The following is a 228,210-nucleotide window of genomic DNA, read 5'->3' as shown; positions in this document are numbered from 1 at the left end:
CTGGCGCTGCTGTTTGGCATGAAAGCCCCCGGTCTTGGGCGGTTGTGCTTTACCCTGAAGGACAAAGGCGATCGCCGGGAGCTGGACGTGCGCGCCTGGTGGCACCCGCACGGGATGCCGGGTCTGTTCTACTGGCTATTGATGATCCCGGCGCACCTGTTTATCTTCCGGGGAATGGCCCGGCGTATTGCACATCTGGCAGAACAAAAGTCAGAAAAAGTCTGATTAAAACTCCGAATCTTTCACGTTTCCCATTGCATACAGGCGTAATTCACGGAAGAATGCGCACGAAATTCTTTTCAAAACAGTGGATCGATATGAAGGTACTGGTTACCGGCGCCACCAGCGGCTTAGGCCGCAATGCGGTGGAGTTTTTGCGCAATAAAGGCATCAGCGTCCGGGCCACCGGTCGCAATGAAGCGATGGGTAAATTGCTGCAAAAAATGGGCGCAGAGTTTGTCCATGCCGACCTGACGGAACTGGTCTCTTCCCAGGCAAAAGTGATGCTGGCCGGAATCGATACGCTGTGGCACTGCTCCAGCTTTACCTCGCCCTGGGGTACCCAGGAAGCCTTCGATCTGGCGAACGTGCGTGCCACCCGCCGTCTGGGCGAGTGGGCCGTGGCCTGGGGGGTGCGCAACTTCGTGCATATCTCCTCCCCGTCGCTCTACTTCGATTACCACCATCACCGCGATGTTCAGGAAGATTTTCGTCCTGCGCGCTACGCCTGCGAATTTGCCCGCAGCAAAGCCGCCAGCGAAGAGGTGATCGATCTGCTGGCGCAGTCCAACCCGCATACCCGCTTTACCATCCTGCGTCCACAGAGCCTGTTTGGCCCGCACGATAAAGTGTTTATTCCGCGCCTGGCGCAGATGATGCACCACTACGGCAGCGTGCTGTTGCCGCGCGGCGGGGATGCGCTGGTGGACATGACCTATTTCGACAACGCCATTCACGCCATGTGGCTGGCCAGCCAGATCGAATGCGACAATCTGCCGTCCGGGCGGGCATATAACATCACCAACGGCGAACCGCGCACATTGCGCAGCATTGTGCAGAAGCTGATTGACGAGCTGAACATTCACTGCCGGATCCGCTCGGTGCCCTATCCGATGCTGGACATTATTGCCCGCAGCATGGAGCGGCTGGGAAATAAGGCCGCCAAAGAGCCCGCCCTGACCCACTACGGGGTGTCGAAACTGAACTTTGACTTTACCCTTGATACGCGACGCGCAGAGACCGAGCTCGGCTATACACCGCTGGTGACGCTGGATGAAGGCATTGAGAAGACGGCGGCCTGGCTGCGGGATCACGGGAAACTGCATCGCTGATACGAAAACGGCAACCCTGAGGTTGCCGTTTTGCTTTTACAGCGCTGTCCAGGCGTCTGCCCAGGCCAGGCCTGCGCCCGGTTCGTAGTACGCTGGCGCACTGTTACACCAGCCGCTGTTCGGGAAGGGTTTGCACTGGAACAGTTTACCCTTGTTGTTCACGATATCGCCGGCGTTGTACTTGCCGTTGGCGCTCCACGCAGCATAGGAACCAGAGCTGCCTTCATCCTGAGACGGGGTTGCCGCTTTCGCTTTCACGTTTAACAGGTAAGTGGTGGTCGCACTCAGTTCACCGTCGCTGACGGTCAGGCTGACTTCATACTGCTGCGCCGTTGTGGCTTCCGGCGCGGTAAATGTCACCACGGCTTTGTCTTCACCGCTGACGGTCTGGCCGTCCTGGGAGCGCCAGGTGTAGGTCAGTTTGTTGCCGTCTTCATCAGTAGAGCCTTCTGCGCTCAGGGAAACCTGGGCACCGGCTTCAACCGCACCGACTGGACCTGCGATATGCGCCACTGGCGCATGGTTAACCACCGCAGGGGTGTCATCCGGCGTCGGGATCGGGGTGACCGGCGTTTCATCTTCAGAAGGGGTTGGCGTAACCGGCGTTTCATCCGGCGTGATTGCAGACCCCTCATCATCCACGATGTTCACGTTATAAAACTTCTGAACACATTTGGTGTAGTCGCCCTCTTTAAAGGCGCTGAATGGCGTCTGGTAGCCGACCAGCTGGCAAGAGTAGGTCTTACCGTCTGGTGTATCTGCACTCCATCCCCAGTCCTGTTCCCAGTAAATTTTCAGAGAACCCGCGCCGCCCTCATCAAACTGTTTCATGTTGGCACAGCCCAGCACTTCGTCAGCCGGAACCGGCACTTTCAGGTAGTTAGCGAACTCTTTGTAGTACTTGATACGGTTTTGAGACTGCGCAATTTCAGTCGGGCCGCCGCACTCAACGCCACCGTTGATGATCTGGGTGGTCACGCCGAAGCCCGGTACCAGACCGTTCGCTTTGTCGTGTTCGTTTGGCTGCCAGGTTCCGTCGATAACCTGCAACATGCTCGGTTTCGGCGGCTGTGGATAGGCGAAGAAGAAGATGGCGCTTGCCAGGTTCAGCCAGGTGTCAGCCACCAGCTCGGGTTTTTCCAGCAGGACTTTCACATCGCCGTACATCGCTTCAGAGAACGGACCGTAGTTATAGTTGTAGGACAATTGCTTGGCACCGCGACCAAAGTAGCTCAGGAAATCGCCATCTTTGTCTTTACCGCATGGCCAGGTCTGCCCCTGCCATACATCAGGGTTACATTCGCCGTTATAACCGCCTTTCTGGCCTTCGCTCCAGCCCATTTCCCGGATATAAACCAGCGCCTGACGCCATTCGGCTTCAGGACGCCAGCTTTCATGGCCGCCGGTTTCCTGGGCGAAGTGCGCAAACATGGTCGCCATCTCTTTACGGCAGATCGCGTCGCTGTCACGGCCATCTTTATAGGTGTCGCACAGCGCCGGGAATTTACCCACGGCCTTGAGGAAGTTACTGTAGCTATAATCCTTCGCGCGCAGAGGGAAGAGATATTCCCAGTCGCTCTCTTTCAGGATCCCTTCAACGCGCTTAACGTTATCCGGGTTGGACGCTTTGCCAGGTTCAATCTGTTCGACAACGCTGTTATCCAGGGTGCGAATGGTGTCTTTTACCGATTTCATTAACGGGAAATCGGTCAGTTCTTTTTCCTTTTTAGCCAGATCGCTGGCTTTCATGGTGTAAGGTTCGCTGCTGGCCGCCTGTAACATTGCAGCCTGCGCCATAAAGGGAGCGACACATGCCCCCGCAACGAGAACGCTGAGTAATGTCCTTTTCGTCATTTCAAATAATCCTGTATCTAAGCAACAATGGGTGATGCACTCCCGGCTTATGTATTACTCCCTTAATACATAAACCCCCTGGAAGCGTTTATTTTTCATTTTCTGAAGAACACCGTCGGGTACTCTTCAAAAAATAAAAATCAGTACCGGTAAGATTGTTTTGCTTTTATTTCCCTGTACTTCGCCCACACCTTATGGGCATACATCATACGTTGGGGATAATTTTCTTTTTTTGCTCCTGCGTTATAGGCCCCTACCGCTTCCCAGTTATAGCCATAAATTTTGACCATGCCTGATAATATGGATGCGCCCACCATTATTGAGGTACAAGGCTCAGTCATTAAGCGGGACTCATCAATACCGAGGCGTTGTAATTCACTAAAGTGAGAGCTATTAATTTGCATTAACCCCACATCGCGTGAACCATCATGATTCCAGCCCACCGCATAGGGATTCATACCCGATTCCACTTTTGCAATTGCAAATAACAGCCAGGGATCGACATGATAATAATGCGCAGCGTTGTCCCAGCAGTTTGCCATGGTGCTTTGGCTTATCATTAACAACAAAAAGATTAGGCGTTTCATTTAATTGACCTGCTACAGGGATTTCCCATTTTCTCCTTGTGCACAGCTGTTATTTATTTTTTGATGGTTGACCGCACCCGAAGCGCAGCGCGGTCAACCATGACGGACGACTATCACGTCCGTCATTAAAGGTTCAGAAGATTATTTGCAGTCTGCTGACGCGCCTTCTTTTACCCATACATCGCTGTTGCCTGGTTTGTCGCCCTTCGTCCACCATTTCGCGCGGTATACATTACCTTCGTAAGTGGTGGTGTCGCCGCCGTTATAAACCATTTCAGCATGCCAGTTGAATTTCACCTGGCTTACCAGCTCCCATGCACCCTCACCGAATGCCGGTTTGTTGCCCTGAGTCCAGTACTTCGCTTTCCACACCAGGTTATCGGAGCTAACAATGTCGCCGCCGTTGTAAATGGTGTTTGCACTCCACGCAGCATATTTGCTGGCGTTGGCATCAACAGGGGCATCGCAACTTCCGGTCGCACTCCCTTCGTCTGCCGGCGTGGTACCTTCATCAGATGGGGTCGTACCTTCGTCAGACGGGTTGGTCTCTTCGTCAACCGGAACAACCGCTTCTTTCGGGGTCACTGTCACTTCAACGTTAGACTGCACGCTGGTTTTACCGTCAGACACGATCACGCTCAGCGTATAGGTCGATGTATTGCTCACTTCTGGCGCGGTGATACGCACGTTCGCGGTATCGGTGCCGGTGGCATTCATGTCACCCGGTACGCTCCAGCTATAGGTCAGTGCATCGCCATCGGGATCGGACGCCTGTGCGTGCAGAGAAACCGCTTCACCGGATTCAACGGTGACCGCTTGCATCGCGTTGATCACTGGTGCCTGGTTGGCTTTAGGCGCTTTGTTAACAACCTGCACGTCAACTGAGTTGCTCAGACCTTTCGCGTCAGTAACGGTCAGACGGAAGACCAGCGTCTGGTTGCTCGCGACAGCAGGAACGTTAAAGCTTGCTTTCGCGCTGGTGCTGTTGGACAGCGTCACGGAGGTACCGGACACCTGCGTCCATTTGTAGGTCAGCGCATCGCCGTCCTGATCGCTGGAAGCAGAGCCATCCAGCATTACGGAAGCCGGGCCAGTCACGCTTACATCAGTCGCAGAAGCGACAGGGGCATGGTTGGTAACAACCGGTTCCACTGGCGTTGAGCTACCGCCCGTCAGGCTTTCGTTCATCGCATTCAGAATGTCGCCGTTGTCAGATTCGATAGACCAGGCGAACAGACCCCCGAGGTTTTTGTTCAGCACGTATTTGCCTTTCGCTTCGACAGAACGGGCGTTGTCATAACTGATCAGCTCACCGGTGGATTTGTTGAACAGGTACGGGGCTTCTGCTGCGGTATCGTACTTGTATTCCCAGCCTGGTTTACCCAGCATCTTGTTCACGATATCGCGATAATCAAGGATGCCTGCTTCCCATGACCCCGGGATGGCGCCGGTCGCGGTGCCGGTAAATGGATTGTCGCCGGTATAACCGTGAACGCCAGTCCAGCCGCGGCCGTACATTGCTGCGCCCACAACGACTTTACCCGGCTGTACGCCCTGATCGAGCATCGCTTTCACGGCGTTATCGGTGGTGTAGTTGGTGTCTGGCTTCCAGGAAGCACCGTACAGCGCGGCCTGGTGGCCCAGGTCAGTCTTGCTCCACGAACCGTAGTAGTCGTAGCTCATCAGGAAGATATGGTCGAGATACTGCTGCGCAGTGCCATAGTCCACGTCTTCAATCTTATCTCTGCCGGCACCAATCGCGGTGGTCAGCTCATAGGTACGGCCTGTTTCAGCTGACAGTTCGTTCAGCATTGCGCGCAGATCGTGCATCAGCGCGGTATAGGTGGCCTTATCGACAGCCGGGTTACCCAGTTTGGCGTTCTCGCCGCCGCCGCCAGGGAATTCCCAGTCGATATCCACGCCGTCAAACACTTTCCAGGTCTTCAGGAACTCTTTCACGGAGCCAACGAAGCGGTCACGCAGCACTTTGTTGTCCATCTGGAAGAACGGGTCAGACAGCGTCCAGCCGCCAACAGAAGGCAGAATTTTGAGGTCCGGATGGGCTTTTTTCATCGCCATCAGCTGACCATAGTTACCTTTGTACGGGTCGTCCCAGTTGGAGACGCCGGACTGAGGTTTTTGCAGAGCAGCCCAGGGATCGTGGATAGCAACGGTGTAGTCCTGGCGGCCCGCACAGGCACGTTTCAGCGACTCCAGCGCGCCGGAGGATTTGGCGCTGTCGTTAATGCCATCACCGCCACAGATTGGAATGAAGCCATAAAGCAGGTGGTTCAGGTTAGCAACCGGGATCTTGTCGGCAGAGAAGTTACGGTCATATACGCCCCACTCAGGGAAGTAAGCCCCCACAACTTTGTCGGTGTGTTTGGCGAAGGATTTATTGTTCTCAAGCAGAGGGGTGTTCATCGGCAGCAGGTGGCTACCGTCCGTATCTGCAACGATAATCAGTTTGCTGGCACTTTTGGTGCAGCCGCTGTCGTTGCAAAGCTCAACCTGCTCCTGATAGCGGCCCCCTTTCTTCACCTTGAAGGTCGCAGAGCCCGCAGCGCTGCCCGCCCCGGTCCAGACGGTCTGGCCATCCAGCAGTACTTTTGCCGACGTTGGCGCATCACCGCTCCAGACGTTCCACTCAACCTTCACATCCACACCATCGCTGTGAACTTTAACAAGATTGTTATAGTCCTGAGCCGCCTGATCGACTTCTACCAAAGCAAATTTGTCATTGCCTGAAGTAATAGACGGCGTACCTGGCGCTGCTGCGAATGCTGAGCTTGTGGCAGCCGCAATGAAAAGCGCCAGATATTTAGGCTTCATAAAATTCATTTTTATATCCTGATAAATTTATACGTGAACGTTAATTACCCATGACTTCCCTGAGCTCATGGGATGAATTTACACACTTAGTTTTAGATAAATAAAAAATCCATTGCCAAAAATATTGTGAAGCGTTGTATTCCTCCCTAAAAAGACACAAGCATAAATTCCCTCTGTCTTATGTCTTTTACGATACACCGTAGAAAAAACGTGTTCCCTCCCTTTCCTCGTCGAAAAAAAGCGATAAAAAACTTGACCAAAATATTCAGAGTGTGACAGCGAATGCCTGGGCAATAAAAACAGTGAGGCCGGCAAAGGATAAATAGGGACCAAAAGAAATTGTTTGGCTATTTTTATGTGAATGGTTTAATGCGAAATAACCGACAATACCGCTAAGCGCAGCAATTAATACGACAGAAGGCAGTGCCTGCCAGCCGCACCAGGCCCCCAGCGCCGCCAGCAGCTTGAAATCACCGTAACCTAACCCTTCCCGGCCAGTCGTCAGGCGAAAGCCCCAGTAAATCAGCCAGAGCGACAGGTATCCCGCGACTGCGCCGAGCACAGCATCGCGAAGCGGCAGCGCATGGCCCAGCGTATGTACGAGCAATCCGGCCCAGAGCAGCGGCTGCGTCAGGCAATCAGGCAGCAGCTGGTGTTGCCAGTCGATCAGCGTCAGCGGCAGTAAAAACGACGCCAGCAGCCAGAGCGAGAACAGGGTTTGAATGCCCGGAACAGACCAGGCCGTTATGCCAAAAAATAGCGCGGTAAACAGCTCAACCAAAAGGACCTGTAGCGGAATAGCCGTTCGGCACTGGCTGCATCGGCCTCGCAGTAACAGCCAGCTGAGCAGCGGAATATTTTCCCAGGCAGAGAGTGAATGCTGACACACCGGGCAGTGCGAGCCAGGGAACAGCAGGTTGCCGCATCCCTCCTCTTCCATCACCATAGGCGGGACGCGGTCTGCCACTACGCCGAGAAAACTGCCTGTTATTGCCCCTGACACCGCACTCATGAGGGAGAACCCGACCGGGTAAACCTCCCGTATCAGTGCGAAGGTGTTCATGCCAGTTTCTTCCAGGTCAGCTGAATTTCGGCCTTTACATCGCTGACGTGATCAACCGGGGTGAGGTTCATTTTTTGCAGGCGGACTCCGGAAGTCAGGTTGATTTCACGCAGCCAGTTTTTTAATTCGTAAATATTTACCCGTCCGACCACGAAGGAGAGTGTTTGCCCGTCCTGGCGAACATCCGTCAGCGATAAATTAATGGCGTGGGCGCTGTTCTCAATCACGCTGCGTGGATTATCAGTTTTAACCTGCAACATCTGAAGATGGTTTTTATCTATTTCCTGACGCATCCAGTTGAGCGTTTCAACCTGACGTGCAAGGGTCGTTTTGCTGCTTTGAATCATATTATCCAAGGGAATCACTCCTGCGTAATAAATTGCAGCGCAGCCGATTGCCGCTGCGCCTATTGTCAAAATGATTTTTTCCCTGACGTTGTAAGTCTGATAACGCCTTTTCAGCTGCGTGATGCTCTCGTTCATTTATGTTTCCCTGTCACAATGGCGGTGTACGGTGCCTCTGCTGAAACAGGCTGTACTGAAAAATCAAAATTTGGGCTGGTCTGATTCACAAACGCCTGGAGCGCCTGCTGATTTTGGCCACTGACGCCCAGGGTCAGCGTCCCTTGTGCTGCATCGTATTCAAGCCGGGTAATTTCCATTGCCGGAACCGCCCGTCTGGCGGTTTCCAGCTCATCGATTTGCAGGAAAATCCCCTTAGGCTGTTTCTTTATATTCTGACCAAAGTGATATTTGATGTTGGTCTGCTGGCGCATACTCGGAAAATGGTGCTGGTAGACCTGCGTGACCTCCTGCTGAACCTGGTTTTCCTCCTGAGCCAGCATCCAGGCTATCGCGGCACGGGGTCCTAACAGCAGGCCAAGCGACAGCAGCCCCGCAGCAGCCACGGCTAGCTTCATGCTTTTTGTCAGCCCCTTATTGCCGCTTCTGGCGCTGAACACCCCGTGCAGCAGGTTCACGCGACACGCCTGCCACTGCGGCTGGATCAGCACCAGCGGGTGAACCCAGGCCAACGCCTCGTCAACCTCTACCCCCGGCGGAACGGCGCCGTAGCAGCACACTTCGCCCTCCCCTGTCTCCTGCAACACCAGAGGCAGCAGGGCCGTATCCACTTCACACGCCGACGCCGGCGACAAACGTAGCCAGTAGTTCTCGTCAAGAGAGACAAAGGTCGTACCCCCGGCGGATACCGGCAGCAGCCAGGCGTCCGGGATGGCCTGAATAACGGTCAAACCGGCAGCGGTGAAACGGTCAAGCCACTGGCGCAGGCGCCCGGCATCAATCGCCACCGCGTCAACGTCGCACCCTTTTTTATTGAGTACCGTCCAGTGAAGGTTGTCCACTTCCCCTATTAATGTCTCCTCCGCCATCCAGGAAAAGGCCGTGCTTTGGGCAGCCATTCCTTTTTTCGGTAACCTGAAGTGACGGAAGATCGTTTCACTGGCAGGCAGCAGCAGACAGACGCGTCCTGCCAGAGCATGTCCGGCGAGGATATCGAGCTCCGAGAGATTCTCCAGCGATTCAACCTGCTGACTACCGGACTCGCACCACCATAATTTCCCGTTCTCACGGCTGTCGGGACGAACAAAAAGCACCTGTTTCATCGATATCAACTTCTGTTATTCAATCATTCGGTAACGACGCTGCCACGTCACAATCTCACCGGCGTCGTTATTAACCTGAAGCTGGCTAACCATGAGCAGCGTTAAATCATCCGTGTTGCCGGTATAGTCAACGCGGAAATATCGGCTGTTAATGGCCAGCTGTTCCGCCACCTGGGGTAAATCGTCTTTAAGCTGCGGGAAGGTTTGTTCCAGCACCTTGCTGAACGCATCCAGGCTTTCCCACCCCGCTTCAGGGCGAGCATCAATCAGGCGTCTGGCGTCATCTTCCGTCAGTTTTCCCGGGAACATCGCCGCCAGGACGCCTGCCTGTTCAGGTTTGAGGGTATTCACGTCAACCTTGCTGGCGGGATCCGGCAGGGCGCACAAGAGCTTGCTCACTGTCGGATAGGCCTGGGCCGGGAACGCGGGCAGCAGTTTGATTTCCGCAATAGTGCGCATCATCTGGTTCGCGGGCTGGCGAGCCGGGACAGCCCCTGCCCACGCATCGCTCTCAGCGCCCTCTCTGGCGGTGGTGGCGTCCCCGTCGAGGTAGTCCACCAGCTGGGAATACACCGCTTCGGCGGTGGCCTGGCTGACGCCGCTGTCGATCAGGAGCTGCTCGACGATTTGCTCTTTACGCGGTTTCCCTGCCGCGGCCGCGGCGTCCTGTACCTGAGGCGCTTTATCCGCTGCCAGCAGGTTGTTGACGTTAAAGCAGTCCTGCGCATCTTCTGTCTGGCTGACCAGGGTGTAGTCATCCCCCCGGGTTTCCAGCGGCTGATGCCAGTCACCGTCAGGCGCAAGGGCTCTGCTTTCGCCGCTGGCCTCGGTTTGCAGGATCGCTTTAACGACTTTTTCCTGCGCCTGCATCGCCCAGCGCAGCTGCTGCTGGCTCACCTGGTAATGTGTTTTTTGCAGGTTGCGGCAAAACTGCTGACTGATTCTGGCGGCCAGCGCCGACATCATCACCAGCAGGATCAGCACCACCAGCAGGGCGACGCCTTTCTGTTTGTCTGTTCGGCTCACGGCTGTACTCCTGACGCCGCTTGAGGCGCCTGCTCCGGCTGCGGAGCGGCCGCTTCTGTCTCCGGCGTCGGGGCAACCGTCACGGCAGGTATCTCCCCCGGGGTCGTAAACACCCAGCGCCAGATATCGCCGTTTTCCATCGTCAGCGTCGCCTCTACGCCGTCGGGCTGGCGACTGCTGTCGGTCCAGTTTTTCTGCCAGCCCTGGCTGTAAAAGCGCCACGTCATCGATTTCACCTTCTTAACGATGGGCACTTCTTCGGGCTTCACGCTCGCCGGGCCATCAATCGCAGGCCAGATATCGCGATATAAACGCCCCTCTTCCAGCCGCCAACGCACGCGCTCCAGCTGGACGGTGCCGCTCACGCCGTTCAGCGTGGTTAGCTCAATGGCGTCATCGGTTTGCACAAACACGCCCGGTTCGTTACGCGGCGCACGCCCCTGAAGCTGAAAGAAATCACGCTCCATCAGGCTCCAGGCACGCTGCACCTGATTAAGCTTTGCCGCACTGGCATCGGTTGCAGAGCGGGTACGCATCGCCCCGTCCAGGATCTGCCAGGCCAGGGTGCTAATCACCGCAAAAATGGTCAGGGCGATCATGATCTCCAGCAGGGTAAAGCCACGCTGGCGTCGCGTTTTTTTCACTTGCTCACCTTCTCTGCTGGCGGAATGATGTGCAGGGTGATGGCCGGCTGGCTTTCATCCCCTTCCGCGTAAACGCGAACTTCACTGGCCCAGCCGTTGTTGGCGGTTTTGACCCGCTGCTTGTGCCAGTTCCAGCTACGCCCGCCCATGGTTTCTGTCCCCTGCTCATCGGCATCGGGGAAATCACTGTTGCTGAGCGTCGCTTCTGCAAGCACGTTTTCCGCTACCCAACTGGCCTGCACTGTTTCGCTCAGGCCGTGGGTAAAACGAACGTTCAGGGACACGGAGTGCATCAGCGCCAGCGCAGCGGTGGAGAAAATCACCAGCGCAACCATCACCTCCAGCAGCGTCATCCCCTTTTGCTTTGCCTTGCATTTAGTCATCGTTCTCCACCGAAACGGGGGCCGCACCTTGCGACACCACCCGGAAATGGTGCTGTTTGTCGTAGCTTTGCAACCTCAGCGTGAAGCGACCTACCTCGCCATCCGGTAAAAAGATGATTTGCGGATCGGCATCCAGCGTGGCGGCCAGCCGCTGCGGAGATAGCGATACGTGCATCTCTTCAGGAAAATCGCCTTTCGTGGTAATTCGCCCTGCGGATAAGGGCACCCAGCGACGTTCCCCTTTTACAACGTTCAACGACACAAGCTGATATTTATCCGTGGCAATCACTAACCCGACAATATTTCCGTCCATCACCGCACGGTCTGAACCATAATCCACAAGGGCTTTTAATTGCTGACCAAATATATCCGCGCCGCTGCGCGAGGGAATCGTTGAAACCACCATCATCGCGCAGCTGGCGAATATCACCAGCGCGAGGATAATTTCCAGCAAAGTAAAGCCGCGTTGCTTACTCATTATTTATTCGCGAGCGACCAGTTAGTAATATCGTCGGCGGTATTGGCTTCGCCATCGGGCCCCGCAGAAAAGACATCGACGGCACCGTGCTCGCCCGGGCTGACCATCAGGTAATCGCTGCCCCAGGGATCCTGCGGCAGGCGGCGGATATAGCCGTCGGCGCGGTAGCCGTTGGGGATTGGCGCGATTTCCGGTTTGCTGACCAAAGCCTGCAGGCCCTGCTCGGTGGTCGGGTAGCGGTGGTTATCGAGTTTGTACATATCCAGCGAACCTTCCAGCGCGACAATATCGCTGGTGGCTTTCTGACTGTCGGCTTTCTCTTTATTACCCATTAAATTTGGCACCACCATACTGGCCAGCACCCCGAGGATCACAATCACCACCATTAATTCGAGCAAAGTAAAGCCCGCCTGGGACGCCAGGTTTTTTCGTTTCATCGCCATATTTAACCTACCATGTTATTAAGTTGCAGAAGCGGCTGTAATATTGACATCACAATAAAGAGAACAATGGTCGCCATGGAGACCACCAGCGCCGGTTCAAATACCGACAGCGTTAAGGTAATACGATGCTGTAATCCCGATTCCTGATTTTCGGCGGCGCGATCCATTAAGTTGCCTAATTCACCGCTCTCTTCGCCGGAGGCAATCATATACAGCATGGTGGGGGGGAAGAGCTGCGCCTGCTCCAGGGCGGAACAGAGCGATGCCCCCTGGCGCACGGTATCCGCCGCCTGCTCCAGCACCTGGCGGGCATAGAGGTTTTCAATCCCGTCCATCGCGATATACATCCCCTCCAGCAGCGGAACGCTACTGGCCTGCAATATGCTCAGGGTGCGGATGTAACGCGCGCTGTTGATGGCGCGAACCAGCTTTTTAATCGGGGCGTTTTTCACCAGCCAGCGGTGCCAGATGAAGCGATTGCGGGTTTTCTTCAGCCAGCCTTTAAAGCCGATCGCGCCCGCCGCCAGCCCTCCGCCAATGATCATGCCGTACGCCTGCAGGAAATCGCTGACTGCAATCAGCGTGCGGGTGGTCATTGGCAGCTGCTGTTTCATATGGGTAAACTGCTCGATCACCTGCGGCACCACCGCTACCAGCAAAATACTGATGACCGCAATGGCTACCACCGTCAGGGTGATCGGGTAGACCATCGCCTGGGTGAGCTTACTTTTCATCTTCTGGCGCTGTTCGTTGTACTCCGCCAGCTTCTCCAGTACATCGCCGAGGTGGCCGGTTTTTTCTCCGGCCATCACCAGGGTGCAGTAGAGCTTGTCGAAGGTGCGGGGAAACTGGCTGAAGGCGTCGAACAGCGTATGCCCTTCCACCACCTTGTCGCGAATGTCACTCACCATCGCCGCCAGCTTTTTATCCTCCGACTGCCGGGCAATGGCCTTCAGGGCGCTCTCCAGCGGCAGCGCGGCGTTCACCAGCGTCGACAGCTGGCGGGTAAACATCGACAGGTCCGGCGTTGAGAGCTTGATCCCTTTCTGTGCGCTGCCGGCAGCGGATTTTTCCCGGGTCAGGGTAATGGTCAGCGGCATCAGCTTTTGCTCGCGCAGCGCCTGACGCACCTGCTTTTGCCCCTCGGCCTGCAGGGTGCCGCGCCGGGTTTTACCCGCCGCGTCGGTCGCGGTCCACGCATACCATGCCATTATTCCTCACCCCCACGTTCGGCGGTGACGCGCATCACCTCTTCCAGCGAAGTGATGCCGGAGATCACCTTCAGCAGACCGTTTTCGCGCAGGCTGTGCGCCTGTTTGAAGAGCTGGGTTTCGATCGCCATTTCGTCTTTATCTTCGTGGATCGCCCGGCGCATGGCGCTGTCGACCACCAGAAACTCATGGATCCCCGCACGTCCCTGATAGCCGCTCTGGCGGCAGTGCTCACAGCCCACCGCGCGCCAGATCGCTTTCGGGGTAATGGCCATAAAGCTGAACAGCGCTTTTTCATTGTCATCCAGCGGACTGGTGGTGCGGCAGTGGGTGCAGAGCCGACGCACCAGACGCTGGGCAATGACACCGAGCAACGATGATCCGATTAAAAAGGACTCCAGCCCCATATCGCGCAGACGGGTAATGGCCCCGGCGGCGCTGTTGGTGTGCAGGGTGGACATCACCAGGTGACCGGTCAGGGAGGCCTGCACCGCGATCTGCGCGGTTTCGCCGTCACGGATCTCGCCGATCATCACCACGTCCGGATCCTGGCGCAGGATGGCGCGCAGGCCACGGGCAAAGGTCATGTCCACGCGCGGGTTAACCTGGGTCTGCCCTACCCCTTCCAGCTCGTACTCAATCGGATCTTCGACGGTCAGGACATTGCGTTCATGGCCGTTCAGCGCCGACAGGATGGCGTACAGGGTGGTGCTTTTCCCGGAGCCGGTCGGCCCGGTGACCAGGATAATGCCGTGCGGACGGGCAATCAGCGCCTTGAGCTGGGCCAGCTCGTGATCGATCAGCCCCAGCTTATTAATGTCCGGCTGGAGGTTGCTTTTATCCAGCAGACGCATCACCACCCGCTCGCCATACTGCGACGGAATGGTGGAGACACGCACGTCGATGGCCTTGCGCCCGATCCGCAGCGAGATACGCCCATCCTGCGGCAGGCGTTTTTCGGCGATATCGAGCTTCGACATGACCTTAATGCGCGACACCAGCAGCGGCGCGAGCTTGCGCGCCGGTTGCAGCACCGGTCGCAGCACGCCGTCGACGCGAAAGCGGATGCTCAGGGTGCGCTCAAAGGTTTCAATATGAATATCTGACGCGCCGTCCTTCACCGCTTCGCCAAGAATGGCGTTGATCAGGCGGATCACCGGCGAGTTTTCGTCGTTATCCAGCAGATCTTCGTTGTCGGGGATCTCCTCGGTTAACGCCAGCAGGTCGATATCGGCATCCATGTCGTCCACCAGCTGCTGGGAGACGCCGCTGTTCTGCTGCCAGACCTTCGCCAGCATTTCGTCGAAGGCGTCTGCCGTCAGAATGGTCGGGGAGAAGGATCGCCCCAGCACCCGGCGCATCTCCAGCAGGGCAAACGCCGGAGCGTCGTCGCGCATCCAGACCTGCCCCTGATAAAAGAGGATCCCGTGCTCCCGGGCGTAGTTACTACTGCAGAGATCGTGACTCAGTTGCATTTCGTCCATGTTGCGCCTCGTCCTTACTCTTTAAAGGGGTTGCGGTTTTTCACCGTCGCCGTGCCTGTCATCGCCGGGTAGTCGGGCAGAACGGCATTGCCTTCAGGGGCGACGATGCCGAACTTGCTCTCTTCCAGCCGCTGCTGCTGACGGGCGCGGATCTGGTCATATTTCTCTTTCGACGACGCGCTGTAGGTGTCGTCGTCGCGCAGAACAGTGGTATGAATAAAGACCATCAGGTTGCGCTTCGAGGTGTCCTGGGAGGTATAGCGGAACAGCTGCCCCACCAGCGGAATATCCCCCAGCAGCGGCACCTTCGAGACGTTCTGTTTGGTGACGTTCTCCATCAGCCCGCCGAGCACCACGGTCTGCCCGCTGTGGACCATCACTTCGTTATTGATGGTACGGGTGTTGAAGGTTGGGTCGAGGCTCGCATCTTCGGTGGCGCTGGCGTCAACGCTGGAGACTTCCTGCTCAATCTTGAGGTGAATGATGTCGCCGTCGTTAATCTGCGGCACAATCTTCAGCTTGGTGCCGACGGTTTTCCGCTCCACCGAGTTAAAGACGTTATCCCCGCTGGTGGTCTGCGAGCCGGAGAGTACCGGCACATCCTGACCGACGTTAAATGACGCCTCTTTGTTATCGAGGGTGACGACGCTGGGCGTCGACAGGATGTCGTTTTTACCGTCGGTGGAGAGCGCGGTCATCAGGGCGCCAAAATCGCCGTTAAAGAAGCCGGTCGCCATGCCGGTAAAGCTGGCGCCCTTCAGGGTACCTGCTTTTACCTGGCTTATCGGCAGACCGGTGGCGCCAAACTGCACCCCGCCGTGTTTGCCGGTCCACTGCACGCCGAGGTCGAGGCCGTTACCGTCCTGCACTTCAGCAATGATCGCCTCCACCAGCACCTGTGGGCGGCGAATATCGAGCTTGTCGATAACCTTTTCCAGCGAGTTCATGACGTTGGGCTGGGCGGTGATCACCAGCGAGTTGGTGGCTTCATCCGCGGTAATATTCAGCTCGCTGCTGGCGGACGGGGTTTTACTTTTCGCCGCGCCCGCTTTGTCTTTCAGCTGCTCGCCAATCCCGGTCAGCACCGGCACCACTTTGCTGGCGCTGGCATACTTCAGGTAGAAGACGCGGGTATTGCCTTCGTTATTCTGTTCGCGATCGAGCTGGCCAATCAGCGACCGGGTACGCGCCCGGCCATCTTCCGGGCCGCTGATGATCAGGCTGTTGGTTTCATCATCGGCCACCACTTTGGTCGTCAGCTGCGGCGCGTTCTGCCCTTTCTGCTCTTCGTTGTTGAGGTTGTTCAACATGTCGCTGAGCGATTTCGCCGAGGCATAGCGCAGCGGCACGATTTCGCGGCGCTGCACGCCGGAGCGATCCACGCGCCCGACCAGATCCACCAGCCGGTTGACCACCGAGGCTTTACCGGTTAACAGCAGTACGTTGGACGGTTCAAAGTGCACGACGTTGCCGATACCGGAGGCGTCGTTCAGCTGGCGCAGCAGCGGGGCCAGCTCCCGTACCGGTACGTTTTCCATCCGCACCACGCGGGTGATGATCTCGTCGCCCTTGCCGGGGTTTTTGCTGTCGGCCAGCGGTACGCCGGCGGTGCGCGCCACCGTGGAGCGCACCACCTTCACCATGCCGTTATCCATCGGGATCACCGACAGGCCGTACAGATCCAGCACGCTAAGAAAGAACTGATAATATTCCTCTTCCGTCAGCACGTTATAGGTCTTAACCGATACGTTTCCCTGCACGGAGGGATCGACAAGAATGGTTTTATTCAGGTTGCGACTTACCGTATCAATAAATTCTCGGATATCGGTATTTTTAAAACTGGCGCTAAAGTTCGCCGCCATCACTGAATTTGAGATCAACGACGCGGTGGTCAGCGCGATACATGCCCAGGGAAATTTCTTCATCACATTACACTTGTTAATTGTTTAAAACATTAACCCGAATATTTTCAAGGTGAGCGTGGCGTCTGACTACGACTTCCGCTTCTCTCATTTTCGACCAGCTGGCAATAATACTTTTCGCCTGCTCCGCCCGCGTCATATCGACGGCGTTCACTTTCACTACCACATCCCCCTTTTCCAGCCCGCTATGGCTAAAAAAAGAGGAGGCATTTTTCGGCTTTATTTGATAGCCGCCGAGCTGGCCTTTATCCATATAAGGCTTCAGCACGAAATAGTCGTCGAGATGTAAATTATCGCCCCCGGCATCGTTTTTCGGTTTTGGCACCGGAGAGGGATTTACCTCCCCTTTAAAATAGTCGGGACGCTTTAACGCCAGCACCTGACGATCCCCCTGATAATTCACCACCACATTGTCGGGATTGATCTCTTCAATCCACGCATCGCTGTAGCCCGGGAGACTCTCGCCTTCGCGGTAGCTTTGCTGTCCGTTAGGCGTTTTGATCACCGCGAAGGAGAGCCAGGCTTCATCGCTGCTGATAATTCCGTCAACCTCAGCCGAAATTGACTTTTTCTCCGCCTGCTGCGGCGTGGTCTGATTAACCGCAGGCTGAAACAGGGCAAACGTCTGTCCCTGTTGACCTGCGCGGGACTGCTCTGGCGCATTACCCGGGACAGGGTCCGTGCCTTTTTTATAAGCCTTAAAGACGACATATCCCTGATGACCGCTAAACAGCAGCAGAACAAACATCACGCAGGGCGCAATAAATCGGGAATAGAGCTGCATTTTCATTATTTAACGGGCCTTTTAGCAAATGCAGGAATTTGCAGCCTGGCGCTGCACCTGTAACACCCGAAAATAGTAATAATGCCGGCCTGATGGCTCCATCTGCTTTGCCATTAACTTTAATGCAGAAAAATATTGACCCTTAAAAACCCCGGTGTTAAGCGGTTATAAAAGGTTATTTTTCTCCTGTGGAAAAATTGACCCACTGCGTCGCCTCTCGTACTTTCCTGGCTGAATATCAGTGATATGAATTACCAGGGTGAAGCGTTATGTATCAGAGTCATTTTAAATTTGTCCGCCCGCCCTTCAGGAGTGCGACCCGCGCCTGTGGCGACTTCTTTGCGTCTTATCATCAGGATGTCTTCGGCATGCTGGCAGAGAAGTCGACCCTTGCCGGTATTGCGGCCCTGTTCAGCGATGACGAGACGCTACTGAACGCTTTCACCGGTCAATTACTGGCAACGTCTCCTGCGGGGGTGGCGATTAATGCCTTTCCGACCCTGAGCGCGAAAGCCCTGCTGTATAAACTCAGCGCCAGCGCAAAAGAGGCCAAAAGCAGGCTGCACGCCATTGATGCCGTGCTGCATCAGTGGCAGGAAAAATACCCCGCCTGCAAAACAACCGGCCTGGTGCTGACGATCGCCGCCGTTCAGGCGCTGCGGGATAATGGCTGGGACACGCTGGGGATGCTGCTTTCACGCGCGCAGGAGTGCGGGCTGCCGCTGACGCTGGTGTTGACCGGCACGCCCGATCAGGACGCGCGTCTGATGACCCGTTCCGGCCTGGCGTCCCGCGTGCATACCCGCCATACGCTGCGCCCGCTCACCTGCCGCGAAACATTGCGCTATGTTCAGGCGCAGACGCTGGAGCATGGTGCCGACACATCACCCTTTAGCCCTGCCCGCGTGCGCCGCATGCATGCCCTGAGCCACGGCTCCGTCAGCAAACTGAACGCGCTGGCGCACCTGTCGCTGCTGGCAGCCTGGACCGAACGTGCCGCCGCGGTAGGCTCACGTCATCTGCGCCTGGCGGCGGGTGAAGTGCTGCCGCGCCCCACCCATCGCAAAACGCTGGCAACGGTTGGTCTGTTTGCCAGCGTGCTGTTTGCCGCCTGCGGCTGGCATTTCTCCTCCACTCTCAGCGCCATGCTGCCCGTGCAGCCGCCGGTCCCTGCGAGCTGGAAGCGGTTGACTCACGCCCCGCAAGCCCCCGTACAGCCACAGATGGACAATGAGGTGGTCAACCTGCCGGACGCCATGCATCAGCTCTATACCATGTGGGGCTATGATCCTTCCGCAGAAGATGCGCTCTGTCAGAATGCCGCCCGGGTGAACCTCGCCTGTAAGCAGGGCAATGCGCCGCTCGCCACGCTGGAGAAAGGAGGCTATCCCTGGGTGAGCGAACTGAAAACCGGGGATCACCTGAATTATGCGGTGGTGGCGCGGGTGGGTGCAGATTCGCTCGATCTGCTGATGAATAACCGCACGTGGCAGGTGAAGCGCAGCTGGTTTACCACCCATGCGACAGGAAACTATACGTTATTGCACCGTCTTTCCCCGGCGGGGAAAACGGCAATCGGGGCGGCCAGCAGCAGCGAGGATGTGCGCTGGATCGATGCCCAACTCAGCCAGGCCCTGCACGAGCCGGAAACGCACGCGCAAACATGGACCCGGGCGCTGGTGAAGCGAACCCGCGAATTCCAGTCCAGCGCCCGGCTCAACGTTGACGGTATGCCCGGCGAAGAGACGCTAATGCAGCTGATGCGCATCAATAACACCACACCCGCGATTGTAACGCCGGTGACGGATACTCCCCCGCAAACGCTGGCGAAAGGAAAAGCCCAATAATGTCCACGATTTGTCTTGCTGCACAGCGCAGCTTCCAGACCGGTGAGGCGGTCTGGTTCTCTTATCGCCTCCCCTCGCTGACCAGGATCGCCTTCACAAGCCTGACCAGCTTATGCTGCCTGGGCGCGATGCTGGTCGCCGGGCTGTACGCGCACCTTTACTGGCACCTGCGCCATCCGACGCCCACACCGCAGCCGGTAAGCGTCGCCCAGCCTGATACTCAGCTCTCCGATATGCATTATGTGTACGTCTCCAGACCCTTCCCGGCGCCGCAACCTGAAGCCGCGGAAGTCAACGCCCCGCCGCTGCCAAAGAGCGATCCGCTGGTAATGGACGCTGGCGCCGACTGGCAGCAGCCCCCGGACAGCGATATCTCCAGCGAACCCTTGCCCGACACGCATGTCTCGCCGCCCGAAACCGGGTCAGGCTCGTTGAAAGCGCGGTTTATGCAGGCCCTGAAAGAGCAGCAGGAGGATTATTCGCAGGGAAAAATGCCCGGGGATCCCGTTGACGAGACGCAATCCGGTACGCTGACGAGGGAGAGGCTTATCGATCGGACAACGACGTTAAGATCCGAGCGCATATCGGCGCAAGGGCCAACGACAGGGCAAAAAAAATCTCCATCGGCGTTAACCCATGGAGATCTGAAGCAGGATGTTCAGTAGCGTTCCGGCAGGCTGGTGATATTTTTCAACTTACCTTTTTCCACCACAATATAGTGACCTTTTTTCAGGTCTGAGAGGATTTTAATAATCGTGCTACGGGCCAGGTTGGTATATTCCTGAATATAGTCATAAACATTGACGTCACGATTCTGGTAAATAATTAATTCATTAATTTCCAGCAAAAATTCACGCACCACAGAGTACGCGCTGCGGGCAACCAGAATATCATCACGCTTGCTGAGCAGGCCAATATACCAGACAAGGATTTGGCTGAACTGCGGCCAGAGATTTTTCTCACCGATCAGGCGCTCAAACTCATCTTTCCTGATGGTGCGAATAACCGTGGTATCGCGGGCAATACCATACATATACGACGCTTTATTGTAGATAGATGAGACACCCAGAAAACCCGCGCTGCGCATGGTAAACATACTTAACTCATCGGAGACACGACGAATTTCGACTTCGCCGCTAATGACGATATGGATGTAGTTCACATCTGCGGTAATGATTTTCTGCCATTTCTTTAGCGTTTTTTCTGGATATTCAGCGGTCGCCGCAATAATAGCGTCTATCGCTTCCTGCGGACGACAGTTTTTTCCATATATACTTAACATTATTGTGCCTGTTATTAATTGTAGATAAAAGAGCCACTGCGAAAGTGATGTCGCAACGGATATACGAGACCGAGTCCAGATAAAATAAGAAGATATATTCAGATGAGAGTAAGTCTCAATCCATATTTATTTGCTGAATTGCTTAGCAAGCTATGGAGCTATCTTAAATGTGGGTACTTTTAAGTCAATTTACTAAAAGTTAATTTAAAATGAACTTAAGATTAATCTTAAGCCAATATGAGAAAAAAGCGCTAACCCCCTGATTTTGAGGGCTAGCGCTGACCGTACTTTTCGAGTAAGGCTTCGGCAATAGCGACCGTTTCGACATCTGCCAGGCCATTCCAGACCTGCGGGCGGAAATGCATTTGAAACGCCATAATGACCCTTTTCTGCTGGGCCAAAGATATATTCTCCGGTACCTCGTAGCCGTACCGGGATAATAAATCGAGCAATACGGCCGGATCCGCAGGTTGATAACGTGGCTGTCCGTTCAGGTAAAACGCCACCCGGGCCGGATCCGGCCAGGCACCAATTCCCTGCTGCGCCAGCGCCTGCCAGGGAAACAGCGGCCCCGGATCGTCTTTGCGCTGCGGGGCGATATCTGCATGGGCCACCACGTTCTGCGGCTTGATGTCGTAACGCTGAATAATGTCCTTCGCCAGCGGGATCAGGGCGGCGATCTGCGCCGGCTCAAAGGGGACGAAGCGTTTCTGGCCGTCGCTTTTTTGCCAGCCACGGTTTTCCAGCTCAATACCAATTGAGGTGTCATTAATCCGGGTCGCGCCGCGCCAGAAGCTGACCCCAGCGTGCCAGGCCAGCTCGCGCTCCGGCACCAGCTGCCAGATCCGCGGCTTGCCGTTGTGCTGCGGCGGGACCGCCGGGATCAAATAGTGGGAGCTGACGTTTTTATCGGTCAGGGTCGCGAGGGAGCTGTCAAAGTCGTCGGCGGTGTAGTGGATCACCAGTACCTTAATACGGGGATAAGCCGCCTGGGCCTGACGCCGGGTATCCAGCTCATAGCCGCCTTTATCCACGACGCCTTTTTCAGTCGCACAGCCTGCCAGCAGCAGCGCCAGCAGGACGGGCACCAGGGCTGGCTTCATCGGCGCGTTTTCACCGCCGTACCGCTGACGCTGACCATCAGCATGCTGGCGTCTTTGCCGACGGTTTCGTAGTCGATATCGATACCCACCACGGCATCGGCGCCCAGCGCCTTCGCCTGCTCGCCCAGCTCTTTAAAGGCGATGTCACGGGCTTTGCGCAGCTCTTTCTCATAGGCGCCGGAGCGGCCGCCGACGATATCGCGGATACCGGCAAAAAAGTCGCGGAAGATATTGGCCCCGAGAATGGCTTCCCCGGTCACCACGCCGCAATATTCACTGATCGGCTGTCCTTCCAGAGTGGGGGTGGTTGAAAATTGCATATTTGTCTCCTTATTACATGCCGGGAACCAGGTCCTAAGCGTTTAAGAACAAAACCATTATCCGATCGTTACGCTATCATTTAAAGGTTAGTTAATTATTGCAGCCTAATAAGGAAATCAACATGCGCTATTCTGCTTTGACGCTTTTAGTGCCTTGCGCGCTGCTGCTCAGCGCCTGCACCACCCCGGTCACCCCGGCCTTTAAGGATATCGGAACCCGCAGCGGCAGCTGCATTACCGGCGGTCCGGATGCCGTGGCACAACAGTTCTATGACTACCGCATTTCGCACCGCAGCAACGATTTGACCGCGCTGCGTCCGTACCTGAGCGATAACCTGGCCCAGCTGCTGAGCGATGCCAGCCGCGATCCGCAGCATAAAAACCTGCTGAAAGACGATCCGTTCTCCAGCCGCACTATCGCGCCGCAAACGGCTGAAGTCGCCAGCGCCTCGACCATCCCCAATACCGATGCGCGCAATATTCCGCTGCGGGTGAAGCTGACCCAGGGCAGCGAAAGCTGGCAGGATGAAGTGCTGATGATCCGTGAAGGCCAGTGCTGGGCCATTGATGACGTGCGCTACCTCGGCGGCAGCGTCCACGCCCCGGCCGGCACCCTGCGCCAGTCTATTGAGAACCGTTAAGCAGATAAAACCCCGCAAAATGTCTGGCATTTCGTGAGGAATGCCGACATTTATTCTCGTCGCCATCTCCGCTCGCTACTTTGTGCTATGTTTAGGGATAGATTCGGTTTATATTTAACTTTTAACGCATAAATATTGCATAACTATTCTGTCAACGGTACTATTTGCGGCCTCAATTGCTATAGATTGCCTGGATGAGTAAAGACTGCCCCGATGAGTATTCAACTAAACGGCATTAACTGCTTCTACGGCGCACACCAGGCGCTGTTCGACATCACACTGAATTGCCCTGAGGGCGAAACGCTGGTGCTGTTAGGCCCAAGCGGCGCGGGTAAAAGCTCGCTGCTTCGCGTCCTCAATCTGCTTGAAATGCCGCGCTCCGGTACCCTGGATATTGCCGGTAATCACTTTAATTTTGCCAAAGCGCCGTCTGAAAAAGCGATCCGCGATCTGCGTCAGAACGTCGGTATGGTCTTCCAGCAGTACAATCTCTGGCCGCACCTCACCGTGCAGCAGAATCTGATCGAAGCGCCGTGCCGCGTGCTGGGCCTCTCTAAAGAGCAGGCGCTGGCCCGTGCCGAGAAGCTGCTGGAACGTCTGCGCCTGAAGCCGTACAGCGACCGTTATCCGCTGCACCTCTCCGGCGGTCAGCAGCAGCGTGTGGCCATTGCCCGCGCCCTGATGATGGAGCCTGCCGTGCTGCTGTTTGACGAACCGACCGCCGCACTGGACCCGGAAATCACCGCCCAGATCGTCAGCATCATCCGCGAGCTGGCGGAAACCAACATTACTCAGGTGATCGTGACTCACGAAGTGGAAGTGGCGCGTAAAACCGCCAGTCGTGTGGTCTATATGGAAAACGGTCATATCGTAGAGCAAGGGGATGCGAGCTGTTTTGCCCAGCCGCAGACCGACGCGTTCAGAAATTATCTGTCTCACTAATCGAATCGAGAGAACGACAATGAAAAAAATAGTGATTGCCGCCCTGCTTGCAAGCGTTAGCCTCTCTGCAACAGCCGCTGAGACCATTCGTTTCGCGACCGAAGCGTCCTACCCTCCGTTTGAGTCTATGGATGCCAACAACAAGATCGTCGGCTTCGATGTGGATCTGGCTAACGCCCTGTGTAAAGAGATCGACGCCACCTGTACCTTTGCGAACCAGTCTTTCGACAGCCTGATCCCAAGCCTGAAATTCCGCCGTATCGACGCGGTGATGGCCGGTATGGATATCACTCCGGAACGTGAAAAGCAGGTTCTGTTCAGTACTCCGTACTATGAGAACTCTGCCCTGTTCATCGGTCAGAAGGGTAAATACGCCTCTATCGAAGCGCTGAAAGGCAAGAAAGTGGGCGTGCAGAACGGCACCACCCACCAGAAATTCATTATGGATAAGCACCCGGAAATCACTACCGTGCCATACGACAGCTACCAGAACGCCCGTCTGGATCTGCAGAATGGTCGTATCGATGCCGTCTTTGGTGACAACGCGGTGGTGACCGAATGGCTGAAGGCCAACGACAAGCTGGCTGCGGTTGGCGATAAAGTGACGGATAAAGATTACTTCGGCACCGGCCTGGGCATTGCCGTGCGTCAGGGCAACACCGCGCTGCAGCAGAAATTCAACACCGCGCTGGAAAAAGTGAAGAAAGATGGCACGTACGATTCCATCTACAAAAAATGGTTCCAGAAGTAAGAACTGATGAACGAAATTTTTCCATTAGCAAGCGCCGCCGGGATGACCGTCGGCCTTGCCGTTTGTGCGCTGATCATCGGCCTGGTGCTGGCGATGATCTTTGCCGTGTGGGAGTCGGCTAAGTGGCGACCTGTCGCCTGGACCGGCTCAGCACTGGTGACCCTTCTTCGCGGCCTGCCGGAAATTCTGGTGGTGCTGTTTATCTATTTCGGCTCGTCACAGCTGCTGCTGATGCTGTCGGACGGCTTTACGCTCAATCTGGGCGTAGTGCAGATCCCGATTCAGATGCAGATCGAAAACTTCGACGTCAGCCCGTTCCTGTGCGGCGTGATCGCGCTCTCCCTGCTCTACTCCGCCTATGCCTCGCAGACGTTGCGCGGCGCGCTGAAAGCGGTGCCGGTGGGTCAGTGGGAGTCCGGTCAGGCGCTGGGGCTGTCGAAAACGGCAATCTTCTTCCGTCTGGTGATGCCGCAGATGTGGCGTCATGCCCTCCCGGGGCTCGGCAACCAGTGGCTGGTCCTGCTGAAAGATACGGCGCTGGTGAGCTTAATCAGCGTTAACGACCTGATGCTGCAGACCAAAAGCATCGCCACCCGTACCCAGGAGCCTTTTACCTGGTACATCGTGGCGGCGGCTATCTACCTGGTGATCACGTTGCTCAGTCAGTACATTCTCAAGCGTATTGACCTGCGTGCGACGCGTTTTGAACGGAGACCAGGCTGATGCTGGATTACTTACCCGAACTGATGAAAGGGCTGCATACCAGCCTGACGCTGACCGTCGCCTCGATTATCGTGGCGCTGGTTCTGGCGTTGATTTTCACCATCATCCTGACGCTGAAAACGCCGGTGCTGGTGTGGATCGTACGCGGCTACATCACCCTGTTTACCGGCACCCCGCTGCTGGTGCAGATCTTCCTTATTTACTACGGCCCGGGCCAGTTCCCGACGCTGCAGGAGTATCCGGTGCTGTGGCATCTGCTCTCCGAGCCGTGGCTCTGCGCCCTGCTGGCCCTGTCGCTGAACAGTGCCGCCTATACCACCCAGCTGTTCTATGGCGCCATCCGCGCCATCCCGGACGGGCAGTGGCAGTCGTGCGGTGCGCTGGGGATGAGCAAGAAAGATACGCTGGCGATCCTGCTGCCGTACGCCTTCAAGCGCGCCCTCTCCTCGTATTCCAACGAAGTGGTGCTGGTGTTCAAGAGTACGTCGCTGGCCTACACCATCACCCTGATGGAAGTGATGGGCCACGGACAGCTGCTGTACGGGCGCACCTACGATGTAATGGTGTTTGGTGCCGCAGGGTTAATTTACCTGGTGGTCAACGGCCTGCTGACCCTGCTGATGCGTCTGGTTGAGCGTAGAGCGCTGGCGTTCGAACGCCGCAACTAAAACTGCATACAATGTGATTACAGAAGGCGGACAAGTCTAACCACTGTCCGCCTTTTTTTATATTTAAGTAATATTTAATCATTTTTATTGCATACAAATTCATTCAATGGCATTGTAACTCCCAGCCGCAGACACGGCATATAATGACAAGATTGACAGACGGGAGCTTCACAATGAAAAAGTTAGTTCTGGCCGCTTTACTGGCAACCTTCGCCGCGGGCGCTTCTGCCGCCGATAAAATCAACTTCGGTGTTTCTGCGACTTATCCACCGTTCGAATCGCTGGATGCCAGCAACCAGATCGTCGGGTTTGATATCGACCTGGCGAAAGCGCTCTGTACCCAGATGCAGGCCGAGTGCACCTTTACTAACCACGCCTTTGACAGCCTGATCCCGTCCCTGAAATTCAAAAAATATGACGCGGTGATCTCAGGTATGGACATCACCCCGGAGCGTAGCAAGCAGGTGACTTTCACCGACCCGTACTACGCCAACTCTGCGGTGGTGATTGCGAAGAAAGGCGCTTACAAATCCTTTGATGAGCTGAAAGGCAAACGCATCGGCATGGAAAACGGCACCACGCACCAGAAATACCTCCAGGATAAGCACCCGGAAGTGAAAACCGTAGCCTATGACAGCTACCAGAACGCGATTATCGACCTGAAGAATGGCCGTATCGATGGCGTGTTTGGCGACACGGCGGTGGTAAACGAGTGGCTGAAAACCAACCCGCAGCTGGGCACCGCTACCGATAAAGTGACCGACCCGCAGTATTTCGGCACCGGTCTGGGCATTGCAGTGCGTCCGGATAACAAAGCCCTGGTGGAGAAACTGAACGGCGCCCTGAAAGCGATTAAAGCGGACGGCACGTATCAGAAAATCAGCGACCAGTGGTTCCCGCAGTAAGTTTGTTGTGCCGGGTGGCGGCTTCGCCTTACCCGACCTACGGGCTGTGCGGTCTGATGCCCGGTGGCGGCTTCGCCTTACCGGGCCTACGGGCCCCAGGGTTTTTGTAGGCCGGGTAAGCGTTAGCGCCACCCGGCGTTTTTATAACGGCACATAAAAACGAAATATTGCGCCCTGACCCGCCTCCATCAGCCTGATCCCACCCCCATGTAGTTCCAGCATCCTTTTGACGATCAACAGCCCCAGCCCGCCGCGATTATCCCGCGCCGCCTGCTGACTCAGCGCCGATGGCCGCATAAACAGCCGATCGCGCAGATGTGCATCGACCCCCGGCCCGCTGTCATTCACCTCCACCTGCACCTTCTCGCCCTCCAGCCACACTTTCAGCCCGATCTCGCCGCCCGGTGGGGTATGGCGAATAGCGTTATCCAGCAAATTAGTCACTACCCGCTCGATCATCGACAGATCGGCATTGATCATCGGCAGCTGCCGCGGCACGTCGATATGCAGCCGGAGCTGGCGGGTCTCCACCGCCAGGTCAAACTTTTGCGCTACGTCGGAGATCAGCTCTCCGATGGCAAAGCGCTCCCGCTGCGGCTTGATGCTGCCGTGCTCCAGGCGCGCCAGCTCAAACAGCTGCTGGGACAGATGGCGAACTTTGTGCCCCTGACGCAGGGCGATAGAGAGATAGTGCTGGGTCTCCTGCGGTGAGAGCGTGCCGGCTTTCAGCGACAGGGTCTCCAGATACCCCAGCAGGGAGGTCAGCGGAGTGCGCAGATCGTGAGAGATATTGGCGATAAACTCCCGGCGCTGCCGGTCGCTGTCGGCCAGCTGATCCCACTGGCTGGCAATCTGCTGCGCCAGTTCGATAAAGGTGTTACGCAGCAGGGCCACTTCGTCTGACGGGGCGGTCTGTGGGGGCTGGGCGGCCAGCTGCTTGATGACGTGCATACTTTCGCGATCGAGGCCACTCACCTCGTCGGTTAACTGCTTCACCGGCCGGGTCACCCAGTACCAGACCAGGCCGCCCGCCAGCGCGCCGAAAAGGGCCACCAGCAGCAGCGACCAGAGCACCGTGCTCCACAGCGTTTTCTGCCACGCCCGCTCCGCCAGCGCGTTCAGCTCTTCCCCCTGCAAAATAATGTACAGATAGCCGCGCAGTACGCCGTCCTGATGCAGCGGCACGGCGCTGAAGACCTTCTCTCCCGTCAGGGTGCGGGGATCGTCCCCGTAGACCGGCATCATCCCGCCGCTGAGAAACTGCTGCACCGGCGCAACAGTAAGCTTTTGCCGCTTGATATGCCCCGGCGGCGCAGCATCGGCGAGGATCTCCCCGTCCGGGGAGAGGATGTAGAGCTCCACGCTGGGGTTAAAGGTCATCAGCCTGTCGAACAGCGGCTTAAGCCGGGTGCGATCGACCTGCCCGTTGGCATCCAGCAGGGTTTCACGCTGGGCGATGTGCTGCGCCAGCCCGCCGGAGAGACGCTGCACCATGGCATTCCCGTACTGCATGCTGGTCCAGAGCTGCACCGCGCAGGCCACCGCCGCACAGCCCGTCAGCAACAGGATAAACAGCAGGGTGAGACGACGCGTCATTCCGCCTCCCTGGCAAACCGGTAGCCTTTGCCCCAGACGGTGCGGATCACCTCCGGCTCGGCGGCGTCTTTCTCAATTTTTACCCGCAGGCGGTTGATGTGGGTGTTGACGGTGTGTTCGTAGCCTTCGTGCTGATATCCCCACACCTGTTCAAGCAGGGCCAGGCGGGAGAAAACCTCCCCGGGATGACGGGCGAAAAAGTAGAGTAGATCGAATTCACGCGGGGTGAGATCCACCCCCTCGCCGTGCAGCAGGACGCTGCGAGCCAGCGGGTCGATGGTCAGGCCGTGGGCGGTAATAAGCCCGGAGGACTGCTGGCCCATCGCCTGCTGACGGCGGAACAGCGCCCGGATCCGCGCCACCAGCTCCTGCACCGAGAAGGGTTTAGCGAGGTAGTCATCGGCCCCGGTTTCGAGGCCCAGAATGCGCTCGGTTTCGCTGCTGCGGGCGCTGATGATAATCACCGGCAGGTAGTGATCGCGCTGGCGGATAGCCCGGCAGAGGGTCAGCCCGTCAACGTTGGGCAGCATCAGGTCGAGGATCACCGCATCCCAGTGGGCTTGCCCGAGCAGGTGCAGCGCCCTGCCCCCGTCCGCCTCGTGGGTAATTACGTAACCTTCGTCTTCTAAATTGAGGCGCAGTAACGCGGCGATATCGCCATCGTCCTCCACCAGCAGGATCTGCTTCATCGGTCAGCCTTATTAAATCTTAACAGGTAAAGCTTACCCGATTTCCGCGGCGGGAAACGTTCACATTTTGTTTAAGATTGCGCGGGCCGACAAAACCCGTAGGCCCGCGCAAGCGCAGCGCCGCCGGGCAGTGGCTCAGGACTTAACTAACAGGGTCAGCACTTCATAGTGCGCGGTATGGGGGAACATGTCGAACAGCTGCACGCGCGCAAGGCGATAGCCCGGCAGTTCGCGGAGATCTTTCGCCATCGTCTGGGCATTGCAGCTGGAGTAAATAATAAAATCCGGAGCCATCTGGCTCAGGTAGTCGCACAGCGCCTTGCCGATGCCGCGGCGCGGCGGGTTAACCAGCACCAGGTCCGGCACGTTGCCCTGGCCGGTTGCGAACTGCGTCGAATCGAGTGCCTGGAAATGCAGATTCGTTAACCCCAGTTCGGTAGCTGACTGGGTCGCGCAGGCGATCGCCTCGGCGGAAATCTCAATCCCGGTCAGCTTCATCTCCGGGGTGGCGCAGTGCAGGCCAAAGCCGCCGACGCCGCAAAAGAGATCCCACATATGATTCACCGGAAGCCCATGCACCCAGTCGCGGGCGGTGGCGTACAGCTGGCTGGCGACGGTCGGGTTGGTCTGGAAGAAGCTCTTCGGGCGGATCCACAGCGGCACGTCGTTGAAACGTTCTGCCAGCGCCTGGGGCTCAGTGAAGAAGATCTCTTCGTCGCCCTCCATGATCGCCATATGTACCGGCTGAATATTGGCGGTGATCACCTTCAGCTGCGGCAGCTGTTCCTGGAGCCACGGCAGCGCCGCGCGCAGCTGAGGCAGCTTGGCGTCCGAGCGCAGCACGAAGCGTAGCATCATCCCGCCATCAAGCTGGCTTTCGGTGAGCAGAATGTACTTCAGCTCGCCGCGCTTGCGCTCCACGTTGTAGGGCGTGAGGCCCGCGCGGGCAATAAAGGGTTTCAGGGCGGCAAAGACCGGGGCAAACGAGGCTGGATAGAGCGGGCAGTCGGTCAGATCGACAGGGGTGCCGTCGCGATGGAGCATTCCGAGCAGCGGTTTTTCGACGCTGCCGCTGACCACCATTTTGGCTTTATTGCGAAATGCCTGTTCCGGCCCGCTGACCGGCGCGCACCACTCCGCCACCGGCAGGTCAGACAGCAAGGTCTGCAGGTCGGCCATTTTGGCGGAAAGTTGAGAGGAGACCGGCTGTTCTATCCACTGGCAGGAGCGGCAGCGACCGGCGTCATAGAGTGCGCACTGCATAACGAAACCTTAATACGTCTGGGGGCAGCGATTATACACGTTATTGCAGACGGAAAAACCGTCGGCTGGCCGCGGGCACAAACAGCAGGCCGAGCACCAGGATATCGGGGAGCTTTTGCATCACCAGGGTATGGAAGATCTCGCGTTTTGACTCGCCGGGGATGCTGAACAGTTCCGGATAACCGTAACCCAGCGACGCGGCCCACAGATAGCCGGTGGCGACCACCTGGGTCAGCAGGTAGATGAGCCGCGCCCAGTTACGCCCTTTCACCAGCGAAAAGGCGCAGTAAATTTCGATAAACACCAGCATCAGGCTGGCGAAAAAGACCAGCGTCAGGTTCCATGTCTGGACGCTGCGGTGAATGAACTCGCCCATGCCGCGCACGCCCAGAGTATTGAAAATCATAAATACATCGAGGCAGCGGATCATAATAATGGCGAGCGCCGCCACCTGCACCAGAGCAGGAACATTCAGACGGGCATGTGACTGACTTGTTTTGCTGAAAAATCCCAACGTGATGTCTTCCATGAAACGATGCCGCGATAACGCGGCATCTCAATTACGCTTCTTTGCAGATTTTAGGAGCTTCAGCCGCGTCTTGCACGCTGGATATCGCGCTGGCGCTGTTTTTCAGACCGCGCCATCAGATACCAGGCAATCAGGCCGATAATGCCGACCACGCCCAGGATCAGCGTTGCCAGGGCGTTAATCTCCGGGTTGACCCCCATGCGCACGCTGGAGAAGACCAGCATCGGCAGCGTGGTCGCCCCCGGGCCGGAGACAAAGCTGGCGATCACCAGGTCGTCGAGCGACAGGGTAAAGGCCAGCAGCCAGCCGGAGACCACCGCCGGCATGATCATCGGCAGGGTGATGATGAAGAACACCTTCAGCGGCGTCGCCCCGAGATCCATCGCCGCCTCTTCAATGGAGTGATCCAGCTCGCGCAGCCGCGAGGAGATCACCACCGCCACATAGGCGGTGCAGAAGGTGACGTGGGCCAGCCAGATGGTCAGCATGCCGCGATCCGACGGCCAACCAATGGCGTGCCCCATCGCCACAAACAGCAGCAGCAGCGACAGGCCGGTGATCACGTCGGGCATCACCAGCGGGGCGGTGATCATAAAGGCAAAACCGTTGGCGCCGCGGAAACGGCCAAAGCGCACCATCACCACCGCGGCGATAGTGCCGAGGATCACCGCCATCGTCGCCGCGCAGGCGGCAATGGTCAGGCTTAACCCCACGGCGCTGATCATCGCCTCGTCCCTAAACAGCTCGCCGTACCAGCGCGTGGACCAGCCCGCCCAGACCGTCACCAGTTTGGAGCTGTTGAAAGAGTAGATCACCAGCATCAGCATCGGGGCATACAGGAACGTAAAGCCGAGCACCAGGATCAGGATCCGCCACGGCGAGCGTACTACCGGTAAGTTGTTCATCCGTGATCTCCCATCTGTTTCTGCTGGTACTTGTGGAACCACATGATCGGCACGATCAGCAGGAGCAGCATCACGATCGCCACCGCCGAGGCCACCGGCCAGTCGCGGTTGTTAAAGAACTCCTGCCATAGCACGCGGCCAATCATAATGCTGTCCGGGCCGCCGAGCAGTTCCGGGATCACGAACTCCCCCACCGCCGGAATAAACACCAGCATCGACCCGGCGATAATCCCGCCTTTGGTCAGGGGCACGATGACGCTGAAGAAGGTTTTCATCGGACGGGCACCGAGATCCAGCGCCGCTTCTACCAGCGAGTAGTCGATGCGCGTCAGGGCGGTGTAAATCGGCAGAACCATAAACGGCAGATAGGCGTACACAATGCCGATATAGACCGCCAGATTGGTGTGCAGAATGGTCAGCGGCTGGTCGATAACCCCCAGCCACAGCAGAAAGTTGTTCAGCACGCCGTTGTTCTTCAGGATCCCCATCCAGGCATAAACGCGGATCAGGAACGAGGTCCACGAGGGTAAAATCACCAGCAGCAGCAGGATATTACGCGTCGAGGGCTTGCTGTGGGCCACCGCCCAGGCCAGCGGGTAGGCCAGTAGCAGACAGCAGATCGTCGAGACAGCCGCCACCTGCAGGGACTGCAGATAGGCCTCAAAATAGAGCGGATCGTCGGTCAGCTGCAGGAAGTTGCCCAGGTTGAGCATGATCGACAGCTGGCTGTCGCCCCACTCCACCAGGTCGCTGTAGGGCGGGATCGCGCGCGCCATCTCGGCCAGGCTGATTTTAAACACAATCAGGAACGGCAGCAGGAACAGCAGGATCAGCCACACGTAAGGGAGGGCGATCACCAGCTTGCGCCCGTGGGCCATCTGCATCCGCGTCAGCCAGCTGGTATCAATGCCCGCAGCGGGGCGGGTCACAGGTTCAGGTTTGCTCATCGCCGTTCCTTATACCGTCAGCACAACGCAGCTGTCCGCTTCCCAGCAAAGACGCACTTCGTCGCCCCAGGTCGGCAGCCCTTTACGGTAGCGGTAAGTGTTCTGCAGCTGGGCGCTGATCATCTGTCCGCTCTTCAGACGGACATGATAGATGGAGAGATCGCCCAGATAGGCAATATGCACCACCTCCCCCACCGCAAAGTTATAGCCATCGGCAGGCGGCGCGTCGCAGAGTGTGATTTTCTCCGGGCGCAGCGCTACGTACACCGGCACGTTGTCCACCACCGAGTTGTCGGCGGCGACCTTCAGCGGGTGGATAAGGCCCGGCGAGTCGATCACCAGCCCGTCCTCTTCACGCGTTTTCAGCAGCCCTTCGAAGACGTTCATGGAGCCGATAAATTCGGCGCTGTAGCGGGTGGTCGGGTGCTCGTAGATCTCTTCCGGCTCGCCAATCTGCACGAACTTGCCGCGGTTCATGATCGCAATGCGTCCGGCCATGGTCATCGCCTCTTCCTGGTCGTGAGTCACCATCACGCAGGTCGCGCCGACGCGCTCCAGAATATCCACCACTTCCAGCTGCATGCGGTCGCGCAGTTTTTTATCCAGCGCCCCCATCGGCTCATCCAGCAGCAGCAGTTTTGGCCGTTTCGCCAGGCTTCGGGCCAGGGCCACGCGCTGACGCTGCCCGCCCGAGAGCTGGTGCGGCTTACGCTTCGCAAACTCCTGCATATGCACCAGGCTCAGCATTTCGGCCACGCGGGCGGCGATCTCGGCTTTCGGCATTTTGTCCTGCTTCAGGCCAAAGGCGATGTTCTGCTCCACGGTCATGTGCGGGAACAGCGCATAAGACTGGAACATCATATTGATGGGACGCTGATACGGCGGTACCTGCGAGAGGTCAACGCCGTCGAGCATAATCTGCCCGGCGCTGGGCTGTTCGAACCCGGCCAGCATGCGCAGCAACGTCGATTTCCCGCAGCCAGATGCACCCAGCAGGGCAAAAATTTCGCCTTTGTAGATAGTCAGGCTGACATCATCCACGGCATTCTGACCATCAAAAGATTTGGTCAGGTTACGGATTTCCAGCAGCGGGGTCAGCGCTTTACGGGTTTTCGCCTGCGGGCGGGGGATCGCGTCGTTCACGGGGTGCTCTCCGGCATCAATCAAACTGGTGCAGGCGCACCAGAACGGTGCGCCTGTTGCCGGGGGCGCTACGCTTGCCCGGCCTACGAGGAGCGGTTATTTACCGCTTTTCACTTTCGTCCACGCACGGGTACGGACGCGGTCGATTTTCGGCTCCTGGACGCTCAGGGTGAACATCTTGGCGCGCACGTCTGCCGGCGGGTAGATACCCGGGTTGTCACGTACTTCGGCGCTGACCAGTGAGGTGGCCTCTTTGTTACCGTTGGCGTAGAAGACGTGGTCAGAGATGTGGGCAATAACGTCCGGACGCAGCAGATAGTTCAGGAACTGATAGGCTTCGTCTTTGTTTTTTGCATCAGCAGGCATCGCGAAGACGTCGAAGAAGGCCATCGCCCCCTCTTTCGGGATCGAATAAGCGATATTCACGCCATTTTTTGCCTCTTTGGCGCGGTTAGCCGCCTGCCAGACGTCACCTGCCCAGCCGATAGCCACGCAGATATCGCCGTTCGCCAGATCGTTAATGTACTGGGACGAGTGGAAGTAACGGATGTTAGGACGCAGCTTCAGCAGCAGGTCTGTGGCCGGGCCGGTGTAGTCATCCGCTTTGGTGCTGTTTGGATCTTTGCCGAGGTAGTTCAGGACGGTGGCAAACACCTCTTCCGGAGCATCGAGGAAGGAGACACCGCAGCTTTTCAGTTTCTCGAGGTTCTCTGGCTTCAGCACCAGATCCCAGCTGTTCACCGGAGCATCGGCACCCAGCACCTGTTTCACTTTTTCGACGTTATAGCCGATGCCGGTGGTCGCCCACATGTACGGCATGGCGTACTTGTTGTCCGGATCGTGTTTGGCGATGAGCTTCAGCAGCTCGGGGTCGAGGTTTTTCCAGCCCGGCAGTTTGCTTTTATCCAGCGGCTGGAACACGCCGGCAGAGAGCTGACGCTCAAGGAAGCTGGCTGACGGCACGACCAGGTCGAAACCGGTGCTGCCCGCCATCAGTTTGCCTTCCAGCACTTCGTTGGAATCGAAGACGTCGTAGACGACTTTAATGCCGGTCTCTTTTTCGAAATTCGCCACGGTATCCGGGGCAATATAATCAGACCAGTTATAGATATGCAGCGTTTTTTGTTCCGCAGCAAGCGTGCCGGCAGAGACAGCCATCAGAGCACCTGCAACCAGACCCGATAACCATTTTTTATTTAAAGCGATCATAGCGGTAATCCTTCTGAAAGCGCGTTAACAAACGCGCTAAAAATGAACACTCTTAGCCTATGCAAGAAACGTGCATAATTTATCACTCTGCCTGCAGCAGAAGATGTTACTCAGGTGGCAGTATCTGCTCGCATTTAACAGCATCGCAAGAATAAACTGTAGCTTGTCTCCGTAGCTATAGCTCAGATTAAAAAACGCCTTTTAACAATTTTTTATGCAGTAAATGTCTATGTGATAAGCCGAATTGGCGGGATGGCGGTGAATAATTCTTTAAAGAAAGGTTAAATCCAGCAGAAAAGAGGGTGTTATGCAGCCGCCACGACAGCGACTGCCTAAAAGTCAGACAGCTTTAGTGCAGAAAATTGCCCGACGTTTCAGGTTGCTCAGCGCCCTCTTCGGCGTTGTACAACAGATGATGGGCGCTGGCTTCAAGCATCACCATGGAGATCTGCTCTTCGCTCTGCTGAATGAAGGCCGCGAACTGCGGGAAAGTCAGCCCGACGGCTGCATTGAAAGACTGGCAAACCACCAGTTTTGGCAGATTATCATCCTGTATATCGAGAAATGCCTTCACCGTCAAAGAACTGGCATTGATGGCGGATAAATCCGATGCTAAGGCCAGCAATGCCGAGGGTTTGACCTCCGCCAGCGCGGAAAAAAGAATGACGTCGTTAATCAGATCGAGCTTGGCATCAAACACGCCGTCAAAGTTATGCATGTGCGGCAGGTGCAGCGCCTGGCAGGTGTCGCATTCAAAAAAGCTAACGCCCATGTTGTCGAGCCAGTGGCGCAAGGTATCAAGTGTCGGTACTACGAGTGAATCCATAACGGTGGAACCTCTTAAAAAATAACAGTGCGTGGCAGGTCAGTTATCCGCCCGTTTTCAGACAAAACTCCGGCGTGGCCTGGCGCTCTATCCAGCCGATCATCTTCCCGGCGATATCAATCCCGGTGGTTTTCTCAATGCCCTCCAGCCCCGGTGAGGCGTTAACCTCCATCACCAGCGGCCCGCGATCGGCACGTAAGATATCGACCCCGGCAATATCGAGCCCCAGCGTCTGGGCGGCAAGCAGTGCGATCTCCCGCTCGCGCGCGGTGATCTCCACCATCCGGGCAACGCCCCCCCGGTGCAGGTTGGAGCGAAAATCGCCCTCTTTGGCCTGACGTTCGATGGCCGCAACCACTTCATCGCCCACCACCAGACAGCGAATGTCCCGCCCTTTCGCCTCCTGAATGTACTCCTGCACCAGAATGTGCGCGTTCAGGCCGCGAAAGGCATCGATCACGCTCTCTGCTGCCTGACGGGTTTCGGCCAGCACCACGCCAATCCCCTGGGTGCCCTCCACCAGCTTGACCACCAGCGGCGCACCGCCCACCATCTCGATCAGATCGCTGGTGTCGTCGGGCGAGTGGGCAATGCCGGTGATGGGCAGGTCGATCCCCTGACGGGCCAGCAGCTGCAAAGAGCGGAGTTTGTCGCGCGCCCGGGTAATGGCCACGGATTCATTCAGCGGATAACTGCCGAGCAGCTCAAACTGGCGCAGGGCGGCGGTGCCATAGAAGGTGATTGCCGAGCCAATGCGCGGGATAACCGCGTCAAAGTGCGGCAGCTGACGCCCTTTATAGTGAATGGAGGAGGCCGCCGGGCTGATATTCATATAGCAGGACAGCGGGTCGAGGATTTCTACCTGATGGCCGCGCTGCTCCGCCGCTTCACGCAGGCGTTTACAGGAAAAGAGCGTTCCATCCCGGGACAATATGGCAATTTTCACCCTGCACCTCTCAGACATAATCCGGTAAAAGCCTGCGTATCATACACGCAGGCAGGCGCAGGATGAATGGACTTATCGCGTCGCCCAGCCCTGTTTATGCAAATAGTCGAGAATAAACGGACGGTTTTCCTTGATGATGGTGCGCCTGATATGGTCGCTCCAGGTATCACGACGATTATTGGTCGCGCGGCTGAGGTAGTAATTCGCCAGCTCTTCGTCGTACTGCGCCAGCACCTCTTGATCGACCGGCTGATAGTGGTTTTCATGCACCACCATCGCCGCAGGCAGGCGCGGCTTGACGTCCGGGTTATCCGCCGGCCAGCCGAGGCACAGGCCAAACAGCGGCAGAACGTGCTTCGGCAGCTGCAGCAGTTCGGTCACTGCTTCAATGCTGTTGCGGATGCCGCCGATGTAGACGCCACCCAGCCCCAGCGACTCCGCCGCCGTCATGGCGTTTTGCGCCAGCATCGCGGTATCCACCACCCCGAGCAGCAGCTGCTCTGCCAGGCCAAGCTGCGCTTCAGGGCAGATTTGCAGATGGCGGTTAAAGTCGGCGCAGAAGACCCAGAACTCCGCTGCCTGGGCGACATGCTGTTGTCCGCCGGTGAGGGTCACCAGCTGTTCGCGCATCGCGGGGTCGGTGATGCGGATAATGGAGCTGCACTGCAGGAAGCTGGAGCTGGACGTGCCTTGCGCACCGGCAATAATGGCCTCGCGCTGCGCGTCGCTGATGGGTTCCTGAGTAAAATGGCGGATGGAGCGGTGGGAACGTAGCAGATCAATTACTGGCGTCATCTTGTCTCTCTTTACGGGCGTTACTGACATTTCGCCAGTATAGGCAAAGAAAAGGAGGCTGTAATTGGCCAAACATAGCCTGAAGATATCAATGTAACAGGCAGAACCTGCTTTCCATTACCGATAGTTATCGGCAATATAGCGTTATTCGCCGTCTGGCTTAGTTTCAGGAGAGAGAACATGTTTGCAGTGATTTTTGGACGTCCGGGTTGCCCTTACTGTGTGCGCGCAAAAGATCTGGCAGAAAAACTGACCGCTGAGCGTGAAGATTTTAACTACCGCTACGTGGACATTCACGCCGAAGGCATCACCAAGGCCGATCTGGAAAAAACCGTCGGTAAGCCGGTTGAAACCGTTCCGCAGATTTTCCTCGACCAGACCCACATTGGCGGCTTTACCGATTTTGAAGCCTACGCCAAAGAGCACCTGGGGCTGTTTGCTGCCCAGTAAGCCTTTCACGCCCTCACTCTGAGGGCGTTTTTATTCTCTCGCGGCGGTTCTTCAGCGCCCGGCGCACAAACAGAAAGAACAGCGCACCTAACGCACACCAGAAAACGCCACTCAGCAGCCAGGCCAGCTCCTGCACCATCGTGCGTGACGGGATAAACATCATCCGCATCACCACCAGACAGACCGGCGCGGCAAGTATCGCCCCAATCAGCGGCCTGATCACCTCTCCGCCACGGGAGAAGAAGCTGGCAGCGATACCCGGCAAGGTGAAGAAGAGTAATCCCAGTCCAGGGTAGCCTGCGGACATAAACGCCCCCCTCACCCTGAACGTCAGACAGACACACACCGCGGTGAACAGTAAAAAGCAGCAAGCCACGCCAAACCAGTTACGTTTAATATTCACTCTATCCCCCTGCCAGTGCGGACAAATACTTTTTTCGCCCTGTGGACGCCAATTAGTTGAGTCACCCGGCATTCCTTGCCAAAATCAGCACGCCATTACGTCATCGCTATCAAAGGGTGATATTTGTTAAAAATTAACTAATAGTTTGATATTACTTTGTGGGATATATTATAATGCGCGATCGGGAGCGTTACTCCTTCTCTTACAGTGCAAAACAGTAGCCTAAATATCCCACCCCTTCAACCACTTACTGGTAAACGAAAAGTTATCCTCCGTGAACATAAACGTCGCAGAATTGTTAAACGGGAATTACATCCTGTTATTATTTGTGGTACTGGCTCTGGGTCTTTGCCTGGGTAAATTACGTCTCGGGTCGATCCAACTCGGTAATTCTATTGGCGTTTTAGTCGTTTCGTTATTATTAGGCCAGCAGCATTTCAGTATTAACACCGATGCCCTGAACCTGGGCTTTATGCTGTTTATTTTTTGTGTCGGCGTCGAAGCCGGGCCCAACTTTTTTTCTATTTTCTTCCGCGACGGCAAAAATTACCTGATGCTGGCGCTGGTGATGGTCGGCAGCGCCCTGCTCATCGCATTGGGTTTAGGCAAACTTTTTGGCTGGGATATCGGCCTGACGGCGGGCATGCTGGCCGGGTCGATGACCTCCACGCCGGTGCTGGTGGGTGCCGGGGATACGCTGCGCCATCTCGGGCTGGATAACGCCCAGCTGTCGCTGGCGCTGGATCACCTCAGCCTCGGCTATGCCCTGACCTATCTGATTGGTCTGGTGAGTTTGATTGTCGGCGCACGCTATCTGCCGAAACTGCAGCATCAGGATCTGCAGACCAGCGCCCAGCAGATCGCCCGCGAGCGCGGTCTGGACACTGACACCAAACGCAAAGTCTATCTGCCGGTGATCCGCGCCTACCGCGTCGGCCCGGAGCTGGTGGCCTGGGCCGACGGTAAAAATCTGCGCGAGCTGGGCATTTATCGCCAGACCGGCTGCTATATCGAACGTATTCGCCGTAACGGCATTCTGGCTAACCCGGACGGCGACGCGGTGTTGCAGATGGGCGATGATATCGCGCTGGTGGGTTATCCGGATGCGCACGCCCGTCTCGATCCGAGCTTCCGTAACGGCAAAGAGGTGTTCGACCGCGACCTGCTCGACATGCGCATCGTCACCGAAGAGATCGTGGTCAAGAACCACAACGCCGTGGGCCGCCGCCTGGCCCAGCTCAAGCTGACCGACCACGGTTGCTTCCTCAACCGGGTGATCCGCAGCCAGATTGAGATGCCTATCGACGACAACATCGTCCTGAACAAGGGTGATGTGCTCCAGGTGAGCGGCGACACGCGCCGCGTGAAAACCGTCGCCGACCGCATCGGCTTTATCTCCATTCACAGCCAGGTGACCGATCTGCTGGCGTTCTGCGCCTTCTTTATCGTCGGCCTGATGATCGGGATGATCACCTTCCAGTTCAGCAACTTTAGCTTCGGGATCGGCAACGCCGCAGGCCTGCTGTTTGCCGGGATCATGCTCGGCTTCCTGCGTGCCAACCATCCAACCTTCGGCTATATCCCTCAGGGCGCGCTGAACATGGTGAAAGAGTTTGGCCTGATGGTATTTATGGCGGGCGTCGGCCTGAGCGCGGGCAGCGGTATCAGCCACAGCCTGGGCGCAGTGGGCTGGCAGATGCTGGTGGCCGGGTTAATCGTCAGCCTGGTGCCGGTGGTGATCTGTTTCCTGTTCGGCGCCTACGTGCTGCGCATGAACCGCGCCATGCTTTTCGGCGCGATGATGGGCGCCCGTACCTGTGCTCCTGCAATGGAAATTATCAGTGATACCGCCCGCAGCAACATCCCGGCGCTGGGCTATGCCGGTACCTACGCCATCGCTAACGTGCTGTTAACCCTTGCGGGGACCTTGATCATCATCATCTGGCCGGGGCTGGGATAAGAGAGATATTTGCGCAATGGCGAAAAAATTTTCGCTATACGCAGAACTTTTCTGTCATCCGTCAGTCATAACTATTGCCACTGCTTTTCTTTGATGTCCCCAATTTGTGGAGCCCATCAACCCCGCCGTTTTGGTTCAAGGTTGATGGGTTTTTTGTTGCCTGGCGTTCAGGCTGCCTTCAAATCAAGCGGTTGTACATTCCCTCCTGAACCACTAGCGGCAGCGTCTGAGACTCCCTGTAAAGGATATTCATGTTTGAGTATTATCCTAAGAAAATAGAGAATCATCGTGCCTTCAGAGCGTGATCAATATCACGCAATTTAGTTCGATCAATAATCATTGCTCACAATCCAGAGAGACTGAGAAATGAAATTCAAAAGATTAATGATGATCGGCTTTACCGTAGCAGTGTTAGCAGGGTGTACTACTGGCGAAAAAATTCATAATGTTCAGGTAGGTATGACCAAACAACAAGTGATTGACTTACTTGGAACGCCTGATGGTGATGCCGTTAAAGGTAATGCTGAACAAATCCAATATAGCAATCGGTTAGCATCTGGTTGGGGATGGGATAAGGGTGATTACTACGTTACCTTTGAAAACGGAAAAGTTGTTTCTTACGGAAGCGGCGAAATCCGTGGTGCAGGCGCTCCTGTTAAAGGAGTCGTTGTTTTTTAATACATTCACTATCATGACAGCAATTTATTAAAACATTCGTGGCGACAGAGGTTTGCTTTCCCCTTAAATCGCCACTCATTCTCCCACCTTAACTTATTGAATTTAACTCAATAAATTGTTTACATTACCCCGTTTACATTAATTTTCCTGTTATCTGCCGTTTCGGCAATAAATCACGCCTCCCTCCCCCCACCCATCCCCCATTTAAGTGTTACGCTTAATAAGTCACCTAAATTTTCCCCCGAGCCCAAGGAGTACCAATGCTCGCGCTATACAACACAGCGATCGTGCTTTTAACCGTTGCCGCCATGGAACTCATCGCCGCTCTTGCACACAAGTACATCATGCACGGCTGGGGTTGGGGATGGCATGAGTCGCATCACGAGCCGCGCACCAGCTGGTTTGAGGTCAACGACCTGTACGCGGTGGTGTTCGCCGTGCTGGCGATTGTGCTGATTGCGCTGGGGTCCTGGGGGATATGGCCGCTACAGTGGATTGGGGCCGGGATGACACTCTACGGCGCGCTCTACTTTATGGTGCATGACGGGCTGGTGCATCAGCGCTGGCCGTTTCGCTATATCCCGCGTCGGGGTTACCTCAAGCGCCTCTATCTGGCGCACCGTCTGCACCACGCGGTACGGGGCAAAGAGGACTGCGTCTCCTTTGGTTTTCTCTATGCCCCGCCGATTGAAAAATTGCAGGCCACCTTACGCCAGCGCAAGGCCCGCCGTGGGGCTAGCGCGGGCGCTGCCAGAGCTGAGGCGGGCGCGGTGACGGCGTCGCAAAACGAGAAGTGAGCGAAAGCAAGGCCCCTTTTAGCAGTAATCCCGACTTCTCCAGACCGCTGGTCCCCTGCCGTGTATCCCAGGCCCGGGGCCCCGCCGCGCCGACCTTCACGCCAATCTCACGATACACCCCGTGCGCCGAGGCAATGGCCCAGGCGGATCGCAGCGGCAGCCCGGCCAGACCTTCCCGGGCAGAGGCATAGTAAGGTTCGGCTTCTGCCACCAGCCGTCGGGCGATATCCGCGAGGGGCGCGCGCATTTTGGGCTGTGCTATCGCCCCCGGGGGAATGTCCGCCTCTGCCAGCCACTGGGCCGGGAGATAACAGCGGCCCACCCGGGCATCCTCGACAATATCCCTGGCGATATTGGTCAACTGAAAGGCGAGGCCTAAATCACAGGCGCGATCGAGCACGGCTTCATCGCGTACCCCCATCACCCTCGCCATCATTAACCCCACCACCCCCGCCACGCGATAGCAGTATTGCAGGGTGTCATCGAAAGTCTCGTAATGCGTCTCGCGTACGTCCATGGCAAAACCGTCAAGGTGATCGTAAGCCAGCTGGAGCGGGATGTTGTGGCCCAGCGCCACCTCCTGAAAGGCGGCAAAGGCGGGCTCACGCATCTCTCCACCTTCCCACGCGCGCAGGGTCTGGCGTTTGAGCATCTCCAGACGCTCCTCTGCCTGGGCGCTGTCCACGGGACTGGCGTTAAATCCCAGCTCCTGGCCGTCGATAACGTCATCGCAGTAGCGGCACCAGGCGTAGAGCATCAGCACGCTACGCCGGGTGGCCGGATCGAAGAGTTTCGCAGCGGTGGCAAAGCTTTTCGAGCCCACGGCTATGGTGTCGGTCGCGTGATCCATCAGGGTGGTGTTCATCGGGAAAGCGCCTCCAGCATCAGCCCTGCCGTGGCTTTGGCCGAACCGATCACCCCGGGAATACCGGCGCCCGGATGGGTGCCCGCCCCGACCAGGTAAAGATTGGGGATCCGGCTGTCGCGATTGTGCGGCCGGAACCAGGCGCTCTGGCGCAGGATCGGTTCGACCGAAAAGGCGGAGCCCAGATGAGCGCCAAGCTGGTCGCGAAAATCGAAGGGAGTGAACATGCGGTGGGTCACCAGCTGGCTGCGCAGACCCGGCATGTAGTGGGCTTCAAGATAATCGAAAATCCTGTCGCGCAGGCGCGGCCCTTCCACAACCCAGTCGAGATCCGCGGTGCCTAAGTGGGGCACCGGGGCTAACACGTAATAACTGCCGCAGCCCGGCGGCGCGAGGGAGGGATCGGTGACGCAGGGGGCGTGCAGGTAGAGGGAGAAATCCTCCGCCAGCGCGTTTTTATTAAAGATATCGTCGATCAGCTCTTTATAGCGCGGCCCGAAACACACCGTGTGGTGGGCAAGATCGTGCTGCTTGTTAAGGCCAAAATAGAGCACAAACAAGGAATTACTCATGCGTTTGCGCTTGAGCGATGTCGCGCGCGCCGCCCCCGCCGGATGATGCCCCAGCAGCTTTTCATAGGTATGCACCACGTCGGCATTGGAGGCCACCGCCGCGGTCGGGATCGTCTGGCCGTCTTTCAGCTCCACGGCGCGAATGCGATCGCCGTCGGCCACCAGCCGGGTCACCTCCGCATTCAGCTGCAACTCCCCGCCGAGATCCTGATAAAGCTTCACCAGCCCCTGCACCAGCGCCCCGGTGCCGCCGCGGGCAAACCAGACGCCCCACTCACGCTCGAGGGCGTGGATCAGGGTATAAATGGACGAGGTGGCAAACGGGTTGCCCCCCACCAGCAGGGAATGAAACGAGAACGCCTGACGCAGCTGTTCATTCTCGATAAAGCGCGAAACCATGCCGTAGACGCTGCGCCAGGCCTGCAAGCGGGCAAGCTGCGGCCCGGCGCGGAGCATATCGCGAAAAGAGAGGAACGGCACCGTGCCGAGCTTGAGATACCCCTCGTTAAACACCGCCCGCGAGTAGGCGTGAAATTTGCGGTAACCCTCCACGTCACGGGGGTTAAAACGTCTTATCTGTTCTTCCAGCCGGGCCTGCACATTGTCGTAATCAAAGACCTCGCCCGTCTCCCAGCACAGGCGATAGAAAGGAGTGACCGGCAGGAGATCGACATAATCCGCCATCCGTTTTCCGGCCAGGGTGAACAGCTCTTCGATGGCGCTGGGATCGGTTATCACCGTCGGCCCGGCGTCAAAGGTGAACCCTTGATCGTGATAAACGTACGCCCGCCCGCCGGGCTTATCCCGCTGCTCCAGCAGGAGTGTGGCAATGCCCTGGGCCTGTAGCCGAATGGCCAGCGCTAATCCGCCAAACCCGGCACCAATAATGACTGTTTTATTCATGGTGAAACGCTCGCATCCGGGGAGTGAGTTTCAGTATGGCGAGCATCGCTTCGCCGACGGGAACCGGGGGCTTACCTGCCAGGATCCGCGCTTTATCGGCCAGGGTCAGTTGCCCGGCGTAAAAGCGGGCAATCAGCCCTTCGTTAAGAGAGTAAAAACGTTGCATCACCTGCCAGCGTTTATCGGCATCCCCCGCCAGAAACAGCATGCGGTTGAGAGTGCGGAAAAAACGCTGCTCCTGCCACTGGCGCAGGGCATAGCGATGAATCACAGAAAAGATCGTGGCCGCGCTGATATCCGCGGTGCCGGCGATGGCCTCGGCCAGCGCCACCGCGTGAGGCAACGAATAGCCGGTGGTGGCATGAAACAGCCCGGCGCGCAGGCCGCTGCACGGCTGCTTATCCCGCGCCTGCCAGTAGGCAGGGAAATCACCCGCCAGCATAATCGGCAGATGGCCCCGCTCTTCGCGGATCAGGCGGTCCAGGCACCAGCCCTGCTGGCGGGCGTAGTCAGCAATGTTTTGCCGCGCGGCGCTGAGGTGCAGCCGGGCGGCGTCAATGTAGTGGGTATCTTCGATCAGCAGTTCGGTGGCGGAAAGCGGCAGGGTATAGACAAAACGATACCCGCCCTGTTGGTTGACCGTGGCGTCCATCAGTATCGGCCGGGTCAGGCCGTGCGGCTGGCGGAGATGCCACTCCTGGCCAAGAAATGACTGGCTGCCGGTGTTGAGGTGCCTGTCCGGCGTGTAGCCCCGGCCATCGATCACCGCGCGGGCCCGGAGCGTGGTGCCGTCGGCGAGCGTCACCGTCTGCGGAGTGAGCGCGGTGACGGCGGCGTCAGTTTGCAGGCTCTCGCCACAGGCGTCGGCCAGCACGGCGGCAAAACGCGCGGAGGTGATGCTGAGGTAGTCCCCGGTAAGGGTCCGGTTCAGGTCGGGAAAGCGCACGTCGTATCCCTGCCAGCGATGTGCCACCAGGGGGGCAATCCACCGGTGCTGCCCGGGGGTAATGTCGCCTTCATGAAACGACCAGGTGTGATTCCCCCCCGGCTGGCTATCGGCCTCGAGAAGCAGCACGCGCAGCCCGGGGCGCTGTTGACGCAACCGTAACGCGATCAGCCCGTTCGCCAGCCCACCGCCCGCCAGGATGATGTCCCACTCGTGCGCCATTACGTCTGCGCCACCAGCGTGGCCTGACGCAGCTGGGCCAGGTTGGCGCTCCCGGTGCAGAAACAGGCGACGCGCAGCTGGTCGATGATCACCTGAAAATGGTCAATGACCGCCTCGCTGGAAAGTAACGCGCTTTGCAGCACCCCGGCCGCCTGCCCCACCAGGCTTGCGCCCAGGCGGATCGCTTTTGCCACCTCGATGCCGTTGGCGATCCCGCCCGAGGCCACAAGCGGCATGTCGGGCAGCGCCTGATGCAGATCCTGTAATGCCGTCGCGGTCGGGATCCCCCAGTCGGCAAAGGCCATCGCCACCGCCCGGCCATGAGCGGTGACGGCGCGTTCGCCCTCAACCGCCGCCCAGCTGGTACCACCGGCTCCGGCGACATCCAGCATCGCCACGCCCGCCGCGGCCAGCTGACGGGCAACCGGTACCGAAAGCCCGCTGCCCACCTCTTTGACCACCACCGGCACATGCAGCGCCTCGACGGTCTGATGAATGGCGTCGATAACCCCGCACCAGTTGCGATCCCCGCCGTGCTGCAGCGCCTCCTGAAGCGGGTTGAGGTGGATAATCAGCGCATCTGCCGCGAGGGCCTCTACGGCGCGTCTGGCATAGTCGATGCCCTGCCGGCCCGCGATTTGCGCGGCACCGAGGTTGGCCATCAGCACCACGTCCGGGGCAAAGGCGCGCAGTTCACGCGTCAGGCCGTAGTTAGCCTCGCTCTCCAGCGCCACGCGCTGGGAGCCAACCCCCATCGCCAGCCCCAGGGCCTGCGCGGCGAGGGCAAGATGTTGATTGATCTGGCTCGCCCGACGGGTACCCCCGGTCATAGAACTGATCAGCAGCGGCGCCTTCAGGGCGCGGCCAAACAGCGAGGTCGAGAGATCAATATCATCAAGATGCAGTTCAGGCAGTGCACAGTGCCCGAACCGCCATTTTTCAAAGCCGCTGGTACACTTTTTTACCCCGGGCGTGCTGTTCAGTACGATATCGAGATGATCGCTTTTACGTTGCGACAGGTTGCTCATTGACACTCCGACAGGGATAACGACAGGCTCTGACTGATAAGCGTCAGCTGTTTTTCAAACCAGACGTGAACATAGTGCCGGGCGGTAGTTCCCGGCTGACAGGCGGTAGCAATATGCTGGTCGGCGCTGCGCACGTGCTCACGCAGGCGCAGGAAAACGCTCTCTGTCCCGAGCACGGCGACCAGCGTCGATTTATCTTTATCCTGATGGGGATCTTTGCCGGTGGCGTGTGAGCCGTCCGTCAGGTCATCTATCAGCTGGAAAGCCTGACCGAGATCGCGGGCGAAAAAGCGCAGACGTTCGCTGACCTGAGGCGGAGCTTCGGCCGCTATGGCCGCCAGTTGCAGGGTGGCATTGAACAGGCTGCTGGTTTTCAACTCATTGGTCAGCTGTATTTCATCCGCATTACGGCTCTGCCGGGCCTCGTTCAGATCGCGAAATTGCCCCTGTACCAGCCCCATATGCCCCACCGATGCTGAAAGCTCAGCAATCGCCCGCGCTTTGGCCTCGTGCGTCAGCGAAGGCGCGCGTGAGATGACGCAAAATGCATGACTCAGCAGCGCCACTGCCGCCAGTATCGCGACGCTTTCGCCATACTGACAGTGAACCGTCGGCCGCCCGCGTCTGAGCATGGCATTGTCCATGCAGGGCATGTCATCCAGAATCAGGGAGGCCACGTGAACCATTTCAATGGCGCAGGCCAGATCCAGAAGGCCTGTCCGCTCAGCTTTGTAGCCCATGTCGGTCGCCGCCAGCAGCAGCAACAGAGGGCGCATGCGCTTGCCGGCGACAAGCGTTGCTTCGCGCATGGCCGCGTAGACCTGGCCCTCCTGCTCTCCCGCAGGCAATAGTTGTTCCAGGCGTCGTTCAAACGCAGACAGCAGCATTTTTACATCATCTTCATGACTAAGGGTCATAGGGGCTTCCCCGGTATATGGTGGCGACTTCCGCAGAAGAGGTAAAAACGCTTGCCGCAGGATGATTTACAAAGCGTAGCGTATCCTTCTGCGTTTTGTTGCCCGCCGGGATAAGAGAAACCGAAAATAGTTATTAATTATATTAAAATCAATAATTTAAAATTATAGCCATGAAGTAAGTTGCACAAAAATTTACATTTGTAGAGATATTAGAACCCCCTTCCCGTCAACCCTGCTGGTGATCCTCTTCTTTGCCAAACGCCAGCCGTAACGCGTACTGGCGAATATCCTGCGGCCAGTTTTTGATACCCGCGGTAAACGCGACCTCATCGTCAGCAAAGAGCGCACGCAGGCTGGCTTCGTAATCAGGCAGATCCCCGGCTATCTCATACATAAAGTGGTAGGCGCGGTCGTGTCGCTGGCGCTTGTTATCCGCCGCGTCACTGGATTTTCGCGCCTGATCGATAAGCCTTCGCAAGGTAGCGGAAGCCCCGCCGGGCTGGGAGGCTAGCCACTCCCAGTGACGCGGCAGCAGCGTCACCTCTTTTGCCGAGACGCCAAGCTTTGGCCTGCCCCGGGTTCTGACGACGCTGCTTTCTGCCAGCTCCGGGTACACCGCCAGAGTGCTGGCAATATCCCCGTGAAGGTGAATATCGAGACGCTTGCCGCTGCGATCGTTAAAAATGAAAACGGTTTCATCCTGAATATTAGCGGACTGGATCTGCTGGATCAGCGCGCTCAGCGTACCGTGCGCAATCTGTTGCTGTCGCCAGAAGGCGGTAAGGGTGATGTTCGCCATGCTGCTACCTTTTTTATCCGGGTAAAAATAGCAACGTACGCGCAGTCGCGCATCCTGTCAATTATACCCGGATATAAATAAGGGTCTGTGGCCTCTGCTGAAGCGGGTAAATTTGACGCGCTGGTGGCATGAATAACGGCGGCAGATATCTGTACGGCTTAAAAATAATTGGCAGATAAAAGAGTAGATCATTTTTCTGTTAAAAATGGACTCTGACCGCATATATCTTCTCGCGGCGGAAAAATTAACTCCCTGCGGTATTTCACTGCCTGCTCTGCTGTATCCCCTTTCGAAGAACTACCAGAAATGGAGATTGACTGATTATTTCAACATGTTAAATTTTTTGAGATTTTTCTCATGGATGAGCATCACGCTTTCTCAAGAGCAGTGGACATATAAATTTTTCCTCCATCAGAATTTGTTTTCGTGGTTTATCGGGCCTTAAGTCAAATTTATAAGCGATCGCGGAAATCCTCCTCATCAATTATCAATGGCAACATTGATAACGTTGCGCATTGATAAAATAACGTACCAAAACGGAATTAACAGATGACTATGTCACGACACAACTTAACCCTACGTAGCTTACTGGTTCTGGCGTTAATTCTTGGGTTAAGTGGCTGCTCTGTTCGTTACGATAAAAACGGCAAAATTCTGTTTAATACCGATCTGGCGAGCGTTCTGGGGAACGAAGTCGGACAGTTCACGCTGGCGGATGGCTCGACAGGGGCATTAAGGGAGCTGAATGGTCGTTATAGCCTGAAGTGGAGCAATCTGATGATTGAGCGCCCGCTGGAGGGCATCAGCTGGGCGAGGATCATCAATCAGTATCACATCGAAGGACATACGTTACTGCTGCTGAAAGTGGCGACGCCGTCCTGCCCGGCACAGTATCGCCTGGTCGATCTGCAAAATACGCGATCCCAGGAGTGGGCCTTCACCGGCGTATGCGATACAGGGCCTGAGATCAACGCCAGCGCGGACAAGCTGCAACTGAATTTCACCACCGACAATCGGGTGGAGCAGTTCAACTGGCAGCATGGCGAGGTTTACCACAGTCGATTCCCCGTTCAGAAACAAAAAACGGTCGTCAGCAACAGCCCTGATAACGTGAGATCGTCCCGTAAAACCAAAGCGCAGCCCGTAGTGAAGCCGGTTAAACGCACGCCGACCAAAACCGTGGATCCACTGCCGCCTAAAGTTGCCCAGCCGGAGCTGAACAATTCAGTGCCTACCGAGATCTATGCTCCAACCAAAACCCGTCAGACCAGCCTGGAGCTTAAGTCATGACCGAGCAGGTTCAGGAAAAGCACTGGCCGCAGGACGGGATCAAGCGTTCGGTCCTCCCCGCATGGCAAAACTGGCTGGTGACGGGCATTACCCTCACCTATCTCATTTGTGAGCTGGCGTTCAACTCCCGCCTGCTGGACCTGGTCGGCAGCGTCTCGACCGCCGATGAAGTTCACAATATGGAGCGCTACGGCCGGACATTAACCGCCATCGCGGCGGCGCTGCTGGCGTTACAGTTCTCGCTGATGGGTATTGTCCGGCTGAAGAAAAAAGGCGTCTGGCTGACGGCGAAAGCCAGCACGGCGCTGGTGCTGTTGATCTGCCTGATCACCGGCACATTAACCTGGCATGCGGTGGAATGGGTGATTGAACGTCAGGTGACGAAGAGCACGGGTGAATTTCGTCAGATGTCCCTGCTGGCGCAGCTCTATCAGCACGCACTAATTGAAGGACAGCAGACGCTGGAAGGCATCCCGCTGGATAGCGGCGGTGGACAGGCACAGACGTGGAACAGTCCCTCAGGGAAGGCGTTTCTGGCAACCTTACCGGTGCTGCTAAGTTCGTCCGATCGCTACCGTAAGTTACTGGAACGCGATGCGGAACAGAATTTACGCGACAACATCAGCGCACAAGAAGGCGGCGTTCGCGGCTACTACGAGGCCTGGATCCAGGCGCGTGGCGAGGTGCATAAACAATTTGTTGCCTATTACAACGATGACATGGATATCAGCGAAACGGTGCGGCTTGAGCAGGCCAGGGCCTGGCAACGGTACGAACGCTCCTTAGAGGCGAAACGCCTGAAAACCTGGAACGTCCCGAGACGTTATTACGCCACCGTAAGAAATCAGGTTCGCGGGCAAGGCGTTCCCGTCGCCAATGACTGGTCGCCGTCAGATCGCACCGGGTTTAATGCCGCGGTGGCGAAAGCCGCCAGGCAGAAATATCTTGCCCAGCGAACCGTGGTCTACCAGGGCGTGACCATCCCTAAACGGCTCGACTGGGGCGTCTTTTTCCGCCTTGACGTAGTGCAGAAAGCGTTACGCGAAAAGCTGCTTCTCCCGGCGAATACGCTTGTTCGTGAGGAGTATCCGCTGAACGATAAGCTGAAGCAGTTCGCCCTTGAGCTTCACACGCCACATCTTAACGAGGCGGTAAAGCAACAATTACCTGAACTGCGCGCGGCAGTATCGAGCTATAGCGCGGGAGGGGTTAATGAAAAGCTGGGTGAAGATGCCGCGCGTGCCGTTATTGTGCCGCCCATTGCGCTGATTTTCTCTCTGGTGGGTGCACTTACGCACCTGGCAAAACTGCTCTATTTAGTGCTCGTTCCCCTGACGGCGACGCTATTAACCCGCCGTTCCTGGCGCCCGGTGCGGTTCCTGAATCACCATCCTTTAGCCTTCCCGGTCGCGTTAATTGCCGTTCTGGTGGTCACGTTCAGCCTCATCAATAACAGCATCACTGAATCAGTGGCCTATAAAAATCTGAAAGATGGGCTGGCGGGCGCGAAAATTACCATCACCGATGAACCCTTACCGCTGAGCGGGGGAGCGGTATTGCGTGTGATGCATGCCGTCAGTATCGGACAAAGCTACAGTTACCCGATCAATCAATATTTGCGTGAACATCTGCTGCAGGGCTTTGATTTCGGGTATGTCACGCGCGAAGAGTGATTCCCGACTGGGAATAAATAATCAATATAAACAAGGTATAATATGAAAAAGTTCATTTTTGTCGCACTTGCCATTCTTCCTCTTGCAAGCTGTACGGTGTATGGCAATAAATCCATCAAAGAGGAAAGCCAGCAAACGGTGGCGGCCAATATCATTAAAGGCAAAACCACCCAGCAAGAAATTATTAACAAATATGGTGAGCCGCAGACACGTGCAATGATTGATGGCAAAGAGACGTGGAGCTACTCGGTAACATCAGGAAAAAGCAGCATCACCAGTTATATCCCGATTGTCTCCATGTTTACCAATGGCGCAACGGCGAACATTAAATCCATGGATATCTGGTTTAAAGGTAACGTGGTCGAAGGCTATAACTTCGTCCAGACTTCCAGCACCGCGTCTACCGGCTTACTGGATTAACCGGCCGAAAGACATGAAGGCCAGCGCAAGCTGGCCTGTTGGTTGATGTTATACCCCCGCAATTCGCCCCACCATAACCCTTAACGCCTCCCGCGAGAGCGGCTGCCTGTCAGTGACAAAATGCAGCGTCATCCCTTCAATAAACGCGTCCAGGGCACGGGCGGTGACCGGATCAAACCACTGCTCCAGCGTCGTCTGGCTGGTTTTCATCCAGTCCTGCATCACGGTTTTTAACGATGCGCTGCGGTTCATAAAGGCATAAAGCTGGTACATCAGCTCCATATTGTGCGGCGTGGTGACCTGGGAGCTGTAAATCAGGGTGACGATCGACTCGCAGGCCATCTCCGGCCCCGTCACCCCGGCAAAGAACTCGCGATACTGCACCGACATCTGCTGCGTAAACCAGGTGAAGGCCTCCTCAAGCAGCGCATCCATCCCGGCAAAATAGTAGGTCATCGACCCCAGCGGCACCCCGGCGCAGCTGGCGATTTTGCGATGAGTGACGGCGTTCAGACCATGCTCTGCGATGGTGTCCAGGGTGGCCTGCAATATCCGTTCCCGCCGTTGCGGATCGTTGGGTCGTCTGTTCATTTTTACCTCAGCGCATTTATGTACAAATGTACACAAACTTGCTAGTGTTGTCTTCTATGTTGTCCTTCTGGTACAGAAACCATGACCGTCATCTCATCGCGCAAAATTCTGCAAAGACGCCTGTGGGCGCTGTTTATGTTCTTCTTTATTCCCGGCCTGTTAATGGCCTCCTGGGCCACGCGCACCCCCGCTATCCGTGACATTCTGTCGGTCTCGACGGCGGAAATGGGCATCGTGTTATTTGGCCTGTCGATAGGCTCGATGAGCGGCATTCTCTGTTCCGCCTGGCTGGTTAAGCGGTTCGGCACGCGGACAGTGATCCGCACCACCATGTGCTGCGCGATTGTGGGTATGATGATGCTCAGCGTTGCGCTGTGGTTCGCCTCCCCGCTGGCGTTTGCCATCGGGCTGACCGTGTTTGGCGGCAGTTTTGGCGCGGCGGAAGTGGCGATTAACGTCGAAGGCGCAACCATCGAGCAGGAGATGAACAAAACCGTACTGCCGATGATGCACGGATTTTACAGCCTTGGCACGCTGGCAGGCGCCGGTATCGGCATGGCCCTGACCGCCTCCGGCATTGCCGCTACGACACATACTCTGCTGGCCGCGCTGGTCTGTATCGCCCCGGTTCTGCTGGGGATCACCGCCATCCCGGATGGCAACGGCAGGAACGTCGCGGGTGAGACTAAAACGGGTGAAAAAGGGCTGCCCTTCTATCGCGATATGCAGCTGATGCTGATTGGCGTGGTGGTGCTGGCGATGGCCTTTGCCGAAGGCTCCGCGAACGACTGGTTGCCGCTGCTGATGGTGGACGGTCACGGATTCAGCCCGACCTCCGGCTCGCTGATTTACGCCGGGTTTACGCTGGGCATGACCGTCGGTCGCTTTACCGGCGGCTGGTTTATTGACCGCTACAGCCGGGTGACGGTGGTCCGTGCCAGCGCCCTGCTGGGTGGTCTGGGCATTGCGTTGATTATTTTTGTCGATGTCGACTGGGTGGCCGGCGTGTCGGTGGTGCTGTGGGGGCTTGGTGCTTCGCTTGGCTTCCCGCTGACCATCTCGGCGGCCAGCGACACCGGCCCGGACGCGCCGACCCGCGTCAGCGTGGTCGCCACCACCGGCTATCTCGCCTTCCTGGTGGGCCCGCCGCTGCTGGGCTTCCTCGGGGAGCATTACGGCTTACGCAGCGCCATGCTGGTGGTATTGGGATTAGTGATGATTGCCGCCCTGGTTGCCAGGGCGGTCGCCAAACCGGATTCGCAGGCTAAATCTGCCATGGAGAATGGATATGAGCGTTAAACTGATTGCAGTTGATATGGATGGCACCTTCCTGAACGATGCGAAGCAGTACAATCGCGCGCGTTTTCTGCGCCAGTACGCGCAGATGAAGGAACAGGGCATACGGTTTGTGGTCGCCAGCGGCAACCAGTACTACCAGCTGATCTCCTTCTTCCCTGAGATCGCCGATGAGATCGCCTTTGTCGCGGAAAACGGCGGCTGGGTGGTGAATGCCGGGCAGGATGTCTACAACGGCGAGCTGACCCAAGCCCAGTTCGCCACCGTGGCGGAGTTTCTCTGCTCGATTCCGGAAGTGGAGGTGATCGCCTGCGGCAAAGGCAGCGCCTATACCCTGAAACACTATGGTGAAACCTTCCATGACCTTGCCGCCAAATATTATCACCGGCTGGAAAAGGTGGACAATTTCGACAACTTCAACGATATCTTCTTTAAGTTTGGCCTGAACGTGCCGGACGATGAGATCCCGCGTATTCAGGCGATGATCCACCAGCAGCTGAGCGACATTATGGTGCCGGTCACCACCGGCCACGGCAGTATTGACCTGATTCTTCCGGGGATCCACAAAGCCAATGGCCTGCGCCTGCTGCAGGAGCTGTGGGGCATCGACAACAGCGAAGTGGTCGCCTTTGGCGACAGCGGGAATGACGTGGAGATGCTGACCCAGGCCGGGTACAGCTTTGCGATGGCAAACGCCCGGGATCACATCAAAGCGGTTGCCCGCTATGAAGCGCCGCACAATAACGACGAAGGGGTGCTGGAGGTGATCGATCGCGTGTTAAACCAGGAAGCCCCATTCAACTAAGCAATGCCCGGCGGCGCGTTGCTTGCACGGGCCTACGGGTTTCGTAGGCCGGGCAAGGCGTAGCCGCCACCCGGCTTGATTGTTTACTCCGGCTGTAACGAACTACCCACCCGCTTGTCTTTCAGGAACACAAACATCAGCCCCAGCCACAGGATGCCGTTCGCCAGGTTGAACAGGCTGAACAGCCCGTTGCCGCCAGAGCTGAAGGCATGTTTGCTGACCTCAATCCCAACGGTAAAGATCAGCATCTGCAACATCCCCATCGCCGCCGATACCGTGCCTTTGCTCATCTCGCTGGCAAACAGCGTCAGGCGCACCAGTCCGGCATTCGCCAGCCCAATACCAAACGCATAGATACTCAGCCCGGCGGTCATCCACAGATAAGCATGAGATGAAACCACTGTCGCCACCGCGGCCACCACCAGCCCAATCACGATGGGCCAGCCGCCCATGATGATTAACGAACGCACGGTGCGGCGTGACGTCAGGCGCGCCAGGACCAGGTTACCCACAATCAGCGCGCCAAAAATGGGCACCTGCAGCAGGCCATACTCGTAGCTACTGAGCTTTTCGCCGCTGATGATGATCACCGGCGACTGGGCGATCCACGCCAGCAGCGGCAGGCAGACGAAACCAATCGCCAGCGACCCCGCCACAAAGCGGACATTCTTCAGCACCAGCTTATAGTCGCGCCCCAGCTCTTTTAGTGAGAGCTTCTCACCGATGCGGGTGGCGGTTTCGGGCATCGCGCGGTACAGACCGTAAAACGAGATCGCTGCCAGCGCCGCAAACAGCACGAACATCCCCTCCCAGGGCGCGACGTGGACCCAGGCGGCCCCCACCAGCGGGCCAAGCAGCGGCGCAATCAGCGCCACGTTAGCCATCAGGGCGGTGATTTTAATGCACACCGCCTCCTCAAAGGACTCCTGGATGGCGGCGTAACCCACCGCGCCGATAAAGCACAGGCTGACCCCCTGTAAAAAACGCAGCACCATAAACTGCTCGATGGTTTGCGCCAGCAGGGTCGCCAGGCAGGTGACGATAAACCACACCACCCCGGTCAGCATCACCGGACGACGGCCAATACGATCCGACAGCGGCCCGAGCAGCCACTGTAAAAACATCCCCCCCGCCAGGTAGGCGGTCATGGAGGTGGGAACCCACTCGATCCCGGCGTTGTACTGTTCCACCACCGCCAGCATGCCGGGCTGGATCATATCGTTTCCGATATAGGTGGAGAATTCGTACAGCACCAGACACAGCGGGAACAGCAGCGCCTGACGCCCCAGGCGCGTGCGGGAAGAAGAACGGTTTAGCATGGAGTCTCAGTATCCGATAAAAAATCGCGCAGAGTGTAATGAAATGGCCGCACCAGAGATAGCAGATTCACGCCGCCTCACAGAAATAAGGCACAAATCGCTGTCGTTTAAGGTTTCCTTAAGTTGCCATCCGTATGCTTGGGGTTTTCCAGTCATTGACCTTAATTATGACACAAATCGTCTCCGCTTCAGAATTGTCTAAGTTAAAGACTTCTAAGACAAAAGCCCTTTACCGCTTACCGGTTCGTTTTTATGGTTACCAGCTGCTAGCGCTGCTGGTTCTGGCCGGGCTTTTTACCTGGCTGGCGCGGGATGAAACGCTCGACAGGCTGCTGACGGGTTACTGGTATGACGCGGCAAGTCAGCACTTTCCGCTGCAGCACAATGCGCTGCTGGATCTGCTCAACCATCGGCTGGCGAAATACCTGACCATTGCCGTGGCGGCGGTCACCCTCCTTTACGGCGCGTTCAGCCGCAACCCGCGATTAGTGACGGCGGCGCTGCTGATGGGGCTGGGCACGGCGGTGGTGGGCATCCTGAAGGCTATCAGCCATCACAGCTGTCCCTGGGATCTGGTGGAGTATGGCGGCAAAGCGCTGGCGTATCCCCTGTTTGACTCAGCACCTCCTGGCAGTGGCCCTGGCCGCTGTTTCCCGGGGGGCCACTCCTCGAGCGGCTTTATGGTGATGGGGCTGTTCTTTGCCTTCTGGCGCGAGCGTCCACGCCTGGCCTGGGGAATGGTAATAGCCGGTGCCGTGCTCGGGTTAGTGATGGGCTATGGCCAGGTGATGCGCGGGGCACATTTCTTCTCTCACAACCTGTGGGCAGGTTGGTGGGTGTGGTTTTCACAGGTGGTGGCCTGGGGCCTGATTTCCACCTGGTTTGCAAAAGAGTAACGAGGATATGTTAGAAAATCTGAACTACGGACTGTTTGAACTGATTAATGCCACACCTGCTTCACCGGAGTGGAGCATCAAACTGGCCATCTTTGTGGCAAAAGACCTGATCAGCATTGTACCGGCGCTGATTGCGATCCTCTGGCTGTGGGGGCCGCGCAAGCAGGTGGGTGCCCAGCGTCAGCTGGTGATTAAAATCGCCATAGCGCTGGTGATAAGCCTGGCGGCGTCGTGGCTGCTGGGTCATCTGTTCCCCCACGACCGCCCGTTTGTCGATCACGTTGGCTATAACTTCCTGCACCACGCCGCGGATGACTCCTTCCCGAGCGATCACGGCACCGCTATTTTCACCTTTGCGCTGGCGTTCCTGCTCTGGCACCGGATCTGGTCAGGCATAGTGTTGATGATGGTGGCCTGCGCCATTGCCTGGTCCCGCGTCTATCTTGGCGTGCACTGGCCGATGGATATGCTGGGCGGGCTGATGGTCGGACTGCTGGGTTGTCTGAGCGCGCAGATCCTGTGGAATCTGTTCGGGCACGCCCTCTATCAACGCCTCTCGCAGCTTTACCGCTTCTGCTTTGCCCTGCCTATACGCAAAGGCTGGATACGTGACTAATTTGGGTTTCACGAGGTAAACTTGAGCCCCCGGCGTAACGGGGGTTCATTTATCGCTCTGAGGACCTATGGAAACACGACGTGACGAACGGCTGGCTCAACTGATCAATGCGCTTAAGCGCAGCGATAAACTGCATCTGAAAGAGGCCGCCGCGCTACTCGGCGTCTCGGAAATGACCATTCGTCGCGACCTGAACAGTGAAAGCGGGCCCGTGGTGCTGCTCGGCGGTTACATTGTCCTCGAACCCCGCAGCGCCAGCCACTATCTGCTGAGTGACCAAAAGACTCGCCTGGTGGAAGAGAAGCGCAAAGCGGCGCGTCTGGCCGCCTCGCTGGTGCAACCCCATCAGACGCTGTTTTTTGACTGTGGCACCACCACGCCGTGGATCATCGAAGCCATCGATAACGACCTGCCGTTCACCGGGGTCTGTTACTCCCTGAATACCTTTCTCGCCCTGCAGGAAAAACCCGCGTGCCGGGTGATCCTCTGCGGCGGCGAGTTTCACGCCAGCAATGCCATCTTTAAGCCGCTCAATCTGCAGGACACCCTCAGCAACCTGTGCCCGGACATCGCCTTTTACTCCGCGGCAGGCGTGCATGTTCGCCAGGGGGCGACCTGCTTTAATCTGGATGAGCTGCCGGTAAAACAGTGGGCAATGAATATGGCGCAGTATCATGTGCTGGTGGTGGATCACAGCAAGATGGGTAAAGTGCGCCCTGCGCGGATGGGGGAGCTGACGTGCTTCGACGCAATCGTCAGCGACTGCCGCCCGGATGAGGCGCTGGTGACTTATGCTAAGGCGCAGCAGATCAAGCTGATGTACTGAGTGCGGTTTATTGCCCGGCGGCGCTACGCTGGCACGGGCCTACGATACCGGGCCGTTTGCTGCCTTGATGCCCGGCGGCGCTGCGCTGGCGCGGGCCTACGATACCGGGCCGTTTGTGGCCTTGATGCCCGGCGGCGCTACGCTGGCACGGGCCTGGGAAACCCCGTAGGCCGGGTAAGGCGAAGCCGCCACCCGGCGATGCACGGAAGCTTTACTTAAACCAGCCGCCAAACCAGTCGTGGAATTTCATCAGCACATAATCCCACATCCGACCGAAGAACCCGCCCTCTTCCACCGCTTCCATCACGATCAATGGACGCTGCTCGATGGATTTGCCGTTCAGCTGGAAGTCGATGGTGCCGACCACCTGGCCTTTTTTCAACGGTGCGGTGAGCTGCTTGTCGGTCAGGGTATAGCTGGCCTTCAGGTTTTTCAGCTGGCCGCGCGGAATGGTGACCGAGCCGCTTTCACCGGCGCCAAGATTGACCTCGCTCTTATCGCCAAACCAGACGCGCTGGCTGACAAAGGTGGCATCCGGCTTGATCGGGGTAACGGTTTCGAAGAAGCGGAAGCCCCAGGTGAGCAGTTTCTCTGACTCATTAAAGCGGATGCGGTCGGTTTTGGTGCCCAGCACCACCGAGATCAGACGCATATCGCCCTGGGTTGCCGAGGCCACCAGGTTGTAGCCGGCGCCGGCGGTGGTGCCGGTCTTCATCCCGTCCACGTTGACGTTGCTGCTCCACAGCAGACGGTTGCGGTTCGGCTGGCGGATCTTGTTGAAGGTAAACTCTTTCTCTTTATGGATCGCGTACTCTTCCGGCACATCATGAATCAGGGCTCTGCCCAGCAGCGCCATATCGCGGGCGGTACTGAACTGGCCCGGCGCATCCAGGCCGTGAACGGTTTTAAAGGTGGTGTTGGTGAGGCCTAATTTCTGCGCATAACCATTCATCAATCCAATGAAAGAGTCCTGACTACCCGCCACGTAATCGGCCAGCGCGATGCAGGCATCATTGCCCGACTGAATGATTACCCCTTTATTCAGATCGGAAACCGCCACCTGATCGCCCGGCTTGAGGAACATCACCGAGGAGCCGCGCAGCGCCGGGTTGCCGGTCGCCCAGGCGTCTTTGCCGATGGTGACCATGTCGTTGAGCTTGATCTTACCCGCTTTCAGCGCCTGCCCTACCACGTAGCTGGTCATGATTTTGGTCAGGCTGGCAGGGTCGAGTTTTTCATCTGCATTGCCTTCTGCCAGCACTTTGCCGCTGGCATAGTCCATCAATATCCAGGCACGGGCATCAACAGGCGGAGCCTCTGGCGCCGCCTGTTCCGCTGCGTACAGCGAAGGTGCAAAAAGGACCAGCAGCGCAGAACCTGCCACCAGACCGCGTAAAGAAAAAGTGTTTCGCATCATAATGCCACCCGAGTTTCCATTCCAAAAATCACGTCACATCGCCGTGCCGCAAGAAGCGATGAGTAATAACGCACTAAAGCCTTAAAAAAAACCAAAAGCTGGTAAAGTTTTTAAAGTTTATGCAATAACAACCCGATACGCTTTGACCACATCGATTTTTTTCGCATCTGTTGCGTATTGGTTAGGTTTATCTCACCATGTGAAGCCATCAACAAGGATCTCATCCAGATATCGGCTTTAATTATAAGGGGTTATTATGATTACTTTGTGGGGCAGGAACAATTCGACCAACGTGAAAAAGGTAATCTGGACGCTGGAAGAGCTGGATTTACCCTTTAAGCAGATCATGGCGGGACTGGAACACGGGGTAAATAAAGAGGCCGAGTATCTGGCGATGAACCCCAACGGCCTCGTGCCGCTGCTGCGCGATGATGAAACCGACCTCACGCTGTGGGAATCGAACGCCATTGTGCGCTATCTCGCGGCGCAGTACGGCCAGAACCGTCTGTGGATCGATGAGCCTGCGAAGCGTGCCGTCGGCGAAAAGTGGATGGACTGGGCCAACCAGACCCTCTCCCCTGCCCATCGGGTGATTTTGATGGGGCTGGTGAGAACGCCGGAAGCCGAGCGTAACTATGCGGCCATTGACGCCGCCAAAGCCACCTGCGAGTCGCTGTTTGCCATGATGGATGAGGCCCTGGCGACACAGCCGTGGTTCTCGGGCAACGACTTTGGCGTGGGTGATATCGCCGTCGCGCCTTTTGTCTGGAACCTGACCAACGTTGGCCTGGCGTGGGCGCCCCGTCCGCATCTGGAGCGCTGGCTGGCGAACCTGACCGAGCGCCCGGCCTACCGCAACGTGGTGATGATCCCGGTCACCTGATCGACTCTTTGGACGGGCTGACTTTTAACAGCTGCCCGTCTGTTTCATCGGTCAGCACGTATAAATAGCCATCCGGCCCGACCCGCACGTCGCGAACCCGCTGGTTACGGTCGCCGAGGATCCTTCCCTCCTCGGTGACGCTATTGCCGCTGACGTTGAGCACTATCACATCCTTGTCCTTCAGCGCGCCAATAAACAGCTTGTTCTTCCACTGGGGGAAAACGTCGCTGTTATAAAAAGCCATCCCGCTCAACGCCGGAGATTGCTTCCAGACAAACAGCGGCGGCTCGGTTCCGGCGGCGGTTTCCCCTTTTGCTTCGGGGATCGGCAATCCGCTGTAGTTAATGCCGTGCGTCGCCAGCGGCCAGCCGTAGTTCTTGCCCCTCTCCGGAATGTTGATTTCGTCCCCACCGCGCGGCCCGTGCTCATTGAGCCACAGGGTATTGCTCCACGGGTTCATCGCCATTCCCTGCGGATTACGGATACCGTAAGACCAGATTTCCGGGCGCGCCTGTTTATTGTTCACAAAGGGGTTATCGTCCGGCACCGCGCCCTGATCGGTCAGGCGCACCACTTTGCCCTGTAACTTATCCAGATCCTGGGCGGTCGGGCGCTGGTTATTCTCACCTAACCCGATAAACAGATAGCCTTTGCCGTCGAACACCAGCCTGCCGCCAAAGTGATTGCCGGTCGAGAGTTTAGGCTGCTGGCGGAAGACCACCTTAAAGGCCTCCAGCCGGGTATTGTCGTCGCTCAGGCGGCCATACCCCACCGCCGTGCCCGCTTTCCCGTCGTCGCCCGCTTCGGCATAGCTCAGCCAGACCCGGCGGGAAGTCGCAAAGTCGGGTGCCAGCGCCACGTCGAGCAATCCACCCTGTCCGCTGTCCCAGACCTTCGGCACGCCAACAATGGGATCCGAGAGCCCTTTGCCCGCCTGCCAGCGCTTAAGCTGCCCGCCTTTCAGAGTGATCAGCATGCCCTGATCCTGCGGCAGAAACGCCAGGGCCCAGGGGTGGTCGAGTTTATTTTGCAGCACTGCAACCTTCACTTCAGCGGGTGCAGCACACAGTGAGGCGGAGATGAGTAACAATGGCAGGGAAATAAGCGAGGATCGACGCATTACGCACTCCTTTTCGACGTATGCCTTAAAGGTAGTCACTCAGCGCAGGGGCGTTGATACTTTTACAAAAGCTTAATCAGATGGGGGAGTTGCCTCCCCCGGGATCAGCTCTGAATCAGCGGTGCATGCGATTTCAGATACTGGATGCAGAGAGTGAGATCGTTCAGACAGTTTTCCAGCTTCTCTGCGTTGACGGCGATGAACGTCGGGCAATCGTGGTTGCCGGTCATCATACAGACGCCTGCGGTGGTGAGCGATCCGGCGGCGCGATAGAGCATTGCCTGCTCCTCGGCATTGCAATGCGCTCGCAGTTCCGGCGCTTTTTCACGCATGTAAGTACAAAGTTCAAAGAAGTTGTCACGCAGATGGTCGCTTTCGCTGACTGACATATACCCCTTCGCTTTCCTTAACTGCAGATAGGCCGCGAGATCAATTCGGGCATTAATCATCTTGTTAAGAAGATCGCGTTTCAGTCTGTCAACGGACATGCTTTTTCCCCCCTTGTCAGCTTAATCACACCTTCAGATTATGTCTATTTTTTGTGCAATTTAATGCGTCAGGTCAATAATTAGCGACGCATTAACAAAATTTACAATGTTAAAACAGCGCCCGAAAAGCACAGCGAGAAGGCAGGCGTTCAGGCTGGGCATAAAATCATGCTTCTCCCTCACCGCGCGGATTGCGAAGCCTGCTATTTTTGAGAGGGTTAGGGCGTGGAGACAGAGGGCGTATGCCAGCGATGCCGGTGTCAGAAAAGATTATCTCGTTAAACCGGATCGACCTGAATCTGCTGACCATTTTTTGCCTGATTTACAGCGTCGGCAGTATCTCGAAAGTGGCCGATATGCTGGATATTTCCGCCTCAGCCGTCAGCCAGTCGCTGCGCAAACTGCGGGAACAGATGGGGGATAACCTGTTTGTCCGCAGCGGCAACACGCTGTTACCCACCGTGTATGCGGATGAACTGTACGACAACATCCTGCCGATCATCGATAAGCTCGCCACTCTGCTCCTCCTCTCTTCCCGCATCAAAAAGCGAAGACTCACCCTCTACACCGAGTCCTTTGTCTCGCCGTTAGTGGTGCCGGAACTGACGCAGAAGATTGTCGGGATGAACGCGGATGTCAGCCTGCTGCACCGCACCGCCGAGCTTAACGAAGCGAAGATCACCGAGCTGCTGAACATGCGCCAGGCGGATGTGGTGTTCTCCACCTTTTCTGTTGAGAGCAGTAATATTTCTTGCCAGAAGATGAGTGATATGACGCTGGTGTTGATTGCTGCAAAAGATAATCCTCTTTATGAGAATACGGTAACGGAGGAGATGTTCAGGGATGCCAATCTGGTGGGTTACAACACCAAAAACGAGAAGATTATTTATCATCGCAGCATCGTGGATAAAAAATTCCGCTCCAGCGAGCGCTGTCTGCTGACCACCTCTTTCGCCTCCATTTTACTGATTGTGTCTACCACCGACTGCCTGGGCATTATCCCGGAAAAAGTCTTTGCGACCTATTCCGGGATGTATCAGCTGAAAAAACTGGATACGCCATTTACGTTGCCACAATTCAGTATCTATTCGTCCTGCCGGAAAGAGACCAATAAAATGCTCTTTTCCCTGTTGGCCGATTTTTACGCCAGTAAACCGGCATGACGTCCGGGGCGATCAGTATTTTTTCGCTTTGTGCTTACCGAACTCAACGTCATCGGCAATTTTCAGGTCAGTGACTAATCTGGACTGTGAAAGCCCGGTGGCAACAGATATGTGCGCCAGCTCGACGCCATAGATGTGAAGGGTTTTGGCCATTTCTAATTTGGATTGCAGATAGATATCTCTCATTACGTACCTCACTTTAGTTATCGACGAGGTGAAAGATAGGTTATCTGTTTAGCGTATCCAATAAGGGGCCCTTAAAGCCGGGATAAGTAATTCTAAACAGTGTAGATCCAGGCATCTTTTTTGGCTAACTCATTAATTTTATTTGCTTTTAAAATCTTTTCTGCCAGTGAGTCACGTTAAACAAAACCCTTGCCGAGCGTGATGACTGCTTGTTAAATGTGCTGGCCCTACCTTTACTCTTTGTATCATGGATTTGATCCCCAACAATCAGAAGGAGGCGAAATCAGCCGAATACTGATCGATATAAATGAGATTTTATTCATTTTGACTAATAAAGGTGAAATATAGAGGCCAGGGAGTATTGATAAAATCTAACGATTGTTGAAAAGTTCGTTAAATATGGAAAATTAAATGAGGAAGTATTTTATATCACCTGATTTTTAATGAGTTAATCATTGAAGTCTGATGTGCCGACCTTATCAAATAAAGTATGCTCAGTAGTATCCTGATACGCGGTAGCTACTGCCGCGCCAGCACCTGTCGTATAAAATTTCCCATTAGTTGCGTGTGCCGTCATTACATCGGATTGCTCTTTCATCACTTGATCCATCGTATCGTCGGTGTATGAATCGTTAGTCGAAATGTCATCCGCCTGGTGTTGTTTTGATACGACAGATTCAGCTGGTTCCGGAGAGTGTGACATATCCTCTGTAAACATGGGCCAAAAATACAAAACGGTCTTGTAAAGGACTGCTCCAGCCACGACGAACAAAACGACGAGTTCCATGTATTGCTCCACTTGGTGTGTTGATATAATTAATAATACACCATGAAAAAACGATGTTAAGGGGTAAAAGCATACCGATTTTTGCTGAGCCAGTATGCCTACTGCCTCCCCATCTTTAAAACTCCCCTTCAGATCTATTTTTACGTCAACGTCAGCGCGAAACTTTACGAATACGCAGACATCCACCCCATTCCATGCCCTCAGAAAAAAGCCAGAAGAATTACGGTTCAGTACTTGATGAACATCACAATTACGCCTAAAAACTGGCATCCTTTAAAGCCAAAACCCTCCCATTTTTAGGAGGTTAGTAATGGCTGCACTGTGCAGTACTATTTATCTCCCATTTTGCCGTACAAATGGTTCTTTTCATTTAGTTGTCCATGCATACATATAAAGATCTCTAATGATTTTGCACCTCTAAAAATGATGGAATAGAAATGAATCGGTTAAGATTAACTCTTTTGTTATCTGCCTTTGCATCATCCGTTGCTTATGCGGAATGCTCAAGTGATTACTGGCACAGCACATGCAAATACGATAACGGCAACATAATAACTATTTCGAGAAACGGAGATATAACAGAACTCACAGGGCATAACATAAAAAGTGGGGCTCGATGGGAAGAACGTACAAGAATATGGGGAGACGATGTCATTAGAAAAGGTACTGCTGCAAATGGTGCCCGGTGGCGTGAAACAAAACATAGTAAAGGTAATGGTCAGTATCAGGTTTCCGGTGTAGACGCGAGCGGCAACTCTTATAAGTACGATTGTACTGCAGCGGATTGCATTAACAGTTATTAATACTTAGTTCCCTAACAGTACTGAATCCTAATCAACAAACCCCAAACGGTTCAGTACTGGTAGAGATGTTCGATTTGATTTCGTTTCTGATTCTTCTGTCCAACGGATAAACATCAGGATAGATAGCATCCGATCGGTAGGGTTGCTTTTAATGGACTGCTTATTATAAATCTTCTTATCCATCCCTGTGATAATTGTTAAATCTAACCCAATGATTGCAACAAATAGTTAAGCGCCTCATCCACGTAATCACGTGACAGGCGATCCAGGTTCCCGCAGTATAGGTTTGAGTCTGAAGAAATAGCCCCCGCTTTTAACAGCGTCGATAAAATCACCTACTTTACCCTTTCGGTTTTTTCCACGAAAAGCACTCAATCCTGGCTCAATGACTTCAACCACTTCCAGTTTATGTTCAGCAGCATATGCCCGTGCAGCCGCTACCAGCCTGGTTCGCGTCCTTCCCTTTTCCTGAAGGCCTGATGACCACCTGATATAGCTGTAGAGTTGAGGCATGATGTATACTCCGCGTTTTCCTGAGCAATGTATTGTATAAAATTATGGCAAAGATTGGATTTATATCATTGGGTTGTCCAAAAAACCTGGTGGATTCCGAACGTATCCTGACCGAACTTCGCACTGAAGGCTATGACGTCGTACCCAGCTACGACAATGCCGACATGGTGATCGTTAACACCTGCGGCTTTATTGATAGCGCCGTGCAGGAGTCTCTGGAAGCCATCGGTGAAGCACTCACCGAAAACGGCAAGGTGATTGTCACCGGTTGTCTGGGCGCCAAAGTCGATCAAATCCGCGAAGTTCACCCTAAGGTGCTGGAAATCACCGGTCCACACAGCTATGAGCAGGTGCTGGAACATGTGCATCACTATGTGCCAAAACCAAAGCATAATCCGTTCCTGAGCCTGGTGCCGGAACAGGGCGTGAAGCTGACTCCGCGTCACTATGCGTACTTAAAAATTTCCGAAGGCTGCAACCATCGCTGCACCTTCTGCATTATCCCGTCCATGCGTGGCGATCTGGTGAGTCGTCCGATTGGCGAAGTGCTGGCCGAAGCCAAACGTCTGGCCGATGCGGGCGTGAAAGAGCTGCTGGTGATCTCCCAGGACACCTCCGCTTACGGCGTGGACGTGAAACACCGCTCCGGCTTCCACAACGGCGAGCCGGTGAAAACCAGCATGGTCGGCCTGTGCGAACAGCTCGCTAAGCTGGGTATCTGGACGCGTCTGCATTACGTTTACCCGTACCCGCACGTGGACGACGTGATCCCGCTGATGGCGGAAGGCAAAATCCTGCCGTACCTGGACATCCCGCTGCAGCACGCCAGTCCGCGTATTCTGAAGCTGATGAAGCGCCCAGGCTCCGTTGACCGCCAGCTGGCGCGCATCAAGCAGTGGCGTGAGATCTGCCCGGATCTGACCCTGCGCTCCACCTTTATCGTCGGCTTCCCGGGTGAAACCGAAGAAGACTTCCAGATGCTGCTCGACTTCCTGGTTGAAGCGCGTCTGGACCGCGTGGGCTGCTTCAAGTACAGCCCGGTTGAAGGCGCGACCGCCAACGAACTGGCGGATCAGGTGCCGGAAGAGGTGAAAGAGGAACGCTGGAACCGCTTCATGCAGCTGCAACAGCGGATCTCTGCTGAACGTCTGCAGGAAAAAGTGGGCCGCGAAATTCTGGTGATCGTTGACGAAGTGGACGAAGAAGGCGCGATTGGCCGCAGCATGGCAGATGCCCCGGAAATCGACGGCGCGGTCTACCTGAATGGCGAAACCAAGGTGAAACCGGGTGATATCGTGCGCGTGAAGGTTGAAAACGCCGACGAGTATGACCTGTGGGGTACGCGGGTTTAATCGACTCTGTGCATAATGCCTGATGGCGCTGCGCTTATCAGGCATACGAAAAAGGGGACTTTACGTCCCCTTTTTTATTTCATTAGTACTCGAACTGCCGGTAATAACGGCGAATATCCAGACTGTGGCCGGTGTAGTGCTCGAAATGGGCAGCCAGACGGTCCACCAGCAAGGTTGAGATCACGCACGGCGCCAGCAGCCAGCGGAACTCATCATCAATCCCCGCCAGCGCGTATTCACGCGGATCAAACACCACCAGGTTATCGGTAATTTTGGCCGCAAAACGCTCCACGCGATCGTCCAGCGCCCGGCATTTGCCCTCACCTTTCACCAGGAACAGCGGGACATCTTTCTCCAGCAGCTCCAGCGTGCCGTGGAAAAACTCCGCAGACGAGACCGACTTAGTGCGCTTCCACTGCATCTCCTCCAGAATACACATCGAGAAGAGATAGACTTCGCCCCACATCTCCGCGCCGCCAATCCACATCATATAGTCGGCATTATGATATTTTTTTGCGATCGCGTCGGCCTGCGGATCAAATTGTTTTTTGGCGTTCAGGAGATTCTCAGGTAACAGCTCCAGCTGGCTGGCAAAGCGATCATAGTTTTCAAATTCCCCGTTACCCTGTACCAGGCGGAAGAATACCCAGTACAGCAGCATGTACTCATATTCCACGCCGTTTTTGTGCCGCATCGGAATATGCCAGGTGGCGGCGTTTGCCAGCGGGGAATCGCTGTTTTTGGTGATCGCCACCACGCGGATCCCCTGGGCCTTGCACCATTCGGCAATCGCCACCGACTCTTTGGTATCACCCGATTTCGAGAGGGTAATCACTACGGAATCTTTATTTAAGCGTTTATGTCCGGCATGAATTAATTCCGCCGCCTGCTCAAGGTAAACCGGCATTTCGGTTATTTCCCGGGCGAAGGCGTTCATCGCCATCATCGGCGCTAACGAGCCTCCTACCGAGGCGAAAAATAACGTGCTGAAGCCCTGCTGAATAATCTCGTCAGCAACCTGTTCCGCCTGTTTGCGCGCAGCAACAATCTCACGAGCACTGGTCAGGTACTCGTCCTGATTAAAACCTAACATAGTCATTCTCCTTTAGATTTTACTTTTTAAAACCCGATCGAAGTCGTCGAAAATACGCACCGAGAGATCGATGCCTTTGGCGCAGGCGGTACGCCAGGCCAGAATCTGGAAGGGGACAATCAGCAGCAGCGGCGAGAGCAGATGCGGCAGGCGGCAGTTCAGCGCCAGGGTATCCGGCCCCTCCTCGCCCGTCAGGGTGATCAGAAACGCCCGCTTCACCGCTGGGGTCATATAGTCCCGGAGCGCCCGCAGGCGCGGGTTTGGCGCGTCCTCAATAAAGAACATCACATGCTCAGCGTTGGCTTCCAGATAAGGGCCATGCATGTAGGCCTCCAGCTCAAAGCCGCCGGACGGCATCCGCACCGTTTCGGTGAACTTGGTCTCAAACTCTTTCGCCACCCCGGTCAGGGCCCCTTCGCCGATGGCGACAAAGCGCGTCCCGGCCTGCAGTTCCTGAACGTGCCGCTCGAAAAAGGCCTCGGTGCGGGCGATAGTGTCGGGGATCGCTCCCGCCAGCTGGTGCAGCGCCGCCAGATAGTCGTCCGTTTCCCGCTCATCGATCTGCTGTTGCGCCCGGGCGATAGTCAGCGCGACCAGCAGCAGATTCAGTACCGTGGCGCTAAAGCCACGGGTCACGAAGCCCACCTTCTCAATCCCGGTATGGATATCCAGCACATGGTCGCAGCGGCGGCCTATCGGGCTGTCCGGATCCGAGGTCAGGGCAAACACCGGCAGCCCGGCGGCCTGCACCTTCTCCATCGCCGCCAGCGTCGAGGCGCTTTTCCCGCTCTGGGAAACCACCAGCACCATGTCGGTGTGCGGGTCGATAGCTTCATAGTGGACAAAGTTGTACGGCTCTTTGATCTCCACCAGCACGCCAAAACGGTGTTCAAAGAAGTAGCGCGCGCATAGCGCCGCGTTCAGCGAGGAACCGGTCGCCAGCACCAGCAGGCGGCGCACCGGATGCTGGCGGGCAAAAGCCTCCACGGACGCCAGATGCTGCGGGTACGCGTTGAGGATCTCTGCCAGCGCCGCGGGCTGTTCTTCGATATAGGTCATCATTGTCGGTTGCATCGTTATCTCCGCTTAAAACAGGCCAATCCACGAACCCAGAATCCCCACCAGCGCCATGCCCCCGATAATGGTGAGCGGTTTAACCTTGCGCCCCAGCAGCCAGTAGACAATCCCGAAGCTGATGAGCGGCAGCAGGCAGGGCATGATGTTGTTGATGATGTCCTGAACGCCGGTTTTCGCCTCCCCCGCGCCGAAGGAGATGGGGATGGTGATGTTGATCATCGAGGCGGCCATCGCCCCCACCACCATCAGCCCGATAATCGACGCCCCGTAGGTGAGGCTCTCCATCATTCCGCTCTTCTGAACCCGATGGAGCACCCCGGTGCCGAGCACGTAGCCCCAGCGGGTAAAGAGCCAGCGCACCAGAATGTGCGGCACGTTAAACACCAGCAGGAACAGGATGGGCCCCAGGATGTTGCCCTGCAGGGCGAGGCTGGTGCCGATACCGGTGGCAATCAGGCGCAGCGTTCCCCAGAAGAAGGAGTCTCCCAGCCCGGCCAGCGGCCCCATCAGGGACGCCTTGACGTTGTCAATCGCCGTGCCGTCCATCTCCTGCTGCTGGCTGTTTTTCTCCTCCATCGCCGTGGTGATGCCGAGCAGCAGGGTGACGATATGCGGCGTGGTGTTGAAGAACACCAGGTGGCGTTTTAACGCCGCGGCCAGCTCTGCCTTTTGCGGGTAGAGCTTTTTCAGTACCGGGATCAGGGCATACACGAACGCAAGGTTCATCTGCCGCTCATAGTTCCAGGAAAACTCCATCTGGAACGACCGCCAGAATACCCGGCGCAGATCGCGTGCGTTGATGACATTCTCATCCTGCACCTGAGGCAGGGTCTCTTCAGAAATCTTCGTCGTCATCGCTGACTCCTTGATCGGTCGTTGGACGAGGGGCGTTACGTGCAGTCGTGTTAACCATCACCACCGCCACAATGGCACCGAGAATGGCGATACCGGTGACGGGTATTTTCAGGTACGCCATCAGGGCAAAGCCGAGGAAGAAAAAGGGCGCCACTTTTTTGTTGATCAGCAGCCGGGCGAGCATCGCGAAGCCCAGCGCCGGAATGATCCCCGTCGCCACGCTTAGCCCGTGCTTAATAAACTCCGGGATGGCATCCAGTAAGGATTTCACCGCGCTGCTGCCCACCAGGAAGGAGATGGTGACCACCGCCGCCAGCATCAGCGACAGGCCAAATCCGGCGATAAGGTGCATCCGCTCAATGCCGCGGGTATCCGCCTGGTCGGCATAGCCGTCGGCTTTCTGGCTGAGCATCGGGATAAACATGCCGAGATAGACGTTCTTCAGCACCAGGGTCAGGGTGGCAATCGGCAGGCCGAGCAGCAGCGCCGTTTCCGTTCCCGCCCCGGAGGTGATGGCAAACGCCACCCCCAGCACCCCGCCGGTGACCACATCTGGCGGAATAGACGCCCCCACTGAAAACGACCCGATAAACGCCAGCTCCAGCGTCGCCCCCATAATCACGCCCGTCTGCACATCGCCTAACACCAGCCCGGTTAATAATCCGGTGACAATCGGCCGGGAGAGCAGCGAGGTGCCCAGGGCATATTCCGACTGGGCGATAAACGCCACCAGCCCGAGTAAAAGTGCCTCTACCATAGTGAGTCCTCAGGAATTACAGCGATTCCGCTAATAACTGTTTGCGATCGTTAGGCACCTGGCGTATTTCGATCTCCACGCCGTTGCCGACCAGCTGAGTGAGTTTTTCTATTTCGTCCGGCAGCAAATTGATGGCCTTTGAAATATTCCGCGCCCCCTCCTTCGCTTTAACGCCGCCGAGATTGATGCTCTTAATTCCGTCTACCGCCGAGGCTAAACGCCAGGCATCCTCCACTGACTCCACCACGATAAACAGGTTGTATTTATCGGTGACGCCGCTTTTGATGGCTTCAATCGAGTCGTTGATATTTTTAATCACCAGCTTGACCGCAGGCGGCTTGGCCAGCTTGATGGTGGTTTTTCGCAGTTCATCGTTGGGCACGCTGTCGTTGGCAATTAAGATGCAATCCGCCCCGACATATTGCGTCCAGGAAAAAGCCACCTGGCCGTGTAATAAGCGGTGGTCAACACGCAGTAACGTAATCATTATTATTCCTCCTGTTCAGAAGTCTTTATCCGCCTGTACCGCACTGGCAATGGTGTGGTTGCAATACTGAATACTTTCCCGGGCGCTTAATAACGCGTCCTGAATTAATTTTTCGGTATCCTGTTCATCCGCGGAAATAAGCAGACCGATGACCAGCGGCAAATTAAGCCCGGCGATCAGATGAAAATTCGGCTGATGCAGATAGCGGATAAATTCGTTATTGACGCTGCCGGCAAAAATATCGGTGATCGCAATCACCTCATCCTGGGCGGGTAGCCCGGCGAGCAGCTCATCCACCTGCCCGGTGACGTCCTGGTGCTCGTCGACATAGGCGCAGAGGGTATAGATGTCCTGCTGCTTGCCGAGGATCAGCTCGACCGAGTCGAGTACCCCGCGGGCTAAGGTGCCGTGACTGGCAAATATGTAATGTCGTTTCATCCTGTCCTCGAATGCTCATTCCACTTACCAGACAGAGATTGCAACCCACGTGCCAGGAAAAAGTGGCGCGTGGGCGATGAGGAGAGAGGGGGAGATTAAAACTCTTGATCTGCCTGAATAAATTCCGTTTCGAGGGTCAGAATATTGTGGATGTAACAGAGCTCGACAACCGGGATTTTGACACTATAACTGCTCTCAATGACACTAAAGGCCTGGCGCAGTAGCGCCAGCTCGCTTTCAGGACACTGTCGCCCGGCGTAGGTGGTGGGCGAGGCATTGCGGATCAGCCGTTCAATCAGACAGCTGATGTGGACATAGAGCGCCACCTTGCGTTCGTTCTGCACCTGACAGCCCGCCAGATGCTCATAGCGGAAGACAAACTGCTCCACCTGGTTGATCACTTTGGTGGTATCGAGAATGGTCACCGACTCAATCACCCGCCGCAGGGAGAAATTCTTCAGCAGCAGATTGTTGATCTCCGCCACCTGTTCCTCCGTGGCGATATCGCCAAAGATGCGCATCAGCGGCCGCGTCCCCTCCCCGGCAATCAGTGAATCCAGCGAGATCCAGGGCACATCCGGCACCTGCGGATCGAAAGTGCCGACAATCGCCAGCATGTCGTAGCGGTTAAAGGCCACCGCCCGCTCTTGCGCGTCGCTGAGCATCTCGTAGTCGCAGGCGATAATCTCAATCCCCAACGCCTCCGGGATGCTGGCCTTCAGCAGATGGCAGAGGTTGGCCGCCGCGCCGATCCCGGTGATGCAGGTGGTGAGAATAACCCGGGGTTTACTGGCCTGCGGCCAGAAGAGCTGGTGCTCCACCGGCAAATCGCTGCCGATCTCGCTGGCAATATCCTCGATGTGATGCCCCTGCAGGATACGCTCCCCGACGTACAGCGCCATGCTGGTAGACACATTGTTCACAATCGCCACCGGGGTAGAGACGCGGCGCTGGAAGTGGCTGTGGATGGCATTCAACGAACCCATATCCACCAGGATCATCAGCCCGGACGCCAGGGCGTTGCTTTCGATGTAGTGCATCACCTGCTGGGCAATCGCCTCCGGCGTGACGTCCAGCGGCATATCAAAAGATTCAAACACCGTCTGTTTCAGCAGGCGGTTCGCCACGTTGGCAATGCTGCTGGCGGTGGCGTAGCCGTGGGCGAGGATCACCGCCCGCGTCACCTGGGTCTGGCTCACCGCCCCGGATTTATGCAGCCACAGCACCAGCAGCAGGGCGTCGATGCGCTGGGCCTCGATATCGAGCTTTTGCGTCAGGGCGGCGATCATCGCCTGGCAAAAGCGGTACAGCAGGGGGTACTTTTGTGCCAGAAAATCATCCAGCAGCCGGACCCGCTCCTGGCTCAGGGAAGAGAGTGCGCTCCGGGCGCGATGCACCAGATAGTGGCTCAGGGCGTAGATGCCATTGCCGTTAAACTGGACGTTGAACTGCTGCTCCAGCCGGTAAAATTCCTCCCGCACCTGCTGGGTGGTGAGCTGTAAGATCGGCGAGGCGGAGGTATCCCGGTGGTGAAACACCAGCCTGTCGAACAGGGTTTCGATCTCCTCCCCCATCCGCCGGTGGACCTCCTCCCAGCCCGAGCGACCGCTGAGCACCTCTTCGTACAGGGCCAGGACCTGACACTGGGTATCGTGGATCATCCCCTGGGTGCGATCGTGGGCGCGAAGCAGCCAAAGGAGGTTGGTCTCCGGCTCGATGGTCAGCGGCTCTTCCGCGACGGGGGCGTCGCTCATCAGCGGGATCGCGGCCAGCACCTTCTCCGGCAGATCCTGAATAGTGACGCCAATCGCCGCCTGCCCCCTTTGCCTGGCCCAGGCGGCGGCGACCGCATACCTGACCACGTTTTTCAGCTCGCCGACGTTGCCGCGATAGAGCGCGTGATGCAGCACCTGGCGCAGACGCGGGGTCAGGTTCAGGCGTGCGTCCAGCTTTTGCGCCTCCCGCCAGAAGAACTGGAGGATCAGCGCCTCTTTCTCCTGACGGGAGCGCGCCTGCAGGTCGGGCAACGTGACCAGGATTGGAATGCGGCGCAGGAAGGTGGTTAAAAAGGTGCTGTGCAGCTCCTCGGTGGTGGCGAAGACCAGCCGCGTGCGGATGGGGCGACCCTGAGCGGTTTCCCCTACCCGGTAGATCTCCTTCCGGTCAAGCCAGGTAAAGAGTTTCTCCTGGCCCTCGGCGTTCAGGCGATGCACCTCGTCGAGAAACAGCATCCCGCCGTCGGCGGCTTCGAATGCCCCCTGCTTATCGGTCTGCGCCCCGGTAAAGGCCCCTTTCACGTAGCCGAACAGGTTAGCCGCCAGCAGCTCCGGATTGCTGGCGTATTGGGCGCAGTTAAAGCTGACAAAGGGGGCATCGTCCGCCAGCAGCCCCTGGGAGATGGCGAAGGCGTGCATCAGGTTCGCCATATAGCTTTTGCCGGTGCCGCTGTCGCCGGTGATCAGCAGCGGCAGGCCGCCATCGGGATAGAAGAGCGCGGTTTTCAGCTGGGCAATGGCCTTTTTCAGGCTGCCGTCATGACCGATGAGAAGAGAAAAGTGATCCGGCGGCTCCTGCCCGCTGTCGCCGTCGTTGAGCAGCTGGGCGATGCTGTCGTATTCATTCCCGGCCAGGCCGAAAAACTGCTGGCTGAAGGCTTTTTTGTGCAGGAAGTAGACCGGGCGAGTATTGATTTTGACCAGCTCTCCCTGGGCCACCAGCTGGTTCAGATAGTGGCTGGCGGTATTGCGCTTGAGGTCGAACCGCTCTGCGAGGTAGCGGGCGGTAAAGACCTCGCTCAGGTTTTCCGGGTCGAAAAAATCGGTCTGATTGGCGAGGAAGGTCAGGATTTCGTTGCGCATGGTGTATCCCACGTCTGAAGTGTCGTGGGGGTATGATGCCCGCAAAGCTGCGGGTGAAGGGAGCGCGACGGCGGGTTATGTGCGCTTTTGTGGGGGAGTGCACAGAATGCCTGAGGGGGAAACAGGCTGCACCGGGGCAACATTGCCGGGTGGCGGCTGCGCCTTACCCGGCCTACGAACTGAATGGAGAAGGGCCGACCGTGCAAATGACTAAATCGTAATCCGGTAGCGAACGTAATCATCCACCACTGCCAGCTGGTCATACAGCGCCCGGGCCGGATTGCCTGTCCGGGTCACCCAGTAGACCTTCGACCACGCCTTTTGCCGTGCCTCGTCAATAATGCCCTCAATCAACGCCCTGCCCGCCCCCTTGCCGCGCGCCGCTTCATCGACAAACAGATCTTCCAGATAGCACAGCGGCCGGGTCACCCAGGTGCCTTCATGCAGCACGCAGATGGCAAAGCCCACCACACCTTGTTCGGTTTCTGCCAGGCGGCAAAACAGGCCGGAATCCGGGGATAAGACCCGCCGCCAGGTCGTCAGGGTCACCGCCTCATCGAGATCAGTGCCGAAAAAATGGAGATACCCCTTCCACAATCTTAACCATGCGTCGTAATCGTCCGCCTGCGCTTCACGCACCTCTACCATCGTTGTTACTCCTTGTTCTTACTCGCGCCCTCGGGAAACAGGCTACTTTTATAACTCTTAACATCACCGGAGATAACAATGAAAGTCTTAATGGTTCTCACCTCTCACAGTGACCTGGGCAATACCGGTAAGAAAACGGGCTTCTGGCTGGAAGAGTTCGCCGCCCCGTATTACATCTTCAAAGATGCGGGAGCCGAAGTGGTGCTGGCCTCCCCGGCGGGCGGTCAGCCGCCGCTGGATCCCAAAAGTGATTCCGCTGACTTCCAGACCGAACTGACCCAGCGCTTCAAAGCCGATCCGGCGGCTCAACATGAACTCGCCAACACCCTGAAGCTCGACAGCGTGCGTCAGGAGGATTTCGACACCGTCTTCTACCCTGGCGGCCACGGCCCGCTGTGGGATCTGGCCGAATCCCGGACCTCCATCGCCCTGATTGAAGCCTTCAACCGCGCCGGTAAACCGACGGGCTTCGTCTGCCATGCCCCGGGCGTGCTGCGCCACGTGGAGGCCGCTTCTGGCGAACCGCTGGTCAAGGGCCGTCAGGTGACCGGCTTTACCAACGGCGAAGAGGCCGACGTCGAGCTGACCGATATCGTCCCGTTCCTGGTGGAAGATGAGCTAATCGCCCTGGGGGCTCACTACCAGAAAGGCCCGAACTGGGGATCTTATATTGTCGAAGACGGCACGCTTATCACCGGGCAGAACCCGGCCAGCTCCGAAGATGTCGCCAAAGCGTTAGTAAAAGCGCTGCGCTAACCCCTCCGCCCGGCCGCTGGTCGGGCAACCCCCTCCTGTGCTTATCGCATAGAGTGTTAAATGCAAAACGTTGCCGGGCTGTTAGGCTTTTGCGATTTACACCGGAGATGCTATGAACACCATTATTGACCTGTTTAACGACCATAAAAGCGAGCGCAGTTTTACCGATCACGCCATTGATGACGCCACGCTGGAACGCATTATCAGCACCGCGTACCGCGCCCCTACCTCCGTCCATTCCCAGCAGGTGTCGGTCATCGTCACCCGCGATGCCGAAAAGCGGGCGCAGATCGCACAGATCGCTGGTGGCCAGCCGTGGATTGCCAAAGCCCCGGTGTTTATCACCTTTGTGCTGGATATGTACAAAACCGAGGTTGGCATGAAGCTGGCGGGCAAGGAGCAGGTGGCGCATCAGAGTATTGAGAGCATTGTGGCAGGCGCGACCGACGTGGGGATCGCCCTGGGCTCAGTGATGGCGGCGGCCCGTTCCGAAGGGTTAGGGATCGTGCCGATTGGCGGGATCCGTCTGCGCCCACAGGAGCTGATTGAGCTGCTCGACCTGCCGGAACACACCTTCCCGGTGGCGGGCGTAGTGATCGGTCACGTCGATGTGCCTTCGCATCACAAACCGCGTCTGCCGCTGGACACCTTCCGCCACGACGAAGCCTACGTCACCGACGGGCTGGAAGCGAAAATCACCCGCTACAATCAGCAGATGACCGAACACTGGCAGGCTATTGATCGTAATGACGGCGATACCTGGAGTGAAAGCGTGAGCGGGTATTACCAGCACATTTACTTCCCGGAAGTGCTTCCGGCTCTGATTAAACAGGGCTTTGGCGTCGATAAGTAACGTAGAAAATGCCCGGCGGCGCTGCGCTTGCGCGGGCCTACGGGTTAAGTGCCTTTTGTAGGCCGGGTAAGCGCAGCGCCACCCGGCAAAATGCCTGAATCAGGTCGGCATCGAGAAGGTGGTGACCTTGTTGGTCTGCGGATCGATAGAGATAATGCAGATGGCGAAGTTGCCGCCAAAACGGTCTTTACGATCGGAAATGCGCAGGTTATAGGTCTCGGAGAAAGAGGTATAGCCCGAAGAGTTGGTCTCGTTCAGCTTGAAGCCAACAATCTGTTCAAAATAGTCGCGGGATTTACCCACGCTGGTCTTGCACTGTTCATTGGTAATGGTGCCGGACTGTTTTGCCGCCGCCGCAGTTTGCGTGCCGGTAGAAGATTTCGGCGTCAGGGCCGAATTGACCGCTTTCATCCCGTCACTCATGTTTTTCTGGAAATCGGCGCAAGAGGTAGACAGTAAAACCATGCCGCATAAAAGGAGCTTTTTCATTGTAATCCTTACAATATTTAACGTTATTCAACCATTAATCATTATAATTTTTACAAATAGTTAACTCCAGCAAACCTTTTATACGGCAATTTATAACCTACTGAATAGCAAAGATTTTCACATTAACTTCTACCATTATTGGTAGATTATCCCTTAATTCTCGGATCCAGCGCGTCGCGCAGCCCATCTCCTAACAGATTAAACGCCAGCACGGTGAAGAAAATCGCCATGCTCGGGAACAGCGCCACGTGCGGAGCGATCACCATATCGGCTCGCGCCTCGTTGAGCATCGCTCCCCACTCCGGCGTTGGCGGCTGAGCGCCTAACCCTAAGAACGACAGACTGGCCGCCGAGATAATCGACACCCCGATACGCATGGTGAAATAGACCACTATAGAGGAGACGGTGCCCGGCAGAATATGGTTAAAGAGGATGGTGGTGTCGCTGGCACCAATGCTGCGCGCCGACTCGATAAAGGTCTGCTGTTTCAGCACCAGGGTATTGCCGCGCACCAGGCGGGCAAAGGCCGGTATCGAGAAGATCGCCACGGCGATAATGACGTTCGCCATGCCGTTGCCCATCACCGCCACCACCGCAATCGCCAGCAGAATACCGGGGAAGGCAAACAGCACATCGCAGATGCGCATGATGACCCGGTCCCACCAGCCCTCGTAGTAACCCGCCAGCAGGCCCAGCACCGTGCCGATGGCCGCGCCAATCAGTACTGCAAAAACGCCCGCCGCGAGGGAGATCTGCGCCCCCATCAGTACCCGGCTGAAGATATCCCGCCCGAGGGAGTCCACGCCGAACCAGTGCATCATCGACGGACCTTCATTCAGCCGGTCGTAATCGAAGTAGTTCTCCGCATCGAAGGGGACGATCCAGGGCGCAAGAACCGCCACCAGGATCAGCAGCAGGACAAACAGCCCGGCGGTCATCGCCACCGGCTGCTTACGAAAGCGCCGCCAGAATTCATGCCACGGGGTGCGGATCTGATCCGGTTTGAGCCCCGGCATTGCCTTTAACATGGCCTGCCGGCGCCAGTTTAACAGTCGCATCTTACTTGTACCTGATAGCCGGATTAATGGCGGCATAGAGCACATCCACCACTAAGTTGATAAGAATAAACTCCAGCGAAAAGAGCAGCACTTCCGCCTGGATCACCGGGTAGTCTCGCATGTCGACGGAATCGACCAGCAGGCGCCCGAGTCCCGGCCAGTTGAAGACCTTCTCCACCACGATCGAGCCGCCAAGCAGGAAGCCGAACTGCAGCCCCATCATGGTCACCACCGGGATCATCGCATTGCGCAGGCCGTGCTTGAGGATCACCCACTTCTCGCTGACCCCCTTCGCCCGGGCGGTGCGCATATAGTCCTCGTTCAGCACGTCAACGAAAGAAGCGCGGGTAAAGCGCGCCATCACCGCCGCCACCGCCGCGCCCAGCGTCAGGGAAGGCAGGATGTAGTGTCGCCAGCTGTCCGCCCCCACGGTGGGCAGCCAGCCCAGCTCCACGGAGAAGACCTGCATCAGCAGCATTCCCAGCGCAAAGGCCGGGAAGGAGATCCCGGTCACCGCCAGTGCCATCCCCAGCCGGTCCGGCCAGCGGTTACGCCAGACGGCCGCCACGATCCCCGCCCCCAGACCAAACAGCACCGCCCAGGCCATGCTGGCGAGGGTCAGCCAGAAGGTGGGCATAAAGCGGCTGGCAATTTCCTCGGAAACAGGCCGACGGGAGACCATCGAGGTACCAAAATCCCCCTGCAGGACGTTGGTGATGTAGTGCCAGAACTGCCGGTAGAGCGGCTGATCCAGCCCCAGCTGCTTACGCACCAGCTCAATGACCGTGGCATCCGCTTCCGGGCCGGCAATCAGCCGCGCCGGATCCCCGGGCAGCATATGGACGAATAAAAAGACCAGCACCGCCACAATCAGCAGCGTCGGGATCAGCCCCAGCAGGCGTTTAATCACATAATTCAGCATGCACATTCCTCTCATCCCGCAGACGCGCGCCTGCGGGAATGAGTGCTCTATTTCAGATCCGCGTCGTCAAAGCTAAAGCCGGTATCCGGCATGATGTAAAACCCGGTCAGCGCCTTGTTGTGCGCCGAGACCAGCTTCTCAACCACCAGCGGCACCCATGGCGACTCCTTCCAGATAGTGTCCTGCGCATCCTTGTACAGTTTCGCTTTCTCTTCCGGTTGGGTGGTTTTCAGGGCATCGGTCAGATCTTTATCCACCTGCGGATTGCTGTAGAACGCGGTGTTGAACAGGGTTGGCGGCTGGTTATTAGAGGCAAACAGCGGCGACAGCGCCCAGTCGGCTTCGCCGGTGGAGGCCGACCAGCCGGTGTAGAACATCCTCACTCCGCTCTCTTTCTGCCCTTTACCTTCCACTTCGGCGGCACGCTGTCCGGCATCCATCGCCGTGACCTGCACCTTAATGCCTACCTGCGCCAGCTGCTGCTGGGTGAACTGCAACACCTTCTGGGCGGTGCTGTGATTGTGTGACGACCACAGGGTCGTGCTGAAGCCGTTCGGGAAGCCCGCCTCTTTCAGCAGCGCGCGCGCCTTCGTCGGATTGTATTCCCACGGATGATACTGCTGGGAGTAAGCAATGGATGGCGGCACCACGCCCGTGGCCGGGGTCGCGTAACCGGCAAAGGCCACTTTTACCAGCGCCTCACGGTTGATGGCGTAGTTAATCGCCTCGCGCACCTTCGGGTTATCGAACGGCTTTTGCGTGACGTTCATGCTGATGTAGCGCTGCATGATCGACGGGCTGGCCACCAGCTCCAGCTTGCTGTTTTTGCCGAGCAGCGCCGCCTGCTCGTAAGGGATCGGGAAGGCAAACTGCGCTTCGCCGGTCTGCAACATCGCCGCGCGGGTGTTGTTATCCACCACCGGACGCCAGGTAATGGTGTCCAGCTTCGGCAGCCCCTGCTGCCAGTAACCGGCGAACTTCTTCACCTTCACAAAGTCGGTCTGATTCCAGGTCACCAGCTCATACGGGCCGGTACCCACCGGATGGAAGCCGATCTCTTTCCCGTACTTTTTCAGCGCCTCCGGGGAGATCATCGCCGTGGCCGGGTGGGCCAGGATGTTAATAAAGGCCGAGAACGGCTCTTTCAGGGTGATTTTTACCGTAGTGGGATCGACGGCCTCGGTGCTGGCGATATTTTTATACAGGTTATAACGCTTGAGGCTGTTTTCCGGGTTGCTGGCGCGATCGAGGTTGACCTTCACCGCTTCCGCGTTGAAGTCGGTCCCGTCCTGGAACTTAACCCCGCTGCGCAGCTTAATGGTATAGACCAGCCCGTCGTCCGAAACTTTATAGCTCTCGGCCAGCACGTTTTTCAGCTGCATCTCTTTATCGAGACCAAACAGCCCCTGATAAAACGACTTCGCCACCGCCTGCGACAGGGTGTCGTTGGCGTCATACGGATCGAGGGTGGTGAAGTTGGAGGCCACCGCCACCACCACGTCTTTTGCTGCGAAAGCCGGCGTGGCCGCCAGGGCTGCCGTTACGCTCGCGGCTAACAGCCATTTGCGAGCAACAAATTTTGTCATTGTTGTGTTCTCCGGTTGTTCTGTGCTGTTGTTCGTTATAGATGCTTAAAGGCATTATCCTGACGCGGCGGGGCGACAAAATGGCCGGGGCCTACCTCCCGCAGCACCACGCGCTCGGTGGCTTCCCCCCGCTTGCGAATGTTGCCCGGCAGCTCGTCCTGAAGCAGCACCCGCCGGGCCTGACGATGGGCCGGATCGGCCACCGGCACCGCCGCCATCAGCTTGCGGGTGTAAGGGTGCTGCGGATTTTCAAACACTGCCCGACGTGGGCCAATCTCAACGATCTGCCCGAGATACATCACCGCCACCCGGTGGCTGATGCGCTCCACTACCGCCATATCGTGCGAAATAAACAGAAATGCAATGCCCATCTCCCGCTGCAAATCGAGCAGCAGATTGATGATCTGCGCCCGGATGGAGACATCCAGCGCCGAGACCGACTCGTCGGCAATCACCACCTTCGGATTCAGCGCCAGCGCGCGGGCAATGCAGATCCGCTGCCGCTGACCGCCGGAAAATTCATGGGGATAGCGCCAGGCGTGCTCCGGCTTGAGGCCCACGCGCTCCAGCAGCCACGCCACCCGCCGCTGGGCAGCGTCGCCCTCCAGCAGGTTATGTACCCGCAGCGGCTCCATAATCGAATAGCCCACCGTCTGGCGGGGATCGAGGGAGGCGTAAGGGTCCTGAAAAATAAACTGAATATCCCGCCGCAGGGGTTGCAGCTTCCCGGCCGGCAGTGTGTCGATGCGCTCACCGTTAAAGGTGATGGTGCCCTCCTGGGCCTCCACCAGCCGCAGCAGCGCCCGGCCGGTGGTCGACTTGCCGCTGCCGGACTCGCCCACCAGCGACAGCGTTTCGCCGGGCCAGAGATCAAAGCTGACGCTCTCCACCGCGTGCACTTCGCGCTTAACGCGGTTTAGCAGGCCGCCGCGCAGCGGAAATCGGGTGACCAGATCGCGCACTTTTAAGATGGGCTCGCCGGGCACCACGGTATCCTGCTCGGTTTCGGCCTCCTGAAAACCTGGATGAGCCAGGGAGATCAGCGGAAAACGGCGCGGCAGGTCGCGGCCGTTCATTGCCCCCAGTCGCGGCACCGCAGCCAGCAGCGCCCGGGTATAAGGGTGCTCAGGGGCATGGAAAATCTGCTCCACCGGGCCGGTTTCAACCGCCTCGCCCTGGTACATCACCAGCACCCGGTCAGCGATATCCGCCACCACGCCCATATCGTGAGTGATAAAGATCACCCCCATCTCCATCTCCTCCTGCAGCACTTTAATCAGCTGCAGGATCTGCGCCTGGATGGTGACGTCCAGCGCGGTGGTCGGTTCATCGGCAATCAGCACCGCCGGACGGCAGGAGAGCGCCATGGCGATCATCACCCGCTGGCGCATTCCGCCGGAGAGCTGATGCGGATAGCGTCCCAGAATGGCGTCCGCCTCCGGGATCCGCACCTGCTCGAGCATGCGTTTAGCTTCGGCCAGCGCCTCTTCGCCGCTCAGCCCCTGGTGGAGACGGATCGACTCGGCGATCTGCTCCCCCACCGGGAAGACCGGGTTGAGGGAGGTCATCGGCTCCTGAAAAATCATGGCGATATCGGCACCGCGCACGCTGCGCATCTGCGACGGATTGAGCCCGGTGAGATCGCTCACCTGGCCGTTGCGACGGCGCAGCAGCAGGCTGTCGCACGCTACCTGCCCGCCGGACTGTTCAATCAGGCGCATCAGCGACAGGGCGGTAACCGATTTACCGGAGCCGGATTCCCCGACGATCGCCAGCGTTTCGCCACGTTTTAGCGAAAAAGAGAGGTTTTTTACCGCCGGGATCGTCTGGCGTTCGTCGGAAAAGGCGACGTTCAGGTTATGCACCGCCAGCACCTGCTGGCTGTCGAGTTCATCGCTGTGCGGCATCCCTTTCTCCCTTATTCACGGTAAATTCCGGTGCTCGGCGTGTCGCCGGCATAGCCCCAGGCGCGGTACATGCCTTCGCTGTTAAACGGTAATGCCACGTTGCCTTCGCGATCGACGGCAATCAGCCCGCCGCTGCCTTCCAGCGCCGGGAGTTTTTCCATCACCACCCGCTCGCAGGCTTCGGCCAGGCTTAAGCCGCCGTAGTCCATCAGCGCGGCGATGTCATACGCCGCGAGAGTGCGAATAAACACCTCGCCGGTGCCGGTACAGGAGACCGCCACGCTGGCGTTATTGGCATAGCAGCCCGCGCCGGGTAAGGGGCTGTCGCCCACCCGGCCGGGCAGTTTATTGGTCATCCCGCCGGTAGAAGTCGCGGCGGCCAGATTACCGGCCTTATCCAGCGCCACCGCGCCGACGGTACCCGTTTTCGTGGATTCATCCAGCGGTGCGGCGTGGTCAAGCCGGGTTTCACCCGCATCACGCGCCGCCAGCAGCTGTTGATAGCGTTCCGGGGTGGAGAAAATATCTGGCGAAACCGCCTCCATGCCGTGCGCGAAGGCAAATTTCTCGGCCCCCTCGCCCACCAGCAATACGTGCGGGCTCTGCTCCATCACCAGACGGGCAGCCAGCACCGGGTTGCGCAGATGGCTGACCCCGGCCACGGCACCCGCTTTCAGGGTGATGCCGTCCATCACGCAGGCGTCCAGCTCATGGGTTTCGTCACGGGTAAACACCGCGCCAATCCCGGCGTTAAACAGCGGGCACTCCTCCAGCAGGCGGACCGCTTCGGTGACCACATCCAGCGCACTTTCTCCCGCCTCCAGCATCCGCTGGCCGGTTTCGACTATCGATGAAAGCGCCTCAATGTAGCGCCTCTCCTGTTCCTGACTGAGCTGCGCACGGGTGATCGCCCCTGCGCCGCCGTGGATCGCGATGACTGCATTCCCCATTTACTTCACCTTACCGGGCATATTTGCCGCTTTTTCTATAAATATCATTATCGTTGCCGGAACTTCAGATGATTTTTGAATATAGAAAGACCCAACTGTGATGTAAAGGCTAAGCCCATGGTGTCATACAGTTAAGGGCACTTTTCTGCCATAATGGCCGCCTTCGTTATTCTCTCGCTGGAGTGACCCATGGATTTTACCGCCGGACTGATGCCGCTTGAGACGGCACTCGCGCAGATGCTCGATCGACTTTCACCCCTGTCAGACCAGGAAACGCTGCCATTGCTGCGCTGTTTTGGCCGCGTGACCGCCGCAGACATCGTTTCGCCCCTCAACGTACCGGGTTTTGATAACTCGGCGATGGACGGCTATGCCGTACGGCTGGCGGATCTGGCGGCGGGTGCCGCGCTGCCGGTGGCGGGCAAAGCCTTTGCCGGGCAGCCCTTCCAGGGCGAATGGCCTCAAGGCAGCTGTATCCGCATTATGACTGGTGCCCCGGTGCCAACGGGCTGCGACGCCGTGGTGATGCAGGAAGAGACCGAGCAGACCGACGACGGCGTGCGCTTTATCGCCAGCGTTAAGCCGGGTCAGAACATCCGTCGCAGCGGGGAAGACATTGCCCTGGGCGCAACCGTCTTCCCGGCGGGCACCCGGCTGACCGCGGCCGAACTGCCGGTGCTGGCCTCGCTGGGTATTGCCGAAATTGCCGTGGTGCGCAAGGTGCGGGTGGCGCTATTCTCCACCGGCGACGAGCTTCAGCTCCCGGGTCAGCCGCTGGCCGAGGGGCAGATCTACGACACCAACCGTCTGGCGGTGCACCTGATGCTGGAGCAGCTGGGCTGCGAGGTGATCAACCTTGGGATTATCCCGGACGATCCGGACAAGCTGCGCGAAGCCTTTATCGAAGCGGATCGCGTGGCCGACGTGGTGCTCAGCTCCGGCGGCGTGTCGGTGGGCGAAGCGGATTACACCAAAACCATTCTTGATGAGCTGGGCGAGATCGGTTTCTGGAAGCTGGCCATCAAGCCGGGCAAACCGTTCGCTTTCGGCAAGCTGCCGAATAGCTGGTTCTGCGGCCTGCCGGGGAACCCGGTCTCTGCGGCGCTGACGTTCTATCAGCTGGTGCAGCCGCTGCTGGCGAAGCTCTCCGGCAACCTGGGGCACAGCCTGCCCGCCCGCCAGCGCGTGCGCGCCGCCACCCGCCTGAAAAAATCACCGGGTCGTCTCGACTTCCAGCGCGGCATTCTGGCGCGTAACGCCGACGGCGAGCTGGAGGTGAGCACCACCGGCCACCAGGGCTCGCATATTTTTAGCTCCTTCAGCCAGGGCAACTGCTTTATCGTGCTCGAGCGCGAACGGGGCAACGTGGAAGCGGGTGAATGGGTTGAGGTTGAGCCGTTTAACGCGCTGTTTGGGGGCTAACCATGACGGTGGAACTGAGCGACCAGGAAATGCTGCGCTACAATCGCCAGATTGTGCTGCGCGGCTTTGATTTCGACGGGCAGGAAGCGTTGAAAGCGGCGAACGTGCTGATGGTCGGCCTCGGCGGGCTGGGCTGCGCCGCGGCCCAGTATCTGGCCGCCGCCGGCGTGGGGCGCATGACGCTGCTCGATTTCGACACCGTGTCGCTCTCCAACCTGCAACGCCAGACCCTGCACAGCGATGCGACCCTCGGCGAACCAAAAGTGGTGTCGGCCCATGCGTCGCTGACGCGCATCAACCCCAACGTACAGTTCACCCTGCTCAATGCCCTGCTGGATGACGCCTCGCTGTCGGCCCAGATTGCCCACCACGATCTGGTCCTCGACTGCACCGACAACGTCGCCATTCGCAATCAGCTCAATGCGGGCTGTTTTGCCCATAAGACACCGCTGGTCTCCGGTGCGGCGATCCGCATGGAGGGACAGGTGAGCGTCTTTACTTACGCGGAGGGCGAGCCCTGCTACCGCTGCCTGAGCCGCCTGTTTGGCGAAAACGCCCTGACCTGTGTGGAGGCCGGCGTGATGGCCCCGCTGGTGGGGGTGATCGGTTCGATGCAGGCGATGGAGGCGATAAAAGTGCTGACCCGTTACGGCACGCCCGCGGCGGGGAAAATCGTGATGTACGACGCGATGACCTGCCAGTTCCGCGAGATGAAGCTGATGCGTAATCCGGGGTGCGAAGTGTGCGGGGAGTGAAACCGTTGCCGGGCGGCGCTGCGCTTGCCCGGCCTACAAAAGCACGAACCGTAGGCCGCCACCCGGCAATACCCTTAGATCGACGTCCGTCCAAAGGCGTTCTGCCAGTCCTGCTCGAACTTCGCAATGGCTGCATCCACCGCCGGAGAGGTAATCAGCTGCTGGGCCACATCCAGCGGCAGGGTAATGGATTCACAGCCTGTCAGCAGGCAATCCAGCGCCTGACGCGGGGTTTTAAAGCTTGCCGCCAGCACCTTTGACTGCGGCACGTGCAGGGTCAGCAGCTGTTGCAGCTCGGCCACCGTCTGGATCCCGTCCCCGCCCTGCGCATCCACGCGGTTCACGTACGGCGCGACATACTCCGCGCCCGCCAGCGCCGCCATCATCCCCTGCGCCGCGCTGTAGACCGCCGTCCCCAGGGTCGGCACCCCTTGCGCTTTCAGCATCTTGATCGCCGCCAGCCCTTCCGCCGTAACCGGCACTTTAACCACCAGATCGGCGACGATACCCCGCAGCTTCAGCGCGTCTTCCACCATTCCTTCTGCGGTAGTCGCCATCACCTGAGCAAACAGACGGCCCTGACCGCCCATCGCCTCCTGCAGTTGAGGCAGTAAAACCTCGAGCGGCGTTTTGCCTGCGGCCACAATGCTTGGGTTAGTGGTTACGCCGGCCAGCGGAAATACGCGGGCCAGTTTTTTAACAGCGATAACGTCGGATGTGTCGAGATACAGTTCCATGATCGGGTCCTCAAAAATGACTATGCCGTAACCCTACACGGCAAAACCTGCGCCGGAGTTGATTTGCGTCAAGATAACTTTCATTCGAAAGTAATTTAATCTTCATACGCAACAAGAGGCAACATTATGATCTTCAACATTCAGCGTTATTCGACACACGACGGCCCCGGTATTCGTACCGTGGTCTTTATGAAAGGCTGCTCGCTGGGCTGCCGCTGGTGTCAGAACCCGGAGAGCCGCGCGCGGTCGCGGGACCTGCTGTTCGATGCCCGCCTGTGCCTGGAGGGGTGCAACCTCTGCCAGCAGGTGGCGCCCGCGGTCATCGACCGGACGCTGAATGGCCTGGTGATCCACCGCGAGAAACTCGACGATACGCATCTGGATGCCCTCACCCACTGCTGTCCGACCCAGGCCCTCACCGTCTGCGGCGAAGAGCAGCAGGTGGAGGAGATCATGACCACCGTCCTGCGCGATAAGCCTTTCTACGATCGCAGCGGCGGCGGGATCACCCTCTCCGGCGGCGAGCCCTTTATGAACCCGGACCTGGCGCGCCAGCTGTTCCAGGCCAGCCATGAGCAGGGCATTCATACCGCGGTCGAAACCTGCCTGCATGTGCCCTGGCACTATATCGAACCGTCGTTACCCTGGATCGATCTGTTTCTCGCCGACCTGAAGCACGTCGACGGCGCGGTGTTTAAGCAGTGGACCGACGGTTCCGCCAGACGGGTGCTGGATAACCTCAAGCGCCTGGCCGCGGCCGGAAAACAGCTCACCATCCGCGTGCCGCTGATCCAGGGCTTTAACGCCGATGAGGCCTCCATTACCGCCATTACCAACTTTGCCGCCGACGAACTGAACGTCCACGACATCCATTTTCTGCCGTACCACACGCTGGGCATGAACAAATACACCCTGCTCGGCCAACCCTACTCTGCCCCAGATAAACCGCTCGATAACCCTGCTTTACTGGACTTTGCCCGGCAGTATGCCGCCCGGAAAGGGTTAACCGCGACCTTACGAGGATAATGTTATGACACAGCTGAATCTTTCTACCCTGAGCGATCGCATTAAGGCGCATAAAACTGCCCTGGTCCACATTGTTAAGCCCCCGGTCTGTACCGAGCGTGCGCAGCACTACACCGAAATGTACCAGCAGCATATGGATAAGCCGATCCCGGTACGTCGCGCGCTGGCGCTGGCGCACCACCTGGCGCAGCGCACCATCTGGATCAAACATGACGAGCTGATTATCGGCAACCAGGCAAGCGAAGTCCGCGCCGCGCCGATCTTCCCGGAATACACCGTCTCGTGGATTGAGAAAGAGATCGACGATCTCGCCGACCGTCCGGGCGCAGGCTTTGCGGTAAGCGAAGAGAACAAACGCGTCCTGCACGCGCTGTGCCCGTGGTGGCGCGGCCAGACGGTGCAGGATCGCTGCTACGGCATGTTCACCGATGAGCAGAAAGGCCTGCTGGAAACCGGCATTATCAAAGCCGAAGGCAACATGACCTCCGGCGATGCACACCTGGCGGTGAACTTCCCGCTGGTGCTGGAGAAAGGGCTCGACGGGATGCGTCATAAAGTGGACGAGCGCCGCTCCCGCATCAACCTCACCTGCCTGGAAGATCTGCACGGCGACCAGTTCCTGAAAGCGATTGATATCGTGCTGGAAGCGGTGAGCCTGCATATCGAACGCTTTGCCGATCTGGCCCGTGAGATGGCCGCCAGCGAAACCCGCGAAACCCGCCGGGACGAGCTGCTGGCGATGGCGGAGAACTGCGATGTGATCGCTCACGAACCGCCGAAAACCTTCTGGCAGGCGCTGCAGCTGTGCTACTTCATCCAGCTGATCCTGCAGATTGAATCCAACGGCCACTCGGTGTCGTTTGCCCGTATGGACCAGTATCTCTACCCCTACTACCGCCGCGACGTGGAGCTGAACCAGTCTCTGGATCGTGAGCACGCCATCGAGCTGCTGCACAGCTGCTGGCTGAAGCTGCTGGAAGTAAACAAGATCCGCTCCGGCTCGCACTCCAAAGCCTCAGCCGGGAGCCCGCTGTATCAGAACGTCACCATCGGCGGCCAGAAGCTGGTGAACGATGTGGCGATGGACGCGGTTAACCCGCTCTCTTATGCGATTCTGGAATCCTGCGGCCGTCTGCGCTCCACCCAGCCGAACCTGAGCGTGCGCTACCACGCGGGCATGAGCAACGACTTCCTCGACGCCTGCGTGCAGGTGATCCGCTGCGGCTTCGGGATGCCAGCCTTTAACAACGATGAAATCGTGATCCCCGAATTCATCAAGCTCGGCATCGAAAAAGCGGATGCTTACGACTACGCCGCCATCGGCTGTATTGAGACCGCCGTCGGCGGCAAATGGGGCTACCGCTGCACCGGGATGAGCTTTATCAACTTCGCCCGCGTAATGCTGGCGGCGATGGAAGGCGGCCGCGACGCCACCAGCGGCAAAGTGTTCCTGCCGCAGGTCAAAGCGCTCTCTGAAGGTAACTTTAACAACTTCGACGAAGTGATGGCCGCCTGGGACCGCCAGATTAAGTACTACACCCGTAAATCCATCGAGATTGAGTACGTGGTGGATACCATGCTGGAAGAGAACGTGCATGACATTCTCTGCTCGGCGCTGGTGGATGACTGCATTGAGCGCGCGAAGAGCATCAAGCAGGGCGGCGCGAAGTATGACTGGGTCTCTGGCCTGCAGGTGGGGATCGCCAACCTTGGCAACAGCCTGGCGGCGGTGAAGAAGCTGGTCTTCGACCAGGGAGCCATCGGTCAGCAGCAGCTGGCGGCGGCGCTGGCGGATGACTACGAGGGGCTGACCCACGAGCAGCTGCGCCAGCGTCTGATCAACGGCGCACCGAAGTACGGCAACGACGACGACAGCGTGGATCTGCTGCTGGCCCGGGCGTATCAGACCTACATCGAAGAGCTGAAGCAGTACCACAATCCGCGCTACGGTCGCGGCCCGATTGGCGGCAACTACTACGCCGGGACCTCATCCATCTCCGCCAACGTGCCCTTTGGTGCGGCAACCATGGCGACCCCGGATGGACGTAAAGCGCATACCCCGCTGGCGGAAGGGGCAAGCCCGGCTTCCGGCACTGACCATCTGGGGCCGACCGCGGTAATTGGTTCTGTCGGGAAGCTGCCGACCGAAGCGATTCTGGGTGGCGTGCTGCTGAACCAGAAGCTCAACCCGGCGACGCTGGATAACGACAGCGACCGCCAGAAGCTGATGGTGCTGCTGCGGACCTTCTTCGAGGTGCACAAAGGCTGGCATATCCAGTACAACATCGTCTCCCGCGAAACGCTGCTGGAAGCGAAGAAACACCCGGACCAGTATCGGGATCTGGTGGTGCGCGTGGCGGGTTACTCGGCGTTCTTCACCGCCCTGTCACCGGATGCGCAGGACGATATTATCGCCCGTACTGAGCATACGCTGTAGCCTCGGCAATGTCCGGTGGCGCTACGCTTACCGGGCCTATAAGATCGTGCGGTCTTTCTCGCCGGGTGGCGGCTGCGCCTTACCCGGCCTACGGGAGCTAAAATGTAGGCCGGGTAAGCGTCAGCGCCACCCGGCTTTTTACTTTCATTCGAAATTAAATTTGTGCTCCACGTCACCTTGTTATTAGAATGTTTCATAACGCAGTGACTCAGGAGCGCAATGTATGACCGTTAAAGTTATCGTCACCGACATGGACGGAACTTTTCTTGATGACGCCAAGCAGTACGATCGTGACCGCTTTCAGGCGCAGTTCCAGCAACTTCAGGCCCGGAATATTGAGTTCGTTGTCGCCAGCGGCAACCAGTATTACCAGCTCATCTCCTTCTTCCCGGAACTGAAATCGCAGATCTCCTTCGTGGCGGAAAACGGCGCGCTGGTGTTCGATCACGGCGAGCAGATTTTCCACGGCGAGCTGACGAAGCACGAGTCGCAGATTGTGATTGGTGAGCTGCTGAAAGATACCTCCCTGAACTTCGTCGCCTGCGGTCTGGAAAGCGCATACGTCAGCGACCAGGCGCCCGAGGCGTTCGTTGACCTGATGTCAAAACACTATCACCGCTTACAGCGCGTCAGCGACTATCGCGAGATTGACGACGTGCTGTTTAAGTTCTCGCTGAACCTGCCCGACAGCGATATCCCGAACCTGATTGATGCCCTGCACGTCTCCCTCGACGGCATCATGAAGCCGGTGACCAGCGGGTTTGGTTTTGTCGATCTGATCATCCCCGGCCTGCATAAAGCCAACGGCCTCAGCCGTCTGCTCAAGCGCTGGCATATCTCCCCGCAGGAGTGCGTGGCGATTGGCGACAGCGGTAACGACGCCGAAATGCTGAAGTTTGCCCACTACTCCTTCGCCATGGGTAACGCCGGCGAAAGCATCAAAGCCATTACCCGCTATCAGGCCGACGACAATAACCACCAGGGCGCGCTGAACGTGATTCAGGCCGTCCTTGATAACACCCCGCCTTTCAGCCAGTGATCCCCTTCGCCGGAGCCTGCTCCGGCGAACCCCCTTCTTTTTTCTCAGCCTGTGCACTTCATCAAGTTATTTAACTTGCTTTAACTTATTTTTAACCTAAAGTATCACTTGTAATTAATTTTACTTTCGAATGAAAGATAGCGAGGCTGTTATGACCTTAACCTTTACCAGTGAAACGTTACCTTCAGACCACAAAGCGGCGATCCGCCAGATGAAACGCGAACTGCGGGCGCAGATCGGTGACGTGCAGGCGGTGTTCAATCGCCTGAGCGATAAGATTGCCAGCCGTGTGGCAGAAATTAATGCCCTGAAGAGCAAAGGCGATCCCGTCTGGCCGGTGATCCCCTTTGCCGACGTGCAGAGCGGTAACATCAGCCCGGAACAGCGCGAGGCAGTTAAGCGTCGCGGCTGTGCGGTGATCAAAGGTCATTTCCCGCGTGAGCAGGCGCTGGCCTGGGATAACGCGATGCTCGACTATCTGGATCTCAACCGTTTTGATGAAGTCTACAAAGGCCCGGGAGATAACTTCTTCGGCAGCCTGACCGCGTCGCGCCCGGAGATCTACCCGATCTACTGGTCACACGCGCAGATGGAAGCCCGCCAGAGCGAACGGATGGCGCAGGTGCAGTCGTTCCTGAACCGTTTATGGACCTTTGAGAGCAACGGCAAACAGTGGTTCAACCCGGACGTGAGTGTGATCTACCCGGACCGCATTCGCCGCCGTCCACCGGGAACCACCTCGAAAGGCCTCGGGGCGCACACCGACTCCGGCGCGCTGGAGCGCTGGCTGCTCCCGGCCTATCAGCAGGTCTTCGCCCGGGTGTTCGATGGCAATATCGATCAATACGATCCCTGGAATGCCGCGCACCGTACCGAAGTGGAAGAGTACACCGTGGATAACACCACCAAGTGCTCGGTGTTCCGCACCTTCCAGGGCTGGACCGCGCTCTCCGACATGATCCCGGATCAGGGTCTGCTGCACGTGGTGCCGATCCCGGAAGCGATGGCCTATATCCTGCTGCGTCCGCTGCTGGATGATGTGCCGGAAGATGAACTCTGCGGCGTGGCGCCGGGTCGCGTGCTGCCGATCTCTGAGAAGTGGCATCCGCTGTTGATTGAAGCCCTCACCAGCATTCCGGCGCTGGAAGCGGGTGATTCCGTGTGGTGGCACTGCGATGTGATCCACTCCGTGGCCCCCGTTGAGAACCAGCAGGGCTGGGGCAACGTGATGTACATTCCGGCAGCACCGATGTGCGAGAAAAACCTCGCCTACGCGAAGAAGGTGAAAGCGGCGCTGGAAACCGGGGCCTCTCCGGGCGATTTCCCGCGCGAGGATTATGAGGCTGACTGGCAGTCGCGCTTCACCACGGATGATTTAAACATCCACGGCAAGCGCGCGCTGGGCATGGCTTAAGGATATCCTGACCAACTGATGCGCCGGGTGGCGGCTTCGCCTTACCCGGCCTACAAAACCCACCCCATATCGTAGGCCGGGCAAGCGCATGCGCCGCCCGGCGTGACAGACCGCAGATTCGTAGGCCCGGTAAGCGTAGCGCCACCGGGCTTTTTTTAGTTATCGATACCTTTACTGCGCAGGTAATCTTCGTAGTTACCGCTGAAGTCCACCACGCGCTCCGGCGTAATTTCAATTACGCGGGTCGCCAGGGAGCTTACAAATTCACGGTCGTGAGAGACGAAGATCAGGGTGCCCTGATACATCTCCAGCGCCATGTTCAGCGATTCGATCGATTCCATATCCAGGTGGTTGGTCGGTTCGTCCATCACCAGAATGTTCGGTTTCTGCATCATCAGCTTGCCGAAGAGCATACGGCCTTTCTCACCACCGGAGAGCACCTTCGCCGGCTTTTTGATGTCGTCCTGGCTGAACAGCAGACGGCCGAGGAAGCTGCGCACCACCTGCTCGTCATCGCCTTCTGATTTCCACTGGCTCATCCAGTCGAAAACGGTCAGATCGTTGTCGAAATCTTCGGCGTGATCCTGCGCGTAATAACCAATCTGCGCGTTCTCGGACCATTTTACGGTGCCGTTATCCGGGGCCAGTTCACCTACCAGGGTCTTCAGCATGGTGGATTTACCCACGCCGTTGGCACCCAGAATAGCGATCTTCTCGCCCACTTCCAGCAGCAGGTTGAAGTTCTTAAACAGCGGACCGTTGTCGAAACCTTTTGACAGCTCTTCGACGGCCAACGCGTTACGGAACAGCTTCTTGTCCTGCTCAAAGCGGATGAACGGGTTCTGACGGCTGGAGGCTTTAACTTCATCCAGCTTGATTTTGTCGATCTGACGGGCACGCGAGGTCGCCTGACGCGATTTAGAGGCGTTGGCGCTGAAGCGGCTGACGAAGGATTGCAGATCCGCAATCTGCGCCTTTTTCTTGGCGTTGTCGGCCAGCAGACGCTCACGCGCCTGGGTCGCGGCGGTCATGTACTCGTCGTAGTTGCCTGCATAGACGCGCAGCTCGCCGTAGTCCAGATCCGCCATGTGGGTGCAGACCATGTTCAGGAAGTGACGGTCGTGCGAGATGATGATCATGGTGCTGTTACGCTCGTTCAGCGTCTGCTCCAGCCAGCGAATGGTATCGATGTCCAGGTTGTTCGTCGGTTCGTCGAGCAGCAGGATATCCGGGTTAGAGAACAGCGCCTGCGCCAGCAGAACACGCAGCTTCCAGCCTGGCGCGACTTCGCTCATCAGACCGTAGTGCTGTTCAACCGGAATGCCCACGCCCAGCAGCAGCTCACCGGCACGGGACTCGGCAGAGTAGCCGTCCATTTCACCGTACTGCACTTCGAGGTCGGCCACTTTATAGCCGTCTTCTTCGCTCATTTCGGCAAGGGCATAGATGCGGTCGCGCTCCTGCTTCACTTCCCACAGCTCACCGTGGCCCATGATCACCGTGTCAAGAACGGTGAACGCTTCAAAGGCGAACTGATCCTGACGTAGCTTACCGATGCGTTCGTTCGGATCGAGAGAAACGTTGCCCAGCGTCGGCTCTAAATCGCCGCCGAGGATCTTCATGAAGGTGGATTTTCCGCTACCGTTGGCACCAATCAGGCCGTAACGGTTGCCGCCGCCAAATTTGACGGAAATGTTTTCGAACAGCGGCTTACTGCCAAACTGCATAGTGACGTTGCTGGTAACTAACACGGGAGATTCCTGCGAGAAGTGTGATAAACCCGGCATTATGCCACAATTCCGAAATGAGATCCCGTGTAACAACATAACGCTAAACTTTAACGAAACGGAAAAAAGTGTGATTTAGTACACATCCGAATTCCATGCGGTCAGGAATGCACATATAATGCGCTCCCTAAACCGTTCAGACTTTTAAACAACCTGCCAAGTGGCACAGATACCTCGCACACCATGAATATGAAATTAACTTCGCTTTTTGCGGCGGCGTTTGCCGTAGTAGGGTTTTGCAAGACCGCTTCTGCTGTCACCTATCCACTGCCAACCGACGGTAGCCGTCTGGTGGGTCAGAACCAGGTTGTGACCATTGAAGAAGGCAACACCCAGCCGCTGGAATATTTCGCAGCAGAATATCAGCTCGGCCTCTCCAACATGATGGAAGCCAACCCGGGTGTTGACCCTTATCTGCCGAAAGGCGGTACCGTGCTGAACATTCCTCAGCAGCTGATCCTGCCGGACACCGTGCATGAAGGCATCGTGATCAACAGTGCCGAAATGCGTCTGTACTACTACCCGAAAGGCACCAACACGGTGATCGTGCTGCCAATCGGTATCGGCCAGCTGGGCAAAGATACCCCGATGAACTGGACCACCAAGGTTGAGCGTAAGAAAGCCGGCCCAACCTGGACCCCAACCGCGAAAATGCACGCCGAGTACATTGCCGCGGGCGAGCCGCTGCCAGCCGTTGTGCCTGCCGGCCCGGATAACCCGATGGGTCTGTACGCGCTGTATATCGGTCGTCTGTATGCGATCCACGGCACCAACGCCAACTTCGGTATCGGCCTGCGCGTGAGCCACGGCTGTGTGCGTCTGCGTAACGACGACATCAAGTTCCTGTTCGAGAACGTGCCGGTTGGCACCCGCGTACAGTTCATCAACGAGCCGGTAAAAGCGACCACCGAGCCCGATGGCAGCCGTTACCTCGAAGTGCATAACCCGCTGTCCACCAGCGAAGAGCAGATCGACAATAACGTCACCGTGCCGGTCACCCTGACCAGCAACGTGCAGGCTATCACCGGCCAGCAGGACGTGGATGCGACCATCGTTGAGCAAGCGATCAACAACCGTTCCGGGATGCCGGTTCGTCTGAACTGATTGCAGAATGCGTCATAAAAAAAGCGGGCCTGATGGCCCGCTTTTTTATTGGCTGTTACTGCTGTTGCGTGCGGCAATGCCCGGCGGCGCTACGCTTGCCGGGCCTACGGGTCGTTTGTAGGCCGGGTAAGGCGCAGCCGCCACCCGGCTTCTCTGCAGCCTGAACAGGGTTACTGCTGCGCCAACTGGTTACGGCGATACTCCCCCTGCCGCTCCAGCATCCAGCCAGGATATTCACGTGGCAGCGCGCTCACCGCATCCAGCTGTTTCAGCTCGTCATCGCTGAGGTGAATCGCCGTCGCGGCGATATTGTCGTCCAGCTGATCCACCCGCTTCGCCCCCACAATCACACTGCTGACCACCGGCTGATGGAGCAGCCAGGCGAGGGCAATCTGCGCGACCGAAACCCCTTTGCTGTCGGCAATGTTGCGCATCACGTCCACGCAGTCAAATGCCCGCGCTTTATCCACCGGCGGGAAGTCAAACTCCTGGCGGCGGCCACCGCCCTGCACCTGGCCGTCGCGGCCATATTTGCCGCTCAGCAGCCCGCCTGCCAGCGGGCTCCAGACCATTAACCCCACCTTCTCACTTTGCAACATCGGCACCAGCTCGCGTTCAAGATCGCGGCCCGCGATGGTGTAGTAAGCCTGCAGGGAGGCAAAACGGGCCAGCCCCAGCCGCTCGGAGATCCCCAGCGCTTTCACAATCTGCCAGGCCGCCCAGTTGGAAACGCCGATATAACGCACGTGGCCGTGCTGGACAAGGTTATCCAGGGCATAGAGCATCTCTTCGATGGGGGTGGCCGGGTCGAAACCGTGCAGCTGATAGAGATCGATATGATCCAGCTGCATGCGGCGCAGACTCTCCTTCACGCTGCTGATGATGTGATAGCGGGAACTGCCGCGGGAGTTGACCCCGGCGGTGCCCGTCTCGCCAAAGACTTTGGTCGCCACCACCACGTTTTCGCGCGGGATCTTCAGGTTCTTCAGCGCCTGGCCGGTGATTGCTTCCGAACGCCCTTCTGAATAGACGTTGGCGGTGTCGATAAAATTGATCCCCGCGTCCAGCGCGCGCCCGATCAGCTGTTCGGCCTCCTGCTGCTGGAGTTGACCGATTTTGCCCCACATGCCGCCTTCGCCGCCGAAGGTCATGGTGCCGAGGCAGAGTTCAGAAACAAGCAGGCCGGTATTACCCAGTTTTTGATATCGCATTTGACGCTCCTCGTGTGTTGAGTACCCGATAGTTATACCCGGCTCACGCCGATGGCGAATGTGCGGTTCCTGCCCGTTTCTTGCCCAATCCTCTGAACTTATCCGCGCGGGGCGTCGCCAAAGACGGCGTAGTCCGGCAGCTGAACCTGCTGATACGGCTCCCAGCCCCCGCCGAGGGCTTTATAGAGCGCCACCAGATCCAGCGCGCTCTGGACCCGGGCCTGATCCCGCTGCTGCTGCGCCTGCGCCAGCTGACGCTGGGCATCCAGCACGTCGATAAAAGTAGCGATCCCCTGACGATAGCTGCTGCTCGCCAGATCGAAGGCGTTTTGCAGCGCATCGATAGTTTTGCTTAATCCCGCCTCCCGCTTCTGGTCGGCGCGGTAGCTGACCAGCGCGTTTTCTACATCGCCCAGCGCGGTGAGCACCGTCTGACGATATTCCAGCACCGCGGCGCCCTGCTGCGCGCGGGCGACCTTCACGCTGGAGACCAGCCGGCCGCCCTGGAAGATGGGGATGGAAACCTGCGGCCCGACGCTGTAGAAGTGGCTGCTCCAGTCGGTGAGCCAGCTGGCTTCGCTGTTGCGCAGGCCAAACTGGCCGCTGAGCGAGACGCTGGGAAACAGCTGCGCCACCGACACGCCGATCTGCGCCGTGGCCGCATGCAGGTTTGCCTCGGCTTCACGCACGTCCGGACGTCGCCGCGCCAGGGTGGAGGGAATACCGGTGGGGACGATTTCCGGCAGCGCGGGCAGCGGTTTGCTGGCCTGTAACTCGCCGTCCAGCGCCCCCGGCGGTTTGCCCAGCAGGATCGCCAGGCCGTTCATCGCCTGCCGCGCCTGGGCTTCATACTGCGGGAGCTGCGCCTCCAGGTTGCCGAGCTGGGCGCGGGCATTCTCCACGTCCATCTGCGGCGACAGGCCGCCGCGCTGGCGGCTGTCGGTCAGCTCCAGGGTCTGCTGCGCGCTCTCGATTTGCGTGTTAAGGGTCGCGATGCTGCTCTGGGCCCCGCGCAGCTGGAGCCAGCCGCGGGCGACTTCGGCCTCCAGCGATACCAGGGCGTCGTTACGCTGCTCAATGGCCGCCTGCTGTTGGGCATCGGCGGCTTCCACCTGACGCCGTACCTTGCCCCACAGATCCAGCTCCCACTGGGCGTCGAAGCTGCCCTGATAGAGATTAATCGGCTGGGTCAGCGGTCCCAGCGCCCCGCGCAGTTCGGGGTCCACCTCATCCAGCTGGTCGTATACGCCGTGGGATTTCAGTTCTCCCTCCAGCCCCAGCTGCTGCCGGGTGGCCTGGAGGTTACCGTTCACCGCCGGGAAGAAGGCCCCGCCCGCCTGGTTGATCTTCTCCCGCGCCCCGGCGATGCGCAGCACGGTTTGCTGTAGCGACAGGTTGCCGGCAATGGCGCGTTCGATCAGGCTGTCCAGCTGCGGATCGCCGAAGGTTTTCCACCAGCGCGGGTTGATGGCGGTGGACGCGGTTTGCGATTTCACGCCGCCGTCACCCGGATCGTTCCAGTGCGTCGGGGTTTGCGGCGCGGGCTGCTGGTAGTCCGGTCCCACGGCACAGCCTGCCAGCAACAGCATTAACATCAGGGGGCTTAAACGTCTGCAAATCATCAGTGTGCTCCTGCACTCCCCTCGCTCTTAACCGGCGAGAGCAACAAACAAAACGGAATCAGTAAGAGGGCCACCACGCTCAGAAGGGTGAAGACGTCGATGTAGGCCAGGAAGCGCGACTGTTCGATCATCACCTGGTACATGCGCCCGGTAGCGATACCGGCGGGGTCGCCCACCTGGGTGGTAAAGTTCTGCACCGCCTGCGCCATCTCGCGGATGGCGTGCTGGAACGGCTCGTCGAACGCCGAGGTATGCGTGGCCAGATGGGCGCTGTGGGCCTGCGAGCGCTCGGTAATGGCCGCCGTCGAGAGCGAAATGCCGATCGACCCCGCCACGTTGCGGAACATGGTAAAGAGCGCCGCGGCGTCGGCGTTCAGCCGCCGGGGAATCGAGATAAAGGCGATGGTGGTCAGGGGCACAAACAGGAACCCCAGCCCGATTGACTGCGCGCTGCGGAACAGCACCAGGGTCTCGAAGTCGATATCCGGCGTGAGCGTCCGCGACCAGAAGAACGATACCGCCAGGCAGGTAAAGCCGAAGGCGATGATCCAGCGCGTCTGCACAATCGGCATCAGCTTCAGCACCAGCGGGATAGTGAGGACGATAAGTATTGCCCCAGGCGACAACACCAGCCCGGACCAGGTGGCGGTATAGCCCAGATCCTGCTGCGCCAGCTGCGGGATCACCACCGAGCTGCCGTACAGGATCATTGCCATCCCGGCCATCAGCAGGCTGGAGACGGCAAAGTTTTTATCCTTCATGCAGTGCAGATCCACCACCGGCTTTTTGGCATACAGCAGCCAGTAGATAGCACCGATAATGCCAGTCAGCGTCAGCACCGCGAAGGTGCGGGTAAAGTTCGAGTTGAACCAGTCTTCGTCCTCGCCCCGGTCGAGCATCACCTGCAGGCAACCGAGACCCAGCGCGATCAGGCCGATGCCCGTCCAGTCGATAGGGATCTTCTCTTTCGATTTACTCTCCCAGGGCGGATCTTCCAGCAGCTGGTAGATCGCCAGCACCGTCACGATACCCACCGGGATATTAATAAAGAATACCCAGCGCCAGGAGTAGTTATCGGTGATCCAGCCCCCGAGCGTCGGCCCCAGCACCGGGGCGACGATAATGGCGATGGACGACAGGCCGAAAGCCTTGCCGCGATCTTCCGGCTTAAAGTAGTCGAGCAGCACCGACTGCTGGGTGGGCTGTAACCCGCCGCCGAAGAAGCCCTGCATGATGCGAAACAGGATGATCTGCCACAGCTCGGTGGCGATGCCGCACAGGAAGGAGCAGACGGTGAACATCACAATGCAGATCAGGAAGAACTGCTTGCGGCCAAAGACCCGGCTCAGAAACGCCGAGATAGGCAGCACGATGCCGTTAGCCACCAGATAGCTGGTGAGCACCCAGGTGGATTCGTCGTAGCTGGCGGAGAGCGAGCCCGCCACGTGGGGCAGCGCCACGTTCACGATAGTGGTGTCCAGGATCTCCATAAACACCGCCAGGGTGACGACAATCGCCACCGCCCACGGGTTGCTGGCGGGCCGCCAGTTTTCGTGGCTGTGCTCACTCATTCTACGGTGACCTTAGGTTCAACCGAGAGGCCGAGCGGCAGCGGCTGGTTGGGATCCAGACCTTTGTCGATAACGATTTTTACCGGCACGCGCTGGACGATCTTCACAAAGTTGCCGGTGGCGTTCTCCGACGGGAAGGCGGCGAAGCGCGAGCCGCTCCCCTGCTGGATAGAGTCGATATGCCCTTCCAGCTCCAGATCCGGCCAGGCGTCCACGCTCAGGGTCACCTTATTGCCGGGGCGCATTCGCTCCAGCTGCGACTCTTTAAAGTTGGCGACCACCCAGATATCGGTCGAGACCAGCGAGAAGAGCGCGGTGCCCGCCTGCACCAGGGTGCCGGTCTGGACGTTGCGTTTGGTGATGTAGCCATCAAAGGGGGCGCGGACCTGGGTATAAGAGAGGTTGAGCTCGGCGGTCTCCAGCTGGGCGCGGGCCTGCTCCACCTGACGCTCCCGGGCTTCGACGTTGGTCTCCTGCTGGCGAATTTGCAGCTGCACCTGCGAGGCCACCTCAAGCTGGGCTTTGGCGCTGGCAAGCTGGGCCTGGGCGCTGCGCAGCTGGGCGTTGGCCGCGTCGATGCTCTGTTGCGTGGTGGCGCGGGGATCGACCCCGCGCTGGCGGCGATATTCCGCCTGGGCATTGGCAAGATCCGCCTGAGCTTTGATCACCTGAGCGTTGGCTTCATCACGCTGGGCAGGATACTGCACCTTCGAGAGAGCCAGCTGCGCCTGGGCCTGATGAAGCTGGGCCTCGGCCAGGCCAAGCTGGGCTTTTGCCTGGTCGCGCTGGGCGCTGGTGTCCCGGGGATCGATAGTCACCAGCAGATCGCCCTTTTTCACCCGCTGGTTATCGCGCACCCGCAGCTCGGTGACATAGCCTGCGGTTTTCGGGGCGATGGTCACGGCGTCGCCTTCGGTGAAGGCGTCGTCGGTGGTCTCCTGGTTACGGGTCATAAACCACCATACCAGCGCCACGATGACCATCACGATCACCACAATGCCGAGAATAATCAGCGGCTTTTTGCCGGGGCGTTTACGTTCAGTCTCTTTATTATCGGTGTTTTCTGAGGGTTGATTTTCTTCCGCCATAGAACAGCATCCATCCTGTTAGTGAACGGCATCACAATTTATGCCGCCCACTAAAGTTAGGACGTTGCTATACATTTGCCAGGAAAAACTGACAAATGTGGCACTATATGAGAAGGAATAATCCGAATCCGACGAGCCCGGCCCAGACCAGCATTGGCAAAGACCAGAGGTGGAAGCGCCACCAGATGCGGCGATCGTTTGCCATACGCAGGGCGATCAGGTTTGCGAGGGATCCTGGCAGCAGGCCAAAGCCCCCTACGTTCACCGCCCATGCCAGCAGCGCCGTCGGCGGCACGTAGTTAAGCAGCAGGATGGTAGACGGCACGTTGCTGATAAACTGCGACAGCCCGATGGCCGTTAGCCAGAGGCCCGGCTGCGACAGATGGGTGACGTTTTGCAGCACGCCCTGTAAAGCCGGGACCTGAATCAGCAGATGCACGTCGATAAACATCGCCATAAAGACCAGCAGCAGCGTCCAGTCGACGCTTATCAGCACCCGGCGCGCCAGCAGCAGGAATCCTCCCGCCACCAGCAGCACGCCCCACAGCTCCTGCTTGAGATCGAGGGCTACCAGAAACACCAGATAGAGCGCCAGACAGCTCCACGCCAGCCGCGGTTTCGACTGGGTCGCCGCATTGCCGCTGTGGTAGCGCAGCGGCGTTGCCGGAAAGGCGAACCAGCACAGGGCCATCAGGGTTGTCACCATTACCAGCGCCAGGGGCGCCATCTGCCAGGTGAAAGCGGCAAACGACAGCCCGGAGCGCCCCCACAGCAGGATGTTTTGCGGGTTGCCAATCGGGGTCAGCAGCGATCCGGCGTTGACCGCCAGCGCCTCAAAGATGATCAGCCGGTTAACCGGGATTTCGCACAGCTTGCGCAGCGTGAGGGTGAGCGGCACCACGATAAAGAGCGCCACATCGTTGGTAAGAAAGGTCGAGAGCAGCGCGGCAGAGAAGACCATAAACAGCGTCAGCCGTCGCTCGGTGGCGAAACGGCGCACCATCTTGCGCCCCAGAACGTCAAAAAAACCGCTCTGCTCGACCCCTTTGGTCAGCATCATCAACCCGGCGAGGGTAATGATGGTGTGCCAGTCGATGGCGTCAGGCCAGCGCTCAGGTGCGAAGGGCACCAGGAAACTGAGCCCTGCCCCAACCACCAGTAACAGATGAAAGAAACGATCGCGGGCCAGCGCCCGCAGGCCTGGCAGGGTCATTCCGCGGAAGATCCATATTTAAGGGTAAAGGCCAGGAACTGCTGCAACGTCTCTTCGCTGACGTGATGTTCCATGCCCTCGGCGTCGCGGCGGGCGATGTCGGGACTGACGCCCAGCACCAGCAGGAAGTTTTCGACAATCTGATGGCGCTCGCGACTCGCCTGCGCCAGCTTCTCCCCTTCCGGGGTAAGAAAGACCCCGCGCCAGGGGATCATTTCGATCAGACCCACTGTTGCCAGACGCTTGAGCATTTTTGCCACCGTCGGCTGCGACACGCCAAGGCGTGCGGCCATATCCACCTGACGGGCCTCCCCCACCTCACGGATCAGATCGGAGATCAGCTCGACATAATCATCGATCAGCTCGCGACGATGCGCTTCGCGAACCTGGCGAAAGCCTTCGACATGCTCTTCGACGTTGACCAGTTGCGTCATTTTTTTTGTTGTTGGTTTACCTGCACGGCGGTTCATTGTGCTTCCTCAAGCGGGGGACACATCAAGCGTATCAATAGATAAGCGGCCATTGTAAACCATCACTCTATAAGCACAAAAAATTAACGTTATAGCCGTAGCCATATAACATAGCCTGTGCTATATCTGTATGTAATGCAGTCACCCTTCACGGATCGAAGGGATCAACCCGCAGGAGGTTACGATGAACGAATTCAAGAGGTGTATACGCGTGTTCAGCCACTCTCCCTTTAAAGTACGCTTAATGCTGCTGAATATGATTTGCGACATCATTAACGGCAAGCCACAGCAGAACAAACCTTCCCACTAGGCGGCGTCGCGGTACGCCGCTTCATTTTTGTGTCATTTATCCCCTCTAAACTGTTCGTCTCCACGCTATGCCCGGACCTTTTTTGCGGAAATGTAATCCTCTTCGCAAAACACCCCCTTTATAACTGTTGACCTTAACGGCCACTGGCTCTATCTTCTTGCAGCCCTGCACTATTTGCGGCTCGCAGATGCGGACCTCCTCTCCCCTTCTACGCATTCTCAGGCAGGTTTAGACCCTTGGCGCCAGGGTGAGCACATGGCGTTTTCACGATAGTGACCTATGAATTTAACCCTGAAAGACACGCTCATTACCCGCAGCCGGGCCTTAAGCCCGTGGACCGGATTCTACTTTTTACAGTCGCTGCTGATTAATATCGCCCTCGGCTATTCATTCAGCATCCTCTATACCGTCGCTTTCACCTGTATCCTGCATCTGCTCTGGCTGAGCGCGCCGCGCCTGCAAAAAGGGCTGCTCGGCATCTGCTCGCTGGTAGCGGCGATGTATTTCCCCTTTGGCCAGGCCTACGGCGCGCCCAACTTTAATACTCTGCTGGCGATGCACTCCACCAACATGGAGGAGTCGACGGAGATCCTCACCATCTTCCCGTGGTACAGCTACGTCGTCGGCCTGTTTATCTTTGCCCTCGGCGTAATCGCCGTGCGCCGCAAGCCGCAGCCTAAAAAGGCGTGGGGCAAAATCGACAGCCTGTGTCTGGTCTTCAGCGTGGTGGCCTTTTTCGTCGCCCCGGTGCAAAACCTGGCCTGGGGCGGCGTCTTCAAGCTGAAAGATTCCGGCTATCCGGTGTTTCGCTTTGTCAAAGATGTGGTGGTGAACAACCAGGAAGTGGTTGAAGAGCAGGCCCGGATGGCCGAGCTGTCGCAGATGAAGGACACCTGGAACGTGCTGGCGGTGAAACCTAAGTATCACATCTATATGGTGGTGATTGGTGAAAGCGCCCGCCGCGACGCGCTGGGTGCCTTCGGTGGACACTGGAATAACACCCCGTTTGCCAGCAAAGTTAACGGCACCCTGTTTACCGACTACGTTGCCGCCAGCGGTTCAACGCAGAAGTCGCTCGGGCTGACGCTCAACCGGGTGGTGGACAACAAGCCGCAGTATCAGGATAACTTTGTGACCCTCGCCAACCGCGCGGGCTTCCAGAGCTGGTGGTTCTCGAACCAGGGGCAGATTGGTGAATACGATACCGCCATCGCCAGCATTGCTAAACGGGCTGACGAAGTGCAGTTCCTGAAAAGCGGTGATTTCGAGGCAGATAAAAACACCCGGGATGAGGCGTTACTCAAGATGACCGAACAAGTCTTCAGCAGCCATCGCACCCAGCCACAGCTCATCGTTCTGCACCTGATGGGCTCCCATCCGCAAGCCTGCGACCGCACCCAGGGGAAATATGCAGAGTTCGTGCAGTCGAAAGAGACCTCGTGCTACCTCTACACCATGACCCAGACTGATGACCTGCTCAGCAAGCTCTATGCCCAGCTGCAAAATACCGGTGAGAGCTTCTCAATGGTCTATTTCTCCGATCACGGACTGGCGTTTAAAGAGCGCGGCAAAGAGGTGCAGTACCTGGCACACGACGACAGCTTCCAGCAGAACTTCCAGGTGCCGTTTATGGTGCTGTCGAGCGATGACAAAGCGCATCGTATCGTCAAGGCGCGCCGTTCCGCGAATGATTTTTTAAGCTTCTTCTCGCAGTGGACGGGGATCGGCGCGAAAGAGATCGCCAGTAAGTACCGCTTCATGTCGAACGACAAAGCGCCGCCGGTGTATGTGACCAACTTTAAGCTACAGAAAGTGGATTACAACCATCTGGGGACGGACCTGTTTGAGACGAAAAGCCGGTAACGACCGCGCAGCCTGACCCTCTTATGAGGGGAAATGACAAAAACAAAAAACCCGCCGAAGCGGGTTTTTTTACTGGCTCACCGAAGTGATTAGAAGCGGTAACCTACGCCTGCGATCCAGGTGCCAACGTCAACGTTACGGATGCGGCTCTGCTCATAGGAGAAGTCCAGCGCAACGTTTTCGATTGGGTTGAACTGCATACCTGCGCCATAGGAGAAGCCATAGTCGCTGTTGGTAGCAGAGCGGTTGAAGCCCTGGTTTTCAGTCTGCTGGAATTTACCGTAGCCAACACCCACTACACCGTAGATGCTTGCCCAGTCGTTCAGACGGAAAGCCGGGCCAGCAGTGATGCCGTAGTACTGAGCTTTGTTGTAAGCGCCGTCTTCGGAACGGTCTTTCTCAGTGTAGGTGAAGGAACCGATGGCACCCAGCGGGTTGTTGTCCTGCTCGTAGCGATATTTCAGGTTGAAACCGTTGGTTTTGTTCATCACGCCCTGCATATCGCTCTGAGCGTAACCGCCAGTCACGGTAGAGGTCGCTGCGACAGCGGAACCTGCGGAAACAGCCAGAACAGCTGCCAGTGCTGAAAGACATGCAATTTTTTTCATAACCACCTCAAATGTGCTTCAAGTAAATCCGTAAGTTTTAAATATATCAAAAAAACTTGTGAAACTCTTTGTGATTCGTGATGTCTAACGCGGCTTTTCATGTAACTAAACATTTCCACCCGCAGCTATCTTGTTCAAAAAACACCGAATTTATGTTTCACAAACCTGATTTTGCGCGTCAGTCACAATACATTCATCCAGACGATTCCTAATCTGTTACAGAAATCACCCGGCGCTATGAGGCTATTTTACGGATTTGTGGCGACTTTTTTTCAACAAAGTCTCAACCGTGCGGCGTTATTTCCTTTACACTCCCCCTCTTTACTTCCTTTGACAGAAATTGACAGGAGAAAGGATGCCTGGGTTGTCTCGCAGGGCGCCAGTCTGGTTGCCCGTAATTGTCATTCTCATTGCCATGCTCTCGATTCAGAGCGGCGCCTCGCTGGCAAAATCGCTCTTCCCGATCGTGGGCGCCCCTGGCGTGACGGCGCTGCGTATTGCGCTCGGTACCCTGATCCTGGTCGTGATCTTTAAACCCTGGCGGTTGCGTTTTAAGAAAGAGCAACGCTTGCCCCTGCTGTTTTACGGGCTGTCGCTGGGGGCGATGAACTATCTCTTCTACCTGTCGATTCAGACGGTGCCGCTGGGGATCGCCGTGGCGCTGGAGTTCACCGGCCCGCTGGCGGTAGCCCTGTTCTCCTCCCGTCGTCCGGTGGACTTTGTCTGGGTGGTGCTGGCGGTGCTGGGGCTGTGGTTTCTGCTGCCGCTGGGTCAGGACGTCTCGCACGTTGACCTGACCGGCGCGGCCCTGGCGCTGGGCGCGGGGGCCTGCTGGGCGGTCTACATTCTTACCGGGCAGCGTGCCGGGGAAGAGCACGGCCCGGCCACCGTGGCGCTGGGGTCGCTGATCGCCGCCATCGTCTTTGTACCGCTGGGAATGGCGCAGGCCACCGAGTCGATCTGGCAGTGGTCGATCCTGCCGGTGGGCCTGGCGGTGGCGGTACTCTCAACCGCACTTCCCTACTCGCTGGAGATGATTGCCCTGACGCGTCTGCCGACGCGCATCTTCGGCACCCTGATGAGCATGGAGCCCGCCCTGGCGGCCATGTCCGGGATGGTGTTCCTGGGCGAATCTCTGACCTTTACCCAGACGCTGGCGCTCTGCTCGATCATTGCCGCGTCGATGGGGTCGACGCTCACCCTGCGCCGGGAGAGTAAAGTCGAAGAGGTGGATATCCGCTAAACGATATTATTTTGCCGGGGGATCGGTTTCCCGGCGAAATATTCCCATTCGCAATAACCGTCATTATTTTGAAATATCCCCTTCGCCTCACACCCGCCCGGTGAAAATAAGATAAATTTACCCTAAAATATAAATATCTTTTTATTATCAACTATTTAACTATCACAACCCGCCTTTCTCTATTAAACCAATAGGCAGGACCCAATCGCGCCTTCTATAGCCGGTGCTATACTTGATTTCGGAAATTACTTTGGACGCCAACATCAAGAGGAAATGAGATTATGCCTACCGCTAAACTGGTAAAAACGAAAGCACCTAATCTGCTCTATACCCGTAACGATGTCTCTGACAGCGATAAGAAAGCGACGATTGAGTTGCTGAATCGCCAGGTGATCCAGTTTATTGACCTGTCGCTGATTACCAAACAGGCCCACTGGAATATGCGCGGCGCTAACTTTATTGCTGTCCACGAGATGCTGGATGGCTTCCGTACCGCACTGACTACCCATCTGGATACCATGGCGGAACGTGCCGTGCAGCTGGGCGGCGTGGCGCTGGGCACTACCCAGGTGATCAACAGCAAAACGGCGCTGAAAAGCTACCCGCTGGACATCCACAGCGTGCAGGATCACCTGAAAGAGCTGGCAGATCGTTACGCTGTCGTGGCTAACGACGTACGTAAAGCGATTGGTGAAGCTAAAGACGAAGATACCGCTGACATTCTGACCGCGGCCTCCCGCGACCTGGATCAGTTCCTGTGGTTCATTGAGTCTAACATTGAGTAACCTATAGCATTTTGCTCTTACACCCTCGCCTCTGGCGGGGGTTTTGCACTTTTATAGTGCACACATTTCACCTTTCCCGCCGCAAACGTAAAGCATTTGTAATAATCACCTCACACAATCGTTAACGAAAGATTGTTTTCTCATCAATATTTGCGCTTAATAGCATAACCGTTAGTGATGGCGTAGTGCTGCACCAAAACAGTGCTTCGTTATGGTGCAATCCGCCGACATTGCTACACTTTTTGTGCAATGAAATGCGTGCTGGCCTTTTAAAAACAACCTGTTGCAAAGTTGGCACGATTTTTTCATAGAGCCGTTCGTTCTCGCAGGGGATCGCCCCGTGGATATAAAAGGAAATGCTATGAAGTCTGTATTAAAAGTTTCACTGGCTGCACTTACCCTGGCTTTTGCGGTTTCTTCTCAGGCTGCTGATAAAAAACTGATTGTCGCCACCGACACCGCCTTCGTACCGTTTGAATTTAAGCAGGGCGATCAGTACGTTGGTTTTGACGTGGATCTGTGGGCGGCCGTCGCGAAAGAACTGAAACTGGACTACACCCTGAAGCCAATGGACTTCAGCGGCATCGTTCCGGCACTGCAAACCAAAAACGTTGACCTGGCGCTGGCCGGTATCACCATCACTGACGCACGTAAAAAAGCTATCGACTTCTCTGACGGCTACTACAAAAGCGGCCTGCTGGTCATGGTGAAAGCGGACAACAACGACGTGAAAAGCGCGAAAGATCTCGACGGCAAAGTGGTCGCGGTGAAGAGCGGCACCGGTTCTGTTGATTACGCTAAAGCCAACATCAAAACCAAAGACCTGCGCCAGTTCCCGAACATCGATAACGCGTACATGGAGCTGGGCACCAACCGTGCTGACGCCGTGCTGCACGACACGCCAAATATCCTGTACTTCATCAAAACCGCAGGCAACGGCAAGTTCAAAGCGGTAGGTGAATCTCTGGAAGCGCAGGAATACGGTATCGCCTTCCCGAAAGGCAGCGACGAGCTGCGTACCAAGGTGAACGGCGCGCTGAAAACCCTGAAAGAGAACGGCACCTACAACGAAATTTATAAAAAATGGTTCGGTACTGAACCTAAATAAAACAGCCTGTTAAACAGGAACTGTACCGCCCGGTGGCGCTTGCGCTTACCGGGCCTACAATTTTAGTCATCCCCCTGGCTAATTTTTTGTTTTCACCACGGTATACAGGAATACATCATGCAGTTTGACTGGAGCGCCATCTGGCCTGCCATTCCTCTCTTGCTTGAAGGCGCCAAAATGACCCTGTGGATTTCGGTCCTCGGTCTGGTTGGCGGGTTGATTATCGGCCTCGTTGCCGGTTTTGCCCGCACCTACGGCGGCTGGATAGCCAACCACGTAGCACTGGTTTTCATCGAAGTGATCCGCGGCACGCCGATTGTGGTGCAGGTGATGTTTATCTACTTCGCCCTGCCGATGGCCTTTACCGATCTGCGCATTGACCCGTTCAGCGCGGCGGTGGTCACCATCATGATCAACTCCGGTGCCTATATCGCTGAGATCACCCGCGGTGCGGTGCTGTCGATCCACAAAGGCTTTAGCGAGGCCGGTCTGGCGCTGGGTCTTTCCCGTCGCGAAACCATCCGCCACGTGATCCTCCCCCTGGCGCTGCGTCGTATGCTGCCGCCGCTGGGCAACCAGTGGATCATCAGCATTAAAGATACCTCACTGTTCATTGTTATCGGCGTCGCTGAACTGACCCGTCAGGGCCAGGAGATCATTGCCGGTAACTTCCGCGCCCTGGAGATCTGGAGCGCCGTTGCAGTGGTCTATCTCATTATTACCCTGGCACTGAGCTTCGTGCTGCGTCGTCTTGAAAGAAGGATGAAAATCCTGTGATTGAATTTAAAAACGTTTCCAAGCACTTTGGTCAGACCCAGGTGCTGCACAATATCGATCTCCAGATCCAGACCGGCGAAGTGGTGGTGATTATCGGGCCGTCCGGCTCCGGTAAATCGACCCTGCTGCGCTGCATCAACAAGCTGGAAGAGATCACCAGCGGCGATCTGATTGTCGACGGTCTGAAGGTCAACGACCCGAAGGTGGACGAGCGTCTGATCCGCCAGGAAGCCGGGATGGTGTTCCAGCAGTTCTATCTGTTCCCGCATCTGACGGCGCTGGAGAACGTGATGTTCGGCCCTCTGCGCGTGCGCGGTGCCAACAAAGCGGCCGCCGAGCAGCTTGCAAAAGAGCTGCTGGCGAAAGTCGGACTGGCGGAGCGCGGGCATCACTATCCGTCCGAGCTCTCCGGTGGTCAGCAGCAGCGCGTGGCTATTGCCCGTGCGCTGGCGGTCAAACCGAAGATGATGCTGTTCGATGAACCGACCTCGGCCCTCGACCCGGAACTGCGCCACGAAGTACTGAAGGTTATGCAGGATCTGGCGGAAGAAGGGATGACGATGGTGATCGTGACCCACGAAATCGGCTTTGCCGAGAAAGTGGCCTCGCGCCTGATCTTCATCGACAAAGGCCGTATTGCCGAAGATGGCAATCCGCAGGCGTTGATTGAGAACCCACCGAGCCAGCGTTTGCAGGATTTCCTCCAGCACGTTTCGTAATTTAACGCCGGGCGGCGCTGACGCTTGCCCGGCCTACGATTCCTCCGGAATCTTCCCAAAAACCCCCCGCTTCCGTTCGCCTTCTATACTTATCACTTTGCACAATATTGTCACCGGAGGACGCCGTGCCCTGGATCCTGCTGCTCCTGATAAGCCTGTTTTGCCTGCCTGCGCAGGCCGTCAGCCTGCCGGGCGTTCCTGCTGCCACCCCAGCTGAAGCGACCACTCCGGCCGCCGAGCCGGACGTTGAGCAGAAGAAGGCCGCCTATTCCGCACTGGCGGATGTTCTGGAAAATGACGCCTCGCGCCAGGAGCTGATCTCCCAGCTGCGCAGCGTGGCCGCGACGCCTCCCCAGGAGCCGGTGCCCAAAATCACCCCGCCGGAGATCGCCGAAGAGAAGACCGTGCTGGAGAACGTGACCGACATCAGCCGCCATTACGGCGATGCGCTCTCCACCCGCTTCGCCCAGCTCTACCGCAACCTGATCGGCTCCCCGCATAAGCCCTTTAACCCGCAGACTTTCGTCGTTGCCGCGCGGCAGTTTCTGCTCCTCGCCGGGTTAGTTTTTGCCTTCTACTGGCTGGTGAGGCTCTGCGCCTGGCCGCTGTACCGCAAAATGGGCAGCTGGGGACGCAGAAAGAACCGGGAGACCAGCAGCTGGGTCCACCTGCCGCTGACCATCGCCAGCGCCTTTATAATCGACCTGCTGCTGCTGGCGCTGACCCTGTTTATCGGCCAAATCCTCAGCGAATATCTCAATACCGGCAATCCCACCATCGCCTTCCAGCAGACGCTATTCCTCAACGCCTTCGCGCTGATTGAGTTCTTCAAAGCGATCCTGCGCCTGATATTCTGCCCGCGGGTGCCCGACCTGCGCCCCTTTGCCATCAGCGATCGCGCCGCCCACTACTGGTCGCTCCGGCTGAGCATCCTGAGCGGGATGATCGGCTATGGCCTGCTGGTGGCGGTGCCCATTATCTCTAACCAGGTCAACGTGCAGATCGGCGCCCTGGCCAACGTGCTGATTATGCTCTGCATCACCGTCTGGGCGCTGTACCTGATTTTTCACAACAAACGCGCCATTACCGAGGGGCTGCTACACCTGGCCGACCGCTCCCTCGCCTTTTTCAGCCTGTTTATTCGCGCCTTCGCCCTGGTGTGGCACTGGCTGGCGAGCGCCTATTTTATCGTGCTCTGCTTCTTCTCCCTGTTCGACCCGGGAAACAGCCTCAAATTTATGATGGGGGCGACCTTCCGCAGCCTGGCGATCGTCGGCATCGCCGCCTTTGTGTCGGGGCTGCTGTCGCGCTGGCTGGCTAAAACCATCACCCTGTCGCCGCACGTGCAGCGCAGCTATCCGGAGCTGCAAAAGCGGTTGAACGGCTGGATCTCCGTGTCGCTGAAGGTGGCGCGGTTCCTGACGGTCTGTGTCGCCATTATGCTGTTGCTCAGCGCCTGGGGGCTGTTCGACTTCTGGAACTGGCTGCACAACGGTGCCGGTGAAAAGACGGTGGATATTCTGATCCGCATCGCGCTGATCCTCTTCTTCTCCGCCATTGGCTGGACGATTCTGGCGAGCCTGATTGAGAACCGGCTCTCCTCGGATATTCATGGCCGGCCGCTGCCCAGCGCCCGCGCCCGCACGCTGTTGACGCTGTTCCGCAACGCGCTGGCGGTGGTGATCAGCACCATTACCATCATGATTGTGCTGTCGGAAATTGGCGTGAATATCGCCCCGCTGCTGGCCGGTGCCGGGGCGCTGGGGCTGGCGATCTCCTTTGGTTCCCAGACGCTGGTGAAAGACATCATCACCGGCATCTTTATTCAGTTTGAAAACGGGATGAACACCGGGGATCTGGTGACCATCGGGCCGCTAACCGGCACGGTAGAGCGAATGTCGATTCGTTCGGTGGGGGTGCGGCAGGATACCGGGGCGTACCACATTATTCCGTGGTCATCGATCACCACCTTCGCCAACTTTGTCCGCGGCATCGGTTCGGTGGTGGCGAACTACGATGTGGACAGACATGAAGATGCCGAGAAAGCGAAGCAGGCGCTGAAAGCGGCGGTGGATGAACTGCTGGAGAGAGAGGATATTCGCGGCCTGATTATCGGCGAGCCGTCGTTTGCCGGGATTGTCGGGCTGACCAGCACCGCCTTTACGCTGCGCGTGTCGTTCACCACCCAGCCGCTGAAGCAGTGGACGGTGCGTTTCGCCCTCGACAGCATGGTGAAAAAACATTTCGATCTGGCAGAAGTGCGGATGCCGGTGCAGATGTATCAGCTGCTGCCGTCGCCGGGCCCGGCACCCTCTTCGCCTCAGGAGCCAACGCTGTAAAAAACCCGTTAGCGCTGGCGGCGTTTGTCGTTATCCATAAAGGTCCAGGCGATAAAGCGGCTCTGCTTTTGACCCTGGGCCATCTCTTTTTTCACCACCTTCACCGCGCCGACGTCCGTCAGGGCGCGATACAGCGGCGGCAGGTTTTCGCTGCGCGAGACCAGAGTAGTAAACCACTTCACCTGACGGGCAAACTGGGCGCTCTCGGCAATCATCTTCTTGATAAAGGCCACTTCGCCCCCTTCGCACCACAGCTCCTGCTGCTGGCCGCCAAAGTTCAGCGCGGCATCGGCCGCCTGGCCGAGGTTGCGGCGCTTACGCTCGCTGCCCGCCCGGGCCGATTCAGCGGAATCATGGAACGGCGGGTTGCACAGAGTAGCATCGTACTGTTCGTTTTTATGGATCACCCCGGCGAAAATCGATGCGGCCTCTTTCTGGCGGCGCAGACGAATGGCGCGGGCCATACCGGGATTGCCATTAATGATGGCGGCGGCGTTGGCAAAGGCCTGCGGATCCACCTCGCTGCCGGTGAAGCGCCAGCCGTACTCATGCACGCCAATCAGGGGGTAGATCAGGTTGGAGCCGGTCCCGATGTCGAGGATCGTCGCCTGGGCAGGTACCGTGCCGTTATTCCCTTCCGCCAACAGATCGGCGAGATGGTGAATGTAGTCGGCGCGCCCCGGTACCGGCGGACAGAGGTAGCCGTCCGGAATATCCCACTGCGCCACACCGTAGAAATGCATCAGCAGTGCTTTGTTCAGCGTCTTCACCGCCTGGGGATCGGCAAAGTTCACCGTCGGCTCGCCCGTCGGGGTTTCGGTGATAAATTCGCGCAGTGCCGGACAGCTCTCGCATAAGGCATTCATATCGTAACGGCTGCGGTGGCGGTTGCGTGGGTGCAACCCCGGCTTCTCGGGTGTCATGGCGTTCTCCTGTAAACAGCGGCGTAAGATACCCGTTGCGGGCGCAACGGTAAATATTTCTCTGCGCCGCAGAATAAAACACCAAAAATCAGCCACCTGTATGTCGCTGATTTGTCATGAAATTGTCAAAATATGTCGTTCAAAAAATAAGCAGATCATCATCAATTTTTTGCACTAAATCACACTCTGACCCGTTCTACACTTAGTGTGCACCACCCGTTGTCAATCAGAGGAAGTGATTATGAAAAAATACCTGGTAATGCTCGCTGCCGCTTCACTGGCAGGCGCGTCGTTTGCTGCATGGTCGATTGAATCACTCAGCAGCGGCGACACCAGTCAACTGAGGCCAGCCGGAACCGTGCAGGCTTCGGGCGCAAGAGACCTCGACGACCTGCAGGACAAACTGGCTGAAAAAGCGCGTGAAAAAGGTGCTAAAGGCTATGTTGTGAACTCTGCCAGCGGCGATAACAACATGTTTGGTACTGCCACCATCTACAAATAGTTCCCCGCTCTGCACTACACACTGCATCCTCTGGGGTGCAGTTCGTTTTTTGTCCAAAATCCACTTTGTGAAGTTTTTTAGCAGGCAATGTAAATTTACGTATTTCATTTTGTTGGCGAGAGTGATAAAAAGTCACGCCAAATGATAATGTTTATCACAATTATTATCATTTGTAGGTTCATTACGGTTATTCCCGTGGCACAGGAAAAGGCACAGACCTGCCTGACAACGTAATGGAAACTCGATTCTAAAAATTATAAGTCGCTAAACAATATGGATAAAAATCGCAACGTTCCGAACAGCTTCAGCTCGCTGACCTTTTTTGCGGGGCTGTGTATTGGCCTCTCCCCGGTAGCGAGCGCTATCTCGGCGGAGAATAACGATAAAAAGTCTGACGACACCCTGGTGGTAGAAGCGGCGCAACCTTCGCTTTATGCGCCGCAGAAGTCTGCCGACGCGAAGTTCAGCCGCCCCGTGGCAGATACCACCCGCACTATGACCGTTATCTCCGAACAGGTGCTGAAGGATCAGGGCACCACCAACCTGACCGACGCCCTGAAAAACGTCCCGGGCGTGGGGGCTTTCTTTGCCGGTGAAAACGGTAACTCCACTACCGGCGACGCGGTGTACATGCGCGGTGTGGACACCTCGAACAGCATTTACGTTGACGGGATCCGCGACATCAGCACCACTACGCGCGATACCTTTAACACCGAACAGGTCGAAGTGATTAAAGGGCCATCCGGCAGCGATTACGGCCGTAGCGCACCCAGCGGCTCCATCAATATGATCAGTAAACAGCCGCGTCTGGACTCGGGCATTGATGCCTCCGCCAGCATTGGCAGCGCGTACATGCGTCGCGGTACCCTCGATATTAACCAGGTGATGGGTGACACCTCGGCGTTTCGTCTGAACCTGATGGGTGAAAAAACCCACGACGAAGGACGCGATAACGTTAAGAACGAACGCTACGGCGTAGCCCCTTCCCTCGCCTTTGGTCTGGGAACGGAAAACCGTCTGTATCTGAACTACCTGCACGTGACTCAGCACAACACCCCGGACGGCGGCATCCCGACCATCGGGCTGCCGGGCTACTCTGCGCCATCGGCGGGCACTGCGGCGCTGAATCACTCCGGCAAAGTGGATACCAGCAACTTCTACGGCACCGATTCCGATTACGACGACTCCACCTCCGACACCGCCACGGTGCGCTTTGAGCACGACTTCAACGACAACACCACCGTGCGGAACACCACGCGCTGGTCGCGGGTGAAGCAGGATTATCTGATGACCGCCGTGATGGGTGGGGCCACCAACATCACCCAGCCCGATCGCAACAACGTGGATACCTGGACCTGGTCGCGTAACGCCAACACCAAAGATGTCAGCAACAAGATCCTGACCAACCAGACCAACCTGACGACCAAATTCTATACCGGCAGCGTCGGCCACGATATCAGCACCGGGGTGGAGTTCACCCGCGAAACCCAGACCAACTATGGCGTGGATGCCATCACCCCGCCGCCGGTGAATATCTATCACCCGAACAGCAACGTCAGCCTGGGCGGTCTGAACAACAGCGGTGCCAACGCCAACGGTCGGACCGATACCTTCGGGATTTACGCCTTTGATACGCTCCAGGTCACCCGTGACTTCGAGCTGAACGGCGGAATTCGTCTCGATACGTATCACACCGAATATGACAGCGCCAGCATCTGCGGCGGCACGGGTCGCGGGGCGGTTGCCTGCCCGACCGGCACGCCTAAAGGCTCGCCGGTCACTACGGTGGATACCGCCACCTCCGGTAACCTGGTCAACTGGAAAGCCGGGGCGCTCTACCATCTGACCGAGCACGGCAATATTTACGTCAACTACGCTATCTCCCAGCAGCCCCCGGGCGGCAATAACTTTGCCCTGGCCCAGGGCGGCACCGGCAGCAGCGCCAACCGCACGGACTTTAAACCGCAGAAGGCCAAGACCAGCGAGCTGGGCACCAAGTGGGAAGTGCTGGATAAACGTCTCCAGCTGACCGCGGCAGTCTTCCGCACCGACATCGAAAACGAAGTCGAGCAGAACGATGACGGCACCTATTCGCAGTACGGTAAAAAACGTATCGAAGGCTATGAGCTGTCTGCCGCGGGCAACATCACTCCGGCCTGGCAGGTCATCGGCGGTTATACTCAGCAGCGCGCCAGCGTGCGCACCGGCAGTGACGTGGCGCAGGATGGCACCTCTTCCCTGCCGTATACTCCGGAACATGCCTTCACCCTGTGGAGCCAGTACCAGGCCACGGATGCGATCTCCGTGGGTGCCGGCGCGCGCTACATCGGCAGCATGCATCGTGGCTCTGACGGCGCGGTGGGTACCCCGTCCTTCACCGAAGGCTACTGGGTGGCCGATGCCAAACTGGGCTATCGCGTCAACCGCAACCTCGATATGCAGCTCAACGTCTACAACCTGTTTGATGAAGATTATGTCGCCTCCATCAACAAGAGTGGCTACCGCTACCATCCGGGCGAGCCGCGCACCTTTATGTTAACGGCGAACATGCACTTCTGATCCCGCGTGGGGCTTCGGCCCCACCTTTCGGAGAACCTTTTATGATGTATCACATTCCGGGCGTGCTGAACGCCGATGAGGTGGCGCAGTTCCGCGCTCAGCTGGACCAGGCCCCGTGGATCGACGGCCGTGCCACCGTGGGCAACCAGGGTGCGCAGGTCAAAAATAACCAGCAGGTCGACACGCAAAGTCCGCTGTACGCCACCCTGCAGGCGGCGGTGTTGCAGGCGGTGAATCAGCACGCGCTCTTTTTTGCCGCCGCCCTGCCGCGCCAGATCTCCAGCCCGCTGTTTAACCGCTATCAGCAGCAGGAAACTTACGGCTTTCACGTCGACGGCGCCGTGCGCAGTCACCCGCAAAGTGGCTGGATGCGGACCGATCTCTCGGCCACCCTCTTTTTAAGCGAGCCCGACAGCTACGAGGGTGGCGAGCTGGTGGTTAACGACACCTACGGCCAGCACAGCGTCAAGCTCCCGGCAGGGGATCTGGTCCTCTATCCCTCCAGCAGCCTGCACTGCGTGACCCCGGTGACCGCGGGCGTGCGGGTAGCCTCCTTTATGTGGATCCAGTCGATGATCCGCGACGATAAAAAGCGCGCCATGCTGTTCGAGCTGGACCGCAATATCCAGACTCTGCGCGGCCGCCATGGCGAAAGTGACGAAGTGCTCTCCCTGCTCAATCTCTACCATAACCTGCTGCGTGAATGGTCTGAAATCTAGCCCTTCGCCTTGATTGTGCGTTTTTTAGCCCCATAGTTACTGGTACAGCGCAATATCCTGTCAGGAGGGTTTATGGCTTCCGGTTGGGCGAATGATGACGCCGTTAATGAACAGATCAACAGTACCATTGAAGATGCGGTGGCGCGGGCGCGGGGCGAGATCCCGCAGGGTGAGAGCCTGAAAACCTGCGAAGAGTGCGGGGAGCCCATCCCCGAAGCGCGGCGTAAAGCGGTGCCCGGCGTCCGGCTGTGCATCGCCTGCCAGCAGGAGAAAGATTCACATAATGCATCACATGCAGGATATAATCGCAGAGGATCGAAAGACAGCCAGTTACGATGACTGGCCTGGCGGCAGCAACGCCACGCAAGCGGTTTCTTTTTTGAGCACGATTTTTTGCTGTGCGTTTCGCAAAACGTGCCCTCACACTTCCCTCTGTAAAGCGCAACGGCAAGAAAGGTAAATTCATTCACTGAATTTATTAATATTCAATAACTTATTTGTCATTCAAATTTTTCGAATGATGTCGTCAATTCTCTTCGATTTTATCTCTCGTAAAAAAGCGTGATACTTATCACATCGACGGAACAACGTCCCCTTAACAGAATAACCTGCGAGATACTAACGATGAAAACCATTAAATATGCTGTTGCCGCTGTTGCCCTGACTACCCTCTCCTTCGGTGCTTTCGCTGCGGAATCTATCAGCGCCGCTCAGGCAAACAGCATGAACAAAATCGGTGTGGTGAGTGCTGAAGGCGCGACCACGCTGGATGGTCTGGAAGCACGCCTGGCAGCGAAAGCTGAAGCGGCTGGCGCGACCGGTTACACCATTACCTCCGCCAACACCAACAACAAACTGAGCGGTACTGCGGTTATCTACAAATAACCTGCCCCTTATCTCTGCTCTGCTCGCCAGTTCGCTGGCGAGATGCTCCAACCCTCATTGACCCTGTTGTTATTTTTTTGGCCCGTCCATCGCTGGACGGGCCTTTTTTTATTTAAAAACTCTGGTTAACCCGCGCCAGCCCGGCGTCGACCGTCTCAACCTGTCCGGTCGCCAGCAGGCAGCAGGCCATCTGTAGCTTCAGAGCGTGCGGCACCGCTTCACGCCCGGCCAGGCAACTCTCTATCCAGCGGGCGGTCGTTTCAGGATCTTTGGCCTGCGGCAGGGAGACGTCGCTGTTCTCTTCTCCGCGCTCCAGCACCACCCGGGTTCCCGCCGTCGGGTCAATCAGGGTTTGCTGCGGGCAGCGCTGCGGGTTGGCATATACTTCCCCTTCGGTGCCGTGCATCAACAGCCCCCGACCGCCAATATCGGCAAAAAAGGTCGCCACGCGGGTGACGTACTCCGGGTGCGAGACGCTGGAGAGGCGCAGGGCGGCATCTTCCGCAAAGGGCGTCGCCAGCTTGGCGAGGGTATGGGCGCTGTTACGCACCCCCATCCGCCAGCGCATCGCCAGCTGTTTTTCCAGCGGCGGACACAGGGTGCTCACCGGAATATAGACCGGATGATGCCCCTCGAGCTTCGCCTGCGCCTGGCCGCCGTGACGGGTCGGCTCGATGCCCAGCAGGGTAAAAATGGTTTCCGTCAGCACGCGGGTGGGATCTTCACTTATCCCGTGTACCACTACCGGAAACCCCAGCTTGTTCAGCAGAATAGCCAGCAGCGGGGTCAGGTTGGCCTGCTTGCGCGCGCCGTTATAGCTCGGGATCACCACCGGCATCGGCTTCGCCACCGGCGGCGTCAGGCGCAGGGTTTGCGCCTGCATCGCTTCGTAGAAACCGCGCATTTCGGCTTCGCCTTCGCCCTTAATACGCAGGGCAATCAGGATGCCGCCCATCTCCAGATCCGGTACCTCGCCGTTCAGCATCGCGGTATAGAGCGCCCGGGCGGTCTCCTGATCCAGGTCGCGGGCGTGGTTTTTCCCCCGCCCGACCTCTTTGATAATTTTGCGATAATCCACGTTCTTTCTCCTTGTGACATCTTGTTAACACTATAGCGTTGATAAGGCGCCATCGGACAGACATTTCTCTTATCGCTGCCGGGCGGCAATAACATCATCCCCTTGTAATTTCAGTAAAAATAAAAATTCAACCGTTATCGGAATCACTATTGACCCGACCAATAGTTATCCGAAATTAATTACGTAAATTATCTACCCGGTAAAAAGTTGCCCCACTTTTTACCGCAGTTCATCACAACGGATGTTATTACCCCCGGAATTTATTCAGGAATTATTATGCGTAAAATTGTCTCCGGCACCTTTATTGCCACTGCATTATGTTGTTCTGTCTCTGCCTGGGCTGCAAACAGCGGCGAGGGACAGATTAATTTCACTGGCGAAATCATCGACTCCGCCTGTCAGGTGGTAAATGGCGTCAGCAGCCCGCTGGATGTTTCCCTCGGCAAAGTCTCACAAACGGCCTTTACCGGTTCAGGCTCGACCACGTCAACCACCCGTTTTGATATCCAGCTGAAAGACTGCCCGGAAACCATCACCAGCGCGGCGATCACCTTTGGTGGCTCCGCTGACGGTACCAACGCCAACGTGCTGGCGGTAACGCCAGGCACCGGTGCCGCCACCGGCGTCGGTATCCAGCTGCTGGATAAGACAGAAAATCCACTGAGCCTGTACACCGCCTCCACCAGCTATACGCTTCAGTCCGGCACCACCACCAACGATCTGGTGTTTGGCGCACGCTATATCCAGACCGGCAGCACCATCACCGCCGGCCCGGCGAATGCGGTCTCCACCTTTACCGTCATGTACAACTAATCCTGCGCTGCCTGGCCCTCTGCGGTCAGGCACCGCCTGCTTTATCAGAGTCCCGCCATGCGTAAATCTGTTTTCATCGCCGCCCTGTTATTCATTACCACCGCCGCTCACGCCGGGGTGATTATCGAAGGGACCCGTCTAATCTATCAGGGAGATAAAAAAGAAGCGTCGTTAGGGCTTTCCAACCCGGATAACCTCGACTATCTGGTGCAATCCTGGGTGGAGAGCGCCGATTCTGCGCGGAATAAAGCGCCGTTTCTTATCACCCCGCCGCTGTTTCGCCTCGATGGCAAACAGGACAACATCCTGCGCGTGGTGCGCACCGGGGGCACGTTGCCGACCGATCGCGAATCGCTCTACTGGCTGAATATCAAATCCATTCCGTCCACCTCCCGGGAAGAGAGCAGTAACACCCTGCAAATCGCCATTAAAACGCGAATCAAACTGATCTACCGCCCGAGCGGGATTAACGGCAAACCGGACGAGGTGGCGGGTAAATTACGCTGGCATAAGCAGGGCAATAGACTGGTGGTGAGCAACCCGACGCCCTTTTACATGAACTTCCAGACCATCACCGTCGGCGGTAAAAAAGCCGACAATGTGACCTGGGTGGCCCCCGACAGCGACGCGCACTTTGCCGTGCCGGGCGGCATCACCGGGAGCACGGTTTCCTGGAAAATCATCAACGACTACGGCGCGGTAAGCCACGCCTGGTCTGCGCCTTTGCACTAAGCCCGACGCCGCCATGCCCTGGGACTACTCCACCAAAGCACCCCGTCACCCCGCGCGCGCCCTGCTGATTGCGCTGGGCTGCGCGATACTGAGCGTGGGCGTGCAGCAGGTGCTGGCGGAGGATTATTTCAACCCGGCCCTGCTGGATATCGATACCCCCGGTCAGGGCAAAACCGACCTTTCCGTGTATGAGACGGGCCCAGGCATCGCGCCGGGGAGCTATCAGGTGGATGTCTACGTCAATAACAACAAAGTAGCCAACAGAAAGATCGCCTTTGGCCTGCAACAGCCGGCCAGCGGACCGGCCACCCTGCAACCCTGCCTCTCGGTGGAGACCCTTAAGAGCCTGGGTATCCGGAGCGATAAATTCAGCGGCACGAAGAATGACGGCTGTGTCGATCTCGCTGGGTTACCTGCCGCCAGCGCCACCTTCCGCCCCGGCCAGCAGCAGCTGCTGCTGAGTATCCCTCAGGCGGCCATCACCCCGGTTCCCCACGGTTACGTGGCGCCGGAAGAGATGGACAACGGCATCAACGCCTTCCTGCTGAACTACAGCTACTCCGCCGGGGATAGCCGCAGCTGGGGTGAAGACAGCAGCCACCAGCGCAATGACTACCTGAACCTGCGTCCGGGGCTGAACCTCGGCGCCTGGCGCCTGCGTAACTACTCGACATGGAGCCAGACCCGGGACGATCGCACCACGCAGCGCGATTTTTCCTCCGTCTACAGCTATGCCCAGCGCAATATCCTGTCGCTGGGCAGCGTCGTCACCCTCGGGCAAAGCGCCACCCCCTCGGACGTGTTTGACAGCCTGTCGTTCACCGGAGCGCAGATCGCCTCGGACGACGACATGCTGCCGGACAGCCTGAAAGGCTTCGCCCCGCGCATTCGCGGCGTGGCGCACAGCAATGCCCAGGTGGTGGTGCGCCAGAACGGCTACGTGATCTATCAAAATTACGTCGCACCCGGCGCGTTCGAGATTCACGATCTCTACCCCACCGGCGGCAGCGGCGATCTGAACGTCACCGTCAAAGAGACCGACGGTAGCGAGCAGCACTTCGTGGTGCCTTACGCCTCAGTGCCGGTTTTGCAGCGTGAAGGCCGGTTCAAATACAGCCTGACCGGCGGGCGCTACCGCAGCTATGACCACAGCGTGGAGCAGACGCCATTCCTGCAGGGGACCGGGATCTACGGTCTGCCGTACGATATCACCGCCTATGGCGGCCTCCAGACCAGCCAGTATTACGATGCCCTGGCGCTCGGCACCGGGAAAAATATCGGTGACTGGGGGGCGTTTTCGGTGGATATAACCGCGGCGAAATCGCAGATGCAGGGGCAAAAAACCTCCCGCGGCCGCGCCTGGCGGGTGCGCTACAGCAAAGATTTCGTCACCACCGGCACCCACTTTACGGTGGCCGGGTATCGCTACAACAGCGCCGGATTTGCCACCCTGGCAGACGTGTTTGACTCGCACACCGCCAACGACGACTGGACGCCAGGCGACAGGCGACGCGACCGCCAGGAGGCGACCCTCGATCAGTCCCTGGGCGGCTCTCTGGGGTCGATGACGTTAAGCCTGGTGAAAGAGAACTACTGGCACAGCGACCAGGGCATGACCTCGCTGAGCATTGGCTATAACGGCAGCTGGCACGGCATCAGTTACGGTATCAACTACGGCCTGAGCAAAAACACGCAGGATGAGGACGACGACGACCAGCGGGAGAACGAGCAGACCTTCGGCTTTAACCTCTCCGTCCCGCTGGATCGTTGGCTGAGCAATACCTGGGTCAATTACACCTTCAACAACAGCAAAGATGACACCAGCCAGAGCGTCGGCCTCAACGGCACCGCGCTGGCAGACAATAATCTCAGCTGGGGGGTGCAGCAGGGCCACAGCCACGCGTCCGGCTACAGCACCAGCCTGAACAGCGATTACAAAGCCACCTACGGCGAAATGACGGCGGGCTACTCCCGGGATAACCAGCAGCGCCAGCTCAACCTCGGCGTGCAGGGCAGCATGATTGTCCACGCCCACGGCGTCACCTTCGGCCAGCCGATGGGAGATACCGTGGCGCTGGTGGAGGCGCCGGGGGCCAGCGGAACCGGGATCGACAACCAGACCGGGGTCAAAACCGACTATCGTGGCTATGCCATCGTGCCTTACGTCACGCCGTACCATCACAACACCGTGGCGCTGAATACCGAAAGCCTGCCCGCCGGGGCCGACGTCGGCCAGGCGGCCAAAGTCATCACCCCAACCCGGGGGGCGATTGTACGTACTCACTTTGATACCCGCGTCGGCAGCCGGGTGCTGCTGACTCTCACCCGGGCTGACGGTCGTCCGGTGCCCTTTGGCGCCACGGCGGCGCCGGCCCATGACAGCGGCGAATTTATCGTTGCCGATGGCGGCCAGGTCTACCTGACCGGGATGCACGCCCACGGCAATATCAACGTCAGCTGGGGCAAAGGCGCAGGCGCCCACTGCTCCGCCCACTATCAACTGCCGTCCCGATCCGCTGACCCGGTGATTAGCGTCACCGCGCAGTGCACCTGACAACGTCGAGGAAAAGATGAAACCCTTCCGTTACGGCTGTGTTCTGGCCCTGTTTGCCGCCCTGTTTCTGTTTATGCCGCAGGCCAAAGCGGCCTGCTCCACTGCGGATCTGCCCTGGACGGCCACGCCGGGGACCCTGACGGTGCCCGCCTCTCTCGGGGCTGGCAGCGCCATCCCCGGCTCCGCGCAGTCGCACAGGGTAAAAGGCCGCTGTGATGCCGCCGACAGCGGCAAGCCGATCACCGCCTGCCATCTGGGCCCAGGCGAGGAGATACCGGGGATGCCGGGCGTCTGGCGCAGCGGTATCGAAGGGATAGGTATTGAACTGCTGAACAGCGCCGGACAGCCGGTACGCGGCCGCGCCGCCCACTGTGACAGCAGAAGTACGCCGTTGGGGTACGTCAGCAGTGACGGCAGCTTCAACGTGACGCTGACGATGCAGCTAATCAAAACCGCAAGTACCACCGGAGAGCAGGCCTCAACGACGGTGCATAACGGCATCTGGTCGCTGGGCATCTACCCCGATCAAAAGCTGGGTCAGCTTAACGCCGTGCGCTACGGTGGCAATCTGGCGCTGAAGGCGACCACCTGCTCGGTGGATCCGAAAAGCCTGAACGTCTCTCTGGGGAATTTTGCCGTCAGCCAGTTTACCCATGTCGGCAGCACCAGCGACTGGAGAACCTTCAATCTGACCGCAACCTGCACCGACGCGGTGACGATGACCGCCCGTATCACCAGCCCGAACGGCGCCACCTCCATTAGCGACGGAAATGATGTACTGAATATTAACGCCGGCATCGACAGTGCCAGCGGCGTCGGCGTCAAAATGATGGTCGGCGGCGTTTTACTGCGCTACGACTACCCCATCCCCTTCGGGGACCAGACGGTGCCCAACCAGCCGTTCAACCTGCCCTTCCAGGTGCAGTACTACCAGACCGCCGAGGTCGTGACCGCCGGCAGAGCCAATACCCTTGCCACCATAGACATTGAATACCAGTGAGATCCCCGATGAAATACGTTGCCCTGCTACTGCTGCTGACCAGCGCGTCTGCCCCGGCCACCGACGTGATCCTCAGCATCAAAGGCAATATTTACGACACCGCCTGCGAGGTGGACAGCGCCAGCCAGAACAAGGTGGTCGATCTCGGCCAGGCCGTTGCCAGTGATTTTAAATCGGTGGGGGACACCGGGGTGTGGAAGAACTTTGATATTACCCTCTCGCATTGCCCGCAAAACTTGACCCTGGCGACGATCAACCTGGAGGGGCAGCGCGACACCCTCCACCCGTTTAAGTTTGCCAACACCGGCACGGCCAGAGGGCTGGCGCTGGAGCTGGCAGACCGCACCGACGCGATCATTCTGGCGCCGGAAGCGCGCTTCAATGCGGTGGTCGACCCGCTCACCCACACCGCCGATTTCCCGATGGCGGCACGCTATTACGCCTCGCATACCCCGGTCAGCGCGGGCGAGTTTTCAAGCGTGGTGCAGTTTACCTTCACTTACCAGTAGGACCGCGCCTCTTGGCATGGATGCTTTTTTTACGCCCGGCGGCAAGTTTAGCCGGGCGTTTTTTTACTTCGGGCACCTCGGGCTGCTCGATAGGAAACACCGGCAGGGCATTCAGCAGACGCTTGCCGTAGTTTTTGGTCAGCAGGCGTTTATCGTAGATCACCACCTCACCCCAGCAGCTGTGGCTGCGGATCAGGCGCCCGACCTGCTGGATCAGGTTGAACGACGCCGCCGGCAGGCTCTGCACCTCAAACGGGAAGCGGTTGAGGCTTTTCAGCCACTCGCCCTCGGTCAGCACTACCGGGCTGTCGATGGGCGGGAAGGCAATCTTGTGGATGTGCACCTGGGTCAGGTAATCGCCCTTCAGATCCAGCCCCTCCGCGAACGACTGGAGCCCCACCAGCACGCTGCGCTCCCCGCTGTCTATCCGTTTACGGTGGAGTTCCACCAGCCGGTAGCGGGGCTGATCCCCCTGCACCAGCAGAAGCAGGCGCAGATCGGTGACGAAGGTTAAAAAGAGATTCATCGCCCGGGCGCTGGCGAACAGCACCAGCATGCCGGGGTATTTTTTGCTTTCCAGCTGTTCGCGGAAGTAGGCCGCCATCTCGGCAAGATGCTGCTCTTCGTTGTCGATCAGCGGCTCAAACTGCATGCGCGGGATCACCAGCTTGCCCTGCTCGCAGTGGTTGAACGGCGAATCGAGGGCCACAAAACGATCGCCCGCTTTCTCCTTCAGGCCGCTCATCTCCTGCAACCGCGAGAAGCTGTTCAACGAGCGCAGCGTGGCGGAGGTGACCACCACATGCGGGACGCTGCGCCAGAGCAGTTTTTCCAGCTGATCGCTGACGCGAATGCCCGCGCAGTGGAAGAAGAGATGCACCTGCCCCTCCCTGACTTCCCGCGTCGCCCACTTGGTGACCGGCGCGCCGGAGGCCTGGGCCATCGACGCCAGCCGCCACAGCTTGCTCTGCCCTTCGAACATGCCGAGCGCGCGGTTCATCTGCAACAGTACCCGGTGCACACGCACCACGTCATGGGTGCCGGTCTTTTCACTGAGATCGTTTAAAAACAGCTCCGCCAGCCCGCGCAGTTTTTCGATAAGCTGCGCCAGCTCGCGGCAAAGGGTCATGATCTCATCCGGCAGCTCGCCCATCTCAAAGCGGTGCTCCGCCTCCTGTCCGGGCGGGAGATAGAGATTGAGGATGTTATTCAGCGAGGCGATATGGGTGTAAATGGTTTCGCAGTGCTCGCTGAGGCGCTCCGGGACCGCCAGCGGCGGGATGGTTTTCGGGCGGAACTGATCCATGCAGGTGGCAACCAGCTTGCAGAAGAGATCCAGCTGCAGGCGGAACCAGGGGGCGGTGATCTCGGCGCTCATCTCCAGCGCATCGCGGGCAACGTCCGGCAGATGATGGCCTTCATCCAGCACCAGCAGCAGATGTTTCGGGTCCGGCAGTACCGCTTCGCTCTCCATGGCCGCCATCACCAGGGCGTGGTTGGCGACCACCACTTCGGCCTCCTGAATTTCACGGCGGGCGACAAAGAACGGGCATTCGCGGTAGTAGTGGCAGTTGCGGTTCAGGCAGCTTGCTTTATCGGTGCTGAGCCTGCGCCAGAGGTCGTCGCTGATGGCCTGATCGGTGTGATCGCGCAGGCCGTCCCACTTGTAGCCGTCGAGATCGGTCTTCAGCTTTGCGCACTGCTCCTGCTCGGCCTTGTTGTTAGGGGTCAGCTCGTCATCAAGAAACGCCAGCAGATCCTGCTGGGTCGGTTCGCTGCTGGCAAGGGCGGCCAGATTGCGCGGGCAAACGTAACGCCCGCGCCCGAAGGCGGCGGTAAAGCGCAGCTCGGGGATGATCTTGCGCAGCAGGGGCAGGTCTTTACTGTAGATCTGATCCTGCAGGGCTACGTTGGCGGTGCTCACCACCAGCGTCTTTTGTTCTTCCCGGGCGATAGCGATGCCGGGGATCAGGTAGGAGAGGGTTTTACCGACCCCGGTCGGGGCTTCAATTGCCAGATGTCGCCCCTCGTCACCGGCCAGCGTTTTTGCCACATCGGCAATCATCTGCCGTTGCGGTGCGCGGGGGATAAAGTCGGGGATCTGCTGTTGCAGCGCCTTATACCAGGCGGCAATTTGCGCTTTCAGCGCGGCGGTTAAAGCCATGATGGACCTGAAATACTGTATAAACAGCCACTATTGTGGCACTTTCTTAAGCGGGCCGCAAAAGAAAAGCCCGGCTTTACGACCGGGCTTCCAGATTACTGTGCGCTGGCAGGTTTGCGCGGACGGCGTCGGCGCTGGCCTTCCCCGGCCGGTTTCGCTTCACCATCGCGACGCGGTGGCTTGCTGGCCGCTTTCGGCGCGCCGCCTTCGCTACGGCGCGGCTGCTGCTGACCACGACCGCCGCCGCCCTGCCCGCGTCCACCGCCCTGACCGCGACCGCCACCCTGGCGACCGTTCTGGATCGGCTCAGCTTTGATCGACGGATCCACGTCATAACCCGCAAGGGCGATGCGCGGGATCTCTTTCTTCAGCAGGCGTTCGATATCGCGCAGCAGTTTAATTTCATCCACACAGACCAGCGACAGCGCTTCGCCGGTGGCCGCTGCACGACCGGTACGGCCGATACGGTGGACGTAATCTTCCGGGACGTTCGGCAGCTCGTAGTTGACCACGTGCGGCAGCTCTTCGATGTCCAGACCACGGGCGGCGATGTCGGTCGCCACCAGCACGCGGATATCGCCGGATTTAAAATCTGCCAGCGCGCGGGTACGTGCGCCCTGGCTCTTGTTGCCGTGGATAGCCGCGCTGCGGATCCCGTCTTTGTTCAGCTGTTCTGCCAGATGGTTTGCGCCGTGCTTGGTGCGGGTGAAGACCAGCACCTGCTGCCAGTTGCCTTCGCCAATCATCTGCGACAGCAGCTCGCGCTTGCGCTTTTTGTCCACCATGTGCACATGCTGGGTCACCTGCTCGGAGGCGGTATTGCGGCGCGCCACTTCCACTTCCAGCGGGTTGTGCAGCAGTTTTTCCGCCAGGCCTTTGATCTCGTCGGAGAAGGTAGCGGAGAAGAGCAGGTTCTGGCGGCGGGTCGGCAGTTTTGCCAGCACGCGGCGAATATCGTGAATGAAGCCCATGTCGAGCATGCGGTCGGCTTCGTCGAGCACCAGGATTTCCACGCTGTCGAGCTTGACGGCGTTCTGGTGTTCCAGATCGAGCAGGCGGCCCGGGGTCGCTACCAGCACGTCCACGCCGCTGCGCAGTTTCATCATCTGCGGGTTAATGCTGACCCCACCGAACACCACCAGCGAGCGGATGTTGAGATAGCGGCTGTACTCACGCACGTTCTCACCCACCTGGGCGGCGAGTTCACGGGTCGGGGTCAGGATCAGGGCGCGCACCGGGCGACGGCCCTTGGCGTGCGGCTCTTTCTGAATCAGGCGTTGCAGCAGCGGCAGGGTAAAGCCGGCGGTTTTACCGGTCCCGGTCTGGGCGCTGGCCATCAGGTCGCGGCCGGCCAGCACGGCAGGAATGGCCTGCTGCTGAATAGGGGTAGGTTCGCGGTAGCCCTGCTCTTCTACAGCACGCAGGATTTCCGGGTTCAGGCCAAGGGTATCAAAAGACATAACAACTCCGAACCGCCCCGACCATTTCAGGTGTAGTTTTCAGGGAGATAATGACAAATAGAAGGACAAAAACCACGGTGTCGCGAAGCAGCGGAGTGTAGCAGCTTTTGTGACGTGGCGCATAAAATATCCCGCAAACAGATGCATCCACGCTATTACGTAGGCCGGGCAGACGCAGTGCCGCCCGGCGCAACATTGAACAAGCGGACTGGACAAGCTCAAAAAACAGTCATAATCTTAATCAATCGATTGATTAAGATTATATGCCCTATGAATCCGATCCCGACCACCACTAAAGGCGAACAGGCCAAAAGCCAGCTGATTGCCGCCGCGCTGGCGCAGTTTGGCGAATACGGGCTGCATGCCACCACCCGCGATATCGCCGCCCAGGCGGGGCAGAACATCGCCGCCATTACCTACTATTTTGGCTCGAAAGAGGATCTCTACCTCGCCTGCGCCCAGTGGATCGCCGACTTCATCGGCACTCACTTTCGCCCGCACGTGGAGACGGCCACTGCCCTGCTGGACGAGCCCGCGCCGGATCGCGCCGCCATTCGCGAACTGATTTTAACCGCCTGCAACAATATGATTCAGCTGCTGACCCATGACGATACGCTAAACCTGAGTAAGTTTATCTCACGGGAGCAGCTCTCGCCTTCCGCCGCTTACCAGCTGGTGCACGATCGGGTTATCGCCCCGATGCACACCCATCTGACCCGGCTGGTGGCTGCCTATACCGGTCGCGACGCCAGCGACACGCAGACCATCCTGCATACCCATGCCCTGCTGGGCGAAGTGCTCGCCTTTCGCCTCGGGCGGGAAACCATTTTGTTACGCACCGGCTGGACCGAATTTGATGAGGATAAAGCCCTGCAGATAAGCCAGGTCATCACCTGTCATGTCGATTTGATCCTGCAGGGGTTAACGCAAAGGAGCCTGGAGTCATGAAAAAACCGGTTGTCATTATTGTGGCAGCGATCGTGGTGCTGGCCGCCGGGATCGGCGGCTGGCTGTGGTATCAGAGTCAGCAGGATAAAACGCTGACTCTCTACGGCAACGTCGATATCCGCACCGTCAACATGAGCTTTCGCGTCGGCGGACGGCTGGCGTCATTAACCGTGGACGAAGGGGATACCATCGCCGCCGGGCAGACGCTGGGCGAGCTGGACAAAGCCCCGTACCAGAATGCCCTGATGCAGGCCCAGGCGGGCGTCTCCGTGGCTCAGGCGCAATACGATTTGATGCAGGCGGGCTACCGCGACGAAGAGGTGGCCCAGGCCGCTGCCGCCGTCAAACAGGCCCAGGCCGCCTATGACTATGCGCAGAACTTCTTTAACCGTCAGCAGGGGCTGTGGAAAAGCCGCACCGTGTCGGCTAACGATCTGGAGAACGCCCGCTCCTCGCGCGACCAGGCGCTGGCAACCCTGAGATCTTCCCAGGATAAGTTGCGCCAGTACCGCTCCGGCAACCGCGAGCAGGATATCGCCCAGGCCAAAGCCAGCCTCGAACAGGCCCAGGCCCAGCTGGCGCAGGCGCAGCTGGATCTGCACGACACCACCCTGGTAGCCCCGGCTAACGGCACGCTGCTGACCCGCGCCGTCGAGCCCGGCAGCATGCTGAACGCGGGCAGCACGGTGCTGACCCTCTCCCTGACCCGCCCGGTGTGGGTGCGGGCCTACGTCAATGAAGCCAGTCTCGGGGAGGCTAAACCGGGGCGCGAAGTGCTGCTCTATACCGACGGCCGCCCCGACAAGCCTTATCACGGGAAAATCGGCTTTGTCTCCCCTACCGCCGAATTCACGCCGAAAACCGTGGAAACCCCGGACCTGCGCACCGATCTGGTCTATCGCCTGCGCATTATCGTCAACGATGCCGACGATTCCCTGCGCCAGGGGATGCCGGTAACGGTCAGCTTCGATAATGGGCAAGCCCATGAGTGACGCGGTGATCCAGCTCACCGGGCTGGTTAAACGCTTTGCCGGGATGGAGAAGCCCGCCGTCGCGCCGCTCGACTGTACGCTGCAGAAAGGCTACGTCACCGGGCTGGTCGGCCCGGACGGCGCGGGCAAAACCACCCTGATGCGAATGCTGGCCGGGCTGCTGAAGCCCGACGAAGGGACAGCCAGCGTGCTGGGGCTGGATCCCATCCAGGACGATCGCGCCCTGCATGCGATGCTGGGCTACATGCCGCAGAAATTCGGCCTGTACGAGGATCTGACGGTGATGGAGAACCTGACCCTGTACGCCGATCTGCGCAGCGTCACCGGCGAGACGCGGCAGAAGACCTTTCAGCGCTTGCTCGACTTTACCGCGCTGGGTCCCTTCACCGACCGGCTGGCGGGCAAACTTTCCGGCGGCATGAAGCAGAAGCTGGGGCTCGCCTGCACCCTGGTAGGCGAACCGAAGGTGTTGCTGCTGGACGAGCCCGGCGTTGGGGTGGATCCCATCTCCCGCCGCGAGCTATGGCAGATGGTGCATGAGCTGGCGGGCGACGGGATGTTGATCCTCTGGAGCACCTCGTACCTCGACGAAGCAGAGCAGTGCCGGGACGTGCTGCTGATGAACGAAGGGGAGCTGCTCTATCAGGGCGATCCGACTAAGCTGACCCAAAGCATGACCGGGCGCAGCCTGTTACTGCACTCGCCCCATGAGAACAACCGCCGCCTGCTGCAGCGGGTGCTGAAGCTGCCCCAGGTGAGCGACGGGATGATTCAGGGGAAATCGGTGCGGGTGATCCTCACAAAAGAGGCCAGCGCCGACGATCTGCGCCAGAGTGCGGATCTGCCGGATCTGCACATCGAGGAGACCGCCCCACGCTTTGAAGATGCCTTTATCGATCTGCTCGGCGGGGCAGGCACCGCGGAATCCCCGCTGGGGGCCATTCTGCATACCGTGGAAGGCACGCCGGGCGAAACGGTAATTGAAGCCAAATCCCTGACCAAAAAGTTCGGTGATTTTGCCGCGACGGATGACGTGAACTTTGCCGTGAAACGCGGGGAGATCTTTGGTCTGCTGGGTCCCAACGGCGCGGGCAAATCCACCACCTTCAAAATGATGTGCGGCCTGCTGGTGCCCACCGCCGGTAAGGCGCTGGTGTTGGATATGGATTTAAAAGTCAGCTCCGGCAAGGCGCGCCAGCACCTGGGCTACATGGCGCAAAAATTCTCCCTGTACGGCAACCTGACGGTGGAGCAGAACCTGCGCTTCTTCTCCGGGGTCTACGGCCTGCGCGGACGGGTGCAGAGTGAGAAGATCGCCCGCATGAGCGAGGCTTTTGGTTTAAGCAACATCGCCAGCCACGCCACTGACGATCTGCCGCTCGGATTTAAGCAGCGGCTGGCGCTGGCCTGCTCCCTGATGCATGAGCCGGACATTCTGTTCCTCGATGAACCGACCTCCGGCGTCGACCCCCTCACCCGCCGCGAGTTCTGGCTGCATATCAACAGCATGGTGGAGAAAGGGGTTACCGTGATGGTCACCACCCACTTTATGGACGAGGCGGAGTACTGCGACCGCATCGGGCTGGTGTACCGCGGCAAGCTGATCGCCCACGGCACGCCTGACGATCTCAAAGCTCAGGTGGCGGACGAGCAACAGCCCGACCCCACCATGGAGCAGGCCTTTATTTCGCTGATTAACGACTGGGATAAGGAGCATGGCCATGTCTGATACCGCCCTCTCCTGGCGTCGGGTGCGCGCCCTGTGCATCAAAGAGACGCGGCAGATTGTGCGCGACCCGAGCAGCTGGCTGATTGCGGTGGTGATCCCCCTGCTGCTTTTGTTTATCTTTGGCTACGGCATTAACCTGGACTCCAGCAAGCTGCGGGTCGGGATCCTGCTGGAGCAGCGCAGCGAAGAGGCGCTCGACTTCACCCACGCCATGACCGGCTCGCCCTATATCGACGCCACCATCAGCGATGACCGCCAGCAGCTGATCCAGATGATGCAGGCCGGGCGCATTCGCGGGCTGATCGTCATTCCGGTGGATTTCGCGGCCCGCATGGCGCGCCCGGGCGATACCGCCCCGATCCAGGTGATCACCGACGGCAGCGAGCCGAACACCGCCAACTTTGTGCAGGGCTACAGCGAAGGGATCTGGCAGCTGTGGCAGATGCAGCGGGCGGAAGACCGCGGTGAAACGTTCGAGCCGTTGATCGACGTCCAGACCCGGTACTGGTTTAACCCGGCGGCCATCAGCCAGCACTTTATTATCCCCGGCGCGGTGACCATTATCATGACGGTTATCGGCGCGATCCTCACCTCGCTGGTGATCGCCCGCGAGTGGGAGCGCGGCACCATGGAGGCGCTGCTCTCCACCGAAGTGACGCGCACGGAACTGCTGCTGTGCAAGCTGATCCCCTACTACTTCCTCGGGATGCTGGCGATGCTGCTGTGCATGCTGGTGTCAGTGTTTATTCTCGGCGTGCCCTATCGCGGCTCGCTGCTGGTGCTGTTCCTCATCACCAGCCTGTTTTTACTCAGCACCCTGGGGATGGGGCTGTTGATCTCCACCGTCACCCGCAACCAGTTTAACGCCGCCCAGGTAGCGCTGAATGCCGCCTTCCTGCCGTCGATTATGCTGTCCGGGTTTATTTTCCAGATCGACAGTATGCCGGCGGCGATCCGTGCGGCAACCTACATTATCCCGGCGCGCTATTTCGTCAGCACCCTGCAAAGCCTGTTCCTGGCGGGCAATATTCCGGTGGTGCTGATTGTGAATCTGCTGTTTTTGATTGCGTCGGCGGTGATGTTTATCGGGCTGACGTGGATGAAAACCAAACGGCGATTAGATTAGGTTTCGCCCGGTGGCGCTGCGCTTACCGGTCCTACGGGTCTCGTTGATTTTGTAGGTCGGGTAAGCGAAAGCGCCACCCGACAAGAGGACGACACTATGCTTTACCGTTTATGGACCTTGATCCGCAAAGAGCTGCAATCTCTGCTGCGCGAGCCGCAGACCCGGGCGATTTTGATTTTGCCGGTGCTGATCCAGGTGCTGCTGTTCCCTTGGGCGGCCACCCTGGAGGTGACCAACGCCACCATCGCCGTCTATAACGAAGATAACGGCAAACATTCGGTGGAGCTGACCCAGCGCTTTGCCCGCGCCAAAGCCTTTACCCACGTGCTGATCCTCAACAGCCCGCAGGAAATACAGCCGACCATCGACACGCAAAAGGCGCTCTTGCTGGTGCGCTTCCCGGCCGATTTTTCCCGCAACCTCGACACCCTGCAAACCGCGCCCATGCAGCTGATCCTTGACGGGCGTAACTCCAACAGCGCGCAGATTGCCGCCAACTACCTGCAGCAGGTGGTGAAGGAGTATCAGCAGGAGCTGATGGAGGGCAAACCGAAGCCGAACAACAGCGAGCTGGTGGTGCGCAACTGGTACAACCCGAACCTCGACTACAAATGGTTTGTGGTGCCGTCGCTTATCGCCATGATCACCACCATCGGGGTGATGATCGTGACGTCGCTGTCGGTGGCCCGCGAGCGCGAACAGGGCACGCTGGATCAGCTGCTGGTCTCTCCGCTGGCGACCTGGCAGATCTTCGTCGGCAAAGCGGTTCCGGCGCTGATTGTGGCCACTTTCCAGGCCAGCATCGTGCTGGCCATTGGCATCTGGGCCTATCACATCCCCTTCGCCGGTTCGCTTCTGCTGTTCTACTTTACGATGGTGATTTACGGGCTGTCGCTGGTGGGCTTTGGGCTGCTGATCTCGGCGCTCTGCTCGACTCAACAGCAGGCGTTTATCGGGGTGTTTGTCTTTATGATGCCGGCGATTTTGCTCTCCGGCTATGTCTCGCCGGTGGAGAATATGCCGGTCTGGCTGCAGAACTTAACCTGGGTAAACCCGATCCGCCACTTCACCGATATTACCAAGCAGATCTATCTCAAGGATGCGAGTCTGGACATTGTGTGGGGAAGTTTGTGGCCGCTACTGGTGATAGCGGCCGTGACGGGGTCAGTGGCGTACGCGATGTTTAGACGCAATATCGCGTAGCTTTTTGTCTTTGGTTAACAGTGAAACCACCGCTGGCCCGGCCAGGATCGCCAGGCCGGCAACGGCCAGTAAAAAGTTGTTTTGCAGCACGCGTGACAACAGCCACAGCACAATCACTGCCGCACCGAAATACCAGGTGGTGGTGAGCTCTTCGAGCACATCCGCCACTTCGCGCCAGCGTTCTTCATGATGACGCTGTAAAAAGAGCATCAGCAGTACGGTTACGCCGTACAGCACACATAAACCTAAGCCGACGCGCACCAGGGTGCCGCTCATCCAGGCCATCACCAGTACGGCCACCACCAATAAATGCAACATAATCTGCCAGCAACTCAGGCCGGTCGCGACGCGTATGCGTTGTTGCCACTTCATGGCACTCTCCTGAAGGATTTTACTCTGCTTGTTCAGACTATCGCACTTTACGGAAAATTCCGTAACACAGCACCTTTTTGTGACGACGACTACACTTTATTTTCATCAGGATAGTGACGCGGGAAGGAGTGTATGACCCAACAAACCCGGCATTTTTCGCTTAAAGTCTTAACGATCAACATTCATAAAGGATTCGCGGCGTTTAACCGCCGTTTCATTCTGCCCGAACTGCGCGACGCCGTACGTACCGTCAGCGCGGATATCGTCTGTCTGCAGGAAGTGATGGGGGCCCATGAAGTGCATCCGCTGCACGTAGAGAACTGGCCCGACACCAGCCACTACGAATTTCTCGCGGACACCATGTGGAGTGATTACGCCTACGGGCGCAACGCCGTCTATCCCGAAGGGCATCACGGCAATGCGATCCTCTCCCGCTATCCCATCGAACACTATGAAAACCACGATGTCTCGGTTGGCGAGAGTGAAAAACGCGGACTACTCTACTGTCGGGTTGCCGTGCCGGAGCTGGCCATGCCGCTGCATGTGGCCTCGGTGCATCTGGGCCTGCGGGAAGCCCACCGCCAGGCGCAGCTGCAGATGATGGCCGACTGGGTCAACGCCCTGCCCGAGGGCGAGCCGGTCGTGGTGGCCGGGGACTTTAACGACTGGCGTCAGCGCGCCAGCCATCCGCTGAAAGCGGAGGCCGGGCTCGAAGAGGTGTTTACCCTCGCGCACGGCAGGCCTGCCCGCACCTTCCCGGTCAGGTTCCCGCTGCTGCGTCTCGATCGTATCTATGTCAAAAATGCCCATGCCAGCAGCCCTACCGCGCTGGCACTGAGTAACTGGCGTCACCTTTCCGACCATGCGCCGTTAAGTGCGGAGATTCATCTATGAAATGTTCATGGCAAAGCGGCAACCGGATTAAGCTGCTGGAAAATGGCGATCAATATTATCCGGCGGTATTTGCCGCCATCGATAAGGCCCAGAGTCGGGTGCTGCTTGAGACCTTCATCTGGTTTGATGACAGCGTAGGCCGCAAGCTGCATGCCGTTATCCTGCGCGCAGCCCAGCGCGGCGTGCATATCGAAGTGCTGCTGGACGGCTACGGATCCCCCGATCTCGATGACGACTTCGTCGGGGAACTCACCGCGGCAGGCGTGGTGTTCCGTTACTACGATCCACGCCCTCCTCTGTTCGGCATGCGTACCAACGTGTTCCGCCGCATGCACCGTAAAATTGTGGTGGTGGATGAGCAGGTGGCCTTCGTCGGCGGGATTAACTACTCCGCTGAACATATGTCGGACTACGGTCCGGAAGCCAAACAGGATTATGCCGTCCAGGTCGAAGGCCCGGTGGTGCAGGATATTTTGCAGTTTGTCGTGGAAAACCTGCCCGGCAAAGCCGCCGTGCGTCGCTGGTGGAAGCGGCGTCATCGCGCCGAAGAGAACAGGAAACCGGGCGAGGCCCAGGCACTGTTCGTCTGGCGCGATAACGAAGAGCACCGGGACGATATTGAGCGGCACTATCTCAAGATGCTCACCAACGCCCGGCGCGAAGTGATCATCGCCAACGCCTACTTCTTCCCCGGCTATCGCCTGCTGCACGCCATGCGTAACGCGGCGCGGCGCGGCGTGCGGGTGAAGCTGATTGTGCAGGGCGAGCCGGATATGCCGATCGTCACGGTGGGCGCGCGCCTGCTGTACAACTATCTGGTGAAAGGTGGGGTCGAGATTTACGAATACCGCCGCCGTCCGCTGCACGGCAAGGTGGCGCTGATGGACGATCACTGGGTGACCGTCGGCTCCAGCAACCTCGATCCCCTCAGCCTGTCGCTGAATCTGGAGGCCAACCTGATTATTCACGATCGTGAGTTTAACCAGACCCTGCGCGACAATCTCTCCGCCATCATCGCCGAGGATTGCGTACGGGTTGATGAGACGATGGTACCGAAACGCACCTGGTGGAATTTGGGCAAAAGCGTGGTGGTGTTCCACTTCCTGCGCCATTTCCCGGCGCTGGTGGGTTGGTTGCCGGCCCATACGCCCAAGCTGGCGCAGGTGCCGCCCCCGGTACAGCCCGAAATGGAGACCCAGGATCGGGTCGAGGCAGGTAACACGGGAGTGAAACCCTGATGAGCAAAAAACATTCGCGCTGGCGTCTGGCTAAAAAGATCCTCACCTGGGTATTTTTTATTGCCGTTGCGGTGCTGCTGGTAGTTTACGCGAAAAAAGTCGACTGGACTGAAGTCTGGAAGGTTATCCGCGACTACGACCGTGTGTCGCTCCTGAGCGCGATTGCGCTGGTGGTGCTGAGCTATCTGCTGTATGGCTGTTACGACCTGCTCGGGCGGGTTTACTGCGGGCATAAGCTGGCCAAACGTCAGGTTATGCTGGTGTCGTTTATCTGCTATGCCTTTAACCTGACCCTGAGCACCTGGGTCGGGGGTATCGGGATGCGCTACCGGCTTTACTCCCGCCTCGGGCTGCCCAGCAGCACCATTACCCGCATCTTCTCCCTGAGTATCACCACCAACTGGCTGGGCTATATCCTGTTGGGCGGGGTGATCTTTACCGCCGGGGTCGTTCAACTGCCCGACCACTGGTACATAGACCAGACGACGCTGCGCATTCTCGGCGTGGTATTGCTGCTGGTGATTGCCGTTTATCTGTGGGCCTGCGCGTTTGCGAAGCGGCGCCATGTGACGATCAAAAAGCAAAAGCTGGTGCTCCCCTCCTGGCGTTTTGCAATGGCGCAGATGGGTATTTCAGCCGGTAACTGGATGGCGATGGGGGCGATTATCTGGCTGCTGATGGGCGAAGATGTGAATTACTTCTTCGTGCTGGGAGTGTTGCTGGTGAGCAGCATCGCCGGGGTGATTGTCCATATTCCGGCCGGCATCGGCGTGCTGGAGGCGGTATTTATCGCCCTGCTGGCCGGGGAGCATGTCTCTCACGGCACCATCATTGCCGCCCTGCTGGCCTACCGCATGCTCTATTACTTCCTGCCGCTGGCACTGGCGACGGTCTGTTATCTGGTGCTGGAGAGCCGGGCGAAGAAACTGCGGGCTAAAAACGAGCAGCAGATGGCGAAGTGATATCCCCTCCCCCCAGCCCTTATGTCTTGATCTTCTCTGCGAGGTGGAGAAGATCAAGACATAAGGGCCAGAGAAAGGGCATAAGACCGGATGTTATCGCCGATCGTTATCATCCTCTAAACGACGCTCATCATCTTCAAGGCGATGTCGAGCTTCGTCCACCTGACGCTGGCGGTCATCCTGCTGGCGTCGCCGAGCCTGAGCTGCCTGCGACGGCTGTCTTAGAACGGCAGTAGCGGAGGAATCTCAAATTCTGTCGCGAGTAGTCCTCATCAGGCCTCAGGCATCTCCATTGAGCGAATTACAAAAAAGTCCTGGGAGATACCCGCTCCTTTTTCAACGGTTTGCAGGTCGTGTACAAACCATGCGTACATTTCCGGCGGTGCAGCATCTATGGGAAATGGCTGGGGCTTACCGAGGTGCGCCGCATGGAAATAATCCAGAAATCGCTTCGCACGCCACAGCGCCGGCCCATACACGTTCGGTACGATATCCCTGCGCCTGTCCATGGGGTTCTGTTCAATACTGTTTCGCATTCTTATCGCGGCATCCTTCACGTCATCAAGCCAGCCCCAGTTTTGCTGTAACACAGACAGTTCAGTGGCGTACTGCCCGGCGGTCTCTTTCGCCTCCTGAGTAATGCCTGCAAACCCTACTGATGCGCCAGCAGAGGCCAGCGTATCGCCGCGCTGCTTTTCGTATTTCATGCATTCCGTGCGGTACTGATAGTACTGACGACCCAGCCAGTCGATATAGCTGTCCAGATGACGGTTCTGGCATGCGGTGCTTAATGAAGTAAAAGGCAGTGCGCTCTGGTAGGCTTCTGCCCACTGCAGGATGGACTGGTTTTTAACGTTGTCCTGGACGGTAAAATAGCTGGCTACGGTTTCGGAGTAAGATTTCAGACTTTGAAAATCAGGGAAAGGCACGCCCGCCATGGTCGCCTCGCGGTACATTCTGTGCAGCGCCACGCGGCAGAGTTCCGCACTGGGTTTCTGTTCGTCCGGTTTCAGGCCACCGCCAATATCCTCCGCGCATCCGGGATAGAGTTCTTCCTTGTGCGCCGGGTTATTGCCGGTGCGGTACAGGCAGCGCCAGACGCGGGTTTCATGGGCGGCAACGAGATGCAGGCTTTTCTTTACCGCCTCAGGCAGGGGGGTATCCTGGTCGATGGATTTGTCTCCCAGCAATACGCTGATTCCTTTTATTGGCCCGCCAAACGCAGAGATAAAGTAATCCATGCCGTTGTTGTTGCTGGCCGATGTGCGTCGCGAGCAGTCAAACAGGCCGGTAAAGACGATATCGACGGGTATGCCCTGGTAGGTGTATTTATCCCCTTCTTTGTTACAAATATCTTTCAGCAGACTGTCGAGGAATTTACGTGCCAGGGTAGCACCGAGGTCAAAACCGAAAAGGGAGACAGAAATGACTCTGACGGGGACCGGGCTTTTTTTAACAGCTTCTTTGTATCCCTTTTCAAACGATATTTTTGTCGATGCAATACGGGTATCCGCCCCCGTTACCAGCATATCTGCTATCACAGGGTTATCACGAAGCCAGGGGGTTGCTTCGATGACACTTTTTTTGGCAGCCTTTTTTGCCGTATCGGAGGCCAGTTTTTTCCATTCCGTAGGGTTAAGAAGTTTCTTTCCCTGTTTTTTTAAAACCTCGTACCAGTTGTTGCCTTTTATAGAATCCATGCCCGCGTCTTTGGCCATTTCGCCGGGCTGTTCTTTTAAATTATCGTTTATGCTGCCCAGGCCGCTGTCCATGATGGTGTGAAGCTTTTCAACGAGAGTTTCATTAAAAGAAGTGCCCAGGCCAGAAATGTAAAAAGAATTATAAGTCACATTTGGCATGCTTTCTTTTTCATCCGGAAAAGCCCTGAACATTCTGGCAATGTTGCTGAGACGATGCTCCGGTGCATCCTGTTCGATATTTCGATGAATTCCATCAAAAAAGAACCCCACATGCCATACCCGTGAACAGTTCCCTAAACCAGCATCTTCTGCCTGCTGGGCCCGGTTTGCTGCCGCAATAAGGCTTTCAATATCCATATGTTATTTTCCTTTTTTTAATTCTGAGGTTTGGTCTTTGATATCGTGAGAATCAGGATGATTAAATCCGGTACTCCACCATAACCGGACATTATCTTCAGGCAGGAAATAGACATGAAGATAATTTTCACCCCACTGGCGGGCAGGCATAGGCATTACCGTGTGGCGTGATTCTAATCTCATACCTTTAAGGTATTGCTCGTGAGTTATATCCAGTGTCCAGATCACTTCAGCCTTATCCCCGCTGATGCTTCCGCAGCAGGTTGCTTTACCCCCGCCATGCGCAAAGGCATTCGCCCCCGCCACCCCGTTTACGCTAAATCCCAGAACAGGCCTGTCAATTTCGCTGTGAATAATCAGCGTCACCGGCCCCGACGGCGGCCCCCAGACCGCCGCCCATACCGACCAGCCAAGATAAATCACCACTGGCAGTATCAATGCTCCCCAGAGACATTTCCCCCAACGGGCATAACCCCGGTTAACCGCACCGTCTATTTTTTTATACGCACGGAAAAATCCCATATTCTGGTTTCATCCCTGATGTTGAATAATATTTTTGAATACTTGCTCCAGCGAGACTTTTCCCTGCGCAACATTTTCTAATGCAGACTGTATAGTCTCTGACTCCAGTCTTTTTTTACCGCCATTAAGATAAAAAAGGGCATACAGTTTTTGTTCTGTGCCCGCTTTCATTTTCGCTTCGCATGCTTTTTTCAGCGCTTTTTTGACCATATCGCGCTGTACACACGGAGAGAAATGCTGGCTGGAGGGCAACTTTTGCCAGGCGGTTAATACACTGGTGACAACCGGGTCATCTGCGATATATTGCCATTCTTCTTTATTCAGCCGTATGGCGCTATCTCTGGCATTTATTACCCGTGAAGGGGGAATATTTACAGGCTGCCATCCATTCTCTTCAGGTGACCACCACTGAGAAACCCCTCTAAATAAGATACTGTGCCATTCCCGATCGTTACGGCTCGCCAGTAGACTCATGACATTCCGGACATAAAAACGCACTAATGACGCAGAGTCATCGGGCGAAATAATTGTACATGCAGCAGAAAGCTGAACGGCTAAAGCTCCGCCTGAGCGTGAAGAAGCGATAACAGCCGCTAAACCCGACATGGAATCAATATAACGTTCTACCTCCGCCTTATTTTTTAAAGCGAACAACCAGGGTCCATAGTTTCTGAATTCTGCAAGCTGTGGATGGAGATACAGCGAATACAGAGCCGATGCGTGTTCATTATAAAAAGTTTGAAAAGCATCCGATGTTTGCGCGCCACCTTCCAGTAACAGAAAGAGATGTGTGTTAATTGATTCAGGTAGCGCCTGCATCATTTTTTTAGCATCCATTGACTACGCTCCCTGAACAATAGCGTCGTTGGCTCTGATGGCATTGAGGAGGCATTCGATACATATTGAGCCATTAAGCGGCGGATACTGACCCGGGAGAAGCGGAATGGGTAACGGCATGGTGGCCGGAGCCGCCGCCATGGTCCTTTTCGTCCGCCGCAGGTAGGTCCCCACCGTGCCGTACTCAATCTTCCCCGCCTCCAGCCGCAGGTAGCTCCCGCCGCCAATCAGCGTGATGCGTTTCTTTCCGGTAAATGAGATGTCACTCGCCGAACTCATCGTCAGCTTTTTCTCCGCAATCAACTGCATCTTCCCGTTCTGCGCCTGCATCTCCACCTGGCCTTCGCTGGCTTTCAGGCTCAGTTGCCCCGTTCTCGCAAACAACCCGATTTTTTCTCCGGCCAGCGCCGTCATGTTGCCCATCACGCCAGTGCTGATATCGCTCCCGGCGTTAATGGCAATGTTCTTCGCGGCGGTCATCTGCAGATGCTCACCGCTGGTGAATGCCATCCCTTCCGGCGCGGAGAACAGCAGGGTTTCGTTCAGCGGCTTCAGGCGCTTTTCAAACATCTGTATCTGGCTGTCAATGTCCGCCTTCAGCGCCTGCGCCTGTTCAGCGGCAGTTTCCAGTTGCTGAAGCTGCTGCAGGCAGATATCAATTTCTTTCAGGGCGGTCTCCATCTCCAGCACCTCGCCCGCCGCCTTCTGCTGTCCGTCCGCGGTGATAAACAGCCCTTTTGCGACGCGAATCACGCCGTGCTCATCGGTTCTGAGTTCAAAACCCTTGCCACGGGGTATCTCCTGCACGTCCACCAGATGCCCGGTATTCAGCTGCGTTTTGCCGTACTCCGTGGCGAGCTTGATATGCTCCTCCCCGCGCTGGTCTTCCATCCGCATCTTGTTATTCGCAGGCGTGCGCAGCACGTTGCGGGTGTGGTTGTCGCGGGCAACATGGTCCGGGTGCTCAGAATCATGCAGGGCGTGGGAGATATACGGCAGGTCGATGTCGCCGTTGCTGTATGCGATGGCCACTTCGGTACCGTCGAGCAGCGGGGTGTGCCAGCCGTATGTCCCACCGGCATACGGCTTCGCCATCCGCAGCCACAGGTAGGCAAACCCCTGTCCAGTATCGTCCCGGTCGAAATCCAGCCTGACGCGGTAGCGACCCTGTTCATCCAGATGCGCGTAGATGTCGTTCTTCTCCCGGCTCTCAACCCGTGCGGGCAACGTGCCGTGCACTTCCGGGCGTTAGGTTTCTGCCGGGCGGAAGCAGTAACGTTCGGTATAGGGCATCCCGTCGACGGAGACATGCAGGCGGGTGTCACGGGCGGCATGGTACTCCATGGTGGTGATGACCACACCCTCCTTAAGCGCCCGAATCACCTCGCCCTGCGGCTCCAGCACCTGGCCCGGCAGCAGGCATGCGGCGTTACTCTCCAGATGAATACGCGCCGAGGCGTTCAGTTCCCGCTCATGGTGAATGCGGGCATAAAAGGCACCGGATTCGGTCTCCGGCTCCGGGTCGGTGTCGTCGCCTGCCTCCCGGTACGGCGCGACGTAGCGGTAATGCTCTCCGGTGGTCACCGCCTCACTGCGCACGCTCACCGTCGCGTCCATCGGTGTTCCGGCGATACGGTAGTTGTAATCCCGTACGCTGACCATGCCCGGCACCACCTGGTTCAGGGTGGACACGTCCCACACTGACTCCTGTGCCCCGTCATACAGCCCGGACGGCTCGCGGTACGGCAGATGAACGTCAAACCGGTAGTTCAGCTGGCTGTCGGCAAAAATATAAATATCCAGCCCGCGCGCCTCGTCCATTTCCGTGCGCCAGAAAATCCCGACCTCTGACAGTATGCGCTGAATAAATTCCAGGTCCGTCTCCCGCCACTGAGTAATCAGTTCACGTGCCGGGTAGGTGCGCTCCAGACGAAAATCAAAATCCGCGCCTTCAAGGCCATGCTGGCGTAATACCTGCTCCACCACCTCCGGCACCGACTGATTCTGAAATACACTGCACTGACGGATACGCGTCAGCAGTGCCAGACGGGAGCTCAGCACCACCTGGTAATGCGACTGGTCGGCAGTGGTGGAAATCCACTCCAGACGGGTGATGATACCGTGCACCGCCTTCCCGCTGCGCATATGCAGGGTGGCGTGTTTCATCAGCACATCCTGCGGGGCGATATTATCCTGCGGGGTGGTGAAGTCGATTTCCCAGCGGAACGGCTCGCTCAGAGCCTCCCGGCCGCTGAAGCGCAGCACGTCGGGGGTGACGGCGGAGCCGGTAATCCGGAGGGTGTGGCGGGTCTGTCCGTCGAAAAGCGCCAGCCAGTTATCCATAACAAAGGCTCAATTAATATTGGGGTTAATGAGGGATGGTTGCACGGCGGGGGTAAGCTGTAAATGGCTGGAACAGGAGTCAAATTCTGAAAATTGCGGAGGAATCTCAAATGCTGACCGCTTTTTGCAGCGCCTGCGAGGCGAACAATAAAAATTCGGTACGTAATGACATGGTATCTCTCGCATCCCACGACATAAGCGACTCCATAACAGGGGGTTCTTATGCCTTAGTTGTAGGTGTCTACTATGTCCCCGAACAAGTGTTCATGATGTCACCGGACCGTACACCCCATAATTGAGAGTGAGATATCCCTTGTAGGCCCGGCAAGCATCGCGCTGCCGGGCATCACCCTTAACGGCGGTTGCCGAAGATGCGCAGCAGCATCAGGAACAGGTTGATGAAGTCCAGATAGAGGGTCAGCGCCCCGAGAATCGAGTATTTACGCAGGTTTGAACTGTCACGCACGTCAATCTGCTCTCCGATATTTTTCAGCTTCTGCGTGTCGTAGGCCGTCAGGCCGACAAACACAATCACCCCGATATAGGTCACCGCCCACATCAGCGCTTCGCTCTTCAGCCAGAAGTTCACCAGCGAGGCCAGCACGATACCAATCAGCGCCATAAACAGCATGTTGCCAAAGCCGCTCAGGTCGCGTTTGGTGGTGTAGCCGTAGAGGCTCATCGCGCCAAACATCCCGCCCGCCACCACGAAGGTGCTGGCAATGGAGGAGTAGGTATAGACGATGAAGATGCTGGAGAGCGTCAGGCCGGTAAGCGCCGAATAGAGCATGAACAGCGTGGTCGCCATCCCGGCACTGAGCTTATGCACCAGCCCGGAGAGGACAAACACCAGCGCCAGCTGGGCGATAATCAGACCAAAGAAGGTAATTTTGCTGGAGGAAACGAACATCATTACGGCAGGCGTGTTTGCTGAAAACCAGGCGACAAACGCGGTAAGCAGCAGTCCGCAGGTCATCCAGCCATAGACCTGCGCCATATAGGTTTGCAGGCCGCTGCGGGTCTGCACGATGGAATCGGAACGGGGAAATCTGTCCATAACGCACTCCTTTTTAAGTGGACGCATGTTAAAGACTAGTACATCCCGCCAATCCGGCTACCAGCGGCTGGCGGCTTCCTTGTCGCTGTCCCGGGACTCTACCCAGCGATCCCCTTCCGGCGTGGCTTCGCGCTTCCAGAACGGGGCGCGGGTTTTCAGATAATCCATAATAAACTCGCCTGCGGCAAAGGCGCTGCCGCGATGGGCGCTGGTGACGCCCACGAAGACGATCTCTTCCCCGGGCCACATCTCGCCGATGCGGTGGATCACCGTTACCCGGCCGAGCGGCCAGCGCTCGCGCGCCTGGTCGACGATCTCCGCCAGCGCCTTTTCGGTCATGCCCGGATAGTGCTCAAGGGTCAGGGCCTTCACGCTGTCGCCCAGATTATGGTTGCGCACTTTGCCGGTGAAGGTGACCACCGCCCCGTCTTCGTCGCGCTCCGCCAGCCAGCTGTACTCCGTGCCGACGTTGAAACGCGCCTGATCGACCACGATTTTGGTGTCAGTCATCTCAACCTCCGGTCACCGGTGGAAAGAAAGCTACCTCATCGCCCGGTTTGACCGGATGAGTGAACTCCACCAGCGTCTGGTTGACCGCCGCCAGCAGTTTGCCCGCGTCCAGCGCCAGCGCCCAGCGATCGCTCTGCGCCGCCAGATGCGCCCGCAGCGCCTCCACGGTATCGAACTCACTCTCCAGCGTCAGGCTGTCGGTGTTCACCAGCTCGCGCACCTGCGCAAAAAACAGCACTTTAATCATTATCTTGTACCCTGAAATCACCTGATTTACCGCCGCTTTTCGCCAGCAGGCGAACCGGGCCGATGACCATATCTTTCTGCACCGCTTTGCACATGTCGTAGATGGTCAATGCCGCCACGGAGGCAGCGGTTAAGGCTTCCATCTCCACCCCGGTTTTTCCCGTCAGGCGGCACAGTGATTCGATGCGCACCCGGTTATGCTCCGGCTCGGCCCGCAGGTTGACCTCGACCTTGCTCAGCATCAGGGGATGGCACAGCGGGATAAGATCCCAGGTGCGTTTCGCCGCCTGGATCCCGGCGATCCGCGCCGTGGCGAAGACGTCCCCTTTGTGGTGGCTGCCGTCAACGATCATTGCCAGTGTCTCGGGAAGCATGGTGACGAACGCTTCCGCGCGGGCTTCACGCACGGTCTCGGCCTTGGCGGAGACATCCACCATATGCGCTTCGCCAGCGGCGTTAATGTGGGTCAGTTGCGACATAGCTTACTTCTTCAGATGAGGATGGAAATTACACGGACGCGTACGGGCATCCAGCTGCGGGGCAATGATGTTTTCCCATGCGGTACGGCAGGCTTTAGTGGAGCCCGGCATGGCAAAAATCACCGTATTGTTGGCGATCCCGGCCACGGCGCGCGACTGCAACGTGGAGGTGCCAATCTCTTCGAACGAGAGCATGCGGAACACTTCCCCGAAGCCTTCAATCTCGCGATCGAACAGCGGCAGCAGCGCCTCGGGGGCCTGGTCGCCCGTGGTAAACCCGGTGCCGCCGGTGATCAGCACTACCTGAACGTTGTCGCTGGCGACCCAGCGCGACACTTCCGCGCGAATGGCGTAGCGGTTCTCTTTGACGATGCTCTTGTCGACGATCTGATGCCCCGCCTCATGGGCCGCATCGCGCAGCCAGTGGCCGGAGGTATCATCCTCTTCGCCGCGGCGTTCGGAAACGGTAAGGATAGCAATACGCGTCGGGATAAATTCAGCGTTTACCTGACTCATCTTCTGGTTCCTTTTGCGATTACCCGCCTATGTAGGACAGGTTCTGGGTGATCCCGGTGTTGCCCTGATGCAGGAAATGGGTCTGTTTTTTGTGCATCAGCGCCTCAGAAATGCGCGCTTCCAGCGCCTGCTGCTGGGCGTCATCGGCCAGCAAATCGCGCAGGTCGACGCCGCCGTCGCCAAACAGGCACAGGTGCAGTTTACCCACCGACGAGACGCGCAGGCGGTTGCAGCTGGCGCAGAAGTCTTTTTCATACGGCATGATAAGACCGATCTCCCCTTCGTAGTCGGGGTGACAAAAGACCTGTGCCGGGCCGTCGCTGCGCTGGCGAAGCTGATGGATCCAGCCGCGTTTGAGCAGTTCATCGCGCAGCACCATGCCGGAGATGTGATGGCGGGAGAACAGGTCGCTGCCCTCGCCGGTTTCCATCAGCTCGATAAAGCGCAGTTGGATGCGGCGGGGCTTGATCCACGCCAGGAAGGTATCCAGCTGATGATGGTTCACATCGCGCATCAGCACGGTGTTGACCTTCACCTTGTCGAAGCCGGCCGCAAAGGCTGCATCGATGCCCTCCATCACCTGGTGGAATTTATCCTGGCCGGTGATGGCGTGAAACTGGCGGGCATCCAGACTGTCGACACTGACGTTGATGGCCGTGAGCCCCGCATCGCGCCAGTCGGCGACATCGCGCGCAAGGCGATAACCGTTAGTGGTGACCGCAATCTGGCGGATGACGTCGTTTTCACGTACTGCGGCAATGATGTCGGTGAAGTCACGGCGCAGCGAGGGTTCGCCGCCGGTAAGACGGACCTTTTCTGTTCCCATGGCGGCAAACGCGCGCGTCACGCGGCGGACTTCGTCCACGGAGAGAAAGCCGTTATTGGTGATACCGCCGGGTTTGTAGCCGTCCGGCAGGCAGTAGGTGCAACGGAAATTGCACACATCGGTAATCGACAAACGCAGGTAAAAAAACTTACGCGCGAATGCATCGGTAAGTTGTGAAGCCATGTACACCTTTCCTGATACGGGAGGCACAGTCATTTCTTTCTGTACCCTGGTGGCGAAACCGCCACGGCCAGAGCACCATATCTGTCGACACAGGCGCAAAGGCTAGAGTGTATGTTTTCGATTAAGAAAACGTGGTTATGCCGATAGTAGCGTGTTAAAAGCAGTTTCGCTATTATCGTCTTTCGCTATATAAAGTTGTATATATCGACATGTTCGTGCCATTTCGATTCAGAATACGTCATTATAAAATTAATGCATTGATATATGTCATTTTGCCCCGGGCGGGACATCGTCATTTAGGGGTAGTTGAGTTACTGTTAAGATGTTCGTCTTACTAAGGAATTTCTATGCGCAATCGCACTTTTGCGGATCTCGACCGCGTCGTCGCTCTCGGCGGAGGACACGGACTGGGCCGGGTGATGTCCTCCTTGTCATCGCTCGGCTCACGGCTTACCGGGATCGTTACCACCACCGATAACGGCGGCTCAACCGGACGCATTCGTCGCGCCGAAGGGGGCATCGCCTGGGGTGATATGCGCAACTGTTTAAATCAACTTATCACCGAACCCAGCGTCGCTTCCGCGATGTTTGAGTATCGTTTTGGCGGTAATGGCGAACTTTCGGGGCATAACCTCGGAAATCTGATGTTAAAGGCGCTGGATCATCTCAGCGTGCGGCCTCTGGAGGCGATCAATTTAATCCGCAACCTGCTAAAAGTGGATGCGTTTTTGATTCCGATGTCCGAACTTCCGGTGGATTTGATGGCCATCGACAGTAACGACCATGAAGTGTATGGCGAAGTGAATATCGACCAGCTGGTTCTGCCGCCGAAAGAGCTGATGCTCTACCCCACGGTTCCGGCGACCCGTGAAGCAGTTGAGGCCATTGGTGAAGCAGATTTAATTTTGATCGGCCCGGGCAGTTTTTACACCAGCCTGATGCCGCTGCTGCTGAACAACGAGCTGGCCCAGGCGCTGCGCCGGACGCCTGCCCCCGTGGTTTACATCGGCAATCTGGGTCGCGAGCTCAGCCCTGCCGCCGCCGGGCTTTCGCTGCCCGCTAAGCTGGCCCTGATGGAGCAGTATGTCGGGAAAAAGATTATCGATGCGGTGGTGGTCGGGCCTTGTACTGATGTATCAGGCATGGAAGGCCGGGTGGTAGTGCAGGAGCCACTTGAGGCGAGCGATATTAAGTACCGCCATGACCGGCATTTACTGCGCGTGGCGCTGGAGAAGGCGGTGCAGGCGTTGGGTTAAGACTGTGCGGCCTTTATCGCCCGGTGGCGCTAGCGCTTACCGGGCCTACAAGTTTAAAGCCGTTCGTAGGCCCGGTAAGCGCAGCGCCACCGGGCACAAACTACGACGCGGCGATGAATAAATCCCGCAACTGATGTAGCTGGTCGCGGATCTGCGCGGCCTCTTCGAACTCCAGATTCTGCGCGTGCTGCATCATCTGCCCTTCCAGTTCGTGAATCTTCTGCTGCAGCGCTTTCGGCGTCAGGGCAACGGTATCGGCCTCCACCGGTGAGCGCGACTTGCCGCGGCCCTTCGCTTTGGTTTTGGCGATGTTCTGGCCGAGCGCCAGGATATCCACCACCTTCTTGTTCAGACCCTGCGGCGTAATGCCGTGCTCTTCGTTATAGCGCTGCTGCTTCTCGCGGCGGCGTTCGGTTTCGCCGATGGCTTTCGCCATTGACGGGGTGATCTTGTCGCCGTAAAGAATCGCTTTGCCGTTGACGTTTCGCGCCGCACGACCAATGGTCTGGATCAGCGAGCGCTCGGAGCGCAGGAAGCCCTCTTTATCGGCATCCAGAATCGCCACCAGCGACACTTCCGGCATATCCAGCCCTTCACGCAGCAGGTTGATCCCCACCAGCACGTCGAACTCGCCAAGGCGCAGGTCGCGGATGATCTCCATACGTTCCACGGTGTCGATATCCGAGTGCAGATAGCGCACCTTCTCGCCATGCTCCTCGAGGTATTCGGTCAGATCTTCCGCCATGCGTTTGGTCAGGGTGGTGACCAGCACGCGCTCGTTGATGGCCGCCCGGGCACGGATCTCCGACAGCAGATCGTCCACCTGGGTGCCAACCGGACGCACTTCGATAATCGGATCCAGCAGACCGGTCGGACGCACCACCTGATCCACCACTTCATCGCCCGATTTCTCCAGCTCGTAGTTGCCCGGCGTCGCGGAAACGTAGATGGTTTGCGGCGCCAGCGCCTCAAACTCTTCGAACTTCATCGGGCGGTTATCCAGCGCCGACGGCAGACGGAAGCCGTACTCCACCAGGGTCTCTTTACGCGCCCGGTCACCGCGGTACATGCCGCCAATCTGCGGAATGGTCACGTGGGATTCGTCCACCACCAGCAGGCCATCCGCCGGCAGGTAGTCAAACAGGGTCGGCGGCGCCTCGCCCGGCCCGCGGCCGGAGAGATAGCGCGAGTAGTTTTCAATACCGGAGCAGTAGCCCAGCTCGTTCATCATCTCGAGATCGAACTGGGTACGCTGGCTGATGCGCTGCTCTTCCAGCAGCTTGTTGTTGTCCAGCAGGGTCTTGCGGCGATCCGCCAGCTCTACCTTGATATCTTCCATCGCCTGCACGATGCGCTCGCGCGGGGTAACGTAGTGGGTTTTGGGGTAGACGGTGAAGCGCTGAATAATCGACTCCACGTGGCCGGTCAGCGGATCAAACAGGGACAGCCGCTCCACCTCTTCATCAAACAGCTCCACGCGCAGCGCGAAGTCGTCCGATTCCGCCGGGAAGATGTCGATGACCTCGCCGCGAACGCGGAAAGTGCCGCGCTGAAATGCCTGATCGTTGCGGGTATATTGCAGCTCCGCCAGGCGCCGCAAGATGGCGCGCTGATCGATAATCATCCCCTGGGTCAGGTGCAGCATCATCTTCAGGTAGAGATCGGGGTCGCCGAGGCCGTAAATGGCTGACACCGAGGCTACCACCACCACGTCGCGGCGCTCGAGCAAGGCCTTGGTGGCGGACAGACGCATCTGCTCGATATGCTCGTTCACCGAGGCATCCTTTTCAATAAAGGTGTCGGAGCTCGGGACGTAGGCTTCCGGCTGGTAGTAGTCGTAGTAGGAGACGAAATACTCCACCGCGTTTTCGGGGAAGAACTCTTTCATCTCGCCGTACAGCTGCGCAGCCAGGGTTTTGTTGGGTGCCAGCACCATGGTGGGCCGCTGAAGATCGGCGATCACGTTGGCGACGGTAAAGGTTTTACCCGAACCGGTCACCCCCAGCAGCGTCTGGTGTGCAAGCCCATCCTCCAGCCCCTCTTTCAGACGGCGAATCGCTTCAGGCTGATCGCCAGAAGGACGGAAAGCGGAATTCAGTTTGAACGGTTTACTCATGAACGGCGACCTGATGATGATTAATACGGCAGGTGTGTAATTTTACTCCTCATGGCTATTTTTGCCAGTAAATTATACTGGATATAAACCCAGTAGCATCTGCGTGGTTTTGTGCCAGCAGCAACGGGAATCAAGCAAAGCTGCGCAAAATTTCGGCTGTGACGGGATAAAATTCCATCAGGGGTCGGTTATCCCCAGAATTTTTTGTTTTTTAACATTTGTCAAGGCGAACCGCCGAACTTTAGCGCATCTGATTGACAGTTTGATGACAATGATTGCTTTTATTTAACGCCTTGATCTGCAATAAAGTTTTCAAAAAGACGCGTTTCGCAGCAATTCAGGCGCAGGCCGCGTATTCTCTCGCTTACCTTGTGTTTTCTAACTCTAATGCACATGGTTATCCACAGGAATAGTGGATAACTGTCTCCAGGCCATACGGAACGTGACTCGGCCCGTTCCCGGTTTTTCTCCCCAGCGCGACGGTAAAAAATTTTTATCACCCAATTATGGCGATCTTATGACAAAAATCAGCGAACGAACTGGTGAGGCATTGCTCACATTTTAACCAAAATAGTACCTGCACCAGGTGCATAAAACGGGGCACCGACGCAGTGCAGGTTCCTGTCATCGCAGCGCGCATTTTTGAACCTAATCCGAAAAAAGAAGGTTTAAGCGCCTTTTTTTGGGCTGTGGCAAGAGTCTTGCAGAGCATCAGGTGTCACCGATGCCTGAAAAGGAGCACTACCATGTTAAGCCTGCGCGCCGTAAACCAGTATTACGGGGATCGCCACACCCTGTGGAACGTTGACCTCGATCTCCCTCCCGGCCTCTGCACCGGCGTCGTCGGGCTGCCCGGAATGGGGAAAACCACCCTCGTGAGCTGTATTGCCGGGCTGCTGCCCATCGCCAGCGGCACCATGGTCTGGCATGACGCCGGGCCAGAGACCCGTCCAGGAGAGGGGATCAGCTTTGTGCCACAGGACCGGCGGATCTTTTCGCAACTGACGGTAGAGGAGAATCTGCATGTCGCGCGGATGGCGAAAGGCGTCGCGGGCGGATCGGTAAGCCGCGACGTTTTTGAGTTCTTTCCGGAGCTGTACCCGCTGCGCCAGCATCGGGCCTCGGGGCTTAATGACGACCAGCAGTACCAGCTGGCACTGGCTAACGCGCTGGTCACCCGCCCTCGCCTGCTGATCCTCGACGAGCCCAGCCGCGGCACCGGCCAGCTGTTTACCCTCAAGCTGGCGCAGCTGCTGCTCAGGTTCAACCGGGAGCTGGGATTATCGGTGCTGCTGGCCGAACAGCATCTTTCCCTGATCCGTCGGGTGGCGGATCGCTTTTGCCTGCTTTACCGGGGGCGAAACGTGGCTCAGGGTCGGGTCAGCGAGCTGGATGACCCGCTGATTGCCCACTGGATGGGGCCGACGGCGTCAGCGCAGTAAGAGACAGATACTGCCCGACTGCCGAGGTGTCAGCCGTATCGCCCAGCCACGGGATCTCGCCCAGCAGCGGAGCGGGCAGCACGCGCTGGAGCGTCGCCATGTATTCGGCATGGCGCTTGCCGGGGGGCACTACCCCGTTCGCCACCCAGCCTGCAAAATGCAGTCCCGCCTGCTGAATCGCCTGCGCGGTCAGCATCGCGTGGTTGATACAGCCCAGCTTCCCCCCCACCACCAGGATCACCGGCAGGCGTTCGGCCAGCACCCAGTCGGCGAAGGTCTGCTCCTGCGACAGCGGCGTGAACCAGCCGCCCGCCCCTTCCACCAGCACCCAGTCGGCACAGCTCTCCAGGGTGCGTAACCCGGCGGAGAGCGTGCTGAACAGGATCGGGCGCTGCTCGTCGGCGCTGATGATGTGCGGCGACGTCGGCTCCGCGAAGGTATAAGGGTTCACCGTCGGGTAGCTCAGCGTCACGCTGCTGTTGTGCTGTAACGCCAGGGCATCGCTGTTGCGCAGCCCTTGTGCGGTCATCTCACTGCCCGAGGCCACCGGTTTGTATCCGGCAGTGTTGCGGCCCAGCGCCCGCGCCGCCTGTAACAGGGCGGTGCTGGCGACGGTTTTACCGACCTCGGTGTCGGTGCCGGTGACAAAATAACGTTCAGTCACGTTCGATAATTCCATGAAAAAGTTGATAAGAGAGCGGGAATTTCCCCGCCTGCTGCGGCCAGGCCTGCGCCAGCCGCTGCAGCTGGCCGCGCGTTAAGGGCCTGTCGGCCCGCCCGGCGTGCAGATGGGTGGCGCCGATCCCCTTCAGGGACTGCATGGCGCTGAGCGCATCGTCAAACAGCAGGGTGACGGTCTGGACCGCACAGCGGTACTGCCAGCCGGACAGGGCATCGTTCACCTGCTGTCCGGTCAGAAAACGGTTGGCGTGCGGCTGGGTATCCACCGCCTGCCAGGCCTGATTCAGCTCCGGCAGCGAGCCGTTGAGCAGCGTGGTGAAGGCCACCTTGCCTCCCGGCTGCGCCACGCGATACAGCTCTGCCAGCGCCTGCGGCAGACTGGCGCACCACTGCACCGCCAGATGGCTCCAGACCAGGCTGAACTGCTCCTCCGCCAGCGGAATGGCTTCGATATCGGCCTGCAGATAGCAGTCGGCCGCCTGGTTGCGGCGCGCTTCCTCCAGCATCGGGGCGCAGAGATCCATCGCCGTCACATGACTCCCGGCCTGGCGCCAGGCCAGGCTGTTGCTCCCCGGGCCGCAGCCGGCGTCCAGCACGCTGGCAAACCTGTTCTCTGCCAGCAAAGCCCGCAGCCCGTCGGCACTTTGCCGCTGGAGACCATCGTGGCGCGCGTAGCTGTGCGCCGCCCGGCCAAAGGCGGCGGCAATCGCCTGTTTATTCACTTGCGACATGCAGCGCCTCCAGTAACGCGGTGATATCTTCCGGCTCATGCGCCGCCGTCAGAGTCAGGCGCAGGCGCGCCGTGCCCGCCGGCACGGTAGGCGGACGAATGGCGGTCACCCAGATCCCCTGCTCTCTGAGGACCTGCGCCAGGTGCAGGGCGCGCGCGTTGTCGCCGACGATCAGCGGCTGAATGGCGCTCTGCGAGGCGGTGATCGCCAGCGGCAAATCGCGCACGCACGCGCGGAACTGGTCGATCAACGCAGCCAGCCGCTGCCGACGCGCGTCGCCTTCGTCGCTGCGAATCAGGTTAAAGGCCGCCAGCAGCGCCACCGCCTGGGCAGGCGGCATGCTGGTGCTGTAGATCAGATGGCGGGCGAACTGCAGCAGGTAGTCGGCGACGGATTCGCTGCACAGCACCGCCGCCCCGCTGACCCCAACGCCTTTACCGAAGGTCACCACCAGCAGCTCGGGTTTAACGCCCTGGCTGGCAGCGCTTCCGCGCCCCTCTGGCCCGGTGACGCCAATCCCGTGGGCATCGTCCACCAGCAGCCAGCTGCCCTGACGCTGGGCCGCCGCGTGGATCTCGCCCAGCGGGGCGCTGTCGCCGTCCATACTGAAGATCCCCTCGGTCACCACCAGCTGTTGCCCGGCGCAGGGTTTATCCAGCAGCGAATCCAGCTGGGCGACATCGTTGTGGGCGAAGCGCCTGAGCTGAGCCGGGCTGTGGCTGGCGGCTTCCAGCAGCGAGGCGTGGCTTAAGCGGTCGGCCACAATGCGATCCTCTTTGCCGGTCAGGGCGGCAATCAGCGCCTGATTAGCGGCAAAGCCGGAGATAAACAGCAGCGCCCGCGGGTAGCCGAGCCACCCGGCAAGGTGCTCCTCCAGCGCCTGATGCGCGTGGGTGTAGCCGCTGACGTGGCCGGAGCCGCCGCTGCCCACGCCGTACTGCTCCGCGCCCTGTTGCCAGGCGCGGATGATGTCGGGGTGCTGACTCAGGCCGAGATAGTCATTGCCGGAGAAGTTGCAGTACCGCCGCTGCTCGCGGGTGAGAAAGCGCCCGGCGCCGTTCTCCACCGGGGTGCGCACGCGCAGGGCGTCGGACGCCCGACGAGCGTCGAGGGCGGCATCGATGCGTTGTTGCCAGGTCATACCGTCGCCGCGTTATAGAACTGGTCGGTATCGGCGTTGAAAAGCTGCTGTTCGAGCTGGTGCTGCTGCTCGTTATCGCCGGTCAGCACCGCGGTCTGCTGCGGGTTGAGCCCCAGCTTGCGGAACAGCTGCACGTCTTTGTCCTCTTCCGGGTTCGGGGTGGTAAGCAGCTTGCAGCCGTAGAAGATGGAGTTGGCCCCGGCCATAAAGCACATCGCCTGAGTCTGCTCGTTCATCTGCTCGCGACCCGCCGAGAGGCGTACGTACGAGGTCGGCATCATCACTCGCGCCACCGCAATAGTGCGGATAAAGTCAAAGGCGTCGACGTCGTCGTTATCGGCCAGCGGGGTGCCCTTCACCTTCACCAGCATGTTGATCGGCACGCTCTCCGGCGGGGTCGGCAGGTTTGCCAGCTGTAACAGCAGCCCGGCGCGATCGGTGACCGTTTCGCCTAAGCCGACAATCCCGCCCGAGCAGACCTTGATGCCCGCATCGCGCACTTTGTCGAGGGTGTCCAGACGCTCCTGATAGGTCCGGGTGGTGATGATGTTGCCGTAGAACTCCGGGGAGGTGTCGAGGTTGTGGTTGTAGTAATCCAGCCCCGCCGAGGCAAGACGCTGGGCCTGATGGTCATCCAGCGTGCCGAGAGTCATACAGGCTTCGAGGCCCATCGCCTTCACGCCCTGCACCATCTGCTCGAGATAAGGCATATCGCGCTCGTGCGGGTTTTTCCAGGCCGCGCCCATGCAGAAGCGGGTCGAGCCGGCGTTTTTCGCCTGACGCGCCGACTCCAGCACCTGCTCCACCTCCATCAGGCGTTCGGATTCGAGGCCAGTTTTGTAACGCGCGCTTTGCGGGCAGTATTTGCAGTCTTCCGGGCAGGCCCCGGTCTTGATCGACAGCAGGGTGCTGACCTGAACCTGCTGCGGATCGAAGTGCTGACGGTGAATTTGTTGCGCTTCAAACAGCAGTTCAAGCAGGGGTTTTTCAAATAATGCAGTGACTTGCGACAATGTCCAGCGAGCCTGGTGAGCCATGGGGCGTCTCCAAAGGGGTTTAGTTCAGGATGGGTTCGGGTTATGCTTGTAAACCTAAATGTTTTCAAAATGGTTTACAAGTCGATTATGACAACGGACGATCTCGCCTTCGATCGGCAACACATCTGGCATCCCTACACCTCCATGACCCAGCCCCTGCCGGTATATCCGGTGACGGAAGCGCACGGCTGCGAGCTGACCCTGGCCAGCGGCGAACAGCTGGTGGACGGCATGTCCTCCTGGTGGGCAGCCATTCATGGCTACAATCACCCGCGGCTTAACGCGGCGATGAAAGCCCAGATTGACCGCATGTCGCACGTGATGTTCGGCGGCATCACCCATCAACCGGCGGTGGATCTCTGCCGTCGGCTGGTGGCGATGACCCCCGAAGCGCTGGAGTGCGTCTTCCTGGCCGATTCCGGCTCGGTAGCGGTGGAGGTGGCGATGAAAATGGCGCTGCAGTACTGGCACGCGAAGGGCGAAAGCCGTCAGCGGTTTATCACCTTCCGCAACGGCTATCACGGCGACACTTTCGGCGCGATGTCGGTCTGCGATCCCGACAACTCGATGCACAGTCTGTGGAAGGGCTATCTGCCGGAAAACCTGTTTGCCCCGGCGCCGCAGAGCCGTTTCGACGGCGAGTGGGATGAAATGGACATGGTCGGCTTTGCCCGCCTGATGGCCGCCCACCGTCATGAGATTGCCGCCGTGATCCTCGAGCCCATCGTGCAGGGTGCGGGCGGAATGCGCATGTACCATCCCGAGTGGCTGAAGCGCATCCGCAGGATGTGTGACCGCGAAGGCATTCTGCTGATTGCCGATGAAATTGCCACCGGCTTCGGGCGCACCGGCAAGCTGTTTGCCTGCGAGCACGCGGGCATTACGCCGGACATTCTCTGCCTCGGCAAAGCCCTGACCGGGGGCACCATGACCCTCTCAGCCACCCTCGCCACTCGCCAGGTGGCGGAGACCATCAGCAACGGCGAAGCAGGCTGCTTTATGCACGGCCCGACCTTTATGGGTAACCCGCTGGCCTGCGCGGTCGCCAGCGAGAGCCTGGCCCTGCTTGAGAGCGGTGAGTGGCAGATTCAGGTGCCCGCCATCGAAGCCCAGCTGAAGAATGAACTGGCGGCGGCGCGGGATTCAGCCTTTGTCGCCGACGTGCGGGTGCTGGGGGCGATCGGCGTCGTTGAAACAACCCATCCGGTGAACATGTCGGCGCTGCAAAGCTTCTTTGTGGCGCGCGGCGTCTGGGTGCGGCCGTTCGGCAAACTGATCTATCTGATGCCGCCCTATGTGATAAGCCGCGACCAGCTCAGCAAGCTGACCCGTGCGGTGGTGGATGCCGTTCAGGAGCCTGCGCACTTTACGCTTTAGTTTATGCGTTACACTTCTGGCAGGGCTTTTTACGGAGGAACTGTATGAAACTTATCAGTCAGGATCTGCGCGACGGCGATAAACTCCCGCTGCGCCACGTATTTAACGGTATGGGATATGAGGGAGATAACATCTCTCCGCATCTGGCGTGGGACGAGGTGCCGTCGGGTACCAAAAGCTTTGTCGTGACCTGTTACGACCCGGACGCCCCAACCGGCTCCGGCTGGTGGCACTGGGTTGTCGCCAATATCCCCGCCGATACCCGCGTGCTGCCGCAGGGCTCCGGCTCTTCGCTGGTGGCGCTGCCGGAGGGTGCCGTGGAGACCCGCACCGATTTTGGCAAAGCGGGATACGGCGGCGCGGCCCCGCCAAAAGGCGAAACCCATCGTTATATCTTCACGGTACATGCGCTGAATGTGGAGAGAATCGAGGTCGATAAAGAGGCCAGCGGCGCAATGGTAGGCTTTAACGTCCATTTCCACACCCTGGGCAGCGCGTCGATTACGGCGATGTACAGTTAAATAAAAAACCGGCACATAGGCCGGTTTTTTGTAGGCCCGGTAAGCGCAGCGCCACCGGGCGTTTTTTTACAAGAACGCTGGCAGCAACCCGACCAGGCTCCTTTTGTTCAGCAACGCAATCGCCGCATCAATATCCGGGGCAAAGAAGCGGTCGTCATCATAGTGCGCCACCTGCTCCCGCAGGATATGCCGCGCCTGCTCCAGCTGCGGGCTGGAGGTCAGACCGTCGCGCAGATCGCAGCCCTGACAGGCCGCTAACCACTCTACCGCCAGCACGCCGCGGGTGTTGCCCGCCATCTCCCACAAGCGGCGGCCTGCCGCCGGGGCCATCGAGACATGATCTTCCTGATTAGCTGACGTCGGCAGACTGTCCACGCTGTGCGGGTGCGACAGGGCCTTGTTCTCGCTCGCCAGCGCGGCGGCGGTCACCTGGGCAATCATAAACCCGGAGTTAACCCCGCCGTTGCGCACCAGGAACGGTGGCAGCTGGGACATGTGTTTATCCATCATCAGCGCGATACGACGCTCCGACAGCGCGCCAATTTCGGCAATCGCCAGGGCCAGATTATCCGCCGCCATCGCCACCGGTTCGGCGTGGAAGTTACCCCCGGAGACCACTTCGTTTTCCGCGGCGAACACCAGCGGGTTATCGGAAACGGCATTGGATTCCACCAGCAGTACCTCCGCCACCTGACGCATCTGGGTAAGACAGGCCCCCATTACCTGCGGCTGACAGCGCAGGGAGTACGGGTCCTGCACCTTGTCGCAGTTGTGGTGCGACTCGGCAATGGCGCTGGTGTCGGTCAGGACGTGGCGGAACAGCGCCGCGGCGTCGATCTGCCCGCGCTGGCCGCGTACCTCATGAATGCGGGCGTCAAACGGACGACGGGAGCCGAGCACCGCTTCGGTAGTCAGCGCCCCACAGACCACCGCCGAGGCAAACAGATCTTCGGCTTCAAACAGGCCGCGCAGGGCAAAGGCGGTGGAGGCCTGGGTGCCGTTCAGCAGCGCCAGGCCCTCTTTCGCCGCCAGCGTCACCGGGGCCAGACCCGCTTTCTGCAGGGCGGTGGCGGCCGGTAACCATTCGCCCCGGTAGCGGGCTTTGCCCTCACCCAGCAGGGTCAGGGACATGTGCGCCAGCGGGGCCAGATCGCCGGACGCGCCGACCGAACCTTTGGCCGGGATCCAGGGGTAAACTTCGGCGTTGACCATGGCAATCAGCGCCTGAATTACGCTCAGGCGGATGCCGGAGAAACCGCGCGCCAGGCTGTTGATCTTCAGCACCATCATCAGACGCACAATGTCGTCATCCAGCGGCTCGCCGACGCCCGCCGCGTGGGAGAGCACCAGCGAACGTTGCAGGTTTTCCAGATCGTGAGTAGCGATGCGCGTCTGCGCCAGCAGGCCAAAACCGGTGTTGATCCCGTAGGCGGTGCGCCCTTCGGCGACAATCGCTTCCACGCAGGCGACGCTGTCGTTGATGGCCTTGTGGGCCGCGTCGTCGAGCGTCAGGTGCAGCGGCTGTTGCCAGACCTGGCGCAGCTGGGCCAGGGTCAGGGAACCGGGAGTCAGGGTTAAAGCGTTCATCAGTGCTTTCCTTGTTGAGCGGCGATCATCGGCAGGTTCAGGCCCTGCTCTTTCGCGCAATCAATGGCAATGTCATACCCGGCATCGGCATGGCGCATCACGCCAGTCGCCGGATCGTTGTGCAGTACGCGGGCAATACGGGCCGCGGCTTCATCGGTGCCGTCGCAGACGATGACCATTCCGGCATGCTGGGAGAAGCCCATCCCGACGCCGCCGCCGTGGTGGAGCGAGACCCAGGTCGCGCCGCTGGCGGTGTTGAGCAGCGCATTCAGCAGCGGCCAGTCGGAGACCGCGTCGGAGCCGTCCTTCATCGCTTCGGTTTCACGGTTCGGGCTGGCAACCGAGCCCGAATCAAGATGGTCACGACCAATAACGATTGGCGCAGAGACTTCACCGCTGCGGACCATTTCGTTAAAGGCCAGGCCCAGCTTCTGGCGCCACTCCAGGCCTACCCAGCAGATACGCGCCGGCAGTCCCTGGAAGTTAATGCGCTCGCGGGCCATGTCCAGCCAGTGATGCAGGTGTTCATCATCGGCGACAATCTCTTTCACTTTGGCGTCGGTTTTGTAGATATCTTCCGGGTCGCCGGAGAGCGCCACCCAGCGGAACGGGCCGATCCCGCGGCAGAACAGCGGACGGATATAGGCAGGGACAAAGCCTGGGAAATCAAAGGCGTTGGTAACGCCCATCTCTTTCGCCATCTGGCGGATATTATTGCCGTAATCGAAGGTCGGGACGCCCTGCTGGCTGAAGGCCAGCATCGCGTTGACATGATCGGCCATTGAACGCTTCGCCGCCAGCACGGTGCCTTCCGGATCCTGCTGCGCTTTCTGCTGGTACTCTTCCCAGCTCCAGCCTTTTGGCAGGTAGCCGTGCAGCGGATCGTGGGCGCTGGTCTGGTCGGTGACCAGGTCCGGACGCACGCCGCGCGCCACCAGCTCCGGCACGATATCGGCCGCGTTACCGCACAGGGCAATCGAGACCGCTTTGCCTTGCTGGGTGTATTTGTTAATGCGCGCCAGGGCATCGTCCAGCGAATCGGCCTGCTCATCGACGTAGCGGGTACGCAGACGGAAATCGATGCGGCTCTGCTGGCACTCAATGTTAAGGGAGCAGGCTCCCGCCAGTGTCGCCGCCAGCGGCTGTGCGCCGCCCATGCCGCCCAGGCCCGCGGTCAGTACCCAACGGCCTTTCAGGGAGCCGTTATAGTGCTGACGGCCCGCCTCGACAAAGGTTTCGTAGGTGCCCTGGACGATGCCCTGGCTGCCGATGTAGATCCAGCTGCCGGCGGTCATCTGGCCATACATCGCCAGCCCTTTCGCATCCAGCTCGTTAAAGTGTTCCCAGGTTGCCCAGTGCGGGACCAGGTTGGAGTTGGCGATCAGCACGCGCGGGGCGTTTTCGTGGGTTTTGAAGACGCCGACCGGTTTGCCGGACTGCACCAGCAGGGTTTCGTCGTTTTCCAGTTCGGTGAGGGATTTGACAATGGCGTCATAGCACGCCCAGTTGCGCGCCGCGCGGCCAATTCCGCCATACACCACCAGCTCGTGAGGGTTTTCCGCCACGTCGGGATCGAGGTTGTTCATTAACATGCGCAGCGGGGCTTCGGTGAGCCAGCTTTTGGCGTTAAGCGTGGTGCCACGTGGGGCGCGGATCTCTTGCTGGCGATACTTACCTGACGACATTGTGTGCTCCTCATTGGGGACAGAATATACACTAAGATATACTTGTATAGACAAGTGCACACAAGGCCGGTTTTAACAATTACGATACATTTTTGTTATATTGCGTCAGCAATCACGCTTTTGGCTTATGACATGAAATGGCCCTGCAGCCGATAGCGGTTGCCCGGGAACAGCAGTCTGGCGTGGGAAACAATGTGCGAGGCTGACCAGGTACGGCGGTGGATCAGCAGGCAGGGATCGTGCTCTTTAATACGCAGCAGCTCGCACTCCTGCGGCGTGGCGCGCACCGCCTCGACGATATGCTCCCCTTCCGTCAGCGGCGCGACCAGCGACAGATAAGCATGGGGGGTGGTGGCGGTATAGTCCTGCTGCAGGTAATCCGGCACCAGCGCGGCATTGACGCTGCGATCCTCAATCTGCACCGGGATATCGTTTTCAAAGTGCAACATCAGGGAGTGGAAGATACGCGTTCCCTCTTTGACGTTCAACGCAGCGGCCTGCGCAGCGCTGGCCTGCGTCTCCTCAAGGAACAGCACCTCACAGCGGTGCTGATGGTTGCGGGAGGCGATCTCATCGGCAATGCTGCGAATTTCAAACAGCGCGGACTGCCCTTTTGGCTCGGCCACAAAGGTGCCGACCCCCTGCAGACGCACCAGCAGCCCCTCATCGGTCAGCTCCCGCAGCGCGCGGTTGATGGTCATCCGGCTAAAGCCGAACTGGGCCACCAGCTCTGCCTCGGACGGGATGCGATCGTGAGGACGCCAGACGCCGGTGGCGATCTGATGGCTGATCGCCTGTTTTACCTTTTCATAGAAAGGGGCTGGCGTATTGGCCTGCTGCTGCGGGGCGCGAGAGAACATAGCAATTCCTTAAGCCGTTATAAAAATCCGAGTATATCCACAGATTACGCCCACCAGTGAGCAATTTGCCAGGCAAGACGCGCGGCGAGCTTCGCCCCCTGGCCGTCGCGATCGAAGCCAGGGCTGAACTCCACCAGATCCGCCGCCTGCAGTTTGCCGCTGCGACAGATCCGCGCGATGACCGGGAGCAGATCCCGGGCCGGAACCCCCAGCGCGGCGGGGGCCGACACGGCGGGCATCTCCCCGGCGGGCATCACGTCGAGGTCAATGGTGAGGTAGACCCGATCCGCATTGTTGAGGACGGTGTCCAGCACCGGCAGCGCCTGCTGCTGGAAATCGAGATCTTCCACCAGAGTGACGTTAAGACGAGCCGCTTCATCCCACAGCGCCTGCGTATTGGCCGCCCGGCTGACCCCGAGACAGGCGTAGTGAAACTCACGCTGCTGTTCCGCGCAGTAGAGCGCCAGCTGGCGGAACGGGGTTCCGGAGGTCGCCTGACTGGCGTGACGCAGATCGAGGTGCGCATCGAGGTTGATAATTACCACCCGCTCGCCGGGAAAAGCATCCAGCACGCCGCGGCCATGGGCCCAGGCGGTTTCATGCCCGCCGCCGAACACCAGGGTGCGCATGCCGGCCTGCTGGCAGGCGGTGACCGTCTCGCTCAGCGCCTGCTGGGCGGCCTCCAGCGCCTCCCCCTCGACGCGGATGTTGCCCATATCGGTCAGCCGCTGGTGGCCCTGATGGCTGGCCATATTTCCCAGCGCGCGGCGTAACACATCCGGGGCCTGGGCCGCACCGGTCCGGCCCTGATTGCGTCTGACCCCTTCGTCGCAGGCAAAGCCGATCAGGGCGATACCGTCCCCGGAGGGCGTTGGCGTATCGCTACGTTGCACGGTCTGGAACAGGCGCAGCGCGTTGCTGGCCTCGCGGGTGTCGTCACGCCCCTGCCAGACGTCAGGTGAAACCGGCTGCCATACGCTCATTGTACTTTTCCTCTGAATACGCGCTGATAAAGCGGGTTACGACCCGGCTCATACACCATCTCCACCGGGCTTTTGGCATCCCAGATCGCCAGATCCGCGACAAACCCGGCCTTCAGCTGGCCGTGCGTTGCCCCGCGACCCAGCGCCTGGGCGGCATGCCGGGTCACCCCTGCCCACGCCTCTTCCGGGGTTAAACCAAACTGCACGCAGGCCATATTCATCGCCAGATGCAGGCTGGCAAAGGGGCTGGTGCCGGGGTTGTAGTCGGTCGCGACGGCCATCGGCACCCCCTGCTGACGCAGCAGGTCAACCGGCGGGCGCTGGCGCTCCTGCAAAAAGTAGAACGCACCGGGCAGCAGCACCGCCACGGTGCCGCTCTGCGCCATCGCGCTCACTCCGGCCTCATCAAGATACTCAATGTGATCGGCAGACAGCCCGTGGTAACGGCTCACCAGCGCGGTGCCGCCGAGGTTAGAGAGCTGCTCGACGTGGCCTTTAATCGGGATCCCCCGGGCCTGTGCCGCCTGGAACACCCGCTCGCTCTGTTCCGGGGTAAAGCCAACGTTCTCGCAGAAGACATCCACGGCTTCGAAAAGGCCTTTCTCCCACAGCTGCGGGAGCGTGTGCTGACACACGTGGGCGATGTACGCATCCGGATCCTGACGATACTCCTTCGGCACGGCATGGGCAGCCAGCAGCGTCGGGCTGATCTCAATGGGATGGGTGTGCGCCAGACGCTGGGCCACGCGCAGCATCTTCTCTTCCGCCTCGTCGTTCAGGCCGTAGCCGGATTTGATTTCGATAGTGGTAACGCCTTCGCGCATCAGCCGCTGTAAACGCTGCTGCGCCAGCTGCTCAAGCTGCTCAGGGGTGCTGTCCCGGGTCGCGCTCACCGTGGCATTAATTCCGCCGCCCTGGGCGCTGATGGTCTGATAGGAGACGCCGTTCAGCCGCTGCTCCCACTCGGCGGCGCGGTCGCCGCCAAACACCAGATGGGTGTGGCAGTCAATCAGGCCCGGCGTGACCAGCCGCCCCTGTAAATCGCGGGTGTTGGGCAGATCCTGCGGCAGGTCAGATTCCGGCACGATCGCCAGGATGGTCTCTCCACGCACAATTAAGGCCCGGTTCTCCAGCAGACCATAGGCTGTGCCGTAGCCAGGATCCATAGTCGCGAGGCGCAGGTTACGCCAGATAACGTCGTCGGGATGAAGTTGCAACATCGGGCTTCCGCTTGTCATGAGTTGTATAGACATTTATTTTCATTCCCGTCGCCCTGTCAATCGCCTTTACCGAAATTGTTATTTATTTGTGACAACTTTCCCGCTAAGCGCGGGAATAAAAAGTAACTTTTTGCCTTTTAATCTTCCCGTTTCGCTCAACTTAGTATAAAAAAGCAGGCTATTTCGGTTATCCCCCTATTGATATGCTTAGCAGGAGCTTTCCCTTGAACATTTCCAGGATTTCTCGTCTGGCGCTGGCCCTCGCATTTGGCGTGACGTTGTCCGCGTGCAGCTCTACTCCGCCGGATCAACTGCCTTCAGAGCAGGTCGCACCAGGCACGGCTTCCCGCCCGATCCTTTCCACTGATGAAGCGAAAAACTTCCAGCAGGCTCGCTACTTCACGGCCATGGATCCAAACGCGGCGCCGTGGAGTCCTTACGCCATTCGTCTGCCTGCGCAGCCGAACTTTGTGGTTGGCCCGGCGGGAACCCAGGGCGTTACGCATACCACCATTCAGGCGGCGGTTGATGCAGCCATTGCTAAGCACAGCAGCTCCCGTCAGTACATTGCCATTTTACCAGGCGAGTACGAAGGCACCGTGTATGTGCCTGCCGCGCCGGGTAGCGTGACCCTGTACGGTACGGGTGAAAAACCGATTGATGTGAAAATTGGTCTGGCGATCGACTCGGAGATGGATACCGCGACCTGGCGTCGTCTGGTCAATCCGGGCGGTAAATACATGCCTGGCAAACCGGCCTGGTACATGTTTGACCGTTGCCAGAGCAAGCACAGTGCCACCGTCGGGGTAATGTGTTCCGCCGTCTTCTGGTCGCAGAACACCGGCCTGCAGCTGCAGAACCTGACAATTGAAAACAATCTCGGCGACAGCGTCGATGCCGGTAATCACCAGGCGGTTGCCCTGCGCAGCGATGGCGACCAGGTGCAGATCGACAAGGTAAATATTCTGGGTCGTCAGAATACCTTCTTCGTTACCAACAGCGGCGTTGATAACACCCTGAAGAACAACCGCATAACCCGTACGCTGGTCACTAACAGCTACATTGAAGGGGATGTGGATATTGTCTCTGGTCGCGGTGCCGTGGTGTTTGATAACACCGATTTCCGGGTGATGAATACCCGTACCCAGCAGGAAGGCTATGTCTTCGCCCCGGCCACCCTGTCGAACATGTTCTACGGCTTCCTGGCAGTGAACAGCCGCTTTACCGCGATGGGTGACGGTGTGGCACAGCTGGGCCGCTCGCTGGACGTCGATTCTGCCTCCAACGGCCAGGTGGTGATCCGCGACAGCGTGATCAACGAAGGCTTTAACATGGCAAAACCGTGGGGCAACGCGGCGATCTCTCAGCGTCCGTATGCGGGTAATACCGGTGCGGTGGATGAGAAAGGCAACGTGCAGCGTAACCTCAACGACGCTAACTTCAACCGCATGTGGGAATACAACAACCGCGGCGTGGGCAGCAAAGTGGTAGCGGAACCGAAGCAGTAATCTGATTAGCAAAAAGGGGGAGTAACTCCCCCTTAATGCTGCGGCTGGGCACGTCAGGCACCGGTCTTAAGATACGCATCCAGCAGTTGCAATACTGCAACCATGAGTTGCAGGAACAGAATTACCCATCCCATACTGCTCATACGCCACTCCTTTGGTCAGGAGCACTTCCACTGACTTACCTTTCCGCTGCCTGTCACCAGTGGGCGTTGGTGTTACCGATGTGCTCCACAGTTAAGGCACTGACGGCACCACCCGCCAGCCAGGACTTAAAAGAAACCTGATTTGCGGAACTGCTCACATCGAACCAACGGCAACATTGTAATCTCTGATAACTGTATATAAAAACAGTTTCAAACAGATTAAGAATTTATTCAGATAAAGAAAAATATTATTATTTTTCAGTATGATAATTATTAACTCAGCGGCTCATCCCATTCTTTTGCCGTGGGTTAATTTTACATAGTGCCAGGCCGGGATTACTATATTGAGGTTGGTGTTTCCGATGTGCTCACCCGGCTACCACCGGGCATAAAAAAACCTCGCATGTGCGAGGTTTTTTTTATCGTCCGCCTTAGTGCGCGTTAACCACCACCCACATTGGCCCCTGGCCGACAGCGTAACGCCCCTTCTCTTCCAGCAGCCCCTGCTCGCCCTGAATCTCATACAGCGCGATATGGTGCGATTTTTGCCCCGCTGCAATCAGGAACTTACCGCTATGATCGACGTTAAAGCCGCGCGGCTGGGTCTCGGTCGGCTGGAAGCCTTCGATGGCCAGCACGCTGCCATCTTCAGAGATGCTGAAAATGGTGATCAGGCTTGACGTACGATCGCAGGTATAGAGGTGGCGTCCATCAGGGGTGATGTGGATATCCGCCCCCCAGCGCGTATCGGTGAAGTCCGCCGGCATCATGTCCAGGGTCTGCACGCACTCGATGTTGCCGTGCGGATCGCGCAGGGCCCAGACGTCCACCGAGCAGTTCAGCTCATTCACCACATAGGCGTACTGCTGGTTCGGATGGAAGGCCATATGACGCGGGCCTGCGCCTTCAACGGTGGTCACTTCTGCTGGCGTTTGCGCGGCCAGCTTGCCGTCGTCGCCAAGGGTAAACAGGCAGATACGATCCTGTTTCAGCGCCGGTACCCACAGGGTGCGGTTATCCGGGGAGATGTTGGCCGAGTGACAACCTTCCAGCCCTTCAACCACCTCAACGGTCTCCGTTGGAATGCCGTCGTCCAGGCGGGTAACGCTGACGCAACCGGCGTTGTAAGAGCCGCTAAAGATAAAGCGCCCCTGCAGATCGGTTGAGATATGGGTCGGGCTCCCCGGCAGCGCAGCTTCGGCCGTAAAGGTCAGCGCGCCATCTTCAGGAGAGATACGGTACGCCAGCACACGGAACTCCGGGCGCACGCCCACATACAGGAAACGTTTATCCGGGCTGATCGCCATCGGCTGAACCTGGCCGGGAACATCGACGACCTGAACCAGGGTGAGCGTACCTTCGGGATTCAGACGCCAGACATGGATCTGCTGGCTTTCAGGACTGGCGGTATAAACGGTTTGTTTCATGAATGCTCCTTTCCTCACTGCGCGTAAAAGTAATGTACCAGGATAGTCTTTTTTAACGGTGAATGCTGAATTTTAACCAGGAATTTTGCAGCCTTAGTCACGCGGTGTACCATCTGCTCATTCTGCCATTTCAACATTAACCCGGAATATCAAATGACCTCGCGTGTGATTGCACTGGATTTAGACGGTACGCTGTTAACCCCGCAAAAAACCCTGCTCCCCTCTTCCCTCGACGCCCTGAAGCGTGCCCAGGAGGCGGGATACCAGCTCCTCATCGTGACGGGTCGTCATCATGTTGCGATTCATCCTTTTTATCAGGCGCTGGCGTTAGATACACCTGCAATTTGCTGTAACGGAACCTATTTGTATGATTATAAAGCAAAAAAGGTTCTGCAGGCCGATCCGCTGCCGGTTACCCAGGCGCTGCAACTGATTGATCTGCTCGATGAACATGCCATTCACGGCCTGATGTATGTCGACGACGCGATGCTTTATGAACGCCCGACCGGGCATGTGATCCGCACCAGCAACTGGGCGCTGTCGCTGCCGGAAGCGCAGCGTCCGGTGTTCACTCAGGTGCCGTCGCTGGCGCAGGCGGCCCGGGACGTTAACGCTATCTGGAAATTTGCTCTGACCGATGAAGATACCAGCAAGCTGAATGCCTTCGCTAAACACGTGGAGCAGACGTTGGGCCTGGAGTGCGAATGGTCCTGGCACGATCAGGTGGATATTGCCCGCAAAGGCAACAGCAAGGGCAAGCGCCTGGCGCAGTATGTGGAATCCATCGGCGGATCAATGAAGGACGTCATTGCCTTTGGCGATAACTACAATGACATCAGCATGCTGGAAGCGGCCGGGACCGGGGTGGCGATGGGTAATGCGGACGAGGCCGTCAAAGCGCGCGCCAACATCGTAATTGGCGACAACACCACCGACAGCATCGCCCAATTTATCTATACCCATCTGGTGTGATCAGGTGGTGATCGACACGCTCTTGATCTGTGCGTAGAGCCAGAGGCCAGGTTTGATCCCCAGCTCATCCCTGGCCCAGGGGCTGATACGCGCCCACAGCGTGCGGCTACCAATTTCCAGCTGCACCTCAACCTGGCCGTTATCGTCGTAACACTGGGCCACTTTGGCGCGCAAAATGTTACGAATGCTGCTCTGGAGCGGCGGCTGCAGCACCAGCGAGACGTCCGACGCCTGAATGCGAATGCGTAGATTGGTTTGCAACGGTTTATCCAGCTTGTTGACCCAGACATGCTGATCGCCAATGGCCAGCGCGGTCATCGCATAGTGCGGATGGTGCTCCAGCACGCTCACCTTCAGAATGCTGCTCTGCTGCTCCTGAGGCAACCACGGGTGCATCACGCTGCTGCCCCACACCTCTTCCAGATTGCCGAACGCCTTCACGCTGCCGTTTTCCAGGACCAGCACCTTATCGGCCAGATGCAGGATCTCGTCCAGCGAGTGGCTGACATAGAGCATCGGAATATTGATTTCACGCGCCAGGCGCTGCAGATAGGGCAGCAGCTCACGCTTGCGGGGGATATCCAGCGAGGCCAGCGGCTCGTCCAGCAGTAGCAACTCCGGGGCGGTGAGCAGCGCCCGGCCTATCGCCACGCGCTGCTTTTCCCCGCCCGAGAGCGACGAAGGTAGCCGGTCAAGCAGGTGTTCAATGCCTAGCAGAGCCACCAGCTTATCGAACTGCCCGGCCATGCTTTTCGCCATGCCATAACGCAGATTGCCCAGCACCTTGTAGTGCGGAAACAGTCGTGCATCCTGGAAGACATAGCCAACCCGGCGCTTTTCCGGTGCCAGATAAATGCGTTTTTCTACGTCGTTCAACACCCGATCGTTGAGCACGATCCGCCCTGACTGGGGCCGGGTCAGGCCACTTATGGCGTTGATCAGCGAGGTCTTCCCCGCGCCGGAGACGCCAAAAATGGCGGTAATTCCGCTGGCAGGCAGGGTTTCGTTGAGGGTGAGACAGTGCTCGCCCAGGGTCTGGGTGAAATTGAGTTCCAGCATGGTCAGTTCCCCATCCGTTCACGGCTCAGACGGGCCAGCCATTCCGATACCAGCAGCGACACCATCGCCAGCACAATGGAGATAATACAAAGACGCGCGGCGGCCCCTTCGCCACCGGGGGTCTGGATAAGGGTATACATCGCCGACGGGATAGTGCGCGTTTCACCCGGGATATTGGAGACAAAGGTAATGGTCGCGCCAAACTCGCCCAGCGAGCGGGCAAAGGCCAGCACGGTGCCGACAATAATGCCCGGCAGCGTCAGGGGAAGCGTGATGGTCAGAAATACGCGCCAGCGTCCGGCACCCAACGTGCGGGCCGCCTGTTCAAGCTTCATGTCGACCCCTTCCAGCGCCAGGCGGATCGCCCGCACCATCAGCGGGAACGACATCACCGCCGCTGCCAGCACCGCACCGCGCCAGCTGAAGGCAAAGCTGAGGCCAAACCACTCATACAGCCGCTCGCCGATAAACCCGCGTCGCCCCATGGCGATGAGGAGCAGGTAACCGACCACCACCGGCGGCAGCACCAGCGGCAAATGCAAAACACTGTCAAGGAGCGCTTTGCCGGGAAATTTACAGCGAACCAGTAGCCAGGCGAAGAAGATCCCAAAGGGCAAACTAAATGCAACCGCGAGGGAAGAGACTTTCAGGCTCAGCAGCACGGCCTGCCATTCGGGATCGGTCAATATCATTCGTGAGTCGTAAATCCGTAACGTTTAAAGATTGCTGACGCCTGCGGCCCCTTCAGATAATCGTAAAAGGCGCTGACGGTAGCGTTTTTATGTCCATCGACGATGGCAACAGGATATTCCACTTTCTTATGTGAGTCTTCCGGGAAGGTCCCCACCACTTTCACCCCTTTTCCGGCGACGGCATCAGAGCCGTAGACGATGCCCAACGGCGCTTCGTTGCGCTCCACCAGCGCCAGCGCGCCACGCACGTCTTCCGCCGGGGCCAGTTTCGGGGACAGCGTCTCCCAGGCCCCCAGTTTTTGCAGCGCCTCTTTGGCATAAATGCCCGCCGGAACGTGTTCCGGATCGCCCACCGCCAGACGCCCGTCTTTCAGCAGGCTGGTCCAGCGGGTCTCTTTGTTTATGACGATCTCGCCCTGGGCACTCTCTTTCGGTGCCACCACCACCAGGCTATTGCCCAGCAGGGTTGCGCGGCTGGCGGTATCTATCGATTTTTTCTCGACCGCGTAATCCATCCACTTCTGATCGGCAGAGATGAACAGGTCCGCAGGCGCTCCCGCTTCGATCTGGCGCGCCAGCGTGGACGAAGACGCAAAGGACGACACCACCTCGACGTTTTTCTCTTTTTTATACTCCGCAGCGATATCCTGCATCGCGTTCGTCAGGGATGCTGCCGCGAAGACGGTAATTTTGCCCTCATCCGCCAGTGCATGTCCGGTCAGGGTGAGGGTCAGCGTTGCCCCTGCGAAAAGGCGTAACCATGTACGTGCCATCTTTAACTCCTGTGAGTGTCGTTATATAAAAATAAATATAACGATAACCCTAAGGTTTTCCCAGTGTTAAATCGTACCGATTAGTGAGTAAATGAAACTGATGCCGTAAGTAATATCGGCGCGGAAGGGGGAAACTTGAGAGCAAAACGCCCGGCGGAACCGGGCGTTTTTACAGGAAATTAATGCTGTTTTTTCGGCTGTTTTCTGTGGCCGATATTGGAAAAGATGTTAAACACCTCACCCAGGCCGTAGATGGCACCGAGAATGATAGCCATCACCACTGGCACCATGATCACGGCGAATACCAGACTTTTCAGCAACTCTAACATGGCTTTCTCCAGACAATGTGAATGCCTTATTCTAACCGGAAAAGCGAGAAATACATCCCCTTTTGTGCGGTACAGTTTGCGCATAAAACGAATTAGGTCACAATAACCCTTTTGCCAGGACATTGTTATGCAGGCCGAAATTCTCCTCACCCTCCGTCTTTCGCAAAAATTGTTTGCCGATCCCCGCCGCATCGCCCTGCTTAAACAGATTGCGCAAACCGGTTCCATCAGCCAGGGAGCCAGGAACGCCGGCATTAGCTATAAAAGCGCCTGGGATGCCATCAATGAGATGAACACCCTGAGCGAACAGACTCTGGTCGAACGCGCTACCGGCGGCAAAGGCGGCGGCGGTGCGATACTGACGCGCTACGGGCAGCGGCTGATCCAGCTCTATGACCTGCTGGGGCAGATCCAACAGAAAGCCTTCGATGTCTTGAGCGACGACGACGCTCTGCCGCTGGACAGCCTGCTTGGCGCTATCTCGCGTTTCTCCTTGCAGACCAGCGCCCGCAACCAGTGGTTTGGTACGGTCACTGCCCGCGATGACGATCGCGTCCAGCAGCAGGTGGATATTTTACTCGCCGACGGCACTACCCGCCTGAAAGTGGCCATTACCGCCCAGAGCGGCGAGCGGCTGGGGCTGGATGAGGGCAAAGAGGTGCTGGTGCTGCTGAAGGCCCCCTGGGTCAGTATCACTCAGAACAGGGAAACGGCGAACCAGGCGGATAATCAATTGCAGGGGATCATTAACCATATCGATCGGGGCGATGAGCAGTGTGAAGTGCTGATGACCCTGCCCGACGGCCAGACGCTTTGCGCCACCGTGCCTGTGGCCCAGAGCCAGGGCTTAGAAGAAGGTACTGAGGTAACGGCATATTTTAATGCTGACCGGGTGATTATCGCCACGTTGTGCTAAGCGCATTGACATTCGCCCCGACACTGGGTATCCCTGATGCTTATTGCTGCATAAAATGGGATAAATCATGTCATCATTGCAAATTTCGCAAGGCACGTTTCGTCTTAGCGATACCCGTACGCTCACGCTCGCGGATTTTACGCTCAATGCTGGTGAAAGCTGGGCGTTCGTTGGCAGTAACGGCAGCGGCAAGTCTGCCCTCGCCCGGGCGCTGGCCGGGGAGCTGACGCTGCTGAAGGGCGAACGCCAGAGCACCTTTACGCGCCTGACCCGCCTCTCCTTTGAACAGCTGCAAAAACTGGTAAGCGACGAGTGGCAGCGCAACAACACCGATCTGCTCAGCCCCGGCGAAGAAGATACCGGCCGCACGGCATCTGAGATTATCCAGGACGAGATCAAAGACGACACCCGCTGCCGCCAGCTGGCGGAACAGTTCGGCATCGCTCACCTGCTGGACCGACGCTTTAAATACCTCTCCACCGGCGAAACCCGCAAAACGCTGCTGTGCCAGGCCCTGATGGCTGCACCTGAACTGCTGATCCTTGATGAGCCTTTCGACGGCCTCGATGTGAAATCCCGCGGGCAGCTGGCGGATCTGCTGGCCTCGCTTAATCAGCAGGGTTACACCCTGGTGCTGGTCCTCAACCGTTTCGACGAGATCCCCGATTTTGTGAAGAACGCCGGGGTACTGGCCGACTGTACCCTGACGGCGGTGGGGGAAAAAGCGGCCCTGCTGAACCAGGCCCTGATTGCCCAGCTGGCGCACAGTGAAAAGCTGAACGGCGTCACCCTGCCCGAACCGGATGCCCCTTCGGCGCGCCATGCCCTGCCGCAGGATCAACCGCGGATTGTGCTCAACAACGGCGTGGTGTCGTATAACGATCGCCCGATCCTTGACCATCTGAGCTGGACGGTAAATCCCGGCGAGCACTGGCAGATTGTCGGCCCCAACGGCGCCGGTAAATCGACCCTGCTGAGCCTGATTACCGGCGATCATCCCCAGGGCTACAGCAACGATCTCACCCTCTTTGGCCGCCGTCGCGGCAGCGGCGAAACCATCTGGGATATCAAAAAGCATATCGGCTATGTCAGCAGCAGCCTGCACCTCGATTACCGCGTCAGCACCACGGTGCGCAATGTCATTCTGTCGGGGTATTTCGACTCTATCGGAATTTATCAGGCGGTTTCCGACAGGCAGCACAAGCTGGCGCAGCAGTGGCTGGATATCCTCGGGATGGATAACCGGGTCGCGGATGCGCCGTTCAGCAGCCTGTCGTGGGGCCAGCAGCGGCTGGCGCTGATCGTGCGCGCGCTGGTGAAGCACCCGACCCTGCTGATCCTCGACGAGCCCTTGCAGGGGCTGGATCCGCTTAACCGCCAGCTGATCCGCCGCTTTGTGGATGTGCTGATTAGCGAAGGGGAAACGCAGCTGCTGTTTGTCTCTCACCATGCGGAAGATGCTCCTGCCTGTATCACCCACCGCCTGGAGTTTGTCGCTAACGGCGACAGTTACCGCTACCGGACGGGCCCGGTCTGACATCCTGACGGGGGGACGCCCCCCGTTTTTTTCAGATAACCTGCAACATCCCATCCCGGGCACTTTGATTTACAATCCTTTTTTAACCGGAAAGCGGTTGCGCTTCATCCAGTGTAAACGATTCCACTAATTTATCCCATGTCACACTTTCCTGCTCTCTGTTATGCTAGGATTATCTCATACCCTAAGCCTAATGGAGCGAAATATGCGAGTTCTGGTAACAGGTGGTAGCGGTTACATAGGAAGTCATACCTGTGTGCAACTGCTGCAAAATGGCCACGACGTCATCATCCTTGATAACCTGTGCAACAGTAAACGCAGCGTGCTGCCGGTCATGGAACGCCTGGCCGGTAAACAGCCTGCCTTTGTCGAAGGCGATATTCGTAACGAAGCGCTGATGACCGAGATCCTCCACGATCACGCCATTGAGGCAGTGATCCACTTTGCCGGGCTGAAAGCCGTGGGCGAGTCGGTGTCAAAACCGCTGGAGTATTACGATAACAACGTCAACGGTACGCTGCGTCTGATCTCCGCCATGCGCGCCGCGGGCGTGAAAAACTTCATCTTCAGCTCCTCTGCCACCGTCTATGGCGACCAGCCGCAAATCCCTTATGCCGAAAGCTTCCCGACCGGGACGCCGCAAAGCCCGTACGGCAAAAGCAAGCTGATGGTGGAACAGATCCTGACCGACCTGCAAAAAGCCCAGCCGGACTGGAGTATCGCCCTGCTGCGCTATTTCAACCCGGTGGGCGCGCATCCGTCAGGGGATATGGGCGAAGATCCGCAGGGTATCCCCAATAACCTGATGCCGTACATTGCCCAGGTGGCAGTAGGCCGTCGTGATTCGCTGGCGGTGTTCGGCAACGACTACCCGACCCCGGACGGCACCGGCGTTCGCGACTACATTCATGTGATGGATCTCGCCGACGGTCACGTGGCGGCTATGCAGCAGCTGGCCGATAAACCGGGCGTCCATATTTACAACCTCGGCGCAGGCGTCGGCAGCAGCGTGCTGGACGTGGTGAACGCCTTCAGCGCCGCCTGCGGCAAACCGGTGAGCTATCACTTTGCCCCACGTCGCGACGGCGATCTGCCCGCCTACTGGGCGGATGCCACCAAGGCCGAGAAAGAGCTTAACTGGCGTGTTTCGCGCACGCTCGATGAAATGGCACAGGATACCTGGCGCTGGCAGTCTCGCCACCCGCAGGGCTATCCGGACTAAGGATCTGTCATGACCCAATTTAACCCCGTCGATCACCCACATCGTCGTTTCAATCCGTTAACCGGGCAGTGGATCCTGGTGTCACCGCATCGCGCCAAGCGTCCCTGGCAGGGCGCACAGGAGACGCCAGCTAAACAGACGCTGCCGCAGCACGATCCGGACTGTTTCCTCTGTCCGGGGAATACCCGCGTGACCGGGGATATTAACCCCGACTATACAGGCACCTTCGTTTTCACTAACGACTTTGCCGCCCTGATGACCGATACGCCGGACGCGCCGCAGAGTGACGATCCGCTGCTGCGCTGCGAAAGCGCACGCGGCACCAGCCGGGTGATCTGCTTCTCGCCGGATCACAGCAAAACCCTGCCGGAACTGAGCGTTGAGGCCCTGACCGAGGTCGTGAAAACCTGGCAGGAACAGACCGCCGAACTGGGGCAGCGCTATCCCTGGGTGCAGGTCTTTGAGAACAAAGGCGCAGCCATGGGCTGCTCCAACCCCCATCCGCACGGCCAGGTGTGGGCCAACAGCTTTATGCCTAACGAAGTGGAGCGGGAAGATCGCCTGCAAAAGACCTATTTCGCTGAGCAGGAATCGCCGATGCTGTTGGACTATGTCCAGCGCGAGCTGGCCGACGGTAGCCGCACCGTGGTGGAGACCGAGCACTGGTTAGCCGTGGTACCGTACTGGGCGGCATGGCCGTTCGAAACCCTGCTGCTGCCGAAAGCCCACGTTCTGCGGATCACCGATTTGAGCGAAGCCCAGCGCAGCGATCTGGCGCTGGCGCTGAAAAAGCTGACCAGCCGTTATGACAACCTGTTCCAGTGCTCTTTCCCGTATTCCATGGGCTGGCACGGCGCGCCCTTTAATGGCGAAGAGAATCAACACTGGCAGTTGCACGCCCACTTTTATCCGCCGCTGCTGCGCTCCGCGACCGTACGTAAATTTATGGTCGGCTACGAGATGCTGGCGGAAACCCAGCGTGATCTGACGGCGGAACAGGCCGCAGAACGCCTGCGTGCAGTGAGTGATGTCCATTTTCGCGAATCCGGAGAATAACAATGAGCCTGAAAGATAAAACCCACGCCCTGTTTGCTGAAAAATTCGGCTACCCTGCCACTCACGCGATTCAGGCCCCAGGCCGCGTTAACCTGATCGGCGAGCATACCGACTACAACGACGGTTTCGTCCTGCCCTGCGCCATTGATTACCAGACGGTAATCAGCTGCGCGAAACGCGACGACCGCAAGGTGCGCGTGCTGGCGGCCGATTACGACAACCAGATCGACGAGTTCTCGCTGGATGCGCCTATTGTTGAGCACGACAGCCAGCAGTGGTCGAACTACGTTCGCGGCGTGGTAAAACACCTGCAGAAGCGCAACAAGAACTTTGGCGGTGCGGATCTGGTGATCAGCGGCAACGTACCTCAGGGCGCGGGCTTAAGCTCATCCGCCTCGCTGGAAGTGGCGGTCGGCACCGTGTTCCAGCAGCTCTATCATCTGCCGCTGGACGGCGCGCAGATCGCCCTTAACGGCCAGGAAGCAGAGAACCAGTTCGTCGGCTGCAACTGCGGCATTATGGATCAGCTGATCTCGGCGCTGGGCAAAAAAGGCCACGCGTTGCTGATCGACTGCCGCTCGCTGGGCACCAAAGCGGTCAGCCTGCCGAAAGGCGCGGCGGTTGTTATCATCAACAGTAATTTCAAACGCACCCTGGTCGGCAGCGAGTACAATACCCGCCGCGAGCAGTGTGAAACCGGGGCGCGCTTCTTCCAGCAGTCTGCGCTGCGTGACGTCTCACTCGCTGAGTTCAATAAAGTGGCCCACGAGCTGGATCCGGTAGTCGCCAAACGCGTTCGTCACGTCCTGACCGAAAACGCCCGTACCGTGGAAGCGGCGGCAGCGCTGGAGAAAGGCGATCTGCGTCGGATGGGCGAGCTGATGGCTGAGTCGCATGCCTCCATGCGCGATGATTTCGAAATCACCGTACCGCAGATCGACACCCTGGTGGAGATTGTCAAAGCGGCGATTGGCGAGCAGGGCGGCGTGCGTATGACCGGGGGCGGTTTCGGTGGCTGCATCGTGGCGCTGGTGCCGGAGGCGTTAGTCCCGGTTGTTCAGCAAGCCGTTGAGCAGCAGTATGAAGCCAAAACCGGTATTAAAGAGACCTTCTATGTTTGCAACGCCTCACAAGGAGCTGGCCAGTGCTAAACGAAACACCTGTTCTCGCCCCTGACGGCCTGCCGTACCGCCTGATCACCCTGCGCAACAGCGCGGGGATGGTGGTGACGCTGATGGACTGGGGCGCCACGTTGCTTTCCGCCCGCGTCCCGATGCGTGACGGCAGCGTGCGCGAAACCCTGCTCGGCTGTGCCTCACCTGAGCAATACGTTGAACAAACCGCGTTCCTTGGCGCTTCGGTGGGCCGTTATGCCAACCGTATCGCCAAAAGCCGCTTTGAGCTGGATGGCGTGCGCTATGCGCTGCTGCCAAGCCAGGGCGAAAACCAGCTGCACGGCGGCCCGGACGGCTTCGACAAGCGTCGCTGGCGCATTATCAAGCAGAACGATGGCGAAGCGCTGCTGACCCTCCACTCCCCGGATGGCGATCAGGGCTACCCGGGTAACTGTGAGACGAGCGTCCATTATCGCTTAACGGATGATAACCGGATCGCCATTGAATACCGCGCCACGGTGGACAAGCCCTGCCCGGTCAACCTGACCAACCACGCTTACTTCAACCTCGACGGCGACTGCAGCGACGTGCGTAACCACAGGCTGCAACTGCTGGCCCAGCATTATCTGCCTGTCGATGAAATGGGGATCCCGCAGGAAGGGTTAAAAGCCGTGGCGGGCACCAGCTTTGATTTCCGCACCACCAAAGCTATCGCCCAGGATTTCCTGGCGGATGACCATCAGCGCAAGGTGAAAGGTTACGATCATGCGTTCCTGCTTGATGCCCAGGGTGACCTGAGCCAGCCTGCGGCGCACCTGTGGTCGGCCGATGAAAAACTGCAGATGACGGTCTATACCACCGCCCCTGCCCTGCAATTCTATTCCGGTAACTTCCTCGACGGCACGCCGGCGCGGGAAGACGGTGAATATCGTGCCTGGCAAGGCCTGGCGCTGGAGAGCGAGTTTTTACCCGACAGCCCGAACCATGCGGAATGGCCGCAGCCCGACTGCATTCTGCGTCCGGGTGAAGAGTATATCAGCGTCACGGAATATCAGTTCATTACGCAATAAAAACCAGCCCTCCTGATAGAGGGCTTTTTTTTGCCCATCTTGCTGAAAATAGCGCCACTTACGGACAAAATCACAACCCCTCATTCACAAGCATCTTACACTGCGACACTATTTTCGCTATGGTTAGGGTTAAGCGTTGCCCGCGGCTCAGCCGCAGCAATATAATGAGAATTGTTATCATTCAAATAATGCTTGTTCTGGAGGAGTAAAATATGGCTGTAACTAAGCTGGTTCTGGTACGTCACGGCGAAAGCCAGTGGAACAACGAAAACCGTTTTACCGGTTGGTATGATGTTGACCTGTCCGAGAAAGGCGTTGGCGAAGCGAAAGCAGCGGGCAAACTGCTGAAAGACGAAGGCTTCAGCTTCGATTTTGCTTATACCTCCGTGCTGAAACGTGCCATCCACACCCTGTGGAACGTGCTGGACGAACTGGATCAGGCCTGGCTGCCGGTTGAGAAATCCTGGAAACTGAACGAGCGTCACTACGGTGCGCTGCAGGGTCTGAACAAAGCAGAAACCGCAGAAAAATACGGTGACGAGCAGGTTAAACAGTGGCGTCGCGGCTTCGCGGTAACCCCACCAGAGCTGACCAAAGATGACGAGCGCTACCCAGGTCACGACCCGCGTTACGCGAAACTGACCGATGCTGAGCTGCCACAGACTGAAAGCCTGGCGCTGACTATCGATCGCGTGGTGCCTTACTGGAACGAAACCATCCTGCCACGCCTGAAAAGCGGCGAGCGCGTGATCATCGCTGCTCACGGTAACTCCCTGCGTGCGCTGGTGAAATACCTGGACAACATGGGCGAAGACGAGATCCTCGAGCTGAACATCCCAACCGGCGTACCGCTGGTGTACGAGTTCGACGAAAACTTCAAACCAATCAAGCACTACTACCTGGGTAACGCTGACGAGATCGCGGCTAAAGCTGCGGCCGTTGCGAACCAGGGTAAAGCCAAGTAATAAAAAAGCCCGGTCGCGATGACCGGGCCTCAGATGCTGAATGCCGGATACTTATCCGGCATTTTTTTTAGCCGCGACGGGCTTTCACCGCGTTTGCCAGCTGGCGCAGTACCGTTTCGGTATCGTCCCAGCCGATGCAGGCATCGGTAACACTCTTACCGTAAACCAGCGGCTCGCTACCTTCCAGATTCTGATTGCCTTCCACCAGGTGGCTTTCAATCATCACCCCGATAATGGCCTTTTCACCGCCCGCAATCTGCTGGCAGACATCGGTGCCGACGTCCATCTGCTTTTTGAACTGCTTGCTGGAGTTGGCATGGCTGAAGTCGATCATCACCTGTGCAGGCAGACCCGCTTTGTCCAGGCCCGCCTTCACTTCCGCGACGTGCGCCGCGCTGTAGTTAGGCTCTTTGCCGCCGCGCAGAATAATATGGCAGTCGCCGTTGCCGCTGGTGTTCACAATCGCAGAGTGACCCCATTTGGTCACGGAGAGGAAGCAGTGCGGCGCCCCGGCGGCGTTGATCGCGTCGATCGCCACTTTAATGGTGCCGTCGGTGCCGTTTTTAAAGCCCACCGGGCAGGAGAGCCCGGACGCAAGCTCGCGATGGACCTGAGACTCGGTGGTACGCGCGCCAATGGCGCCCCAGCTCATCAGGTCTGCCAGATATTGCGGGGTGATCATATCAAGGAACTCACCCGCCGCCGGCAGCCCGCTGTCGTTGATATCCAGCAGCAGCTTGCGGGCGATGCGCAGACCGTCGTTGATCTGGAAGCTGCCATCCATATGCGGATCGTTGATCAGTCCTTTCCAGCCCACGGTGGTACGCGGTTTTTCAAAGTAGACGCGCATGACGATTTCCAGCTCATCCTTCAGCGTCTCGCGCAGCGTCAGCAGGCGTGCTGCGTACTCTTTCGCCGCCGCAGGATCGTGAATGGAGCACGGGCCGATCACCACCAGCAGACGATCGTCATTACCTTTCAGGATCTTGTGGATCGCTTTACGGGCATGAGAAACGGTGTTGGCGGCATTTTCGGTGGCAGGAAATTTCTCAAGGAGTGCTACAGGGGGTAATAACTCATTGATCTCTTTAATACGTAAATCGTCATTCTGATAATTCATGTTCTTTCCAGCGTTGCCATATTTTTATAAACGAATGCAATCCCTTCAATCTATCTTGTCAGTCAGGAAGTGTAAACTGGCTTTTACACTTCGCACAGATAAATCCTGGAATTCGCTTAAAAAACCCCACAAAGTAGCGAAAAACGAGATACACCCTAAACTTTTTAACTGTATGCACTGCATTTATTACGTTTATCGCGATTCCATACTGACCTAAGTATGGATCATGGCATCTTTAACCACTGAGCAGTATATCGATTTCGCATATGCACTGTGGAAAGAAGTTATCCAGAACATAACGACCAGAACAGGAGCAGCATGATGAAAATGACTAAACTCGCAACCCTTTTCCTGACAGCTTCGCTCACGATGGCCAGCGGTGCAGCCCTGGCGGCTGACACTGGCTCAAGCAGCAACAACGGCCAGGCAAACGCCGCTGCGGATGCCGGAGCAGTAGCGCCTGATGCGCATCAGAATATTGCTCCAAATAATACCGGTAACAGCCAGATTAATACGGGTTCAGGCACAACTGGCACAACGGGTACTGGCACTGGCGGGACAATGCTAAACCCTGATGGCACTAACTCCACCAGCGGCACTGGCACGACTAACGGTACCGGCAACAGTTCGACTACCGGTGGCACCAACTCCGTCATGGGTAATGATGACCCAAGCAAGATGGACAGTAGCGGCATGACCAAGGACGACCAGCACAAGAACTCAATGTGTAAAGATGGCAAATGTCCGGATCAGTCCGGCAAAGTCGATACTGAAAGAACTCCGCAAGAACAAAAAACTGACGGCACTACCCAGTAATTAACGGTAATGCGGTTATGATGAAGGAGAGCTACGGCTCTCCTTTGTTTTTTGTGTAAGATGCTAAAAACGCTACGCTTACAATAATAATGAACCGGGACATTATTCATGGCGCACGCTCACTCTCACGCCCCTTCTTCGCAGGATGAAAATGCTAAACGCTTGATGCTGGCGTTCGGCGTAACCGCTATTTTTATGATCATCGAGGTGGTCGGCGGTCTGGTTTCTGGCTCGCTGGCGCTGCTGGCCGATGCCGGGCACATGTTGACGGACGCCGCAGCCCTGCTGTTTGCGCTGTTGGCGGTAGTGTTCGCTCGCCGCCCGCCGAGCCATGGCCGCACTTTTGGCTGGCTGCGTCTTACCACCCTTGCCGCATTCGTCAACGCCATTGCGCTGGTGTTAATCACGATTTTAATTGTCTGGGAAGCCTTCCAGCGTTTCCGGCATCCTCAGCCTGTCGCGGGTGTCACCATGATGGTGGTGGCGGTTGCCGGGCTTATCGCCAATATACTGGCGTTCTGGATTTTGCATCGCGGCAGTGAAGAGAAAAACCTCAACGTGCGGGCAGCGGCGTTGCATGTGCTGGGGGATCTGCTGGGTTCGGTAGGGGCCATCGTCGCGGCGCTGGTGATCCTCTGGACGGGCTGGACGCCGATCGATCCGATACTGTCGATTTTAGTCTCGTGCCTGGTGTTACGCAGTGCCTGGCGGTTACTGCAGGAGAGCGTGAATGAGCTGCTGGAAGGGGCCCCGGCGTCGCTGGATATTCCGGCGCTGAAGCGCAACTTAACGCGATCCATTCCCGAAGTGCGCGATGTGCATCATGTTCACGTCTGGATGGTGGGTGAAAAGCCGCTGATGACGCTGCATGTTCAGGTCATTCCTCCTCACGATCACGATGCGTTACTGGGGCGTATCCAGCATTTTCTGGAGCACCACTACGCCATTGCGCATAGCACCATCCAGATGGAGTACACCCCCTGTAACGGACCGGACTGCCATCTCAATGAGATCCAGTCCGACCACGCCCATCATCACCACCATTAACGTGCCAGCGCGTGGGAACCCCGTTCACGCGCGCTGTTAATCCACATCCTGCTGCCGTTCAGGGCAATAAAGGTCAGGATCATATACTCCAGCGACATGGCATAGACGCCCTGCAGGGCGAAGATCACCACGCTTATGACATTAATGATCACCCACAGCAGCCAGTTTTCGACATATTTGCGGGTCATCAGGATCATAGCGGCAATCGACAGTACCATCATGCACGAATCCCAGAACGGGAAGGCATCAGGCTGCAGCTCCGGCATGGTAACGTTCAGGCCCAGGCTGCTCATCACCGACACCGCCACGCGGGTCAGGAAGGCGAACACCGGGTCGATATAGACCGTCATCAGGCCGATAGCCACTACGCAGGCCGCCAGCCAGCCGACGGCTTTCGGCAACGGCAGCCAGCGGATCTGCAGTTCCGCCTCCTGCTGGCTGTTCTGCCGCGACCAGGCATACCAGCCATAAATATTGGCTACGAAGAAGAACAGCTGCAGCAGCAAGCTGGCATACAGCTGGATCTGGAAGAAGATAATGGCGAACAGCGTGACGTTCACCAGGCCAAACGCATAGTTGACGATCTTCTCCAGGCTGGCGAGCCAGATGCAGAGCAGACCTGCAATCGTCCCGACAGCTTCAATCCATGACAAGTCATAGCCGCCGGTGCCAATGGGTATATGTACCAGAATGTTTTGCGTGCTAAAAAAATCCATCTTTTTCCCTCAGCGTTACGTTACGTAGCTTAAGGACGTAGTGTAGCCGCAAAATCCAGCATCCGGTTAAGCGGAATTAACGCCCCTTCACGCAGCGCCGCATCCACATGGATCTCATGCGCCGCGCCGCCCGACTCCAGCCCGTCTGCAATCGCCTTTAGTCCGTTCATCGCCATCCACGGACAGTGCGCGCAGCTGCGGCAGGTTGCCCCCTCGCCTGCGGTCGGCGCTTCCAGCAGCTCTTTCTCCGGCACCGCCTGCTGCATTTTGTAGAAGATGCCGCGATCGGTGGCGACGATAAGCTGGCGATGCGGCAGCGTTTTCGCGGCATTGATCAGCTGGCTGGTGGAACCGACGGCATCCGCCATGTTAACGATCGCCTGGGGTGACTCCGGGTGGACCAGCACAGCGGCTTCCGGATAGAGGCCTTTCATGCGCTCCAGCGCCTGGGTTTTAAACTCGTCATGAACGATACAGGCGCCCTGCCAGCACAGAATATCTGCCCCGGTCTGTTTCTGGACGTAGTTACCCAGATGTTTGTCCGGCGCCCAGATAATTTTCTCGCCGAGACTGTCGAGATGCTCAATCAGTTCGACGGCGATGCTGGACGTTACCACCCAGTCGGCACGCGCTTTGACCGCGGCAGAGGTGTTGGCATAAACCACCACCGTTCTGTCAGGATGGGCATCGCAAAAAGCGGTGAATTCGTCGATCGGGCAGCCTAAATCCAGCGAGCACTCTGCATTGAGGGTCGGCATCAGGATGGTTTTTTCCGGGCTAAGGATTTTTGCCGTCTCGCCCATAAAACGCACCCCGGCCACCAGCAACGTTGAAGCGGGATGTTTTGCTCCGAAGCGCGCCATCTCCAGCGAGTCCGATATGCAGCCGCCGGTCTCTTCTGCCAGCTGCTGAATTTCCGGGTCAGTGTAGTAGTGCGCCACCATCACCGCATCGCGCTCTTTGAGCAAGCGCTTAATCTTTTCGCGGTAAAACTGCTTTTCGTCCACACTCAGCGGGACCGGCTTCGGCGGGAAGGGATAGATCGCGGCTTCAGGATCAAACATCACACTCATTTTAGCTTCTCGTTTTACTGGCTTAACAAGTTTGCCGTTATTTTTTGGTGGAAACCAAAGTAATGGCAATTGTGTTTTATATACTAAACAAGATAGCGAATTTGAGAGGGAAAGTCACACCAAAAGCGTGCGGGCAGCATTTGTCGGGTGGCGCTTCGCTTACCCGACCTACGTAAACCCTGGCATTTTTGATTCTGGAATAACAGATAGCAAAAAGGCGCCTTTAGGGCGCCTTTTTACATTGGTGGGTCGTGCAGGATGACTCGGCTTCGCCTCGCCCTACGGGCCGTTGCTGACGCAACGTTATCCTTTACGTTTAACATCTGAACACGATATTAAATTGGTGGGTCGTGCAGGATTCGAACCTGCGACCAATTGATTAAAAGTCAACTGCTCTACCAACTGAGCTAACGACCCCTTGCGGGATAATTTCTTATTCTATTCAGGCTGGTGGGTCGTGCAGGATTCGAACCTGCGACCAATTGATTAAAAGTCAACTGCTCTACCAACTGAGCTAACGACCCATTCGGGTGTCGCCTGAAATTTTTACTCGGTAACCAATATAAAATTGGTGGGTCGTGCAGGATTCGAACCTGCGACCAATTGATTAAAAGTCAACTGCTCTACCAACTGAGCTAACGACCCGAGTGGTGGGTGATGACGGGCTCGAACCGCCGACCCCCTCCGTGTAAAGGAGATGCTCTACCAACTGAGCTAATCACCCACTCTGTACTACCGGAACTGCTTTAGTGGTGGGTCGTGCAGGATTCGAACCTGCGACCAATTGATTAAAAGTCAACTGCTCTACCAACTGAGCTAACGACCCACTATTTTGGCTGCTTTTGGGCTGTTTGATATCCCTTGGCAACGGCGGCATATATTACTGATTTCAGAATTCTGCGCAACTAATATTTTGATGAATATCACTTAACTGCTTAGGAAGTATGCGGCAAGACCAGAAAAAACGCGATTTCTGGTCAACCGGCAATCATCCCATCGCAGCAAGACGTTTTTGCGCTTGTTTTGCACCTTCGGTGCCCGGGAACTTAGTGACCACCTGCTGGAAGACGGCCTTCGCTTTCGCGGTGTCGCCTCTGTCCTGCATGATCACCCCGACTTTGTACATCGCGTCTGGGGCTTTTGGTGATTTCGGGTAATTTTTTACCACGGAGGCAAAATAGAACGCCGCGTCGTCTTTTTTACCCTTGTTGTAATTCAGCTGTCCCAGCCAATAGTTCGCATTGGGCTGATAGGTTGAATCAGGGTATTTCTTCACGAAGTTCTGAAACGCCGCCATAGCTTCGTCCTGGCGCGAGTTATCCTGCACCAGGGCAATCGCCGCGTTGTAGTCAGTATTCGCGTCACCGCTCTGTACAGGCGCGCCTGTGGAGGCTGATGCATCAGCCTGAGGCGTTGCCGTCGCACCAGCTGCGCCACTTTGATCGCCTGCGGCTGGTTGCGCTGCTGCGCCGCCATTATTCAGGCTATCCATCTGCAGCAGGATCTGCTTCTGACGCTCCACAACCTGATTGAGCTGATACTGGCTTTCCTGGATCTGTCCGCGCAGTGAATCAATATCGGTTTGGTTGTCAGAGAGCTGCTGCTGAAGTTGGGTTAAAAGCTGGCTGTGAGCATTAGAAATACGCTCGAGTTGGGTGACCCGGTCTTCTACCGAGCCTGAGCCGACACTACTGATTGGTGCCTGAGCAAAAGCGGCCCAGGGGGCCGCTATACCAACCAGTAACGACAGACTCAACAGATGATGTCTGAAGTTACTGCTCATGCAATTCTCTTAGTAAACCAGTACGGCACGACGGTTTTTGGAGTAAGCCGCTTCGTCGTGACCCAGTACTGCAGGTTTTTCTTTACCGTAAGAAACGATGGAGATCTGGTCAGCAGAAACGCCTTTACCCTGCAGGTACATTTTAACGGCGTTAGCACGACGCTCACCCAGGGAGATGTTGTACTCAGGAGTACCACGTTCGTCCGCGTGACCTTCTACGGTGACTTTGTAAGACGGGTTGCTACGCAGGAAGTTAGCGTGCGCATCCAGCATCGCAGCGAAGTCAGAACGGATGTCGAACTTGTCCAGATCGAAGTAAACAATGTTGTTCTGCTGCAGCTGTTGCATCTGAAGACGCGCCTGCTCTTCAGAAGACATATTGCCGTTGCCGTTTGCGTCCATACCGGTGCCGGCACCCATCATGCCTTCGCCGCTCTGGTCGTTGCTGGCGTTCTTGTTAGAAGAACACGCTGCGATTGCCATAACAGGCAGAGCGATCATCAGCCCTTTCAGCACTTTGTTCAGTTGCATTTCTATGATTCCTTTATTATTCAATTAATTATTATTACAGGTACGGCGACCAGGCAGGTGATTTTACCTGTCCATCAGTTGCCGGAATACGCGCTTTGAAACGCCCATCGGTAGAAACCAGATTCAGCACGGATCCCATCCCCTGAGAAGAGCTGTAGATAACCATAGTGCCGTTAGGTGCCAGACTTGGCGTTTCATCCAGGAAAGTTGACGACAGAACTTGTACGCCACCCCCGCCCAGATCTTGTTTGGCAATGTGCTGCTGACCACCGGCCGAGCTAACCATTACCATAAACTTACCGTCAGCGCTCACGTCTGCGTCCTGGTTCTGTGAACCTTCCCAGGTGATACGCTGTGGTGCACCGCCGTTAACATTGACTTTATACACCTGTGGACGACCCGCCTGGTCAGAGGTAAAGGCCAGGTTCTGGCTGTCCGGGAACCAGGTTGGTTCGGTGTTGTTGCTACGACCGTCGGTGACCTGACGGATCTGGCCGGAGCCAATGTCCATCACGTACAGGTTCAGGCTACCGGTTTTAGAGAGGGCAAACGCCAGTTTAGAACCGTCCGGAGAGAATGCCGGTGCCCCGTTGTGACGTGGGAAAGAGGCAACCTGACGCACCGCGCCGTTAGACAGGGTCTGGATAACCAGCGCTGAGCGACCGCTTTCGAAGGTCACGTACGCCAGCTTAGAACCGTCCGGTGACCAGGCCGGTGACATCAGCGGCTGCGGTGAACGGTGAACTGTGAACTGGTTGTAACCGTCGTAGTCAGAGACACGCAGTTCATACGGGAACTGGCCGCCGTTGGTCTGCACGACATAAGCAATACGAGTGCGGAATGCGCCTTTGATGCTGGTCAGCTTCTCAAACACTTCATCACTCGCCGTATGGCCTGCATAACGCAGCCACTGCTTGTTCACTTTATAGGTGTTCTGTGCCAGCACGGTACCCGGCGCGCCACCGGTGTCTACCAGCTGGTAAGCAACGGTATAACCGCCGTCCGGGTTAGGGGTAACCTGACCCACGACTACCGCATCAATACCCAGCGCGGACCATGCCGCCGGCTGCAGCTCAGCAGCAGTGCCTGGCTGCTGTGGCAGACGGGAACGGTCTAACGGGTTGAATTTACCGCTGTTGCGCAGGTCAGCGGCAACAATGCCGCCCACATCTTCCGGCGCAGCGCCTGGCCCCTTCCACTGGAATGGAACCACACCAATCGGACGTGCCGAGTCCACCCCCTGGGTGATCTCGATACGCACTTCTGCGTGCAGCACCGCTGCCCACAGCACTAAGAAACTCATTGCAACACGTAATGCCTGCTTCATCATATCTCCCATATCCGGGTAACCTTACCCGCGATAATTTAGCAGAATGTTAACAAACCCAAATAAACAAAACTACCAGAACGCTAAGACTAAACCTGGCCTGTTTTCCCCCGTTTGCACAGGAAAAATAAAACTTAAGGTTTGAAGTCCAGTGGTGCATTTTTGAACGTTTCATATACCGCTTGCGAAGGCGGTTTCGGGAACTTGGTCATCCTGCTGGTCGCAGACAACATTTGCTGACAGAATGCCTCGTCGCCACCCTCTTTTTTCACGCTAAGAATCGTCCCGTCCGCGCTAAGGTTAACCCGAAGCGTACAGGTTTTCCCGCTGAAGCTATCCCAGTCGTACAGATGCCCACGAATAGCGGCCTGTACCTGCGCAATATAAGATGCAATCTCGGCTTGAGAAGCACCGCCTTGCCCTGGCTTATTTCCTTTAGCAGGAGATGCACCACCTGCGCTACCGCTGTTGCTACCTTTCGGCGCATTCTTACCTGAGCTCAAATCGCCGAACAGGTCGTCAACGTCCGATGCGGCTGCTTTTTCCGCAGCGGCTTTTTTCGCTGCTGCGGCTTTCGCGGCGGCAGCTTTGTCAGCAGCAGCTTTCTTATCTGCAGCCGCTTTTTCGGCAGCGGCTTTTTTATCGGCGGCGGCTTTTTTATCGGCGGCGGCTTTTTCTGCCGCAGCGGCTTTCTTCTCAGCAGCCGCTTTTTCTGCCGCAGCAGCTTTTTCCGCAGCGGCCTTTTCAGCGGCAGCGGCTTTCTTAGCAGCTTCGGCGGCCGCTTTCTTCTCGGCTTCCTGGGCTGCTTGTTTGGCAGCTTCAGCTTCCGCTTTTTTCTGGGCCTCGGCAGCGGCTTTCTTCGCGGCTTCAGCTTCTACTTTCTTCTTCGCATCCGCAGCCGCTTTGGCTGCTTCGGCTTCAGCCTGTTTTTGCGCATCGGCAGCGGCTTTTTTCGCGGCTAATGCAGCAGCATCCGCGGCTTGTTTTGCCGCCTCAGCTGCCTGTTTCGCCTGAGCCTCGGCCTGCGCTTTGGCATCCGCTGCGGCTTTGGCTGCTGCCTCTTCCGCCTGCTTCTGTTTTTCCTGCGCTTGCTTCGCTGCGGCTTCAGCCTGTTTCTGCTGCTCCGCCTGCTCTTTCGCCGCTTCCTGCGCCTGCAAACGTTCTTTCTCAAGCTGCTTCAGACGTTCCTGCTCGGCGGCCTGCTTTTCACGCAGCTCTTCCGCCTGCTGTTGCGCCTGCTTTTCGCGTTGCTCTTCAGCACGTTTTGCACTCGCCTGCTGCTGTTGCTGACGATTATAGTTCTGTACTACCGCGCCGGGATCGACCATTACGGCATCGATGGATGAACCTCCCCCACCGCCGGCAGCGGTATCGAGATGCTCATCGAACGAACTCCAGATCAGTGCTGCAAAAAGAATGACATGCAGCACCGCCGAAATAATTATCGCCCGTTTAAGCTTATCGTTTTGTTCGGTTGCCTTTGACACTATGGGTTCCCAAAAACTCTGTTGTGTACGCAGATGATCAAATAGGCTGCGTCATCAAGCCGACTGACTTAACGCCCGCGCTATGCAACAGGTTCAGCGCCTTTATTATTTCATCGTAAGGCACGTCTTTCGCACCACCGATTAAGAAGACCGTTTTCGGATTTGACTGCAGACGTCGTTGCGCTTCGGCAATGACCTGCTCCGGCGGCAGTTGATCAAGACGATCTTTTTCAACCACCACGCTGTACTGCCCCACTCCGGATACCTCAATGATGACCGGTGGATCGTCATTGGTGCTTACAGCCTGAGATTCTGTCGCATCCGGCAGATCAACCTCCACGCTCTGGGTAATGATGGGTGCTGTGGCCATAAAGATCAGCAGCAGCACCAGCAGCACGTCCAGCAGCGGTACAATGTTGATTTCGGACTTCAGTTCGCGACGACCCCGTCCACGCTGTCTGGCCATGGTTTACCCCTTGTTGCTCTCGGTGCTGGTAAACGCCTGGCGGTGCAGAATCGCGGTGAACTCTTCCATAAAGTTGTCGTAGTTCAGTTCCAGTTTGTTCACGCGCTGATTCAGGCGGTTATACGCCATAACCGCAGGAATAGCGGCGAACAGACCGATAGCGGTCGCGATCAGCGCTTCTGCGATACCTGGTGCAACCATCTGCAGCGTCGCCTGTTTTACCGCGCCAAGGGCGATAAAGGCGTGCATAATCCCCCAGACCGTACCAAACAGACCGATATACGGGCTGATGGAACCGACGGTGCCAAGGAATGGGATGTGCGTTTCCAGCGTTTCCAGTTCACGGTTCATCGAGATACGCATCGCACGGGATGCCCCTTCAACGACCGCTTCCGGCGCATGGTTGTTAGCGCGGTGTAAGCGAGCGAACTCTTTGAAGCCGCTATAGAAAATTTGCTCGGAGCCGGAGAGGTTTTCACGACGCCCCTGGCTTTCCTGATACAAACGGGAAAGTTCGATACCTGACCAGAACTTATCTTCAAACGCTTCCGCTTCGCGGCCTGCTGCATTGAGGATACGGGTTCTCTGGATGATGATGGCCCAGGATGCGATTGAAAAACCAATCAAAATCAACATGATAAGTTTAACCAGAAGGCTTGCCTTCAGGAACAAATCAAGGATATTCATGTCAGTCACTGCTTAAACTCCGCGACAATAGACTTAGGAAGCGCACGAGGCTTCATGATGAGTGGATCAACACAGACAATCAGGACTTCAGCTTCGTTCAGTACCTGGTTTTCTGCATTGACGATCCGCTGCGTGAAAACCAGTGAGGTTCCGCGCATTGATGTTATTTCTGTTTGGACTTCGAGCATATCGTCGAGTCTGGCAGGCGCAAAATACTCCAGCGTCATCTTGCGTACCACGAAGGCAACTCGCTCCGCCAGCAGGACCTGCTGGCTAAAGTGATGATGGCGCAGCATCTCAGTGCGTGCTCGTTCATAAAAGGCAACGTAGCTGGCGTGGTAAACCACACCACCGGCGTCAGTGTCCTCGTAGTAGACACGAACCGGCCATCGAAACAGCGTTGTATTCACTTTACATCCCGGTAATACAAAAAGAGTTAGAGCTTTTAAACTTCGCTACTATACGCGCGGGAATGGTGGTTTGGAATGGGGGAAAGTAAACGGAGAGTAAATATTTATGGGCCAGGGTAAGCCCATAATATTAACGGATAGTTCTTATTCAGTTGAAAAAGAAAATCAGGCCGACAAGAAGGACCACATCAGCGATCAGCGGGCAGAAGATGCCCTGCCAGTGTACGGCTTTCGGCCGAAAGCCGACGCCGTGGATCACCCCGGCGCACACCGCCCACATGATGAGAAAACCGTGCCAGATTTCAAGCTCGCTGGTCTTCGCCGCAAAGCGCGACGGGTCCCAGAAGATACAACCTGCCAGCAGCAAGGCCATCACTAAGGAAAGCGCCCGGAGCGGGCGCTTGTCCATGATCCCGTAGAGATACGCGATCATCAGTGTTTTTCTTCACCGGCTTTGGACGCTTCAACGTGCTCAAGCGCCAGGGCGGTAATCACACCAAATGCACAGGCAAGAAGCGTTCCTAAAATCCATGCGAAATACCACATATTCAGCTCCTTCCTTAATACATAGAGTGAGTATTGCTTTCGATATGTTCTTTCGTGATACGACCGTACATTTTCCAGTAACACCAGGTGGTGTAAGCCAGAATGAGCGGTACGAACACGGCAGCCACAAACGTCATCAGGTTCAGGGTCATCTGACTGGAAGTGGCATCCCACATCGTCAGGCTAGCATTCATCATGGTGCTGGATGGCATCACGAATGGGAACATCGCGATACCGGCCGTCAGAATGATGCACGCCAGCGTCAGTGAAGAGAAGACGAATGCCCATGCGCCCTTTTCCATGCGGGAAGTCAGCAGGGTCAGCAGCGGCAGCACCACGCCCAGGGCCGGGATAGCCCACAGAACCGGCGTATTATTGAAGTTCACCAGCCAGGCGCCTGCCTGACGGGCGACTTCTTTGGTCAGCGGGTTAGACGGCGCGGTATGGTTAATCGCGGACGTCACCACATAACCGTCGATACCGAACATCACCCACACGCCTGCCAGCGCGAAGCCGACCAGGGTCACCAGGGCCGCAATCTGCGAGACGGCGCGGGAACGCAGGTGCAGTTCACCCACGGTACGCATCTGCAGGTAAGTTGCACCCTGGGTGAGGATCATCGCCACGCTGACCACACCCGCCAGCAGACCGAACGGGTTCAGCAGCTGGAAGAAGTTACCGGTGTAGTACAGGCGCATGTATTCATCGAGGTGGAACGGCACGCCCTGTAGCAGGTTGCCGAACGCCACGCCGATCACCAGCGGCGGCACGAAACTACCGATGAAGATGCCCCAGTCCCACATGTTGCGCCAGCGGGTGTCTTCAATCTTCGAGCGGTAGTCAAAACCGACCGGACGGAAGAACAACGATGCCAGCACCAGGATCATCGCCACATAGAAGCCGGAGAACGCAGCCGCGTAGACCATCGGCCAGGCAGCGAACAGCGCGCCGCCTGCGGTGATCAGCCACACCTGGTTACCGTCCCAGTGCGGGGCGATGGAGTTAATCATAATTCGACGCTCGGTATCATTACGACCGAGGAAGCGGGTGAGCATACCCACCCCCATGTCGAAACCGTCAGTGACCGCAAAACCAATCAGTAAGATCCCGACCAGCAGCCACCAGATAAAACGTAATACTTCATAATCGATCATTTGACGACTCCTGTCTTACCGTGCCGGCTGAGTAGTCACGGTGGACTGCTCGTAGTGGGACTGAGAAGCAACGGTTGACTGCTCATAGTGGTAGCGACCGGTTTTCAGGCTGCTTGGGCCAAGGCGCGCAAACTTGAACATCAGGAACAGTTCAGCCACCAGGAACAGGGTATACAGACCACAAATCAGCAGCATGGAGAAAATCAGATCCCCGGCGGTCAGGGATGAGTTCGCTACCGCGGTTGGCAGCACCTCACCGATAGCCCACGGCTGACGGCCGTATTCCGCAACAAACCAGCCGGATTCGATGGCGATCCATGGCAGTGGCATGCCGTACAGCGCAGAACGCAGCAGCCATTTACGCTGACCGATACGGTTACGAATCACCGACCAGAAGGAGGCAGCAATGATCAACAGCATGATGATGCCGCAGCCCACCATGATACGGAACGCGAAGTACAGCGGCGCAACGCGTGGAATCGAGTCTTTGGTTGCCATCTGAATCTGCTCTTCCGTCGCGTCAGAGACGTTCGGGGTATAGCGTTTCAGCAGCAGGCCGTAACCGAGGTCTTTCTTCACGTTGTTGAACTGATCGCGAACGGACTGATCGGTAGAGCCGGAACGCAGCTGCTCCAGCAGGGAGTAAGCTTTCATCCCGTTACGGATACGCTCTTCATGCTGCACCAGCAGATCTTTCAGGCCGATAACCGGCGTATCCACAGAGCGGGTGGCAATGATGCCCAGCGCGTAAGGGATCTGAATAGCAAAGTGGTTTTCCTGTGCATCCTGATCGGGAATACCAAACAGGGTGAAAGCTGCCGGAGCCGGTTGGGTTTCCCACTCTGCTTCGATCGCCGCCAGTTTGGTTTTTTGCACGTCGCCCATCTCGTAACCGGATTCATCACCCAGCACGATAACGGAGAGGATAGCCGCCATACCGAAGCTCGCCGCGATGGCGAAGGAGCGCTTGGCAAAAGCGAAGTCACGACCACGCAGCATGTAGTAGGAGCTGATGCCCAGCACGAACATCGCGCCGCAGACATAGCCGGAAGCCACGGTGTGAACAAATTTCACCTGGGCAACCGGGTTCAGCACCAGCTCGGAGAAGCTGACCATCTCCATACGCATGGTTTCGAAGTTGAAATCAGATGCGATAGGGTTCTGCATCCAGCCGTTGGCTACCAGGATCCACAGCGCGGACAGGTTAGAGCCTAACGCCACCAGCCAGGTGACCGCCATATGCTGGACTTTGCCCAGACGGTCCCAACCGAAGAAGAACAGACCTACAAAGGTGGATTCGAGGAAGAAGGCCATCAGACCTTCAATGGCCAGCGGCGCACCGAAAATATCCCCGACATAGTGCGAGTAGTAAGACCAGTTAGTCCCGAACTGGAACTCCATGGTCAGACCGGTGGCCACGCCCAGCGCAAAGTTGATACCAAACAACTTGCCCCAGAACTTGGTCATATCTTTATAAATCTGTTTGCCGGAAAGGACGTAGACCGTCTCCATAATGGCCAGCAGGAACGCCATACCGAGCGTTAGTGGCACAAACAGGAAGTGGTACATCGCAGTCAAGGCAAACTGTAAGCGCGACAGTTCGACTATATCTAACATCATGACTCCTTGCTCATCGCATGAAGACTCCGGGAGTGGATCCCGTTAGAAAAGATCCACACACATGCCCCAATACAAAAAATTATCCGAATCCTTTCTTCGTTACTTAATCTTCACAGGAGGAAAAAGCCATGATGAAAGGTTACAGATACGTTAATAAAAACCCGAAATTGATCCCGCAAATATATTACGCTGCAAAACCCTTACAATAAACAGGTTTTTATTGAAAGCGCTTTACGTTTTACGACAGCGATCAATATATAGCGACTTTACCACTTTTCGACCAGATTGATCGGGAGCAATTTAACGCTTTTTGACGCCCTTTTCCAGGTATTAAATATTGATATAAATCAATATTGCGCAGACGTGTTAAGGGTGTTTCCATATGGTGAATTCAGTGAGCGCAATGTTAACGATATGTTTAAAGATGCTGGTAATAGTTATCAATGAAAGGAGGAAATATAAATAAAGGTGATTTAAATTAACGCGGCTACGGGTTCAAATTTTTATTGATGCCGAACTGTTAATGTTAGTCATTTCACAGTATTTTTTTATTGCGCTTATATCCGTGGTTTTTATTACAAATATTTTACTTTTAATAATCCATAAATTAACACTGCAATGTTAACGTTTTGTGTTTACCTGCCAAAAATAAGGATCTCATGCCGCCTGTTCGTTAATCTTTCAGCCGTCCTCCCCGCTTAAACCTCTTTAGCACCAGCCCGCAGCAAAAAAAAGGCCATCTTACGATGGCCAACCATGTCGAAACGGACATTTATTATGTCAAAGCTCCCCGCACGGGGAGCAGAGAGGATTTACTTAATGATGGACTTCAGCGCTTCACCGATGTCAGCCAGGCTGCGCACGGTTTTCACGCCTGCTGCTTCCAGCGCTGCGAATTTCTCGTCCGCAGTACCTTTGCCGCCCGCGATGATGGCGCCTGCGTGGCCCATACGCTTGCCTTTAGGCGCAGTCACGCCCGCGATGTAACCTACAACCGGCTTGGTGACGTGATCTTTGATATAAGCAGCCGCTTCTTCTTCCGCGCTGCCGCCAATTTCACCGATCATGACGATCGCTTCAGTCTGCGGGTCTTCCTGGAACAGCTTCAGGATGTCGATGAAGTTAGAGCCCGGGATTGGGTCGCCGCCGATGCCCACACAGGTGGACTGGCCGAAACCATAGTCGGTGGTCTGCTTAACCGCTTCATAGGTCAGGGTACCGGAACGGGAGACGATGCCCACTTTGCCCGGCTTGTGAATGTGGCCCGGCATGATGCCGATTTTACATTCACCTGGGGTGATCACGCCCGGGCAGTTTGGCCCGATCATGCGCACGCCAGCTTCGTCCAGCTTCACTTTCACGGTCAGCATATCCAGCGTCGGGATACCTTCGGTGATGGTGATGATCAGTTTGATGCCTGCGTCGATCGCTTCCAGAATGGAGTCTTTGCAGAACGGGGCCGGAACGTAGATCACGGTGGCGGTCGCGCCAGTCGCTTCTACTGCTTCACGTACGGTGTTGAACACCGGCAGGCCCAGGTGGGTAGTGCCGCCTTTACCTGGCGTTACGCCGCCAACCATCTGCGTACCGTAGGCAATCGCCTGCTCAGAGTGGAATGAACCCTGGCTACCGGTGAAGCCCTGGCAGATGACTTTGGTATCTTTATTAATTAAAACGGACATTATTTCCCCTCCACTGCGGCAACTACCTGCTGAGCGGCATCCGTCAGACTTTTCGCTGCAATAATATTCAGGCCGCTGTCAGCCAGTTTTTTCGCGCCGAGTTCAGCGTTGTTCCCTTCCAGACGCACAACAACCGGGACGTTCACGCCCACTTCTTCTACCGCACCGATGATACCGTCAGCGATCAGGTCGCAACGTACGATGCCGCCGAAGATGTTCACCAGAACCGCTTTCACGTTGTCGTCAGAGAGGATGATTTTGAAGGCTTCGGTCACGCGCTCTTTGGTCGCGCCGCCGCCCACGTCGAGGAAGTTTGCCGGCTCGCCGCCGTGCAGCTTAACGATGTCCATGGTGCCCATTGCCAGGCCCGCACCGTTAACCATGCAGCCGATGTTGCCATCAAGTGCCACGTAGTTCAGTTCCCACTGTGCAGCCTGCGCTTCACGTGGATCTTCCTGAGACTGGTCACGCATTTCGCGCAGATCGGCCTGGCGGAACAGCGCGTTGCCGTCAGCGCCCAGTTTGCCGTCGAGGCAGATCAGGTCGCCCTGCTTAGTGATCACCAGCGGGTTGATTTCGATCAGCGCCAGATCGCGCTCCAGGAAGATATTTGCCAGGCCCATGAAGATCTTGGTGAATTGCTGCACCAGTTTACCTTCCAGACCCAGTTTGAATGCCAGCTCGCGACCCTGGTAAGGCATTGGGCCTGCCAGCGGATCGATGGCTACTTTGTGGATCAGGTGCGGGGTCTCTTCCGCCACTTTTTCGATTTCCACGCCGCCTTCGGTAGAGGCCATAAACACCACGCGACGGGAGCTGCGGTCTACCACGGCGCCGAGGTACAGTTCTTTTGCAATGTCGGTCGCCGCTTCAACCAGAATCTGGTTAACCGGCTGGCCGCTCGCGTCTGTCTGATAGGTCACCAGACGTTTGCCCAGCCAGTGCTCAGCAAATGCGCGGATCTCTTCTTTACTGTTAACAACTTTCACACCGCCCGCTTTGCCGCGGCCGCCAGCGTGAACCTGACATTTCACTACCCAAGGACCGGCGCCGATTTTAGATGCGGCTTCTTCTGCTTCACGAGGGGTATTGCAGGCATAACCCACCGGAGCCGGCAAGCCATACCGGGCAAACAGCTGTTTTGCCTGATATTCATGTAAGTTCATGTGTTCTATCCATCCTTCAGGGTAATCGTTAGGTCATGCTTTTGTAGGCCCGGCAGGCAAAGCGCCGCCGGGCAGTACGGCTAAAAACTAAACGTCCAGCAGCAGACGGGTTGGATCTTCCAGCAGCTCTTTAATGGCGACCAGGAAGCCCACTGACTCGCGGCCGTCGATCAGGCGGTGATCGTAGGAGAGCGCCAGGTACATCATCGGCAGGATCTCGACTTTACCGTCAACCGCCATCGGACGATCTTTGATGGCGTGCATGCCCAGGATCGCACTCTGCGGTGGGTTGATGATCGGAGTAGACATCAGCGAGCCGAAAACGCCGCCGTTGGTAATGGTGAAGTTACCGCCGGTCAGATCGTCTACGGTCAGCTTGCCGTCACGGCCTTTCACTGCCAGTTCTTTGATGTTCTTTTCGATGTCAGCCATGCCCAGGGTGTCTACATCACGCAGAACCGGGGTCACCAGGCCGCGCGGGGTAGATACCGCCATGCTGACGTCGAAGTAGTTGTGATAAACCACATCATCGCCATCGATGGACGCGTTCACTTCCGGGTAGCGTTTCAGCGCTTCAACCACCGCCTTCACGTAGAAAGACATAAAGCCCAGACGGATACCGTGACGTTTTTCAAACGCATCACCGTACTGCTTACGCAGGTCCATGATTGGCTTCATGTTCACTTCGTTGAAGGTGGTCAGCATCGCGGTGGAGTTCTTCGCCTCCAGCAGACGTTCGGCCACGCGCTTACGCAGGCGGGTCATCGGCACGCGTTTTTCACTGCGAGCGCCCAGAGCAGGCTGTGCTGCTGGTGCGGCAGCCGGTGCTTTCGCTTCCGGTGCAGCTGGCGCTTTCGCCAGGTGTTTTTCCACATCTTCGCGGGTCAGACGACCGCCCACACCGGTGCCTTTAATGGCCGCAGCGTCGAGGTTGTGTTCAGCCAGCAGGCGACGGATCGCCGGGCTGAGCGCGTCGTTGCTTTGCTCTTCCAGAGAAGCCTGCTGGCGCTGGGCCGGCGTAGAGGCCTTCTCTTCAGATTTGGCGCTGGACTCTTTGCCCGCGCTGTTGCCTTCACGCAGGCGACCCAGGATCTGGCGAGAGGTCACGGTCGTGCCTTCATCTTCCAGGACTGCATCCAGAATGCCATCCGCCGATGCCGGTACTTCCAGTACCACTTTGTCAGTTTCGATTTCTACCAGCACTTCATCGCGCTTAACGCTATCGCCCGGTTTTTTGTGCCAGGTGGCGACGGTCGCATCTGCTACAGACTCAGGCAGGTCGGGAACAAGAATATCTACGCTACTCATTATGTATCCTTTAATTAATCGACGTTCAGCGCGTCATTGACCAGATCTTGTTGCTGCTTCTGGTGAACGGACATATACCCTACCGCCGGAGAGGCGGAGGCCGGGCGACCTGCGTAACGCAGGGCAGACCCAAATGGAATGACTTCACGGAAATGATGCTGGCTGCAGTACCATGCGCCCTGGTTGAGCGGCTCTTCCTGGCACCAGACAAAATCATGTACGTGAGCATATTGTTTCAGCACTTCCTGCATCGCCTGATGCGGGAATGGATAAAGCTGTTCGATACGCACGATGGCGACATCTTTCTGGTCGTTCTTACGGCGCTGTTCCAGCAGGTCGTAATAAACCTTACCAGAACACATCACCACACGTTTCACCGCCTGTGGATCCAGCTCGTCAATCTCGCCAATCGCCGGCAGGAAGGTGCCGTTCGCCAGCTCATCCAGCGTGGAAACCGCCAGCGGGTGACGCAGCAGCGATTTCGGTGACATGACGACCAGCGGACGACGCATCCCGCGCAGCGCCTGACGACGCAGCATGTGGTAAACCTGTGCCGGGGTAGACGGAACACAAACCTGCATGTTCTGCTCGGCGCAGAGTTGCAGATAACGCTCCAGACGCGCGGAGGAGTGCTCCGGACCCTGCCCTTCATAGCCGTGCGGCAGCAGCATCACCAGGCCACACATACGGCCCCACTTCTGCTCGCCGGAAGAGATGAACTGGTCGATAACCACCTGCGCACCGTTGGCGAAGTCACCGAACTGCGCTTCCCAGATGGTCAGGGTGCGTGGTTCTGCAGTGGCGTAACCGTATTCGAATGCCAGGACCGCTTCTTCAGACAGCACGGAGTCCCAGACCTTGAACTGGCCCTGACCGTTATGCACATGCTGCAGCGGGGTGTAAGTTGAACCGTTGGTCTGGTTATGGATCACCGCATGGCGGTGGAAGAAGGTGCCACGGCCCGCATCTTCACCGGACAGACGAACCGGAATGCCTTCGTCAACCAGGGTCGCATAGGCCAGGTTTTCTGCGCCACCCCAGTCGAACAGCTTCTCGCCTGCCGCCATTGACTGACGGTCAGAATAGATTTTCTGCACGCGGGACTGCATCTCGATCGCTTCTGGCACGGTGCTGATGCGTTTCGCCAGCTCCTGCAGACGCTTCATCTCGACCTTGTTCGGGTAGCTCTCATCCCACTCGTGGTTGAGGTACGGCGACCAGGTGAAGGAGTGCATGTTCATTGGACGCAGCTCTTTCACCACGCACTCGCCGGCATCCAGCGCATCGCGGTACAGATTAACCATCTCGGTGGCATCTTCCAGCGTGACCACTTTGTCCGCTTCCAGCTTGTCAGCATAGATTTTGCGCGGAGTCGGATGCTTTTTGATTTTCTGGTACATCAGCGGCTGGGTTGCACTTGGCTCGTCCGCTTCGTTGTGACCGTGACGACGGTAGCAGAACAGGTCGATCAGCACGTCACGCTTGAAGGTATTACGGAAGTCCAGCGCCAGACGGGTGACGAATGCCACGGCTTCTGGATCATCAGCGTTCACGTGGAAAATTGGCGCCTGGACCATCTTACCAATGTCGGTACAGTATGGCGTAGAACGCGCATCCAGCGGGTTAGAGGTGGTGAAGCCCACCTGGTTGTTGATCACGATGCGAACGGTACCGCCCACTTCGTAACCCCGCGCTTTGGACATGTTCAGGGTTTCCTGAACCACACCCTGACCGGTGATCGCCGCATCGCCGTGAATGGTGATTGGCAGCACTTTGTTGCTGCTCGGCTCGTCGAGACGATCCAGACGCGCACGCACGGAACCGATAACCACCGGGCTCACGATCTCGAGGTGTGACGGGTTAAACGCCAGGGCCATGTGGACCAGGCCGCCGTTGGTTTCGATATCCGATGAGAAGCCCATGTGGTACTTCACGTCACCGGTACCGAGGTGTTCTTTATGTTTGCCCGCGAATTCGTCGAACAGATCCTGCGGCTTTTTACCCAGCACGTTGATCAGTACGTTCAGACGACCACGGTGCGCCATGCCCAGTACCACTTCGCGGGTACCGCTGTTGCCCGCATGGCGGATCAGCTCTTTCAGCATTGGCACCAGCGCATCGCCGCCTTCCAGCGAGAAGCGTTTTGCCCCCGGGAATTTGGCACCGAGGTAGCGCTCCAGCCCTTCTGCTGCGGTCAGCTCGCTCAGGAAGCGTTTTTTCTCGTCAGCATTGAAGGTGGATTTACCGGCAACCGATTCGATGCGCTGCTGGATCCAGCGTTTCTCTTCAGTTGAGGTGATATGCATATATTCCGCACCGATAGAGCCGCAGTAGGTCTGCTTCAGCGCAGTCAGCAGCTCGCCCAGCTTCATCGTGTCTTTGCCGATGGCGAAAGAACCCACGTTGAAGGTTTCCTGGAAATCAGCTTCGGTCAGATCGTGATAAGCCGGATCGAGATCCGCCACGCGCTCCTGCTGCCACAGCCCCAGCGGATCCAGATTCGCATGCTGGTGGCCACGGAAACGGTAGGCGTTAATCAGCTGCAGGACTTTAACCTGTTTCGCATTGGTGTCAGGGTCGGAGATGGCGGAAGAGTAACGTGAGGCATCCTTCGCCAGACGACGGAAATAATCACGTGTTTTGGAATGAAATTGATCCGGTTTGACTCCTGTTCCAGGTAACTGCTGGAACATCGAACGCCAGTTAGCGTCCACTGAGTCAGGGTCGGTTAAGAAGTCTTCATAGAGCTGTTCAATCCAGCTTTGGTTTGCACCAGAGAGGAATGAAGAGTCCAGCCAGGCTTTCATTGCGCCGTTCTGCATCGTGATCCCTTAAGCATTTTTATGCTTACTTTCGCCGTAGAAACTACCACGCACACCACGTGTACGTGCCGGGGTTCACCTGCGAGCTCTTTTACTTTGGCCCGCGAAGGAACCTTTAGAAACTGTCTAAATAATCTTCTTCGTTCCGGCTGCGACTGCGTTACGGCTTTCACTCATCCCAGTCACATAGTTCACTATGCTCCGGGATTCGTTCAACCGCGCCTTGTCTCGCGCTGAACGTCTCGATTATTTACTTATCTGGCAGTTTTTAAAGGTTTCTGCATTTTGCCCGGTGGCGCCACGCTGACCGGGCCTACTGTGACGTAGGCCGGATAAGCGCAGCGCCATCCGGCGTTGTTACTTACGCACTGCGCTGCAACAACATCGACTTAATGTGGCCGATAGCGCGCGTCGGGTTCAGCCCCTTAGGACATACACTGACGCAGTTCATGATGCTGTGGCAGCGGAATACGCTGAAAGCATCACTCAGCCCTTCCAGGCGGTTGTCGGTTTCGGTATCGCGGCTGTCAATCAGGAAGCGGTACGCTGCCAGCAGGCCAGCCGGGCCGATAAACTTGTCCGGGTTCCACCAGAACGACGGGCAAGAGGTCGAACAACATGCACAGAGAATACACTCATACAGGCCATCGAGTTTTTCACGCTGCTCTGGCGACTGTAAATGCTCGCGAGCGGGTGGATTTTGCCCATTATTCAACAAGTAAGGCTTAATCTTCTCATATTGTGCATAGAATTGCCCCATGTCCACCACCAAATCGCGAACGACCGGCAAACCAGGCAGAGGACGGATCACAATTTTCTGTCCCGGACGGTTGAGCGCAGAGATCGGCGTGATACAGGCCAGACCGTTTTTGCCGTTCATGTTCAGGCCGTCGGAGCCACATACCCCTTCACGGCAGGAGCGACGGAATGACAGTGTCGGATCTTTTTCTTTCAGCTGCATTAAGGCATCAAGCAGCATCATGTCCCGGCCTTCTTCCGCTTCCAGGGTGTAATCCTGCATACGCGGAGCGTCATCAACATCCGGGTTATAACGATAAACTGAGAATTCGAGTTTCATTGTCCTGTCTCCGCATTAATAAGTACGAATCTTCGGCGGGAACGCCGGACGCAGTTTCGGTTCCATATTGACGCTACGACGTGTCATGGATTCCGACTCTGGCAGATACAGGGAATGGCACAGCCAGTTTTCGTCGTCACGATCCGGGAAGTCGAAGCGGCTATGCGCGCCACGGCTTTCGGTACGGAAGTTTGCAGAGACCGCGGTTGCGTAAGCGGTTTCCATCAGGTTATCCAGCTCCAGACACTCGACGCGCTGGGTGTTGAACTCGCTGGAAGTATCGTCCAGACGGGCATTTTTCAGACGCTCGCGGATCGCTTTCAGCTGCTCAAGCCCTTTCGCCATCGCATCGCCTTCGCGGAAGACCGAGAAGTTGTGCTGCATGCACTCCTGCAGCGCTTTACGGATTTCCACCGGATCTTCGCCGTTGCGGTTACCGTTCCAGCGGTTGAGACGTTCCAGAGAGGCGTCGATATTGGCTTCGGTCGCATCACGCAGCGGCCCCTGCTCGGCAATGGACTCCTGCAGATGCAGACCCACCGCACGACCAAACACCACCAGGTCGAGCAGGGAGTTACCGCCCAGACGGTTGGCGCCGTGTACGGATACGCAGGCAATTTCGCCTACCGCGAACAGGCCCGGGATCACCACGTCTTCGCCCTGCTCGTTCACGGTCAGCGCCTGGCCGGTCACTTTGGTCGGAATACCGCCCATCATGTAGTGGCAGGTTGGGATAACCGGGATTGGCTCTTTGACTGGATCGACGTGAGCAAAGGTACGGGACAGCTCAAGGATGCCCGGCAGGCGGGATTCCAGAACGTCTTTACCCAGATGGTCAAGCTTCAGCTTCGCGTGCGGGCCCCATGGACCATCGCAGCCACGACCTTCACGGATTTCGATCATGATGGAACGCGCCACCACGTCACGACCCGCCAGGTCTTTTGCATTCGGGGCATAACGCTCCATGAAGCGTTCGCCGTGTTTGTTCAGCAGATAGCCACCTTCACCACGGCAGCCTTCTGTCACCAGCACGCCCGCACCGGCGATACCGGTTGGGTGGAACTGCCACATCTCCATATCCTGCACCGGCACGCCAGCGCGGATCGCCATACCGACGCCGTCACCGGTGTTGATATGGGCGTTAGTGGTGGACTGGTAGATACGGCCTGCGCCGCCGGTCGCCAGCACGGTCGCGCGGGCTTTGAAGTAAACCACTTCACCGGTTTCGATGCACAGGGCGGTACAACCCACCACGGCGCCATCTTCGTTTTTCACCAGATCCAGCGCATACCACTCGGAGAAGATGGTGGTTTTGTTCTTGAGGTTCTGCTGATACAGGGTATGCAGCAGGGCGTGACCGGTACGGTCGGCCGCTGCCGCGGTACGTGCCGCCTGCTCGCCGCCAAAGTCTTTCGACTGGCCGCCAAACGGACGTTGATAGATGGTGCCGTTCTCCAGGCGGGAGAATGGCAGACCCATATGGTCCAGCTCCAGAATCGCTTCCGGGCCGGTTTTACACATATATTCAATGGCGTCCTGGTCACCGATATAGTCGGAGCCTTTCACCGTGTCGTACATATGCCATTCCCAGTTATCATCATGGGTATTACCGAGCGCAACGGTGATGCCACCCTGCGCAGATACGGTATGGGAACGGGTCGGGAAGACTTTAGAGAGCAGCGCACAGCTCTGGCCGCTCTGGGAAATTTGCAGCGCCGCGCGCATACCTGCGCCACCGGCACCAATCACTACAGCATCAAATTCTCTGACTGGCAGTTTCATTACACACCCCACACCACAACGAATCCATAAATAACGTAAACCGCAAGAGCAACTACGATAGCCAGCTGCAGAACGAGACGAATCGCGACGGGTTTAACGTAATCGGTCAGTACCTGCCACATGCCAATCCACGCGTGGATCAGGATGGAGGCCAGCGCCAGCAGGGTGAAGACTTTGGTGAACGCCGAACCGAAGAAACCGGTCCAGATTTCCCACGTCAGGTCGCCGCTGGTGGCAAAGAAACCGATCATGTAGATGATGTAGAGGGTGAGAACGATAGCGGTAGCACGGACCAGAATGAAGTCATGTACGCCGTTGCGTCCCAATGCGGAGGCGTTGCTTACCATACGAGAACTCCTGCGAGAAGTGAAAGCACGACAGTGATGACAAATGAAATGTTAGCAGTACGTTTGCCGGCTTCGAAGGTCTCTTCCAGATAGCCGAAGTCCATCAGCATATGGCGGACACCGCCAACAACGTGATAGGCCAGCGCGGTCAGGATGCCCCACATGATAAATTTCACGAAGAAACCGTTCATGATGTCGGAGGCCTGCTGGAATCCTTCCGGAGACGAGAGGCTGGTACCCAGTAACCATAACAGGATACCCACCGCGACAAACGTGATCACACCGGATACACGATGAAGGATGGACGCTATTGCCGTTACGGGGAATCGGATCGTTTTGAGATCCAGATTGACAGGTCTTTGTTTTTTCACATTTCTTATCATGAATAACGCCCACATGCTGTTCTTATAGTTTCCTTCCTCCGGACTGCGATGCGGGTCAGACAGCGTGCCTTTTATATAACTGTGCGTCATGCAAAACATTGCTTCCAGATGCTCAAATGACACGTTACAACGCTGGTTGGCTCGGGATTGCAGGGTTTTCCGGAGACCTGGCGGCAGTATAGGCCGTTCACAAAATCATTACAATTAACCTACATACAGTTTGTCTGGTTTTATGCGGAACAGTGATCAGGGTCACGATAACAACATCTTTTTAATTTTTAATCATCTGATTTGACAAATGTTAAACATTATTGTTACAAACATCACCAGAAAAGGCATATAATGCGCAAAAGTTATGAGGTCTCTCTTTCACCTGAGAATAAGTTATGTAACAGTGTGATGGTATTGACCGAAGTTATCAGGACAGTTATTAGTGGTATACAGGTTTGAATAATTCGGACTGCACAAACACTGATTTGCTGTTATTTCTCTGATTTTTCATTTGTTTACCTGCTAGCGCCATTGCTCTGTACCCTGGTTTCTCCTCGTGAGCTGAGCGGCGAGCCAAATAACAAACTGGTAACAATGATAAATCAGCTGAATGCAAATCCGGTTATGGGCAGTCTTAAGCAATAAGGCGCTAAGGAGACCGTAAATGGCTGATACTAAGGCAAAACTCACCCTGGGTGGTGACGATGCTATTGAACTGGATGTGCTAAAAGGCACGCTCGGTCAGGATGTTATTGATATCCGTACGTTGGGTTCAAAAGGTGTATTCACCTTCGACCCTGGTTTCACCTCCACCGCATCTTGCGAGTCCAAAATCACCTACATCGACGGTGACGAAGGCATCCTGCTGCACCGCGGTTTCCCCATCGATCAATTAGCCACTGAATCCAACTATCTGGAAGTGTGCTACATCCTGCTGAACGGCGAAAAGCCGACCCAGGAACAGTACGATGAGTTCAAAACCACCGTTACCCGCCACACCATGATTCATGAGCAGATCACCCGTCTGTTCCATGCGTTCCGTCGTGATTCGCATCCGATGGCGGTAATGTGCGGGATCACCGGGGCGCTGGCCGCGTTTTACCATGACTCCCTTGACGTGAATAACCAGCGTCATCGCGATATCGCCGCATTCCGTCTGCTGTCCAAAATGCCTACCATGGCCGCGATGTGTTACAAATACTCCATCGGACAGCCGTTTGTTTATCCACGCAACGACCTCTCCTACGCCGGTAACTTCCTGCGTATGATGTTCGCCACGCCGTGCGAAGAGTACGAAGTGAACCCGGTTCTGGAACGCGCTATGGATCGTATTCTGATCCTGCACGCTGACCACGAGCAGAACGCCTCCACCTCTACCGTGCGTACCGCAGGCTCCTCCGGTGCCAACCCGTTCGCCTGTATCGCAGCAGGTATTGCCTCCCTGTGGGGGCCGGCACACGGCGGCGCGAACGAAGCCGCACTGAAGATGCTGGAAGAGATCAGCTCCGTTGAGCACATTCCTGAATTCGTACGCCGTGCGAAAGACAAGAATGACTCCTTCCGTCTGATGGGCTTCGGTCACCGTGTTTACAAAAACTACGATCCGCGCGCAACCGTCATGCGTGAAACCTGCCATGAAGTACTGAAAGAGCTGGGCACCAAAGATGACCTGCTGCAGGTGGCGATGGAGCTGGAGCACATCGCGCTGAACGACCCGTACTTCATCGAGAAGAAGCTCTACCCGAATGTCGACTTCTACTCCGGTATCATCCTGAAAGCGATGGGCATTCCGTCTTCCATGTTTACCGTAATCTTCGCGATGGCGCGTACCGTGGGCTGGATTGCACACTGGAACGAAATGCACACCGAGGGAATGAAAATTGCGCGTCCACGTCAGCTGTATACCGGCTACGAGCAGCGTAACTTCGAAAGCGACATCACCACACGCTAAAAGAAACGCCCGGCGGCGCTACGCTTGCCGGGCCTACAAAAGCGACGTAGGCCGGGTAAGCGTTAGCGCCACCCGGCTTTTTTATGTCTGACAATGTGGGCACCAGTAAAACGGTCGGGAAGAAAGCGAGGTTTTCTCAATCACCCCACCGCACCGCTCACACTTTTTCCCGGCCCGATGAAACACCTTAAACCGGAACAACGCCCCGTGATGCTTCTTGTCATTCACCACCCCACGGGTGTTGTACGACAGACGCGGGATAGCCAGCAGCGCGTGCGCCAGCGCATCAAGCTGTTGTTCGGTCAGCTGTGATGCCTTGTGTTGTGGCGCCAGCCCCACCTGCCACAGAATTTCGACCCGCAGATAGTTGCCTAAACCGGCCAGAAACGACTGGTCCAGCAGCAGCCCTGAAAACTGGCGATTGCGGAATTTTGCTGACAGCAACCGCGCTTTCACATCTTCTGCCGTCAGGCGTAAATCCAGCACATCCGGCCCCACCCGTTGCAGGAAGGGATGGGTGGTAAGCTGCTCCGCCGTCAGCATCTCAATATCTGAGGCGCTGTAGAGCAAAATGGTTTTATCTGCGGTCTGTAATTTAACGCGCAGCACCCGCGTGGTCTGCGGCTCCTGACCGGTCTCGACCACCCGCCAGACGCCGTACAGCTGGTTATGGCTGTAGAGCGTCAGCTGGTTGGAGAAGTGCGTAAGCAGCGCTTTGCCGCGCGTCTCCAGATGGGTGACCTTCTCCCCGATAAGCCGGGACTCAAAGGATTTTAACTGAGGGAAAGCAAACCACACGTCGGTGAGCGGTTTGCCTTTTATCGCCGCCTCCAGGCTATCCGCCGCGCGGCGGATCTCCGGTCCTTCTGGCATTGTGACTCCTTATTTAGTGCGTGGCACCGCCAACCACTTTGATGTCGTGCTCCTGACGCAGCGCCACCGCAATGGCAATCTCGAGCCCTTTCTTGAGGGTGTGCGTGGCCATGCTCGGCGCGCCAGGATGCGCCGCCGCCTGCTCAGGCAGGTAAGGGATATGGATAAACCCGCCTTTCACCTCCGGTCGATCGGCCAGCTTGTGCAGCACGCCATACATCACGTGGTTACAGACGAATGTGCCAGCCGTCTGCGAAACCGAAGCAGGAATACCGGCTTCGCGCAGGGCCTCCACCATCGCTTTGATCGGCAGCGTGCTGAACCAGGCCGCCGGGCCGTCCGGCACAATAGCGACGTCCACCGGCTGTTGCCCGCGGTTATCCGGGATGCGGGCGTCATCGACGTTAATCGCTACCCGCTCAACGGTCACATCCACGCGGCCCCCGGCCTGCCCTATCGCCAGCACGACGGAGGGCTGAAGCGCGTCAATGGCCGCATTCAGCACCTCTAACGACTCGCCGAACACGCAGGGCAGCTGCCGCGCCACCACGCGGCAGTTGTCAATAATCATCCCATCAAGCTGCTTCACCACTTCCCAGGATGGGTTAAGGGTTTCGCCGCCAAAGGGCTCAAATCCCGTGATTAATACGGTTTGCATCATTTCTCCTTACAGGAACATCAGGAAGTAGAGCAGGAATACGTTGGCGATCAGCAGCAGCACCCCGGTGGGCACCTGCGCTTTGATGACCGCATTTTTATCGGGGAGCTCCAGCAGCGCGGCGGGCACGATGTTGAAGTTGGCCGCCATCGGCGTCATCAGGGTACCGCAGTAGCCGGAGAACATGCCAATCGCCGCCATTACCGCCGGGTTGCCGCCGTGTTGCAGCACCAGGATCGGAATGCCGATCCCCGCGGTGACAATCGGGAAGGCGGCAAAGGCGTTGCCCATCACCATGGTCAGTAGCGCCATGCCCACAGCATAGACCACCACCGCGATAAACCGGCTATCGACCGCCAGATACGTCTGGGTGAGGTATGAGATCCCCTCCCCGACCCCGGCGGCAGTAAACAGCAGGCCAAGGGTGGCGAGGATCTGCGGCAGAATAAAGGCCCAGCCGATGGAGTCGAGCAGACGGCGCGCCTCCTGCAGGGGCTGATGCACTTTTTCATGGGTCATTTTGATCGCCATCGCCAGACCAATCAGCGAGCCGACCGTCATCGAGAACAGCGTTACCAGCGTCGCGTGGTTGCCCGGGCCGAACAGCGTCTCCTGCAGGCCCGGAATATGGTTAAACATCAGCACGCCCACTACCGTCACCACCGGAATGGCCAGCGCCGGTAAGAACAGGCGATTGCCCAGGCGCTTCGCGCTGGTCTCGCGCTCTTCGGTCGTGCGCTGGTGATAGCTGCCCAGCCGTACGCCGCCAAAACCGGCGATCAGCGCCAGCCCGACTACCGCTAAGCCTACCGCGATATGGACGGTGCGCTTGTCACCCACCAGCTCGTAGGTCCAGTTGCCCAGCAGGAATAAAAGGCCGTAAATGCCCCAGAACAGGCCGGTAGTGATGCGCCGCGGGTTGGCTTTATCGCGAAACGACATCAGCGCCACGATCAGCAGGATCAGGCCCGCCAGCCAGTAGAGATAACTTTGCTGGAAATTCATTTCATCTCTCCCTGCATTTTGGCCAGCTCACGCTCCAGATGCTTATCCAGGCGGTACAGGCGGGCAGAATGGATCGCAAAGGCGCAGAGCGCGGTTGGGATCCCCCACAGGGCAATATGCAGCGGTTCGGTCTGGATCCCGCCGGATTCAAGCATGAAGTTATGCATAAAGATGATGGCGCCAAAGGCGACAAAGATATCTTCGCCAAAGAACAGCCCGACGTTATCGGTGGCCGCCGACATCGCCCGCAGGCGATAGCGCACCGCCCCCGGCAGTTCGCCATATTTCTTCTCTGCCGCCCCTTCTGCCATCGGTGCCAGCAGCGGGCGCACCATCTGCGGATGACCGCCGAGGCTGGTCAGCCCCATTGCTGACGAGGCCTCGCGGACAAACAGGTAGACGATCAGCAGGCGACCGGCGGTGGCGCTGTGGATCTTCGCGATCCACGCCTGGGCCCGCTCTTTCAGGCCGTGGCGCTCCAGCAGGCCGATAACCGCCAGCGGGATCAGCAGGATAAAGGGCAGGTTGCGGGTATTCAGGAACCCTTCTCCCAGTTTTTCCAGAATGGTGGCGATCGGCATATGCGCCGCAATGCCGGTGACGATCCCGGCGGCAATGACCACCAGCACCGGGTTAAAGCGTAATAGAAACCCGACCACAATCACCGCGATACCGATGAGTGGCCAGAGGGATAGCGTCTCTGCCATGTTAATGTTCCTTTGGTTGTGTTGTGTTTACGGCCGTGCGTTACGCACTGATTTTTATATTATTTGCTTCAAATTCTGTCCGCAGTCGACGGGCAAAGGCCAGCGCGTGTTCTCCGTCACCGTGGATGCACACCGTCTGCGCGTGCACGGTTGCCCATTCACCGGTCATACTCTTCACCCGTCCGTGCTGGATCATCTCCAGCGTTTGCGCCAGGGACCGCTCTTCATCGGTGATCATGGCCCCGGCCTGGGTACGCGGCACCAGGCTGCCGTCAGCCTGATATCCCCGATCGGCAAAAACCTCTTCCCGGGTAATCAGACCATGGCGGGTCCCGGCGCGGATCAGCTCGCTCCCCGCCAGCCCCACCAGGATCAAATCCGGGTCGATAGTAAAGATTGCCCGGGCAATGGCATCGGCGAGCTCGCGATCTTTTGCCGCCTGGTTATAGAGCATGCCGTGGGGCTTCACATGGCGCAGCAGCCCCCCTTCGGCGCGGACGATCGCCGCCAGGGCACCAATCTGGTACAGCATTTGCGCGTAGACCGTCTCCGGCGGCAGTGTCATGGCCGTACGGCCAAAATTTTCCCGGTCCGGGAAGCTGGGGTGCGCCCCAATGGCGACCCCATTTTTCAGCGCCTCACGCACGCAGGCCAGCATGGTCTGGGCATCTCCGGCGTGAAAACCGCAGGCGATGTTGGCTGAGGATACCAGCTGCAACAGCGCGGCATCGCTGCCGCAGCCTTCGCCTAAATCTGCATTTAAATCAACCGCGATCATGCAACCTCCACGCCAGTTGTTCGATGTATTGCTTCTGGATGCGTCGCGCGTCGAGCGCTTCTTCCAGCGTACAGGGGACAAAGTGGATCGGCTGTCCGAGGGGGGCCTGTGCCAGGTGGTACATGTCGGCCTCGATGATGCAGGCGATCCGCGGATAGCCCCCGGTGGTCTGGGCATCGTTCATCAGCACGATCGGCTGTCCGTTGTGCGGCACCTGGATTACGCCCGGCAGCAGACCGTGCGACAGCATTTCACGCTCGGTAGTGCGCACCAGCTTCTGCCCCTGCAGGCGATAGCCCATGCGGTTACTTTGCGGGCTGAGCTGCCACGGCAGACGCCAGAGCGCATCCTGCGAGGCCTTATCAAACTCGTGATACTCCGGCCCCGGCAAGGCGCGCACGCGGTTATCCCACAGCAGCTGCTTAACGCCCTGCGCTTCAAGGAAATCGCGCCCGCCAGGCCGAACGGCCAGTCGATCGCCATCTTTCAGCAGCCGCCCTTCGTGGCCGCCGAGCCCCACCTTCAGGTCGGTACTAAGAGAGTTCATCACCGACGGCACGTCGATGCCGCCCGCAATCGCCAGATAGCTACGCATCCCGCGCCGGGGGCGATTAAGGGTGAGCTGTTGCCCGGCCTTCACCGGCAGACGCCAGCCGGTCCAGACCGCCGCGCCGTCGAGCCGGGCGTCACAGCCCGCCCCGGTCAGGGCAAACCAGCCATCCTGTTCAAATTCGACGGTACACTGCCCAAGAGTGATCTCCAGCGCAGCATCGTCCGGATCGTTGCCCACCAGGATATTGCCAATCTGCAGGGCCGGTTTATCCAGCGCGCCACAGTAGCTGATCCCCGACTGGCGAAAACCGATACGCCCGCCGTCCTGCACCGAGGTGTAGAGCCCTGCGCGAACTATTTTTAGCATACCCCCTCCTTCTGCGGGATAAACCGCACGGTATCGCCCGGTCGCAGCAGCACCGGCTCGTCACGATGTGGATCGAACAGCGGCAACGGGGTGTGTCCGATCAGCTGCCAGCCGCCAGGGGTGGCTATCGGGTAAATGCCGGTTTGCGCACCGCCAATCCCCACCGAGCCCGCCGGCACCTGCAGCCGGGGTTCATCCCGGCGCGGGGTCGCCAGCTGCTCGGGCAAGCCGCCCAGATAAGGAAAGCCCGGCTGAAAACCTAAGAACCAGACCACATAGTCGATGGATGAGTGAAGCTCCACGACCTGTTTCTCGGTCAGCCCGGCGTGTCGGGCCACCTCGCCAAGATCGGGGCCCGCAGCGGTGCCATACACCACCGGGATTTCGATATAGCGGGACTCAGGCTCCAGCGCCTCGCTCTCTTCCCACCAGCGCTGCAGACGCTCAATCGCATCCAGCGCCAGCGAGTGGGGATTGCGCAGCACCACGGTGATGTTATTCATCCCCGGAATGGCTTCCACCACCTCGGGAATTTCACCCAGTCGCTGGGTTAAACGCCAGATCCGCTTTTGCGTCGCCAGGGTGACCGGCGGCTCGAGCTCCAGTACGACGGCGGTTTCGCCTAACAGATAACAACGTGCTCGCTGCACTTATACACCTCTCATCAGGCTGGATTAGGGATATCCACAAAGGTGACATCCAGGTCAGTGGTTTCCGTCAGCCATTCGCTGAGGGCGCGAATGCCGCCGCGTTCCGTGGCATGGTGTCCTGCCGCATAAAAATGCAGCCCCTGCTCCCGGGCAGAGTGAATGGTCTGCTCCGACACTTCGCCGGTAATAAAGGCATCGACGCCAAAACGCGCCGCGCTGTCGATAAAGCTCTGCCCGCCCCCGGTACACCAGGCAACGCGCTGTACCTGGTCCGGCCCGGTATCGCCGCTCCACAGCGGACGACGTCCCAGACGGGCTTCAATCCACGACGCCAGCTCCAGGCCCGGTACCGGCATGGAGAGCTCGCCCCAGGGCACCAGAGGCTCGATTTCACCCATGATGTTAATGCCGAGCAGCGCCGCCAACTGGGCGTTGTTTCCCAGCTCCGGGTGGGCATCCAGCGGTAGATGCCAGCCGTAGAGGTTGATGTCGTTTTCCAGCAGCGTTTTCAGACGATTGCGCTTCATGCCGCGGATCACCGGGGATTCGCCTTTCCAGAAATAGCCGTGGTGGACAATCACCGCATCGGCTTGCTGGCGTACCGCTTCGTCGATCAGCGCCTGGCTTGCGGTGACGCCGGTGACAATCTTCTGCACCTGCTCACGCCCTTCCACCTGCAGGCCATTCGGCGCATAGTCGCTGAAGCTGCTGCTGTTCAGTTTGTCGTTAATCAGTTTTTCCAGTTCACTGTTTTTCATTATTGCTCCCTTACGCTTTACGGGCGGCTTCATACGCTGCCAGCGTGGCTATGCGTGCCTGTTTATGGTCGACAACCGGGCGCGGATAATCGAGGGCGATCCCCTGCTTATCCGCCCAGGTCCAGGGGTCATGGATGGCCTTGTCCGGCACAGTGGCCAGCTCCGGCAGCCAGCGGCGGATAAACACGCCGTCGTTATCAAACTTCTGCCCCTGGGTTGTCGGATTAAAAATACGGAAATAGGGCGCGGCATCGGTTCCGGTTGACGCCGCCCACTGCCAGCCGCCGTTATTGGCGGCCAGGTCGCCATCGATAAGCTGAGAAATAAAGTAACGTTCCCCGGCTCGCCAGTCGATAAGCAGGTCTTTCACCAGAAAGCTGGCGGTGATCATCCGCAGGCGGTTGTGCATCCAGCCGGTTTCATTCAGCTGGCGCATGGCGGCATCGACGATCGGATAGCCGGTCTGTCCATATTGCCAAGCCTCTAGCTGGGCATCTTCAGACTGCCACTTCACGTTATCAGTCCAACGGATGAATGGCCGATATTTACATAAATCAGGGTGATACGTCATCAGATGACGATAAAACTCTCGCCAGATCAGCTCGTTTAGCCATACTGCACCCGGACCGCCCTCCAGCGCCTGAGGTTGTTCCGCCAGCAATCGGTGCAGGCACTGACGGGGGGAAAGTACCCCCAGCGCCAGGCAGGCGGAGAGACGGCTGGTGCCTTCGATGGCCGGGAAATCACGCTGCGTTTCGTAATCTCCTGCCCCCTGCTGACAGAACGTCCGCAGCCGGGCAATCGCTTCTTTCTCGCTCGCCGGGAACAGGTCAGCATCGAACGCCTGCTGCGGGTAGTCGAAATCCAGTGCTACCGCATTGACCTTCTCCCCCTCGCGCACGGCAGGCGCCGCCGCACAATCGGGTAGCCCCTCTTTCAGACGCCGCAGCCAGGCGTTTTTAAAGGGCGTAAACACTTTGTACATCTCGTGATTGCCGGTCATGACGCTGCCAGGAGGAAGGATGACGCTGTCATCAAAGCCCTGACAGGTCACGTCCTCCAGCGCGCGCTCCAGCTGACGATCGCGCTGCTGCTCGTTCAGTTCGTACTGGTAGTTATAAAAGAGTTGGGTGACGTCATGCTCGGCGCAGAGCTGCGCCACTTTCTCAGCCTGCGCCGAAAAATCAGCGACCTGGGCATACAGCAGCGGAATGCCTTTATCGGCCAGCTGCTGCTGCAAGCCATTGAGATGGGCGTGAAGAAACGCGGCCTGGCGCGGCGCCATGGCATGCTGGTGCCACTGTTGCGGCGTAGCGATGAAAAGCGCCAGCACGCGGGCATGTTTGTTGCGGCAGGCGGCAGCAAGCGCCAGGTTGTCGTGGATGCGCAGATCGGCGCGAAACCAGACCAGATGGGTGGCCATAACACTCCAGTATTATCGTCTGTAACATCTACAAGTCACCGAGGATACTTTGCTTTAACAAGTGTAGCCATACTGGAATAAAAAAGGCCGCCCTGATGGCGGCCTTAACGCTACTTGTCCTGCGCGAGCGCGGTAAGCACAACAAGCATGGTTGGCTCGTCACTTCTCACCACGAATACGCTGGCGACAATGAACGCGATACACAGATAACGTTTCATTATGCGGTCCCTGCAAACTCACCGCTCTACCGTTCACCACCGGTGATAATCCGGCAGACACAAGTTCTGGTAGTACTTGTTTTACGGTTGTGATGACGCCTTTCCCGGGACCGGTGCCCATGTGCGAGATGGCGGAAAGGGACGACACATCATAGTCAACATCCTGTGTCATCGGCAGACCGCAACTGGCCTTTCAGAATTCATTTAGACACTGCACATTTCGCCTGAAGGACGTTCAGGCTAAGATAGCTTTCTCTGGTAGTGCTTGTTTAACACCTCCCGACGGACCGCGAATCCCGAGGGATAAAAAAACCGCCACATTGCTGTGGCGGTTTTTTTTATTGCTGCAGGTGCTGTGTGTAGTCTTTCTTAAAATTTAATAAAAATCACAAGTGGCTTTTTCAGCCTGATCCATCCACACCGGTTTATCGCTGGTTTTAGCCCAGACGCGATGCAGATAGCTATAAAAACGAGCGCGTTCTTTCCAGAAAAGCATCACAGGTAACGCCAGAACACCCGCTATCACAGCGAAAGTGCGGCGAATAAAAACGATATGTGCCGGATACGCTTTGTAAAATTCCATCATTTTCTCCCCTTTCTCTGGCCGGAAACCCTCTCCGGAAAGTTAAAACTGGTTATCTGAGGAAAATAGTAACGCTTTGGCTGTAATTTTACTACTCATCCGACCACTTTTTTGCCCTTCTGAAGCGAACTTTACACTTCAAGCCGTAATTAAGTTACAGAAAAGTTAAATTTTTACTAACCATTAGTTAAATTAGGGTCTTAGCCCTCTTTATATTTTTTTTACATCTCCCTCTCTGATTTTTGCGAAATCTTTGCGACCGAAATTTTACCCTTTGCACCATTACTAACGTCACCCGGAGGTGAATTGTGAGTGCAGGTGTAATTGCGGGCATCGTGCTGGTGTTCCTGTTACTGGGGTATTTGATTTATGCCCTGTTGAACGCGGAGGCATTCTGATGGCCGCACAAGGATTTCTACTTATCGCCAGCTTTCTGCTGGTGCTGTTGGGGCTCGCCCGACCGCTGGGGATGTGGCTGGCGCGGATGATTAACGGCCTGCCGCTGCCCGGGGTGCAATCCCTTGACGCAGGACTACTGCGAATGCTCAGGATCGGCACCGCAGAAATGGGCTGGCGTCACTACCTGGGCGCGATCCTGCTGTTGAATGGGGTGGGTCTGGTCGCGCTGTTCGCCATGCTGATGCTGCAGGGTTATCTGCCGCTCAACCCGCAGCAGCTTCCGGGCCTCTCCTGGCATCTGGCGCTGAACACCGCCGTCAGCTTCGTCAGCAATACCAACTGGCAATCCTATGCCGGGGAGACCACCCTGAGCTATTTCAGCCAGATGGCGGGCCTGACGGTACAAAACTTCCTTTCGGCGGCCAGCGGCATCGCGGTCATCTTCGCCCTCACCCGCGCCTTTGCCCGCCAGAGTGTCAATACCCTGGGCAACGCCTGGGTCGATCTGACCCGCATCACCCTGTGGGTATTGCTGCCGCTGGCGCTGGTTATCGCGTTGCTGTTTATCCAGCAGGGCGTGTTGCAAAACCTGCTGCCCTATCAGCCCTTCACCTCGCTGGAGGGGGCCAGACAGCTGCTGCCGATGGGACCGGTGGCCTCCCAGGAAGCGATCAAAATGCTCGGTACCAACGGGGGCGGCTTCTTTAATGCGAACTCTGCTCATCCGTTTGAGAACCCGACCGCGCTGACGAACGCCGTGCAGATGCTGGCGATCTTCCTGATCCCCGCCGCATTGTGCTTTGCCTTTGGCGAGGCGGTCAGCGATCGCCGTCAGGGGCATGCGATCCTCTGGACCATGTCCATCATCTTTGCGATCTGCGCCGCGCTGGTAATGTGGGCGGAGTGGCAGGGCAACAGCCACTTCATGCTGCTGGGGGCGGACAGCAACAGCAATATGGAGGGCAAAGAGAGCCGCTTTGGCATTCTCGCCAGCAGCCTGTACGCCGTCGTCACCACCGCCGCCTCCTGCGGGGCGGTCAACGCCATGCACGACTCCTTTACCGCGCTGGGCGGGATGATCCCGCTGTGGCTGATGCAGATTGGTGAAGTGGTGTTTGGCGGGGTCGGTTCTGGCCTGTACGGCATGCTGCTGTTTGTGCTGCTGGCGGTGTTTATCGCCGGGCTGATGATTGGCCGTACCCCGGAATATCTGGGCAAGAAAATCGACGTGCGTGAGATGAAGCTGACCGCGCTGGCGATCCTCGTCACTCCGGCGCTGGTGCTGCTCGGTACCGCGCTGGCGCTGATGACCGACGCCGGGCGCAGCGGCATCTTCAACCCCGGGATCCACGGGTTTAGCGAGGTGCTGTACGCTGTTTCCTCGGCGGCCAACAACAACGGCAGCGCCTTTGCGGGCCTGAGCGCCAACTCGCCGTTCTGGAACTGCCTGCTGGCGTTCTGCATGTTAATCGGACGCTTTGGCGTGATTGTGCCGGTCATGGCCATCGCCGGATCGCTGGTGAGCAAGACCCGCCAGCCCGCTTCTGGCGGCACGCTACCCACCCACGGTGCGCTGTTCGTCGGCCTGCTGATCGGTACCGTCCTGCTGGTGGGCGCCCTCACCTTTATCCCCGCCCTCGCCTTAGGCCCGGTCGCGGAACATCTCTCTTTACGCTGATTTGCGGAGTATTGGTCATGAGTCGTAAGCAACTGGCCCTGCTCGAACCCTCTCTGGTTCGTCAGGCGCTGATGGATGCGGTAAAAAAAATCGACCCGCGCGTGCAGTGGCGCAATCCGGTAATGTTTATCGTCTGGCTGGGCAGCCTGCTGACTACCTTGCTGGCCCTTGCCATGGCGGGCGGATGGCTGGCAGGAAGCGCCACCTTTACCGCGGCGATCGGCCTGTGGCTGTGGTTCACCGTGCTGTTTGCCAACGTCGCGGAGGCACTGGCGGAAGGCCGCAGCAAAGCGCAGGCCAACAGCCTCAAAGGGGTGCAGAAGACGGCGTTCGCCCGCAAGCTGCGCGAAGCGAAATACGGTGCCGATACCGACAGGGTTCCGGCGGACACGCTGCGCAAGGGCGACATCGTGCTGGTGGAGGCCGGAGATATTATCCCCTGCGACGGGGAAGTTATCGAAGGGGGCGCCTCGGTGGATGAGAGCGCCATTACCGGGGAATCCGCGCCGGTGATCCGTGAGTCCGGCGGCGATTTCGCCTCGGTCACCGGCGGGACGCGCATTCTCTCCGACTGGCTGGTGATCCAGTGCAGCGTCAACCCTGGTGAGACCTTCCTCGACCGGATGATCGCCATGGTGGAAGGTGCCCAGCGGCGAAAAACCCCGAATGAAATTGCCCTGACCATTCTGCTGGTGGCGCTGACTATCGTCTTCCTGCTGGCGACAGCCACCCTGTGGCCCTTCTCATCGTATGGCGGTACGGCGGTAAGCGTCACCGTGCTGGTTGCCCTGCTGGTCTGCCTGATCCCAACCACTATCGGCGGCCTGCTGTCGGCTATCGGCGTGGCGGGTATGAGCCGGATGCTGGCGGCCAACGTCATCGCCACCAGCGGCCGGGCGGTGGAGGCGGCTGGCGACGTCGACGTGCTGCTGCTGGATAAAACCGGCACCATCACCCTCGGCAATCGTCAGGCCTCCGGGTTCCTGCCCGCCCCGGGCGTGGACGAAAAAACGCTGGCCGATGCGGCCCAGCTGGCCTCGCTGGCGGATGAAACTCCGGAAGGCCGCAGCATCGTGATCCTCGCCAAGCAGCGCTTTAACCTGCGCCAGCGCGACGTCCAGAGCCTGCATGCCACTTTTGTGCCCTTTACGGCGCAGACGCGGATGAGCGGGATTAACTTCCAGGAGCGGATGATTCGTAAGGGCTCGGTGGATGCCATTCGCCGTCACATTACCGCCAACAACGGCCACTTCCCGCCGCAGGTTGATACCCTGGTGGAGAACGTCGCCCGTCAGGGGGCCACCCCGCTGGTGGTGGCGGAAGGCGCTACCGTGCTGGGGGTGATCGCCCTGAAGGACATCGTTAAAGGCGGCATCAAGGAGCGTTTTGCCCAGCTGCGCAAAATGGGCATCAAAACGGTGATGATCACCGGGGATAACCGCCTGACCGCCGCAGCCATTGCAGCGGAAGCCGGCGTGGATGATTTCCTCTCCGAGGCGACGCCGGAGGCCAAACTGGCGCTGATCCGCCAGTATCAGGCCGAAGGACGGCTGGTGGCGATGACCGGGGACGGCACCAACGACGCTCCGGCCCTCGCTCAGGCGGATGTGGCGGTGGCGATGAACTCCGGCACCCAGGCGGCAAAAGAGGCGGGAAACATGGTCGACCTCGACTCCAACCCGACCAAGCTGATTGAGGTGGTGCATATCGGCAAACAGATGCTGATGACCCGGGGCTCGCTTACCACCTTCAGTATCGCCAACGACGTGGCGAAATATTTTGCCATTATTCCGGCGGCGTTTGCGGCGACTTATCCGCAGCTGAACGCCCTGAACGTAATGCACCTGCACTCCCCCGCTTCGGCCATCCTCAGTGCGGTGATCTTCAACGCGCTGATCATTGTCTTTCTGATCCCGCTGGCGCTGAAAGGGGTGAGCTACAAACCGCTCACCGCCGCCGCCATGCTGCGTCGCAATCTGTGGATCTACGGTCTGGGTGGGCTGGTGGTGCCCTTTATCGGCATTAAAGCCATCGATCTGGTACTCACCCTGTTCGGGCTGGTTTAAGAGGAAAATCAAATGGCTATGTTACGTCCCGCTATACTGTTGTTTATTCTGCTGGCTCTGATGACCGGCGGCGTTTATCCGCTGGTGACTACCGCGCTGGGCCAGTGGTGGTTTGCCGACCAGGCTAACGGATCGCTTATCCACCAGCAGGGGGAGATCCGCGGTTCACGTCTTATTGGACAAGACTTTACCGCAGCAGGTTACTTTCACGGCCGTCCTTCCGCCACGGCGGAAAGCCCGTATAATCCGCTGGCGTCGGGGGGCAGCAACCTGGCGGGCAGCAACCCTGAGCTGGATAACGTTGTTCGCGCCCGCGTGGCCGCATTACGCGTCGCCAACCCGAATGCCAGCCAGGCGGTGCCGGTTGAGCTGGTGACCGCTTCGGCCAGCGGGCTGGACTACAGCCTGACGCCGCAGGCCGTCGCCTGGCAGATCCCGCGCGTGGCGCAGGCGCGTCAGCTCACGCCCGCGCAGCTTAGCCAGCTGATGGCGGAACATACGCAAAAACCGCTGTTCAGCGCGATGGGCGGCGCGGTGGTTAACATCGTTGAATTAAATCTGGCGCTGGACGCACTAAGGAAAAACTAAATGATCGACGAGCCTCAGCGCCCGGACCCGGACAAACTGCTGGAGCAGGCTGCCGCCCCCCATCGCGGCAAGCTGAAAATCTTCTTCGGCGCCTGTGCGGGGGTCGGCAAGACTTTCGCCATGCTCAGTGAAGCGCAGCGTCTGCGCGCCCAGGGGCTCGATATTCTGATCGGCGTGGCGGAGACCCACGGTCGCCAGGAGACCGCCGCCCTGTTGGCCGGCCTGGCGACCCAGCCGCCCCGGCGCATTCATCATCGCGGGCGTCTGGTGACGGAGTTCGATCTCGATGCCGCCCTCGCCCGCCGTCCGGCGCTGATCCTGATGGACGAGCTGGCGCACAGCAACGCCTCAGGCTCACGCCACCCTAAACGCTGGCAGGACGTCGAAGAGCTGCTGGAGGCGGGCATCGATGTCTTTACCACCGTTAACGTGCAGCATCTGGAAAGTCTTAACGACGTGGTCAGCGGCGTCACCGGCATTCAGGTGCGGGAGACCGTCCCGGATCCGTTCTTCGACGCGGCAGACGAAGTGGTACTGGTGGATTTGCCCCCGGACGATCTGCGCCAGCGCCTGCATGAAGGCAAGGTTTACATTGCCGGACAGGCCGAGCGGGCAATCGAACACTTCTTCCGCAAAGGCAATTTGATCGCCCTGCGTGAGCTGGCCCTGCGCCGCACCGCCGACCGGGTGGACGATCAGATGCGGGCCTGGCGCGACCGGCAGGGCGAGGAGAAGGTGTGGCATACCCGCGACGCCATCCTGCTCTGCATCGGCCACGGCAGCGGCAACGAGAAGCTGGTGCGTACCGCCGCGCGGCTGGCAGCGAAGTTCGGCAGCGTCTGGCACGCCGTTTACGTCGAGACCCCGCAGCTGCACCGTCTGCCGGAGAACCAGCGCCGCGCCATTCTCAGCGCCCTGCGTCTGGCCCAGGAGCTGGGAGCCGAAACCGCCACCCTGGCCGAACAGGCGGAAGACAAAGCCATCCTGCGCTACGCCCGGGAGCACAATCTCGGCAAGATTGTCATCGGCAGACGTTCTCATCGCCGATGGTTCAACCGGGACACCTTTGCCGACAGGCTGGCACAGCGTGCCCCCGATCTCGATCTGCTGATCGTCGCCCTGGATGACAAGCCCACGGCTCTACCCGCCAGGGCGCCGGATAACCGGTCGTTCAGTGACAAATGGCGGATCCAGCTGCGCGGCTGCCTGGTGGCGGTGCTGCTCTGCGCCCTGATCACCTTTATTGCCAGTCAGTGGCTACCCGATTTTGATGCCGCCAACCTGGTGATGATCTACCTGCTTGGGGTGGTGATTGTGGCGCTGTTTTATGGCCGCTGGCCTTCGGTACTGGCGACGGTAATCAACGTGGTCAGCTTCGATCTCTTTTTCATCGCCCCGCGCGGTACCCTGGCGGTATCGGACGTACAGTACGTCCTCACCTTTGCGGTGATGCTGGCGGTGGGCTTGCTGATCGGTAACCTGACGGCGGGGGTGCGCTATCAGGCGCGGATCGCCCGCTATCGCGAGCAGCGCACCCGCCATCTGTATGAGATGTCGAAGGCGCTGGCGGTGGGCCGCACGCCACAGGATATCGCGCAGACCAGCCAGCAGTTCATCCACTCCACCTTTCACGCCCGCAGCCTGATCCTCCTTCCGGATCGGGAGGGCAAGCTCCGCCCGCTGACTCCGGCCTCGGGAATGACGCCCTGGGATGAAGCTATTGCCCGCTGGAGCTTTGACAAGGGCCAGCCCGCCGGGGCAGGCACCGATACCCTGCCCGGCGTGCCCTGGCTTATTCTGCCGCTGCAGAATCAGGGGGTGGCGATTGTCGAGCCGTCCAATCTGCGTCAGCTGATGATCCCCGAGCAGCAGCGCCTGCTGGAGACCTTTACTCTGCTGGTCGCCAGCGCCCTCGAGCGGCTGGCGCTGACCGCCAGCGAAGAGCAGGCACGGTTAGCCAGCGAGCGGGAGAGCATTCGCAACTCGCTGCTGGCGGCCCTCTCCCACGATCTGCGCACGCCGCTGACGGTGCTGTTCGGCCAGTCGGAGATCCTGACCCTCGACCTGGCGGCAGAGGGTTCCCGCCACGCGCCACAGGCCAGCGAGATCCGCCAGCACGTGCTGAACACCACCAGGCTGGTGAATAATCTGCTGGATATGGCGCGGATCCAGTCCGGCGGCTTTAACCTGAAAAAAGAGTGGCTGACCCTGGAAGAGGTGATCGGTAGCGCCCTGAAAACGCTGGAGCCAGGGCTTGGTGGGCGGCATATCGCGCTCGATATGTCAGATCCGCTGGCGCTGATCCACGTGGATGGCTCGCTGTTCGAGCGGGTGCTGATTAACCTGCTGGAGAACGCCGGCAAATACGCGGGGAGCAGAGCGCAAATTGGTATTGACGCCAGCGTCAACCCCGACCAGCTCCAGCTGGAGGTGTGGGATACCGGCCCCGGCATTCCGGCGGGGCAGGAACAGGCTATCTTTGATAAGTTCGCCCGCGGTAATAAAGAGTCTGCCATTCCCGGCGTCGGGCTGGGGCTCGCCATCTGCCAGGCGATTGTTGAGGTGCACGGTGGCACCATCACCGCCCATGACCGTCCCGACGGGGGCGCCGGTTTTTGTGTTACACTGCCGCGCGATACGCCGCCCGAACTGAATGAATTCCCAGAGGATTTGTGATTAACGTTCTGATTGTTGAAGATGAACTCGCCATCAGCCGTTTTCTGCGCGTCGCGCTGGAAGGTGAAGGCCTGCGCGTACACGATGCCGGAACGCTACAGCGGGGCCTGATTGAAGCCGCGACCCGCAAGCCGGATCTGGTGATCCTCGATTTAGGTCTTCCGGACGGCGACGGCCTCGACTTTATCCGGGAAGTGCGCCAGTGGAGCCAGATGCCTATCATTGTGCTCTCGGCGCGTCTGGAGGAGACCGACAAAATTGCCGCGCTCGATGCCGGTGCCGACGACTATCTCAGCAAGCCGTTTGGCATTGGCGAACTGCAGGCGCGTCTGCGCGTTGCCCTGCGCCGCCACGCAACAACCTCCCCTGCCGACCCGGTGTATAGCTTCTCTGACATTCGCGTCGATCTGGCCTCGCGGCGCATTCAGCGGGGTGAGACGGAAATTCACCTGACACCTATCGAGTTCCGCCTGCTGGCGGTCCTGCTCAACAATCACGGCAAGGTGCTCACCCAGCGCCAGCTGTTAAGCCAGGTCTGGGGACCGAATGCGGTGGAGCATAGTCACTACCTGCGGATTTATATGGGGCACCTTCGTCAGAAACTCGAGGTGGACCCCGCGCGCCCACGCCATCTGTTAACTGAAACCGGGATCGGGTATCGATTTATGCTTTGAGCACAAAAAAGCCCGGTGGCGCTAGCGCTTACCGGGCCTACGAATACAACAAAACGGCAACCAGGTTGCCGTTTTTAATGATTATGCGTTTTTCAGCACTTCACTCACAATCTCCACCGCTTCTTTCTCGATCAGCTGACGGTGTTCGTCGCCGAGGAAGCTTTCACAGTAGATTTTGTACGCATCTTCGGTGCCGGATGGACGCGCTGCGAACCAGCCGTTCTCGGTCATCACCTTCAGGCCACCGATCGACGCGCCGTTACCCGGCGCTGCCGTCAGACGGGCAGTGATCGGATCGCCCGCCAGGGTGCTGGCGCTGACCATCTCTGGCGACAGCTTAGACAGCGCCGCTTTCTGGGCAGAAGTGGCAGAAGCCTGCAGACGATTGTAGCTCGGGGCACCGAAACGGGCTGCCAGCTCGTTGTAGTGCTCCTGCGGGTTCTTACCGGTGACGGCAGTGATTTCCGCCGCCAGCAGGCACATGATGATGCCGTCTTTGTCGGTAGACCACGGCGTACCGTTGAAGCGCAGGAAGGAAGCCCCCGCGCTCTCTTCGCCGCCAAAGCCAAAGCTGCCGTCGAACAGACCGTCAACAAACCACTTGAAGCCAACAGGCACTTCCACCAGCTTGCGGCCCAGGTCGTTAACCACGCGGTCGATCATGGCGGAGGAGACCAGGGTTTTACCCACGGCAACCTCTGCGCCCCACTGTGGACGGTGCTGGAACAGATAGTTGATCGCTACCGCCAGATAGTGGTTCGGGTTCATCAGGCCCGCCGGGGTGACGATGCCGTGACGGTCGTAATCCGGGTCGTTAGCGAAGGCGAGGTCAAACTTGTCGCGCAGCGCCAGCAGGCCGGCCATCGCACACTCGGAGGAGCAGTCCATACGGATCGCGCCGTCTTTATCGAGGTGCATAAAGCGGAAGGTCTGATCGACGTGATCGTTTACGATGGTCAGATCCAGCTTGTAGTGCTCGGCAATACGTTTCCAGTATTCGATACCAGAACCGCCGAGCGGGTCAACGCCCAGCTTCAGACCGGCTTTCTGGATCGCCGCCATATCGACGATATCCGCCAGCCCTTCAACGAACGGCTGCACCAGATCCTGCTCTTTCACGTGGCCGGAGGCCATCGCCTCGTCCAGGGAAATGCGCTTCACGCCATTCAGGCCGTCGGCCAGCAGGGCGTTGGCACGATCTTCCACCACTTTGGTGACGTTGGTGTCAGCCGGGCCGCCGTTCGGTGGGTTGTATTTGATGCCGCCATCTTCCGGCGGGTTGTGGGATGGCGTGATCACAATACCATCCGCCTGCGCGCCACCTTTCTGGTTATGCACCAGAATGGCGTTAGAGACCGCAGGGGTCGGCGTATAGCCGTTGTTTTCCTGAATCACGACGTCCACGCCGTTGGCCGCCAGCACTTCCAGTACGGAAATAAAGGCAGGCTCTGACAGGGCGTGGGTATCTTTACCGACGTAGCACGGACCGGTGATGCCATTTTTGGCGCGCTCTTCCGCGATGGCCTGAGCAATGGCCAGAATATGCGGCTCGTTAAAGCTGTGGCGTACCGCACTGCCGCGGTGCCCGGATGTACCAAACTTCACTGCGTGTTCTGCGTTACCCACTTCCGGCTTCAGCACATAGTACTGCGCGGTAAGCTGGGCGACGTTAATCAAATCGCTCTGTTGTGCAGGTTGACCCGCACGATTGTGATTTGCCATTGCCTGGTCCTTCTGATGCAAGGGTTAGATAGTGCCGCAAACCTTATCAGTCAATTCCGCCGGGAACTGCATGGATTGCATGATATGTTCGATCATGCTGCGCTTGCGTCCGGTATTGGTATTGGTGATCACCCAGTACGGTGTACCAGGCAGGTGCTTGGGCTTAGTTTGATTGCCATTCTGTAACAGCGTTTGCTCATCAGCCGCGAAATAGACGCGGGTGCGACCGTGAAGTGACTCAGTCGCGTCGGCAAACGCGTTGTTATCCAGTGAATAGAGTGTAGTCAGCACCAGCATAAAGCGGTTAACTGCTTTCTTCTGCTCAGCGTATTCGTCAGAAAGCAGCAATTCGCGCATCGCACGCACTTTGTCTTTTACCGGCGACAGCGGCTTTTCCTGCGCGACAGCAGCTGGCTGGCGCGTCTCTTTGATGGCCGGAGCGGCAGACTGCGAGGCGGCGGCAATTTTCAGCATGCGCCGTAAAATGTCGGACGCGCTCTCACCAATGTGCCGCGTCTGGCTGGCGATATACTGATAAAGCTCGTCATCAACTTCGATTGTTTTCATCTTAATCCAGTGCGATATCTTATCTGAATACAAGTCGTTGGGAGTATAAGGTCAAAACCCAACAGCGGATAGCGTCAAGCCAGAATGGCGGCAAAAGTCAGATTTAACTGTTTCCTTGCAGCCGGGCGGCAGAATGGTCAACATGATACCCTAACCTGACATACGTAAAAAAAGAACTTTGCCATGAAATTGAATACCCGAGCGCAATCTGCACAATCGCCGCACAATAATTCTCCCATCGTCCTGGTGCATGGCCTGTTTGGCAGCCTGGATAACCTTGGCGTGCTGGCCCGGGATCTGGTGACCGACCACGCGCTGCTGCAGGTGGATATGCGCAACCACGGTCTGTCGCCGCGCTCGCCGCAGATGACCTACGCCGATATGGCTCAGGATCTGCTGGATACGCTGGATGAATACAAGATTGAAAAGGCGATCCTGATTGGTCATTCAATGGGCGGCAAAGCGGTGATGGCGCTGACGGCAATTGCGCCAGAGCGAATTGCCGGCATGGTGGTGATCGACGTCGCGCCTGTGGATTATGACGTCCGTCGCCACGATGAGATTTTCGCCGCCATTAACGCCGTCACGGACGCCGGCGTCAGCACTCGCCAGCAGGCCGCGGCGCTGATGCGTGAACATCTGGATGAAGAAGGCGTGGTGCAGTTCCTGCTGAAATCCTTCGTTGACGGCGAGTGGCGCTTCAACGTGCCGGTACTGTGGGATCAGTATGACCAGATCGTCGGCTGGCAGGCGGTCCCGGCGTGGCCGCACTCTACCCTGTTCATCACTGGCGGCAATTCCCCGTATGTCACCGAAGCGTACCGCGATGCGCTGCTGGCGCAATTCCCTCAGGCCAAAGCGCATGTCATTGCCGGAGCCGGACACTGGGTTCATGCTGAAAAACCTGACGCGGTGCTGCGCGCTATCCGCCGTTACCTCGCTGACATCAATAATTGATTAAAAAGAGAGCGACTGGTCGCCGGCAGGCCTCCAGTCGTTGGCGTGCCGTTTTCGGTGATGTATGATGGCGCGCTTATCGCCCGGGCATTAGCAGGGTGTCTTGTTTCCCCCGAAGTCTCAGAATCATGGCCAAAGAACACACGGACCGCACGACAATAGATCTGTTCGCGAATGAGCGTCGCCCGGGACGACCGAAAACCAATCCGCTTTCGCGTGATGAACAGCTGCGCATTAATAAGCGCAATCAGCTTAAACGCGATAAAAGTCGTGGGCTTAAACGCGTCGAGCTGAAACTGAATGCTGAAGCCGTCGATGCGCTGAATGAGCTGGCGAATGCCCGGGAGATCAGCCGCAGTGAGCTTATCGAAGAGATGCTGATTTCGCAGCTCGATAAATGGCACGGCAAAGCGTAAGTCAGAAAACTCCCCTTCTTGTTGCTTTCATGTAGCACAGAGTGCAGTCCTGCGTGATAGCAGTTTCCGCAGGCTTCTCTGTTCTGCTATGATTGCCCTTATCCGTGGCTAAATTGCGCCACCATACCATTAAGTATCAAGAGGTTATTTTACTCATGGCAATCATCGGCATTTTTTTCGGCAGCGACACGGGTAACACCGAAAATATCGCAAAAAACATTCAAAAACAGTTAGGTAAAGACGTTGCCGATGTGCATGACATTGCGAAAAGCAGCAAAGAAGATATCGAAGGTTACGATATTCTGCTGCTGGGCATCCCGACCTGGTATTACGGTGAAGCGCAGTGTGACTGGGACGACTTCTTCCCGTCTCTGGAAGAGATCGACTTCAACGGCAAGCTGGTTGCCCTGTTCGGCTGCGGCGATCAGGAAGATTACGCAGAGTACTTCTGCGATGCCCTCGGCACCATTCGCGACATCATTGAGCCACGCGGCGCGGTGATTGTTGGTCACTGGCCAACCGCCGGTTACCACTTCGAAGCTTCTAAAGGTCTGGCCGACGACAACAACTTTGTCGGTCTCGCCATCGACGAAGATCGCCAGCCAGAACTGACCGCTGAACGCGTGGACAAATGGGTTAAACAGATCCGCGAAGAGCTGCACCTCGACGCCATCCTCAACGCCTGATGATGTCGCGGCGCAACGCTAAAGTTGCGCCGCATCGATAGGTAATTCCAATCAAAATAATTGCTACAAATTTTTAACTTTCGCTGCCATACCTGTACAATGATCCAGGAGTAAACGGGGAACCTTGTAACAACTTTGTTGGCGGTACCACGTTTTTATAAGCATACTTTACTTGAGACTTGCAGTTTTCATTACGTCATGGCAGTTCTATAATGAGACGCATTATCCCAGGTGCATTTTCTGTCACTTCTTCTTTAGAAGTGAATCGTTTAGCAACAGGACAGATTCCGCATGACTGACAACAACACCGCATTAAAGAAGGCCGGACTGAAAGTCACGCTTCCACGGTTAAAAATCCTGGAAGTACTTCAGGGTCCGGATAACCATCATGTCAGTGCGGAAGACTTATACAAGCGTCTGATCGACATGGGCGAAGAAATTGGTCTGGCTACCGTTTACCGTGTACTGAACCAGTTCGACGATGCAGGCATCGTTACGCGTCATAATTTCGAAGGCGGTAAATCCGTATTTGAACTGACGCAGCAGCACCACCACGATCACCTGATTTGCCTCGACTGCGGCAAAGTGATCGAATTCAGCGATGATTCCATCGAATTACGTCAGCGCGAAATTGCCGCACGTCATGGCATTCGTCTGACCAACCACAGTCTGTACCTGTATGGCCACTGTGCCGAAGGCGACTGCCGCGAAGATGACCACGCGCACGACGCGAAGTAATCTCTGCATAGACTCTGAGCCAACCTGACGGTTGGCTTTTTTTTGCCTGCCATCCTGTAAAAAAGCCCGGTGGCGCTGCGCTTACACGGGCCTACAAGGGTGAAATTACCCGTAGGCCCGGTAAGCATAGCGCCACCGGGCATGGCAAACAGCTGATTACTTCGCGTTATTACTGCGGATTTCCTGCCAGATTTTATCGCAGTTTTTGGTCACGTCCTGATTGTTACCCGTTTTACGCGCCTGGATACAGGCCTGATAATCCGCCACCCGGACGGTTTCCTGGGCCGCAAACTGTTCGTGCGCCTTCTCCTGGCGCAGCACGTCCAGCACGCTTTGACAGGCTTCGATCTTTTCTGGCGAACCTTCAGCGGTATTGATGCACGCGCTGTAGGCCTCTTTCAGACGGGTATCTTCTTTCTGGGTCTGTGGTTGTGCGCAGGCGGCCAGTCCTGATGCCAGCACCGCGACCAGTACGATTTTTTTCAGCATAGAGGTCTCCAGTCAGGCGGGGAGCGCCCCCGCCCGGATTGTCATCAGAAGATGGTGAACGGGGCGATAACCATGAACTTCACGTCACGCTCATCCTGGAAGATGTTGCCGTAGCCGCCGCCGTAGCTTGGGATATCGGAGTGGTTGTCATACTGCGTGAAGTGCAGTTTGAACATGGTCCCTTTTGCGCGCCCATCCTGCAGGGTGTAGATCGCATCCAGGCTGTAGGCAGATTCCTTGATCTTGTTGGAGGCGATATCTTCACGCT

219 protein-coding genes, 5 tRNA genes, 2 pseudogenes and 1 riboswitch (2 of these 227 running past the window's edge) are annotated in these 228,210 nt (G+C 57.7%); of the genes and pseudogenes, 87 read left to right on the top strand and 139 right to left on the bottom strand.

What is annotated here, in order from left to right; genetic code table 11:
• Together ES815_RS17110 and ES815_RS17105 are read left to right on the top strand one after the other, a co-directional pair.
• Positions 1-225: the 3' end of an SDR family oxidoreductase gene (locus tag ES815_RS17110; protein ID WP_142488881.1), read on the top strand. It extends 1,212 nt beyond the left edge of the window; 225 of the gene's 1,437 nt are visible here — the last part of the coding sequence; its start codon lies beyond the left edge, outside the window; the stop codon is at positions 223-225.
• Between the two features lie 92 nt (positions 226-317).
• Positions 318-1,331 carry an NAD-dependent epimerase/dehydratase family protein gene (locus tag ES815_RS17105; protein ID WP_142488880.1) on the top strand — a complete coding sequence of 338 codons (1,014 nt, stop codon included), beginning with the start codon at positions 318-320 and terminating at the stop codon, positions 1,329-1,331.
• A gap of 36 nt (positions 1,332-1,367) precedes the next feature.
• Here the strand turns inward: ES815_RS17105 and ES815_RS17100 are convergent, their stop codons facing one another.
• From ES815_RS17100 to gspC, 15 genes are all read right to left on the bottom strand, one after another.
• Positions 1,368-3,185, bottom strand: coding sequence for a chitinase (locus tag ES815_RS17100; protein ID WP_142488879.1), 1,818 nt, complete (start codon positions 3,183-3,185; stop codon positions 1,368-1,370).
• Positions 3,186-3,325: 140 nt separating this feature from the next.
• Positions 3,326-3,772, bottom strand: a complete 447-nt coding sequence (gene iagB / locus ES815_RS17095; RefSeq protein ID WP_142488878.1) for a type III secretion system invasion protein IagB — start codon at positions 3,770-3,772, stop codon at positions 3,326-3,328.
• Positions 3,773-3,913: 141 nt separating this feature from the next.
• Positions 3,914-6,613, bottom strand: coding sequence for a glycosyl hydrolase family 18 protein (locus ES815_RS17090; protein ID WP_142488877.1), 2,700 nt, complete (start codon positions 6,611-6,613; stop codon positions 3,914-3,916).
• 256 nt (positions 6,614-6,869) lie between these two features.
• On the bottom strand, positions 6,870-7,667 hold the full coding sequence (locus tag ES815_RS17085; protein WP_142488876.1) for a prepilin peptidase: 798 nt from the start codon (positions 7,665-7,667) through the stop codon (positions 6,870-6,872).
• Positions 7,664-8,149 (bottom strand): type II secretion system protein GspM, encoded by a 486-nt coding sequence (gspM, locus tag ES815_RS17080; RefSeq protein ID WP_142488875.1) that lies wholly within the window; start codon positions 8,147-8,149, stop codon positions 7,664-7,666. Before gspM ends, ES815_RS17085 begins: the two co-directional genes overlap by 4 nt.
• The gene (gspL, locus tag ES815_RS17075; protein ID WP_142488874.1) at positions 8,146-9,291 is read right to left on the bottom strand and encodes a type II secretion system protein GspL; all 1,146 of its coding nucleotides are present in this window, start codon (positions 9,289-9,291) and stop codon (positions 8,146-8,148) included. Before gspL ends, gspM begins: the two co-directional genes overlap by 4 nt.
• Positions 9,292-9,306: 15 nt before the next feature.
• A complete protein-coding gene (gene gspK, locus ES815_RS17070; protein WP_409518839.1) occupies positions 9,307-10,257 on the bottom strand; it encodes a type II secretion system minor pseudopilin GspK in 951 nt (316 codons plus the stop codon).
• A gap of 56 nt (positions 10,258-10,313) precedes the next feature.
• The gene (gspJ, locus tag ES815_RS17065; RefSeq protein WP_142488872.1) at positions 10,314-10,961 is read right to left on the bottom strand and encodes a type II secretion system minor pseudopilin GspJ; all 648 of its coding nucleotides are present in this window, start codon (positions 10,959-10,961) and stop codon (positions 10,314-10,316) included.
• The gene (gspI, locus tag ES815_RS17060; protein WP_142488871.1) at positions 10,958-11,344 is read right to left on the bottom strand and encodes a type II secretion system minor pseudopilin GspI; all 387 of its coding nucleotides are present in this window, start codon (positions 11,342-11,344) and stop codon (positions 10,958-10,960) included. Before gspI ends, gspJ begins: the two co-directional genes overlap by 4 nt.
• A complete protein-coding gene (gene gspH, locus ES815_RS17055; RefSeq protein ID WP_142488870.1) occupies positions 11,337-11,822 on the bottom strand; it encodes a type II secretion system minor pseudopilin GspH in 486 nt (161 codons plus the stop codon). Before gspH ends, gspI begins: the two co-directional genes overlap by 8 nt.
• Positions 11,822-12,265 carry a type II secretion system major pseudopilin GspG gene (gene gspG, locus ES815_RS17050; RefSeq protein ID WP_285110699.1) on the bottom strand — a complete coding sequence of 148 codons (444 nt, stop codon included), beginning with the start codon at positions 12,263-12,265 and terminating at the stop codon, positions 11,822-11,824. Before gspG ends, gspH begins: the two co-directional genes overlap by 1 nt.
• A 2-nt stretch (positions 12,266-12,267) precedes the next feature.
• Positions 12,268-13,476, bottom strand: a complete 1,209-nt coding sequence (gene gspF, locus ES815_RS17045) for a type II secretion system inner membrane protein GspF (RefSeq protein WP_142488869.1) — start codon at positions 13,474-13,476, stop codon at positions 12,268-12,270.
• A complete protein-coding gene (gene gspE / locus ES815_RS17040; protein WP_370462894.1) occupies positions 13,476-14,951 on the bottom strand; it encodes a type II secretion system ATPase GspE in 1,476 nt (491 codons plus the stop codon). Before gspE ends, gspF begins: the two co-directional genes overlap by 1 nt.
• Before the next feature lie 23 nt (positions 14,952-14,974).
• Positions 14,975-16,885 (bottom strand): type II secretion system secretin GspD, encoded by a 1,911-nt coding sequence (gene gspD, locus ES815_RS17035; RefSeq protein ID WP_142488867.1) that lies wholly within the window; start codon positions 16,883-16,885, stop codon positions 14,975-14,977.
• A 13-nt stretch (positions 16,886-16,898) separates the two neighbouring features.
• Positions 16,899-17,672: a type II secretion system protein GspC gene (gspC, locus tag ES815_RS17030; RefSeq protein WP_260609626.1), complete on the bottom strand. Its 774-nt coding sequence runs from the start codon at positions 17,670-17,672 to the stop codon at positions 16,899-16,901.
• A 263-nt stretch (positions 17,673-17,935) separates the two neighbouring features.
• Between gspC and ES815_RS17025 the strand changes: the two genes are divergently transcribed.
• Both ES815_RS17025 and ES815_RS17020 read left to right on the top strand, forming a co-directional pair.
• On the top strand, positions 17,936-19,513 hold the full coding sequence (locus ES815_RS17025; protein WP_142488866.1) for an ExeA family protein: 1,578 nt from the start codon (positions 17,936-17,938) through the stop codon (positions 19,511-19,513).
• On the top strand, positions 19,513-20,178 hold the full coding sequence (locus ES815_RS17020; RefSeq protein WP_185902345.1) for a hypothetical protein: 666 nt from the start codon (positions 19,513-19,515) through the stop codon (positions 20,176-20,178). Before ES815_RS17025 ends, ES815_RS17020 begins: the two co-directional genes overlap by 1 nt.
• Here the strand turns inward: ES815_RS17020 and ES815_RS17015 are convergent.
• The 3 genes from ES815_RS17015 to ES815_RS17005 all read right to left on the bottom strand — a co-directional run bounded on the left by ES815_RS17015 (position 20,172) and on the right by ES815_RS17005 (position 22,218).
• Complete coding sequence (locus tag ES815_RS17015; RefSeq protein ID WP_142488865.1) at positions 20,172-20,795, bottom strand: helix-turn-helix domain-containing protein; 624 nt, start codon at positions 20,793-20,795, stop codon at positions 20,172-20,174. The genes ES815_RS17020 and ES815_RS17015 overlap by 7 nt on opposite strands.
• A 272-nt stretch (positions 20,796-21,067) precedes the next feature.
• Positions 21,068-21,898: an N-acetylmuramoyl-L-alanine amidase gene (locus tag ES815_RS17010; protein ID WP_142488864.1), complete on the bottom strand. Its 831-nt coding sequence runs from the start codon at positions 21,896-21,898 to the stop codon at positions 21,068-21,070.
• The gene (locus ES815_RS17005) at positions 21,895-22,218 is read right to left on the bottom strand and encodes a heavy metal-binding domain-containing protein (protein WP_032617291.1); all 324 of its coding nucleotides are present in this window, start codon (positions 22,216-22,218) and stop codon (positions 21,895-21,897) included. The genes ES815_RS17010 and ES815_RS17005 overlap by 4 nt, the downstream gene beginning before the upstream one ends.
• 122 nt (positions 22,219-22,340) lie before the next feature.
• Here ES815_RS17005 and ES815_RS17000 point away from each other — a divergent pair, with 122 nt between their 5' ends.
• The 6 genes from ES815_RS17000 to artJ all read left to right on the top strand — a co-directional run bounded on the left by ES815_RS17000 (position 22,341) and on the right by artJ (position 26,848).
• Positions 22,341-22,859 (top strand): lipoprotein, encoded by a 519-nt coding sequence (locus ES815_RS17000; protein ID WP_142488863.1) that lies wholly within the window; start codon positions 22,341-22,343, stop codon positions 22,857-22,859.
• 213 nt (positions 22,860-23,072) lie between these two features.
• The gene (gene artP, locus ES815_RS16995; RefSeq protein WP_059308406.1) at positions 23,073-23,801 is read left to right on the top strand and encodes an arginine ABC transporter ATP-binding protein ArtP; all 729 of its coding nucleotides are present in this window, start codon (positions 23,073-23,075) and stop codon (positions 23,799-23,801) included.
• 19 nt (positions 23,802-23,820) lie between these two features.
• On the top strand, positions 23,821-24,552 hold the full coding sequence (gene artI / locus ES815_RS16990) for an arginine ABC transporter substrate-binding protein ArtI (RefSeq protein ID WP_142488862.1): 732 nt from the start codon (positions 23,821-23,823) through the stop codon (positions 24,550-24,552).
• Positions 24,553-24,558: 6 nt separating this feature from the next.
• Positions 24,559-25,275 carry an arginine ABC transporter permease ArtQ gene (gene artQ / locus ES815_RS16985; RefSeq protein WP_032617286.1) on the top strand — a complete coding sequence of 239 codons (717 nt, stop codon included), beginning with the start codon at positions 24,559-24,561 and terminating at the stop codon, positions 25,273-25,275.
• Positions 25,275-25,943, top strand: coding sequence for an arginine ABC transporter permease ArtM (gene artM / locus ES815_RS16980; RefSeq protein ID WP_142488861.1), 669 nt, complete (start codon positions 25,275-25,277; stop codon positions 25,941-25,943). Before artQ ends, artM begins: the two co-directional genes overlap by 1 nt.
• 173 nt (positions 25,944-26,116) lie before the next feature.
• The gene (gene artJ / locus ES815_RS16975; protein WP_142488860.1) at positions 26,117-26,848 is read left to right on the top strand and encodes an arginine ABC transporter substrate-binding protein ArtJ; all 732 of its coding nucleotides are present in this window, start codon (positions 26,117-26,119) and stop codon (positions 26,846-26,848) included.
• A 141-nt stretch (positions 26,849-26,989) separates the two neighbouring features.
• On the opposite strand, the gene ES815_RS16970 is transcribed toward artJ, so the two are convergent.
• The 11 genes from ES815_RS16970 to nfsA form a co-directional block, all read right to left on the bottom strand.
• A complete protein-coding gene (locus ES815_RS16970) occupies positions 26,990-28,444 on the bottom strand; it encodes a sensor histidine kinase (RefSeq protein WP_142488859.1) in 1,455 nt (484 codons plus the stop codon).
• Positions 28,441-29,133, bottom strand: a complete 693-nt coding sequence (locus ES815_RS16965) for a response regulator transcription factor (RefSeq protein WP_142488858.1) — start codon at positions 29,131-29,133, stop codon at positions 28,441-28,443. Before ES815_RS16965 ends, ES815_RS16970 begins: the two co-directional genes overlap by 4 nt.
• Before the next feature lie 135 nt (positions 29,134-29,268).
• Positions 29,269-30,396 (bottom strand): 23S rRNA (uracil(747)-C(5))-methyltransferase RlmC, encoded by a 1,128-nt coding sequence (gene rlmC, locus ES815_RS16960; protein WP_142488857.1) that lies wholly within the window; start codon positions 30,394-30,396, stop codon positions 29,269-29,271.
• 40 nt (positions 30,397-30,436) lie between these two features.
• Positions 30,437-30,925, bottom strand: coding sequence for a YbjO family protein (locus ES815_RS16955; protein WP_142488856.1), 489 nt, complete (start codon positions 30,923-30,925; stop codon positions 30,437-30,439).
• 59 nt (positions 30,926-30,984) lie between these two features.
• Positions 30,985-31,830: a putrescine ABC transporter permease PotI gene (potI, locus tag ES815_RS16950; protein ID WP_106992525.1), complete on the bottom strand. Its 846-nt coding sequence runs from the start codon at positions 31,828-31,830 to the stop codon at positions 30,985-30,987.
• Positions 31,827-32,777, bottom strand: coding sequence for a putrescine ABC transporter permease PotH (gene potH, locus ES815_RS16945; protein ID WP_142488855.1), 951 nt, complete (start codon positions 32,775-32,777; stop codon positions 31,827-31,829). Before potH ends, potI begins: the two co-directional genes overlap by 4 nt.
• Positions 32,778-32,786: 9 nt before the next feature.
• Positions 32,787-33,920, bottom strand: coding sequence for a putrescine ABC transporter ATP-binding subunit PotG (gene potG, locus ES815_RS16940; RefSeq protein ID WP_142488854.1), 1,134 nt, complete (start codon positions 33,918-33,920; stop codon positions 32,787-32,789).
• Positions 33,921-34,016: 96 nt separating this feature from the next.
• Entirely contained in the window at positions 34,017-35,129 is a 1,113-nt protein-coding gene (gene potF / locus ES815_RS16935; RefSeq protein ID WP_142488853.1) for a spermidine/putrescine ABC transporter substrate-binding protein PotF, read from the bottom strand.
• 349 nt (positions 35,130-35,478) lie between these two features.
• On the bottom strand, positions 35,479-35,955 hold the full coding sequence (locus tag ES815_RS16930; protein WP_142488852.1) for a YbjN domain-containing protein: 477 nt from the start codon (positions 35,953-35,955) through the stop codon (positions 35,479-35,481).
• Positions 35,956-35,998: 43 nt separating this feature from the next.
• Positions 35,999-36,901, bottom strand: a complete 903-nt coding sequence (gene rimK / locus ES815_RS16925; protein ID WP_142488851.1) for a 30S ribosomal protein S6--L-glutamate ligase — start codon at positions 36,899-36,901, stop codon at positions 35,999-36,001.
• A 72-nt stretch (positions 36,902-36,973) separates the two neighbouring features.
• Positions 36,974-37,696 carry an oxygen-insensitive NADPH nitroreductase gene (nfsA, locus tag ES815_RS16920; RefSeq protein ID WP_142488850.1) on the bottom strand — a complete coding sequence of 241 codons (723 nt, stop codon included), beginning with the start codon at positions 37,694-37,696 and terminating at the stop codon, positions 36,974-36,976.
• Positions 37,697-37,876: 180 nt separating this feature from the next.
• On the opposite strand from nfsA, the gene ES815_RS16915 reads away from it, so the two are divergent.
• Positions 37,877-38,146: a GrxA family glutaredoxin gene (locus tag ES815_RS16915; protein ID WP_142488849.1), complete on the top strand. Its 270-nt coding sequence runs from the start codon at positions 37,877-37,879 to the stop codon at positions 38,144-38,146.
• A gap of 13 nt (positions 38,147-38,159) precedes the next feature.
• Here the strand turns inward: ES815_RS16915 and ES815_RS16910 are convergent, their stop codons facing one another.
• A complete protein-coding gene (locus ES815_RS16910) occupies positions 38,160-38,549 on the bottom strand; it encodes an inner membrane protein YbjM (RefSeq protein WP_142488848.1) in 390 nt (129 codons plus the stop codon).
• A 274-nt stretch (positions 38,550-38,823) separates the two neighbouring features.
• Here ES815_RS16910 and ES815_RS16905 point away from each other — a divergent pair, with 274 nt between their 5' ends.
• The 3 genes from ES815_RS16905 (at position 38,824) to ES815_RS16895 (ending at position 41,984) form a co-directional block, all read left to right on the top strand.
• On the top strand, positions 38,824-40,509 hold the full coding sequence (locus ES815_RS16905) for an aspartate:alanine antiporter (protein ID WP_142488847.1): 1,686 nt from the start codon (positions 38,824-38,826) through the stop codon (positions 40,507-40,509).
• A gap of 366 nt (positions 40,510-40,875) precedes the next feature.
• On the top strand, positions 40,876-41,187 hold the full coding sequence (gene bamE, locus ES815_RS16900) for an outer membrane protein assembly factor BamE (RefSeq protein WP_142488846.1): 312 nt from the start codon (positions 40,876-40,878) through the stop codon (positions 41,185-41,187).
• 260 nt (positions 41,188-41,447) lie between these two features.
• Complete coding sequence (locus ES815_RS16895) at positions 41,448-41,984, top strand: sterol desaturase family protein (protein WP_142488845.1); 537 nt, start codon at positions 41,448-41,450, stop codon at positions 41,982-41,984.
• Here ES815_RS16895 and crtB read toward each other — a convergent pair.
• The 6 genes from crtB to ES815_RS16865 form a co-directional block, all read right to left on the bottom strand.
• Entirely contained in the window at positions 41,923-42,849 is a 927-nt protein-coding gene (gene crtB, locus ES815_RS16890; protein ID WP_142488844.1) for a 15-cis-phytoene synthase CrtB, read from the bottom strand. The two genes, ES815_RS16895 and crtB, sit on opposite strands and share 62 nt — an antisense overlap.
• Positions 42,846-44,324 carry a phytoene desaturase gene (locus ES815_RS16885; protein WP_142488843.1) on the bottom strand — a complete coding sequence of 493 codons (1,479 nt, stop codon included), beginning with the start codon at positions 44,322-44,324 and terminating at the stop codon, positions 42,846-42,848. The genes crtB and ES815_RS16885 overlap by 4 nt, the downstream gene beginning before the upstream one ends.
• On the bottom strand, positions 44,317-45,492 hold the full coding sequence (gene crtY / locus ES815_RS16880) for a lycopene beta-cyclase CrtY (protein ID WP_142488842.1): 1,176 nt from the start codon (positions 45,490-45,492) through the stop codon (positions 44,317-44,319). Before crtY ends, ES815_RS16885 begins: the two co-directional genes overlap by 8 nt.
• Complete coding sequence (gene fni / locus ES815_RS16875; RefSeq protein WP_142488841.1) at positions 45,492-46,520, bottom strand: type 2 isopentenyl-diphosphate Delta-isomerase; 1,029 nt, start codon at positions 46,518-46,520, stop codon at positions 45,492-45,494. The genes crtY and fni overlap by 1 nt, the downstream gene beginning before the upstream one ends.
• On the bottom strand, positions 46,517-47,437 hold the full coding sequence (locus ES815_RS16870; RefSeq protein ID WP_142488840.1) for a polyprenyl synthetase family protein: 921 nt from the start codon (positions 47,435-47,437) through the stop codon (positions 46,517-46,519). The genes fni and ES815_RS16870 overlap by 4 nt, the downstream gene beginning before the upstream one ends.
• 226 nt (positions 47,438-47,663) lie before the next feature.
• The gene (locus ES815_RS16865) at positions 47,664-48,236 is read right to left on the bottom strand and encodes a DUF2239 family protein (protein ID WP_142488839.1); all 573 of its coding nucleotides are present in this window, start codon (positions 48,234-48,236) and stop codon (positions 47,664-47,666) included.
• A gap of 549 nt (positions 48,237-48,785) precedes the next feature.
• Here ES815_RS16865 and ES815_RS16860 point away from each other — a divergent pair.
• Genes ES815_RS16860 through ES815_RS16850 form a run of 3 tightly spaced genes read left to right on the top strand, consistent with a single transcriptional unit; the run spans position 48,786 to position 51,619 of the window.
• Complete coding sequence (locus tag ES815_RS16860; RefSeq protein WP_142488838.1) at positions 48,786-49,526, top strand: hypothetical protein; 741 nt, start codon at positions 48,786-48,788, stop codon at positions 49,524-49,526.
• Complete coding sequence (locus ES815_RS16855; protein ID WP_142488837.1) at positions 49,523-51,199, top strand: hypothetical protein; 1,677 nt, start codon at positions 49,523-49,525, stop codon at positions 51,197-51,199. The genes ES815_RS16860 and ES815_RS16855 overlap by 4 nt, the downstream gene beginning before the upstream one ends.
• A 42-nt stretch (positions 51,200-51,241) precedes the next feature.
• On the top strand, positions 51,242-51,619 hold the full coding sequence (locus ES815_RS16850) for a hypothetical protein (RefSeq protein WP_142488836.1): 378 nt from the start codon (positions 51,242-51,244) through the stop codon (positions 51,617-51,619).
• Between the two features lie 48 nt (positions 51,620-51,667).
• Here the strand turns inward: ES815_RS16850 and ES815_RS16845 are convergent, their stop codons facing one another.
• Positions 51,668-52,210: a TetR/AcrR family transcriptional regulator gene (locus ES815_RS16845; RefSeq protein ID WP_142488835.1), complete on the bottom strand. Its 543-nt coding sequence runs from the start codon at positions 52,208-52,210 to the stop codon at positions 51,668-51,670.
• 81 nt (positions 52,211-52,291) lie between these two features.
• Between ES815_RS16845 and ES815_RS16840 the strand changes: the two genes are divergently transcribed.
• Both ES815_RS16840 and ES815_RS16835 read left to right on the top strand, forming a co-directional pair.
• Entirely contained in the window at positions 52,292-53,509 is a 1,218-nt protein-coding gene (locus ES815_RS16840) for an MFS transporter (RefSeq protein ID WP_142488834.1), read from the top strand.
• Positions 53,499-54,311 (top strand): Cof-type HAD-IIB family hydrolase, encoded by an 813-nt coding sequence (locus ES815_RS16835; RefSeq protein ID WP_142488833.1) that lies wholly within the window; start codon positions 53,499-53,501, stop codon positions 54,309-54,311. Before ES815_RS16840 ends, ES815_RS16835 begins: the two co-directional genes overlap by 11 nt.
• Positions 54,312-54,394: 83 nt before the next feature.
• Here ES815_RS16835 and ES815_RS16830 read toward each other — a convergent pair whose 3' ends face one another.
• Positions 54,395-55,630, bottom strand: a complete 1,236-nt coding sequence (locus tag ES815_RS16830) for an MFS transporter (protein WP_142488832.1) — start codon at positions 55,628-55,630, stop codon at positions 54,395-54,397.
• A 167-nt stretch (positions 55,631-55,797) separates the two neighbouring features.
• Here ES815_RS16830 and ES815_RS16825 point away from each other — a divergent pair, with 167 nt between their 5' ends.
• From ES815_RS16825 to ES815_RS23760, 4 genes are all read left to right on the top strand, one after another.
• The gene (locus ES815_RS16825) at positions 55,798-56,526 is read left to right on the top strand and encodes a phosphatase PAP2 family protein (protein WP_142488831.1); all 729 of its coding nucleotides are present in this window, start codon (positions 55,798-55,800) and stop codon (positions 56,524-56,526) included.
• Positions 56,527-56,533: 7 nt separating this feature from the next.
• A complete protein-coding gene (ybjG, locus tag ES815_RS16820) occupies positions 56,534-57,142 on the top strand; it encodes an undecaprenyl-diphosphate phosphatase (RefSeq protein WP_142488830.1) in 609 nt (202 codons plus the stop codon).
• Positions 57,143-57,209: 67 nt separating this feature from the next.
• Positions 57,210-57,968 (top strand): DNA-binding transcriptional repressor DeoR, encoded by a 759-nt coding sequence (gene deoR / locus ES815_RS16815; protein ID WP_142488829.1) that lies wholly within the window; start codon positions 57,210-57,212, stop codon positions 57,966-57,968.
• Positions 57,969-57,978: 10 nt separating this feature from the next.
• Positions 57,979-58,137: a hypothetical protein gene (locus ES815_RS23760; RefSeq protein ID WP_185902344.1), complete on the top strand. Its 159-nt coding sequence runs from the start codon at positions 57,979-57,981 to the stop codon at positions 58,135-58,137.
• A 42-nt stretch (positions 58,138-58,179) separates the two neighbouring features.
• On the opposite strand, the gene dacC is transcribed toward ES815_RS23760, so the two are convergent.
• The gene (dacC, locus tag ES815_RS16810) at positions 58,180-59,385 is read right to left on the bottom strand and encodes a serine-type D-Ala-D-Ala carboxypeptidase (protein WP_142488828.1); all 1,206 of its coding nucleotides are present in this window, start codon (positions 59,383-59,385) and stop codon (positions 58,180-58,182) included.
• Positions 59,386-59,641: 256 nt separating this feature from the next.
• On the opposite strand from dacC, the gene ES815_RS16805 reads away from it, so the two are divergent.
• Positions 59,642-60,268 carry a glutathione S-transferase family protein gene (locus ES815_RS16805; RefSeq protein ID WP_142488827.1) on the top strand — a complete coding sequence of 209 codons (627 nt, stop codon included), beginning with the start codon at positions 59,642-59,644 and terminating at the stop codon, positions 60,266-60,268.
• Here the strand turns inward: ES815_RS16805 and ES815_RS16800 are convergent.
• Together ES815_RS16800 and bssR are read right to left on the bottom strand one after the other, a co-directional pair.
• Complete coding sequence (locus tag ES815_RS16800; protein WP_142488826.1) at positions 60,261-61,388, bottom strand: PQQ-dependent sugar dehydrogenase; 1,128 nt, start codon at positions 61,386-61,388, stop codon at positions 60,261-60,263. The genes ES815_RS16805 and ES815_RS16800 overlap by 8 nt on opposite strands.
• Before the next feature lie 104 nt (positions 61,389-61,492).
• On the bottom strand, positions 61,493-61,876 hold the full coding sequence (gene bssR, locus ES815_RS16795) for a biofilm formation regulator BssR (RefSeq protein ID WP_142488825.1): 384 nt from the start codon (positions 61,874-61,876) through the stop codon (positions 61,493-61,495).
• Positions 61,877-62,118: 242 nt separating this feature from the next.
• Here bssR and ES815_RS16790 point away from each other — a divergent pair, with 242 nt between their 5' ends.
• Entirely contained in the window at positions 62,119-63,039 is a 921-nt protein-coding gene (locus tag ES815_RS16790; protein ID WP_142488824.1) for a LysR family transcriptional regulator, read from the top strand.
• Between the two features lie 12 nt (positions 63,040-63,051).
• On the opposite strand, the gene ES815_RS16785 is transcribed toward ES815_RS16790, so the two are convergent.
• Positions 63,052-63,225, bottom strand: coding sequence for a glycine cleavage system protein T (locus ES815_RS16785; RefSeq protein WP_142488823.1), 174 nt, complete (start codon positions 63,223-63,225; stop codon positions 63,052-63,054).
• 448 nt (positions 63,226-63,673) lie between these two features.
• On the bottom strand, positions 63,674-64,012 hold the full coding sequence (locus ES815_RS16780; protein WP_142488822.1) for a hypothetical protein: 339 nt from the start codon (positions 64,010-64,012) through the stop codon (positions 63,674-63,676).
• A 1,360-nt stretch (positions 64,013-65,372) separates the two neighbouring features.
• Here ES815_RS16780 and rimO point away from each other — a divergent pair.
• On the top strand, positions 65,373-66,680 hold the full coding sequence (gene rimO, locus ES815_RS16775; protein ID WP_370649935.1) for a 30S ribosomal protein S12 methylthiotransferase RimO: 1,308 nt from the start codon (positions 65,373-65,375) through the stop codon (positions 66,678-66,680).
• 82 nt (positions 66,681-66,762) lie between these two features.
• Here rimO and ES815_RS16770 read toward each other — a convergent pair whose 3' ends face one another.
• From ES815_RS16770 to ES815_RS16735, 8 genes are all read right to left on the bottom strand, one after another.
• Complete coding sequence (locus ES815_RS16770; protein ID WP_142488820.1) at positions 66,763-67,773, bottom strand: SIS domain-containing protein; 1,011 nt, start codon at positions 67,771-67,773, stop codon at positions 66,763-66,765.
• A 12-nt stretch (positions 67,774-67,785) separates the two neighbouring features.
• The gene (locus ES815_RS16765) at positions 67,786-68,847 is read right to left on the bottom strand and encodes an SIS domain-containing protein (RefSeq protein WP_142488819.1); all 1,062 of its coding nucleotides are present in this window, start codon (positions 68,845-68,847) and stop codon (positions 67,786-67,788) included.
• A 12-nt stretch (positions 68,848-68,859) separates the two neighbouring features.
• Positions 68,860-69,705, bottom strand: a complete 846-nt coding sequence (locus ES815_RS16760) for a PTS system mannose/fructose/sorbose family transporter subunit IID (protein ID WP_142488818.1) — start codon at positions 69,703-69,705, stop codon at positions 68,860-68,862.
• Complete coding sequence (locus tag ES815_RS16755) at positions 69,686-70,462, bottom strand: PTS mannose/fructose/sorbose/N-acetylgalactosamine transporter subunit IIC (RefSeq protein ID WP_142488817.1); 777 nt, start codon at positions 70,460-70,462, stop codon at positions 69,686-69,688. The genes ES815_RS16760 and ES815_RS16755 overlap by 20 nt, the downstream gene beginning before the upstream one ends.
• Positions 70,463-70,478: 16 nt before the next feature.
• Complete coding sequence (locus tag ES815_RS16750; protein ID WP_142488816.1) at positions 70,479-70,949, bottom strand: PTS sugar transporter subunit IIB; 471 nt, start codon at positions 70,947-70,949, stop codon at positions 70,479-70,481.
• Positions 70,950-70,964: 15 nt separating this feature from the next.
• Complete coding sequence (locus tag ES815_RS16745) at positions 70,965-71,387, bottom strand: PTS sugar transporter subunit IIA (protein ID WP_142488815.1); 423 nt, start codon at positions 71,385-71,387, stop codon at positions 70,965-70,967.
• A 95-nt stretch (positions 71,388-71,482) separates the two neighbouring features.
• Positions 71,483-74,245, bottom strand: a complete 2,763-nt coding sequence (locus ES815_RS16740) for a sigma 54-interacting transcriptional regulator (RefSeq protein ID WP_142488814.1) — start codon at positions 74,243-74,245, stop codon at positions 71,483-71,485.
• 210 nt (positions 74,246-74,455) lie between these two features.
• Positions 74,456-74,893, bottom strand: coding sequence for a GNAT family N-acetyltransferase (locus tag ES815_RS16735; protein WP_142488813.1), 438 nt, complete (start codon positions 74,891-74,893; stop codon positions 74,456-74,458).
• 78 nt (positions 74,894-74,971) lie between these two features.
• Between ES815_RS16735 and ES815_RS16730 the strand changes: the two genes are divergently transcribed.
• Both ES815_RS16730 and ES815_RS16725 read left to right on the top strand, forming a co-directional pair.
• Positions 74,972-75,649, top strand: coding sequence for a type 1 glutamine amidotransferase domain-containing protein (locus ES815_RS16730; protein WP_142488812.1), 678 nt, complete (start codon positions 74,972-74,974; stop codon positions 75,647-75,649).
• Positions 75,650-75,761: 112 nt separating this feature from the next.
• Positions 75,762-76,502: a nitroreductase family protein gene (locus ES815_RS16725; RefSeq protein ID WP_142488811.1), complete on the top strand. Its 741-nt coding sequence runs from the start codon at positions 75,762-75,764 to the stop codon at positions 76,500-76,502.
• Between the two features lie 99 nt (positions 76,503-76,601).
• Here the strand turns inward: ES815_RS16725 and ES815_RS16720 are convergent, their stop codons facing one another.
• The 6 genes from ES815_RS16720 to iaaA all read right to left on the bottom strand — a co-directional run bounded on the left by ES815_RS16720 (position 76,602) and on the right by iaaA (position 83,414).
• Positions 76,602-76,991 (bottom strand): hypothetical protein, encoded by a 390-nt coding sequence (locus ES815_RS16720; protein WP_138369515.1) that lies wholly within the window; start codon positions 76,989-76,991, stop codon positions 76,602-76,604.
• A 146-nt stretch (positions 76,992-77,137) separates the two neighbouring features.
• Entirely contained in the window at positions 77,138-78,049 is a 912-nt protein-coding gene (gene gsiD / locus ES815_RS16715; protein WP_142488810.1) for a glutathione ABC transporter permease GsiD, read from the bottom strand.
• Between the two features lies 1 nt (position 78,050).
• Complete coding sequence (gene gsiC / locus ES815_RS16710) at positions 78,051-78,971, bottom strand: glutathione ABC transporter permease GsiC (protein ID WP_142488809.1); 921 nt, start codon at positions 78,969-78,971, stop codon at positions 78,051-78,053.
• A gap of 47 nt (positions 78,972-79,018) precedes the next feature.
• Positions 79,019-80,557, bottom strand: a complete 1,539-nt coding sequence (gene gsiB, locus ES815_RS16705) for a glutathione ABC transporter substrate-binding protein GsiB (protein ID WP_142488808.1) — start codon at positions 80,555-80,557, stop codon at positions 79,019-79,021.
• A 35-nt stretch (positions 80,558-80,592) separates the two neighbouring features.
• Positions 80,593-82,464: a glutathione ABC transporter ATP-binding protein GsiA gene (gene gsiA / locus ES815_RS16700; protein ID WP_142488807.1), complete on the bottom strand. Its 1,872-nt coding sequence runs from the start codon at positions 82,462-82,464 to the stop codon at positions 80,593-80,595.
• A gap of 11 nt (positions 82,465-82,475) precedes the next feature.
• Entirely contained in the window at positions 82,476-83,414 is a 939-nt protein-coding gene (gene iaaA / locus ES815_RS16695; protein WP_142488806.1) for a beta-aspartyl-peptidase, read from the bottom strand.
• 189 nt (positions 83,415-83,603) lie between these two features.
• Here iaaA and moeA point away from each other — a divergent pair, with 189 nt between their 5' ends.
• A complete protein-coding gene (gene moeA, locus ES815_RS16690; protein WP_142488805.1) occupies positions 83,604-84,836 on the top strand; it encodes a molybdopterin molybdotransferase MoeA in 1,233 nt (410 codons plus the stop codon).
• Positions 84,837-84,838: 2 nt separating this feature from the next.
• A complete protein-coding gene (moeB, locus tag ES815_RS16685; protein ID WP_142488804.1) occupies positions 84,839-85,591 on the top strand; it encodes a molybdopterin-synthase adenylyltransferase MoeB in 753 nt (250 codons plus the stop codon).
• Between the two features lie 74 nt (positions 85,592-85,665).
• Here moeB and fsa read toward each other — a convergent pair whose 3' ends face one another.
• Entirely contained in the window at positions 85,666-86,328 is a 663-nt protein-coding gene (gene fsa / locus ES815_RS16680) for a fructose-6-phosphate aldolase (RefSeq protein WP_142488803.1), read from the bottom strand.
• A gap of 126 nt (positions 86,329-86,454) precedes the next feature.
• Here fsa and ES815_RS16675 point away from each other — a divergent pair, with 126 nt between their 5' ends.
• The 4 genes from ES815_RS16675 to ES815_RS16660 all read left to right on the top strand — a co-directional run bounded on the left by ES815_RS16675 (position 86,455) and on the right by ES815_RS16660 (position 92,244).
• A complete protein-coding gene (locus tag ES815_RS16675) occupies positions 86,455-87,354 on the top strand; it encodes a glycyl-radical enzyme activating protein (protein ID WP_142488802.1) in 900 nt (299 codons plus the stop codon).
• A gap of 4 nt (positions 87,355-87,358) precedes the next feature.
• On the top strand, positions 87,359-89,791 hold the full coding sequence (locus tag ES815_RS16670; protein ID WP_142488801.1) for a formate C-acetyltransferase/glycerol dehydratase family glycyl radical enzyme: 2,433 nt from the start codon (positions 87,359-87,361) through the stop codon (positions 89,789-89,791).
• Between the two features lie 223 nt (positions 89,792-90,014).
• The gene (locus tag ES815_RS16665; RefSeq protein WP_142488800.1) at positions 90,015-90,830 is read left to right on the top strand and encodes a Cof-type HAD-IIB family hydrolase; all 816 of its coding nucleotides are present in this window, start codon (positions 90,015-90,017) and stop codon (positions 90,828-90,830) included.
• Positions 90,831-90,981: 151 nt separating this feature from the next.
• A complete protein-coding gene (locus ES815_RS16660; protein ID WP_142488799.1) occupies positions 90,982-92,244 on the top strand; it encodes a DUF1479 domain-containing protein in 1,263 nt (420 codons plus the stop codon).
• 155 nt (positions 92,245-92,399) lie between these two features.
• Here ES815_RS16660 and ES815_RS16655 read toward each other — a convergent pair whose 3' ends face one another.
• The gene (locus ES815_RS16655; protein ID WP_142488798.1) at positions 92,400-93,995 is read right to left on the bottom strand and encodes an ABC-F family ATPase; all 1,596 of its coding nucleotides are present in this window, start codon (positions 93,993-93,995) and stop codon (positions 92,400-92,402) included.
• Between the two features lie 219 nt (positions 93,996-94,214).
• Here ES815_RS16655 and ldtB point away from each other — a divergent pair, with 219 nt between their 5' ends.
• A complete protein-coding gene (gene ldtB, locus ES815_RS16650) occupies positions 94,215-95,135 on the top strand; it encodes a L,D-transpeptidase (protein WP_142488797.1) in 921 nt (306 codons plus the stop codon).
• Positions 95,136-95,305: 170 nt separating this feature from the next.
• Here ldtB and ES815_RS16645 read toward each other — a convergent pair whose 3' ends face one another.
• From ES815_RS16645 to mntR, 6 genes are all read right to left on the bottom strand, one after another.
• Positions 95,306-96,346: an aldo/keto reductase gene (locus ES815_RS16645; protein ID WP_142488796.1), complete on the bottom strand. Its 1,041-nt coding sequence runs from the start codon at positions 96,344-96,346 to the stop codon at positions 95,306-95,308.
• 98 nt (positions 96,347-96,444) lie between these two features.
• Positions 96,445-97,968, bottom strand: coding sequence for an efflux transporter outer membrane subunit (locus tag ES815_RS16640; RefSeq protein ID WP_142488795.1), 1,524 nt, complete (start codon positions 97,966-97,968; stop codon positions 96,445-96,447).
• Positions 97,968-99,539 (bottom strand): DHA2 family efflux MFS transporter permease subunit, encoded by a 1,572-nt coding sequence (locus ES815_RS16635; protein ID WP_142488794.1) that lies wholly within the window; start codon positions 99,537-99,539, stop codon positions 97,968-97,970. The genes ES815_RS16640 and ES815_RS16635 overlap by 1 nt, the downstream gene beginning before the upstream one ends.
• Entirely contained in the window at positions 99,536-100,627 is a 1,092-nt protein-coding gene (locus ES815_RS16630) for an HlyD family secretion protein (protein ID WP_142488793.1), read from the bottom strand. The genes ES815_RS16635 and ES815_RS16630 overlap by 4 nt, the downstream gene beginning before the upstream one ends.
• 103 nt (positions 100,628-100,730) lie before the next feature.
• Positions 100,731-101,840, bottom strand: a complete 1,110-nt coding sequence (locus ES815_RS16625) for an anion transporter (protein WP_142488792.1) — start codon at positions 101,838-101,840, stop codon at positions 100,731-100,733.
• A complete protein-coding gene (gene mntR, locus ES815_RS16620) occupies positions 101,837-102,310 on the bottom strand; it encodes a manganese-binding transcriptional regulator MntR (protein ID WP_032617181.1) in 474 nt (157 codons plus the stop codon). The genes ES815_RS16625 and mntR overlap by 4 nt, the downstream gene beginning before the upstream one ends.
• A gap of 184 nt (positions 102,311-102,494) precedes the next feature.
• On the opposite strand from mntR, the gene mntS reads away from it, so the two are divergent.
• Positions 102,495-102,620, top strand: coding sequence for a manganase accumulation protein MntS (gene mntS, locus ES815_RS16615; RefSeq protein WP_032617180.1), 126 nt, complete (start codon positions 102,495-102,497; stop codon positions 102,618-102,620).
• Between the two features lie 279 nt (positions 102,621-102,899).
• Positions 102,900-104,483 (top strand): phosphoethanolamine transferase, encoded by a 1,584-nt coding sequence (locus tag ES815_RS16610; protein ID WP_142488791.1) that lies wholly within the window; start codon positions 102,900-102,902, stop codon positions 104,481-104,483.
• Between the two features lie 89 nt (positions 104,484-104,572).
• Here ES815_RS16610 and ompX read toward each other — a convergent pair whose 3' ends face one another.
• Positions 104,573-105,091, bottom strand: coding sequence for an outer membrane protein OmpX (gene ompX / locus ES815_RS16605; RefSeq protein WP_142488790.1), 519 nt, complete (start codon positions 105,089-105,091; stop codon positions 104,573-104,575).
• Between the two features lie 355 nt (positions 105,092-105,446).
• Between ompX and rhtA the strand changes: the two genes are divergently transcribed.
• The 6 genes from rhtA to ybiO all read left to right on the top strand — a co-directional run bounded on the left by rhtA (position 105,447) and on the right by ybiO (position 112,062).
• Positions 105,447-106,334, top strand: coding sequence for a threonine/homoserine exporter RhtA (gene rhtA, locus ES815_RS16600; protein ID WP_142488789.1), 888 nt, complete (start codon positions 105,447-105,449; stop codon positions 106,332-106,334).
• Between the two features lie 281 nt (positions 106,335-106,615).
• Positions 106,616-107,119 (top strand): DNA starvation/stationary phase protection protein Dps, encoded by a 504-nt coding sequence (dps, locus tag ES815_RS16595; protein WP_142488788.1) that lies wholly within the window; start codon positions 106,616-106,618, stop codon positions 107,117-107,119.
• Positions 107,120-107,480: 361 nt separating this feature from the next.
• Positions 107,481-108,227 carry a glutamine ABC transporter substrate-binding protein GlnH gene (gene glnH, locus ES815_RS16585; protein ID WP_142488786.1) on the top strand — a complete coding sequence of 249 codons (747 nt, stop codon included), beginning with the start codon at positions 107,481-107,483 and terminating at the stop codon, positions 108,225-108,227.
• Positions 108,228-108,344: 117 nt separating this feature from the next.
• Complete coding sequence (gene glnP, locus ES815_RS16580; RefSeq protein ID WP_039029408.1) at positions 108,345-109,004, top strand: glutamine ABC transporter permease GlnP; 660 nt, start codon at positions 108,345-108,347, stop codon at positions 109,002-109,004.
• Positions 109,001-109,723, top strand: coding sequence for a glutamine ABC transporter ATP-binding protein GlnQ (glnQ, locus tag ES815_RS16575; RefSeq protein ID WP_142488785.1), 723 nt, complete (start codon positions 109,001-109,003; stop codon positions 109,721-109,723). Before glnP ends, glnQ begins: the two co-directional genes overlap by 4 nt.
• 125 nt (positions 109,724-109,848) lie before the next feature.
• Complete coding sequence (ybiO, locus tag ES815_RS16570; protein WP_142488784.1) at positions 109,849-112,062, top strand: mechanosensitive channel protein; 2,214 nt, start codon at positions 109,849-109,851, stop codon at positions 112,060-112,062.
• Between the two features lie 8 nt (positions 112,063-112,070).
• Here the strand turns inward: ybiO and rlmF are convergent, their stop codons facing one another.
• The gene (rlmF, locus tag ES815_RS16565) at positions 112,071-112,985 is read right to left on the bottom strand and encodes a 23S rRNA (adenine(1618)-N(6))-methyltransferase RlmF (protein WP_185902343.1); all 915 of its coding nucleotides are present in this window, start codon (positions 112,983-112,985) and stop codon (positions 112,071-112,073) included.
• 241 nt (positions 112,986-113,226) lie between these two features.
• On the opposite strand from rlmF, the gene mcbA reads away from it, so the two are divergent.
• The 5 genes from mcbA (at position 113,227) to ybiJ (ending at position 117,650) form a co-directional block, all read left to right on the top strand.
• Positions 113,227-113,487, top strand: a complete 261-nt coding sequence (mcbA, locus tag ES815_RS16555) for a DUF1471 family periplasmic protein McbA (protein WP_142488782.1) — start codon at positions 113,227-113,229, stop codon at positions 113,485-113,487.
• 273 nt (positions 113,488-113,760) lie between these two features.
• The gene (locus ES815_RS16550) at positions 113,761-116,046 is read left to right on the top strand and encodes a catecholate siderophore receptor Fiu (RefSeq protein ID WP_142488781.1); all 2,286 of its coding nucleotides are present in this window, start codon (positions 113,761-113,763) and stop codon (positions 116,044-116,046) included.
• Positions 116,047-116,087: 41 nt separating this feature from the next.
• Positions 116,088-116,765, top strand: coding sequence for a PKHD-type hydroxylase YbiX (gene ybiX / locus ES815_RS16545; RefSeq protein WP_142488780.1), 678 nt, complete (start codon positions 116,088-116,090; stop codon positions 116,763-116,765).
• Positions 116,766-116,837: 72 nt separating this feature from the next.
• On the top strand, positions 116,838-117,104 hold the full coding sequence (locus tag ES815_RS16540; protein WP_032617164.1) for a DksA/TraR family C4-type zinc finger protein: 267 nt from the start codon (positions 116,838-116,840) through the stop codon (positions 117,102-117,104).
• Between the two features lie 285 nt (positions 117,105-117,389).
• Entirely contained in the window at positions 117,390-117,650 is a 261-nt protein-coding gene (gene ybiJ / locus ES815_RS16535; protein ID WP_142488779.1) for a DUF1471 family protein YbiJ, read from the top strand.
• Between the two features lie 112 nt (positions 117,651-117,762).
• Here the strand turns inward: ybiJ and ybiB are convergent, their stop codons facing one another.
• Complete coding sequence (gene ybiB / locus ES815_RS16530; protein WP_142488778.1) at positions 117,763-118,728, bottom strand: DNA-binding protein YbiB; 966 nt, start codon at positions 118,726-118,728, stop codon at positions 117,763-117,765.
• A gap of 276 nt (positions 118,729-119,004) precedes the next feature.
• Here ybiB and ES815_RS16525 point away from each other — a divergent pair, with 276 nt between their 5' ends.
• The 5 genes from ES815_RS16525 to ES815_RS16505 are packed head-to-tail and all read left to right on the top strand — an operon-like array spanning position 119,005 to position 124,336.
• Positions 119,005-119,541, top strand: a complete 537-nt coding sequence (locus tag ES815_RS16525; RefSeq protein ID WP_142488777.1) for a fimbrial protein — start codon at positions 119,005-119,007, stop codon at positions 119,539-119,541.
• 57 nt (positions 119,542-119,598) lie between these two features.
• Positions 119,599-120,273 carry a molecular chaperone gene (locus tag ES815_RS16520; protein ID WP_142488776.1) on the top strand — a complete coding sequence of 225 codons (675 nt, stop codon included), beginning with the start codon at positions 119,599-119,601 and terminating at the stop codon, positions 120,271-120,273.
• Positions 120,274-120,286: 13 nt separating this feature from the next.
• Positions 120,287-122,827: a fimbria/pilus outer membrane usher protein gene (locus ES815_RS16515; RefSeq protein ID WP_142488775.1), complete on the top strand. Its 2,541-nt coding sequence runs from the start codon at positions 120,287-120,289 to the stop codon at positions 122,825-122,827.
• A 16-nt stretch (positions 122,828-122,843) separates the two neighbouring features.
• Positions 122,844-123,827, top strand: a complete 984-nt coding sequence (locus ES815_RS16510) for a fimbrial protein (RefSeq protein ID WP_142488774.1) — start codon at positions 122,844-122,846, stop codon at positions 123,825-123,827.
• 8 nt (positions 123,828-123,835) lie between these two features.
• Positions 123,836-124,336, top strand: coding sequence for a fimbrial protein (locus ES815_RS16505; protein WP_142488773.1), 501 nt, complete (start codon positions 123,836-123,838; stop codon positions 124,334-124,336).
• Here the strand turns inward: ES815_RS16505 and dinG are convergent.
• Both dinG and rhlE read right to left on the bottom strand, forming a co-directional pair.
• Positions 124,323-126,500, bottom strand: coding sequence for an ATP-dependent DNA helicase DinG (dinG, locus tag ES815_RS16500; protein WP_142488772.1), 2,178 nt, complete (start codon positions 126,498-126,500; stop codon positions 124,323-124,325). The genes ES815_RS16505 and dinG overlap by 14 nt on opposite strands.
• Positions 126,501-126,595: 95 nt before the next feature.
• On the bottom strand, positions 126,596-127,960 hold the full coding sequence (gene rhlE / locus ES815_RS16495) for an ATP-dependent RNA helicase RhlE (protein ID WP_142488771.1): 1,365 nt from the start codon (positions 127,958-127,960) through the stop codon (positions 126,596-126,598).
• 270 nt (positions 127,961-128,230) lie between these two features.
• Here rhlE and cecR point away from each other — a divergent pair, with 270 nt between their 5' ends.
• The 5 genes from cecR to ES815_RS16470 all read left to right on the top strand — a co-directional run bounded on the left by cecR (position 128,231) and on the right by ES815_RS16470 (position 133,958).
• Positions 128,231-128,908: a transcriptional regulator CecR gene (gene cecR / locus ES815_RS16490; protein WP_142488770.1), complete on the top strand. Its 678-nt coding sequence runs from the start codon at positions 128,231-128,233 to the stop codon at positions 128,906-128,908.
• Entirely contained in the window at positions 128,905-129,900 is a 996-nt protein-coding gene (gene hlyD / locus ES815_RS16485; protein WP_142488769.1) for a secretion protein HlyD, read from the top strand. The genes cecR and hlyD overlap by 4 nt, the downstream gene beginning before the upstream one ends.
• Complete coding sequence (locus tag ES815_RS16480; protein ID WP_142488768.1) at positions 129,893-131,629, top strand: ATP-binding cassette domain-containing protein; 1,737 nt, start codon at positions 129,893-129,895, stop codon at positions 131,627-131,629. Before hlyD ends, ES815_RS16480 begins: the two co-directional genes overlap by 8 nt.
• Positions 131,622-132,755, top strand: a complete 1,134-nt coding sequence (locus ES815_RS16475) for an ABC transporter permease (RefSeq protein ID WP_142488767.1) — start codon at positions 131,622-131,624, stop codon at positions 132,753-132,755. Before ES815_RS16480 ends, ES815_RS16475 begins: the two co-directional genes overlap by 8 nt.
• A gap of 96 nt (positions 132,756-132,851) precedes the next feature.
• On the top strand, positions 132,852-133,958 hold the full coding sequence (locus ES815_RS16470) for an ABC transporter permease (protein ID WP_142488766.1): 1,107 nt from the start codon (positions 132,852-132,854) through the stop codon (positions 133,956-133,958).
• On the opposite strand, the gene ES815_RS16465 is transcribed toward ES815_RS16470, so the two are convergent.
• Positions 133,920-134,330, bottom strand: a complete 411-nt coding sequence (locus ES815_RS16465; protein ID WP_142488765.1) for a YbhQ family protein — start codon at positions 134,328-134,330, stop codon at positions 133,920-133,922. The two genes, ES815_RS16470 and ES815_RS16465, sit on opposite strands and share 39 nt — an antisense overlap.
• Positions 134,331-134,462: 132 nt before the next feature.
• On the opposite strand from ES815_RS16465, the gene ES815_RS16460 reads away from it, so the two are divergent.
• The 3 genes from ES815_RS16460 to ES815_RS16450 are packed head-to-tail and all read left to right on the top strand — an operon-like array spanning position 134,463 to position 137,424.
• Positions 134,463-135,224: an endonuclease/exonuclease/phosphatase family protein gene (locus ES815_RS16460; protein WP_142488764.1), complete on the top strand. Its 762-nt coding sequence runs from the start codon at positions 134,463-134,465 to the stop codon at positions 135,222-135,224.
• On the top strand, positions 135,221-136,462 hold the full coding sequence (gene clsB / locus ES815_RS16455) for a cardiolipin synthase ClsB (RefSeq protein WP_142488763.1): 1,242 nt from the start codon (positions 135,221-135,223) through the stop codon (positions 136,460-136,462). Before ES815_RS16460 ends, clsB begins: the two co-directional genes overlap by 4 nt.
• On the top strand, positions 136,462-137,424 hold the full coding sequence (locus tag ES815_RS16450; protein WP_142488762.1) for a YbhN family protein: 963 nt from the start codon (positions 136,462-136,464) through the stop codon (positions 137,422-137,424). The genes clsB and ES815_RS16450 overlap by 1 nt, the downstream gene beginning before the upstream one ends.
• A 272-nt stretch (positions 137,425-137,696) precedes the next feature.
• Here the strand turns inward: ES815_RS16450 and ES815_RS16445 are convergent, their stop codons facing one another.
• From ES815_RS16445 to moaA, 11 genes and pseudogenes are all read right to left on the bottom strand, one after another.
• Positions 137,697-139,481 carry a DUF2235 domain-containing protein gene (locus ES815_RS16445; protein WP_142488761.1) on the bottom strand — a complete coding sequence of 595 codons (1,785 nt, stop codon included), beginning with the start codon at positions 139,479-139,481 and terminating at the stop codon, positions 137,697-137,699.
• 3 nt (positions 139,482-139,484) lie between these two features.
• Positions 139,485-140,003 carry a DUF3304 domain-containing protein gene (locus tag ES815_RS16440; RefSeq protein WP_142488760.1) on the bottom strand — a complete coding sequence of 173 codons (519 nt, stop codon included), beginning with the start codon at positions 140,001-140,003 and terminating at the stop codon, positions 139,485-139,487.
• Positions 140,004-140,012: 9 nt separating this feature from the next.
• Entirely contained in the window at positions 140,013-140,840 is an 828-nt protein-coding gene (locus ES815_RS16435; RefSeq protein ID WP_142488759.1) for a DUF4123 domain-containing protein, read from the bottom strand.
• 3 nt (positions 140,841-140,843) lie between these two features.
• Positions 140,844-143,183, bottom strand: a pseudogene (locus tag ES815_RS16430) (type VI secretion system Vgr family protein).
• 133 nt (positions 143,184-143,316) lie between these two features.
• Positions 143,317-143,391 (bottom strand): annotated as a pseudogene (locus ES815_RS23975) (hypothetical protein); the annotation flags it as partial.
• Between the two features lie 144 nt (positions 143,392-143,535).
• Positions 143,536-144,240 (bottom strand): Bax inhibitor-1 family protein, encoded by a 705-nt coding sequence (locus ES815_RS16425; RefSeq protein WP_142488758.1) that lies wholly within the window; start codon positions 144,238-144,240, stop codon positions 143,536-143,538.
• 57 nt (positions 144,241-144,297) lie between these two features.
• Positions 144,298-144,750, bottom strand: coding sequence for a molybdopterin synthase catalytic subunit MoaE (gene moaE / locus ES815_RS16420; RefSeq protein ID WP_142488757.1), 453 nt, complete (start codon positions 144,748-144,750; stop codon positions 144,298-144,300).
• A 1-nt stretch (position 144,751) separates the two neighbouring features.
• Entirely contained in the window at positions 144,752-144,997 is a 246-nt protein-coding gene (moaD, locus tag ES815_RS16415) for a molybdopterin synthase sulfur carrier subunit (RefSeq protein WP_142488756.1), read from the bottom strand.
• On the bottom strand, positions 144,990-145,475 hold the full coding sequence (gene moaC / locus ES815_RS16410) for a cyclic pyranopterin monophosphate synthase MoaC (protein WP_142488755.1): 486 nt from the start codon (positions 145,473-145,475) through the stop codon (positions 144,990-144,992). The genes moaD and moaC overlap by 8 nt, the downstream gene beginning before the upstream one ends.
• A gap of 3 nt (positions 145,476-145,478) precedes the next feature.
• Positions 145,479-145,991, bottom strand: coding sequence for a molybdenum cofactor biosynthesis protein B (gene moaB / locus ES815_RS16405; RefSeq protein ID WP_142488754.1), 513 nt, complete (start codon positions 145,989-145,991; stop codon positions 145,479-145,481).
• Positions 145,992-146,010: 19 nt separating this feature from the next.
• Positions 146,011-147,000 (bottom strand): GTP 3',8-cyclase MoaA, encoded by a 990-nt coding sequence (moaA, locus tag ES815_RS16400; RefSeq protein WP_142488753.1) that lies wholly within the window; start codon positions 146,998-147,000, stop codon positions 146,011-146,013.
• Positions 146,988-147,122, bottom strand: a riboswitch (molybdenum cofactor riboswitch). Its footprint overlaps the gene before it by 13 nt.
• Positions 147,123-147,347: 225 nt before the next feature.
• Between moaA and yvcK the strand changes: the two genes are divergently transcribed.
• On the top strand, positions 147,348-148,256 hold the full coding sequence (gene yvcK, locus ES815_RS16395; protein WP_142488752.1) for a uridine diphosphate-N-acetylglucosamine-binding protein YvcK: 909 nt from the start codon (positions 147,348-147,350) through the stop codon (positions 148,254-148,256).
• A 100-nt stretch (positions 148,257-148,356) separates the two neighbouring features.
• Here yvcK and uvrB read toward each other — a convergent pair whose 3' ends face one another.
• Positions 148,357-150,372 (bottom strand): excinuclease ABC subunit UvrB, encoded by a 2,016-nt coding sequence (uvrB, locus tag ES815_RS16390; RefSeq protein WP_142488751.1) that lies wholly within the window; start codon positions 150,370-150,372, stop codon positions 148,357-148,359.
• Positions 150,373-151,118: 746 nt separating this feature from the next.
• Between uvrB and ES815_RS16385 the strand changes: the two genes are divergently transcribed.
• Positions 151,119-151,814, top strand: coding sequence for an ABC transporter ATP-binding protein (locus ES815_RS16385; protein WP_142488750.1), 696 nt, complete (start codon positions 151,119-151,121; stop codon positions 151,812-151,814).
• Here ES815_RS16385 and bioD read toward each other — a convergent pair.
• From bioD to bioB, 4 genes are read right to left on the bottom strand one after another with little or no spacing between them, the layout of a single operon-like run.
• Positions 151,753-152,478 (bottom strand): dethiobiotin synthase, encoded by a 726-nt coding sequence (gene bioD / locus ES815_RS16380; protein WP_185902342.1) that lies wholly within the window; start codon positions 152,476-152,478, stop codon positions 151,753-151,755. The genes ES815_RS16385 and bioD overlap by 62 nt on opposite strands.
• Positions 152,471-153,226: a malonyl-ACP O-methyltransferase BioC gene (bioC, locus tag ES815_RS16375; protein WP_142488748.1), complete on the bottom strand. Its 756-nt coding sequence runs from the start codon at positions 153,224-153,226 to the stop codon at positions 152,471-152,473. Before bioC ends, bioD begins: the two co-directional genes overlap by 8 nt.
• Positions 153,210-154,367 (bottom strand): 8-amino-7-oxononanoate synthase, encoded by a 1,158-nt coding sequence (gene bioF, locus ES815_RS16370; RefSeq protein WP_142488747.1) that lies wholly within the window; start codon positions 154,365-154,367, stop codon positions 153,210-153,212. The genes bioC and bioF overlap by 17 nt, the downstream gene beginning before the upstream one ends.
• A complete protein-coding gene (gene bioB / locus ES815_RS16365) occupies positions 154,364-155,404 on the bottom strand; it encodes a biotin synthase BioB (protein ID WP_142488746.1) in 1,041 nt (346 codons plus the stop codon). The genes bioF and bioB overlap by 4 nt, the downstream gene beginning before the upstream one ends.
• Positions 155,405-155,491: 87 nt before the next feature.
• Here bioB and bioA point away from each other — a divergent pair, with 87 nt between their 5' ends.
• The gene (bioA, locus tag ES815_RS16360; protein WP_409518838.1) at positions 155,492-156,781 is read left to right on the top strand and encodes an adenosylmethionine--8-amino-7-oxononanoate transaminase; all 1,290 of its coding nucleotides are present in this window, start codon (positions 155,492-155,494) and stop codon (positions 156,779-156,781) included.
• Positions 156,782-156,825: 44 nt separating this feature from the next.
• Entirely contained in the window at positions 156,826-157,302 is a 477-nt protein-coding gene (locus ES815_RS16355) for a kinase inhibitor (RefSeq protein ID WP_142488745.1), read from the top strand.
• A 66-nt stretch (positions 157,303-157,368) separates the two neighbouring features.
• Here ES815_RS16355 and hutH read toward each other — a convergent pair whose 3' ends face one another.
• From hutH to hutI, 5 genes are all read right to left on the bottom strand, one after another.
• Entirely contained in the window at positions 157,369-158,889 is a 1,521-nt protein-coding gene (hutH, locus tag ES815_RS16350) for a histidine ammonia-lyase (protein WP_142488744.1), read from the bottom strand.
• Positions 158,889-160,574 carry a urocanate hydratase gene (gene hutU / locus ES815_RS16345; RefSeq protein WP_142488743.1) on the bottom strand — a complete coding sequence of 562 codons (1,686 nt, stop codon included), beginning with the start codon at positions 160,572-160,574 and terminating at the stop codon, positions 158,889-158,891. The genes hutH and hutU overlap by 1 nt, the downstream gene beginning before the upstream one ends.
• Before the next feature lie 125 nt (positions 160,575-160,699).
• A complete protein-coding gene (locus tag ES815_RS16340) occupies positions 160,700-161,434 on the bottom strand; it encodes a histidine utilization repressor (RefSeq protein ID WP_142488742.1) in 735 nt (244 codons plus the stop codon).
• Positions 161,435-161,478: 44 nt separating this feature from the next.
• A complete protein-coding gene (hutG, locus tag ES815_RS16335) occupies positions 161,479-162,417 on the bottom strand; it encodes a formimidoylglutamase (RefSeq protein ID WP_142488741.1) in 939 nt (312 codons plus the stop codon).
• Positions 162,414-163,637 carry an imidazolonepropionase gene (hutI, locus tag ES815_RS16330; protein WP_142490077.1) on the bottom strand — a complete coding sequence of 408 codons (1,224 nt, stop codon included), beginning with the start codon at positions 163,635-163,637 and terminating at the stop codon, positions 162,414-162,416. The genes hutG and hutI overlap by 4 nt, the downstream gene beginning before the upstream one ends.
• Positions 163,638-163,861: 224 nt before the next feature.
• Here hutI and ES815_RS16325 point away from each other — a divergent pair, with 224 nt between their 5' ends.
• Positions 163,862-165,145 carry a putative acyl-CoA thioester hydrolase gene (locus ES815_RS16325; protein ID WP_142488740.1) on the top strand — a complete coding sequence of 428 codons (1,284 nt, stop codon included), beginning with the start codon at positions 163,862-163,864 and terminating at the stop codon, positions 165,143-165,145.
• Between the two features lie 53 nt (positions 165,146-165,198).
• Here the strand turns inward: ES815_RS16325 and tisB are convergent, their stop codons facing one another.
• Positions 165,199-165,288, bottom strand: coding sequence for a type I toxin-antitoxin system toxin TisB (gene tisB, locus ES815_RS16320; RefSeq protein ID WP_142488739.1), 90 nt, complete (start codon positions 165,286-165,288; stop codon positions 165,199-165,201).
• A 431-nt stretch (positions 165,289-165,719) separates the two neighbouring features.
• Entirely contained in the window at positions 165,720-166,715 is a 996-nt protein-coding gene (gene pgl / locus ES815_RS16315; protein WP_142488738.1) for a 6-phosphogluconolactonase, read from the bottom strand.
• Positions 166,716-166,868: 153 nt separating this feature from the next.
• On the opposite strand from pgl, the gene ES815_RS16310 reads away from it, so the two are divergent.
• Positions 166,869-167,687 carry a pyridoxal phosphatase gene (locus tag ES815_RS16310; protein ID WP_142488737.1) on the top strand — a complete coding sequence of 273 codons (819 nt, stop codon included), beginning with the start codon at positions 166,869-166,871 and terminating at the stop codon, positions 167,685-167,687.
• Here ES815_RS16310 and modC read toward each other — a convergent pair whose 3' ends face one another.
• The 4 genes from modC to ES815_RS16290 form a co-directional block, all read right to left on the bottom strand.
• Positions 167,688-168,746: a molybdenum ABC transporter ATP-binding protein ModC gene (gene modC / locus ES815_RS16305; protein WP_142488736.1), complete on the bottom strand. Its 1,059-nt coding sequence runs from the start codon at positions 168,744-168,746 to the stop codon at positions 167,688-167,690.
• Between the two features lie 2 nt (positions 168,747-168,748).
• Positions 168,749-169,438 carry a molybdate ABC transporter permease subunit gene (gene modB / locus ES815_RS16300; protein WP_142488735.1) on the bottom strand — a complete coding sequence of 230 codons (690 nt, stop codon included), beginning with the start codon at positions 169,436-169,438 and terminating at the stop codon, positions 168,749-168,751.
• Positions 169,435-170,211: a molybdate ABC transporter substrate-binding protein gene (gene modA, locus ES815_RS16295; protein ID WP_142488734.1), complete on the bottom strand. Its 777-nt coding sequence runs from the start codon at positions 170,209-170,211 to the stop codon at positions 169,435-169,437. The genes modB and modA overlap by 4 nt, the downstream gene beginning before the upstream one ends.
• 179 nt (positions 170,212-170,390) lie before the next feature.
• On the bottom strand, positions 170,391-170,540 hold the full coding sequence (locus ES815_RS16290; protein ID WP_039029358.1) for an AcrZ family multidrug efflux pump-associated protein: 150 nt from the start codon (positions 170,538-170,540) through the stop codon (positions 170,391-170,393).
• 127 nt (positions 170,541-170,667) lie between these two features.
• Here ES815_RS16290 and modE point away from each other — a divergent pair, with 127 nt between their 5' ends.
• The 7 genes from modE to gpmA all read left to right on the top strand — a co-directional run bounded on the left by modE (position 170,668) and on the right by gpmA (position 178,421).
• Positions 170,668-171,456 (top strand): molybdenum-dependent transcriptional regulator, encoded by a 789-nt coding sequence (gene modE, locus ES815_RS16285; protein WP_142488733.1) that lies wholly within the window; start codon positions 170,668-170,670, stop codon positions 171,454-171,456.
• 67 nt (positions 171,457-171,523) lie between these two features.
• Positions 171,524-172,993 carry a molybdate ABC transporter ATP-binding protein ModF gene (gene modF, locus ES815_RS16280; RefSeq protein WP_142488732.1) on the top strand — a complete coding sequence of 490 codons (1,470 nt, stop codon included), beginning with the start codon at positions 171,524-171,526 and terminating at the stop codon, positions 172,991-172,993.
• Between the two features lie 205 nt (positions 172,994-173,198).
• On the top strand, positions 173,199-174,215 hold the full coding sequence (galE, locus tag ES815_RS16275) for a UDP-glucose 4-epimerase GalE (RefSeq protein WP_142488731.1): 1,017 nt from the start codon (positions 173,199-173,201) through the stop codon (positions 174,213-174,215).
• A gap of 9 nt (positions 174,216-174,224) precedes the next feature.
• Positions 174,225-175,271, top strand: coding sequence for a galactose-1-phosphate uridylyltransferase (gene galT, locus ES815_RS16270; RefSeq protein ID WP_142488730.1), 1,047 nt, complete (start codon positions 174,225-174,227; stop codon positions 175,269-175,271).
• Positions 175,272-175,273: 2 nt separating this feature from the next.
• A complete protein-coding gene (gene galK / locus ES815_RS16265) occupies positions 175,274-176,422 on the top strand; it encodes a galactokinase (RefSeq protein ID WP_142488729.1) in 1,149 nt (382 codons plus the stop codon).
• Entirely contained in the window at positions 176,416-177,456 is a 1,041-nt protein-coding gene (gene galM / locus ES815_RS16260) for a galactose-1-epimerase (protein WP_142488728.1), read from the top strand. The genes galK and galM overlap by 7 nt, the downstream gene beginning before the upstream one ends.
• Positions 177,457-177,668: 212 nt before the next feature.
• A complete protein-coding gene (gene gpmA / locus ES815_RS16255; protein WP_032617105.1) occupies positions 177,669-178,421 on the top strand; it encodes a 2,3-diphosphoglycerate-dependent phosphoglycerate mutase in 753 nt (250 codons plus the stop codon).
• Positions 178,422-178,488: 67 nt separating this feature from the next.
• On the opposite strand, the gene aroG is transcribed toward gpmA, so the two are convergent.
• The gene (aroG, locus tag ES815_RS16250) at positions 178,489-179,541 is read right to left on the bottom strand and encodes a 3-deoxy-7-phosphoheptulonate synthase AroG (RefSeq protein WP_142488727.1); all 1,053 of its coding nucleotides are present in this window, start codon (positions 179,539-179,541) and stop codon (positions 178,489-178,491) included.
• A gap of 321 nt (positions 179,542-179,862) precedes the next feature.
• Between aroG and ES815_RS16245 the strand changes: the two genes are divergently transcribed.
• Both ES815_RS16245 and zitB read left to right on the top strand, forming a co-directional pair.
• The gene (locus ES815_RS16245; RefSeq protein WP_142490076.1) at positions 179,863-180,357 is read left to right on the top strand and encodes a protein YbgS; all 495 of its coding nucleotides are present in this window, start codon (positions 179,863-179,865) and stop codon (positions 180,355-180,357) included.
• A gap of 108 nt (positions 180,358-180,465) precedes the next feature.
• The gene (zitB, locus tag ES815_RS16240) at positions 180,466-181,404 is read left to right on the top strand and encodes a CDF family zinc transporter ZitB (RefSeq protein ID WP_142488726.1); all 939 of its coding nucleotides are present in this window, start codon (positions 180,466-180,468) and stop codon (positions 181,402-181,404) included.
• Here zitB and pnuC read toward each other — a convergent pair.
• From pnuC to sdhC, 26 genes are all read right to left on the bottom strand, one after another.
• On the bottom strand, positions 181,401-182,120 hold the full coding sequence (gene pnuC / locus ES815_RS16235; RefSeq protein ID WP_142488725.1) for a nicotinamide riboside transporter PnuC: 720 nt from the start codon (positions 182,118-182,120) through the stop codon (positions 181,401-181,403). The two genes, zitB and pnuC, sit on opposite strands and share 4 nt — an antisense overlap.
• Positions 182,121-182,149: 29 nt before the next feature.
• Entirely contained in the window at positions 182,150-183,193 is a 1,044-nt protein-coding gene (nadA, locus tag ES815_RS16230) for a quinolinate synthase NadA (protein ID WP_142488724.1), read from the bottom strand.
• A gap of 341 nt (positions 183,194-183,534) precedes the next feature.
• A tRNA-Lys gene (locus ES815_RS16225) sits at positions 183,535-183,610 on the bottom strand.
• A gap of 31 nt (positions 183,611-183,641) precedes the next feature.
• Positions 183,642-183,717 (bottom strand) — tRNA-Lys (locus ES815_RS16220).
• Positions 183,718-183,762: 45 nt separating this feature from the next.
• Positions 183,763-183,838: transfer RNA gene (locus tag ES815_RS16215), tRNA-Lys, on the bottom strand.
• Positions 183,839-183,841: 3 nt separating this feature from the next.
• Positions 183,842-183,917: transfer RNA gene (locus ES815_RS16210), tRNA-Val, on the bottom strand.
• Positions 183,918-183,943: 26 nt separating this feature from the next.
• Positions 183,944-184,019: transfer RNA gene (locus tag ES815_RS16205), tRNA-Lys, on the bottom strand.
• Between the two features lie 162 nt (positions 184,020-184,181).
• Entirely contained in the window at positions 184,182-184,976 is a 795-nt protein-coding gene (gene cpoB, locus ES815_RS16200) for a cell division protein CpoB (RefSeq protein ID WP_142488723.1), read from the bottom strand.
• Between the two features lie 9 nt (positions 184,977-184,985).
• Positions 184,986-185,507: a peptidoglycan-associated lipoprotein Pal gene (pal, locus tag ES815_RS16195; RefSeq protein WP_032617096.1), complete on the bottom strand. Its 522-nt coding sequence runs from the start codon at positions 185,505-185,507 to the stop codon at positions 184,986-184,988.
• 34 nt (positions 185,508-185,541) lie between these two features.
• On the bottom strand, positions 185,542-186,834 hold the full coding sequence (tolB, locus tag ES815_RS16190) for a Tol-Pal system beta propeller repeat protein TolB (RefSeq protein ID WP_106992811.1): 1,293 nt from the start codon (positions 186,832-186,834) through the stop codon (positions 185,542-185,544).
• Positions 186,835-186,968: 134 nt separating this feature from the next.
• A complete protein-coding gene (gene tolA, locus ES815_RS16185; RefSeq protein ID WP_142488722.1) occupies positions 186,969-188,321 on the bottom strand; it encodes a cell envelope integrity protein TolA in 1,353 nt (450 codons plus the stop codon).
• Between the two features lie 37 nt (positions 188,322-188,358).
• Complete coding sequence (gene tolR / locus ES815_RS16180) at positions 188,359-188,787, bottom strand: colicin uptake protein TolR (RefSeq protein WP_032617094.1); 429 nt, start codon at positions 188,785-188,787, stop codon at positions 188,359-188,361.
• A 3-nt stretch (positions 188,788-188,790) separates the two neighbouring features.
• Positions 188,791-189,483 carry a Tol-Pal system protein TolQ gene (gene tolQ, locus ES815_RS16175; RefSeq protein ID WP_072036639.1) on the bottom strand — a complete coding sequence of 231 codons (693 nt, stop codon included), beginning with the start codon at positions 189,481-189,483 and terminating at the stop codon, positions 188,791-188,793.
• Positions 189,480-189,884 carry a tol-pal system-associated acyl-CoA thioesterase gene (gene ybgC / locus ES815_RS16170; RefSeq protein ID WP_006819080.1) on the bottom strand — a complete coding sequence of 135 codons (405 nt, stop codon included), beginning with the start codon at positions 189,882-189,884 and terminating at the stop codon, positions 189,480-189,482. Before ybgC ends, tolQ begins: the two co-directional genes overlap by 4 nt.
• A gap of 148 nt (positions 189,885-190,032) precedes the next feature.
• Positions 190,033-190,317 carry a cyd operon protein YbgE gene (gene ybgE / locus ES815_RS16165; protein ID WP_142488721.1) on the bottom strand — a complete coding sequence of 95 codons (285 nt, stop codon included), beginning with the start codon at positions 190,315-190,317 and terminating at the stop codon, positions 190,033-190,035.
• Entirely contained in the window at positions 190,317-190,430 is a 114-nt protein-coding gene (gene cydX, locus ES815_RS16160) for a cytochrome bd-I oxidase subunit CydX (protein ID WP_006177208.1), read from the bottom strand. The genes ybgE and cydX overlap by 1 nt, the downstream gene beginning before the upstream one ends.
• A 14-nt stretch (positions 190,431-190,444) precedes the next feature.
• Positions 190,445-191,584: a cytochrome d ubiquinol oxidase subunit II gene (gene cydB, locus ES815_RS16155; protein WP_142488720.1), complete on the bottom strand. Its 1,140-nt coding sequence runs from the start codon at positions 191,582-191,584 to the stop codon at positions 190,445-190,447.
• Between the two features lie 15 nt (positions 191,585-191,599).
• Entirely contained in the window at positions 191,600-193,201 is a 1,602-nt protein-coding gene (gene cydA / locus ES815_RS16150) for a cytochrome ubiquinol oxidase subunit I (RefSeq protein WP_142488719.1), read from the bottom strand.
• Positions 193,202-194,016: 815 nt separating this feature from the next.
• Positions 194,017-194,886 (bottom strand): succinate--CoA ligase subunit alpha, encoded by an 870-nt coding sequence (gene sucD, locus ES815_RS16145; protein ID WP_032617085.1) that lies wholly within the window; start codon positions 194,884-194,886, stop codon positions 194,017-194,019.
• Positions 194,886-196,052 carry an ADP-forming succinate--CoA ligase subunit beta gene (gene sucC, locus ES815_RS16140; RefSeq protein ID WP_142488718.1) on the bottom strand — a complete coding sequence of 389 codons (1,167 nt, stop codon included), beginning with the start codon at positions 196,050-196,052 and terminating at the stop codon, positions 194,886-194,888. The genes sucD and sucC overlap by 1 nt, the downstream gene beginning before the upstream one ends.
• Positions 196,053-196,139: 87 nt before the next feature.
• Positions 196,140-197,360, bottom strand: a complete 1,221-nt coding sequence (odhB, locus tag ES815_RS16135) for a 2-oxoglutarate dehydrogenase complex dihydrolipoyllysine-residue succinyltransferase (protein WP_142488717.1) — start codon at positions 197,358-197,360, stop codon at positions 196,140-196,142.
• Between the two features lie 14 nt (positions 197,361-197,374).
• The gene (sucA, locus tag ES815_RS16130) at positions 197,375-200,182 is read right to left on the bottom strand and encodes a 2-oxoglutarate dehydrogenase E1 component (RefSeq protein ID WP_142488716.1); all 2,808 of its coding nucleotides are present in this window, start codon (positions 200,180-200,182) and stop codon (positions 197,375-197,377) included.
• Positions 200,183-200,543: 361 nt separating this feature from the next.
• The gene (gene sdhB / locus ES815_RS16125) at positions 200,544-201,260 is read right to left on the bottom strand and encodes a succinate dehydrogenase iron-sulfur subunit SdhB (protein ID WP_103178719.1); all 717 of its coding nucleotides are present in this window, start codon (positions 201,258-201,260) and stop codon (positions 200,544-200,546) included.
• Positions 201,261-201,275: 15 nt separating this feature from the next.
• A complete protein-coding gene (sdhA, locus tag ES815_RS16120; RefSeq protein ID WP_142488715.1) occupies positions 201,276-203,042 on the bottom strand; it encodes a succinate dehydrogenase flavoprotein subunit in 1,767 nt (588 codons plus the stop codon).
• Positions 203,042-203,389, bottom strand: coding sequence for a succinate dehydrogenase membrane anchor subunit (sdhD, locus tag ES815_RS16115; RefSeq protein WP_142488714.1), 348 nt, complete (start codon positions 203,387-203,389; stop codon positions 203,042-203,044). The genes sdhA and sdhD overlap by 1 nt, the downstream gene beginning before the upstream one ends.
• The gene (gene sdhC / locus ES815_RS16110) at positions 203,383-203,787 is read right to left on the bottom strand and encodes a succinate dehydrogenase cytochrome b556 subunit (protein WP_185902418.1); all 405 of its coding nucleotides are present in this window, start codon (positions 203,785-203,787) and stop codon (positions 203,383-203,385) included. Before sdhC ends, sdhD begins: the two co-directional genes overlap by 7 nt.
• A 640-nt stretch (positions 203,788-204,427) precedes the next feature.
• Between sdhC and ES815_RS16105 the strand changes: the two genes are divergently transcribed.
• Positions 204,428-205,714: a citrate synthase gene (locus ES815_RS16105; protein WP_142488713.1), complete on the top strand. Its 1,287-nt coding sequence runs from the start codon at positions 204,428-204,430 to the stop codon at positions 205,712-205,714.
• 81 nt (positions 205,715-205,795) lie between these two features.
• On the opposite strand, the gene nei is transcribed toward ES815_RS16105, so the two are convergent.
• The 10 genes from nei to ES815_RS16055 form a co-directional block, all read right to left on the bottom strand.
• The gene (gene nei, locus ES815_RS16100) at positions 205,796-206,587 is read right to left on the bottom strand and encodes an endonuclease VIII (protein ID WP_142488712.1); all 792 of its coding nucleotides are present in this window, start codon (positions 206,585-206,587) and stop codon (positions 205,796-205,798) included.
• A gap of 13 nt (positions 206,588-206,600) precedes the next feature.
• Complete coding sequence (gene pcp / locus ES815_RS16095) at positions 206,601-207,245, bottom strand: pyroglutamyl-peptidase I (protein WP_142488711.1); 645 nt, start codon at positions 207,243-207,245, stop codon at positions 206,601-206,603.
• 9 nt (positions 207,246-207,254) lie between these two features.
• Positions 207,255-208,250, bottom strand: a complete 996-nt coding sequence (locus ES815_RS16090) for a DUF979 domain-containing protein (RefSeq protein ID WP_142488710.1) — start codon at positions 208,248-208,250, stop codon at positions 207,255-207,257.
• Complete coding sequence (locus tag ES815_RS16085; protein ID WP_142488709.1) at positions 208,247-208,957, bottom strand: DUF969 domain-containing protein; 711 nt, start codon at positions 208,955-208,957, stop codon at positions 208,247-208,249. Before ES815_RS16085 ends, ES815_RS16090 begins: the two co-directional genes overlap by 4 nt.
• Before the next feature lie 40 nt (positions 208,958-208,997).
• Positions 208,998-209,732, bottom strand: a complete 735-nt coding sequence (gene pxpA / locus ES815_RS16080) for a 5-oxoprolinase subunit PxpA (RefSeq protein ID WP_142490074.1) — start codon at positions 209,730-209,732, stop codon at positions 208,998-209,000.
• Positions 209,722-210,654: a 5-oxoprolinase subunit PxpC gene (gene pxpC / locus ES815_RS16075; RefSeq protein ID WP_142488708.1), complete on the bottom strand. Its 933-nt coding sequence runs from the start codon at positions 210,652-210,654 to the stop codon at positions 209,722-209,724. Before pxpC ends, pxpA begins: the two co-directional genes overlap by 11 nt.
• Positions 210,648-211,304: a 5-oxoprolinase subunit PxpB gene (gene pxpB / locus ES815_RS16070; protein ID WP_142488707.1), complete on the bottom strand. Its 657-nt coding sequence runs from the start codon at positions 211,302-211,304 to the stop codon at positions 210,648-210,650. Before pxpB ends, pxpC begins: the two co-directional genes overlap by 7 nt.
• A gap of 14 nt (positions 211,305-211,318) precedes the next feature.
• The gene (locus ES815_RS16065) at positions 211,319-212,062 is read right to left on the bottom strand and encodes a type 2 GTP cyclohydrolase I (protein ID WP_142488706.1); all 744 of its coding nucleotides are present in this window, start codon (positions 212,060-212,062) and stop codon (positions 211,319-211,321) included.
• A gap of 10 nt (positions 212,063-212,072) precedes the next feature.
• Complete coding sequence (phrB, locus tag ES815_RS16060; protein ID WP_142488705.1) at positions 212,073-213,485, bottom strand: deoxyribodipyrimidine photo-lyase; 1,413 nt, start codon at positions 213,483-213,485, stop codon at positions 212,073-212,075.
• Positions 213,486-214,079: 594 nt separating this feature from the next.
• Complete coding sequence (locus ES815_RS16055; RefSeq protein WP_142490073.1) at positions 214,080-214,286, bottom strand: YbfA family protein; 207 nt, start codon at positions 214,284-214,286, stop codon at positions 214,080-214,082.
• Between the two features lie 308 nt (positions 214,287-214,594).
• Here ES815_RS16055 and kdpF point away from each other — a divergent pair, with 308 nt between their 5' ends.
• Genes kdpF through kdpE form a run of 6 tightly spaced genes read left to right on the top strand, consistent with a single transcriptional unit; the run spans position 214,595 to position 222,367 of the window.
• Positions 214,595-214,684, top strand: coding sequence for a K(+)-transporting ATPase subunit F (gene kdpF, locus ES815_RS16050; RefSeq protein WP_071886481.1), 90 nt, complete (start codon positions 214,595-214,597; stop codon positions 214,682-214,684).
• On the top strand, positions 214,684-216,363 hold the full coding sequence (gene kdpA, locus ES815_RS16045) for a potassium-transporting ATPase subunit KdpA (RefSeq protein WP_142488704.1): 1,680 nt from the start codon (positions 214,684-214,686) through the stop codon (positions 216,361-216,363). Before kdpF ends, kdpA begins: the two co-directional genes overlap by 1 nt.
• 17 nt (positions 216,364-216,380) lie before the next feature.
• Positions 216,381-218,429: a potassium-transporting ATPase subunit KdpB gene (gene kdpB / locus ES815_RS16040; protein WP_142488703.1), complete on the top strand. Its 2,049-nt coding sequence runs from the start codon at positions 216,381-216,383 to the stop codon at positions 218,427-218,429.
• A 12-nt stretch (positions 218,430-218,441) separates the two neighbouring features.
• Positions 218,442-219,017 (top strand): potassium-transporting ATPase subunit KdpC, encoded by a 576-nt coding sequence (gene kdpC / locus ES815_RS16035; protein ID WP_142488702.1) that lies wholly within the window; start codon positions 218,442-218,444, stop codon positions 219,015-219,017.
• Positions 219,018-221,693, top strand: a complete 2,676-nt coding sequence (gene kdpD / locus ES815_RS16030) for a two-component system sensor histidine kinase KdpD (protein WP_142488701.1) — start codon at positions 219,018-219,020, stop codon at positions 221,691-221,693.
• A complete protein-coding gene (gene kdpE / locus ES815_RS16025) occupies positions 221,690-222,367 on the top strand; it encodes a two-component system response regulator KdpE (RefSeq protein ID WP_142488700.1) in 678 nt (225 codons plus the stop codon). Before kdpD ends, kdpE begins: the two co-directional genes overlap by 4 nt.
• A gap of 81 nt (positions 222,368-222,448) precedes the next feature.
• On the opposite strand, the gene pgm is transcribed toward kdpE, so the two are convergent.
• Both pgm and seqA read right to left on the bottom strand, forming a co-directional pair.
• The gene (gene pgm / locus ES815_RS16020) at positions 222,449-224,089 is read right to left on the bottom strand and encodes a phosphoglucomutase (alpha-D-glucose-1,6-bisphosphate-dependent) (protein WP_106992357.1); all 1,641 of its coding nucleotides are present in this window, start codon (positions 224,087-224,089) and stop codon (positions 222,449-222,451) included.
• A gap of 24 nt (positions 224,090-224,113) precedes the next feature.
• A complete protein-coding gene (seqA, locus tag ES815_RS16015) occupies positions 224,114-224,656 on the bottom strand; it encodes a replication initiation negative regulator SeqA (protein ID WP_142488699.1) in 543 nt (180 codons plus the stop codon).
• A gap of 183 nt (positions 224,657-224,839) precedes the next feature.
• On the opposite strand from seqA, the gene ybfF reads away from it, so the two are divergent.
• From ybfF to fur, 4 genes are all read left to right on the top strand, one after another.
• Positions 224,840-225,613, top strand: coding sequence for an esterase (ybfF, locus tag ES815_RS16010; RefSeq protein ID WP_142488698.1), 774 nt, complete (start codon positions 224,840-224,842; stop codon positions 225,611-225,613).
• Between the two features lie 128 nt (positions 225,614-225,741).
• On the top strand, positions 225,742-226,029 hold the full coding sequence (gene ybfE, locus ES815_RS16005; RefSeq protein WP_142488697.1) for a LexA regulated protein: 288 nt from the start codon (positions 225,742-225,744) through the stop codon (positions 226,027-226,029).
• 155 nt (positions 226,030-226,184) lie between these two features.
• Positions 226,185-226,715 (top strand): flavodoxin FldA, encoded by a 531-nt coding sequence (gene fldA / locus ES815_RS16000; RefSeq protein WP_032617056.1) that lies wholly within the window; start codon positions 226,185-226,187, stop codon positions 226,713-226,715.
• Positions 226,716-227,006: 291 nt separating this feature from the next.
• Complete coding sequence (fur, locus tag ES815_RS15990; protein ID WP_142488696.1) at positions 227,007-227,453, top strand: ferric iron uptake transcriptional regulator; 447 nt, start codon at positions 227,007-227,009, stop codon at positions 227,451-227,453.
• Positions 227,454-227,609: 156 nt separating this feature from the next.
• Here fur and chiQ read toward each other — a convergent pair whose 3' ends face one another.
• Entirely contained in the window at positions 227,610-227,939 is a 330-nt protein-coding gene (gene chiQ / locus ES815_RS15985) for a ChiQ/YbfN family lipoprotein (protein ID WP_142490072.1), read from the bottom strand.
• Positions 227,940-227,986: 47 nt separating this feature from the next.
• Positions 227,987-228,210, bottom strand: partial view of a chitoporin ChiP gene (gene chiP, locus ES815_RS15980; protein ID WP_142488695.1) — the end only. The gene runs 1,183 nt beyond the window's last position; 224 of the gene's 1,407 nt are visible here — the last part of the coding sequence; the start codon falls outside the window, past its right edge; the stop codon is at positions 227,987-227,989.

This window comes from Leclercia adecarboxylata (genome assembly GCF_006874705.1).
GTDB classification, from domain to species: domain Bacteria; phylum Pseudomonadota; class Gammaproteobacteria; order Enterobacterales; family Enterobacteriaceae; genus Enterobacter; species Enterobacter adecarboxylatus_C.
This window is presented reverse-complemented; position numbering and strand designations above follow the sequence as displayed.

What these genes read in the sequence shown, in the direction of transcription:
- ES815_RS17105 (WP_142488880.1), top strand. Translation starts at nt 318, where the DNA reads ATGAAGGTACTGGTTACCGGCGCCACCAGCGGCTTAGGCCGCAATGCG.
- ES815_RS17100 (WP_142488879.1), bottom strand. Translation starts at nt 3,185, where the DNA reads ATGACGAAAAGGACATTACTCAGCGTTCTCGTTGCGGGGGCATGTGTC.
- iagB (WP_142488878.1), bottom strand. Translation starts at nt 3,772, where the DNA reads ATGAAACGCCTAATCTTTTTGTTGTTAATGATAAGCCAAAGCACCATG.
- ES815_RS17090 (WP_142488877.1), bottom strand. Translation starts at nt 6,613, where the DNA reads ATGAATTTTATGAAGCCTAAATATCTGGCGCTTTTCATTGCGGCTGCC.
- ES815_RS17085 (WP_142488876.1), bottom strand. Translation starts at nt 7,667, where the DNA reads ATGAACACCTTCGCACTGATACGGGAGGTTTACCCGGTCGGGTTCTCC.
- gspM (WP_142488875.1), bottom strand. Translation starts at nt 8,149, where the DNA reads ATGAACGAGAGCATCACGCAGCTGAAAAGGCGTTATCAGACTTACAAC.
- gspL (WP_142488874.1), bottom strand. Translation starts at nt 9,291, where the DNA reads ATGAAACAGGTGCTTTTTGTTCGTCCCGACAGCCGTGAGAACGGGAAA.
- gspK (WP_409518839.1), bottom strand. Translation starts at nt 10,257, where the DNA reads ATGATGTCGGCGCTGGCCGCCAGAATCAGTCAGCAGTTTTGCCGCAAC.
- gspI (WP_142488871.1), bottom strand. Translation starts at nt 11,344, where the DNA reads ATGACTAAATGCAAGGCAAAGCAAAAGGGGATGACGCTGCTGGAGGTG.
- gspH (WP_142488870.1), bottom strand. Translation starts at nt 11,822, where the DNA reads ATGAGTAAGCAACGCGGCTTTACTTTGCTGGAAATTATCCTCGCGCTG.
- gspG (WP_285110699.1), bottom strand. Translation starts at nt 12,265, where the DNA reads ATGGCGATGAAACGAAAAAACCTGGCGTCCCAGGCGGGCTTTACTTTG.
- gspF (WP_142488869.1), bottom strand. Translation starts at nt 13,476, where the DNA reads ATGGCATGGTATGCGTGGACCGCGACCGACGCGGCGGGTAAAACCCGG.
- gspE (WP_370462894.1), bottom strand. Translation starts at nt 14,951, where the DNA reads ATGCAACTGAGTCACGATCTCTGCAGTAGTAACTACGCCCGGGAGCAC.
- gspD (WP_142488867.1), bottom strand. Translation starts at nt 16,885, where the DNA reads ATGAAGAAATTTCCCTGGGCATGTATCGCGCTGACCACCGCGTCGTTG.
- gspC (WP_260609626.1), bottom strand. Translation starts at nt 17,672, where the DNA reads ATGAAAATGCAGCTCTATTCCCGATTTATTGCGCCCTGCGTGATGTTT.
- ES815_RS17025 (WP_142488866.1), top strand. Translation starts at nt 17,936, where the DNA reads ATGTATCAGAGTCATTTTAAATTTGTCCGCCCGCCCTTCAGGAGTGCG.
- ES815_RS17020 (WP_185902345.1), top strand. Translation starts at nt 19,513, where the DNA reads ATGTCCACGATTTGTCTTGCTGCACAGCGCAGCTTCCAGACCGGTGAG.
- ES815_RS17015 (WP_142488865.1), bottom strand. Translation starts at nt 20,795, where the DNA reads ATGTTAAGTATATATGGAAAAAACTGTCGTCCGCAGGAAGCGATAGAC.
- ES815_RS17010 (WP_142488864.1), bottom strand. Translation starts at nt 21,898, where the DNA reads ATGAAGCCAGCCCTGGTGCCCGTCCTGCTGGCGCTGCTGCTGGCAGGC.
- ES815_RS17005 (WP_032617291.1), bottom strand. Translation starts at nt 22,218, where the DNA reads ATGCAATTTTCAACCACCCCCACTCTGGAAGGACAGCCGATCAGTGAA.
- ES815_RS17000 (WP_142488863.1), top strand. Translation starts at nt 22,341, where the DNA reads ATGCGCTATTCTGCTTTGACGCTTTTAGTGCCTTGCGCGCTGCTGCTC.
- artP (WP_059308406.1), top strand. Translation starts at nt 23,073, where the DNA reads ATGAGTATTCAACTAAACGGCATTAACTGCTTCTACGGCGCACACCAG.
- artI (WP_142488862.1), top strand. Translation starts at nt 23,821, where the DNA reads ATGAAAAAAATAGTGATTGCCGCCCTGCTTGCAAGCGTTAGCCTCTCT.
- artQ (WP_032617286.1), top strand. Translation starts at nt 24,559, where the DNA reads ATGAACGAAATTTTTCCATTAGCAAGCGCCGCCGGGATGACCGTCGGC.
- artM (WP_142488861.1), top strand. Translation starts at nt 25,275, where the DNA reads ATGCTGGATTACTTACCCGAACTGATGAAAGGGCTGCATACCAGCCTG.
- artJ (WP_142488860.1), top strand. Translation starts at nt 26,117, where the DNA reads ATGAAAAAGTTAGTTCTGGCCGCTTTACTGGCAACCTTCGCCGCGGGC.
- ES815_RS16970 (WP_142488859.1), bottom strand. Translation starts at nt 28,444, where the DNA reads ATGACGCGTCGTCTCACCCTGCTGTTTATCCTGTTGCTGACGGGCTGT.
- ES815_RS16965 (WP_142488858.1), bottom strand. Translation starts at nt 29,133, where the DNA reads ATGAAGCAGATCCTGCTGGTGGAGGACGATGGCGATATCGCCGCGTTA.
- rlmC (WP_142488857.1), bottom strand. Translation starts at nt 30,396, where the DNA reads ATGCAGTGCGCACTCTATGACGCCGGTCGCTGCCGCTCCTGCCAGTGG.
- ES815_RS16955 (WP_142488856.1), bottom strand. Translation starts at nt 30,925, where the DNA reads ATGGAAGACATCACGTTGGGATTTTTCAGCAAAACAAGTCAGTCACAT.
- potI (WP_106992525.1), bottom strand. Translation starts at nt 31,830, where the DNA reads ATGAACAACTTACCGGTAGTACGCTCGCCGTGGCGGATCCTGATCCTG.
- potH (WP_142488855.1), bottom strand. Translation starts at nt 32,777, where the DNA reads ATGAGCAAACCTGAACCTGTGACCCGCCCCGCTGCGGGCATTGATACC.
- potF (WP_142488853.1), bottom strand. Translation starts at nt 35,129, where the DNA reads ATGATCGCTTTAAATAAAAAATGGTTATCGGGTCTGGTTGCAGGTGCT.
- ES815_RS16930 (WP_142488852.1), bottom strand. Translation starts at nt 35,955, where the DNA reads ATGGATTCACTCGTAGTACCGACACTTGATACCTTGCGCCACTGGCTC.
- nfsA (WP_142488850.1), bottom strand. Translation starts at nt 37,696, where the DNA reads ATGACGCCAGTAATTGATCTGCTACGTTCCCACCGCTCCATCCGCCAT.
- ES815_RS16915 (WP_142488849.1), top strand. Translation starts at nt 37,877, where the DNA reads ATGTTTGCAGTGATTTTTGGACGTCCGGGTTGCCCTTACTGTGTGCGC.
- bamE (WP_142488846.1), top strand. Translation starts at nt 40,876, where the DNA reads ATGAAATTCAAAAGATTAATGATGATCGGCTTTACCGTAGCAGTGTTA.
- ES815_RS16895 (WP_142488845.1), top strand. Translation starts at nt 41,448, where the DNA reads ATGCTCGCGCTATACAACACAGCGATCGTGCTTTTAACCGTTGCCGCC.
- crtB (WP_142488844.1), bottom strand. Translation starts at nt 42,849, where the DNA reads ATGAACACCACCCTGATGGATCACGCGACCGACACCATAGCCGTGGGC.
- ES815_RS16885 (WP_142488843.1), bottom strand. Translation starts at nt 44,324, where the DNA reads ATGAATAAAACAGTCATTATTGGTGCCGGGTTTGGCGGATTAGCGCTG.
- crtY (WP_142488842.1), bottom strand. Translation starts at nt 45,492, where the DNA reads ATGGCGCACGAGTGGGACATCATCCTGGCGGGCGGTGGGCTGGCGAAC.
- fni (WP_142488841.1), bottom strand. Translation starts at nt 46,520, where the DNA reads ATGAGCAACCTGTCGCAACGTAAAAGCGATCATCTCGATATCGTACTG.
- ES815_RS16870 (WP_142488840.1), bottom strand. Translation starts at nt 47,437, where the DNA reads ATGACCCTTAGTCATGAAGATGATGTAAAAATGCTGCTGTCTGCGTTT.
- ES815_RS16865 (WP_142488839.1), bottom strand. Translation starts at nt 48,236, where the DNA reads ATGGCGAACATCACCCTTACCGCCTTCTGGCGACAGCAACAGATTGCG.
- ES815_RS16860 (WP_142488838.1), top strand. Translation starts at nt 48,786, where the DNA reads ATGACTATGTCACGACACAACTTAACCCTACGTAGCTTACTGGTTCTG.
- ES815_RS16855 (WP_142488837.1), top strand. Translation starts at nt 49,523, where the DNA reads ATGACCGAGCAGGTTCAGGAAAAGCACTGGCCGCAGGACGGGATCAAG.
- ES815_RS16850 (WP_142488836.1), top strand. Translation starts at nt 51,242, where the DNA reads ATGAAAAAGTTCATTTTTGTCGCACTTGCCATTCTTCCTCTTGCAAGC.
- ES815_RS16845 (WP_142488835.1), bottom strand. Translation starts at nt 52,210, where the DNA reads ATGAACAGACGACCCAACGATCCGCAACGGCGGGAACGGATATTGCAG.
- ES815_RS16840 (WP_142488834.1), top strand. Translation starts at nt 52,292, where the DNA reads ATGACCGTCATCTCATCGCGCAAAATTCTGCAAAGACGCCTGTGGGCG.
- ES815_RS16835 (WP_142488833.1), top strand. Translation starts at nt 53,499, where the DNA reads ATGAGCGTTAAACTGATTGCAGTTGATATGGATGGCACCTTCCTGAAC.
- ES815_RS16830 (WP_142488832.1), bottom strand. Translation starts at nt 55,630, where the DNA reads ATGCTAAACCGTTCTTCTTCCCGCACGCGCCTGGGGCGTCAGGCGCTG.
- ES815_RS16825 (WP_142488831.1), top strand. Translation starts at nt 55,798, where the DNA reads ATGACACAAATCGTCTCCGCTTCAGAATTGTCTAAGTTAAAGACTTCT.
- ybjG (WP_142488830.1), top strand. Translation starts at nt 56,534, where the DNA reads ATGTTAGAAAATCTGAACTACGGACTGTTTGAACTGATTAATGCCACA.
- deoR (WP_142488829.1), top strand. Translation starts at nt 57,210, where the DNA reads ATGGAAACACGACGTGACGAACGGCTGGCTCAACTGATCAATGCGCTT.
- dacC (WP_142488828.1), bottom strand. Translation starts at nt 59,385, where the DNA reads ATGATGCGAAACACTTTTTCTTTACGCGGTCTGGTGGCAGGTTCTGCG.
- ES815_RS16805 (WP_142488827.1), top strand. Translation starts at nt 59,642, where the DNA reads ATGATTACTTTGTGGGGCAGGAACAATTCGACCAACGTGAAAAAGGTA.
- ES815_RS16800 (WP_142488826.1), bottom strand. Translation starts at nt 61,388, where the DNA reads ATGCGTCGATCCTCGCTTATTTCCCTGCCATTGTTACTCATCTCCGCC.
- bssR (WP_142488825.1), bottom strand. Translation starts at nt 61,876, where the DNA reads ATGTCCGTTGACAGACTGAAACGCGATCTTCTTAACAAGATGATTAAT.
- ES815_RS16790 (WP_142488824.1), top strand. Translation starts at nt 62,119, where the DNA reads ATGCCAGCGATGCCGGTGTCAGAAAAGATTATCTCGTTAAACCGGATC.
- ES815_RS16785 (WP_142488823.1), bottom strand. Translation starts at nt 63,225, where the DNA reads ATGAGAGATATCTATCTGCAATCCAAATTAGAAATGGCCAAAACCCTT.
- ES815_RS16780 (WP_142488822.1), bottom strand. Translation starts at nt 64,012, where the DNA reads ATGGAACTCGTCGTTTTGTTCGTCGTGGCTGGAGCAGTCCTTTACAAG.
- rimO (WP_370649935.1), top strand. Translation starts at nt 65,373, where the DNA reads ATGGCAAAGATTGGATTTATATCATTGGGTTGTCCAAAAAACCTGGTG.
- ES815_RS16770 (WP_142488820.1), bottom strand. Translation starts at nt 67,773, where the DNA reads ATGTTAGGTTTTAATCAGGACGAGTACCTGACCAGTGCTCGTGAGATT.
- ES815_RS16765 (WP_142488819.1), bottom strand. Translation starts at nt 68,847, where the DNA reads ATGCAACCGACAATGATGACCTATATCGAAGAACAGCCCGCGGCGCTG.
- ES815_RS16760 (WP_142488818.1), bottom strand. Translation starts at nt 69,705, where the DNA reads ATGACGACGAAGATTTCTGAAGAGACCCTGCCTCAGGTGCAGGATGAG.
- ES815_RS16755 (WP_142488817.1), bottom strand. Translation starts at nt 70,462, where the DNA reads ATGGTAGAGGCACTTTTACTCGGGCTGGTGGCGTTTATCGCCCAGTCG.
- ES815_RS16750 (WP_142488816.1), bottom strand. Translation starts at nt 70,949, where the DNA reads ATGATTACGTTACTGCGTGTTGACCACCGCTTATTACACGGCCAGGTG.
- ES815_RS16745 (WP_142488815.1), bottom strand. Translation starts at nt 71,387, where the DNA reads ATGAAACGACATTACATATTTGCCAGTCACGGCACCTTAGCCCGCGGG.
- ES815_RS16740 (WP_142488814.1), bottom strand. Translation starts at nt 74,245, where the DNA reads ATGCGCAACGAAATCCTGACCTTCCTCGCCAATCAGACCGATTTTTTC.
- ES815_RS16735 (WP_142488813.1), bottom strand. Translation starts at nt 74,893, where the DNA reads ATGGTAGAGGTGCGTGAAGCGCAGGCGGACGATTACGACGCATGGTTA.
- ES815_RS16730 (WP_142488812.1), top strand. Translation starts at nt 74,972, where the DNA reads ATGAAAGTCTTAATGGTTCTCACCTCTCACAGTGACCTGGGCAATACC.
- ES815_RS16725 (WP_142488811.1), top strand. Translation starts at nt 75,762, where the DNA reads ATGAACACCATTATTGACCTGTTTAACGACCATAAAAGCGAGCGCAGT.
- ES815_RS16720 (WP_138369515.1), bottom strand. Translation starts at nt 76,991, where the DNA reads ATGAAAAAGCTCCTTTTATGCGGCATGGTTTTACTGTCTACCTCTTGC.
- gsiD (WP_142488810.1), bottom strand. Translation starts at nt 78,049, where the DNA reads ATGCGACTGTTAAACTGGCGCCGGCAGGCCATGTTAAAGGCAATGCCG.
- gsiC (WP_142488809.1), bottom strand. Translation starts at nt 78,971, where the DNA reads ATGCTGAATTATGTGATTAAACGCCTGCTGGGGCTGATCCCGACGCTG.
- gsiB (WP_142488808.1), bottom strand. Translation starts at nt 80,557, where the DNA reads ATGACAAAATTTGTTGCTCGCAAATGGCTGTTAGCCGCGAGCGTAACG.
- gsiA (WP_142488807.1), bottom strand. Translation starts at nt 82,464, where the DNA reads ATGCCGCACAGCGATGAACTCGACAGCCAGCAGGTGCTGGCGGTGCAT.
- iaaA (WP_142488806.1), bottom strand. Translation starts at nt 83,414, where the DNA reads ATGGGGAATGCAGTCATCGCGATCCACGGCGGCGCAGGGGCGATCACC.
- moeA (WP_142488805.1), top strand. Translation starts at nt 83,604, where the DNA reads ATGGATTTTACCGCCGGACTGATGCCGCTTGAGACGGCACTCGCGCAG.
- moeB (WP_142488804.1), top strand. Translation starts at nt 84,839, where the DNA reads ATGACGGTGGAACTGAGCGACCAGGAAATGCTGCGCTACAATCGCCAG.
- fsa (WP_142488803.1), bottom strand. Translation starts at nt 86,328, where the DNA reads ATGGAACTGTATCTCGACACATCCGACGTTATCGCTGTTAAAAAACTG.
- ES815_RS16675 (WP_142488802.1), top strand. Translation starts at nt 86,455, where the DNA reads ATGATCTTCAACATTCAGCGTTATTCGACACACGACGGCCCCGGTATT.
- ES815_RS16670 (WP_142488801.1), top strand. Translation starts at nt 87,359, where the DNA reads ATGACACAGCTGAATCTTTCTACCCTGAGCGATCGCATTAAGGCGCAT.
- ES815_RS16665 (WP_142488800.1), top strand. Translation starts at nt 90,015, where the DNA reads ATGACCGTTAAAGTTATCGTCACCGACATGGACGGAACTTTTCTTGAT.
- ES815_RS16660 (WP_142488799.1), top strand. Translation starts at nt 90,982, where the DNA reads ATGACCTTAACCTTTACCAGTGAAACGTTACCTTCAGACCACAAAGCG.
- ldtB (WP_142488797.1), top strand. Translation starts at nt 94,215, where the DNA reads ATGAATATGAAATTAACTTCGCTTTTTGCGGCGGCGTTTGCCGTAGTA.
- ES815_RS16645 (WP_142488796.1), bottom strand. Translation starts at nt 96,346, where the DNA reads ATGCGATATCAAAAACTGGGTAATACCGGCCTGCTTGTTTCTGAACTC.
- ES815_RS16640 (WP_142488795.1), bottom strand. Translation starts at nt 97,968, where the DNA reads ATGATTTGCAGACGTTTAAGCCCCCTGATGTTAATGCTGTTGCTGGCA.
- ES815_RS16635 (WP_142488794.1), bottom strand. Translation starts at nt 99,539, where the DNA reads ATGAGTGAGCACAGCCACGAAAACTGGCGGCCCGCCAGCAACCCGTGG.
- ES815_RS16630 (WP_142488793.1), bottom strand. Translation starts at nt 100,627, where the DNA reads ATGGCGGAAGAAAATCAACCCTCAGAAAACACCGATAATAAAGAGACT.
- ES815_RS16625 (WP_142488792.1), bottom strand. Translation starts at nt 101,840, where the DNA reads ATGACCCTGCCAGGCCTGCGGGCGCTGGCCCGCGATCGTTTCTTTCAT.
- mntR (WP_032617181.1), bottom strand. Translation starts at nt 102,310, where the DNA reads ATGAACCGCCGTGCAGGTAAACCAACAACAAAAAAAATGACGCAACTG.
- mntS (WP_032617180.1), top strand. Translation starts at nt 102,495, where the DNA reads ATGAACGAATTCAAGAGGTGTATACGCGTGTTCAGCCACTCTCCCTTT.
- ES815_RS16610 (WP_142488791.1), top strand. Translation starts at nt 102,900, where the DNA reads ATGAATTTAACCCTGAAAGACACGCTCATTACCCGCAGCCGGGCCTTA.
- ompX (WP_142488790.1), bottom strand. Translation starts at nt 105,091, where the DNA reads ATGAAAAAAATTGCATGTCTTTCAGCACTGGCAGCTGTTCTGGCTGTT.
- rhtA (WP_142488789.1), top strand. Translation starts at nt 105,447, where the DNA reads ATGCCTGGGTTGTCTCGCAGGGCGCCAGTCTGGTTGCCCGTAATTGTC.
- dps (WP_142488788.1), top strand. Translation starts at nt 106,616, where the DNA reads ATGCCTACCGCTAAACTGGTAAAAACGAAAGCACCTAATCTGCTCTAT.
- glnH (WP_142488786.1), top strand. Translation starts at nt 107,481, where the DNA reads ATGAAGTCTGTATTAAAAGTTTCACTGGCTGCACTTACCCTGGCTTTT.
- glnP (WP_039029408.1), top strand. Translation starts at nt 108,345, where the DNA reads ATGCAGTTTGACTGGAGCGCCATCTGGCCTGCCATTCCTCTCTTGCTT.
- rlmF (WP_185902343.1), bottom strand. Translation starts at nt 112,985, where the DNA reads ATGACACCCGAGAAGCCGGGGTTGCACCCACGCAACCGCCACCGCAGC.
- mcbA (WP_142488782.1), top strand. Translation starts at nt 113,227, where the DNA reads ATGAAAAAATACCTGGTAATGCTCGCTGCCGCTTCACTGGCAGGCGCG.
- ES815_RS16550 (WP_142488781.1), top strand. Translation starts at nt 113,761, where the DNA reads ATGGATAAAAATCGCAACGTTCCGAACAGCTTCAGCTCGCTGACCTTT.
- ybiX (WP_142488780.1), top strand. Translation starts at nt 116,088, where the DNA reads ATGATGTATCACATTCCGGGCGTGCTGAACGCCGATGAGGTGGCGCAG.
- ES815_RS16540 (WP_032617164.1), top strand. Translation starts at nt 116,838, where the DNA reads ATGGCTTCCGGTTGGGCGAATGATGACGCCGTTAATGAACAGATCAAC.
- ybiJ (WP_142488779.1), top strand. Translation starts at nt 117,390, where the DNA reads ATGAAAACCATTAAATATGCTGTTGCCGCTGTTGCCCTGACTACCCTC.
- ES815_RS16525 (WP_142488777.1), top strand. Translation starts at nt 119,005, where the DNA reads ATGCGTAAAATTGTCTCCGGCACCTTTATTGCCACTGCATTATGTTGT.
- ES815_RS16520 (WP_142488776.1), top strand. Translation starts at nt 119,599, where the DNA reads ATGCGTAAATCTGTTTTCATCGCCGCCCTGTTATTCATTACCACCGCC.
- ES815_RS16515 (WP_142488775.1), top strand. Translation starts at nt 120,287, where the DNA reads ATGCCCTGGGACTACTCCACCAAAGCACCCCGTCACCCCGCGCGCGCC.
- ES815_RS16510 (WP_142488774.1), top strand. Translation starts at nt 122,844, where the DNA reads ATGAAACCCTTCCGTTACGGCTGTGTTCTGGCCCTGTTTGCCGCCCTG.
- ES815_RS16505 (WP_142488773.1), top strand. Translation starts at nt 123,836, where the DNA reads ATGAAATACGTTGCCCTGCTACTGCTGCTGACCAGCGCGTCTGCCCCG.
- dinG (WP_142488772.1), bottom strand. Translation starts at nt 126,500, where the DNA reads ATGGCTTTAACCGCCGCGCTGAAAGCGCAAATTGCCGCCTGGTATAAG.
- rhlE (WP_142488771.1), bottom strand. Translation starts at nt 127,960, where the DNA reads ATGTCTTTTGATACCCTTGGCCTGAACCCGGAAATCCTGCGTGCTGTA.
- cecR (WP_142488770.1), top strand. Translation starts at nt 128,231, where the DNA reads ATGAATCCGATCCCGACCACCACTAAAGGCGAACAGGCCAAAAGCCAG.
- hlyD (WP_142488769.1), top strand. Translation starts at nt 128,905, where the DNA reads ATGAAAAAACCGGTTGTCATTATTGTGGCAGCGATCGTGGTGCTGGCC.
- ES815_RS16480 (WP_142488768.1), top strand. Translation starts at nt 129,893, where the DNA reads ATGAGTGACGCGGTGATCCAGCTCACCGGGCTGGTTAAACGCTTTGCC.
- ES815_RS16475 (WP_142488767.1), top strand. Translation starts at nt 131,622, where the DNA reads ATGTCTGATACCGCCCTCTCCTGGCGTCGGGTGCGCGCCCTGTGCATC.
- ES815_RS16470 (WP_142488766.1), top strand. Translation starts at nt 132,852, where the DNA reads ATGCTTTACCGTTTATGGACCTTGATCCGCAAAGAGCTGCAATCTCTG.
- ES815_RS16465 (WP_142488765.1), bottom strand. Translation starts at nt 134,330, where the DNA reads ATGAAGTGGCAACAACGCATACGCGTCGCGACCGGCCTGAGTTGCTGG.
- ES815_RS16460 (WP_142488764.1), top strand. Translation starts at nt 134,463, where the DNA reads ATGACCCAACAAACCCGGCATTTTTCGCTTAAAGTCTTAACGATCAAC.
- clsB (WP_142488763.1), top strand. Translation starts at nt 135,221, where the DNA reads ATGAAATGTTCATGGCAAAGCGGCAACCGGATTAAGCTGCTGGAAAAT.
- ES815_RS16450 (WP_142488762.1), top strand. Translation starts at nt 136,462, where the DNA reads ATGAGCAAAAAACATTCGCGCTGGCGTCTGGCTAAAAAGATCCTCACC.
- ES815_RS16445 (WP_142488761.1), bottom strand. Translation starts at nt 139,481, where the DNA reads ATGGATATTGAAAGCCTTATTGCGGCAGCAAACCGGGCCCAGCAGGCA.
- ES815_RS16440 (WP_142488760.1), bottom strand. Translation starts at nt 140,003, where the DNA reads ATGGGATTTTTCCGTGCGTATAAAAAAATAGACGGTGCGGTTAACCGG.
- ES815_RS16435 (WP_142488759.1), bottom strand. Translation starts at nt 140,840, where the DNA reads ATGGATGCTAAAAAAATGATGCAGGCGCTACCTGAATCAATTAACACA.
- ES815_RS16425 (WP_142488758.1), bottom strand. Translation starts at nt 144,240, where the DNA reads ATGGACAGATTTCCCCGTTCCGATTCCATCGTGCAGACCCGCAGCGGC.
- moaE (WP_142488757.1), bottom strand. Translation starts at nt 144,750, where the DNA reads ATGACTGACACCAAAATCGTGGTCGATCAGGCGCGTTTCAACGTCGGC.
- moaD (WP_142488756.1), bottom strand. Translation starts at nt 144,997, where the DNA reads ATGATTAAAGTGCTGTTTTTTGCGCAGGTGCGCGAGCTGGTGAACACC.
- moaC (WP_142488755.1), bottom strand. Translation starts at nt 145,475, where the DNA reads ATGTCGCAACTGACCCACATTAACGCCGCTGGCGAAGCGCATATGGTG.
- moaB (WP_142488754.1), bottom strand. Translation starts at nt 145,991, where the DNA reads ATGAGTCAGGTAAACGCTGAATTTATCCCGACGCGTATTGCTATCCTT.
- moaA (WP_142488753.1), bottom strand. Translation starts at nt 147,000, where the DNA reads ATGGCTTCACAACTTACCGATGCATTCGCGCGTAAGTTTTTTTACCTG.
- yvcK (WP_142488752.1), top strand. Translation starts at nt 147,348, where the DNA reads ATGCGCAATCGCACTTTTGCGGATCTCGACCGCGTCGTCGCTCTCGGC.
- uvrB (WP_142488751.1), bottom strand. Translation starts at nt 150,372, where the DNA reads ATGAGTAAACCGTTCAAACTGAATTCCGCTTTCCGTCCTTCTGGCGAT.
- ES815_RS16385 (WP_142488750.1), top strand. Translation starts at nt 151,119, where the DNA reads ATGTTAAGCCTGCGCGCCGTAAACCAGTATTACGGGGATCGCCACACC.
- bioC (WP_142488748.1), bottom strand. Translation starts at nt 153,226, where the DNA reads ATGTCGCAAGTGAATAAACAGGCGATTGCCGCCGCCTTTGGCCGGGCG.
- bioF (WP_142488747.1), bottom strand. Translation starts at nt 154,367, where the DNA reads ATGACCTGGCAACAACGCATCGATGCCGCCCTCGACGCTCGTCGGGCG.
- bioB (WP_142488746.1), bottom strand. Translation starts at nt 155,404, where the DNA reads ATGGCTCACCAGGCTCGCTGGACATTGTCGCAAGTCACTGCATTATTT.
- bioA (WP_409518838.1), top strand. Translation starts at nt 155,492, where the DNA reads ATGACAACGGACGATCTCGCCTTCGATCGGCAACACATCTGGCATCCC.
- ES815_RS16355 (WP_142488745.1), top strand. Translation starts at nt 156,826, where the DNA reads ATGAAACTTATCAGTCAGGATCTGCGCGACGGCGATAAACTCCCGCTG.
- hutH (WP_142488744.1), bottom strand. Translation starts at nt 158,889, where the DNA reads ATGAACGCTTTAACCCTGACTCCCGGTTCCCTGACCCTGGCCCAGCTG.
- hutU (WP_142488743.1), bottom strand. Translation starts at nt 160,574, where the DNA reads ATGTCGTCAGGTAAGTATCGCCAGCAAGAGATCCGCGCCCCACGTGGC.
- ES815_RS16340 (WP_142488742.1), bottom strand. Translation starts at nt 161,434, where the DNA reads ATGTTCTCTCGCGCCCCGCAGCAGCAGGCCAATACGCCAGCCCCTTTC.
- hutG (WP_142488741.1), bottom strand. Translation starts at nt 162,417, where the DNA reads ATGAGCGTATGGCAGCCGGTTTCACCTGACGTCTGGCAGGGGCGTGAC.
- hutI (WP_142490077.1), bottom strand. Translation starts at nt 163,637, where the DNA reads ATGTTGCAACTTCATCCCGACGACGTTATCTGGCGTAACCTGCGCCTC.
- tisB (WP_142488739.1), bottom strand. Translation starts at nt 165,288, where the DNA reads ATGAGCAGTATGGGATGGGTAATTCTGTTCCTGCAACTCATGGTTGCA.
- pgl (WP_142488738.1), bottom strand. Translation starts at nt 166,715, where the DNA reads ATGAAACAAACCGTTTATACCGCCAGTCCTGAAAGCCAGCAGATCCAT.
- ES815_RS16310 (WP_142488737.1), top strand. Translation starts at nt 166,869, where the DNA reads ATGACCTCGCGTGTGATTGCACTGGATTTAGACGGTACGCTGTTAACC.
- modC (WP_142488736.1), bottom strand. Translation starts at nt 168,746, where the DNA reads ATGCTGGAACTCAATTTCACCCAGACCCTGGGCGAGCACTGTCTCACC.
- modB (WP_142488735.1), bottom strand. Translation starts at nt 169,438, where the DNA reads ATGATATTGACCGATCCCGAATGGCAGGCCGTGCTGCTGAGCCTGAAA.
- modA (WP_142488734.1), bottom strand. Translation starts at nt 170,211, where the DNA reads ATGGCACGTACATGGTTACGCCTTTTCGCAGGGGCAACGCTGACCCTC.
- ES815_RS16290 (WP_039029358.1), bottom strand. Translation starts at nt 170,540, where the DNA reads ATGTTAGAGTTGCTGAAAAGTCTGGTATTCGCCGTGATCATGGTGCCA.
- modE (WP_142488733.1), top strand. Translation starts at nt 170,668, where the DNA reads ATGCAGGCCGAAATTCTCCTCACCCTCCGTCTTTCGCAAAAATTGTTT.
- modF (WP_142488732.1), top strand. Translation starts at nt 171,524, where the DNA reads ATGTCATCATTGCAAATTTCGCAAGGCACGTTTCGTCTTAGCGATACC.
- galE (WP_142488731.1), top strand. Translation starts at nt 173,199, where the DNA reads ATGCGAGTTCTGGTAACAGGTGGTAGCGGTTACATAGGAAGTCATACC.
- galT (WP_142488730.1), top strand. Translation starts at nt 174,225, where the DNA reads ATGACCCAATTTAACCCCGTCGATCACCCACATCGTCGTTTCAATCCG.
- galK (WP_142488729.1), top strand. Translation starts at nt 175,274, where the DNA reads ATGAGCCTGAAAGATAAAACCCACGCCCTGTTTGCTGAAAAATTCGGC.
- gpmA (WP_032617105.1), top strand. Translation starts at nt 177,669, where the DNA reads ATGGCTGTAACTAAGCTGGTTCTGGTACGTCACGGCGAAAGCCAGTGG.
- aroG (WP_142488727.1), bottom strand. Translation starts at nt 179,541, where the DNA reads ATGAATTATCAGAATGACGATTTACGTATTAAAGAGATCAATGAGTTA.
- ES815_RS16245 (WP_142490076.1), top strand. Translation starts at nt 179,863, where the DNA reads ATGAAAATGACTAAACTCGCAACCCTTTTCCTGACAGCTTCGCTCACG.
- zitB (WP_142488726.1), top strand. Translation starts at nt 180,466, where the DNA reads ATGGCGCACGCTCACTCTCACGCCCCTTCTTCGCAGGATGAAAATGCT.
- pnuC (WP_142488725.1), bottom strand. Translation starts at nt 182,120, where the DNA reads ATGGATTTTTTTAGCACGCAAAACATTCTGGTACATATACCCATTGGC.
- nadA (WP_142488724.1), bottom strand. Translation starts at nt 183,193, where the DNA reads ATGAGTGTGATGTTTGATCCTGAAGCCGCGATCTATCCCTTCCCGCCG.
- cpoB (WP_142488723.1), bottom strand. Translation starts at nt 184,976, where the DNA reads ATGAGCAGTAACTTCAGACATCATCTGTTGAGTCTGTCGTTACTGGTT.
- pal (WP_032617096.1), bottom strand. Translation starts at nt 185,507, where the DNA reads ATGCAACTGAACAAAGTGCTGAAAGGGCTGATGATCGCTCTGCCTGTT.
- tolB (WP_106992811.1), bottom strand. Translation starts at nt 186,834, where the DNA reads ATGAAGCAGGCATTACGTGTTGCAATGAGTTTCTTAGTGCTGTGGGCA.
- tolR (WP_032617094.1), bottom strand. Translation starts at nt 188,787, where the DNA reads ATGGCCAGACAGCGTGGACGGGGTCGTCGCGAACTGAAGTCCGAAATC.
- ybgE (WP_142488721.1), bottom strand. Translation starts at nt 190,317, where the DNA reads ATGATCGCGTATCTCTACGGGATCATGGACAAGCGCCCGCTCCGGGCG.
- cydX (WP_006177208.1), bottom strand. Translation starts at nt 190,430, where the DNA reads ATGTGGTATTTCGCATGGATTTTAGGAACGCTTCTTGCCTGTGCATTT.
- cydB (WP_142488720.1), bottom strand. Translation starts at nt 191,584, where the DNA reads ATGATCGATTATGAAGTATTACGTTTTATCTGGTGGCTGCTGGTCGGG.
- cydA (WP_142488719.1), bottom strand. Translation starts at nt 193,201, where the DNA reads ATGTTAGATATAGTCGAACTGTCGCGCTTACAGTTTGCCTTGACTGCG.
- sucD (WP_032617085.1), bottom strand. Translation starts at nt 194,886, where the DNA reads ATGTCCGTTTTAATTAATAAAGATACCAAAGTCATCTGCCAGGGCTTC.
- sucC (WP_142488718.1), bottom strand. Translation starts at nt 196,052, where the DNA reads ATGAACTTACATGAATATCAGGCAAAACAGCTGTTTGCCCGGTATGGC.
- odhB (WP_142488717.1), bottom strand. Translation starts at nt 197,360, where the DNA reads ATGAGTAGCGTAGATATTCTTGTTCCCGACCTGCCTGAGTCTGTAGCA.
- sucA (WP_142488716.1), bottom strand. Translation starts at nt 200,182, where the DNA reads ATGCAGAACGGCGCAATGAAAGCCTGGCTGGACTCTTCATTCCTCTCT.
- sdhB (WP_103178719.1), bottom strand. Translation starts at nt 201,260, where the DNA reads ATGAAACTCGAATTCTCAGTTTATCGTTATAACCCGGATGTTGATGAC.
- sdhA (WP_142488715.1), bottom strand. Translation starts at nt 203,042, where the DNA reads ATGAAACTGCCAGTCAGAGAATTTGATGCTGTAGTGATTGGTGCCGGT.
- sdhD (WP_142488714.1), bottom strand. Translation starts at nt 203,389, where the DNA reads ATGGTAAGCAACGCCTCCGCATTGGGACGCAACGGCGTACATGACTTC.
- sdhC (WP_185902418.1), bottom strand. Translation starts at nt 203,787, where the DNA reads ATGTGGGCGTTATTCATGATAAGAAATGTGAAAAAACAAAGACCTGTC.
- ES815_RS16105 (WP_142488713.1), top strand. Translation starts at nt 204,428, where the DNA reads ATGGCTGATACTAAGGCAAAACTCACCCTGGGTGGTGACGATGCTATT.
- nei (WP_142488712.1), bottom strand. Translation starts at nt 206,587, where the DNA reads ATGCCAGAAGGACCGGAGATCCGCCGCGCGGCGGATAGCCTGGAGGCG.
- pcp (WP_142488711.1), bottom strand. Translation starts at nt 207,245, where the DNA reads ATGCAAACCGTATTAATCACGGGATTTGAGCCCTTTGGCGGCGAAACC.
- ES815_RS16090 (WP_142488710.1), bottom strand. Translation starts at nt 208,250, where the DNA reads ATGAATTTCCAGCAAAGTTATCTCTACTGGCTGGCGGGCCTGATCCTG.
- ES815_RS16085 (WP_142488709.1), bottom strand. Translation starts at nt 208,957, where the DNA reads ATGGCAGAGACGCTATCCCTCTGGCCACTCATCGGTATCGCGGTGATT.
- pxpC (WP_142488708.1), bottom strand. Translation starts at nt 210,654, where the DNA reads ATGCTAAAAATAGTTCGCGCAGGGCTCTACACCTCGGTGCAGGACGGC.
- ES815_RS16065 (WP_142488706.1), bottom strand. Translation starts at nt 212,062, where the DNA reads ATGAAAAACAGTGAACTGGAAAAACTGATTAACGACAAACTGAACAGC.
- phrB (WP_142488705.1), bottom strand. Translation starts at nt 213,485, where the DNA reads ATGGCCACCCATCTGGTCTGGTTTCGCGCCGATCTGCGCATCCACGAC.
- ES815_RS16055 (WP_142490073.1), bottom strand. Translation starts at nt 214,286, where the DNA reads ATGGAATTTTACAAAGCGTATCCGGCACATATCGTTTTTATTCGCCGC.
- kdpA (WP_142488704.1), top strand. Translation starts at nt 214,684, where the DNA reads ATGGCCGCACAAGGATTTCTACTTATCGCCAGCTTTCTGCTGGTGCTG.
- kdpB (WP_142488703.1), top strand. Translation starts at nt 216,381, where the DNA reads ATGAGTCGTAAGCAACTGGCCCTGCTCGAACCCTCTCTGGTTCGTCAG.
- kdpC (WP_142488702.1), top strand. Translation starts at nt 218,442, where the DNA reads ATGGCTATGTTACGTCCCGCTATACTGTTGTTTATTCTGCTGGCTCTG.
- kdpD (WP_142488701.1), top strand. Translation starts at nt 219,018, where the DNA reads ATGATCGACGAGCCTCAGCGCCCGGACCCGGACAAACTGCTGGAGCAG.
- pgm (WP_106992357.1), bottom strand. Translation starts at nt 224,089, where the DNA reads ATGGCAAATCACAATCGTGCGGGTCAACCTGCACAACAGAGCGATTTG.
- seqA (WP_142488699.1), bottom strand. Translation starts at nt 224,656, where the DNA reads ATGAAAACAATCGAAGTTGATGACGAGCTTTATCAGTATATCGCCAGC.
- ybfF (WP_142488698.1), top strand. Translation starts at nt 224,840, where the DNA reads ATGAAATTGAATACCCGAGCGCAATCTGCACAATCGCCGCACAATAAT.
- ybfE (WP_142488697.1), top strand. Translation starts at nt 225,742, where the DNA reads ATGGCCAAAGAACACACGGACCGCACGACAATAGATCTGTTCGCGAAT.
- fldA (WP_032617056.1), top strand. Translation starts at nt 226,185, where the DNA reads ATGGCAATCATCGGCATTTTTTTCGGCAGCGACACGGGTAACACCGAA.
- fur (WP_142488696.1), top strand. Translation starts at nt 227,007, where the DNA reads ATGACTGACAACAACACCGCATTAAAGAAGGCCGGACTGAAAGTCACG.